The 176,670-nt window shown below is 58.7% G+C and carries 169 protein-coding genes, 5 tRNA genes, 2 rRNA genes and 3 pseudogenes (1 of these 179 only partly in view); 66 read left to right on the top strand and 113 right to left on the bottom strand.

Annotated features, from left to right (window positions below):
* Positions 1-344: 344 nt before the first annotated feature.
* On the bottom strand, positions 345-1,715 hold the full coding sequence (locus tag ACYZT0_RS29540; RefSeq protein ID WP_462044115.1) for an aspartate aminotransferase family protein: 1,371 nt from the start codon (positions 1,713-1,715) through the stop codon (positions 345-347).
* A 31-nt stretch (positions 1,716-1,746) separates the two neighbouring features.
* A complete protein-coding gene (locus ACYZT0_RS29535) occupies positions 1,747-3,240 on the bottom strand; it encodes an aldehyde dehydrogenase (RefSeq protein ID WP_462044114.1) in 1,494 nt (497 codons plus the stop codon).
* 225 nt (positions 3,241-3,465) lie between these two features.
* On the opposite strand from ACYZT0_RS29535, the gene ACYZT0_RS29530 reads away from it, so the two are divergent.
* Positions 3,466-4,395, top strand: coding sequence for a LysR substrate-binding domain-containing protein (locus ACYZT0_RS29530; RefSeq protein WP_462044113.1), 930 nt, complete (start codon positions 3,466-3,468; stop codon positions 4,393-4,395).
* Positions 4,396-4,424: 29 nt separating this feature from the next.
* Here the strand turns inward: ACYZT0_RS29530 and hrpB are convergent, their stop codons facing one another.
* Positions 4,425-6,944 carry an ATP-dependent helicase HrpB gene (hrpB, locus tag ACYZT0_RS29525; protein WP_462044112.1) on the bottom strand — a complete coding sequence of 840 codons (2,520 nt, stop codon included), beginning with the start codon at positions 6,942-6,944 and terminating at the stop codon, positions 4,425-4,427.
* 356 nt (positions 6,945-7,300) lie between these two features.
* On the opposite strand from hrpB, the gene ACYZT0_RS29520 reads away from it, so the two are divergent.
* Both ACYZT0_RS29520 and ACYZT0_RS29515 read left to right on the top strand, forming a co-directional pair.
* Positions 7,301-7,720 carry a polyribonucleotide nucleotidyltransferase gene (locus ACYZT0_RS29520; protein ID WP_462044111.1) on the top strand — a complete coding sequence of 140 codons (420 nt, stop codon included), beginning with the start codon at positions 7,301-7,303 and terminating at the stop codon, positions 7,718-7,720.
* Positions 7,721-7,761: 41 nt separating this feature from the next.
* Positions 7,762-8,658, top strand: coding sequence for a cation diffusion facilitator family transporter (locus tag ACYZT0_RS29515; RefSeq protein ID WP_462044110.1), 897 nt, complete (start codon positions 7,762-7,764; stop codon positions 8,656-8,658).
* Here ACYZT0_RS29515 and ACYZT0_RS29510 read toward each other — a convergent pair.
* A complete protein-coding gene (locus tag ACYZT0_RS29510; RefSeq protein WP_462044109.1) occupies positions 8,652-9,686 on the bottom strand; it encodes a DUF6515 family protein in 1,035 nt (344 codons plus the stop codon). The genes ACYZT0_RS29515 and ACYZT0_RS29510 overlap by 7 nt on opposite strands.
* Before the next feature lie 447 nt (positions 9,687-10,133).
* Between ACYZT0_RS29510 and ACYZT0_RS29505 the strand changes: the two genes are divergently transcribed.
* Positions 10,134-10,613, top strand: coding sequence for an Lrp/AsnC family transcriptional regulator (locus tag ACYZT0_RS29505; protein ID WP_462044108.1), 480 nt, complete (start codon positions 10,134-10,136; stop codon positions 10,611-10,613).
* Positions 10,614-10,850: 237 nt separating this feature from the next.
* On the top strand, positions 10,851-11,060 hold the full coding sequence (locus tag ACYZT0_RS29500; protein WP_462044107.1) for a DUF2788 domain-containing protein: 210 nt from the start codon (positions 10,851-10,853) through the stop codon (positions 11,058-11,060).
* On the opposite strand, the gene ACYZT0_RS29495 is transcribed toward ACYZT0_RS29500, so the two are convergent.
* From ACYZT0_RS29495 to ACYZT0_RS29480, 4 genes are all read right to left on the bottom strand, one after another.
* Entirely contained in the window at positions 11,055-11,690 is a 636-nt protein-coding gene (locus ACYZT0_RS29495; protein ID WP_462044106.1) for a pseudouridine synthase, read from the bottom strand. The genes ACYZT0_RS29500 and ACYZT0_RS29495 overlap by 6 nt on opposite strands.
* A gap of 70 nt (positions 11,691-11,760) precedes the next feature.
* Positions 11,761-13,260, bottom strand: a complete 1,500-nt coding sequence (gene amn / locus ACYZT0_RS29490; protein WP_462044105.1) for an AMP nucleosidase — start codon at positions 13,258-13,260, stop codon at positions 11,761-11,763.
* 21 nt (positions 13,261-13,281) lie between these two features.
* Positions 13,282-14,931 carry an acyl-CoA dehydrogenase family protein gene (locus ACYZT0_RS29485; RefSeq protein ID WP_462044104.1) on the bottom strand — a complete coding sequence of 550 codons (1,650 nt, stop codon included), beginning with the start codon at positions 14,929-14,931 and terminating at the stop codon, positions 13,282-13,284.
* 74 nt (positions 14,932-15,005) lie between these two features.
* Entirely contained in the window at positions 15,006-17,390 is a 2,385-nt protein-coding gene (locus ACYZT0_RS29480) for a 7TM diverse intracellular signaling domain-containing protein (protein ID WP_462044103.1), read from the bottom strand.
* 303 nt (positions 17,391-17,693) lie between these two features.
* Here ACYZT0_RS29480 and ACYZT0_RS29475 point away from each other — a divergent pair, with 303 nt between their 5' ends.
* From ACYZT0_RS29475 to ACYZT0_RS29460, 4 genes are all read left to right on the top strand, one after another.
* Positions 17,694-18,491, top strand: a complete 798-nt coding sequence (locus ACYZT0_RS29475) for a hydroxymethylpyrimidine/phosphomethylpyrimidine kinase (RefSeq protein WP_462044102.1) — start codon at positions 17,694-17,696, stop codon at positions 18,489-18,491.
* 34 nt (positions 18,492-18,525) lie between these two features.
* Positions 18,526-19,149 (top strand): thiamine phosphate synthase, encoded by a 624-nt coding sequence (thiE, locus tag ACYZT0_RS29470; RefSeq protein ID WP_462044101.1) that lies wholly within the window; start codon positions 18,526-18,528, stop codon positions 19,147-19,149.
* Between the two features lie 17 nt (positions 19,150-19,166).
* Positions 19,167-20,450, top strand: a complete 1,284-nt coding sequence (gene hemL, locus ACYZT0_RS29465) for a glutamate-1-semialdehyde 2,1-aminomutase (protein ID WP_462044100.1) — start codon at positions 19,167-19,169, stop codon at positions 20,448-20,450.
* Positions 20,451-20,673: 223 nt separating this feature from the next.
* Positions 20,674-21,228, top strand: coding sequence for a tetratricopeptide repeat protein (locus ACYZT0_RS29460; protein ID WP_449645734.1), 555 nt, complete (start codon positions 20,674-20,676; stop codon positions 21,226-21,228).
* 112 nt (positions 21,229-21,340) lie between these two features.
* On the opposite strand, the gene ACYZT0_RS29455 is transcribed toward ACYZT0_RS29460, so the two are convergent.
* Positions 21,341-21,670 (bottom strand): DUF1820 family protein, encoded by a 330-nt coding sequence (locus ACYZT0_RS29455; protein ID WP_007894425.1) that lies wholly within the window; start codon positions 21,668-21,670, stop codon positions 21,341-21,343.
* A gap of 135 nt (positions 21,671-21,805) precedes the next feature.
* Between ACYZT0_RS29455 and miaB the strand changes: the two genes are divergently transcribed.
* The 5 genes from miaB (at position 21,806) to lnt (ending at position 27,187) form a co-directional block, all read left to right on the top strand.
* Positions 21,806-23,131 carry a tRNA (N6-isopentenyl adenosine(37)-C2)-methylthiotransferase MiaB gene (gene miaB, locus ACYZT0_RS29450; protein WP_462044099.1) on the top strand — a complete coding sequence of 442 codons (1,326 nt, stop codon included), beginning with the start codon at positions 21,806-21,808 and terminating at the stop codon, positions 23,129-23,131.
* A gap of 187 nt (positions 23,132-23,318) precedes the next feature.
* Positions 23,319-24,323 carry a PhoH family protein gene (locus ACYZT0_RS29445; RefSeq protein ID WP_462044098.1) on the top strand — a complete coding sequence of 335 codons (1,005 nt, stop codon included), beginning with the start codon at positions 23,319-23,321 and terminating at the stop codon, positions 24,321-24,323.
* Positions 24,316-24,810 (top strand): rRNA maturation RNase YbeY, encoded by a 495-nt coding sequence (ybeY, locus tag ACYZT0_RS29440; RefSeq protein WP_462044097.1) that lies wholly within the window; start codon positions 24,316-24,318, stop codon positions 24,808-24,810. Before ACYZT0_RS29445 ends, ybeY begins: the two co-directional genes overlap by 8 nt.
* 5 nt (positions 24,811-24,815) lie before the next feature.
* The gene (locus tag ACYZT0_RS29435; RefSeq protein ID WP_008152854.1) at positions 24,816-25,655 is read left to right on the top strand and encodes an HlyC/CorC family transporter; all 840 of its coding nucleotides are present in this window, start codon (positions 24,816-24,818) and stop codon (positions 25,653-25,655) included.
* A gap of 8 nt (positions 25,656-25,663) precedes the next feature.
* Positions 25,664-27,187, top strand: coding sequence for an apolipoprotein N-acyltransferase (gene lnt, locus ACYZT0_RS29430; RefSeq protein WP_462044096.1), 1,524 nt, complete (start codon positions 25,664-25,666; stop codon positions 27,185-27,187).
* A 127-nt stretch (positions 27,188-27,314) separates the two neighbouring features.
* Here the strand turns inward: lnt and ACYZT0_RS29425 are convergent, their stop codons facing one another.
* Positions 27,315-28,076: a YdcF family protein gene (locus ACYZT0_RS29425; RefSeq protein WP_462044095.1), complete on the bottom strand. Its 762-nt coding sequence runs from the start codon at positions 28,074-28,076 to the stop codon at positions 27,315-27,317.
* Between the two features lie 107 nt (positions 28,077-28,183).
* The gene (locus ACYZT0_RS29420; RefSeq protein ID WP_449645728.1) at positions 28,184-28,504 is read right to left on the bottom strand and encodes a hypothetical protein; all 321 of its coding nucleotides are present in this window, start codon (positions 28,502-28,504) and stop codon (positions 28,184-28,186) included.
* Between the two features lie 279 nt (positions 28,505-28,783).
* Between ACYZT0_RS29420 and leuS the strand changes: the two genes are divergently transcribed.
* The 5 genes from leuS to ACYZT0_RS29395 all read left to right on the top strand — a co-directional run bounded on the left by leuS (position 28,784) and on the right by ACYZT0_RS29395 (position 34,898).
* The gene (leuS, locus tag ACYZT0_RS29415) at positions 28,784-31,390 is read left to right on the top strand and encodes a leucine--tRNA ligase (RefSeq protein ID WP_462044094.1); all 2,607 of its coding nucleotides are present in this window, start codon (positions 28,784-28,786) and stop codon (positions 31,388-31,390) included.
* Between the two features lie 88 nt (positions 31,391-31,478).
* A complete protein-coding gene (locus tag ACYZT0_RS29410; RefSeq protein ID WP_462044093.1) occupies positions 31,479-32,084 on the top strand; it encodes an LPS-assembly lipoprotein LptE in 606 nt (201 codons plus the stop codon).
* Positions 32,085-32,123: 39 nt separating this feature from the next.
* A complete protein-coding gene (gene holA / locus ACYZT0_RS29405) occupies positions 32,124-33,161 on the top strand; it encodes a DNA polymerase III subunit delta (RefSeq protein WP_462044092.1) in 1,038 nt (345 codons plus the stop codon).
* A 187-nt stretch (positions 33,162-33,348) separates the two neighbouring features.
* Entirely contained in the window at positions 33,349-33,513 is a 165-nt protein-coding gene (gene arfA / locus ACYZT0_RS29400) for an alternative ribosome rescue factor ArfA (protein WP_056744572.1), read from the top strand.
* Positions 33,514-33,575: 62 nt separating this feature from the next.
* Complete coding sequence (locus tag ACYZT0_RS29395; protein WP_462044091.1) at positions 33,576-34,898, top strand: lytic murein transglycosylase; 1,323 nt, start codon at positions 33,576-33,578, stop codon at positions 34,896-34,898.
* 120 nt (positions 34,899-35,018) lie between these two features.
* On the opposite strand, the gene ACYZT0_RS29390 is transcribed toward ACYZT0_RS29395, so the two are convergent.
* From ACYZT0_RS29390 to ACYZT0_RS29330, 13 genes are all read right to left on the bottom strand, one after another.
* The gene (locus ACYZT0_RS29390) at positions 35,019-35,969 is read right to left on the bottom strand and encodes a S66 peptidase family protein (protein ID WP_462044090.1); all 951 of its coding nucleotides are present in this window, start codon (positions 35,967-35,969) and stop codon (positions 35,019-35,021) included.
* A 162-nt stretch (positions 35,970-36,131) separates the two neighbouring features.
* Positions 36,132-37,157, bottom strand: a complete 1,026-nt coding sequence (gene lipA, locus ACYZT0_RS29385; RefSeq protein WP_462044089.1) for a lipoyl synthase — start codon at positions 37,155-37,157, stop codon at positions 36,132-36,134.
* Between the two features lies 1 nt (position 37,158).
* Positions 37,159-37,806 (bottom strand): lipoyl(octanoyl) transferase LipB, encoded by a 648-nt coding sequence (gene lipB, locus ACYZT0_RS29380; RefSeq protein ID WP_462044088.1) that lies wholly within the window; start codon positions 37,804-37,806, stop codon positions 37,159-37,161.
* A complete protein-coding gene (locus tag ACYZT0_RS29375; protein ID WP_131063093.1) occupies positions 37,806-38,081 on the bottom strand; it encodes a DUF493 domain-containing protein in 276 nt (91 codons plus the stop codon). The genes lipB and ACYZT0_RS29375 overlap by 1 nt, the downstream gene beginning before the upstream one ends.
* A gap of 80 nt (positions 38,082-38,161) precedes the next feature.
* Positions 38,162-39,319 (bottom strand): D-alanyl-D-alanine carboxypeptidase family protein, encoded by a 1,158-nt coding sequence (locus ACYZT0_RS29370; protein WP_462044087.1) that lies wholly within the window; start codon positions 39,317-39,319, stop codon positions 38,162-38,164.
* 181 nt (positions 39,320-39,500) lie between these two features.
* Positions 39,501-40,511, bottom strand: coding sequence for a septal ring lytic transglycosylase RlpA family protein (locus tag ACYZT0_RS29365; protein ID WP_462044086.1), 1,011 nt, complete (start codon positions 40,509-40,511; stop codon positions 39,501-39,503).
* Positions 40,511-41,521: a lytic murein transglycosylase B gene (mltB, locus tag ACYZT0_RS29360; RefSeq protein WP_462044085.1), complete on the bottom strand. Its 1,011-nt coding sequence runs from the start codon at positions 41,519-41,521 to the stop codon at positions 40,511-40,513. The genes ACYZT0_RS29365 and mltB overlap by 1 nt, the downstream gene beginning before the upstream one ends.
* A gap of 17 nt (positions 41,522-41,538) precedes the next feature.
* Complete coding sequence (gene rodA, locus ACYZT0_RS29355) at positions 41,539-42,642, bottom strand: rod shape-determining protein RodA (RefSeq protein ID WP_059402101.1); 1,104 nt, start codon at positions 42,640-42,642, stop codon at positions 41,539-41,541.
* Positions 42,643-42,673: 31 nt separating this feature from the next.
* Positions 42,674-44,569 (bottom strand): penicillin-binding protein 2, encoded by a 1,896-nt coding sequence (gene mrdA, locus ACYZT0_RS29350; protein ID WP_462044084.1) that lies wholly within the window; start codon positions 44,567-44,569, stop codon positions 42,674-42,676.
* Between the two features lie 10 nt (positions 44,570-44,579).
* The gene (gene rlmH, locus ACYZT0_RS29345) at positions 44,580-45,047 is read right to left on the bottom strand and encodes a 23S rRNA (pseudouridine(1915)-N(3))-methyltransferase RlmH (protein WP_007937439.1); all 468 of its coding nucleotides are present in this window, start codon (positions 45,045-45,047) and stop codon (positions 44,580-44,582) included.
* A 9-nt stretch (positions 45,048-45,056) separates the two neighbouring features.
* Positions 45,057-45,551 (bottom strand): ribosome silencing factor, encoded by a 495-nt coding sequence (rsfS, locus tag ACYZT0_RS29340; RefSeq protein ID WP_449645717.1) that lies wholly within the window; start codon positions 45,549-45,551, stop codon positions 45,057-45,059.
* A gap of 72 nt (positions 45,552-45,623) precedes the next feature.
* Positions 45,624-46,268 carry a nicotinate-nucleotide adenylyltransferase gene (gene nadD, locus ACYZT0_RS29335; RefSeq protein WP_462046655.1) on the bottom strand — a complete coding sequence of 215 codons (645 nt, stop codon included), beginning with the start codon at positions 46,266-46,268 and terminating at the stop codon, positions 45,624-45,626.
* Between the two features lie 46 nt (positions 46,269-46,314).
* Positions 46,315-47,586: a glutamate-5-semialdehyde dehydrogenase gene (locus ACYZT0_RS29330; protein ID WP_462044083.1), complete on the bottom strand. Its 1,272-nt coding sequence runs from the start codon at positions 47,584-47,586 to the stop codon at positions 46,315-46,317.
* A gap of 189 nt (positions 47,587-47,775) precedes the next feature.
* Here ACYZT0_RS29330 and ACYZT0_RS29325 point away from each other — a divergent pair, with 189 nt between their 5' ends.
* Together ACYZT0_RS29325 and ACYZT0_RS29320 are read left to right on the top strand one after the other, a co-directional pair.
* Positions 47,776-48,474 carry a DNA-3-methyladenine glycosylase gene (locus ACYZT0_RS29325; protein WP_462044082.1) on the top strand — a complete coding sequence of 233 codons (699 nt, stop codon included), beginning with the start codon at positions 47,776-47,778 and terminating at the stop codon, positions 48,472-48,474.
* A gap of 113 nt (positions 48,475-48,587) precedes the next feature.
* Entirely contained in the window at positions 48,588-49,904 is a 1,317-nt protein-coding gene (locus tag ACYZT0_RS29320) for a bifunctional DedA family/phosphatase PAP2 family protein (RefSeq protein ID WP_462044081.1), read from the top strand.
* Here the strand turns inward: ACYZT0_RS29320 and ACYZT0_RS29315 are convergent, their stop codons facing one another.
* Genes ACYZT0_RS29315 through ACYZT0_RS29305 form a run of 3 tightly spaced genes read right to left on the bottom strand, consistent with a single transcriptional unit; the run spans position 49,905 to position 51,581 of the window.
* Positions 49,905-50,495 carry an LON peptidase substrate-binding domain-containing protein gene (locus tag ACYZT0_RS29315; RefSeq protein WP_462044080.1) on the bottom strand — a complete coding sequence of 197 codons (591 nt, stop codon included), beginning with the start codon at positions 50,493-50,495 and terminating at the stop codon, positions 49,905-49,907.
* 10 nt (positions 50,496-50,505) lie between these two features.
* Positions 50,506-51,222 carry an LrgB family protein gene (locus ACYZT0_RS29310; protein ID WP_462044079.1) on the bottom strand — a complete coding sequence of 239 codons (717 nt, stop codon included), beginning with the start codon at positions 51,220-51,222 and terminating at the stop codon, positions 50,506-50,508.
* A complete protein-coding gene (locus ACYZT0_RS29305) occupies positions 51,219-51,581 on the bottom strand; it encodes a CidA/LrgA family protein (RefSeq protein ID WP_129440876.1) in 363 nt (120 codons plus the stop codon). The genes ACYZT0_RS29310 and ACYZT0_RS29305 overlap by 4 nt, the downstream gene beginning before the upstream one ends.
* Before the next feature lie 195 nt (positions 51,582-51,776).
* Between ACYZT0_RS29305 and ACYZT0_RS29300 the strand changes: the two genes are divergently transcribed.
* From ACYZT0_RS29300 to ACYZT0_RS29290, 3 genes are all read left to right on the top strand, one after another.
* Positions 51,777-52,232 (top strand): MaoC family dehydratase, encoded by a 456-nt coding sequence (locus ACYZT0_RS29300; RefSeq protein ID WP_429529308.1) that lies wholly within the window; start codon positions 51,777-51,779, stop codon positions 52,230-52,232.
* A gap of 113 nt (positions 52,233-52,345) precedes the next feature.
* Complete coding sequence (locus ACYZT0_RS29295) at positions 52,346-54,064, top strand: C13 family peptidase (RefSeq protein WP_462044078.1); 1,719 nt, start codon at positions 52,346-52,348, stop codon at positions 54,062-54,064.
* Positions 54,065-54,091: 27 nt separating this feature from the next.
* Entirely contained in the window at positions 54,092-54,733 is a 642-nt protein-coding gene (locus ACYZT0_RS29290; RefSeq protein WP_462044077.1) for an oxidoreductase, read from the top strand.
* A gap of 130 nt (positions 54,734-54,863) precedes the next feature.
* Here ACYZT0_RS29290 and ACYZT0_RS29285 read toward each other — a convergent pair whose 3' ends face one another.
* From ACYZT0_RS29285 to mpl, 4 genes are all read right to left on the bottom strand, one after another.
* Positions 54,864-56,033 carry an IS4 family transposase gene (locus ACYZT0_RS29285; RefSeq protein WP_462041955.1) on the bottom strand — a complete coding sequence of 390 codons (1,170 nt, stop codon included), beginning with the start codon at positions 56,031-56,033 and terminating at the stop codon, positions 54,864-54,866.
* A 126-nt stretch (positions 56,034-56,159) separates the two neighbouring features.
* A complete protein-coding gene (locus ACYZT0_RS29280; protein WP_462044076.1) occupies positions 56,160-56,444 on the bottom strand; it encodes a YceK/YidQ family lipoprotein in 285 nt (94 codons plus the stop codon).
* Positions 56,437-57,069, bottom strand: a complete 633-nt coding sequence (ubiX, locus tag ACYZT0_RS29275; protein ID WP_462044075.1) for a flavin prenyltransferase UbiX — start codon at positions 57,067-57,069, stop codon at positions 56,437-56,439. The genes ACYZT0_RS29280 and ubiX overlap by 8 nt, the downstream gene beginning before the upstream one ends.
* The gene (gene mpl, locus ACYZT0_RS29270) at positions 57,066-58,415 is read right to left on the bottom strand and encodes a UDP-N-acetylmuramate:L-alanyl-gamma-D-glutamyl-meso-diaminopimelate ligase (protein WP_462044074.1); all 1,350 of its coding nucleotides are present in this window, start codon (positions 58,413-58,415) and stop codon (positions 57,066-57,068) included. The genes ubiX and mpl overlap by 4 nt, the downstream gene beginning before the upstream one ends.
* Positions 58,416-58,614: 199 nt before the next feature.
* Between mpl and ACYZT0_RS29265 the strand changes: the two genes are divergently transcribed.
* The gene (locus ACYZT0_RS29265) at positions 58,615-59,763 is read left to right on the top strand and encodes a molecular chaperone DnaJ (protein WP_462044073.1); all 1,149 of its coding nucleotides are present in this window, start codon (positions 58,615-58,617) and stop codon (positions 59,761-59,763) included.
* A gap of 36 nt (positions 59,764-59,799) precedes the next feature.
* On the opposite strand, the gene ACYZT0_RS29260 is transcribed toward ACYZT0_RS29265, so the two are convergent.
* Positions 59,800-61,707 carry a sigma-54-dependent Fis family transcriptional regulator gene (locus ACYZT0_RS29260; RefSeq protein WP_462044072.1) on the bottom strand — a complete coding sequence of 636 codons (1,908 nt, stop codon included), beginning with the start codon at positions 61,705-61,707 and terminating at the stop codon, positions 59,800-59,802.
* A 302-nt stretch (positions 61,708-62,009) separates the two neighbouring features.
* Here ACYZT0_RS29260 and exaC point away from each other — a divergent pair, with 302 nt between their 5' ends.
* The 9 genes from exaC to ACYZT0_RS29215 all read left to right on the top strand — a co-directional run bounded on the left by exaC (position 62,010) and on the right by ACYZT0_RS29215 (position 71,430).
* The gene (gene exaC / locus ACYZT0_RS29255) at positions 62,010-63,530 is read left to right on the top strand and encodes an acetaldehyde dehydrogenase ExaC (protein ID WP_462044071.1); all 1,521 of its coding nucleotides are present in this window, start codon (positions 62,010-62,012) and stop codon (positions 63,528-63,530) included.
* A gap of 161 nt (positions 63,531-63,691) precedes the next feature.
* A complete protein-coding gene (gene eat, locus ACYZT0_RS29250; RefSeq protein ID WP_462044070.1) occupies positions 63,692-65,062 on the top strand; it encodes an ethanolamine permease in 1,371 nt (456 codons plus the stop codon).
* An 89-nt stretch (positions 65,063-65,151) separates the two neighbouring features.
* Positions 65,152-66,546, top strand: a complete 1,395-nt coding sequence (locus tag ACYZT0_RS29245; protein ID WP_462044069.1) for an ethanolamine ammonia-lyase subunit EutB — start codon at positions 65,152-65,154, stop codon at positions 66,544-66,546.
* 8 nt (positions 66,547-66,554) lie between these two features.
* On the top strand, positions 66,555-67,379 hold the full coding sequence (gene eutC, locus ACYZT0_RS29240) for an ethanolamine ammonia-lyase subunit EutC (protein WP_462044068.1): 825 nt from the start codon (positions 66,555-66,557) through the stop codon (positions 67,377-67,379).
* A 118-nt stretch (positions 67,380-67,497) separates the two neighbouring features.
* Positions 67,498-67,959 carry a GNAT family N-acetyltransferase gene (locus tag ACYZT0_RS29235; RefSeq protein ID WP_462044067.1) on the top strand — a complete coding sequence of 154 codons (462 nt, stop codon included), beginning with the start codon at positions 67,498-67,500 and terminating at the stop codon, positions 67,957-67,959.
* Between the two features lie 219 nt (positions 67,960-68,178).
* A complete protein-coding gene (locus tag ACYZT0_RS29230) occupies positions 68,179-68,835 on the top strand; it encodes a DedA family protein (RefSeq protein WP_462044066.1) in 657 nt (218 codons plus the stop codon).
* Between the two features lie 6 nt (positions 68,836-68,841).
* A complete protein-coding gene (locus ACYZT0_RS29225) occupies positions 68,842-69,654 on the top strand; it encodes a M90 family metallopeptidase (protein WP_462044065.1) in 813 nt (270 codons plus the stop codon).
* A 273-nt stretch (positions 69,655-69,927) separates the two neighbouring features.
* Positions 69,928-70,455 (top strand): inorganic diphosphatase, encoded by a 528-nt coding sequence (gene ppa, locus ACYZT0_RS29220; protein ID WP_282379152.1) that lies wholly within the window; start codon positions 69,928-69,930, stop codon positions 70,453-70,455.
* A gap of 222 nt (positions 70,456-70,677) precedes the next feature.
* Entirely contained in the window at positions 70,678-71,430 is a 753-nt protein-coding gene (locus tag ACYZT0_RS29215; protein ID WP_462044064.1) for a S24 family peptidase, read from the top strand.
* Positions 71,431-71,768: 338 nt separating this feature from the next.
* On the opposite strand, the pseudogene ACYZT0_RS29210 reads toward ACYZT0_RS29215, so the two are convergent.
* Positions 71,769-71,959 (bottom strand): annotated as a pseudogene (locus ACYZT0_RS29210) (PDDEXK nuclease domain-containing protein); the annotation flags it as partial.
* A 217-nt stretch (positions 71,960-72,176) separates the two neighbouring features.
* On the opposite strand from ACYZT0_RS29210, the gene ACYZT0_RS29205 reads away from it, so the two are divergent.
* From ACYZT0_RS29205 to darG, 4 genes and pseudogenes are all read left to right on the top strand, one after another.
* Positions 72,177-73,097 carry a restriction endonuclease gene (locus tag ACYZT0_RS29205; protein ID WP_462044063.1) on the top strand — a complete coding sequence of 307 codons (921 nt, stop codon included), beginning with the start codon at positions 72,177-72,179 and terminating at the stop codon, positions 73,095-73,097.
* Positions 73,098-73,288: 191 nt separating this feature from the next.
* A pseudogene (locus ACYZT0_RS29200) lies at positions 73,289-73,567 on the top strand (DarT ssDNA thymidine ADP-ribosyltransferase family protein); the annotation flags it as partial.
* Positions 73,566-73,871 (top strand): annotated as a pseudogene (locus ACYZT0_RS29195) (DUF4433 domain-containing protein); the annotation flags it as partial. The pseudogenes ACYZT0_RS29200 and ACYZT0_RS29195, both read left to right, overlap by 2 nt.
* A complete protein-coding gene (gene darG, locus ACYZT0_RS29190) occupies positions 73,868-74,956 on the top strand; it encodes a type II toxin-antitoxin system antitoxin DNA ADP-ribosyl glycohydrolase DarG (RefSeq protein WP_462044062.1) in 1,089 nt (362 codons plus the stop codon). The pseudogene ACYZT0_RS29195 and the gene darG, both read left to right, overlap by 4 nt.
* 51 nt (positions 74,957-75,007) lie before the next feature.
* Here the strand turns inward: darG and ACYZT0_RS29185 are convergent, their stop codons facing one another.
* The 6 genes from ACYZT0_RS29185 to ACYZT0_RS29160 are packed head-to-tail and all read right to left on the bottom strand — an operon-like array spanning position 75,008 to position 85,197.
* Positions 75,008-75,823, bottom strand: a complete 816-nt coding sequence (locus ACYZT0_RS29185) for a YfaP family protein (RefSeq protein ID WP_462044061.1) — start codon at positions 75,821-75,823, stop codon at positions 75,008-75,010.
* Positions 75,824-75,826: 3 nt separating this feature from the next.
* On the bottom strand, positions 75,827-77,446 hold the full coding sequence (locus tag ACYZT0_RS29180; protein WP_462044060.1) for a DUF2300 domain-containing protein: 1,620 nt from the start codon (positions 77,444-77,446) through the stop codon (positions 75,827-75,829).
* Between the two features lies 1 nt (position 77,447).
* Positions 77,448-82,013 (bottom strand): alpha-2-macroglobulin family protein, encoded by a 4,566-nt coding sequence (locus ACYZT0_RS29175; RefSeq protein WP_462046654.1) that lies wholly within the window; start codon positions 82,011-82,013, stop codon positions 77,448-77,450.
* Entirely contained in the window at positions 82,010-82,660 is a 651-nt protein-coding gene (locus ACYZT0_RS29170; RefSeq protein ID WP_462044059.1) for a DUF1175 domain-containing protein, read from the bottom strand. The genes ACYZT0_RS29175 and ACYZT0_RS29170 overlap by 4 nt, the downstream gene beginning before the upstream one ends.
* Positions 82,645-84,357 carry a DUF2138 domain-containing protein gene (locus ACYZT0_RS29165; protein ID WP_462044058.1) on the bottom strand — a complete coding sequence of 571 codons (1,713 nt, stop codon included), beginning with the start codon at positions 84,355-84,357 and terminating at the stop codon, positions 82,645-82,647. The genes ACYZT0_RS29170 and ACYZT0_RS29165 overlap by 16 nt, the downstream gene beginning before the upstream one ends.
* A 48-nt stretch (positions 84,358-84,405) precedes the next feature.
* The gene (locus tag ACYZT0_RS29160) at positions 84,406-85,197 is read right to left on the bottom strand and encodes a YfaP family protein (RefSeq protein ID WP_462044057.1); all 792 of its coding nucleotides are present in this window, start codon (positions 85,195-85,197) and stop codon (positions 84,406-84,408) included.
* A gap of 389 nt (positions 85,198-85,586) precedes the next feature.
* On the opposite strand from ACYZT0_RS29160, the gene ACYZT0_RS29155 reads away from it, so the two are divergent.
* The 5 genes from ACYZT0_RS29155 (at position 85,587) to ACYZT0_RS29135 (ending at position 92,297) form a co-directional block, all read left to right on the top strand.
* Positions 85,587-86,645, top strand: coding sequence for an IS110 family RNA-guided transposase (locus ACYZT0_RS29155; protein WP_462046497.1), 1,059 nt, complete (start codon positions 85,587-85,589; stop codon positions 86,643-86,645).
* Positions 86,646-87,137: 492 nt separating this feature from the next.
* On the top strand, positions 87,138-87,380 hold the full coding sequence (locus tag ACYZT0_RS29150) for an exodeoxyribonuclease VII small subunit (RefSeq protein WP_007894317.1): 243 nt from the start codon (positions 87,138-87,140) through the stop codon (positions 87,378-87,380).
* Positions 87,377-88,264 carry a (2E,6E)-farnesyl diphosphate synthase gene (ispA, locus tag ACYZT0_RS29145; protein ID WP_462044056.1) on the top strand — a complete coding sequence of 296 codons (888 nt, stop codon included), beginning with the start codon at positions 87,377-87,379 and terminating at the stop codon, positions 88,262-88,264. The genes ACYZT0_RS29150 and ispA overlap by 4 nt, the downstream gene beginning before the upstream one ends.
* A 91-nt stretch (positions 88,265-88,355) precedes the next feature.
* Complete coding sequence (gene dxs / locus ACYZT0_RS29140) at positions 88,356-90,254, top strand: 1-deoxy-D-xylulose-5-phosphate synthase (protein ID WP_462044055.1); 1,899 nt, start codon at positions 88,356-88,358, stop codon at positions 90,252-90,254.
* Between the two features lie 159 nt (positions 90,255-90,413).
* Positions 90,414-92,297 (top strand): TonB-dependent receptor domain-containing protein, encoded by a 1,884-nt coding sequence (locus ACYZT0_RS29135; protein WP_462044054.1) that lies wholly within the window; start codon positions 90,414-90,416, stop codon positions 92,295-92,297.
* A 111-nt stretch (positions 92,298-92,408) separates the two neighbouring features.
* Here the strand turns inward: ACYZT0_RS29135 and ACYZT0_RS29130 are convergent, their stop codons facing one another.
* From ACYZT0_RS29130 to nrdR, 12 genes are all read right to left on the bottom strand, one after another.
* A complete protein-coding gene (locus tag ACYZT0_RS29130; RefSeq protein ID WP_462044053.1) occupies positions 92,409-93,209 on the bottom strand; it encodes a cobalamin-binding protein in 801 nt (266 codons plus the stop codon).
* Positions 93,209-93,628, bottom strand: coding sequence for an MFS transporter (locus tag ACYZT0_RS29125; RefSeq protein WP_462044052.1), 420 nt, complete (start codon positions 93,626-93,628; stop codon positions 93,209-93,211). The genes ACYZT0_RS29130 and ACYZT0_RS29125 overlap by 1 nt, the downstream gene beginning before the upstream one ends.
* Positions 93,625-94,242 carry a GTP cyclohydrolase II gene (gene ribA / locus ACYZT0_RS29120; RefSeq protein ID WP_027924335.1) on the bottom strand — a complete coding sequence of 206 codons (618 nt, stop codon included), beginning with the start codon at positions 94,240-94,242 and terminating at the stop codon, positions 93,625-93,627. The genes ACYZT0_RS29125 and ribA overlap by 4 nt, the downstream gene beginning before the upstream one ends.
* Before the next feature lie 111 nt (positions 94,243-94,353).
* Complete coding sequence (locus ACYZT0_RS29115) at positions 94,354-95,109, bottom strand: substrate-binding periplasmic protein (protein WP_462044051.1); 756 nt, start codon at positions 95,107-95,109, stop codon at positions 94,354-94,356.
* Between the two features lie 22 nt (positions 95,110-95,131).
* Complete coding sequence (locus ACYZT0_RS29110; protein ID WP_150782649.1) at positions 95,132-95,635, bottom strand: phosphatidylglycerophosphatase A family protein; 504 nt, start codon at positions 95,633-95,635, stop codon at positions 95,132-95,134.
* Positions 95,632-96,597, bottom strand: a complete 966-nt coding sequence (thiL, locus tag ACYZT0_RS29105; protein WP_462044050.1) for a thiamine-phosphate kinase — start codon at positions 96,595-96,597, stop codon at positions 95,632-95,634. The genes ACYZT0_RS29110 and thiL overlap by 4 nt, the downstream gene beginning before the upstream one ends.
* A gap of 17 nt (positions 96,598-96,614) precedes the next feature.
* Complete coding sequence (gene nusB / locus ACYZT0_RS29100; protein WP_462044049.1) at positions 96,615-97,115, bottom strand: transcription antitermination factor NusB; 501 nt, start codon at positions 97,113-97,115, stop codon at positions 96,615-96,617.
* On the bottom strand, positions 97,112-97,588 hold the full coding sequence (ribH, locus tag ACYZT0_RS29095) for a 6,7-dimethyl-8-ribityllumazine synthase (RefSeq protein ID WP_462044048.1): 477 nt from the start codon (positions 97,586-97,588) through the stop codon (positions 97,112-97,114). Before ribH ends, nusB begins: the two co-directional genes overlap by 4 nt.
* A 92-nt stretch (positions 97,589-97,680) precedes the next feature.
* Entirely contained in the window at positions 97,681-98,772 is a 1,092-nt protein-coding gene (gene ribBA, locus ACYZT0_RS29090; protein ID WP_462044047.1) for a bifunctional 3,4-dihydroxy-2-butanone-4-phosphate synthase/GTP cyclohydrolase II, read from the bottom strand.
* A gap of 16 nt (positions 98,773-98,788) precedes the next feature.
* Entirely contained in the window at positions 98,789-99,466 is a 678-nt protein-coding gene (locus ACYZT0_RS29085; RefSeq protein WP_462044046.1) for a riboflavin synthase, read from the bottom strand.
* A gap of 46 nt (positions 99,467-99,512) precedes the next feature.
* On the bottom strand, positions 99,513-100,646 hold the full coding sequence (gene ribD / locus ACYZT0_RS29080; RefSeq protein ID WP_462044045.1) for a bifunctional diaminohydroxyphosphoribosylaminopyrimidine deaminase/5-amino-6-(5-phosphoribosylamino)uracil reductase RibD: 1,134 nt from the start codon (positions 100,644-100,646) through the stop codon (positions 99,513-99,515).
* A complete protein-coding gene (gene nrdR, locus ACYZT0_RS29075; RefSeq protein ID WP_003228656.1) occupies positions 100,643-101,107 on the bottom strand; it encodes a transcriptional regulator NrdR in 465 nt (154 codons plus the stop codon). Before nrdR ends, ribD begins: the two co-directional genes overlap by 4 nt.
* A gap of 128 nt (positions 101,108-101,235) precedes the next feature.
* Here nrdR and ACYZT0_RS29070 point away from each other — a divergent pair, with 128 nt between their 5' ends.
* The 3 genes from ACYZT0_RS29070 to trxA all read left to right on the top strand — a co-directional run bounded on the left by ACYZT0_RS29070 (position 101,236) and on the right by trxA (position 103,407).
* Complete coding sequence (locus ACYZT0_RS29070) at positions 101,236-101,700, top strand: YbaY family lipoprotein (RefSeq protein ID WP_462046653.1); 465 nt, start codon at positions 101,236-101,238, stop codon at positions 101,698-101,700.
* On the top strand, positions 101,697-102,353 hold the full coding sequence (locus ACYZT0_RS29065) for a class I SAM-dependent methyltransferase (protein ID WP_462044044.1): 657 nt from the start codon (positions 101,697-101,699) through the stop codon (positions 102,351-102,353). Before ACYZT0_RS29070 ends, ACYZT0_RS29065 begins: the two co-directional genes overlap by 4 nt.
* A gap of 181 nt (positions 102,354-102,534) precedes the next feature.
* On the top strand, positions 102,535-103,407 hold the full coding sequence (gene trxA, locus ACYZT0_RS29060) for a thioredoxin (protein ID WP_462044043.1): 873 nt from the start codon (positions 102,535-102,537) through the stop codon (positions 103,405-103,407).
* 60 nt (positions 103,408-103,467) lie between these two features.
* Here the strand turns inward: trxA and ACYZT0_RS29055 are convergent, their stop codons facing one another.
* Positions 103,468-103,815: a hypothetical protein gene (locus tag ACYZT0_RS29055; RefSeq protein WP_462044042.1), complete on the bottom strand. Its 348-nt coding sequence runs from the start codon at positions 103,813-103,815 to the stop codon at positions 103,468-103,470.
* Between the two features lie 135 nt (positions 103,816-103,950).
* Between ACYZT0_RS29055 and ACYZT0_RS29050 the strand changes: the two genes are divergently transcribed.
* The 5 genes from ACYZT0_RS29050 to ACYZT0_RS29030 all read left to right on the top strand — a co-directional run bounded on the left by ACYZT0_RS29050 (position 103,951) and on the right by ACYZT0_RS29030 (position 108,117).
* Positions 103,951-104,541: a DUF2796 domain-containing protein gene (locus ACYZT0_RS29050; protein WP_462044041.1), complete on the top strand. Its 591-nt coding sequence runs from the start codon at positions 103,951-103,953 to the stop codon at positions 104,539-104,541.
* Between the two features lie 163 nt (positions 104,542-104,704).
* Positions 104,705-105,415 (top strand): ABC transporter ATP-binding protein, encoded by a 711-nt coding sequence (locus ACYZT0_RS29045; RefSeq protein WP_462044040.1) that lies wholly within the window; start codon positions 104,705-104,707, stop codon positions 105,413-105,415.
* 1 nt (position 105,416) lies between these two features.
* Positions 105,417-106,682 (top strand): ABC transporter permease, encoded by a 1,266-nt coding sequence (locus tag ACYZT0_RS29040; protein ID WP_462044039.1) that lies wholly within the window; start codon positions 105,417-105,419, stop codon positions 106,680-106,682.
* Between the two features lie 11 nt (positions 106,683-106,693).
* Positions 106,694-107,212 carry a DUF3299 domain-containing protein gene (locus tag ACYZT0_RS29035; protein WP_462044038.1) on the top strand — a complete coding sequence of 173 codons (519 nt, stop codon included), beginning with the start codon at positions 106,694-106,696 and terminating at the stop codon, positions 107,210-107,212.
* Positions 107,213-107,418: 206 nt separating this feature from the next.
* Positions 107,419-108,117 (top strand): OmpW/AlkL family protein, encoded by a 699-nt coding sequence (locus ACYZT0_RS29030; RefSeq protein WP_462044037.1) that lies wholly within the window; start codon positions 107,419-107,421, stop codon positions 108,115-108,117.
* A gap of 152 nt (positions 108,118-108,269) precedes the next feature.
* Here the strand turns inward: ACYZT0_RS29030 and ACYZT0_RS29025 are convergent, their stop codons facing one another.
* Together ACYZT0_RS29025 and ACYZT0_RS29020 are read right to left on the bottom strand one after the other, a co-directional pair.
* Positions 108,270-109,199, bottom strand: coding sequence for an NAD-dependent epimerase/dehydratase family protein (locus ACYZT0_RS29025; protein WP_462044036.1), 930 nt, complete (start codon positions 109,197-109,199; stop codon positions 108,270-108,272).
* Positions 109,192-110,076, bottom strand: coding sequence for a sugar nucleotide-binding protein (locus ACYZT0_RS29020; protein ID WP_046053235.1), 885 nt, complete (start codon positions 110,074-110,076; stop codon positions 109,192-109,194). Before ACYZT0_RS29020 ends, ACYZT0_RS29025 begins: the two co-directional genes overlap by 8 nt.
* 300 nt (positions 110,077-110,376) lie before the next feature.
* Between ACYZT0_RS29020 and ACYZT0_RS29015 the strand changes: the two genes are divergently transcribed.
* Positions 110,377-114,693, top strand: a complete 4,317-nt coding sequence (locus ACYZT0_RS29015; RefSeq protein WP_462044035.1) for an Lhr family helicase — start codon at positions 110,377-110,379, stop codon at positions 114,691-114,693.
* Positions 114,694-114,812: 119 nt separating this feature from the next.
* On the opposite strand, the gene ACYZT0_RS29010 is transcribed toward ACYZT0_RS29015, so the two are convergent.
* Positions 114,813-116,942 carry a mechanosensitive ion channel family protein gene (locus ACYZT0_RS29010; RefSeq protein WP_462044034.1) on the bottom strand — a complete coding sequence of 710 codons (2,130 nt, stop codon included), beginning with the start codon at positions 116,940-116,942 and terminating at the stop codon, positions 114,813-114,815.
* Between the two features lie 357 nt (positions 116,943-117,299).
* Here ACYZT0_RS29010 and ACYZT0_RS29005 point away from each other — a divergent pair, with 357 nt between their 5' ends.
* The 4 genes from ACYZT0_RS29005 to ACYZT0_RS28990 are packed head-to-tail and all read left to right on the top strand — an operon-like array spanning position 117,300 to position 121,285.
* On the top strand, positions 117,300-118,226 hold the full coding sequence (locus tag ACYZT0_RS29005) for a DUF72 domain-containing protein (RefSeq protein ID WP_462044033.1): 927 nt from the start codon (positions 117,300-117,302) through the stop codon (positions 118,224-118,226).
* Positions 118,223-119,020, top strand: a complete 798-nt coding sequence (locus tag ACYZT0_RS29000) for an endonuclease/exonuclease/phosphatase family protein (protein WP_462044032.1) — start codon at positions 118,223-118,225, stop codon at positions 119,018-119,020. The genes ACYZT0_RS29005 and ACYZT0_RS29000 overlap by 4 nt, the downstream gene beginning before the upstream one ends.
* Positions 119,017-120,312 (top strand): cardiolipin synthase ClsB, encoded by a 1,296-nt coding sequence (gene clsB / locus ACYZT0_RS28995; RefSeq protein WP_462044031.1) that lies wholly within the window; start codon positions 119,017-119,019, stop codon positions 120,310-120,312. The genes ACYZT0_RS29000 and clsB overlap by 4 nt, the downstream gene beginning before the upstream one ends.
* Positions 120,299-121,285, top strand: coding sequence for a lysylphosphatidylglycerol synthase domain-containing protein (locus tag ACYZT0_RS28990; protein WP_462044030.1), 987 nt, complete (start codon positions 120,299-120,301; stop codon positions 121,283-121,285). Before clsB ends, ACYZT0_RS28990 begins: the two co-directional genes overlap by 14 nt.
* 86 nt (positions 121,286-121,371) lie before the next feature.
* On the opposite strand, the gene ACYZT0_RS28985 is transcribed toward ACYZT0_RS28990, so the two are convergent.
* From ACYZT0_RS28985 to ACYZT0_RS28975, 3 genes are all read right to left on the bottom strand, one after another.
* Entirely contained in the window at positions 121,372-122,130 is a 759-nt protein-coding gene (locus tag ACYZT0_RS28985) for an alpha/beta hydrolase family protein (RefSeq protein WP_462044029.1), read from the bottom strand.
* Entirely contained in the window at positions 122,120-123,229 is a 1,110-nt protein-coding gene (locus ACYZT0_RS28980) for a DUF3182 family protein (RefSeq protein WP_462044028.1), read from the bottom strand. The genes ACYZT0_RS28985 and ACYZT0_RS28980 overlap by 11 nt, the downstream gene beginning before the upstream one ends.
* Before the next feature lie 171 nt (positions 123,230-123,400).
* Complete coding sequence (locus ACYZT0_RS28975) at positions 123,401-124,393, bottom strand: GlxA family transcriptional regulator (RefSeq protein WP_462044027.1); 993 nt, start codon at positions 124,391-124,393, stop codon at positions 123,401-123,403.
* 102 nt (positions 124,394-124,495) lie between these two features.
* On the opposite strand from ACYZT0_RS28975, the gene ACYZT0_RS28970 reads away from it, so the two are divergent.
* The 9 genes from ACYZT0_RS28970 to ACYZT0_RS28930 all read left to right on the top strand — a co-directional run bounded on the left by ACYZT0_RS28970 (position 124,496) and on the right by ACYZT0_RS28930 (position 131,378).
* Positions 124,496-125,050, top strand: a complete 555-nt coding sequence (locus ACYZT0_RS28970; RefSeq protein WP_462044026.1) for a cysteine hydrolase family protein — start codon at positions 124,496-124,498, stop codon at positions 125,048-125,050.
* Positions 125,051-125,322: 272 nt separating this feature from the next.
* Positions 125,323-125,904, top strand: coding sequence for a YjfI family protein (locus ACYZT0_RS28965; protein ID WP_213941535.1), 582 nt, complete (start codon positions 125,323-125,325; stop codon positions 125,902-125,904).
* Between the two features lie 24 nt (positions 125,905-125,928).
* A complete protein-coding gene (locus ACYZT0_RS28960) occupies positions 125,929-126,627 on the top strand; it encodes a PspA/IM30 family protein (protein WP_462044025.1) in 699 nt (232 codons plus the stop codon).
* A 71-nt stretch (positions 126,628-126,698) separates the two neighbouring features.
* On the top strand, positions 126,699-127,262 hold the full coding sequence (locus ACYZT0_RS28955; RefSeq protein ID WP_462044024.1) for a rhomboid family intramembrane serine protease: 564 nt from the start codon (positions 126,699-126,701) through the stop codon (positions 127,260-127,262).
* 73 nt (positions 127,263-127,335) lie between these two features.
* Positions 127,336-128,370: an ion channel gene (locus ACYZT0_RS28950; protein ID WP_462044023.1), complete on the top strand. Its 1,035-nt coding sequence runs from the start codon at positions 127,336-127,338 to the stop codon at positions 128,368-128,370.
* Entirely contained in the window at positions 128,357-129,031 is a 675-nt protein-coding gene (locus tag ACYZT0_RS28945; RefSeq protein ID WP_462044022.1) for a DUF2491 family protein, read from the top strand. Before ACYZT0_RS28950 ends, ACYZT0_RS28945 begins: the two co-directional genes overlap by 14 nt.
* Positions 129,032-129,046: 15 nt before the next feature.
* A complete protein-coding gene (locus ACYZT0_RS28940; RefSeq protein ID WP_131062034.1) occupies positions 129,047-129,475 on the top strand; it encodes a DUF350 domain-containing protein in 429 nt (142 codons plus the stop codon).
* 18 nt (positions 129,476-129,493) lie between these two features.
* Positions 129,494-130,207, top strand: a complete 714-nt coding sequence (locus tag ACYZT0_RS28935; RefSeq protein ID WP_309676303.1) for a DUF1190 domain-containing protein — start codon at positions 129,494-129,496, stop codon at positions 130,205-130,207.
* 13 nt (positions 130,208-130,220) lie between these two features.
* Positions 130,221-131,378 carry a glutathionylspermidine synthase family protein gene (locus ACYZT0_RS28930; RefSeq protein WP_462044021.1) on the top strand — a complete coding sequence of 386 codons (1,158 nt, stop codon included), beginning with the start codon at positions 130,221-130,223 and terminating at the stop codon, positions 131,376-131,378.
* Between the two features lie 70 nt (positions 131,379-131,448).
* Here ACYZT0_RS28930 and ACYZT0_RS28925 read toward each other — a convergent pair whose 3' ends face one another.
* The gene (locus ACYZT0_RS28925) at positions 131,449-131,973 is read right to left on the bottom strand and encodes a single-stranded DNA-binding protein (RefSeq protein ID WP_462044020.1); all 525 of its coding nucleotides are present in this window, start codon (positions 131,971-131,973) and stop codon (positions 131,449-131,451) included.
* A 9-nt stretch (positions 131,974-131,982) separates the two neighbouring features.
* Positions 131,983-133,380: an MFS transporter gene (locus ACYZT0_RS28920; RefSeq protein WP_462044019.1), complete on the bottom strand. Its 1,398-nt coding sequence runs from the start codon at positions 133,378-133,380 to the stop codon at positions 131,983-131,985.
* A gap of 191 nt (positions 133,381-133,571) precedes the next feature.
* On the opposite strand from ACYZT0_RS28920, the gene uvrA reads away from it, so the two are divergent.
* On the top strand, positions 133,572-136,406 hold the full coding sequence (uvrA, locus tag ACYZT0_RS28915; protein ID WP_462044018.1) for an excinuclease ABC subunit UvrA: 2,835 nt from the start codon (positions 133,572-133,574) through the stop codon (positions 136,404-136,406).
* A gap of 141 nt (positions 136,407-136,547) precedes the next feature.
* Here uvrA and bfr read toward each other — a convergent pair whose 3' ends face one another.
* The 53 genes from bfr to ACYZT0_RS28650 form a co-directional block, all read right to left on the bottom strand.
* Positions 136,548-137,012, bottom strand: coding sequence for a bacterioferritin (bfr, locus tag ACYZT0_RS28910; RefSeq protein ID WP_123365585.1), 465 nt, complete (start codon positions 137,010-137,012; stop codon positions 136,548-136,550).
* Positions 137,013-137,161: 149 nt separating this feature from the next.
* Positions 137,162-138,616, bottom strand: coding sequence for a catalase (locus ACYZT0_RS28905; protein ID WP_462044017.1), 1,455 nt, complete (start codon positions 138,614-138,616; stop codon positions 137,162-137,164).
* Between the two features lie 240 nt (positions 138,617-138,856).
* Positions 138,857-139,243 (bottom strand): 50S ribosomal protein L17, encoded by a 387-nt coding sequence (gene rplQ, locus ACYZT0_RS28900; protein ID WP_131062043.1) that lies wholly within the window; start codon positions 139,241-139,243, stop codon positions 138,857-138,859.
* Positions 139,244-139,285: 42 nt separating this feature from the next.
* Positions 139,286-140,287: a DNA-directed RNA polymerase subunit alpha gene (locus ACYZT0_RS28895; RefSeq protein WP_003186012.1), complete on the bottom strand. Its 1,002-nt coding sequence runs from the start codon at positions 140,285-140,287 to the stop codon at positions 139,286-139,288.
* A gap of 22 nt (positions 140,288-140,309) precedes the next feature.
* Positions 140,310-140,930, bottom strand: coding sequence for a 30S ribosomal protein S4 (rpsD, locus tag ACYZT0_RS28890; RefSeq protein WP_003210056.1), 621 nt, complete (start codon positions 140,928-140,930; stop codon positions 140,310-140,312).
* A gap of 18 nt (positions 140,931-140,948) precedes the next feature.
* Complete coding sequence (rpsK, locus tag ACYZT0_RS28885; protein WP_002555466.1) at positions 140,949-141,338, bottom strand: 30S ribosomal protein S11; 390 nt, start codon at positions 141,336-141,338, stop codon at positions 140,949-140,951.
* A gap of 30 nt (positions 141,339-141,368) precedes the next feature.
* Positions 141,369-141,725 (bottom strand): 30S ribosomal protein S13, encoded by a 357-nt coding sequence (gene rpsM / locus ACYZT0_RS28880; RefSeq protein WP_003186020.1) that lies wholly within the window; start codon positions 141,723-141,725, stop codon positions 141,369-141,371.
* A 130-nt stretch (positions 141,726-141,855) separates the two neighbouring features.
* Entirely contained in the window at positions 141,856-141,972 is a 117-nt protein-coding gene (gene rpmJ, locus ACYZT0_RS28875) for a 50S ribosomal protein L36 (RefSeq protein ID WP_002555468.1), read from the bottom strand.
* Between the two features lie 27 nt (positions 141,973-141,999).
* Positions 142,000-143,328 carry a preprotein translocase subunit SecY gene (gene secY, locus ACYZT0_RS28870; protein ID WP_008073883.1) on the bottom strand — a complete coding sequence of 443 codons (1,329 nt, stop codon included), beginning with the start codon at positions 143,326-143,328 and terminating at the stop codon, positions 142,000-142,002.
* Complete coding sequence (gene rplO / locus ACYZT0_RS28865) at positions 143,329-143,766, bottom strand: 50S ribosomal protein L15 (protein WP_462044016.1); 438 nt, start codon at positions 143,764-143,766, stop codon at positions 143,329-143,331.
* Positions 143,767-143,769: 3 nt separating this feature from the next.
* Positions 143,770-143,946 carry a 50S ribosomal protein L30 gene (gene rpmD, locus ACYZT0_RS28860; RefSeq protein ID WP_003186033.1) on the bottom strand — a complete coding sequence of 59 codons (177 nt, stop codon included), beginning with the start codon at positions 143,944-143,946 and terminating at the stop codon, positions 143,770-143,772.
* Positions 143,947-143,948: 2 nt separating this feature from the next.
* Positions 143,949-144,449 carry a 30S ribosomal protein S5 gene (rpsE, locus tag ACYZT0_RS28855; protein ID WP_003186035.1) on the bottom strand — a complete coding sequence of 167 codons (501 nt, stop codon included), beginning with the start codon at positions 144,447-144,449 and terminating at the stop codon, positions 143,949-143,951.
* Positions 144,450-144,452: 3 nt separating this feature from the next.
* Positions 144,453-144,803 carry a 50S ribosomal protein L18 gene (rplR, locus tag ACYZT0_RS28850; RefSeq protein WP_003186037.1) on the bottom strand — a complete coding sequence of 117 codons (351 nt, stop codon included), beginning with the start codon at positions 144,801-144,803 and terminating at the stop codon, positions 144,453-144,455.
* Between the two features lie 10 nt (positions 144,804-144,813).
* Complete coding sequence (gene rplF / locus ACYZT0_RS28845; protein ID WP_003176412.1) at positions 144,814-145,347, bottom strand: 50S ribosomal protein L6; 534 nt, start codon at positions 145,345-145,347, stop codon at positions 144,814-144,816.
* A gap of 12 nt (positions 145,348-145,359) precedes the next feature.
* The gene (gene rpsH, locus ACYZT0_RS28840) at positions 145,360-145,752 is read right to left on the bottom strand and encodes a 30S ribosomal protein S8 (protein ID WP_003186040.1); all 393 of its coding nucleotides are present in this window, start codon (positions 145,750-145,752) and stop codon (positions 145,360-145,362) included.
* Between the two features lie 209 nt (positions 145,753-145,961).
* On the bottom strand, positions 145,962-146,267 hold the full coding sequence (rpsN, locus tag ACYZT0_RS28835) for a 30S ribosomal protein S14 (RefSeq protein WP_003176414.1): 306 nt from the start codon (positions 146,265-146,267) through the stop codon (positions 145,962-145,964).
* Between the two features lie 13 nt (positions 146,268-146,280).
* Positions 146,281-146,820, bottom strand: a complete 540-nt coding sequence (rplE, locus tag ACYZT0_RS28830; RefSeq protein ID WP_003176415.1) for a 50S ribosomal protein L5 — start codon at positions 146,818-146,820, stop codon at positions 146,281-146,283.
* 20 nt (positions 146,821-146,840) lie between these two features.
* Complete coding sequence (gene rplX, locus ACYZT0_RS28825) at positions 146,841-147,155, bottom strand: 50S ribosomal protein L24 (protein WP_033059465.1); 315 nt, start codon at positions 147,153-147,155, stop codon at positions 146,841-146,843.
* Between the two features lie 11 nt (positions 147,156-147,166).
* Positions 147,167-147,535, bottom strand: a complete 369-nt coding sequence (rplN, locus tag ACYZT0_RS28820) for a 50S ribosomal protein L14 (RefSeq protein ID WP_002555479.1) — start codon at positions 147,533-147,535, stop codon at positions 147,167-147,169.
* 23 nt (positions 147,536-147,558) lie between these two features.
* Positions 147,559-147,825, bottom strand: coding sequence for a 30S ribosomal protein S17 (rpsQ, locus tag ACYZT0_RS28815; protein ID WP_003176419.1), 267 nt, complete (start codon positions 147,823-147,825; stop codon positions 147,559-147,561).
* A 2-nt stretch (positions 147,826-147,827) separates the two neighbouring features.
* A complete protein-coding gene (gene rpmC / locus ACYZT0_RS28810; protein WP_002555481.1) occupies positions 147,828-148,019 on the bottom strand; it encodes a 50S ribosomal protein L29 in 192 nt (63 codons plus the stop codon).
* A complete protein-coding gene (gene rplP / locus ACYZT0_RS28805; RefSeq protein ID WP_282379294.1) occupies positions 148,019-148,432 on the bottom strand; it encodes a 50S ribosomal protein L16 in 414 nt (137 codons plus the stop codon). The genes rpmC and rplP overlap by 1 nt, the downstream gene beginning before the upstream one ends.
* A 12-nt stretch (positions 148,433-148,444) precedes the next feature.
* Complete coding sequence (rpsC, locus tag ACYZT0_RS28800; protein ID WP_003176422.1) at positions 148,445-149,131, bottom strand: 30S ribosomal protein S3; 687 nt, start codon at positions 149,129-149,131, stop codon at positions 148,445-148,447.
* Between the two features lie 13 nt (positions 149,132-149,144).
* A complete protein-coding gene (rplV, locus tag ACYZT0_RS28795) occupies positions 149,145-149,477 on the bottom strand; it encodes a 50S ribosomal protein L22 (RefSeq protein WP_003210077.1) in 333 nt (110 codons plus the stop codon).
* Positions 149,478-149,490: 13 nt separating this feature from the next.
* On the bottom strand, positions 149,491-149,766 hold the full coding sequence (gene rpsS / locus ACYZT0_RS28790) for a 30S ribosomal protein S19 (protein ID WP_002555486.1): 276 nt from the start codon (positions 149,764-149,766) through the stop codon (positions 149,491-149,493).
* Positions 149,767-149,782: 16 nt separating this feature from the next.
* Positions 149,783-150,607: a 50S ribosomal protein L2 gene (rplB, locus tag ACYZT0_RS28785; protein ID WP_129440762.1), complete on the bottom strand. Its 825-nt coding sequence runs from the start codon at positions 150,605-150,607 to the stop codon at positions 149,783-149,785.
* Positions 150,608-150,621: 14 nt separating this feature from the next.
* On the bottom strand, positions 150,622-150,921 hold the full coding sequence (gene rplW / locus ACYZT0_RS28780) for a 50S ribosomal protein L23 (RefSeq protein ID WP_002555488.1): 300 nt from the start codon (positions 150,919-150,921) through the stop codon (positions 150,622-150,624).
* Positions 150,918-151,520: a 50S ribosomal protein L4 gene (rplD, locus tag ACYZT0_RS28775; protein ID WP_007896707.1), complete on the bottom strand. Its 603-nt coding sequence runs from the start codon at positions 151,518-151,520 to the stop codon at positions 150,918-150,920. The genes rplW and rplD overlap by 4 nt, the downstream gene beginning before the upstream one ends.
* 12 nt (positions 151,521-151,532) lie before the next feature.
* Positions 151,533-152,168, bottom strand: coding sequence for a 50S ribosomal protein L3 (gene rplC, locus ACYZT0_RS28770; RefSeq protein ID WP_003186059.1), 636 nt, complete (start codon positions 152,166-152,168; stop codon positions 151,533-151,535).
* A gap of 80 nt (positions 152,169-152,248) precedes the next feature.
* The gene (rpsJ, locus tag ACYZT0_RS28765; RefSeq protein ID WP_003186070.1) at positions 152,249-152,560 is read right to left on the bottom strand and encodes a 30S ribosomal protein S10; all 312 of its coding nucleotides are present in this window, start codon (positions 152,558-152,560) and stop codon (positions 152,249-152,251) included.
* Between the two features lie 141 nt (positions 152,561-152,701).
* A complete protein-coding gene (gene tuf, locus ACYZT0_RS28760; protein WP_462044015.1) occupies positions 152,702-153,895 on the bottom strand; it encodes an elongation factor Tu in 1,194 nt (397 codons plus the stop codon).
* 31 nt (positions 153,896-153,926) lie between these two features.
* On the bottom strand, positions 153,927-156,032 hold the full coding sequence (gene fusA, locus ACYZT0_RS28755) for an elongation factor G (protein WP_462044014.1): 2,106 nt from the start codon (positions 156,030-156,032) through the stop codon (positions 153,927-153,929).
* A 30-nt stretch (positions 156,033-156,062) separates the two neighbouring features.
* The gene (gene rpsG, locus ACYZT0_RS28750) at positions 156,063-156,533 is read right to left on the bottom strand and encodes a 30S ribosomal protein S7 (protein WP_010490886.1); all 471 of its coding nucleotides are present in this window, start codon (positions 156,531-156,533) and stop codon (positions 156,063-156,065) included.
* 118 nt (positions 156,534-156,651) lie between these two features.
* The gene (gene rpsL, locus ACYZT0_RS28745) at positions 156,652-157,023 is read right to left on the bottom strand and encodes a 30S ribosomal protein S12 (RefSeq protein WP_002555494.1); all 372 of its coding nucleotides are present in this window, start codon (positions 157,021-157,023) and stop codon (positions 156,652-156,654) included.
* A 216-nt stretch (positions 157,024-157,239) separates the two neighbouring features.
* Positions 157,240-161,439: a DNA-directed RNA polymerase subunit beta' gene (gene rpoC, locus ACYZT0_RS28740; RefSeq protein ID WP_462044013.1), complete on the bottom strand. Its 4,200-nt coding sequence runs from the start codon at positions 161,437-161,439 to the stop codon at positions 157,240-157,242.
* A 64-nt stretch (positions 161,440-161,503) separates the two neighbouring features.
* Complete coding sequence (gene rpoB / locus ACYZT0_RS28735) at positions 161,504-165,577, bottom strand: DNA-directed RNA polymerase subunit beta (protein ID WP_462044012.1); 4,074 nt, start codon at positions 165,575-165,577, stop codon at positions 161,504-161,506.
* A gap of 220 nt (positions 165,578-165,797) precedes the next feature.
* Positions 165,798-166,163 carry a 50S ribosomal protein L7/L12 gene (gene rplL, locus ACYZT0_RS28730; protein WP_010467258.1) on the bottom strand — a complete coding sequence of 122 codons (366 nt, stop codon included), beginning with the start codon at positions 166,161-166,163 and terminating at the stop codon, positions 165,798-165,800.
* 80 nt (positions 166,164-166,243) lie between these two features.
* A complete protein-coding gene (rplJ, locus tag ACYZT0_RS28725; RefSeq protein WP_010467255.1) occupies positions 166,244-166,744 on the bottom strand; it encodes a 50S ribosomal protein L10 in 501 nt (166 codons plus the stop codon).
* A 198-nt stretch (positions 166,745-166,942) separates the two neighbouring features.
* Positions 166,943-167,638 (bottom strand): 50S ribosomal protein L1, encoded by a 696-nt coding sequence (gene rplA / locus ACYZT0_RS28720; protein WP_201190738.1) that lies wholly within the window; start codon positions 167,636-167,638, stop codon positions 166,943-166,945.
* Entirely contained in the window at positions 167,638-168,069 is a 432-nt protein-coding gene (gene rplK, locus ACYZT0_RS28715) for a 50S ribosomal protein L11 (protein WP_003210097.1), read from the bottom strand. The genes rplA and rplK overlap by 1 nt, the downstream gene beginning before the upstream one ends.
* A 117-nt stretch (positions 168,070-168,186) precedes the next feature.
* The gene (gene nusG, locus ACYZT0_RS28710) at positions 168,187-168,720 is read right to left on the bottom strand and encodes a transcription termination/antitermination protein NusG (protein ID WP_282379324.1); all 534 of its coding nucleotides are present in this window, start codon (positions 168,718-168,720) and stop codon (positions 168,187-168,189) included.
* A gap of 9 nt (positions 168,721-168,729) precedes the next feature.
* On the bottom strand, positions 168,730-169,098 hold the full coding sequence (gene secE, locus ACYZT0_RS28705) for a preprotein translocase subunit SecE (protein ID WP_007896620.1): 369 nt from the start codon (positions 169,096-169,098) through the stop codon (positions 168,730-168,732).
* 45 nt (positions 169,099-169,143) lie between these two features.
* Positions 169,144-169,219 (bottom strand) — tRNA-Trp (locus ACYZT0_RS28700).
* Between the two features lie 53 nt (positions 169,220-169,272).
* Positions 169,273-170,466, bottom strand: a complete 1,194-nt coding sequence (gene tuf / locus ACYZT0_RS28695) for an elongation factor Tu (RefSeq protein ID WP_149630384.1) — start codon at positions 170,464-170,466, stop codon at positions 169,273-169,275.
* A gap of 84 nt (positions 170,467-170,550) precedes the next feature.
* Positions 170,551-170,626: transfer RNA gene (locus tag ACYZT0_RS28690), tRNA-Thr, on the bottom strand.
* A gap of 26 nt (positions 170,627-170,652) precedes the next feature.
* Positions 170,653-170,726 (bottom strand) — tRNA-Gly (locus ACYZT0_RS28685).
* A 24-nt stretch (positions 170,727-170,750) separates the two neighbouring features.
* Positions 170,751-170,835 (bottom strand) — tRNA-Tyr (locus tag ACYZT0_RS28680).
* Positions 170,836-170,977: 142 nt separating this feature from the next.
* A complete protein-coding gene (locus ACYZT0_RS28675) occupies positions 170,978-171,418 on the bottom strand; it encodes a hypothetical protein (protein WP_462031076.1) in 441 nt (146 codons plus the stop codon).
* A 7-nt stretch (positions 171,419-171,425) separates the two neighbouring features.
* On the bottom strand, positions 171,426-172,175 hold the full coding sequence (locus ACYZT0_RS28670) for a pantothenate kinase (protein ID WP_462044011.1): 750 nt from the start codon (positions 172,173-172,175) through the stop codon (positions 171,426-171,428).
* The gene (gene birA / locus ACYZT0_RS28665; protein WP_462044010.1) at positions 172,165-173,124 is read right to left on the bottom strand and encodes a bifunctional biotin--[acetyl-CoA-carboxylase] ligase/biotin operon repressor BirA; all 960 of its coding nucleotides are present in this window, start codon (positions 173,122-173,124) and stop codon (positions 172,165-172,167) included. The genes ACYZT0_RS28670 and birA overlap by 11 nt, the downstream gene beginning before the upstream one ends.
* 135 nt (positions 173,125-173,259) lie before the next feature.
* A 5S ribosomal RNA gene (gene rrf / locus ACYZT0_RS28660) occupies positions 173,260-173,375 on the bottom strand.
* A 160-nt stretch (positions 173,376-173,535) separates the two neighbouring features.
* Positions 173,536-176,427 (bottom strand): 23S ribosomal RNA (locus ACYZT0_RS28655).
* A gap of 236 nt (positions 176,428-176,663) precedes the next feature.
* Positions 176,664-176,670, bottom strand: a tRNA-Ala gene (locus tag ACYZT0_RS28650) (it continues 69 nt past the right edge of the window).

The following is a 176,670-nucleotide window of genomic DNA, read 5'->3' as shown; positions in this document are numbered from 1 at the left end:
TGGCCTTGGAGCAGAAGCAACCTGAGGTCTCTGATGGACCTTTCGGTGTCAGCGTTTGGCTGACTGGCGAGGTCGATGTTGGCCCAAGGCGGGGATTAGGAAAATTAGGAAATATGTCTCTGCGAGCGATGAAAAAACTGGGTAGCTCGCACTGCGAAAGGGCGCTGCGGGCGGGGGTGCACGGGGTGGGTGCAAAAGTTGAGAGGTGTGTTGAATCGGCTATCGCATTCGCGGGCAAGCCTCGCTCCTACGGGTTTTGTGTCGTGTGCGAATTCCGCGACCGACATAGATCCTGTAGGAGCGAGGCTTGCCCGCGATAAGGTCCGCAGGACCTTCAGACAATCTCAGAGCCGGCCATACTCCTGCGCCGTACGATCAACCGCTTTGAGCGTCTTGCCGACCAACTCATCAACCTCTTCGCGACTGGCAATCAGCGCCGGCGCCATGATCATCCGCCCCAGCGTCGAGCGAATAATCACCCCTTCTTCGAAGCCGATCGTGCGGCAACGCCAGGCAATGTCGTTCTCATTGGCAAAGCGCTTGCGACTGGTTTTGTCCTCCGCCAATTGCAGCGCCGCGACCATGCCGACACCCTGAATATCGCCCACCAACGGGTGATTGCCAAACACCTCGCGCAAGCACTTTTGCAGGTAGGGGCCGATGTCATCCTTGACCCGCGTCACCACCCCTTCATCACGCAAGGCCTTGAGGTTGGCGATGGCCACCGCCGCTGCCACCGGGTGCCCGGAGTAGGTCAAGCCGTGGGCAAACACCCCGCCCTGCTCCACCAATACCTGAGCCATTTTCTTCGACAGAATCAGACCGCCCATGGGGATGTAACCCGAGGTCAAACCCTTGGCGATGGACAAGGTGTCCGGCTCGAAACCGAAGTGCTCGTGGGCGAACCATTCACCGGTACGACCGAAGCCACCGATCACTTCATCGGCGCACAACAGCACGTCGTACTGGCGGCAGATTCGTTGAATCTCCGGCCAGTAACTCTCTGGCGGAAAGATCATCCCGCCGGCGCCCTGGAACGGTTCGGCGATAAATCCCGCAACCTTGTCGGCACCCAGTTCGAGAATCTTCGATTCCAGTTGCTGCGCCGCCCGCAGGCCAAATTCAGCCGGGGTCAGATTGCCCTCGTGGGCGAAAAAGTACGGCTCGTCGATGTGCTCGATGTCGGGAATCATGCCGCCCATTTCGTGCATGAATTTCATGCCACCGAGCGCCGTCGCGGCCAGGGTCGAGCCGTGGTATCCGTTCCAGCGACCGATCATGATTTTCTTCTCGGGCTTGCCGAGGATCGTCCAGTAACGGCGCACGGTGCGGATCAGCACCTCGTTGGCTTCGGAGCCGGAGTTGGTGTAGATCGCATGGCTGTAGTGCCCCGGCAACAGGCTGAACAGCAACTCCGAAAGCTCGATGACCTGCGGGTGGGTGGTGTGGAAAAACATGTTGTAGTACGGCAACTGCTCCAGTTGCCGGGACGCGGCGGCAGCCAGGTCCTTGCGGCCGTAACCGAGGTTGGTGCACCACAGTCCCGACATGCCATCGAGGTAACGCCGACCATCGTTGTCCCACAGATGGAGGCGCTCACCACGGACCATCACCCGGGGTCCTTCGTCGTTGAGTGCCTTTTGATCGACGAACGCGTGGATGTGGTGCGCAGCGTCGGCGGCCTGGTAGTCGCGGGTTTCACGTGGTGTGGTCATCGCCAGTTCTCCGTTTTGTTATTAGCGGCTTTTATGAGCGCAGCTGAAACCAGGTGGTTTTCAACTGGGTGTATTTATCGAATGAATGCAGCGACAGGTCGCGGCCGAACCCGGACTGTTTACCGCCGCCGAAAGGGACGGTCACGTCCAGCGCATCGACGCTGTTGACCGACACTGTGCCCGCTCGCAATTGCCGCGCCACGCGGTGGGCGCGATTGAGATCATCGGTCCACAGCGAGGCCGCCAATCCGTAGACACTGTCGTTGGCCAGCTGCAAGGCGTGGGCCTCGTCATCGAACGCCGTGACCGCCAGCACCGGGCCGAACACTTCATCGCGAAACAGCGGCATGTCCGGGCTCACACTTGTGAAAATCGTCGGCTGTATGAAGTTGTCGGAACCGTTGAACATCGACTGCCGTCCACCGCACACCTTCGTTGCGCCTTGGCGTTCGGTCTGCTGGATGAACTTCATGATGCGCGCAGTCTGACGGCTGTCGACAATCGCCCCGGCGCGGCTCGTCGGGTCCAGCGGGTCACCCGGCTGCCAGCATTCGGCCTGCGCCTTGAGGCGCTCGACGAACTCATCATGGATCGAACGCTCCACCAGCAACCGCGAGTTGGCCGAACACACTTCACCCTGATTGAAGAAGATCCCGAATGCGGCTTTCTGCGCCGCCAGATCGAGGTCCTGGCAATCGGCGAACACCAGATTGGCGCTCTTGCCGCCGCACTCCAGCCACACCTGTTTCAGGTTCGATTGCGCGGAGTACTGCATGAAATACTTGCCGACTTCGGTGGAGCCGGTGAACACCAGGCAATCGACATCCGGGTGCAAACCGAGGGCTTTGCCGGTCTGCTCGCCGAGCCCCGGCAGCACGTTCAGCACGCCGGCTGGCAGGCCGGCTTCCAGCGCCAGCTCGGCCAGACGCAGGGCGGAAAACGGTGACTGTTCAGCGGGTTTGAGGATCACCGAATTGCCCGCCGCCAGCGCTGGCGCGAGTTTCCATGCAGCCATGTCCAACGGGAAATTCCACGGCACCACTGCAGCGACCACGCCCAGCGCCTCGCGGGTGATGGTTGCCAGCACGTTTTGTGCACTGGGGGCGATCTGGCCGTAGAGTTTGTCGAGGCTTTCGGCGTACCAGCGAAACACCCCGGCGGCGCCCGGTACGTCGATGTTGTAGGCGTCCATCACCGGTTTGCCCATGTTCATCGAATCGAGCAGCGCCAGTTCTTCGCGGTGGGCCATGATCAGGTCGGCGAGGCGCAGCAGCACTTGCTTGCGCTCGCCCGGCGATCGCGCCGACCAGGTCCCGGCCTCGAACACTTGCCGCGCATTGCTTACCGCGGCGTTTACCTCTTCATCGCCGCACGCAGTCACATTTGCCAGACACTGGCCGGTGGCGGGGTTGATCGCGGCGAAAGTCTGGCCCGACTGCGCCGAGCGGGGTTTGCCGTCGATTACGGCCTGGTCGGGTAACCGCAGCGCGGCAGCTTTGTTTTGCCAATATGCAAGCTCGAACACGTTCAGATGCTCCATGGACTTTTCTTGTGTCTGGATGGTGGCCCAGGCCTGTGTACAGGAAAAATAGTAAAAATATCTTCGCAGACCATGAAAAAACTGGGCAGCCAATCTCCCCGGTGGCGCGGTATGTGGTTATTGTTCAGGCATAACAACACCGTCGTCAGAACGGATGAAGTCGGCGTAAAAATTGCCTGGATGTCGAGTCCATCCATCCCGAGGTTCGCCGTGGCTGCCTACAATCTGCGTCAATTGAAATACTTCATCACCACCGTTGATTGCGGCAGTGTCGCCGAGGCTTCGCGCAAGCTGTACATTGCCCAGCCGGCGATCTCCACGGCGATCAAAGGCCTGGAGGACAGCTTCGGCGTGCAACTGCTGATCCGTCATCACGCCCAGGGCGTGTCCTTGACCCCCAGCGGTGCGCGCTTCTACCGCAAGGCCCAAGACCTGTTGCGCATGGCCAAGGAGTTCGAACAGAACGCCCTCGCCGACAACGACGTGGTGGCCGGGCAAATCGATATCGGTTGCTTCGAAACGGTCGCGCCGCTGTACCTGCCGCAGTTGATTGCCGGGTTCTCGGCGCTGTACCCGGGGGTGAAAATCCGCATCCGCGACGGCGAGCAGCAAGAGCTGGTGCAAGGCCTGACCTCGGGCACCTTCGACCTGGCGATCCTGTATGAACACGACCTCGATGCCACCATCCAGACCGAACCGCTGATGCCGGCGCAGCGGCCTTATGCGTTGCTGCCGGCGGATCATCGCTTTGCTCAGCTCAAGCAAGTGTCGCTGCGCGATCTGTGCCTGGAGCCGATGATTCTGCTGGACGTGCAACCGAGCCGGACCTACTTCGTCAGCCTGTTCGAGGAGTTGGACCTGACACCGCGGATTGCCTTCAGCTCGCCGTCGATCGAGATGGTGCGTGGGATGGTCGGGCAAGGGTTCGGCTTCTCGATCCTGGTCACTCGGCCGCATTCGGAATGCACCTATGACGGCAAGAAAGTGGTGTGCGTGGACATCGTCGAAGACGTCACCGGCTCAGGGCTGGTGGCGGCGTGGCTCAAGCGCGGGCAACTGACCAAACCGGCGCAGTTGTTTGCTGATTATTGTCGGGAACAGTTGACGACCAAGGCCCAAAGACCAACCCCGGATCTGTAGGAGCACGGTTCGCCGGCGATCGATCATCTTCAGCTTTTGCGGGGTTTGATCCGCGCGGTTGCCTCGGCCACCAGCGGATCATCCGGCCAGTAATGCTTCGGATACCGACCCTTCAAATCCTTCTTCACCTCGGCATACGTGCTGCGCCAGAAGTTCGCCAGGTCCTGAGTCACCTGCACCGGCCGTCGCGCAGGGGACAGCAAATGCAGTTTGACCACCTGCCGGCCACCGGCAATCCGCGGGGTTTCGGCCAAGCCGAACAGCTCCTGCAACCGCACCGCCAGAATCGGCGGCTGCTCGCTGTAATCCAGACGAATCGACGAACCCGACGGCACGCTCAAATGATGCGGCACCAGCTCATCGAGCCGTTGCGGCAGCGGCCATGGCAACAGGTTATGAACAATGCTCGACAGGTCCAGATTGGCGAAATGACTGAGCCGCGAAACTTTGCCCAGATACGGCATCAGCCAATGTTCAAGGTTTTTGAGCAATGCAGCATCGCTGACATCCGGCCATTCACTCAGCTCCTTGCTGCCGAGATCCAGCTGCCGCAACAACGCCACCCGCGCCTGCCATTGACGCAGTTCTGGCGTCCACGGCAACAGCTCCAGACCTTTGCGTCGCACCAGATTGACCAACGCTTGACTGCGGGCCGTTTCATCGAGGCCACTCAGGGGTTCGCGGCTGAGGATTAATTCACCAACCTTGCGCTGACGCTCGGCCCGCAACACGCCTTCACGTTCATCCCAATCCAGTTGATCGACGCAGCGCACCTGTTCGGCCAGCACCGAATCGAACAGCGCCGGATCGAAATCCGCCGCCAGATAAATTCGCTCTTCACGCTGGCCCTGACGGCTGCCAAGGTCGGCGATCACCAACCACGGTTGCTTCATCAAACTGTCGGCTTCGGCAAACAGCGCTGCACGACCGTTAGCCAAACGATATTCCGCACCACCGGCCCTTCGCTGTTGGGCGACCCGATCCGGATAGGCCAACGCCAACAGCGCGCCGAGCCAACGCGGATGATCCGGATCGCTGACCGGCTCCGACGCTTTACCCCGCAGGTAACCGCGATACTGCCGCGCCAGTTGCCGGGCACGTTGAACGCCACCCTGAGCGCCGCGTGCGGCCCGTTCTTCGCCGGACAACAACACCAATCGGCTGTGCAGATCCGCCCCGGCGCCACGCAAAATATCCCGCTCACCGAGCAATGCCGCAACATCGCACGCCATCTCTGCCAAGCCGAGTGCCTGACCGCGCAACAACAAATGCGCGATGCGCGGATGAGCCGGCAGTTCGGCCATGGCCTGACCGTGACGAGTCAGCGCTTCTGCGTCCAATGCACCCAAGCGCTCCAGCAGATCTTGAGCCTGTGCATAAGCCGCCGCGGGCGGTACGTCGAGCCAAACCAACTGTCCCGGCGTAACGCCCCAGCGACCGAGTTGCAACGCCAGACCGGCAAGGTCCGCCGAGAGGATTTCCGCGCTGGCGTAGGCCGCCAATTGTTCGTGCTGATCCTGCGACCACAACCGATAACACACGCCCGGTTCCAAGCGCCCTGCCCGACCCGCGCGCTGAGTGGCGCTGGCGCGCGAGATACGTTGGGTGTCGAGGCGGGTCATGCCGCTGCCGGGATCGAACCGCGGCACTCGCGCCAACCCGGCATCGATCACCACGCGCACGCCGTCGATGGTCAGACTGGTCTCGGCGATGTTGGTGGCCAGCACCACTTTGCGAAAGCCTGCCGGTGCCGGATCGATCGCGGCGCGTTGCGCGGCCAGGTCCAGTTCACCGTGCAACGGGCAGAGCAACACCTGCGTGCTCTCGCCCAGCGCATCGGCGAGTTGCTGGTGCACCCGACGGATTTCCGCCTGCCCCGGCAGGAACACCAGCACGCTGCCGGTTTCATCATTCAAGGCTTCAAGGATGGTCTGTACCAGACGTGGCTCGATGAATTCACCCGACTGAAACGGTCGGCCCCAGCGCATTGCCACTGGGTACATGCGACCTTCGCTGCGCAAGATCGGCGCGTCGTCCAGCAACCCGGCCAGGCGTTCGCCTTCCAGCGTGGCCGACATCAACAGGATTTTCAGCGGTTGATCGTCACGAAACAGCTCGCGGCCATTCAGGCTCAAGGCCAACGCCAGGTCGGCGTCGAGGCTGCGTTCATGGAATTCGTCGAAGATCAGCAGTCCAACACCTTCGAGCGCCGGGTCGTCCTGCAAACGCCGGGTGAGGATGCCTTCGGTGACCACTTCGATACGGGTTTTGGGGCCGACTTTGCTGTCGAGTCGAATGCGATAACCGACGGTTTCGCCAACCTTCTCGCCCAGCTCACTGGCCAAGCGCTCCGCCGCCGCCCGCGCCGCCAACCGGCGCGGTTCGAGCATCAGAATGGTCTGTCCGGCCAACCAGGGCTCGTTGAGCAAGGCCAACGGCACGCGGGTGGTTTTACCGGCGCCGGGCGGTGCTTCGAGCACGGCTTCGTGGCGTGTAGCCAAGGCTTCACGCAGGGCGGGTAAAACTTCATCAATCGGCAAAGAAATCATGCTGGCTCCCCAGGGCGTGCCCACAGAAAATTGCGAGTCGCGTTGAAGCTGTGGGCGTGCCAGGCAAGGCGCGGGACGCCGATAAGGGTCGTTTCCTTACCAAGTTCCGCAACGCAGCATGGCGCGTCCACAGCTTCAGCCCGGAGGGCCGAACCCCGATCACATCCATCAGCCGTTGCGCGTTGTCGATCTGAAAAAAACAACATCAATCCTCAACTATTCCAGTGGGGGTGAGACGCGGCCGCAATTTACTGTGGGCACGCCCTGCCGCGGCGAGTATAACGGCGAACTGCTTGTCGCTCGTTGCTGTCCTAATTCATGACGCTTCGTTTTCCAGATGACTCAGGAGATTTCATATGCGTGCTCCCTTTCGCTTGATTGGCGGTGTATTGGTCGCGACGTTGCTGACCCAAGTGACCGCTTGCGGATCGATTTTCTACCCTGACCGTCGTGGTCAGATCGATGGCAAGATTGACCCCGCCATCGCCGCGCTCGATGCCGTGGGTTTGCTGTTCTACATCATCCCCGGCCTGATCGCGTTTGCCGTGGACTTCGCCACTGGCGCGATTTACTTCGAGCCCGGCAAGACCGCCCAGGTGGCCCCGGAAAAACTCAAAGAGGCCATCGGCGCCGACGGCAAGGTCGATAACCACAAGTTGCAGACTATTCTCGAAGCCGAACTGGGACGTACCTTCCCGCTGGACGACCCACGTCTGATTCAGCACAAGGGCAGCACCCAGCAACTGGCCTTGTTTGGCCTGCAACCTGCCGCATAATCCGTGCCTGTGAAGGATCACTCAAAGGAAACGCCGCCCCTATGATTGCAAGCTCCGAACACGCCCGCCTGCTGCGGCTGGCGACCCGTGCCTCGATGGCGGTAGCGTGTACGTTGATCGTCGCCAAGGCCATTGCCTGGTGGTTGAGCGGTTCGGTGAGCATGCTCGCCGGGTTGACCGATTCGACCCTCGATGGCGTCACTTCGCTGCTCAACTTGCTTGCGGTGCATTACGCCTTGCGCCCGGCCGACGACGATCACCGTTATGGACACGGCAAGGCCGAGTCGCTGGCGGGCATGGCTCAAGCGTTGTTCATTGGTGGCAGTGCGGTGCTGATTTCCTTGCAGGCGATCGATCGACTCAAACACCCGGAACCGGTGGGGGCGCCATGGATCAGTATCGGGGTGATTGTGTTTTCCCTGGTGCTGACGCTGGCCCTGCTGATGTTGCAACATCGGGTCGTCAAGGCGACCGGCTCCAACGCGGTGCGCGCCGACTCTCTGCATTACCGCTCGGACATGTTGCTCAACGGCAGCATTCTGGTGGCGCTGGTGCTCGCCGGGTTTGGCTGGCATCAGGTCGACCCTTGGTTTGGATTGGCGATCGCGGCCTACATTTTCTGGAGCGCGATTCTGATCGGCCGGGAAAGTTTTACGGTGCTGATGGATGAAGAACTGCCGTCGGACGTCAGCCAGCACATGCTCGAACTGGCCTGCAGCGTACCGGGAGTATTGGGGGCGCACGACCTGCGCACACGGATTTCGGGTAGCCAGTGGTTCGTGCAGTTGCACCTGGAATTGCCGGGAGATTTGACCCTGTCAGTCGCTCACGGCATCAGCGATCAAGCCTCCGATGCCATTCACGCCGCCTACCCGCGAGCCGAAGTGCTGGTGCACGCCGACCCGCAGGAAGTGGTGCAGCCCACCAGGGCTCAGTAACTCACCTGATAACCGCGACTGCTCAGGCAGTTGCCCTGCGCCTGGCGGTAGGCTTGCACCACCGAGGGGTCCGGCTGGTAGGTGGCCGTTCGCGGATCGAAGCCACTCTGCTGCACTGCGTATTGATAGCACTCGTAACCGTCCTGGTTGACCTGCTCCGGCGACTGACCGTTTGCTGGATACGCCACCACGTCATAACTATTGCTGACCGGTTGCAGTTGCGGTTGCACGGACGGCTCGACCACGACGTAATCCTGAGTACTTTCTTCGTAGGCGTAGTAAGAGCCGGCCGCGAGGAATAACAGCGCACCGCCGATCCACACTTCACGGGCGTAATCGGGCATGTAGTGGACGCGAATCCCGCGTGGCGGCTGCACCACCACATAACGCGGACCGAGCGGGCGATACCAGTAGCCGCCGGAGTAGAAGTAATCCTGGCCACGATACGGCACTCGGTAATCCCGGTCCGGGAAGCGATCGATCACATGACCGGGTCGGTACTGCGGGCCGGAGCCCCAGCCATTACCGTGCCCATCCGGGCGACCGGACCAGCGATGATCATCGGGACGCGGACCGTTGTTCTGCCAATGCGGGTTGTTATCGTTGCGCCGCGGAATGTCCTGGTAGTAACCACGTTGCGGTTGCTGGGTCTGGCGCACGGTGTCGGGCCGGCCCTGGATCGGCAGGTCATTGGCCGGTAGTTGCGGCGGTGGAGGTGGCGGTCGAACCGGACTGTTGTAGTCGTGCGGCTGACGGTTCTGCGGATTCTGGCCGTTGTGCTCGAACTGGCGACTGTTGTCGCCACGAATGATGTCGTTGTTCTGCGGACGCGATTGATTCTGCTGCTGATTATTTTGCGGGCGCTGCTGATTATTTCCGCCATGGCCCTGATTGTTTCCCTGATGGCCGTCCGAGCCACGTTGTTCGCCATCGGGACTCCGGTTTTGCGGCTCATCGGCCAGCGATTGCGCAGTGACACTGATACACAGCAAACCAACACCGGCCAAACGCCAGATGCGCGACTTCATGCTTTTCCTCACTGCGGGTTAGGGCCTGTACGTAAGACTGGGAAAGCACCGGCCGGTTCTGCAACAGGTTATCAGCCCTCCACTTATTTATTGAGGAAGACTTTATCAAGGGCATGCCAAATTCCGGGCAAAAGAAAAGGGAGACCCGTCGGCCTCCCTTTGAGAACTTCGTCCGTGCTCGACGCTTTTGACGTCGGCTCACCTCACGCCGTCTTCTGGACAGTGTGCAGCTCGGGGGCCGGCACATCCCCTGTGGGGGTGGCGACCGCGGCTGGCCTGATTGGGCGAGCCGCTGTGGACTGTTTGTCCGAGCAGTGATTCTGGTGATAAGAATAGGCTCGCGGCACCAGCAGCGGATTGCGAAGATTGCTGAAATAAACATCACTTGCGCAATTTTTAACCCTGGATAGATAATCCACCGCAATAGTTATGACAAAGGCCTGATTGATGAGCAAACTCGACCGATACGACCTGAGCATTTTGGCGGAATTGCAGCGTGACGCGCGCATCTCCAACCAGGAGCTGGCCGAACGCATCGGCCTGTCCCCCTCGCCATGCTCACGGCGGGTCAAGCAGCTGGAAGATGACGGTTACATTTCCCGCCAGGTGGCCTTGCTGGACCGCAAGATGCTCGGCCTGAGCCTGACGGCTTACGTGTTGATCGGCATGGACCGGCATACACCGGAGCGTTTCGAGAACTTTGAAGCGGCGATTCGCACGTTGCCGCAAGTGCTGGAATGCAGTCTGGTGACGGGAATGGATGCGGACTATCAGCTCAAAGTCGTAGTGCCGGACATGGATCACTACCAGAAATTGCTGCTGGGGCATTTGACGCGGATTGACGGGGTGACGAGCGTTCGTTCGAGTTTTGTGTTGAATCAGGTGTTGAACAGTACCGAGCTGCCGCTGACTCATTTGCGCGGCTGAACCATTCCCCGCACTGATCGTTCCCACGCTCCGCGTGGGAATGCATCCTGTGACGCTCTGCGTCACGATCCACAGCGGACGCGGAGCGTCCATGGCGGCATTCCCACGCAGAGCGTGGGAACGATCACTAACAGGGCGACGAATAGCTGCGACACACCGACGCAGGTCAATGCTGCGCCAATCCGGCATGACGTATACTCCAGCACCTTTTAGCCCCGCCTGCGCTGGAGATGTTCGATGGATCCTGCAGTATTCGAAGAGTGGATGATGACCGGCCTGGTCAGCATCCTGGTCATTTTCATGGGTTTCATCGTTTGGGACCTGGCGAAGAAGTCCAAGGCCGGGCGCTTTGGCTCATTCATTCTGTTTTCCGTACTCGGCCTGGGCGTGGCCGCGTTCGTGATCAAAAGCGTGGTGATCGGCCTGATCGAATCCGGCTCGTTATAAACGCGCCGGCACTTCCTTCCACTGGCCCTGATCAAGTCCTTCGATGGTCCAGTCGCCAATTCTGACCCGCACCAGGCGCAATGTCGGCAACCCCACCGCTGCGGTCATGCGCCGCACCTGACGGTTACGACCTTCGCGAATCACCAGCTCCAGCCAGCTGGTCGGCACGTTTTTGCGAAACCGCACCGGCGGATTGCGTGGCCACAGCTCGGGCTCTTCCAACTGTCGCGCCTCGGCTGGCAAGGTCATGCCGTCATTCAGCTCGACGCCATCGCGCAAACGCTGCAATTGCTCGGCACTCGGCTCGCCTTCCACTTGCACCCAATAGGTCTTGGCCAGTTTGTGTTTCGGGTCGGCGATCCGCGCCTGAAGCTGGCCATCGTTGGTCAGCAACAGCAAACCTTCGCTGTCACGGTCCAGCCGTCCTGCCGGGTAAATCCCGGGAATTTCGATGAAATCCTTGAGCGTCGCCCGCCCTTCGCCGTCGCTGAACTGCGTCAGCACATCGAACGGTTTGTTGAACAGAATCAGCTTCGGCTCGGCCGGTGGCGCTTTGGCGACACGGCGCGGGGCGGATGGCGGGCTGTTCGCGCCAGGGTGGCGAGAAACGGGACGTTGAGGACGAGACATGGGAAAGGAACATCTAACGGTCAGGGCTGCTAATGCTAGTGCCCCGACCGCCAAATGACCATGACAACTATTACCGGAACGGCGGTTCGTCGAAGCTGCGCAGTTTGCGCGAGTGCAGCGAGTTGAGTTCGGTGCGCAACAGGTCCACCGCCTCGATCCCGATCTTCAAGTGCTGGCTGACCGCGCGCTCATAGAAGGCGTTGGCCGAACCCGGCAGCTTGATTTCGCTGTGCAACGGTTTGTCCGAGACACAGAGCAACGTGCCGTACGGAACCCGCAAGCGATAACCTTGCGCGGCGATGGTGCCGCTTTCCATGTCCACCGCCACGGCGCGAGACAGGTTGATCAGCGGACGTTCCTGAGCCCAGCGCAATTCCCAGTTACGGTCGTCGTAGGTCAGTACCGTGCCGGTGCGCAGGCGCTTTTTCAGCTCGTCGCCCTTCTCACCGGTGATGTTGGCCGCCGCTTGCTGCAACGCCATCTGCACTTCGGCCAGGGCCGGAATCGGAATATTTGGCGGCACGACCCGATCGAGAATCCCGTCGCGGCGCATGTAGGCGTGCGCCAGCACGTAATCGCCAATGGTCTGCGACTGACGCAAGCCGCCGCAGTGGCCGATCATCAGCCAGCAATGCGGTCGCAGCACTGCCAGGTGGTCGGTGATGTTCTTGGCGTTGGACGGGCCGACGCCGATGTTGACCAGAGTCACGCCATGGCCGTCGGTGGCGATCAGGTGATAGGCCGGCATCTGATAACGATGCCAAACCACACCGGCGGCAATCGCCGAGGCTTCGCCGTGGTCCATGCTCTTTTCGATGATCACGTTGCCCGGCAAGATCATGCGCACGAAACGCGGATCGCTGCGCAACTGTTCCAGACCATGGACGATGAACTGGTCAACATAGCGGTGGTAGTTGGTCAGCAGAATCCACGGTTGCACATGGCGCCAGTCGCTGCCGGTGTAATGCACCAGGCGGCGCAGGGAGAAATCCACCCGCGCGGCGTCGAACAAGGCCAATGGCAGCGGGTCAGTGTTTTCCCAATCGTACAACCCGTCGGCGATGCCATCGGTCGCGGCCGACAAATCCGTACTCGGGAACACCCGCGCCAGCACGGCAGCGGTAACGCCGGAGCCGGCCAGTTCATCGCCCTGCTCAACCACGTACGGATAAGGAATGTTTTGCTGGCTGATACCGACTTCCACCGTCACGGTGAAGTCGTGCATCAACGGCACCAGCTGTTCCAGCAGGTATTTACGGAAAGCCGCTGGATGGGTGACGGTGACACTGTAGGTCCCCGGCAATTGAACCTTGGCGTAGGCGCGAGTGGTCTGTGGGACTTCGCCTTGGCAACGGTAGGTCAGGCGCAGTTCGGGATAACGAAACATCGCACGCTGTTCGGCGTCCGGCTCGACACGATCCTTGAGATAACGCTTGAGCGCCTGGTTCAGCGCGGTGGTTGCACGATTGTGCAAGAGCGCAAGCCGATCCACGGCTTGCTCGGCGGTTTGAACGACAATAAAAGCTTCGGTCACGATCAGCATCCTGTGTTCTGACTTGCAGACCTTCATCTTGCCTGCAAGTCAGCGCGATCAGAAGCCCTGTGGTGTCGAGCGGGCAACAATCGCTTCCACATCCAGCCCACGTGGCAACGCGCCATACACTCGGCCGGCGGAACCCAAGCGGCTCGCAATGAACGCGTCACTGACGGCGCTGTTGCCGGCTTCCAGCAACAGCTTGGCTTGAAGGCCCAAGGCGATGTCTTCGGTGAGCTGGCGGGCGCGGTATTGAATATCGCTGGTGTCCTTGAAGGCCGCCCGCAATTGGCTGATATGTGCGGCCAGACGTTTGTCGCCATGACCATCGCCCAATTCGCTGAACAATACGTCGAGCACACCCGACTCTTTCGACAACGCTCGCAAAACGTCGAGGCATTGCACGTTGCCGGAACCTTCCCACGTCGAATTGACCGGTGCCTCACGGTACAACCGCGGCAAGATGCTGTCTTCGACATAACCGGCACCGCCCATGCATTCGGCGGCTTCGTTGATCATTCCGGGCGCGCGTTTGCAGATCCAGTACTTGCCCACCGCCGTGACCAGCCGAGCGAATTTCGCTTCATGATCGTCATCCAGATGATCCAGCGCCTGGCCCATGCGCAGGCTCAACGCCAAGGCGGCTTCGCTTTCCAGGGCCAGGTCGGCCAGTACGTTCTGCATCAAGGGTTGTTCGCTGAGTAATTTGCCGCCAACCCTGCGGTGAGCGCAGTGATGGCTGGCCTGGGTCAGGGCCTGGCGCATCAGCGAACTGGAACCGACCATGCAATCGAAGCGGGTCATGGCGACCATTTCGATGATGGTCGGAACGCCCCGCCCCTCCTCGCCGACCATCCATGCCAGCGCACCACGGAACTCCACTTCGCTGGAAGCGTTGGAGCAATTGCCGAGTTTGTTCTTCAGGCGCTGTATGTAGAACTGATTGCGCGTGTCGTCCGGGCGATGGCGCGGCAACAGGAAACAGGTCAGCCCCTTGTCAGTCTGGGCCAGAGTCAGGAAGGCATCGCACATCGGCGCCGAACAGAACCACTTGTGGCCCACCAGCTCATACGCCTGGCCCGGACCACTGGCGCCGACCGGATAAGCCTTGGTGGTGTTGGCCCGCACGTCGGTGCCGCCCTGTTTCTCGGTCATGGCCATACCGATCGTGACCCCGGCCTTGTGGGCCATGCCGACGTTGCGCGGGTCGTATTCGGTGGAGAGGATTTTCGGCAGCCACTGCTTGGCCAGATCCGGTTGCAAACGCATCGCCGGGACGCTGGCGAAGGTCATGGTCAGCGGGCAACCACTGCCGGCTTCGGCCTGGCTGTGCAGGTAGGTCATGGCGGCGCGGGCGACGTGGGCGCCGGATTGCGGATGCGCCCAGGGCAACGAGGTCAAACCGTGCTCGACCGCCGTGCGCATCAGTTCGTGATAGGCCGGGTGAAATTCCACCAGGTCGATGCGATGGCCGTAACGGTCATGACTGCTGAAAACCGGCTTGTTCTGATTGGCCAGGAACCCCGCGTCCATCAGCGGCCCGCCGGCCAGGGCACCATAAGCGTCGATCCGCGACTCGGCCCACCCGGCCCCGAAACGCCGCGACCACTCCTGCAACGGCAGATCGATGCGATACAGGTTGGTGCCGTCCAGCGACGGTGGCTGGTTGGTGACTTCGTGGGTTTCGGCGAACTGATGCAGGTTCATGACGGGGCTCCTTTGGTCAGCCAAGGGACTTCAGTTAAGCACCGCCCCTTAGATGAACAAAGTGTCATATCTGCCTAACTGTCGGCGCTTTCGCCTTGCTTTGGACACAGCACGCGACGATAGAGCGCTGCTTGCAGGTCTTCAAACTTCACTGGTTTGTTCAGGTAATCGATCAAGGCACCGGTCGGGTAGCGTTCCCGATCAATGCTCAAGGCAATCACGAATACCGGTAATTCGGTGCAGCCCGGCAACGCGCGGATCTGGCGACAGAGGGACGCGCCGTCCAAAGGTGTTAGCTGGCAATCGAGCAATACCGCATCAAAGGTTTCGCGTTGCAACTGATCGAGCGCGGTAGCCCCATTGCCGGCGGTGCGCACCCGGAACCCCAGCTTGAGCAACATCCCGCGCATCACCAACTGATTGATGCTGTTGTCATCGACCAGCAGCACCGTGCAGTCCTGAGGCAATCGCAGGCGAGGAAATTCCCGGGGCATCATGGGCGCTGACGGCCGTTCCACCACGGGCAGTTCAAACTCGACGTCGAGCTGGAAGCGGCTGCCCCGGCCAGGCTCGGAGCGGTGAGTCAGGCGCCCGCCGAGCAATTCCACCAGTTGCCGACAGATCGCCAGGCCGACGCCCAGACCGCCGTATTCTCGGGTCATCGAGCCGTCGAGCTGGAAGAACCGCTGATAAAGGGTCGCCTCCCCCAGATCGGTGAAGCCGATGCCGGTGTCGATCACCGCAAACGACAGTGCCAGTCGGTTGGGCTCCACGGGTTTACCCGTCACCCGCAGCGCTAACCCACCAATTCGAGTGAACTTGATCGCGTTATCCAGCAGGCATTCCAGGCATTGCGCCAACTTGGCGCTGTCGCCGTGCAAGCGATCCGGCAGCCCCGCCGTCACGTCGACTTTGAAGTCCAGCGACTTGCTCAGGGCGTTGCCCTCAAACTGCAGGCGCAAAGCCTCAACCACGCCACGCAAACTGAAGGTGGCCGGATAGGTCTTGAGTTTGCCGGCCTGCAACTCGGTCAGGGTCAGGATGCCGTTGACCATGCGCATCATGTCTCGCGCCGAACCTGCGGCCGTTTGCTGGTATTGCTCCAACTCCGAGCCCATCTCGACGGTCTGCATCAGTTCCAGCGAACCGATCACGCCATTCATGGGCGTGCGCAGTTCGTGGGTCAGGGTGGCGAGGAATTCGTCCTTGAGCTTGTTACTGTGAGCCAGTTGTTGGTTCAGCACTTCAAGCTTTTGACCGGCATCGAACAGGGTCTGCGCCTGTTGCTCGCGCATGGCATTGATGCGATCGGCCAGCGCCAGGGACAGCAGCGCCACTTCAATCGCCGAGCCGATCTGGCTGGAATACATGGTCAGGAACACGTTCGGCAGGTAACCCAGCACCATCAGGGTGTTGACGATGCCGCCGAGCAGGAAGGCCGACCAGGCGATGATGAAATACCGTGCCACGCGCAGGCCACGCAGCCAGGCGAAAATCCCTGCGGCAAAAATCACTATGGTGAAGGTCAGTGCCAGCGCTGTCGCCAGACGCAAAGCCAAGGCGTAACTGGCCATCAATGACAACCCGACCACCACCGCGCTGAACGCAATCAATGCCAACAGCAAGCGGTCGAGCCAACGGCTGTACGTTGTGATCTGCAAGAAACTACGGGCGAACTGGCTGCCGAAGAGCCCCGAGCAACCGATGAAAAACGGCGTGGCGGCGTTGGCCCACCACGGGTTGTCTGGCCAGAAATATTCCACGGCTGCGCCGTTTACCGACAGCTGATACAGGCCGAACGAGGCGATGTAGAAGATGTAATAGAGGTAACTGGTATCGCGCACGCTGAGGTAGATGAACAGGTTGTAGACCAGCATGCCCAACAACACGCCGTAGATCAGGCCCAACACATAGAGTCGGACCGGTTGTTCTTCGAGGAAAGCAGTGCTCGACCACAACGTGACCGGCGCCTGGATCGACCCTTCGCTTTGCAGGCGCAAGTACACCGTTTGCGCCTGGTTTGGGGTGAAGTTCAGATCGAACAGGTAGTTGTTCTGGCGGATCTCGCGAGTGGCGAACGGCAAGGCATCACCGGTCTGTCGGGCCAACTGATAGCCACCGGCAGCATCGGGCAGGTACAGATCAAGGTGATCAAGGGGCGGATAGGCCAGTTCCAGCAACCAGAGGCGTTGCACCGCGGGATTGGTCGGGCGGTAATGCAGGTCGATTTTCAACCAGAACGCTGAACGCGAGTAACCGGCATTGAGGGTGGCTTTGTCGTGGGGTTTGAAGTTTCCGGCCGCGGCTTGCGCACGGACATCGGCGATGGTCGCCTGACCGCCCGCGTCTTCGAACACTTGCAGGGTTCGACCCAGGGGAAGGCTTTGAGTGAATTCATCGAACTCGACGGCACTCGCCATGAGGGGCAAGCACAACAGCAACATCAGCAAATAGCGCATTTAAGCCCCAGCGTGGCCTGTCCGGTTATCTCAGGAAGCCCCTCATTCCTTTTGAGTAGACGTAAAACCGGTATTACCTGTTATTGGTTTGGATCCACTCTAGCATAGCCATTGATGGCCATTGAGCACTATTAAAATTTTTCCTAAAAAGGCTCTAGCACGGGCGTTCCAGCGCAATGCGTTGAGATAGAGCTGTTTACCCGGTCAGCGAGTGACAATGGCCTGAGGGCGCACGCCTTTTCTCGTTCCACGACTTATTGGTCGACACCCGAAAAAAGATGTTTGGTGGTAAGCTCGCGCACCATGAATATCTACAGCTCTCGCCCCGTTGTCCTCTGTCTCTCCGGCCACGACCCAAGTGGTGGCGCCGGCTTGCAGGCAGATATCGAAGCCCTGCTCGCTCAGGGCTGTCATGCGGCCCCGGCCGTCACCGCCCTGACCGTGCAAGACACGGTCAACGTCACTGACTTCCGCGTCCTCGACCGTGAGTGGGTGTTGGCCCAAGCCAACGCCGTGCTCAACGACTCGACGGTAGCAGCGGTCAAACTGGGCATGCTCGGTTCCCTGGAAATGGTCGACACCGTGGTCGAACTGCTGTCGGCCCACCCGCATTTGCCGGTGGTCTGCGACCCGGTGCTGCGCGCTGGCGGCGGCGGACGCCTGGGCAAGGACGAAGTCGGCTACGCCATGCGCGAACGCCTGCTGCCCCTGTCAATCATCGCCACCCCTAATCTTCCCGAAGCCCGCATCCTCGCCGAACTGCCCGAAGGCACCGCGGACGAGTGCGCTGAAAAACTCCTGCCATTCGTCAAACACCTGCTGATCACTGGCGGCCATGGCGATGAACACGAAATCCACAATCGCCTGTACAGCCGCGACGGTCGCCGCGAAACCTTCACCTGCCAACGCCTGCCCGGCAGTTATCACGGTTCCGGTTGCACGTTGGCCAGCGCCCTGGCGGGTCGTCTGGCCCTGGGTGAAAACCTCGCCAGCGCCGTACAGTCGGCCCTTAACTACACTTGGCGTACCCTGCGTGACGCGGAGCAGCTTGGCAAAGGCCAGTTCGTGCCGCGCCGCCTGCCGCTGGACTTCTGCTCGTAACTTTTCATTTTTGTAATGCGGTGAGGCTTGTCCGATGAAACTACGTGGCCTGTACGCCATTACCGACAGCCAGCTGCTGGCCGGTAAATTTCTTTCGTACGTGGAGGCGGCGCTGGAAGGCGGCGTCACCCTGCTGCAATACCGCGACAAAAGCAGCGATGAGGCCCGCCGACTGCGCGAGGCCGAAACGCTGCGCGATCTGTGCGAGCGCTACAAGACCCAGCTGATCATTAACGACGATGCCGAACTGGCCGCGCGCCTGAACGTCGGCGTGCACCTGGGCCAGACCGATGGCCCGCTGACTCCGGCCCGCGCGCTGCTTGGTCGCCAGGCGATCATCGGTTCGACCTGCCACGCGCAATTCGAACTCGCCGAGCAAGCCGCCAAAGAAGGCGCCAGCTATGTCGCCTTCGGTCGTTTTTTCAACTCCAACACCAAACCCGGCGCACCGACTTGCAGTCTGGAACTGCTCGACCAGGCCCGCAGCAAACTGCACCTGCCGATCTGCGCGATCGGCGGTATCACTCTGGATAACGCCGCCCCGCTTGTGGCCCACGGGGTCGATCTGCTCGCGGTAGTCCATGGCCTGTTTGGCGCCGAGAGCACTGCCGAAGTGACGCGCCGCGCCCGCGCCTTTAACGAATTGTTCAAATCCTGATTTTTGAGAGCCCGATCATGTCTCGTTCCGAAACGCTGTTTGCCAATGCCCAGAAACACATTCCCGGTGGCGTGAACTCGCCTGTTCGCGCGTTCAAAAGCGTCGGCGGCACGCCGTTATTCTTCAAACACGCTGAAGGCGCCTACGTCACTGACGAAGACGACAAGCGTTATGTGGATTACGTCGGTTCCTGGGGGCCGATGATTCTCGGTCACAGTCATCCGGACGTGCTGGACGCCGTGCGCAAACAGCTTGAGCACGGATTGTCCTACGGTGCACCGACCGAGATGGAAACCCAGATGGCTGATCTGGTCTGCTCGATCGTGCCGTCAATGGAAATGGTGCGCATGGTCAGCTCCGGCACCGAAGCGACCATGAGCGCGATTCGTCTGGCTCGAGGTTTCACCGGCCGCGACAGCATCATCAAGTTCGAAGGCTGCTACCACGGTCACTCCGACAGCCTGCTGGTCAAGGCCGGTTCCGGCGCCCTGACCCAAGGCGTGCCGAGCTCGGCCGGTGTGCCGGCGGCCTTCGCCAAACACACCCTGACCCTGCCGTTCAACGACATCGATGCCGTAGACACCCTGCTCGCCGAAGTCGGCCAGGAAGTGGCGTGCATCATCGTCGAGCCAGTAGCCGGCAACATGAACTGCGTACCGCCGACACCAGGTTTCCTCGAAGGCCTGCGGACCCTGTGCGACAAGCATGGCGTGGTGCTGATTTTCGATGAAGTGATGACTGGTTTCCGTGTCGCCCTCGGCGGCGCACAAGCCCACTACGGCGTGACGCCTGACCTGACCACCTTCGGCAAGATCATCGGTGGCGGCATGCCGGTTGGCTGCTTCGGCGGCAAGCGCGAAATCATGTCGCACATCGCGCCGTTGGGCCCGGTTTACCAGGCGGGCACCTTGTCGGGTAACCCGCTGGCCATGGCTGCCGGTCTGACGACCCTGCGACTGATCAGCCGCCCGGGTTTCCATTCCGAGCTGAGCGATTACACCAGCCGCCTGCTCGATGGCCTGCAACAGCGCGCCGATGCGGCGGGCATACCGTTCGTGACCACACAGGCCGGTGGCATGTTCGGCCTGTACTTCAGCGGCGCCGACGACATCGTCACTTTCGATGACGTGATGGCCAGCGATGCCGCCCTCTTCGGGCGCTTCTTCCACCTGATGCTCGAAGGCGGCGTGTACCTGGCGCCGAGCGCATTCGAAGCGGGCTTCACCTCGATCGCCCATGGCGAAACCGAGCTGAAACTGACGCTGGATGCCGCCGAGCGTGCATTTGCCGCATTGAAATAACGTTGTGCCGCTGACGTTGGCGATTGCCAGCGTCAGCTTTCACCCACCTTTACGCCCTTATTCCTACGCTTGTGCTCAATATCCCCAGAAAGTGGGCGATATATTCCCCGCGCAGCAGAAAAACGAGTAAAGACTTTGTAAGGTTGGCCCTGCTTATTTCATAATGCGCGCTTATTGGATCCCTCGATGGGTCCGCGCGCCCTTCAGAGGTAAGTCGATTCCCATGAACCGCACCGGCCGCGCCCTTGCATTGGGCTGCCTGTTGCTCCTTCAGCCCCTGCTCGCGCTCGCACAAGCAGGCGGCAACTCGTTGTTAATCCCAGCGATGGGTCGTTGCACCCTCAATACTCAGCCGCAAGACCTGGCGCAGGCTCTCGCTGCCTGCCAGAAAGCGTCGGATGAAGGGGATGCGCAAGCGCAATACGAGCTGGGTGAGTTCTACTACGACGGCAAAAACACGCCGCGCGACCTCAAAAAAGCCCTGGGCTACTTCGAAAAGGCCTCGTTGCAAGGCCACGCTCAGGCGCAGTTCAAACTCGGCACCATGTTCTTCCACGGCGAAGGCGTTCCAGCCAATAACATCCAGGCCTATATCGTGCTGAAAATGGCTGCAGTCAATGGCGCTGAAGATGCGTTGGACACCGCCGACGAAGTCGCCGAAAAAATGCCCCGCGAAGAGCTTGAGGTGGCTACCCAGGTGCTGGGGCAAATCTTCCGCAAGTACCTGATGGAATTGCAAAGCGCCGATGGGCGTACGCCGTTCTCGCCCCTTCCCTGATTTCTGCGTCGAACTTTCTGGCCCCTTCTCGGGCAAGCCTCGCTCCTACAAGGGCAGCGCCAGTCCTGTAGGAGCGAGGCTTGCCCGCGAAGGGGCGACTCGGTCCTGAGGCTTACTTCTCAGGCATCGGCATCGGAAACGGCATGACATTGCCGACCGCACCGCGGGCTTCGCTGATTTTCGGCGTGCCGAGGCGCTCGACCTCGTCGATCCGCACGATCGAATGCATCGGCACAAAACTGCGCACAACGCCTTCGAACTGAGCCTTGAGCTTCTCTTCGCTCGGATCGACGACCACTTGCGTGCGCTCGCCAAAGACGAACTCTTCCACTTCCAGGAAGCCCCACAGATCACTTTGATAGATCTGCTTGGCATACATTTCGTACACCTGGCCCTGGTTGAGGAAAATCACCTTGTAGATTGGAGCTTCACGTTTGGTCATGGCAGGCGAGCAACACATCGGGAGATAAAAATGAGGGCGCGAACTATAGCATAGCCACCGGACGCACAGCGGTAGGAACCTTGGGACATGTTCCCTATAATGCGCGGTTCTTTGAATCACGTGATGACTCTTTCCATGGCCAAGAAGCTTTACATCGAAACCCACGGTTGCCAGATGAACGAGTACGACAGCTCGCGCATGGTCGATCTGCTGGGTGAACATCAGGCCCTGGAAGTCACCGCTCGCGCTGAAGATGCCGACGTGATCCTGCTCAATACCTGTTCGATCCGCGAACGCGCCCAGGACCGTGTGTACTCCCAACTCGGCCGCTGGCGCGAATTGAAACTGGCAAACCCGGACATGGTCATCGCCGTTGGTGGTTGCGTCGCCAGTCAGGAAGGCGCGGCCATCCGCGACCGTGCTCCGTATGTCGACGTCGTGTTCGGCCCGCAGACCCTGCACCGCCTGCCCGAAATGATCGACGCCGCGCGCGCCACCAAACTGCCGCAAGTCGACGTCTCGTTCCCGGAAATCGAAAAATTCGACCACTTGCCGGAGCCGCGCATCGATGGCCCAAGCGCCTATGTGTCGATAATGGAAGGCTGCAGCAAGTACTGCACCTTCTGCGTGGTGCCTTACACACGTGGTGAAGAAGTCAGCCGACCATTCGATGACGTGATCGCCGAGATTATCCACCTGGCTGAAAACGGCGTGCGCGAAGTGACCCTGCTGGGGCAGAACGTCAATGGCTATCGCGGGACCACTCATGATGGTCGTTTGGCTGACCTGGCCGAACTGATCCGGGTGGTGGCCGCCGTCGATGGCATCGACCGCATCCGTTACACCACCTCACACCCGCTGGAATTCTCCGACAGCCTGATCCAGGCCCACGCCGAGGTGCCGGAACTGGTCAAACACCTGCACTTGCCGGTGCAGTCGGGCTCGGACCGAATCCTGGCGGCGATGAAACGCAACCACACCGCGCTGGAATACAAATCCAAACTGCGCAAGCTGCGTGCCGCCGTGCCGGGAATCTGCATCAGTTCGGACTTCATCGTCGGCTTCCCAGGCGAAACCGAAAAAGATTTCGAACAAACCATGAAACTGATCGAAGACGTCGGTTTCGACTTCTCCTACTCGTTCGTCTATAGCCAGCGCCCGGGCACTCCGGCTGCCGATCTGGCCGACGAAACGCCGGAAGAGCTGAAGAAAGAACGCTTGAATGCGCTGCAACATCGCCTGAACCAGCAAGGTTTCGAGATCAGCCGACAAATGGTCGGCTCGATCCAGCGGATCCTGGTGACCGATTATTCGAAAAAAGACCCCGGCGAACTGCAAGGTCGGACCGAGAATAACCGCATCGTCAACTTCCGCTGCGACAATCCCACGCTGATTGGCCAGTTTGCCGACGTGCACATCGACGCCGCCCAGCCGCATTCGCTGCGCGGCTCGCTGTTGTAGGAGCGATGCTTGCTCGCGAAGGCCGCGCCGCTATCTGTCTGACGGATCGCGTTATCGTTCTTCGCGAGCAAGCTTCGCTCCTACAAGGACGGTGTTTGGCCTTGCGATATTTAAGAGCTTTCGCACCTAGGCCACTGGCGTTATCCTTGATTTCATCTTAATTGCCCCAGGGCGGCTAAATACGACCTTGAACGCACCCATAGAACCACATCGTTTTATCCTCGAGCCTTTTGAAGCTCGCCGCTTCGCCAATCTGTGCGGGCAATTCGACGAGCATCTGCGCTTGATCGAACAGCGCCTGACCATCGAGATCCGCAACCGCGGAAACCAGTTCGAACTGATCGGTGAACCCAAACACACCACCTCCGCGGAAAACCTCCTGCGCCGCCTGTACCGGGAAACCAAGGGTACTGAGCTGTCGCCGGACATCGTTCACCTGTTCCTGCAGGAATCGGCCGTCGAAGAGATGGACAACGTCTCCCCCGCCGAACCCTCCATCGCCCTGCGCACCAAAAAAGGCATGATTCGCCCTCGCGGCTTGAATCAGTTGCGCTACGTGAAGGAAATCCTCGGCAACGACATCAACTTCGGCATCGGCCCGGCCGGTACCGGCAAGACCTATCTGGCCGTTGCCTGTGCGGTAAACGCGCTGGAACGCGAGCAGATTCGCCGCATCCTGCTGGTGCGTCCGGCGGTTGAAGCGGGCGAAAAGCTCGGTTTCCTGCCCGGCGACCTGTCGCAGAAGATCGACCCCTACCTGCGCCCGCTCTACGACGCACTTTACGAAATGCTCGGCTTCGAACACGTCGCCAAGTTGATCGAGCGTCAGGTAATCGAAGTTGCGCCGCTGGCCTACATGCGCGGTCGCACCTTGAACAACAGTTTCATCATCCTCGACGAAAGCCAGAACACCACCGTCGAGCAAATGAAGATGTTCCTGACCCGGATCGGCTTCGGCTCCACGGCGGTCATCACCGGTGACATCACCCAGGTCGACCTGCCGAAAGGCACCAAGTCCGGGCTGCACCATGTGATCGAAGTGCTGAAAGACGTGCCGGGCATCAGCTTCACCCATTTCAAGTCAAAAGACGTTGTGCGCCACCCACTGGTGCAGCGCATCGTCGAAGCCTACGAGCGCTTCGAAAATCGTGTGGCAGACGACACGCCAAAGGATAGCCGCCGCGATGCTTGAGCTTGATCTGCAACTGGCTACCGAAGCGCCTGCCCCAAGCGAAGCCGAGTTCCGCCAATGGTGCGAACTGGCACTACGCCAGCGCACAGCCGACTCCGAAATGACCATTCGCCTGGTCGACGAAGAAGAAGGTCGCCAGCTGAATGACGCATGGCGGCAAAAGGATTACGCCACTAACGTTCTTTCGTTCCCCGCCGATGTCCCCGATGAATTTCTGGATATCCCGCTGCTGGGCGATCTGGTGATCTGCGTGGCGGTGGTCGAGCGCGAAGCTGCCGAACAAGGCAAGGCACTCAAGGCCCATTGGGCGCATCTGGTCATTCACGGCTGCTTGCATCTGCTGGGTTACGACCATATAGATGACGACGAAGCCGAAGAAATGGAAGCACTGGAACGAACGTTGCTTGCAGAGTTGGGCTATCCCGACCCTTATGCAGACGACGAAACAGACGCATCCCCTATCGTTATAACAAAGGATTCAGAGTAATCGCTATGAGCGAAGATCGATCGAGCAACGGGCAAAAGTCATGGTTGGGTAAGCTCACCCAAGCTTTTGCCCACGAGCCGAAGAACCGCCAGGAGCTGCTGGAGCTGCTGCGCGACGCACACCAAAACAAGTTGCTGGACAGCGAAGCGTTGGCCATCGTCGAAGGCGCCATCCAGGTCGCTGACCTGCAAGTACGGGACATCATGGTCCCGCGCTCGCAGATGATCAGCATCAAGGCGACCCAGACACCCCGTGAGTTTTTGCCCGCCGTGGTCGACTCGGCCCACTCCCGCTACCCGGTGATCGGCGAAAGCCACGATGACGTCATGGGCGTGTTGCTGGCCAAGGACTTGCTGCCGTTGATCCTCAAGGAGAACGGCGACAGCTTCAACATCAAGGACCTGCTGCGCCCGGCCACTTTCGTGCCCGAGTCCAAGCGTCTGAATGTGCTACTGCGCGAGTTCCGCGCCAACCACAACCACATGGCCATCGTCATTGACGAATACGGCGGCGTGGCGGGCCTGGTGACCATCGAAGACGTGCTGGAACAAATCGTCGGCGATATCGAAGACGAGCATGACGTCGAAGAAGACAGCTACATCAAGCCGCTGCCCAGCGGTGACTTCCTGATCAAGGCCCTGACGCCGATCGAGAACTTCAACGAGTTCTTCGACAGCCAATTCTCCGACGACGAATTCGACACCGTCGGCGGTCTGGTGATGAGCGCGTTCGGACACCTGCCAAAACGCAACGAAATCACTGAAATCGGCCCTTATCGCTTCCGCATCCTGAACGCCGACAGCCGTCGGATTCACTTGCTTCGCTTGACGCCCATTGCCCGTTAAGGATTGACATGCTCCGCGTAACCCGTCCCGGCTGGCCCGGTAATCTGCTGGCCGTGGCGGCCGGTGCTATCACCACCCTGGCCCTGGCGCCGTTCGATATCTGGCCATTGGCGCTGCTGGCGGTCGGTTTCTTCTATGCCGGCTTACGTGAACTAAACCCCCGCCAGGCGCTTGGCCGTGGCTGGTGCTTCGGTTTCGGTCTGTTTGGCGCCGGTACCAGCTGGATCTACTACAGCATTCACCACTTCGGCGGCGCTTCAGTGCTGCTGGCCGGTTTCCTGATGTTGATCTTCACGGCGGCGATTGCCTGGTTCTTCGCCCTGCCCGCCTGGATCTGGGCGCGCTGGCTGCGCCGTAACGAAGCACCGCTGGCCGACGCTCTTGCGTTCGCAGCGTTGTGGGTCGGCCAGGAAGCCTTTCGTGGCTGGTTCCTGACCGGTTTCCCCTGGCTGTATTCAGGGTACAGTCAGCTCAACGGCCCTCTGGCCGGGCTCGCGCCAGTTGGTGGGATGTGGCTGATTTCCTTCAGCCTGGCCCTGACGGCCGCGCTGATCTATAACGCTTTGCGCCTGGTCCGCACGGGCCGCAAAGGTTTCATCGCCGCAGGCGTGTTGCTGCTGGTCGGCCCTTGGGTGGCCGGCGTGGCGCTCAAGGAGCATGCCTGGACCAGCCCGGCGGGCGCACCGCTGACTGTCGCGGCAATTCAGGGCAACATCGAACAGAGCATGAAGTGGGACCCGGCGCAGCTCAACGCGCAGCTGGCGTTGTACCGCGACATGAGCTTCAGCTCGAAACGGGTCGACTTGCTGATCTGGCCGGAAACAGCCATCCCGGTGCTCAAGGAGTCCGCCGAGGGCTACCTGAACATGATGGGAAATTTCGCTGCAGAGCGTAAGTCCGCACTGATCACCGGCGTACCGATCCGCCAGGAAGTCCATCACGAGAAGCGCTTCTTCAACGGTATCACCGTGGCGGGTGAAGGCGATGGCACTTACCTCAAGCAGAAACTGGTGCCGTTTGGCGAATACGTTCCGTTGCAGGAAGTGTTGCGGGGGCTGATCGCTTTCTTCGACCTGCCGATGTCGGACTTTGCCCGTGGCCCTGCCGATCAGCCGATGCTGCAAGCCAAGGGCTATCAGATTGCGCCGTTCATCTGCTACGAAGTGGTTTACCCGGAATTCGCCGCCAGCCTCGCGGCGCGTAGCGATTTGCTGCTGACCATCAGCAATGACACCTGGTTCGGCACCTCAATTGGCCCGCTGCAACACTTGCAGATGGCGCAGATGCGCGCGCTTGAGGCCGGTCGCTGGATGATCCGCGCCACCAACAACGGCGTGACCGGTTTGATCAACCCGTTCGGCCAGATCACCGTGCAGATCCCGCAGTTCGAACGCGGCATTCTGTACGGTGAAGTGGTGCCCATGCACAACCTGACGCCCTATCTGCAATGGCGTTCGTGGCCGCTGATCATTGTTTGTGTGCTGTTGTTTGGCTGGGCGCTGATCGCAAGTCGGATGGCAAAAACTGTCTGAGACTGGCGGGATTTGATCGTTCCCACGCTCTGCGTGGGAATGCCGCCAGGGACGCTCCGCGTTCCGCTTGCGAGGTGACGCGGAGCGTCACGGGATGCATTCCCACGCAGAGCGTAGGAACGATCAACTATCGATAGAAAAGTGAATACCCTATCTGCCCCATCGCCTCATTCATCAACTGCCCGCTCTGCCAGATCGCCTTGAATTCCGGCATCCAGCCGCCCAGTGGCCGGGCGTGGTCCACGCCTAAAAACCCCACCGGCGCTGGCACCACTTCAAATCCTGCCTTTTTGAAACTCCAGACCGCTCTCGGCATGTGCCAGGCCTGAGTCACGACGACCACGCGCTTGATTCCTTGCGGCAACAACACCTCGGCGCTGAACTGCGCGTTCTCCCAAGTGGTGCGGCTGCGCCCTTCCTGCCAACGCACGGTCACGCCGAAATCATCTTGCAACGAGTCGGCCATCAACCTGGCTTCAGTCGGCGGCGTGCCGTAATGCAGGCCGCCACTGGTCAGGACCGGTAGGCCCGATGCCTTGGCCAGCCGCGCCGTATAACGCTCGCGCTGCAGCGCCACACCCGTCGGCTGGTCGCCACCCCAGGCCAGATCGCCACGTTCACGCCCCGCACCCAGCACCACAATCGCGTCAGCGTGCTGAGCCAATGTCGCCCATTCGTCGCGCGCCAACGGCGCTTCTCGCTCCAGCGCCTTGGCGCCCCACTGCACCACCACCGGCAGACTCATCAGCCAGAAGCCGCCCACGCCCAGCGCAAAGCACAATCCGGCAAGGCGCGGTCTTGAGCGACGCAACCACCAGGCAAGCACCAACAGCAGCAAAAGAATGCCAGGAGGCAACAGAAGTTGTTTAACGAAATATCGAAAAGGCATCGAGCATCTCCAAAAGATGCCCGAAGCCTAAGTGGGTTGACGCAATGCGACAACAAATGCGGAAGGACTATGCTTCAAAAAACTATACGTCATGGCTTCAAGTACCCTTACTTGAATTGCAGAGACCGGACCTTTACCGCGTCCCTGCCGGGTGTTTTGTCCTTGAGCCAGATGATCTTGGCCGAACGTGGTGCGTCGAGTTGCTTCACTGCTTCAGACAAGCATCCGTGTGTCTCACGTTCACTGCGATCGAGATACGCCTTGACCAGTGCAAACTCTGCGGGGCTCAAGCCACGCAATTCCAGCTCCAGCGGACGCTCATCGCGTAACCGGTCAGCGGTTTTTGCCGCGTCCAGGGCCATTCCGAGACGATCGATCAATCTTTCGTACAGCTCCGGTTTTGTAACTTTTTGCCGTGACTCAACCATCCCTCACCTCATTGAAGATAAGACTCACTCCCCATTTAGAGCTTAGCTTCCATGAACAAACCGGCTGAGCGCTGCGACCAACGGCCCTCGCAGCGGGTTTGGGGAGGCCTGCAGCAGTAATCAGGGTTTCCCTCGGTAGAGCGCGGTCATGTATGCTACGGCGCTTCCTGTAACTCCACTTCCAGCTCGCCTGGACACCGAAACGCCGATTTGGCGTGATCACCGTCCGGCGTTGCATTGAAGAGGATTAGGCCACCCCTATTCAGTTCAAAAGTAGCCATGCACGAACAATATCAGCCCCGTGAAATCGAAGCCGCCGCCCAGTCGTTCTGGGACGAGCAAAAGTCCTTTGAAGTCAGTGAACAGCCAGGCAAGGAGACCTTCTACTGCCTGTCGATGTTCCCTTACCCCAGCGGCAAGCTACACATGGGGCACGTGCGCAACTACACCATCGGCGACGTGATCTCCCGCTACCAGCGCATGCAAGGCAAAAACGTCCTGCAACCCATGGGTTGGGACGCCTTCGGCATGCCGGCGGAAAACGCCGCGATGAAGAACAACGTAGCGCCCGCCAAGTGGACCTACGAAAACATCGCCTACATGAAAACCCAGCTACGCAGCCTGGGCCTGGCGGTGGACTGGTCCCGCGAAGTCACCACCTGCAAACCTGATTACTACCGCTGGGAACAATGGCTGTTCACTCGCCTGTTCGAAAAAGGTGTGATCTACCGTAAAAACGGCACCGTGAACTGGGACCCGGTCGATCAGACCGTTCTGGCCAACGAACAGGTGATCGACGGTCGCGGCTGGCGCTCCGGCGCGCTGATCGAAAAACGCGAAATTCCGATGTACTACTTCAAGATCACCGCTTACGCGGATGAGCTGCTGGAAAGCCTCGACGAACTGACTGGCTGGCCTGAACAGGTCAAGACCATGCAGCGCAACTGGATCGGCAAGTCCCGTGGCATGGAAGTGCAGTTCCCGTACAACGTCGATTCCATCGGCGAAGCCGGCGTACTGAAAGTCTTCACGACCCGCCCGGACACCCTGATGGGCGCGACCTACGTCGCGGTAGCCGCCGAACACCATTTGGCGACCCTGGCCGCGCAGAACAACCCTGAGCTGCAAGCGTTCATCGCTGAATGCAAGGGCGGCAGCGTCGCCGAAGCCGACGTCGCCACTCAAGAGAAAAAAGGCCTGCCGACCTCGCTGTTCGTCGAGCACCCGCTGACCGGTGAGAAACTCCCGGTGTGGGTCGCCAACTATGTGCTGATGCACTACGGCGATGGCGCGGTAATGGCCGTCCCGGCGCACGACGAACGTGATTTCGAGTTCGCCACCCAGTACAACCTGCCGATCAAATCGGTAGTGCGTACCAGCTCCGGCGGCACTAACCCGTCGCCATGGCAGGACGCCTACGGCGAGCACGGCACGCTGATCAATTCCGGCGAGTTCGACGGCCTCGACTTTGAAGGCGCCTTCGACGCCATCGAAGTCGCGCTGATCAAGAAGAACCTTGGCGCCTCGCGCACTCAGTTCCGCCTGCGCGACTGGGGCATCAGCCGCCAGCGCTACTGGGGCTGCCCGATCCCGATCATCCACTGCGACACCTGCGGTGATGTGCCGGTCCCGGAAGATCAACTGCCCGTCGTACTGCCCGAAGACGTCGTACCGGACGGCGCCGGTTCGCCGCTGGCGCGCATGCCTGAGTTCTACGAGTGCACCTGCCCAAAATGCGGTCAGCCTGCCAAGCGTGAAACCGACACCATGGACACCTTCGTCGAGTCCTCGTGGTACTACGCCCGTTACGCCTCGCCGCACTATGAAGGCGGCCTGGTGGAAAAAGCCGCGGCCGACCACTGGTTGCCGGTGGATCAGTACATCGGCGGTATCGAACACGCCATTCTCCATCTGCTTTACGCGCGCTTCTTCCACAAGCTGATGCGCGACGAAGGCCTGGTGAGCTCCAACGAGCCGTTCAAGAACCTGCTGACCCAGGGCATGGTAATCGCCGAGACTTACTATCGTCGCGAAGCCAACGGTGCTTACACCTGGTTCAACCCGGCGGACGTCGAACTCGAGCGCGACAGCAAGGCCAAAGTTGTTAGCGCCAAGCTGATCGCAGACGGCCTGCCGGTCGAAATCGGCGGCACCGAGAAAATGGCCAAGTCCAAGAACAACGGCGTCGACCCACAGTCGATGATTGACCAGTTCGGCGCAGACACCTGCCGCCTGTTCATGATGTTCGCCTCGCCACCTGACATGAGCGCGGAATGGTCCGATTCCGGCGTCGAAGGTTCGCATCGCTTCCTCAAGCGCGTCTGGCGTCTCGCTCAAGCGCACGTCACACAGGGCCTGCCGGGCAAACTGGACGTCGCCAACCTGAACGACGAGCAAAAAGCCATTCGCCGTTCGATCCACCTGGCTATCAAGCAGGCCAGCCACGACGTCGGCCAGAACCACAAATTCAACACCGCCATTGCTCAGGTGATGACGCTGATGAACGTGCTGGAAAAAGCAGCGCAAGGCACCGAACAGGATCGCGCACTGGTTCACGACGGTCTGGAAGCCGTGACTTTGCTGCTGGCTCCGATCACCCCGCACATCAGCCACGAACTGTGGCATCAACTGGGTCACGCCGAACCGGTGATCGATGCAGGTTGGCCGGTACTGGACGAGAGCGCTCTGGTGCAAGACAGTCTGCAACTGGTGATTCAGGTCAACGGTAAGCTGCGCGGCCACATCGAAATGCCGGCCAGCGCCAGCCGCGAAGAAGTCGAAGCCGCTGCACGGGCCAACGAGAACGTACTGCGCTTTGTCGACGGCCTGACTATTCGTAAAGTGATCGTAGTGCCCGGGAAACTGGTCAATATCGTCGCCAGCTAATTGGATCAGGCGCCAGGTCATGCCTGGCGCCGAGTAAAACCTTTCGGGCCGCATGATCGGCCCACCTGGTTTCAAGGGGAGCAACAAGATGATCAAACGCAATTTGCTGGTGATGGGCCTTGCGGTCCTGTTGAGCGCCTGCGGTTTCCAGCTGCGCGGCACCGGCACCAATGAACTGGCGATCAAGGAACTCGACTTGAGTGCCCGTAACGCTTACGGCGAAACCGTGACTCAGCTGCGTCAGGTGCTGGAAAGCAGCGGCGTCAAGGTTTACACCGGTGCCCCCTACAAACTGGTGCTGACCGATGAGCAGGAAAGCCAGCGCATCCTCAGCTATGCGGGTGCCGGCCGCACGGGCGAGTACCAGGTCACTACGGTGCTGAACTACGATATCCGTGGGGGGCACGACCTGCCGCTGCTGAGCGACAAGCTCGAAGTGCAGAAGATCTTCATCCACGACGGCAACAACCTGGTAGGTTCCGACCAGGAAGCCACCACTGCCCGCGTAGAAACCCGTCGTGAACTGGTTCAACGCATGATGCTGCGTCTGCAACAGCTCACTCCGACTCAGCTGGATCAGCTGCAACAGACCGCCGACGCCAAGGCCAAGGCTGAAGCCGCGGCACTGGAAGCGGCGCAGAAAGCTGAAGCGGACACTCCGCGTCAGTCGCCTATCCAACTGCCGCAGCAGTAAGACTTACGGGGCGCTCGGGCGCCCCGTTCGCCCTCTCCTATGAAACTCGCCCCCGCCCAACTCGCTAAACACCTGCAAGGCGCCCTCGCGCCGGTCTACATCATCAGTGGCGATGACCCACTGCTGTGTCAGGAAGCCGCCGACGCCATTCGTGCCGCCGCCCGCCAACAAGGATTCGACGAGCGTCAGGTCTTCGCCGCCGACGCCACTTTCGACTGGGGTACGTTGCTGCAAGCCGGCGCGAGCATGTCGCTGTTCGCCGAAAAGCGTCTGCTGGAACTGCGTCTGCCGTCTGGAAAACCCGGTGACAAAGGTGCCGCCGCGTTCATCGAGTACTGCTCGCGACCGGCCGAAGACACGGTGTTGCTGATCAGCCTGCCCAAGCTTGATGGCAGTGCGCAGAAAACCAAGTGGGGCAAGGCGCTGATCGAAGGTCAGCAGACCCAGTTTGTGCAAATCTGGCCGGTAGAGGCCAACCAGTTGCCGAGCTGGATCCGTCAACGGCTGTCCCAGGCCGGGCTTTCCGCCAGCCAGGACGCCGTCGAATTGATCGCCGCACGGGTCGAGGGCAATCTGCTGGCTGCCGCCCAGGAAATCGAAAAGCTCAAACTGATGGCCGAAGGCGGTCAGATCACCGTCGAAACCGTGCAAGCGGCAGTGGCCGACAGTGCGCGCTTCGACGTCTTCGGCCTGACCGACGCAATTCTCAACGGTGAAGCGGCCCATGCCCTGCGCATGCTCGAAGGGCTACGCGGTGAAGGCGTCGAACCGCCAGTGATTCTCTGGGCGTTGGCTCGGGAGCTGCGTCTGTTAGCCAGCCTTTCGCTGCAATACAGCCAGGGTGTGCCGCTGGACAAAGCCTTCAGCTCTGCCCGACCACCGGTCTGGGACAAACGCAAACCGCTCATGAGCAAAGCCCTGCAACGCTACTCGGCGCAACGCTGGGCGCAGTTATTGCTGGAAGCGCAACGCATCGACGCACAGATCAAAGGCCAGGCCGCCGGTTCACCGTGGATGAGTTTGAGTCGGTTGTCGTTGTTGATGGCCGGCCAGAGATTGTCGTTGCCTGCCGAGTAAGGCTTTCGACCGCGGCGCGGCCATTCGCGGGCAAGCCTCGCTCCTACAAGGGCCACACGATCCCTGTAGGAGCGAGGCTTGCCCGCGAAGGCGTCCGAAAGGTCCTACACAATGTGGGGACTAGACAAAGCCCCAGCTTCGGCCGATGATTTGCAGCGCAAAACCCACTCACTTGCGAGAAATCATCATGAGCAAGAAGCCATCGAAGCATGGCCCCAACAAGGCCAAATCCATCATCGCCCAGCCACTGTTCCGCAGCCGTCAGGAACCCGCCGGCAAGGGCAAAGGCAGCTACCGCCGCGAAGCCTTCCAGTCTAATAGCTGGGAGGCTTCTTACTTTCTGGCGGCCTGAAAGGCAAGCGCCCGCTCAACATGTTAAGGTCTGCACCTGATTCGTACTCCCTGGACCCGTGCATGCCCCTTTGTATTTCCCGTCGTTGGCACCTGCGCCAACTGATAGCTGCCTCCAGCCTCATTTTGCTTGTTGCCTGCGCGGAAAAACCCACCGCAGCCGACGCCAAGCCGCTCCAGACCCTTCCCGTCGCGACAGCCCCTGCGGTCATTCCGCCCGTGGTGCCGACCGGTGAAAACCTCGACATCCAGCCCACCCAGACCTTCGCCGAATGGCAGGCGGGTTTCCGCAAGGATGCGCTGGCCGCCGGCATCCGTGCCGACCTGTTCGATCGCGCCTTCGCCAATGTCAGCCTGGACACCAGCGTCATCCGTGCCGACCGCAGCCAGCCGGAATTTTCCCGCCCGGTCTGGGAATACCTCGACGGCGCCCTTTCGCCGCTGCGGGTACGCAACGGTCAGGCGCTGGTCAGCCAGTACGCCGGCATCCTGCAGAGCATCGAACAGCGCTACGGCGTCGACCGTCAGGCGCTGGTCTCGGTGTGGGGCATGGAAAGTAACTTCGGGCAGTTCCAGGGCAACAAGTCGGTGATCAATTCCCTGGCGACCCTGGCCTATGAAGGCCGGCGTCCCGGATTTGCCCACGCCCAACTGATCGCCGCCCTGCAGATCCTGCAACAAGGCGATATCGATCCTGAGAAAATGCTCGGTTCCTGGGCCGGCGCCATGGGCCAGACCCAATTCATCCCGACCACCTACAACACCCATGCGGTGGACTTCGATGGCGATGGCCGCCGCGACATCTGGGGCAGCCCCGCCGACGCCCTGGCCTCGACGGCGCACTACCTGCAAAGCTCAGGCTGGCAGAAAGGCCAGCCGTGGGGTTTCGAAGTGCAACTGGCGAGTGGCTTCAACTACGTCCTGGCCGATGGCACGACTCGCAAGAGCGTCGCTGAATGGCTGCAACTGGGCGTCACCCTGCCCAATGGCGGCCAGGTTCCGGCTGGCTCCGAACACCTGTCAGCCGCCCTGCTGCTGCCGGCCGGTTACCGTGGCCCGGCGTTCCTGGTCCTCGACAACTTCCGCGCGATCCTCAAGTACAACAACTCGTCGTCCTACGCGTTGGCCGTGAGTCTGTTGTCCGAGCGTTTCAACGGTGCGGGCCTGATCAACGGCACATGGCCTAAAGACGATTTGCCGTTGAGCCGTACCGAGCGAATCGAATTGCAAAGCCTGTTGAGCACCCAGAACTACGACGCGGGCACCGCCGATGGCATCATCGGCGCCAACACGCGCAAAGCGATCCGCAGCGCCCAGCAGTCGTTTGGCTGGCCGGCGGATGGGTATCCGACGCACCAGTTGCTGGAAGGCTTGCGTAACCGCTAAAAAGCTTCGCTGGCAAGTCTCGCTCCTACAAGTTTGGCGTCGTTCACCCATTGTGTGAACACCACTGAACCTGTAGGAGCAAGGCTTGTCCGCGAAGACTGAATGTCAGACGACCAATATCTAACGTTTAACCACCACATCCTGCTCCAACACCAATTCCTTGTTTCCCGCATCCAGCCTCACCAGCGCGCCCATCGGCAACGTCAGGTTCGGATCGCAATGCCCGCTGCGCCACCCGGCCAGCACCGGGATGCGCAACGGCTCAAAGGTCTGCTTGAGCAAACGCTCCAGCGCAACCCCATCCACCCCCGCCACATCCCCCACCAGCACCCCACGCAGTTTGTTCAACGTGCCCGCCAGGCGCAGATGGGTCAGCAGCCGGTCGATTCGATACAACGGCTCGTTGATGTCCTCGATGAACAGAATGACGCCCTCGGCCTCCATTTCGTAAGGCGTACCCATGGTCGCAGCGATCAACGACAAATTGCCCCCAAGCAAACGCCCGTGAGCGATGCCAGGCTCAATCGTGGTCAACGGGTAGGCCACCGGGTGCGTCAGGATGCTGCCGGTCTTCACCTGTCCTCTCAGCATGTTGAAGAACGAAGATTCGGTAGGTTTTTGCTTGTCACCCAGCAGGTCGGCATTGAGCAACGGGCCATGAAAGGTCACGAAACCCGCATAACGACTGATCGCCACGTGCAGCGCGGTGACGTCGCTGTACCCGATGAACGGCTTGGCATTGTTGCGCAGCAATTCGAAATCAATACGGTCAAGCAATCGCGGCGTACCGTAACCTCCGCGCAGACAGATGATTGCGTCGACCTCACTGTCAGCGAACGCCCCGTGCAGATCATTGAGCCGTACATCATCACTGCCGGCCAGATAGTCATCTTTCTCGTACACGCCGGGAAAAACCCGCAGCGAATAGCCGCGAGCGCGCATCCAGGCGATGGCTTTATCGGTGTCCAGCGGTGCGGGACCGGCGGGCGCGATGACGCCAATCAGCCCTTGCGACGGCAAGGCCGGAACGGGTGTGTGAGGGCAAAGCGTGTGGGTCGGTCGAACGGTCATCCATGAATCTCCCTGCGTGCAAGCGTCAAGCACACAGTAGTCAGGAACGGGGACAAACAGAAGAGGGTCAGTCGCCCCGCAGGTTGCAGGAAAAGACTGTAGTGGCCGTAGGCACGGCCAACAAAAACGCCCGCAAGGCTGAATAGCCTTGCGGGCGCTTTGTTATAAGGACGACATCAATTCAGCTTTAACCAGTTTCGCCTGCTCGTCAGCATGGTACGAGGAACGTACCAGGGGACCGGAAGCGACGTTCTTGAAGCCCATCTTGTAACCTTCCTCGGCGAACCAGGCGAAGGTGTCCGGGTGCACAAAACGCTGCACCGGCAAGTGGCTGCGGGACGGTTGCAGGTACTGGCCCAGGGTCAGCATGTCGATGTCGTGCTCGCGCATGCGCTTCATGACTTCGATAACTTCTTCGTCGGTCTCGCCCAGACCCAGCATCAAGCCGGACTTGGTCGGAATGTGCGGCATCATCTGCTTGAAGCGCTGCAGCAGGGTCAGCGACCACTGGTAATCCGAGCCCGGACGCGCAGCCTTGTACAGGCGCGGCACGGTTTCCAGGTTGTGGTTGAACACATCCGGCGGCTCGGCAGCGGTGATTTCCAGCGCTACATCCATACGGCCGCGGTAGTCCGGAACCAGGGTTTCGAGCTGTACGTTCGGCGACAGCTTGCGGATCTCGCGGATGCAGTCGGCAAAGTGCTGGGCACCGCCGTCTCGCAGGTCGTCGCGGTCTACCGAGGTGATCACCACGTACTTGAGTTTCAGGTCAGCAATGGCAATGGCCAGGCTTTCCGGCTCGTTGACGTCCAGTGGCTTCGGACGACCGTGACCAACGTCGCAGAACGGGCAGCGACGGGTGCAGATGTCGCCCATGATCATGAAGGTCGCGGTGCCACCGGAGAAGCATTCGCCCAGGTTCGGGCAGGATGCCTCTTCGCAAACACTGTGCAGCTTGTGTTTGCGCAGCAGGGCCTTGATGCGGTCGACTTCCGGGGAAACCGGGATGCGCACGCGGATCCAGTCAGGTTTCTTCGGCAGTTCGGTGGTCGGAATGATCTTCACCGGGATACGTGCAACCTTCTCGGCGCCGCGCAGCTTGACGCCGGCTTCAACCTTGGCACGCGGGGCCGGACGTTCGGTGACATCGAGCGTCGGGATCATGGTTTGCACTGCATCAATAGTCATATCAGTCGATTCCGCCCGTTAGGGTCGTCTGCTCAGCATAGTCGAGGTGTTTGACGAGCTGCGCACGCAGCCGGGCACTTACCTCGGCAAATTCAATCGATCCTGCGTGATCGCGCAACTGGGTCATCGCCAGCCCGGCGTAGCCGCAGGGATTAATCCGTCGAAACGGTTCCAGGTTCATGTCCACGTTCAGGGCCAGGCCATGAAAGGAACAACCATGGCGGATCCGCAGACCGAGAGAAGCGATTTTCGCCCCATTGACGTAGACACCCGGAGCATCCGGTTTGGCCACGGCGGTGACGCCGTAGCTGGCCAGCAACTCAATCAGGCATTGTTCCATGCGGCTGACAAGGTCACGCACGCCGAAACCCAGCTTGCGTACGTCGAGCAACAGGTAGGCCACCAATTGACCGGGGCCGTGATAAGTCACTTGACCACCGCGATCCACCTTCACCACCGGAATATCCCCCGGCAGCAACACGTGCTCGGCCTTGCCGGCCTGCCCCTGAGTGAATACCGGTGGGTGTTCGACCAGCCAGATCTCGTCGGCGGCATCGCTGCCGCGTTCATTGGTGAAGCGTTGCATGGCATGCCAGACCGGCTCGTAAGCCATCTGGCCGAGCTCGCGAAAGCCCAGCGTGCCAGACATCACAGCACCATGTGCACGAAACCGGTAGCCCGCAACTCGCTGTTGATGTCGTAGAGCTGTTCTTGACCGGTGGCGATGATGTGCAGCTGGATGGTCGTGTACTTGCCGTTGGTGCTCTGGCGCTCGGCCAAGGTCTTGTGGTCAACGGTCGCGTGTTTCTCAAGGATCTCGATGATCTTGTCCTTGAAACCCACGCCAGTGTCGCCGATCACCTTAATAGGGTAATCCGCGCAGGGGAATTCGATCTTTGGTGCCTTTACTTCGGTGTCTGTCATGGCGTAACGGCCTCGTAAGCCGTGGCAACGGACATGGCCCCGTTCCGGATTGGAACAAGGCCATGCAAGTCCACACTAATTCAGTTGAACAAGCCGTAGAAGAATAGACGGATGCTATCCCACATGCGACGGAAGATACCACCCTCGTCGACCGCGTCCAGAGCGATCAGATCAGCGCTGTGCACGACCTTGTCGTCCAGTTTCACTTCGACTTTACCGATCACGTCGCCCTTGGCGATTGGCGCAACCAGTTGCGGGTTCATGGTCATGCTGGCGGCGAGCTTTTTCAGCTGGCCTTTTGGCAGGGTCATGGTCAGGTCTTCAGCCAGGCCGGCCTTGACTTGATTGGTGGTGCCTTTCCAGACAGGGGCCTGAGCCAGCTCGGCGCCTTTCTGATAGAAGGTCTGGGTTTCGAAGAAGCGAAAACCGTACGTCAGCAGCTTCTGGGTTTCAGAGGCGCGAGCCACTTCGCTGTTGGTGCCGAACACCACGGCGATCAAGCGCATGCCATCACGTACGGCCGAAGACACCATGCAGTAGCCGGCTTCGTCGGTGTGACCGGTTTTCAGACCGTCGACAGTCTTGTCGCGCCACAGCAGCAGGTTACGGTTAGGTTGTTTGATGCCGTTCCAGAAGAACTCTTTCTGCGAGTAGATCGCGTAGTGAGCCGGGTCTTCGTGGATGATCGCGCGAGCCAGCACGGCCATGTCGTGAGCCGACGAGTAGTGCTCAGGGTTCGGCAGACCGGTCGGGTTCATGAAGTGGCTGTTGGTCATGCGCAGATCGGCCACGGTTTTGTTCATCATGTCAGCGAAGGCATCTTCGCTGCCGGCGATGTGCTCGGAGAGCGCAACACTGGCGTCGTTACCCGACTGAATGATGATGCCGTGCAGCAGGTCGCTGACAGTCACCTGCGAGCCGACTTTAATGAACATCCGCGAACCGCCAGTACGCCAGGCGTTTTCGCTGACGGTCACCGGATCGTTTTCACCGATCTGGCCACGACGGATTTCCAAGGTCGCGATGTACGCGGTCATCAGCTTGGTCAGGCTGGCCGGAGGCAGACGCTGGTCACCGTTGTTCTCTACCAGCACGTTGCCGCTGCTGGCGTCCATGAGTACGTAGGCTTTGGCGGCCAGTTGCGGTGGCGACGGCATCATCTCGACCGCGAAAACGGTAGGCGAGAGGAGCAGCGGGACTAGCAGGCACAGGCGTTTGGCAAAGGTGGTGATGTTCATCCGTCTCTCGAAATCGCTAATGGAAACTGCCCGAAGGCAAAACTAATCAGACAGCTTTCTAACGAGCTGTCGCGTGTTCAGTTGTTCACTCAGAACCCTTGCCGGGCTTTTGTTCTTCAACGAGCCAACAACCCGGTTCGCCCCCCAAATCGCAAGCGTACCGTCAATCAAGTACTACGTATTACTCGGCAGTGACCAGGCTCGGCGAACCTAGATTGGCCATTCGCACGCTGTTCTGCACTTGCTGGATTTCACCCGGCGAACCGATTGGCCCCAGGCGTACCCGATGCAGCGTCTGTTGATTGCGCACGATCGAGCTGATGAACACCGGAGCGCTCACCATCCCGCTGAGCTTCGATCTCAGGAGTTCTGCAGCGTCCGGGTTGGCGAACGCGCCCACCTGCAGATACTGGCCAGAGGCTGGTACAGAAGCGTTTTTTTTTGCATCGATCTGCAGGGGCACAACAGCCGCGGCGTGTTGCTGCGGCGGTGGCGTCCATTGCTCGACCGTGCCAGTGGAGGCGGTCACGGTTGGCGCGGCATTTTGCGCTACTTGTGGCTCGTTAAGCATCAACGGCGCCGGACGGCCTTTTTGCGCCCACCATTCTTGCGGATCGATACCTTCGACCTTGACTCGCGCGGTGCCGGTTTCGGCATAGCCGAGCTTCTTGGCGGCAGCGTAGGACAAGTCGATGATTCGGTCCGAGTAGAACGGCCCGCGATCGTTGACCCGCAGGATCACGGCTTTGTTGTTGTCCAGGTTGGTCACCCGAACGTAACTCGGCAGTGGCAAGGTCTTGTGCGCGGCGCTCATGCCGTACAGGTCGTAAACCTCGCCATTGGCGGTGTTCTGACCGTGAAACTTGGTGCCGTACCACGACGCCGTGCCCGAAGCGACGTAGCGCTTGGAGTCTTGCAACGGGAAGTAAGTCTTGCCCAGCACGGTGTACGGGTTGGCTTTATAAGGACCGGAGTGCAGGGTCGGCGTGGCATCCGGGATGCGCGATACATCGACGTCCCACCACGGCGCGCCATCTTTGTGCGCACGGTTGATGTCCAGCCCCGGCGTTGCGCGCACGGCGGTGGACGACTTTTGGGTCGGCGAACGGCTGGTCGAACAACTGGCGACCAGCACCGCCAACGCGGCGAATGCCATCAGCTTCAGGGGTTTATTCATAGGCAATGCCCGCATTACTTGACGCCCCGTGCTTGGACCAGCTGTTCAGACAGTTGATGTACGGCCATGGCGTACATCACGCTGCGGTTATAACGCGTGATCGCGTAAAAATTCGTCAGGCCCATCCAGTATTCAGGGCCATTGTCACCTTCCAGGCGGAAAGCCGTGACCGGCATATCATCGCGCAGCGCATCATGACTTGACCACCCTAGCGCCCGCAACTCCCCGACGGTTTTAGTCGGCTCGATGCCCGTGGTCAATCCTTCGTCCACGTGTTCGCCACGAACTTCGGCGCGGCTGACCACCGGTTCGCCGGCGACCCAGCCGTGACGCTTGAAATAACTGGCGACGCTGCCAATGGCATCGTCCGGATTGGTCCAGATATTGATGTGGCCATCACCGTCGAAGTCCACCGCATAGGCGCGAAAGCTGCTCGGCATGAACTGCGGCAAGCCCATTGCTCCGGCGTAAGAGCCTTTGAGGGTCAGCGGATCGACCTGCTCTTCCCGGGCCAGCAACAGGAACTCACGCAATTCCTTGCGGAAAAATTCGGCACGGGGAGGATAGTCGAAACCCAGGGTCGACAAGGCATCGATCACCCGGAAATTACCGGTATTTCGGCCGAAAAAGGTCTCAACACCAATGATCGAAACAATAACCTGCGCCGGCACGCCGTATTCCTGCTCCGCGCGCGCCAGTACTGCCTCGTGCTGACGCCAGAAGTCGACACCACGGGCGATACGCGCGTCGGTGATGAACATCGGGCGATATTCGTTCCACTGCTTGACCCGCTCGGCAGGTTTCGAGATAGCGTCCAGAATCGACTGCTTGCGCTCTGCGTCGCGGAACACGCCCATCAGCTGTTCACCGGCGAAACCGTAGTCGCGGGTCATTTCACCGACGAATTCGGCCACCTGAGGTGAGCCTTCGTAATCGCCGGCCAACGCTTCCTGCGCTGAGCCAAGGATGCTTACCAGGCCGACCCATGGCGCATATCGAGTCGCCCAGCCACGCATTGCTTGCATTGAAATCTTCACCTTATTCAAACCTGAGCGATCCACTTACGATGGGTATGGATCGACATCAAAACCCCAAACGCTGACAGCAGCGTCACCAGCGAAGTTCCTCCGTAGCTAATGAACGGCAACGGCACCCCCACAACCGGCAACAGGCCACTGACCATACCGATGTTGACGAAAACGTAAACAAAAAACGTCATGGTGAGACTGCCCGCGAGCAATTTGCCGAACAATGTCTGGGCCTGCGCAGTAATCACCAGTCCGCGACCGATCAACAACAGGTAAATCAGCAGCAACGCGCAGATACCCACCAGGCCGAACTCTTCGCCCATGACCGCAATAATGAAGTCGGTATGGCTTTCCGGCAGGAAGTCCAGGTGCGACTGAGTACCGAGCAGCCAGCCCTTGCCGAACACACCGCCGGAACCGATGGCTGCTTTCGACTGAATAATGTTCCAGCCAGTGCCCAGCGGATCGCTCTCTGGATCGAGGAAGGTCAGGATTCGCTGCTTCTGGTAGTCATGCATGATGAAAAACCACATCGCGACGGCCACCGGCACGGCAGCGGCGATCACGCTGATGATCCAGCGCCAGCGCAAGCCGCCCATGAACAACACGAAAGCGCCACCGGCGAGGATCAGCAACGAAGTACCGAGGTCGGGCTGGCGCACGATCAGGATGAACGGCAACCCGATCAGAAACAGACTGACGCCCACATGCTTGAGCTGCGGCGGCAAGGTGCGCTTGGACAAGTACCAGGCGATGGTCGCGGGCATCAGGATCTTCATGAATTCCGAGGGCTGGAAGCGAATCACCCCGGGAATGTTGATCCAGCGTGTAGCGCCCATGGCGTTATGGCCCATGACGTCCACCACCACCAGCAACAGCACACCGAGCACATAACCGACTGGTACCCAACGGGCCATGAAGCGTGGTTCGAACTGAGCAATGACGACCATCGACACCAGGCCGATGCCGAACGAAGTGGCTTGCTTGGCCAGCAGATCCCAGCTCTTGCCGCTGGCCGAATACAGCACGAACAGGCTGCCGGCCGCGAGGGTCAGCAGCAGGATCAGCAACGGGCCGTCGATGTGCATGCGTTGCAACAGCGTCGCGCGGCGACGCATCACATCCTCACTGGAGAGGATGCGATCGAAATTACTCTTCACGGGCCGTAGCCTCCGCACTGATAGGGCTGGCGTATTCGGCCTTCAACCGACCGTCCTGATCCAGAAGCCAGGCGTCCATGATTTGACGCACCACCGGCGCGGCGACGCCGGAGCCGGACTCACCGTTCTCGACCATCACCGACACCACGATTTGCGGGTTGTCGGCCGGCGCGAAGCCGACGAACAAGGCGTGGTCGCGATGGCGTTCCTGAATTTTGGAGCGGTCGTACTTCTCACCCTGCTTGATCGCGACCACCTGGGCCGTACCACTTTTGCCGGCAATCCGGTATTGAGCGCCGATCGATGCCTTGCGCGCCGTACCCCGGGCACCGTGCATCACCTGCTGCATCCCGTGATTGACCTTGGTCCAGTCGGACGGGTCACGCAGGACAATGTCCGGTATCGGGTTTTCGTCCTTCGGCTTCTCGCCTTCGACGGTCTTGGCCAGGTGCGGACGGTTCCAGACCCCCTTGTTCGCCACCAGCGCCGTGGCCTGGGCCAATTGCAGCGGCGTGGACTGCATGTAGCCCTGACCAATCCCCAGAATCAGCGTTTCGCCCGGGAACCAGGCCTGACGACGGGTCGCGCGCTTCCACTCACGGGACGGCATCAGCCCCGGCGATTCTTCGAACATGTCCAGCGAGACCTTCTGGCCGATTCCGAACTTGCCCAGGTACGTCGACAACCGATCGATCCCCAGCTTGTGGGCCAGGTCATAGAAGTAGGTGTCGTTGGACCGCATGATCGCCGTGTCCAGATCCACAAAGCCGTCGCCGGTCCGGTTCCAGTTACGGTATTTGTGATCGTAGTTGGGCAGTTGGTAGTAGCCAGGGTCGAAGACCCGGGTCGATGCGGTGACCACGCCCGAATCCAGGCCGGCAATCGCCACCGCCGGCTTGATGGTCGAGCCCGGCGGGTACAGACCGCGTAGCACGCGGTTAAACAGTGGCCGGTCGATGGAATCGCGCAGCTCGGCGTAGGCCTTGAAGCTGATGCCGGTGACGAACAGGTTCGGGTCAAAACTCGGCTGACTGACCATCGCCAGGACTTCGCCGGTTTTCGGGTCCAGCGCCACCACCGCGCCACGACGACCGCCGAGTGCAGCTTCGGCCGCTTCCTGCAATTTGATGTCCAGGCTCAGGACGATGTCCTTGCCGGAAATCGGTTCGGTACGCTTGAGCACCCGCAGCACGCGGCCACGGGCATTGGTCTCGACTTCCTCGTAACCCACCTGACCGTGCAATTCAGGCTCGTAGAAACGCTCGATGCCGGTTTTACCGATTTGGTGGGTGCCGCTGTAGCTGACCGGGTCCAAGGACTTCAGCTCTTTCTCGTTGATCCGCCCCATGTAACCCACCGAGTGCGCAAAATGCGCGCCCTGCGGATAGTGACGCACCAGCTGCGCGACCACTTCCACACCCGGCAGACGGAACTGATTCACCGCGATGCGGGCGATCTGCTCTTCGGTCAGCTCAAACAGGATCGGCACCGGCTCGAACGGCCGGCGACCCTGACGCATGCGCTTCTCAAAGATCACCCGATCCTCGGACGTCAGCTCCAGCACTTCGACGATCACGTCGAGCACTTGCTGCCAGTCGCCCGAGCGCTCGCGGGTCATGCTCAGGCTGAAACTGGGCCGGTTATCGGCCACCACCACACCATTGCGATCGAAGATCAACCCGCGAGTCGGCGGAATCGGCTGCACATGGACGCGGTTGTTTTCCGACAGGGTCGAGTGGTACTCGTACTGAATCACCTGAAGGAAATACAGCCGTGCGATCAGCACACAGATCAGCGACACCACCGCAATTGCCCCGAACACGACGCGGCCACGCACCAGACGGGCGTCTTTTTCGTGGTCCTTGATACGGATCGGCTGGGGCATGAGGGCAGAACTACTTGTGGTAAGGGTGGCCGGACAAGACTGTCCAGGCACGATACAGCTGTTCGCCGATCAGAATTCGCACCAGCGGATGCGGCAACGTCAAGGGCGAGAGCGACCAGCGCTGATCGGCCCGGGCACAGACTTCCGGCGCCAGCCCTTCGGGGCCGCCGACCATGAAATTCACCGTGCGCGAGTCCAGCCGCCAGCGATCGAGCTCGACAGCCAACTGCTCGGTGCTCCAGGGCTTGCCGTGGACTTCGAGGGTCACAACGCGCTCGTTCGGCCCGACCTTGGCCAGCATGGCTTCGCCTTCCTGACGGATGAAGCGTGCCACGTCGGCGTTCTTGCCACGGGTGTTGAGCGGTATTTCCACCAGTTCCAGCGCCAGCTCGGACGGAAGACGCTTGGCATATTCATGCCAGCCTTCTTCCACCCACTTGGGCATGCGTGAACCGACGGCGATCAGTCGCAGTCGCACAGCGGTCCCTTATTGCTGGTCTTTGTTGAGCTTGACGAAGTGCTCATGGGTGTTTTCCGGGCTGTGGTGAGCCGCGTTCAGAGCACGGCTCTGTTCTGCACCGGACCACAGACGCTCCAGGTCGTAAAACTGACGAGCCGAGGCGGTCATCATGTGCACGATGACATCGTCCATATCCAGCAACACCCAGTCGCTGTCGCCCTTGCCTTCTTCACCCAGTGGCTTGACGCCCAGGGCTTTGACCGCTTCGCGGACCTTGTCCAGCATCGCGCCGATCTGACGGTTCGAAGTACCGGTCGCGATGATCATGAAGTCAGTGATGCTCTGCTTTTCACGAACGTCGATGACCTGGATGTCCTGGCCCTTCACGTCTTCCAGGGCCGCTACGGCAACCTTGACCAGTTCTTCGCCACGCAGTTCCGGCCCGGTTGGAGCCTCTACTGGCAGCGGGGCGCTCTTGAACGTGCCTTTGCGCTTTACTTTAGTTACGTCTTTGTTCGTCATATAAAACTCGTTTTGCTCGTATGTTCGGGCGCTTCGTTACACGTGATCACGTGCCTTGAAGCGCGCCCTTTTTCAGTTCGACGCACGGTAAAGTCCGTGCGCATCGATGTAGGCCAGGACCGCGTCGGGCACCAGGAAACGTACCGACTTACCGCTGGCCAGCAGTTGACGGATCTGGGTGGCGGATACCGCGAGCGGTGTCTGCCAGACGAATGCAATCTGTCCGCTCGGCCCCTTCAGGGCCAGCGGGTCGCTTACCGAGCGCGCTGCCAGCAGATTGCGCAAGGCATCCGGCGGTTCGCTGTCGGCATCCGGGCGTTGCAGCACCAGGATGTGGCAATGCTGGAGCAACTCTTCCCAGCGGTGCCAAGTGGGCAGGCCGCAAAATGCGTCCCAGCCCAAAAGTAGAAAAACCTGGTCTTCAGCGGCCAATTCGGCGCGCATCAGTTCCAGGGTGTCGAGGGTGTAGGACGGTTTGTCCCGCTGCAATTCGCGGGCGTCCACCACCAACGGCGCCACACCGGCCACCGCGCACTCGACCATCGCCAGACGGTCCTTTGCCGACACCTGCGGTGTGCCGCGATGCGGCGGTCTGGCACTGGGTGTCAGACGCAACTCGTCGAGCGCCAGCGATTCGGCGACTTCCAGCGCACCGCGCAAATGGCCGATGTGCACCGGATCGAAGGTCCCGCCCAACACGCCAATGCGTCGAGGCACAGGCTCGCTGGCGGCTTCCGGGGCTGACAGGTCGAGGTCGCCCAAGTCAGACCGACGCCTGGCCGCGCAACTGACCATCACCGACCACGATGTACTTCTCGCAGGTCAGCCCTTCGAGGCCCACCGGGCCGCGGGCGTGCAGCTTATCAGTAGAAATGCCAATCTCGGCACCCAATCCGTATTCGAAGCCATCGGCGAAGCACGTCGGGGTGTTGATCATCACCGACGAGGAATCGACTTCCGCAACGAAACGCCGGGAGTCAGCAAGGTTTTCGCTGACGATCGAATCGGTGTGGTGAGAGCCGTACGTATTAATGTGCTCGATGGCCTGGTCCAGCCCGTCGACCACGCGGATCGACAGAATCGGTGCCAGGTATTCGGTGTTCCAGTCGTCTTCTGTTGCCGCGCCAGCATCGATGATCGCCCGCGTGCGTTCGCAGCCGCGCAGTTCGACGCCTTTTTCGCGGAACTGTGCAGCCATCGACGGCAAGAAATCCTTGGCGACCGTCTGGTCCACCAGCAGGGTTTCCATGGCGCCGCAAATACCATAGCGGTAGGTCTTGGCATTGAACGCGATGCGCTGGGCTTTCGGCAGGTCGGCGTGGGCACTCACGTAAACGTGACAGATGCCGTCCAGGTGCTTGATGACCGGCACGCGGGCATCGCGACTGACCCGTTCGATCAGGCCGCGGCCGCCACGGGGCACGATGACGTCGACGTATTCGGGCATGGTGATCAGCGCGCCAACGGCGGCACGATCGGTCGTTTCGACCACTTGCACCACGGCGGCGGGCAAATCGGCCTCGGCCAGACCGCGCTGAATGCAGGCAGCGATGGCACGATTGGAATGAATCGCCTCGGAGCCGCCACGCAGGATGGTCGCGTTGCCGGACTTCAGGCACAGGCTGGCGGCATCGATGGTCACGTTCGGCCGAGATTCGTAGATGATCCCGATCACGCCCAAGGGCGCGCGCATCTTGCCGACCTGAATGCCCGAAGGCCGATAGCTCATGTCGCGGATCGCGCCGACCGGGTCCGGCAGAGCCGCCACCTGACGCAGACCAACAATCATGCCGTCGATACGTTCCGGGGTCAGCGCCAGGCGCTCAAGCAATGCGGGCTCAAGACCATTGGCACGGCCAGCAGCCAAATCCAGTTCATTGGCAGCCGTCAGCTCGGGGCGTGCAGCGTCCAACGCATTGGCAGCAGCCTGCAACGCACGGTTTTTCTGCGCAGTGCTGGCACGGCCGATGACGCGAGAAGCTTCGCGGGCAGCGCGACCCAAACGGGTCATGTAGTCAAGAACGGACTCAGTCATTGTCTGTAGTGGTCTTTGCTAAGGTCTTGGTAAAGAGTAAAGCGGCAGATTATAGCTGGCGCGTCCCCCGACTAACAGCGGTGACGGGCGGATGGTCGAAATGGAGGGCAATTTGCCGACGTTCAGCCGTGATTAAGCTGCAAATTGTTATCATCACGACTCAATCAGCCCTGATTAACGCCGTTCATCATGTCCAATCTGACTGTTAGCACGTCCGCTACGAGCCTGCCCAAGGGGCTCGCGAATGCTTTTTTCGACAGAGATGCCCAAACGCTGGCCCGGGATTTACTCGGCAAAGTCATCCGTCACCGGGTCGGTGATCTGTGGCTCAGCGCCCGGATTATCGAGACTGAGGCCTATTACTTCGAAGAAAAAGGCAGCCACGCCTCTCTCGGCTACACAGAAAAACGCAAGGCTTTGTTTCTGGGTGGCGGCCATATCTATATGTACTACGCCCGTGGCGGCGATTCCCTGAACTTCAGCGCTCAGGGCCCCGGCAATGCAGTACTGATCAAATCCGCCTATCCATGGGTCGATGAATTGAGCGGGCCGGCGAGCCTGGCGCAGATGCTAATGAACAATCCCGATGCTCAGGGCCGCCCTCGCCCGTCGCAAAAACTTTGCGCAGGGCAGACTTTGCTCTGCAAGGCGCTGGGCCTGAAGGTACCGGTCTGGGACGCCAAGCGCTTCGACCATGAAGTGCTGCTGGTGGAAGATGTCGGCCCGGCACCTGGCCACATCATACAAACCACGCGCCTGGGCATTCCCCACGGACGCGATGAGCATTTGATGTACCGCTTCGTCGATTCGGCTTACGCGCCGTATTGCACGCGAAACCCGCTGCGACGGGGGCAGGTCGAAGGTCGCGATTATTTTTTGCTGACCTGAACAATGAAAATTACCCTTGTGGGAGCGAGCCTGCTCGCTCCCACAAGGGTTCTGTTGGTTTTACAGATTGCGTTCGTCCCATGGGACTAATGAACATCAGATGGAGTTTTTTTATGGGCCCATGGCTCGATAGCGTGACCGGTTGGTTGACGGTCAACCCGCAATGGCTGGCTGTGACGGTGTTCATAGTGGCCTGCGTGGAATGCCTGGCGATTGCCGGGCTGATCGTGCCCGGCACGGTGCTGCTGTTTGCCGTGGCGGTACTGGCCGGCAGCGGTGCGCTTTCGCTTGGCGAAACGCTATTGCTGGGCTTCCTCGGCGGCGTGCTGGGCGACATCATTTCGTACTTCCTCGGGCGACATTTCCATCAGAACATCCGGCGTCTGCCAGGGTTACGCCATCATCCGGAATGGATCGCCGGGGCCGAGGCCTATTTCCAGCGTTACGGGATCGCCAGCCTGTTGGTCGGGCGTTTCATCGGCCCGCTGCGGCCGATGTTGCCGATGGTCGCTGGAATGTTCGACATGCCCTTCCCGCGCTTCGCCGCCGTCAGCTTGCTGGCCGCCGCCGGCTGGAGCGTCGCGTATTTGCTGCCCGGTTGGGCCACGGGGGCGGCCATTCGCTTGCCATTGCCAGAGGGTTTCTGGCCTGAGGCCGGAATCGTCGCCGGCAGCATCGCCGTCATGCTGGGTTTGAGCGTGACCAGCAGTCTGCGCCGCCATCGCAAGGCCGCCGTGCTGATTACCGGGATGAGCTTTCTGATTCTGGCGGGGCTGTTTATCGGCTATCCGCACCTGACTGCCCTCGACCAAGGGGTGATGGCCCTGGTGCAGGAACACCGCAGCCCGATGCTCGATGAAGCGGCCGTGGTGTTCACGTTGATTGGCGAATTCCGCAACATGTTTATGTTCAGCGCCCTGCTGACCGGCTTATTGTTGCTCACCCGACAATGGCGACAAGCGGTCTTCGCCGGCAGCACTATGCTTTGCACCGCGCTGGGCAACACCGTGACCAAACACTTTTTCGCCCGCGTGCGCCCGGAAGTGCTGAGTGATCCTCTGACCAGCTACAGCATGCCCAGCGGTCATGCCTCAGGCTCCTTTGCGCTGTTTCTGACGCTAGCCGTGCTGGCCGGCCGCGGGCAACCACCGCGGATGCGTCTGACCTGGCTGCTGCTGGGTTGCTTGCCGGCGCTGGCGATTTCCCTGTCGCGGGTGTACCTGGGCGCGCACTGGCCCACAGATGTGGTGGCCGGCGCCATGTTGGCGGCGTGCGTGTGTGCGGCGAGCTTGTGGCTGAGTCAGCGTCACGCACCGCTCAACGCCATGCCACCGAAGGTCTGGTGGCTGGTGTTGCCGGCGCTGGTGGCGTTGTTTGGATTCTTTGCTTTGCGGCATTTACCGCAAGCAATGCTGCGGTATGCCTACTGATCAGGCAAACAACTCACCCTGCAACTCATCCAGCAACGCCTGAATCGCATCCAGTCGCTGCTGCGGATCATCGAGTTGCAGCAGGTCGATCTTGTCCACTTCGGCAAACGGCAACAGATACGCCAACTGATTGGCCAGCGACTGTTGCCCAGTCGCTTCGGTGCCCATGTTCAACGCTTCGACCATCGGGTGTTCGGCCAAGGCTTTAAGCAGCGCAACCAGGTCGGCGTCCTCATCCTGCAGTGGTTGCTCAGGCTCGTCTTCGAGCCACTCGACCTCGGCGACGGTCAGATGATCGCGCTGAATCTCGGTGCGCAACACATGGAAACGCCGCCCGCCCTCCACCCGGATGCCCAGCAAGCCATTGTCCTGCTGTTTGAAATCAGTGATAAGCGCCTCGCACCCGACCAGCGCATAGCCCGCCGGGGCGATGCCGACTTCTTCGCCGTCGAGGATGCACACCACGCCGAAGCCGCCGCCCTGTTTCATGCAGCGACTGATCATGTCCAGGTAGCGCGCCTCGAAAATCTGCAAATCGAGGATGCAGCCCGGAAACAGCACCGTGTTCAGCGGAAAAAGCGGCAAGCTCATAGACATTTCCTTACACCACCATCGACACCGCGAACGGCAGGAAAACTGCCGTGGCCACGCCCATCAGACTCATCGCCAGCGCCGCGAAGGCGCCGCATTCTTCACTTTCCTGCATCGCCACCGCCGTGCCGACCGCGTGGGCGGTCATGCCAAGCGCCATACCGCGCGCCTCGGGGCTGTGAACACCAAGCCGTGTCAAAAGGCTCGGCCCGAAGATCGCCCCGATCACCCCGGTGATCAATACGAATACGGCCGCCAGCGCCGCGACGCCACCGATCTGCTCTGCGACCAGCATGGCAATCGGCGAGGTCACCGACTTCGGTGCCATGGTCATCAGGATCATGTGCTCGGCACCAAACGACCAGCCCAGCAATACGCCCATGCCGGTGGCGACGACGCCGCCTACCACCAGCGTAGTAAATATCGGCCAGAACAACTGCCGAATGCGTCGCAGATTAAGGTACAGCGGCACTGCCAGTGCCACTGTCGCAGGCCCGAGCAAGATGCTGAGGATCTCGGTGCTTTTACGGTATTCGGCATAGGTCAGGCCGCAGCCCACCAGTACGCCGATCACCAGCAGCATCGAGACCAGCACCGGTTGCAGAAAGATCCAGCGGGTTTTCTCGAACGCCGCCAGCACCAGCTGATAAGCACCCAGCGTAATGCCTATGCCGAACAAAGGATGATGAATCACCGACGCCCAGGCGCCGTGCCAGTCGAAGATCATTGGCCGTCCTCACGATGAGCGTGACGTTTGACCATGCGCTGCATCAGCACGCCGGCGAAAGCCAGGGACAGCAACAGTGACAACACCAGTGCGCCGACGATGGCCCAGAAATCCGCGGCAATGTCTTTGGCGTAAACCATCACACCCACAGCTGGCGGCACCAACAACAACGGCAGGTAACGCAGCAGACTGCTGGCCGCGAGGTTCAGCGGTTCGCCGACCTGACCACGGCTGATCAGGAACACCAGCAGTAACAGCAGGCCGACAATCGGCCCCGGCAGCACGGGTAAAAACAAGTGGTTGATGGCTGTGCCCAGCAATTGGAACAGCACCAGCCAGGTCAGGCCACGTAACAACATCCTTCATCTCCTGCCAATATCATCCCGCACAAGCGGGCCAACCATTATAAGCACGCCAACGCTATAGACCGGTATTCGCCAAAAGCATGGACAGTTGACCGGAGACATTTGCCATGTTGATCTAAAGTGGTAATCCGGGAGGTCAAATCCCCCCACCTCAAAACTATAAAACCGATGAACCCAAGGAGATGCTCAATGCCCTATGTTCCAGTTGCAGAGCTCAAAGATTATGTCGGCAAGGAACTCGGACGTTCCGAATGGCTCACCATCGATCAGGAGCGCATCAACCTGTTCGCTGAAGCCACAGGGGATTATCAGTTCATCCACGTCGACCCGGTCAAAGCCGCGCAAACGCCATTTGGCAGCACCATTGCACACGGTTTCCTGTCGCTGTCGCTGATCCCCAAACTGATGGAAGACATCCTCATCCTGCCTGAAGGGGTGAAGATGGTGGTCAACTACGGCTTGGACAGCGTACGTTTCATCCAGCCAGTAAAGGTCAACTCCAGGGTTCGACTCAAGGTCGACATGAACGAAGTCACCGAGAAGAAACCCGGCCAATGGCTACTCAAGGCCACCGCCACGCTTGAGATCGAAGGCTCGGACAAACCGGCCTACATCGCCGAGCCACTGTCCCTCTGCTTCGTGTAAACCATCCCGGAAGCGAAGCAGCTCACGCTGTTTCGCGCCCTCTCCTGTTTTCCCGGCTATATAAGGTCATAGAGCTGCGGCATACTCGCTCGCTTAATTGCCCGGATCCCGCTATGCGCTCACTTGCACTCCTCGCTCTGACCCTATTGCTCACCGCTTGCGGCGACGGCGAATCGCTATTGCCCCCCGACGCCCGATTGCCGGACGGCGGACGCTATCGCGGTGAACTGGTGAACGGATTGCTGCAAGGCCAGGGCCGTATCGACTACCCCAACGGCAGCTGGTACGCCGGCGACTTCGACAAGGGCCAATGGCATGGCGTGGGCGAATGGCACGGCAGCAACGGCGAAGTCTATCGCGGAGCATTCAATCAAGGGCTGTTCGACGGCAAGGGCGCACTGACCACCAGCGGCAGCAGCTTTACCGGCGGCTTCAAAGCCGGTCGACGGGACGGCGAAGGCACCCTTAAAGAAAACGGTATGACCTACCGCGGTGAATTCAAGGCCGATCAATACTCAGGGCTCGGTCGTCTCGAACTCGAAGACGGCAGCTCATATCAGGGCCAGTTCGCCCACGGCAAACCCAATGGCGAAGGCCAACGCGGCGATGCCAGCGGCAATCAGTTCACCGGGCATTTCGTCGACGGTCAGCTCGAAGGCAATGGGACGTTCAACAGCGCCGATGGCGATATCTATGTCGGCGGCTTCAAAAACAACCAACTGCACGGCAAGGGTCGCTACGAGAACGCCGACGGTGATGTCTGGCTCGGTCAGTTCAAGGAAGGATCACTGAACGGCAAGGGCGAGTTGATCGGCGCCGATGGCAGCCATTACATCGGCCAGTTCAGTGACTGGCGCTTCACCGGCCAAGGTCGATTGAACCTGTCCGACGGCAGCTTCTACATCGGCCAATTCGACGGTGACAGTTACTCGGGGCGCGGCACCCTGGTGCTGACTGACGGCACGGTGCAAAGCGGTACGTGGATCAATGGCCAGCGTGTTCGCGACGTCGATAGCAAGCTGCTGCCCGATAGCCTGGAACTCGGCTTGCTGGCCCAGGGCCGCTTGCTCGACGATGCGCTGTTAAACGTGCCGGCTTCGACCCCGGCGGTCGAGTTGTACACCCTGACAGTCGGCGGTGACGGCAAGCAAAGCGTGTTCCTGCGCGAATCCGATTACGTCAGCAACATGCTCAGCATCCGCTTTGGTGCGTTGGGCCAGATCCGCCTGGTGAACCATCGCGACCACCTCGTCGACCGACCGATGGCCACCCGGGAAAACCTGCGCCGCGCCGCCGCCACCCTGGCCGAACGTAGCGGCCCGGAAGACTTGATCTTCATCTACTTGACTAGCCACGGCACCAGCGAGCACGAACTGGTGCTCGACCAGCCGCGCATGGAACTGTCCGACCTCCCGGCCGACGAACTCGCCGCAGTGCTCGCTCCGCTGAAAAACCGCGACAAGATCATCGTGATTTCGTCCTGCTACTCCGGTGGCTTCATCCCCGCTATCAAGGATGAACGCACCCTGATCATGACCGCCTCGCGCGCTGACCGCGTGTCCTTCGGCTGCTCGGAAGAAGCCAACTTCACCTACTTCGGCGACGCGCTGTTCGCCCAGGCACTGAACCAGACCGACGATCTGGAGCAAGCCTTCAAACGGGCCAAGGCCACCGTCGCCGAGCGTGAACTGGCGGACAGCTTCGAAGCCTCCGAGCCGCAGATCTGGGCACCGAAAACCGTTTTGTCCCACTGGCAGCTGTTACGCAAACAGCAGGCACGAAAAGCACTACAAAGTGTCTCTATCAGCAGCAAGGATGCAAAGAACAACTAAGCTGAACAGTATCAAGGGGGAAACACTATGTACTTGACGCCTCAGCATGTATTGATTGCCGGAGCTACCGGGTTAACCGGTGAACATCTGCTTGATCGTCTGCTCAATGAGCCGACGATTTCAAGGGTACTAGCCCCCTCACGCCGGCCACTGGCCGAGCATCCCCATCTGGAAAATCCCGTCGGCGACCCGGCGGTGTTCCTGCCGCAACTGAACGGTCGCGTCGACATCGCCTACTGCTGCCTCGGCACCACCATCAAGCAGGCCGGCTCGGAACAGGCGTTTCGCGCGGTGGACCTGGACATGGTGGTGGCGTTCGCCAAACGTGCACGGGAGTTGGGCGCACGGCACTTGATCGTGATCAGTGCCTTGGGGGCCGATCGGAGGTCCTCGATTTTCTACAACCGGGTCAAAGGCGAGATGGAATACGCACTGCGCGCACAGGATTGGCCGCAGCTGACCATTTGCCGACCTTCGTTGCTGCTGGGCGAGCGTATTGAACCGCGCATGGCCGAGCAATTCGTCGGGCCGTTGTCCCGCTTGATCCCCGGCAAATACCGTGGCATAGAAGCCTGCCAACTGGCGCGGGCGATGTGGCGACTGGCGCTGGAAGAGCAGGATGGTGTGCGGATTGTCGAGTCGGATGAGTTGCGCAAGCTCGGCAAGTAACGCCCTACAAAGATCGTTCCCACGCTCTGCGTGGGAATGCCTCAATGGACGCTCCGCGTCCGCTTTGGGACGCGGAGCGTCCCGGACTGCATTCCCACGCAGAGCGTCACTAGTGTCCGGTAAACATGCTTCATAGTTGAAGGCTGCCTTGGGCAGCCTTCAACTTTTCTCGCTCCTGCCTTCGTCGATCCCTCAATACTGGGGTTCCGGGCCGTTCAAACAGGACATGAACTATGCGAACCGTCAGTTCGAACAACGAGCCGGTAAATCCTGAGCGACGATGGAGTATTTGCAGTAACAGATAGCTGATCAAGGCACTGTAAATCTGCAAACGCACCGCATTTTCGGAGTAGGCATAAAAGCGTTTGAGCTTCAGATGTTGTTTGATCCACTTGAAAAATAGCTCGATCTGCCAACGATCTTTGTACAAGGACGCGATTTCTTCAGCTGTCCTCGTGAAGTCGTTGGTCACCAGAACTAACGGCGTCGCATGCCCCTCGCGCTCAACCACGACGCGTCTTACCGACTTTTCCCAATAGTCGTTCAGGCGTTTGCCGGCCAAATGCTTTTTGCCAAACTGGACGACTTCATCGGTCATGACCGAGCTTTGCTCAGTCACGGTCGAGTGCTCATGCAGCACTTTGATATTGGCGTTTTTCTTCAGGCGGGTGACGAAAAAAGCACCTTTGGTCTGCAACTCGTGCCACCAGTTGTAATCGCAGTAGCCCTTGTCGAAAACATACGTCATGCCGGTCTGGATCGGCATTTCCAGTGCATCGCTCAGGTCGTTGACGTTGGCAGGCGTAATGTTCACGTACACCGGGGCCAGCTGCGCCAGATCCAGTCCGACATGCACTTTGAGGCCTTGGGTGATGCGGGTTTTCGTCGCGGCTGTCCAGCCATCGAAGTGAGGTCCGCGCAAGGTGATCGACGTGGAGTCAATCAGGCTAACCATGGCCCCGACCTCCTTGCGCTGCTGGCGGCTGACGGCGCTCATCAGGTACCCACAAAGGTCCTGTAATGGCCGGTAGTCACGCTTGTTCAAGGCATCGGACATTGTCGAGCGGGCAATAGGGCCGGCATTAAGATGGTAGCTATGCGGGCCGAAATTTTCGGAGATAGTCGCCAAGGATCGCAGGCTTGAGGCTCGGGTCAAATGGCCGCTGATCAGTGTCACCAGCAATTGCCAGGTCGTGCAGCGTTTGACGTAGCGATCAGCTTGGTGTGTTTCGATGGATTGCTGGAAAAACTGGCGCGGGATCGCACTGAGTAGTTGGCTTAAACGGGTGCTGGAAAACATAAGTCAAAATCGAGTCTGAAAAAACCGATTATGCCTCACAGCCGCCAACAGCAAGGGGGAGCAAGCTCCCCCCTCGTTTTTTACCGGACACTAGTGACGCAGAGCGTGGGAACGATCAGTCTTCAGTTAGAGACCACCCGTTGCTTGAAAACTCACCCCGATCACCGTCAGCACCGACAGCGGCAATAGCAACGTGTCGAGCAGCGCACTGGCCGGCAGGTCGATACCCGGATAGCTCGGGGCTTCGGCACCGAAGCGGCCCATGGCGCAGCAGCCGCCGTTCATGGCATACAAATCCAGACGCGTCCCCGAATACACCACTGGCGCCCCTGGTTTGGCGGCATCGAGCGTGCGCGCCGTGGCGCAGCCAGCCAATTGCAACGCCAGCACAATCGTCAGCAGCTTATTCATCGCTGGTCAGATGGTGTTCGCCCCAACGCGGCAGCATGTCCTGGGGAATGTTCAGCAGATTGAGAATTCGCGCCACGACAAAATCGATCAAGTCGTCGATGGTTTGCGGCTGATGATAAAAACCTGGCGACGCCGGCAAAATCGTCACACCCATGTTCGACAACTTGAGCATGTTCTCCAGATGGATGCTTGAATACGGCGCCTCCCGCGGCACCAGAATCAGCTGACGACGTTCCTTCAAGGTGACGTCGGCGGCACGCTCGATCAGGTTGTTGCAGGCTCCCGTCGCGATGGCCGACAAGGTTCCCGTGGAACACGGCACCACCACCATCGCCGCCGGCGAGCCGGAGCCCGAGGCTACCGGTGACATCCAGTCTTCCTTGCCGTACACGCGAATCTGCCCGACGGCAGCGCCGGTGTACTCGGTGAGGAAGGCCTGCATCATCTGGGTTTTCGGCGGCAACGTAACATCCGTCTCGGTGGCCATCACCAGTTGCGCAGCCTTGGAGATCAGGAAATGCACCTCGCGGTCTTCGCGTACCAGACAGTCCAGCAGGCGCAAACCGTACTGGGCGCCGGAAGCGCCGGTCATCGCCAGCGTGATGCGTTCCGGGCCGTTGTTCATTGCAGCGCCTCAGCCAGTTTGCCGTGCAGGCCGCCGAAGCCGCCGTTACTCATGATCACCACGTGAGTGCCGGGCTGGGCCTGGCTTTTCACGCGCTCGATGATGCCTTCCAGCGAATCGCTGACGATCGACGGTACCGTGCACAACGCGGCGGTAGCCCCCAGATCCCAACCGAGATTGGCCGGCGCGTACCAGATCACCTGATCGGCATCGACCACGCTTTCCGGCAAGCCGTCGCGGTGAGCACCGAGTTTCATGGAGTTGGAGCGCGGCTCGATGATCGCAATCAACGGTGCATCGCCGATGCGCTTGCGCAGACCATCGAGGGTGGTGGCGATGGCGGTCGGGTGGTGAGCAAAATCGTCGTAAATGGTAATGCCACGGACCTCCGCGACTTTCTCCATCCGGCGCTTGACGCTTTTGAATGCGCTCAGAGCAGCGATGCCCATGGGCGGCACCACGCCGACATGGCGGGCGGCGGCCAATGTGGCCAACGCGTTGGCGACGTTGTGCTGACCGGTCATGTCCCACTCGACCACACCTTGGGCACTACCTTCGAACATCACTTCGAACTTCGAACCGTCTTCGCTCAGCAGTTTGACCTGCCATTGACCGCCGACACCGGTGGTTTGCACCGGGGTCCAGCAACCCATCTCGATCACTCGCTGCAATGCAGGCTCGGTGGTCGGATGGATCACCAGGCCTTCGCTCGGGATGGTCCGCACCAAATGGTGAAATTGACGCTCGATGGCTGGAAGATCGGGGAAGATGTCGGCGTGATCGTATTCCAGGTTATTCAGGATCGCCGTGCGCGGACGGTAGTGAACGAACTTGGAACGTTTGTCGAAGAACGCGCTGTCGTACTCGTCGGCTTCGATCACGAAGAACGGCGTGTCGCCCAAGCGAGCGGACACCGAGAAGTTTTGCGGCACGCCGCCGATCAGGAAACCCGGGCTCATGCCCGCGTGCTCCAGCACCCAGGCGAGCATGCTGCTGGTGGTGGTTTTGCCGTGAGTACCGGCGACGGCCAGCACCCAGCGACCTTGCAGCACGTGATCCGCCAGCCATTGCGGGCCGGAGACGTACGGCAGGCCTTTGTTCAGCACGTATTCGACAGCCGGGTTGCCGCGGGACATGGCATTGCCGACCACCACCAGATCCGGTGCCGGATCGAGCTGTGCCGGGTCGTAGCCTTGGGTCAACTCAATGCCCTGAGCCTCAAGCTGAGTGCTCATCGGCGGATAGACGTTGGCATCGGAGCCCGTCACGTGATGGCCCAGCTCTTTGGCCAGAACCGCCATCGACCCCATGAAAGTGCCGCAGATACCAAGAATATGAATGTGCATTAGTCGACCTCGTAAAACATGGCCGCAGGTTAGCGTAGGGTGGGGAAAATCGCACCTTGTGTTTAGACTGGCCGACGATGACTTCCCATTACGCTACTCGACATTCAGAATCGGCCCACGCTGTGCGACAGCACAGTACGGCTAGGTTTTCCTTGATAATACCGCCCTTACCTCCTGGATGACTGCTCGGAAACTGCTCATGAATAACAAGACGTCTCAACTCAGCATCACGCCTGGCTCAAGCACGAAAAAACTGTCCGCCGGGCAGCGGAAATTCAACGGACTTGTCAAAAAAATCGAAAAACAGCGCCAGACGCTCCTGGCATGGGAAACGGCCACCCCTCTATATATTGAACGCTGGCGCGAGGAGTTCATTCCTCAGTTCCACACATTTAGTCAACGCTCGCTTGAGCTTGTGCAGGTTCTGGATGAACTCAGCGAACGGATCAAACTCTCGAAAACCGATCGCCACACGTTGATTCAGGAGATTTGCGCCCAGACCTTGTCGTTGATCGATAGCGGCAACTACACCGATGAAGATAAAGCCACCTTAAAAGCGCTGTACAACAAGCACAGCGGTCGTGACTTCGATGCCGACGCGAGTGAAGACGACGAGTTATTGAAACAGGGATTGCAAGAGATATTCGGCGTTGATCTGGGCGACGATATCGACACGTTATCTGCTGAGGAAATTGCGCAAAAAATGCACGAGCGCCTGTGGGCCGAACAAACGGCGCAGCAGCAGCAAAGCACTGGCAAAAAAACCGCAAGCCACCTGCGCCAGGAAGCGGACGCCGCCCAAGCCAGCCAATCTGTGCGCGAGATTTATCGCAAGCTGGCCAGCGCCCTGCACCCCGACCGAGAAACGGACCCCGACGAGCGCGAACGCAAAACCGTGCTGATGCAACGAGTCAACCACGCCTATGGCGAACGGAACTTGCTTGATCTGCTGCAACTGCAATTGGAAATCGAGCACATCAGCGCAGACACCCTTGATGCACTTCCCGCTGATCGGCTTAAACATTACAACCAGGTATTGTCCGAGCAACTCGGAAAGCTGCAAGACGAAGTGTTCGAAAAGGAGCTGGCGTTCAAACAGCAATTCCAGCTCGATCCGTTCGAGGAGGTGACGCCGAAGAACCTGGCTGGCAAGTACCAATATCAGCTCGACATGCTAATCAACGACACAGAGAAGCTGAACGGCCTCCGCGAAGAACTGAAGGACCCCAAAATCTTGAAAGCCTGGCTCAAGGAGCAAAGGGAGTTTCAGAAGTTTCAGAAGTCTATGGACGCCATGGACCTTGAAACGGATCTGTTCGATGAGTTCCCGGATACGTTTTTCCGCTGAATATCGGTCATAGGGTTTGACTCAACTCCACACTCCTTAACGAGCAATCCCATGCTTGCGCAACTTTCTATAAAGGGTGTTGCGACTGACGCCCAGTTGCTCGGCGGTGTGAGTCATGTGCCAGCGCTGTTCCTCCAGGGCATTAAGCAGCGCCAGCCGCTCCGCATCTTCCAGCGGATGCTCCGACGGCTGTTCAAGGGCAGCGACCGGTAGCGGCTGAGCACAGCGAATCATCGCCGGCAAATCCTCAAGGCCAATCCGCCCGCCATCACACAACGCCGCCAACGTGCGCAGTACATTACGCAACTGCCGCACATTCCCCGGCCAGGCAAAACCCAGCAACGCCTGCCGTGCCAGTGCATCGATAAACACCGTTTCGCCATCTTCGGCCAGCAAAAAGTCGAGTAACTGGGACTTATCACTGCGATCACGCAACGCCGGCAAAGCAACTTCCAGCCCATTGAGCCGGTAATACAAATCTTCGCGGAAGCTGCCGTCCTGCACCCGCTCCACCAAGTTACGGTGAGTGGCGCTGATGATCCGCACATTGACCGATTCGGGCTCGCCACCGATCGGCACCACCTGACGATCTTCCAGCACCCTTAATAGCCGGGTCTGCAAGGCCAGGGGCATGTCGCCGATTTCATCGAGGAACAAGGTCCCGCCATCGGCCTGCTGCAACTTGCCGCGCATGCCTTCCTTGCGCGCGCCAGTAAAGCTGCCGCCGCGATAGCCAAACAGTTCGCTCTCGATCAGGCTTTCGGGGATGGCGGCGCAGTTGAGCGCGACGAAGGCTTTTTCTGCTCGCAGGCTGGCCTGGTGGACGGCTTTGGCAAACGCTTCTTTGCCGGATCCGGTTTCGCCGTTGATCAGTAGCGGTACGTCCCGCTCGAACACGCGCAAGGACTTGCGGAAGTCTTCCTGCAACCCGGTGTCGCCCAGACAAATGCCCGCTAAGCGCGAAGGTTCGGCGATCACCGGGCTTTGCACCACCGGCACCGGAATGCTGCGTGGTTGCCCGCGCAACACGGCAAACAGACTCCGCCCGTCACGCGTGCGCAACGGCCAACTGGCGCTGGCATTGACGCTGGCGCGGCCGAGTAATTCATCCAGCGAGCAGTCGAAAAACGCCTCAACCGGTTTGCCCAGCAGCCCACCGCGAATATGCCCCAGCAAGTTCAGCGCACTTTGGTTGACCGCACTGATCCGCCCTTCCCCGTCAAACGCCAGCAACCCTTCGCTGAACAATCCGACGGATTCGGCCTGAAGGTGAAAACGCAGCAGCCATTGATTGTCGAAATAACGCAGGAAATAACAGCTCTCGATCATCTTCGCCGAAAGATTGACCAGGGCCATGGTGTGGAACTGACTTTGACGAGAGACCTCGTGGCGCGCCGAGGACACGTCGAGCACCGCCAGCAATTCGCCGTGGGGGTCGAACACCGGGCTCGCCGAGCAGGTCAGCCCGGTGTGACGACCGCGAAAGTGCTCATCCTGATGGATGGTCAGGGACTGACGCTCCACCAGACAGGTGCCGATGCCGTTGGTGCCTTCGCACGCTTCGCTCCAGTCAGCGCCGAGCCAGAGGCCAGCGCGTTCGAAAATCTTCCGTTCGGCCGGTGCGGTGACGCAATTGAGGATCACGCCGCGGGCGTCGGTCAGCAAGACCGCATGGCCGGCGCCGGAGAGTTGTTGATGAAGGCTGGTCATTTCGCTGCCGGCGATGTGCAGCACCTGCTGCAAGCGCTCGCGGCTTTCCAGTACGCGGCCATGCTCCAGCACCGTGGGGGCCATGGTCAGGGCCGGGTCGAGGTGATAATCCTCAAGACAACGCAGCCAGGAACGGGCAATCGACGGATCGCTGCCGGGACCGCGCAGGTGGGATTTTCCCTGAGTGACAGTCAGGACCTGCTGGGCGTGGCGACTCAAATGATTGTCGTGCATTTCTTATTGTTCTCCCCGGGGGCTCGGCGGCCCGTGCGTGAGGTGACGCCCAGCATCCTCCAGCCAACGAAGCATTGCAATGCTGGCAAGACCGACCAGTCACAGGATGTGCCAAAAGCGGTACAAAGTGTCACCAAGGCTGTACCGAAAGCGTCACAGGCAGCGTCCGCCGGTCCGACTAAAACTGCGTAAAGCCTTGATTTTCCTGACCTGCAAGGCAGTGGCCCGACCTTTGCTCTACGCTTATAGCAAGCGCACAAGCGCGTCTCTCTTATAAGTACAAAAGCCAAGGAGAAAACATCATGCGTTACGCTCACCCCGGTACTGAAGGCGCTATCGTTTCGTTCAAAAGCAAATACGGTAACTACATCGGCGGCGAGTTCGTCGCGCCTGTTAAAGGTCAGTACTTCACCAATACCTCGCCAGTGAATGGCCAACCGATTGCCGAATTCCCGCGCTCCACGGCCGAAGACATCGACAAAGCCCTGGACGCTGCCCACGCGGCCGCCGATGCCTGGGGCGCCACGTCCGTCCAGGCTCGCTCGCTGGTACTGCTGAAAATCGCCGACCGCATCGAACAAAACCTGGAAGTCCTGGCGATCACCGAATCCTGGGACAACGGCAAAGCCGTTCGTGAAACCCTCAACGCCGACATCCCGCTGGCTGCCGACCATTTCCGTTACTTCGCCGGTTGCATCCGCGCCCAGGAAGGCAGCGCCGCCGAGATTGATGGCAACACTGTGGCGTATCACATCCATGAACCGCTGGGCGTAGTCGGGCAGATCATCCCGTGGAACTTCCCGATCCTGATGGCCGCCTGGAAACTCGCCCCGGCCCTGGCTGCCGGTAACTGCGTGGTGCTCAAGCCTGCCGAACAAACGCCGCTGGGCATTACTGTGCTGATGGAGCTGATCGGCGACCTGCTGCCGCCGGGCGTGCTGAACGTCGTGCAAGGCTTCGGCAAAGAAGCCGGTGAGGCCCTGGCCACCAGCAAACGCATTGCCAAGATTGCCTTCACCGGCTCGACCCCGGTTGGCTCGCACATCATGAAGTGCGCCGCCGAAAACATCATTCCGTCCACCGTGGAGCTGGGTGGCAAGTCGCCAAACATCTTCTTCGAAGACATCATGCAAGCCGAGCCGACTTTCATCGAGAAAGCCGCCGAAGGCCTGGTACTGGCGTTCTTCAACCAGGGCGAAGTCTGCACCTGCCCTTCCCGCGCCCTGGTGCAAGAATCGATCTACGACGACTTCATGAAAGTGGTCATGAACAAAGTCCTGCAAATCAAACGTGGTGACCCGCTGGACACCGACACCATGGTCGGCGCCCAGGCGTCCGAGCAGCAATTCGACAAAATCCTTTCGTACCTGGAAATCGCCAAGGGCGAAGGCGCCGAGCTGCTGACCGGCGGCAAGGTGGAAAAACTCGAGGGCAACCTGGCGACCGGGTACTACATCCAGCCGACCCTGCTCAAGGGCACCAACAAAATGCGTGTGTTCCAGGAAGAAATCTTTGGCCCGGTAGTGAGCATCACCACCTTCAAAGACGAAGCCGAAGCCCTGGCCATTGCCAACGACACCGAGTTCGGCCTGGGTGCCGGTCTCTGGACCCGCGACATCAACCGCGCCTATCGCATGGGCCGCGCCATCAAGGCCGGTCGTGTGTGGACCAACTGCTACCACCTGTACCCGGCGCATGCCGCGTTCGGCGGTTACAAAAAATCCGGCGTCGGTCGTGAAACCCACAAAATGATGCTCGACCACTATCAGCAGACCAAAAACCTGCTGGTGAGCTACGACATCAATCCGTTGGGCTTCTTCTAAACAGCCCGAAAGCGAGGCATGCCCATCCCGGGCAAGCCTCGCTCCTACCTTCGCAAATCATCGCCCTGCCGCCCCTGGCACGGGCTTTGCGTGCTCGCTCTACACATATACGTCGTAACCGAAAGTCCAACAGATCAAACAAAAAAAAACAGCGAGGACTTATGACTTCTACCACACAGCTCAAACCCACACTCGGCACCCTGCATTTATGGGGCATTGCCGTCGGCCTGGTGATTTCCGGCGAGTATTTCGGCTGGAGTTACGGCTGGGGCACCGCAGGGACCCTGGGTTTCCTCGTCACCGCACTGATGGTGGCGACGATGTACACCTGTTTCATCTTCAGCTTCACCGAATTGACGACTGCGATTCCCCACGCTGGCGGGCCGTTTGCCTACAGCCGGCGGGCTTTTGGTGAGAAAGGCGGATTGATCGCCGGCATCGCCACCTTGATTGAATTCGTGTTTGCGCCACCGGCCATCGCCATGGCTATCGGTGCCTATCTCAACGTGCAATACCCGGAACTGGACCCGAAGATCGCCGCAGTGGGCGCGTACTTCGTGTTCATGACCCTCAATATTCTCGGCGTCAGCATCGCTGCTACCTTCGAACTGGTGGTCACTGTGCTGGCAGTCGCTGAGTTGCTGGTATTCATGGGTGTCGTTGCGCCGGGCTTCAGCTTCAGTAACTTCGTACTTAACGGCTGGTCGGGCTCCAACGAGTTCACCATGGCCTCGATTCCCGGCATCTTTGCGGCGATCCCTTTCGCGATCTGGTTTTTCCTCGCCATTGAAGGCGCGGCGATGGCGGCTGAAGAAGCCAAGGACCCGAAACGCACGATTCCCAAGGCTTATGTCAGTGGCATTCTGACCCTGGTGTTCCTGGCCATCGGCGTGATGGTGTTGGCGGGCGGCGTCGGCGACTGGCGTCAACTGTCGAACATCAACGACCCGCTGCCACAGGCGATGAAAGCCGTGGTCGGCAACAATTCGAACTGGATGCACATGTTGGTCTGGATCGGACTTTTCGGGCTGGTGGCGAGTTTCCACGGGATCATTCTCGGCTACTCGCGGCAGTTCTTTGCGCTGGCCCGGGCCGGTTACCTGCCTCGTAGTCTGGCCAAACTCTCGCGTTTCCAGACCCCGCACCGCGCCATCCTGGCCGGCGGCGTGATCGGCATCGCGGCAATCTACAGCGACGGACTGGTCAACCTGCAAGGCATGACCCTGACAGCAGCCATGATCACCATGTCGGTATTCGGCGCCATCGTGATGTACATCATCAGTATGCTGAGCCTTTTTAAACTGCGTAAAACCGAGCCGAATCTGGAACGCACCTTTCGCGCGCCGGGCTATCCGATCGTGCCGGGGATTGCGCTGTTTCTGGCGGTGGTGTGCCTGGTGGCGATGGCCTGGTTCAACACCTTGATCGGGTGCGTGTTCCTCGGTTTCATGGCGGTCGGCTACCTGTATTTCCAACTGACCGCCAAACAGCGCTTCGATGCACCGGCGGATGCCATGCTCACTGGCATCTAACGACATCGGCTATCGAGTTGCACCGGCGCCGGGCAGATTGCCCGGCGCCTGCACTAAAAGAATTCATTGCATCAGGAGGACACCGTCCCATGGCCGCATTTGCCCATTCCGTCGGCGCCCAGACCTATCGCTTCGAGAGTCTCAAGGAGGTCATGGCCAAGGCCAGTCCGGCGCGCTCCGGGGACTTTCTGGCCGGCGTCGCCGCCCTCAACGATGGCGAGCGTGTCGCCGCGCAGATGGCCCTCGCCAACATCCCTCTCAGCCACTTCCTGCAAGAAGTCCTCATTCCTTACGAGGCCGATGAAGTCTCGCGACTGATCATCGACACTCACGACAAACAAGCTTTCGCGGTCGTCAGCCACCTCACCGTCGGCGGTTTTCGTGACTGGCTGCTCAGCGACGCGGCCGACGAACAGAGCCTGCGCACCCTCGCCCCCGGCCTGACCCCGGAAATGGCCGCCGCCGTGTCGAAGATCATGCGCGTGCAGGACCTCGTGCTGGTGGCGCAGAAAATTCGCGTGGTCACACAGTTTCGCGGCACCCTGGGTTTGCGCGGCCGGTTATCCACACGCCTGCAACCCAACCACCCCACCGACGAACCGGCCGGCATAGCCGCGAGCGTTTTGGACGGCCTGCTGTATGGCAATGGCGACGCGATGATCGGCATCAACCCGGCCACCGACAGCATCGCTTCGATCTGCGCCATGCTGGAAATGCTCGACGCGATCATTCAGCGCTACGAAATTCCTACACAGGCCTGCGTTTTGACCCACGTCACCACGTCTATCGAAGCGGTGAATCGCGGTGTCCCGCTGGACCTGGTGTTTCAATCGATCGCCGGCACCGAAGCGGCCAACGCCAGTTTCGGTATCAACCTGAACGTGCTGCAGGAAGGCTACGAAGCCGGCTTGAGCCTGAATCGCGGCACGCTGGGCCAGAATCTGATGTATTTCGAGACGGGCCAGGGCAGCGCCCTGTCAGCCAACGCCCACCACGGCATCGATCAGCAGACCTGCGAAACCCGTGCCTACGCCGTGGCACGACATTTCAAACCGTTCCTGGTGAACACCGTCGTAGGATTCATCGGCCCGGAATACCTCTACAACGGCAAACAGATCATCCGCGCCGGCCTCGAAGACCACTTCTGCGGCAAGTTGCTGGGCGTACCGATGGGTTGCGATATCTGTTACACCAACCACGCCGAAGCCGACCAGGACGATATGGACACCCTGCTGACCCTGCTGGGCGTGGCCGGGATCAATTTCATCATGGGCATTCCCGGCTCCGATGACATCATGCTCAACTACCAGACCACATCGTTCCACGACGCCCTCTACGCCCGCCAGACACTGGGCCTGAAACCGGCCCCGGAATTCGAACAATGGCTGGCAAAAATGGGCATCTTCACCCAGGTGGACGGCAAGATTCACTTCGGCGACAGCCTGCCGCCTGCTTTCCGCCAAGCGATGGCGCAACTGGGATGAGTGTTGAAATGGATAAACCACCCGTTGATCCACAGAACCCGTTGCTGGAACTGCGTCGCCTGACCCCGGCGCGGATTGCCTTGGGAAGAACCGGCACCAGCATGCCGACCAGCGCACAGCTGGATTTCCAGTACGCCCACGCTCAAGCGCGGGATGCGGTGCACTTGCCGTTCGACCCTGCGGGACTGAGCTCGCAACTGGCCGAGTGCGGGCGCGAGAGTGTGCTGCTGCATAGCGCGGCCGCGGATCGAAACAGTTACTTGCAGCGCCCCGATTTGGGGCGCAAGTTGAGTGACGAGTCGGCGCAAACTCTGCGCGATTATGCGTTGGCCCATCCTGGCGGGGTGGATCTGGCGATCGTCGTCGCCGATGGCTTGTCGGCACTGGCCGTTCATCGCCATACCCTGCCGTTTCTGGCGCGGATGGAAGAACAGGTTTCAGCCGAGGGCTGGTCTCTGTCTCCAGTGATTCTGGTGGAACAGGGCCGGGTCGCGGTGGCCGACGAGATCGGCGAGTTGCTGGGTGCAAAAATGGTGGTGATCCTGATCGGCGAACGCCCTGGCCTCAGTTCCCCGGACAGCCTCGGGGTGTATTTCACCTACAATCCCAAGATTGGGCTGACGGACGCCTATCGCAACTGCATTTCCAATGTCCGCCTCGAAGGCCTGAGTTACGGCATGGCGGCACACCGTTTGCTGTATTTGATGCGCGAGGCCTGCCGGCGGCAGTTGTCAGGGGTCAATCTGAAGGACGAAGCCCAGGTTCAGACACTGGAGTCGGACGCAGGAGCGGACATGAAAGGTAATTTCCTACTAAGTCCGCCGCAAGCCTGAAACGTTTCCGCATTGCGTTTCTGATCCAGTTTCAGGCAGGATCGACGCACGGCTGCCCGAGTGAGAACCGTTCGCCGTCAGAGTACGTGAAGACAGCCACTTGAAGACGAGACCTACCATGCGGATTATTCAAGCGACCCTCGAACATCTGGACCTGCTAACCCCGTTGTTCGTCAAATATCGCGAGTTTTATGGCTCCATGGCCTATCCGGACTCGTCCCGGGCGTTCCTCGAGAAACGCCTGCGTCGCAAGGAGTCAGTGATCTACCTGGCCCTGGCCAATGACGACAGCAACATACTGATGGGTTTCTGTCAGTTGTATCCAAGCTTTTCGTCCCTTTCGCTTAAGCGCGTTTGGATCCTCAACGACATTTACGTCGCCGAAGACGCCCGCCGCCAGTTGGTGGCCGACAACCTCATCCGCACCGCGAAGAAAATGGCCAAGGAAACCAATGCCGTGCGCATGCGCGTTTCCACCAGCAGCAATAACGAAGTCGCGCAGAAAACCTACGAATCCATCGGGTTCAAGGAAGACACCGAGTTCAAGAACTACGTGTTGCCGATCAGCGACGAGCTGTAAGCTGAAGAGATCGCAGCCCTTATGGGTATGGCCTGAGGCTGCGATTTTCTCTTCATTGCGCTCCGAAATTCCCCGCTACAAACTCAACGCGCTTTTCACCTATCAGCCCGTATAATGGCAACCTTTCCGACTTGTAAGAAAAACTACACCCGTCTGTAGTCTTTCGCGAAGTCATCCGCACAGGCCTGCCGAGTCGGGCCGTCACCACAGGTGCTCTCCATGGATTTCAACCCGCTCGACCTTATCCTGCATCTCGATGTTTACCTCGATTTGCTGGTAAACAACTACGGGCCATGGATTTACGCCATTTTGTTCCTGGTGATCTTCTGCGAAACCGGTCTGGTGGTAATGCCTTTCCTGCCGGGCGATTCCTTGCTGTTCATCGCTGGCGCAGTAGCGGCCGGTGGTGGCATGGACCCGGTGCTGCTGGGCGGTCTGCTGATGCTGGCGGCGATTCTCGGCGACAGCACCAACTACGTCATCGGACGTACGGCCGGCGAGAAGCTTTTCAGCAATCCGAACTCAAAAATCTTCCGTCGCGACTATCTGCAACAAACCCACGACTTTTACGACAAGCACGGCGGCAAAACCGTGACCCTGGCGCGCTTTCTGCCAATCATTCGCACCTTTGCACCGTTCGTCGCCGGCGTGGCCAAAATGCCGTATCCGCGTTTCTTTGCCTTCAGCATCCTCGGCACCATCCTGTGGGTCGGAGGCCTGGTGTCCCTCGGTTATTTCTTCGGCAACGTACCGTTCATCAAGCAAAACCTGTCGCTGCTGGTCGTGGGCATCATCCTGCTGTCGCTGGTTCCGATGATCATCGGCGTGATCCGCAGTCGTTTCGGCAACGCCGCGTCCAAAGCCCAATCGCGCTGATTCCCCATGTGGTCCCTTAGCGCCTGGCGTCGCGGGCGCCTTCTGGCCAAGCATCCGATTGCCGACGACATGTGGCAGCGGGTGCGCCATCACTTGAGTTTTCTCGATGGTATCAGCGCCGCCGAAGACCAGTGGTTGCGCGAAGCCAGCGTGCTGTTCCTCGAAGACAAGCACCTGACCGCCTTGCCCGGCGTCGAACTTCACCAAGAGCAACGCCTGCTGCTGGCCGCCCAGGCGCAATTGCCATTGCTACATCTGGGCGATCTGAACTGGTATCAGGGTTTTCACGAAATTGTCATCTATCCCGACAACTTCCTCAGCCCCCAGCGCCATCGCGATGCCAGTGGTATCGAACACGAATGGGACGGCGAACACAGCGGCGAAGCCTGGCAGCAAGGCCCGATCATCCTCGCTTGGCCTGGCGTGATGGCCAGCGGTGGCTGGGAAGGCTACAACCTGGTGATCCACGAACTCGCGCACAAACTCGACATGCTCAACGGCGACGCCAACGGCCTGCCACCGCTGCACGCCGACATGCGGGTCAGCGACTGGGCCAAGATCATGCAAGAAGCCTATGACGACCTCGATCGGCAACTGAATCGCAATCCAGACGCCGAAACCGCCATCGACCCGTACGCGGCGGAAAACCCCGCCGAGTTCTTCGCGGTCACCAGCGAATACTTCTTCAGCGCCCCGGATTTGCTGCACGAGGCGTATCCTCAGGTCTATGAGCAGCTCAAGTTGTTTTACCGTCAGGACCCGCTAACCCGGCTGCGGCAACTTCTGGCCGAGAACCCGGTCTATCAGGCACGCGACTAGTGTCCTGTCTCACCGATACGTTGCTTTTTTGGCGAGTGGCCGTTGTGGCCAGGCAAGGCGCCGCGACGAGTCATAGCTGGCTATGGCGAGGAGCGGTAACGCAGCATGGTCGCAACGAACGCCGTCAAAAAGCGACAGTGTCGGTGAGACAGGACACCCGGGTCTCTACGACCCTTGGATCGTGGCATCGGCGGCGGAATATGCCTATAATCGCCGCCACTTTTTGGTCAATCCGGCCAAGTGTTTTTGGTCAACTAACGGGGGCACCGCCCAATGAGCTACAGCAAGATTCCGGCTGGCAAAGACCTGCCGAACGACATCTACGTCGCGATCGAGATCCCGGCCAACCACGCGCCGATCAAATACGAAATCGACAAAGACAGCGATTGCCTGTTCGTTGACCGTTTCATGGCCACCCCGATGTTCTACCCGGCCAACTACGGTTTCATCCCAAACACCCTGGCTGACGATGGTGACCCCCTCGACGTGCTGGTCGTGACCCCTTACCCGGTTACTCCGGGTTCGGTCATCCGCGCCCGTCCGGTCGGCATCCTGCACATGACCGACGACGGCGGCGGCGATGCCAAAGTCATCGCAGTCCCACACGACAAGTTGTCCCAGCTGTACGTCGACGTGAAGGAATACACCGATCTGCCGCCTCTGCTGCTGGAACAGATCAAACACTTCTTCGAGAACTACAAAGACCTCGAAAAGGGCAAATGGGTGAAGATCGAAGGTTGGGGCGACGCAGAAGCCGCTCGTACCGAGATCATGAAGTCGGTTGCTGCCTATAAAGGCTAATAGCCGCGGCTGACGATCAGTTCTACCAAGAACCCCGGTTGATCCGGGGTTTTTTGTGGGCGTTTGAATATCATATTCAACAGCACGTTCAACTGGCCGGGCAAACCGGTTTTTCTTGTTTAATTTTTACCAAAGACGTCTTACATCAGGACTTATATTTGACGCTAGATTTGAACGTTTTGTTGAATCAAAGCCTTATGCCGCACGGCTAGACTCGTGTTTATGAAAAAGAACAAAACCTGCGGTCCACGATTCAGAATGCTCCTGAAAGAGCTCCAAATCACGACAACGAGATTTGCCGAATTCCTGGGCATTTCCGACCCTCAAACTGTCCATAACTGGTATACCCGCGGAGTTCCTGACTACCGCATGGATGACGTCGCCAGAAGACTGTCCGTGAACACTGAATGGCTGAAATCCGGCGAAGGACCGCAAGACGCCAGAGAATTGCATCTGATCGACGCATCCGGCAACACCTTCGACGCCCAGTCAATCCGGGGCACCTATCGGGTCATCGAGCCAGTCGATATCGAACTACCCTTTTTCAAAGAAACGGCCACTGCCCCCGGCGCCGACAAAACCCATGTCATCAAAGACCCCAGCGAATCGATCCGCCTGCCGCGCAGCGATCTTGACTCCCTGGAAATCAACCACGCCGATGCCATCTGCGCCCGCATGGTTGGCAACAGCATGGCCGAAAAAATTGAAGACGGCTCCATCGTCGCCATCGACCGCGGGCTCACGCAAATTGTCGACGGAGAGATTTACGCAATCGAGCACGACGGCATGTTGCGCATCAAATACCTGAGCCGGGTACCAGGCAACGCGATACGCATGCGCAGCCACAACAGCTCCGAATACCCGGATGAAGTCTTCAGACCTCCGCAAATCGAAGAACAAAACATAAGGGTTCTGGGATGGGTGTTCTGGTGGTCGACCCTGAATAAACGCAGGCCACCCTTACCTTTTCTGTAAACACATAACTTTTTAGCAGCTGGCGGAGCCTGCTGCTACAAGTCACGGGATAGCTCTACCCCGCACACCACGCTGGGAATTCCCCAAAAAAATCAGTATGCTGCGCCCCACATTTGCGCATCACCCCGCCTCGCGGCGCTGATCGCACCGACAACGCAGATGATTTTCTCGCCGAGTCCCACAGCCGGACGCAAGATCCGGGTGTACGTTTTGAAGGCTGGCGCGGTTTACCAAAAATGAACCAAGCCAGTCCCCGAGAAGCCGGCCACAAGCCGGCTTTTTAATGCCTATAAGAAAGTGATTTACGAAGGATCTGTCTCAGGCTTCGTCAGCATTCGTCATATAAATTCATGCAACTTAGCCTGTAACAACTTCTTGTACGGCAGTTGAGTCTGATATTCCGCGATCAATGCGGGCGAAAGTAAACGGTTGAGTGCGTACTCCACGACTTCGTCATCTTGCTAGCGCACAGCAAAACCCCGAGTGCAGGGTTTTCATGCGGTTTGCGGACATTGCGGTCCAGAGCCTCAAAGCTTGCGTATGCCAGACGGCGGACTTTATTGCGCAGGGATGTTCCGTAGTACAAAACCCTTTGCTAACACTCGGGTTAGCCCATCACCGATCCTACACGGCGCGTTACGCTTTCTCGAAGCCAACGCCTCACCGGTGAGGGCTGCCTGAGTGACCGTTAATTTATACTCGCCCGCTGATAAGCACAAAAACGTAGCCATCACAGGGAAGCGTCCATGTCCGTTCCAACTTACGATCAGTTCATCGAACCCATTCTACGTTTTCTCGTCACCAAAACCGACGGTGCACCGACCCGGGATGCCCAGGAAGCCGCCGCGAAGACGCTGCAACTGACCGAAGAGCAACGGCAAGAACTGACCGCAAGTGGTCAGGCTACCTACAAGAACCGAGCTGGCTGGGCACACGACCGCCTCAAACGCGCCGGTCTATCCAGCTGCGCAAAACGCGGTTACTGGAAACTAACTGATGCGGGGGTGACCTATGCCAAAGAGAATTCCACCCCCATGCCCGCCGATGAAGTGGAGCATTTAGCCATTGGCTATATGCATGTGAAGTTGAAAGTCGCCGCCGACGCCGCACCGCTGGATGACCAACCTGCCGTTGAACCGGATGTGACGTCCGCCACCGCCAGCCCGGATGATCGACTTGAACAAGCGCTCCAGGAATTGCGCGAAGCAACCGCCGCAGACCTCTTGGATAATCTGTTACAGGTCAGTCCCAATCGCTTCGAAGTGATCGTGCTGGATGTGCTTCATCGCCTAGGGTACGGCGCCAGTCGCAATGACCTTCAACGTGTCGGCGGCTCTGGTGATGCCGGCATCGACGGCATTATCTCGCTCGACAAGCTGGGATTGGAGAAGGTTTACGTTCAAGCCAAGTGCTTGCAGAACACAGTGGGCCGTCCTGAGCTGCAGGCTTTCTACGGTGCACTCGCCGGGCAAAAGGCTAAGCGCGGGGTGTTCATCACAACTTCTGGTTTCACGGCAAACGCGGTGGATTTCGCCAAATCGGTGGACGGTATTGTGTTGGTGGATGGCACGCGACTGGTACATCTGATGATGGATCATGAGGTGGGGGTTACATCGCGACTATTGCGGCTGCCGGCGCTGGATCGTGATTACTTTGATGAGGAGTGAGCAGGAGTCATTTGGCGACCAGAACATCACCCGATGACGCTTGTGGGCTTGAGTGATATCACAATAGAATCACCCAAAGCGTCCTGCCGAACCGTACTAATGTATGAGCTCTTCTCCAAGGTCGTTATTGGCACGGAAGAATTAGCAGGGATGAAGCCAGTTCAGCTTATGCATAGGTCAAGGAGACCGACATGCCGGACATCAAGGAACAAAAACTTCTCTACCACCTCACCTCGCTTGATAACCTGAGGAGCATTTTTCAGAACGGCCTGAAGCCACGAGTGCAACTCGCTGCGTTCGCAGACGTGGCTGATGCCGAAATCCTGAGAAAACGACAGACTCTTGAATTAGAGCGGTACGTCCCCTTTCACTGGTTTGCCGCGAACCCGTTCGATGGGAGCGTCCAGCGCAGTAGACCCGACTCGCAATTCGTCGTGATCTCGGTTCATCGAAACTTCGCCATTAGAAACCCCGTTTGTCTTCACAAACGCACATGCCTACCCGGATTGGACAGAGTATTACAGCGATCTGGAGAGCCTCGGCCATATCGATTGGTCTATCCTTCAACGGCGCGACTTCAAGCGTGACCCCGATGACCCTCGAAAGATGGAGCGTTATCAGGCCGAAGCGCTGATTCACCATCACCTACCGATTACAGGACTCCTTGGCATCATGTGCTACACCGATGCAATGAAAGAACGCATAGAGCAAGACGTCGCCGCTAGAGGCCTGACGTTGTCTGTTCATGCGCGTCCGGGATGGTATTTCCAATGATCAGATTTACCCAAGGCAACCTTCTGGAAGCCAAAACCGAAGCCCTCGTCAACACGGTGAATACCGTAGGCGTGATGGGCAAAGGTATCGCATTGATGTTCAAAGAACGCTTCGCGGAGAACTACCGTCTGTATTCGGCGGCCTGCAAGGCTGGCGAGGTAGAAACAGGCAAGGTTCACGTAACGGCAGTCAACGAACTGGACGGTCCTCGCTGGATCGTAAACTTTCCTACCAAACGTCACTGGCGATCACCGTCGCAGATGGCATGGATAACCGAAGGCTTACACGATCTGCGTCGCTTCCTGATTGAAAACGACGTGAAGTCCGTGGCCGTTCCACCGCTAGGTGCCGGTAACGGTGGTTTGAAATGGCCAGAAGTCCGCGAACAGATTGTTGATGTCTTGAGTGATCTGGATGTCGATGTGTTGGTATTCGAACCTTCCAACCAGTATCTGAATGTTGCCAAGCGTAGCGGCGTGGAAAAGCTTACGCCTGCTCGCGCACTCATTGCCGAACTGGTTCGACGCTACTGGGTTTTGGGCATGGAATGCAGCCTGCTTGAGATTCAGAAGCTAGCCTGGTTCCTTGAGCGTGCTATCGAGAAGCTACCGAACACCGAAAACCCGCTGAATCTTAAGTTTGTTGCTCATAAGTACGGGCCATATGCCAATCGGTTGGAGCATCTGCTCAATAACCTGGATGGAAGCTACCTGCATTGCGACAAGCGCATCAGTGATGCGGGTATCAGTGACGTGATCTGGTTTGATCAAGAGCGCAAAGCTTTTCTGCAAACCTATCTGAAAACAGAGGCCAAGGAGTATTCCCAGGCGCTGGAGCGCACCGCCGAGTTAATCGACGGCTTTGAGTCGCCCTTCGGTATGGAACTGTTGGCGACGGTCGATTGGTTGCTGAGTCAGGAGAAGGTATCCCCCACTGTTCCTGCCGTACGCGAAGCGTTGAAGCATTGGGATGGCGGAGCCGGTGCTGCAGCTCGCAAGAGCAGGCTGTTCGACGATCCGGCGCTTGATATCGCACTGAAACGTCTGACATCCAGTAGTTTCAGGCCTGAAATGGCTGCCTGTTAACTTCAATTGTCCCCGAATAATTGTCCAACAGCCCGTTGGACAATTATTTCCTCACGGATAACTAAACCCCTTTACCAACGTCAACTCCCCCACCGCCCGCATCGGCACCAGAAAAGTCTCCATCTTCTCGTTCGGCGTCCCCTCCTCCGTTATCACCGTGACCTGCGCCGTGGTCAGCGGTTGAACCGCATCCTCCTGCCCGTCCTCATCACTGCGATACCCGCCTCCGAAGTAGTTCACGTAAACGAGGTATTGGCCCTTGATCGGCGCTGGCATGGCAAAGATTTCCGGGCCATACCCGGTCGTCACGTCGACATCGAGCGCCGCGCCATTGGGCGCAACACGATCGCCGTACCAGATGTGGGCGCCGTCAGGTGTGATGAGGTGCAGGTCAAGGTCGGTGTTGTCGCTATCCCAGGAAAGCAGTACGCGCAACTTCGCCGGAGTTGCCCCGCCGCTGGCGTTGAGAAATTGGGTTCGGTGGCGCTGCTGACCATCGGGGCTACGGACTTCAACGCTGTTGCTGCCATTGGGAAACGAGAACGGGCGATCAAAGCGGCCGGCAGGGTCGATCTTCAGCGGCATGCTGACGCCGTTGACGATCAACCGGCCCGGCTCACTGGACTTGGGTGTGGCTTTGATCTGCCCGGTAATGCGTGCTGTATTGGCCTGCCCGACCGGTGTGTTCACCGAGGAAGCCGGGTAGTTGACGGACTGGCGAAAGTTTTCACCTTCGCCTTCAACCGCGCCCGTGCGCCAGCCCCCGACGGGGGTGTCGAGTTTGACGGCGCTTTCAGCCGTAAGAACCGTCGGCAATACGCAAAAGGAACAGAGGAACAGGAAGACCTGTGGATAACGGAGTTTCATGGCCTATTCCAGCAAGAGGTGGCGGGCGAGCCCTTCGATGTAGGTTTCATCCTGGCCGTTGGGGTGTGCTTCGAAGGCCAGGTGCAAGTATTCGTGGGTCAGGTCGAGGCGGTCTTGCAGCGACAGCACGCCGCGCACGTAGAGGCGTTGGCGCTCGCGGTCGACATAGGGGCGACCGAAGGCGAGGCGGCAGACGGCGAAGGTGCTGACTTCGTTGTAGCCAACCTCGCTTTCCAACCGCGGACGCCAGCCGCGGCGTTGGTTCAGCAGCCAGTCTTGCGCGGCGGGGAGTGCTTCGCAGGAGGCGACGGGGTTGTCCCAGCGGCTGAGGCTGGCGCGCGGATAGGCGTGGAGCAGGATGGCGTCGTAGCGTTGGCCGGCGTTGGCTTGCTCGACGGCTTGCTGCCAGGAGAGTTTGTCCGGGCCGGGTTGGTCGGAGTGGTAGGTGACGGTGCTGCCCGCGAGGACCAGGTCGCTGGTCCAGGCGGCGATGTTGCGCGATTCGGGGGTGGCCGGACGTGGGGCGACGCGTTGTCGGCTGCTGCTGTCGTCAATGCTCAGGCAGTCGCCGTGGCGGGTGGCGTTTTGCAGCAGGTAAGTGCGGATGGCGACGGTCAGGGCTTTGGCGGCTTCGGCGGGTTCGGGTTTGGCTTCACGCTGGAGGACCCGAGCAACGTATTCTTCGCGATCCAGGCGGGCGACGAGCGTGTCTTTGAGCAGGAATAGTTCGCCGTCGCTGTGGATATCCAGTTGATTGCCGTTGGTGAATTCGACGCGGTAGTCGCCCTGCAAGGGCCCCGACTCAACAACACGGTCCCCCTCCAGAACGCGCCTGATCGGATAACGGGAAAACAGACCGACCTCAACACAACGACCCGCCTCTGCTGGCCATGACGACGGCAGAACAGTCGCCAGCGCCTGACCATAATTGCGCAAGACCGTCTGACTGGTCCCTCGCCCGCCCGCCCAGATCGGCGTTCCATCTGCCAACCACCCAGCAAACCCACCCTGACGCGACGAAGGATCCTGATCCCCCAACCAACTCCAGGTTTTCACCCGCAACCGGCCGCCAAGTTCGCCCACAGCATTCCCGTCAGCCGCATTCAACACCACGTCCAGCAACACTCGTCGCGCCTGATCCTGCGCCGGCATCACGGCCAACATTCGTAGCAACTCAGTCACCGGAATCCGGGTAGCAGGTTGCAACGACGGCAAATCCAGCAACCACTCCGGGGCCTGTCGCGCCTGCCAATACTTGCGCCAGTCAGCGCCAGCAATGCCCAACCGCTGCGGTTCAAAGTACAAACCACACGATTTCACCAACGCCTGATCGCGACCAATCTTGCCGCCTGCGGTGCAGCAATAGACTTCCTCTTTCGACTGACCGCGACACGCGTAAGGCGATTCATGAGCGCCGGTATCCACCAGCCAGCCGTACACAAACAACTTCCACACACTGCCCAAAGGCGTCTGCAAATCAGCAGGCAACGGCTCACGCGAAATCACTTGAGTCCGGCTCAACGAAATCAATTCACCCTTGATGCCCAGACGCAACGGCTCGTCCTGCGCTGTCGCCAACGCAGGAATCAAACACAGCAGCCACCAGACCAGCGGTCGGGTCATGTCAGTTGACCGTGACCTGGCCGAGAGCCGGTTTCTGTTCCTGAGCCTGATGCTGTGGCGCGTAGACCTGAGTGAAACGCACCGGCGGCAGGTTGAACTGGCCCTTCTGTGAGAAGCGCACCAAATGACGCAGACGCAACTCGCCACTCAAGGCATCAACCGGAATGGCATAGGCCATTTGCCCCGGTTCAAAACGCGCCTTCTCCAGCGCTGCCGGCTCGGTGCCAGCCTTGCCCATGAGCTTGATGCCCCACGTGGTGCGCTCGACATCGGCACCCGGTGGCAGCGGCACTTCGAGCATGCCGTAGCGCAGCGGTTTCGCGGCTTTGCTGGTGATGATCACTTCGTCCAGATACAGGCTGTCGCTGGACAACGGTTTGTTGCCGACCGCTTCCAGTTTGAAGTTGAAGGCTTCGTCACCCGGCACCAGACGCGACAGGCGACGGGTGATGGTCACGGCCATCGGATCAACCGCCGGTTGCTTGGTCTGATAACTCAGCGCGACGCGCAACGGACGTTCCTGCGTCCCAGTCAGCGACAACACTGTCGGCACGGGCGAAGAACCCTGCCAAGTCCAATACATCTCGCCAGTATCACCGTGTTCTTTTTTCCAGCCTTCACCCGGTGCCAATGCGATGGTGGGCGAAGCCTGCTCGATACTGCGCTGCAACCAGGTCAGCGCCAACGCGCGTTCCAGGGTCGACTGCTGGGGTAGCAGACGTTGCAGCAACGCTGCCGCGTGAGCCTGATCGAAGGCTTGCAGCGACAGGTTCAACGCTTCGGCAAACGGTTGAGAACTGACGGCCAACCGCTGCTGAGCATCTGTCAGTTGCCGATTAAAGGTGTCCGGCAGATTGACCTTCGATTGCTTCGCCAAAGAGGCAGTCAACGCACGAGCGGCAGCCAAACCGAGCGCCGAATCCGGATCGCTCATGACCATGCTGTCCTCACCATCCTCCATCAGGTTCGACGCATTACCCGCACCCGCTTTCGACAGGTCCTCCATCAACCCGCTGAGCAAAGTGTTCACCGGCAATTGCATCTGTTTGGCGAACGACAGAATCAGCGCTCTCTGCAGCAGCGGCGTGTTCTTGGCCTGCGCCGAATAAACCTCCAGCACCCGCTGCCAATGCTCCGGCGGCAGGCTCAACTCCAGCGCTTTGCTGGCGTGCCAGTCGGCGTAGTAAGCGTAAGCAGTGAGGAATGCATCGGGCTCACCGTCCATGCCCCACCAGGTGAAGCTCGCCGAAGGCCCGGCCATTTGCACCAGACGCAGACGGCTGTTTTGCATGATCAAGCGCAAGCGATCGCGGGTTTGCGGGTTCGACGCCAAGGTCGGATAAGCGATGCTTAACGGCAGCAAGCGGCTAGCGGTTTGTTCGACACCGCCGTACGGATAACTCAGTAAATCATCGAGCACGGAACGGAATAGCGCTTGCGGACTGTCATCCAGACGCAGACGAACATCCGTGGCGTCCGCCGGCAGGGTCAGTGGTGTATCACCGCTGGCCACATCGAAGCTTTGACTCTGAGTCACCTGCCAACCTTCGCCGGTCGCGGTTAGCCGCACAGCCAAAGCGTCAGCCGTTTTGCCGTCCTGCACCACCTCAGCTGTCCACTCGCCACTGGTCAACGCGAACGCCGGCAGCGCGATGTAGTTGATGCCGTTGTTCAGCGTCACTGGCACGCGCTGTTCGGCGCCAGCGTAATGAATCACCAGCTCAGCCTTGACCGGTTTCTCGGCCTGACTGAAAGCGAACACGCCGAGATCAGGTTTGTCGCCGTTGCGGAATTTGGTTGGCCCGCTCCACTTCAGGTACAGCGGTTTTTCCGAGCGCACGAACTGCTTCTTCTGCCCGACCTGACCGTCATCGGCGATGGCCCGCGCGGTGATGCGCCAGCGGGTCAGCGAGTCCGGCATCTTGAAGGTAAAGCGGGTTTTGCCGTTGGCGTCGGTCACCAGTTCCGGCTGCCACGCAGCGGTGTCGATATCTTCACGACGCGGCCGCTCCAGCACTTTCACGCCTCGCTCGCTGCGGTTGGCTTTGCCCGGCGCACCCGGACTGCCCGGCAATGCCACGTCGTAGCTGATGAACGACAGACTGGCGCTGGTGCGCACATTGTTGCGGCGCGGGTGGTAGAAGAACTGGTCGATGGTCGGTGCGACTTCCGGTTGCAGGGCGTAGACCATTTCGTCGACCACGCTGACCGTCAGGTGCGCCGGGATCGGCTTGCCAGCGAACTGGGTGGTCAAGTCAACCGACACGGTATCGCCCGGCTGATACGTCTCTTTATCGGTGGCGATGGCCACGTCGATCTGCGGCGCGATCACCTTGATGCCGGCGTTCTGGAAGCTGTACTGACCGCCCTTGGTGTAGAGCACCGAGAAGGTCAGGTTCGGCGCGAAACTATCCTTCACCGGGATCCGCGCGCGGTATTGGGTCTCGCTGAGTTTTTCCATCCTCAGCCAGTCGCCGCCCTTGGACAGCAGCGCTGTGGCCTCGACCTTGTCGCGCTCGAGCGACAGCAGTGCATCGCTGATCGGCTCAGGGAAGGTGATCAATGCGAGGGCTTCGTCGCCGGCCTTGTACTCGGGTTTGTCGAGGACGATTTCCACGGTGCCGGGCACGGCTTTGACGCCGTCACCGGTGACCGAATGACCGGTCGCACCCACCACGCGACCATGGTCGTCCTTCAGCGTCAGGTTGTAAGTGCCCGGACGCTCGAACGCCAACGTGAAGCCTTTATCGGCTGCGGCTAGTTTGCCTTCGCCGGTGGTCTGATCTTCCAGACGCACCCAGCTATAACTGCTCGGAGTGACCGCTTTGCTTTGCTCGCTGCCGCCTTCATTCAAATAAATGAACGCAACCTTGTCGCCCACCGCACTGAACCGCTGCGGTGCGCGCAGGCTGAAACTCGCGGCGCCACGGTCGATGAGGATTTCCTTGGTGGTCTTGACCCGATACGCCGCACCATCGCTGGCGAACACGGTGAGCATGTAGCGACTCGGCTTCTCGGCAGCCGGCAGATCGAGCGTCGCGTTGCCCTTGGAATCGGTGGTCAGTTCGGTGCTGGTCAGCTCAACCGGGAATTGCCCGAGGTATTGCAGTTCGTTGTCGACCATCGACAGCTGTTGGGCACGCAAGCTCAGGCTCAACTTGGCGTTGGCCACCGGTTTGCCATCCGGGTACAGCAGCACGAGGCTGCCTTTCATGGGTTCGCCGGTGCGGTAATCCTGCTTGGCCAGGTTCAGGGAAATTTCGAAGTGCGGCTTGATGTATTCGGCGACGCGGAAGGCGCTGCTGTAGGCCTGATCCTTGTAGCTGAAACGCAGTTCATAACCACCTGCTACCGCGTTGTCCGGCAACTGGATACGGCCTTGAGTGCCAGCCTTGGAATCGAGCTTCAGCGCCAGCGATTGCAGCGCCGTGCCGGTGGCATCGAGCACGATCACGTTGACGTCGGCAGCCGTCGGCAGCACCGAGTCACGGGCATTCTTGAACTCGCGACCGACGATTTTCAGCGACACCCAATCCCCCGGCCGATACAGCGGCCGGTCGGTGAAGGCATAGAGTTTGGTGTCGTAGATTTCGCTGTCGTAATAGAAGTTTTCGGAGACAAACACCCCGCCCTCTTCGTCCTCGCCGATCACGAAAGAACGCTCTGGGCTGACATGCTTCAAGCGCAGCAAGCCATCGGCATCGGTGGCGCCACTGCTCATCACGCCCAACCCATCGGTCCATAGAACGTTGACCTTCGGCACCGAACTGCCTTCGTGTTTGCGCGCGGCCCACACCAGCAGTTCATCACCGGCAATCTTGCTCACGGCCACGGTGTTGGAAACGAAGACCATGGTGGTCGCACGGTATTTACCAATCAGCGCTTCTACCAGGTACAGACCCGGCTTCAGGTTGCCCAACGGGATATACACGTTGCCCGGTGCAACGCTGACGAACTCGCTGGAAGATCCGGCCAGGTTCACGCCCTCAGGCGGCTGGATCGGTTTGGCTTGCCACAGCGGATAGCGGAATTGGCTGACCACCGGCAAGCCCGGAATCAGCGCGAACTGCGGCTGAGCGTCGTAGGGCGTTGGCGCGGCGATGGCGGTGCCCATCTTCAGTTCCGGCACTTCCTCGGTGACTTGTTTACGCGATTCGTAGGAGAACGCCCGCTGCATCACGCGACGGGATTTGCGGTACCAGTTGTCCCACAAATACGCGAGCGTGTTCGACAGGCCTTCGCCCTTGAACTGGCCGTCGCTGACCACCCGGTGCAGGTTCTTCTGGCGCTTGAGAAAATCCAGCGGCTTGTCGATGCGGTACACGCGAATGTCGGCGCCGCCATAAGGCTCCATGCGGAACCGCCGGTAGTCGCGACCCGGCGCTTCGAGGCGGACCAAAGCCTGCTCGTCGCTGGCAAAACTGCTGTCGGCCAGCAGGAAAAAACTTTCACCGGCCACCGGCGTGTAGCCGCTCGGTTCGACGGTGTCTTCAGCGTTGACCGCCGAAAAAGGCAGCCCTAATACCAACAGCAGAGGCAGAAAACGCAGCATGCGGGCACCGATCATTGGGAGAGAAAGTTCAGTCGATAGACGCCGATGAAGTTGGGGTTGGCTGCGTCGGGTATCCATCGGGTGTCCTTCCATGTCATGAGTTGCTGCAGGCTTGCGGAGCGCATGCCGTTGTCAGTCGGGGTGGTGGTGCCGGTGTGATAGGCGATGTAGCGACCCATCCAGATCATCAGGTGCTGGTCGTCGCCCTGATCGAAAAACATCAGGTCGCCGGGCCGGGCTTGCGCTAAATCGCGGCCGACCAAATGGCTGTTGAACTGAATCAGTTTGATCGCGTTGACGTACGGCCCGACCTTGCCGCCGCCCTGCTGCCATTGCTGGGCGAGACCGCGTTGGGCGTCACTCAGTTGCAGCTCCGGCGGCAGGTAGCGATTGGACAGACCGTTGTTGCGCAGCCATTTGTCGTCATGAACTTTCAGCGCTTCGTTGGCAGCGAATCGCACCAGGCCCGCGCAGTCCTGCTGATACCAGCGCGGGCTCGGGCCTTGGGCCAGTTGTTCCTGGGCGATGCGCACAAACCAGGCGCGGAACACGTGGGATTGCTGCACGTCCAGTGGCGGCGTCTCAGTAGCAAATGCCCGGGTGCCCAGCAGCAACGCCAACAGGCCAAGGCCTCGGATAAGTGCTGTCACAGGGCTTTCCATTCCAGCGGCAGCCATTGCCAGTGGCCGTCGGGTTCGCTGCCTTCCGGAAGCGTCAGTGCATATTTGCCATAGCCGCCGAGCTTGCGCAGTTTCGGGATCAGATAAGTCTGCGCCGCGTTGTAGAACACCGGCTCCATGTCTTGCGGCAGGCTGTCGAGGGTTTCCTGTTGCATCAGCTGCGCCATGGAATCCGGGCCGAAGTAGACCGGCATCAGCAGGTCTTTCGGCACCACGTCAGCCATCGGCGGGAAGCGTTTGTCGAGGGTGCCGAGGGCTTTGTCCACGAGTTTGTCATCTAGGGAAAACAGCAGCGTTGAACCGTGGCGCGCCAGGCTCACTTTCATGAACGCCTTGCCGGTGATCGCGTCCGGATTCTCGGCATCCTTGGCTGCGTAAGGACCGAAGTTGGAGCTGACCTGACGCTGCCATTGGTGGGTTGAGCCTTCCTGTTTCTCGATGACCGGGAACGCGTGCTCTTCGACGTTGCCTTCGTAGGCGCCGACCATCGAGCCGAACAAATTGCCCAGATCACCGTCGAGTTTTGCGCTGTCATCATCATTCAGGCTGGCCACCAGCAACGGCGTGTACAACCGCGAATCGGCGTACCAGCACAGGCCGGCGGCACCGGCCATGTGTTCGGTCAGGGCCTGGGCCACCGATTCTTCGGCGCCAAGTTTCACCAGCAGCGGTTTCTGTTGTTCTGCGGCGAGCGGCAAGGCTACACAGGCGCTGGCGCCCATCGGCATGGCTTGCCAGATCGGTTTGAAATCGAAGTCCGGCTGGTTGTCCAGTTCGTCCATGGCGAGGAAGCTGTGCCAGCCCTTGTCGTCCATGTCGAAGCGCAGGCCGGCGAAGTTCGGGATGAAACGCTGGTACCCCATGGCCAGGACGCTGGTATTCACCGAGAGGCGTTGTTTCACCTCGGGCGCGCGGGGTTGCAGGCCGAAGGCTTCAGGGAACAGTTTGTCGCCGTTGAGCAACGCCGCGATGGCCTTGGTCGAGACGCTGCCCGGTTCTTCCGATGAGCCGCTTTGCGGATCGTAGAGTTTGGTCGGGTTGGACAGCACCACCAGTTTGTCGCCATGGGAGGCGAACAGCAGCGCTTTGCTGGCGTTGTAGCTCAGTTGATAAAGCGCCACATCGTCGGCGCCGACTTTCACATCACCGATTTTGCTCAGCTGCGAATCATCCAGCGCCACTTTCGCCAGCGGCTCCAGCACCTTGGCCAAACCACCGCGATCCATCACCAACAGGAAATCCTTGAGCCGCCCGTCCGCTCCGCGCCACAGCGCGACATCCGCCGGCTGGTCGAAAAGTTGCTCGATCAGGCTGTCCTGCAACTTCAGGTCGTGTTCGTAAATGATCCGCCGCAGACTGCCGATCAAACCGAGACGATCCGCATGCGTTTCGTAATAGAAGACGAAATCTTCGGTCAGGGTTTCCTTGAGGAACGGCACCGCCAACAAGTCCTTGGGCAACTGGCTCAAGGAGTGGGTTTCGAGCAGACCGTCCGGCCGGCTCATGCCCAGTTTGTCGCTGGCCAATTCTGCCGGCGGCGCCTTGGGTTTGTACATGAACCAGCCCAACCCACCGGCCACGCCAGCCACCAGGCACAGCCCGACCAGCAACGCCGGCCAGCGACGAGAAGGTTTGGCTGGGGGTGCGTCGGCGGCCGGGGATACAGTGTTATCGCTCATGTTCACGCTCATGTTCACAAAGCTCAATTCATCCGTGGTGCGGGATGTTCAATAGTTGAAAGTCTTGACCAGCAGCAGGTCACCGATCGCGCGCAGGGGCACGATGAACGTCTCGCGTTTTTCGTCGACGGTGTTTTCGTTGAGCACCAGGTTGATCTGCGAGGTGATCACCTGGTTCTGGTTGCTGGTCTCATCGAAGTTATAGCCGCCACTGCCGAAGTTGCCCCAATAGTTCACGTAAACCAGGTAGGTGCCATGCATCGGCGCGGTCATGATGAACATTTCCGGGCCGGGGCCATCGACGCCGTCCGGGTCCAGCCCGCCACCGTTGGTCAACGCCGAATGAGCCCAGAACGCATGCTGGCCGTCAGGGGTAATGATGTGCAGGTCGAGTTCGGCTTTCGGGTCGTCCCAACCCAACACCACGCGAATCCGCGCCGGGGTGCGCAGGTTGTTGGCTTCATAAAATTGAACGCGCTTGAGCGATTTTCCCTCAGCGCTGCGCACTTCGACGCTGTTGGAACCGGCACCGAACGCATACGGCCGGGCGAAACGCCCTTGGTCGTCGGTGTACAGATTCAGAGGATTGCCGTTAACCGCCAGGCTGTGCGGTCCACGCTGAGTACCGATGGCCTTGAGTTGGCCCTGGATCATTGTGCGATTGCGCTGCACACCCCGGTCAATGGGTGGCGTGGGATAGGCGACTTGAGGATTTTCACTGCGGTCCAGCAGGCCGGAATAACGCCAGCCGCCCACCGGCTCCGACAGCTCGGCCGAAGGCTCGGCCCAGGCCGCGGTCGCGCAGACGAGCGTGATCAGCAATGAAAGAAAACAACGCATGTGACGCCTCCTGCCATGCATAACGAAACCTTGCGCCCGATCCTCGGCGCGTTACAGATTCAAAAACTGCGTTTCGTCAGAAAGACCCGTCACTAGCGGGTCGTAGAAGGCGCGAAGGTTAGCCATTTGGTGGGTTTTTAACAATCGGATACCTCCATATTTGCGGTGGGAATCACGGTGATTGTTGGGCATGAGCCGAATAGCGAGGTTATTCGGCTCACCTATTGAGCCGAATAAACCGCTTTAACCGTAATGCGATTTGTAATTGGATGGACTCGCCCAAGCCGAGGCGTCAATGCGCCACGATGGCAGTCTAATTAGCCAACGACAGCGAGGGCGAGTCCATGAAAAAGCATACTTCGATTGATCAATCCCTGTCTTCTTCCGATTTGTCGGCCTGCACAACCGTGGCGGTCGATCTGGCCAAGCAGGTCTTTCAGGTCGCCGGTGAAGACGTCCTCGGCCAGGTGCACTACGAGCAACGGATCAAGTCGCGCGAGGCGTTTTATGAGTTTCTCCGCCAGTTGCCGCCTCATGTCGTGGTTCTGATGGAGACCGGTCCGGGTGCTCAAGCTTGGGCCCGGCAGTTGCAAGACCAAGGCAATCTGGCACGGATTCTTCCAGCCGGTTTGGTGGCCACACATCGCAGCGGGCCTAAAAATGATCGCAACGATGCGCTGGCGATTCTGCGGGCTGGTCGCGATGAAAAGATCCACGCAGTGCCGGTGAAAAGCGTTGCGGCGCTGGCAATGCAGGCGTTGCATCGCGCCCGCCAAGGTTATGTGCGTCGACGCACGGCGGTGAGTAATCAGATGCGCGGTCTGCTGCTCGAGCACGGCGTGGCCTTGGCGCAGGGCGATGTTGCGATCAGCCAGAAAATTCCGCGGGTACTGGAAGATGCCACCCAGCCGGTGCCGGGCCTGCTGCGAGAACTGATCGACGAACTGTTGGCCGAGTGGCGCCATTTGGGCGAACGCATCAGCGTGCTGACGGGGCGCCTGGAGGTGGCCGCCCGCGCCGACATGACGGCGAAGCGACTGATGACTGTGCGCGGCATCGGCCCAGTCACTGCCACGGCACTGGTGGCCAAGGAAACCAAGCCTGAGCGATTTCCCAATGCCCGCAAGTTTGCCGCGTACTTTGGCATGGTGCCTGACCAGCACAGCAGCGGGCAGACGGTCCGGCTGGGGGACATGACCAAGCGAGGCGATGTTTATTTACGCAGCCTGATGATCCAGGGAGCCCATGCGGTACTGCAACAACTACGACCTGATTCCCAGCAACCCGATGACCGCCGCTTGTTGCGCTGGATGAGCCGACTGGGCCGTAAGGAGGCTGCGGTCAGGCTAGCCAACCGCAACCTGCGAATCGTCTGGGTGCTTCTACAGAATGACCAGACTTATCGTCGCCAGGCTGGTGATGGCCAGCAAGCGACGATGAGCCACTGAGCGACAGAGTTCTGCCACCGAGGTACTAACTGTCCGGCCCTTTGCTGAAAAAAAATTGACCCCAGGTAAGACCGGCGTGGATTGATGCCTTAGCTGCTACTGGCCTTCGAGGCCTGACTGTAATCGGCATACCACGAGCTCTTCCAATTTTGGCCAGAAGCCGAAGACGGCTTCCTCGAATAGGCCTAATACATAGATGCAACGGGGCGGCGGTTTTTCAAAAGCGGGTAGACAGTGAGGGCGAGTCCATACATAGCAGCTGGCGAAGGCTGCGTTCCGACGCAGCAGTGGTAAAACCATCACTCGCAGTACATCAGGCATACCGTGCAAAGCAAGATTGACGACTGCTACGCAGCCGAACGCAGGCTTCGCCAGCTGCTACATAGAGTGTGTTGCTGCTGAAACCAGTGGCCGAAACACCCCGCTCATTTGCCCATAACCCCCATGTCTGCTAGTGTCGCGCCGGTTTAACGTCAACCGGAAATAGCCGCCATGGCCCGCAAAAAAGCTGCACTGGATTTCGAACAATCTCTCGCTGACCTGCAAACGCTGGTGGAGCGTCTGGAGAACGGCGAATTGTCGCTGGAAGATTCGCTGACGGCTTTCGAGCAAGGCATCGGTCTGACCCGCGATTGCCAGGCGGCGCTGGCCCAGGCCGAGCAAAAGGTTCAAGTGCTGCTCGAGCGTGACGGCGAGCTGGCCGAGGAACCCTTCGACGCGGATCAGCCAGAATGATTGCAGCGTATTCGGCGACCAGCCAGTCCCGCGTCAACGCTGCACTGGAAACCCTGTTCAACGCGCCGAGCCCTGAGCTGGCACGTCTATACGAAGCCATGCGCTACAGCGTGATGAATGGCGGCAAACGCGTCCGCCCGCTGCTGGCCTACGCCGCCTGCGAAGCGCTGGGCGGCAAGGCTGAGCAAGCCAACGGGGCTGCTTGCGCGGTAGAGCTGATTCACGCTTATTCCCTGGTGCATGACGATTTGCCGGCCATGGACGACGACGATCTGCGTCGCGGCCAGCCGACCACCCACAAGAAATTCGATGAAGCCTGTGCGATTTTGGCCGGTGACGGTTTGCAGAGCCTGGCCTTCAGCGCCCTGCTCGATCCGCGCCTGAGCACCTCGGACGCGCAAACTCGCCTGCAGATGGTCAGCGCTCTAGCGTTAGCGGCAGGCCCAGCCGGCATGGTCGGCGGTCAAGCCATTGATCTCGGTTCGGTCGGTCTGAAACTCGATCAAAAAGCCCTCGAATACATGCACCGGCACAAGACCGGCGCGCTGATCGAGGTCAGCGTCAAGCTTGGCGCTCTGGCCAGTGGCCGTGCCGAGAAAGACGAACTGAAATCTTTGCAGACTTATGCTCAGGCCATCGGTCTGGCATTCCAGGTCCAGGACGACATTCTCGACGTCGAAAGCGATACCGAAACCCTCGGCAAACGCCAGGGCGCGGACATCGCACGCGACAAGCCAACCTACCCGGCCCTGCTCGGTCTCGACGCCGCCAAGGCCTATGCCTTGGAACTGCGCGATCAGGCCCTGCACGCGCTGCGACCGTTTGACGCGGCAGCCGAGCCATTGCGCGATCTGGCCCGTTATATCGTCGACCGGCGCAGCTGACGGCGTATCTGCCAAAAAAGACCAACGCGTGGGCAGGGGGCGATGCATCAGGTAAACTGCCGCATCTTTTATACCTATAACGATTCGCCTGATGCCCACGACGTTTCATGAGATTCCCCGCAAGCGCCCGACCACGCCCCTGCTCGACCGTGCCAACACGCCGGACGGCCTGCGCCGGTTAGGCGAAGCCGAGCTGGAAACCCTGGCCGATGAGTTGCGCCTGGAATTGCTCTACACGGTCGGTCAGACCGGCGGGCATTTCGGTGCCGGCCTGGGCGTCATCGAGTTGACCATCGCGCTGCATTACGTCTTCGACACCCCGGACGACCGGCTGGTGTGGGACGTGGGTCATCAGGCCTATCCGCACAAAATCCTCACCGGCCGCCGCGAGCGCATGGGCACCCTGCGCCAGAAGGACGGCGTCGCGGCTTTCCCGCGTCGCTCCGAGAGCGAGTACGACACCTTTGGTGTCGGCCACTCCAGCACGTCGATCAGCGCAGCGCTGGGCATGGCCATTGCCGCCCGCCTGCAGAACAGTGATCGCAAGGCGATCGCAGTGATTGGCGACGGTGCTCTGACCGCCGGCATGGCCTTCGAGGCGCTGAACCATGCGCCGGAAGTGAACGCCAACATGCTGGTGATCCTCAACGACAACGACATGTCGATCTCGCGCAACGTTGGCGGGCTGTCGAATTACCTGGCGAAAATCCTTTCCAGCCGCACTTACGCGAGCATGCGGGAAGGCAGCAAAAAGGTCCTGTCGCGCCTGCCCGGTGCCTGGGAAATCGCCCGTCGCACCGAAGAATACGCAAAAGGCATGCTGGTTCCCGGCACGCTGTTCGAAGAGCTGGGCTGGAACTACATCGGCCCGATCGATGGCCACGATCTGCCGACCCTGATCGCCACTCTGCGCAACATGCGCGATCTCAAAGGCCCGCAGTTCCTGCACGTCGTCACCAAGAAAGGCAAAGGCTTCGCTCCGGCGGAAGTCGACCCGATCGGTTACCACGCCATCACCAAACTCGAACCCCTGGGCGCTCCGGCCGCTGCGCCGAAAAAGGCCGGCGGGCCAAAGTATTCCGGCGTGTTCGGCGAATGGTTGTGTGACATGGCCGCGTCCGATCCGCGTCTTGTCGGGATCACTCCAGCGATGAAAGAAGGCTCCGATCTGGTGGCTTTCAGCGAGCGCTTCCCGCTGCGTTACTTCGACGTGGCGATTGCCGAGCAACACGCCGTGACCTTCGCCGCCGGCATGGCGTGCGAAGGCGCGAAACCGGTGGTGGCGATCTACTCGACGTTCCTGCAACGCGGTTACGATCAACTGGTTCATGACGTCGCGGTGCAAAACCTTGACGTGTTGTTCGCCATCGACCGTGCAGGTTTAGTGGGCGAAGACGGCCCGACGCATGCGGGCAGCTTCGACCTGTCGTTCCTGCGCTGCATCCCCGGCATGCTGGTGATGACCCCGAGTGACGAAAACGAACTGCGCAAAATGCTCACCACCGGTCACCTGTTCAACGGCCCGGCGGCCGTGCGTTATCCGCGCGGCAATGGTCCGAACGCGACCATCGAAAAAAACCTCGAACCGATCGAAATCGGCAAAGGCGTGGTTCGTCGTCAGGGCAGCAAAGTCGCCCTGCTGGTGTTCGGCGTGCAACTGGCCGAGGCGCTGAAAGTCGCCGAAACGCTGGATGCAACCGTGGTCGACATGCGGTTCGTCAAACCGCTCGATGAAACACTGGTTCGCGAAATCGCCGGTAGCCATGAGCTGCTGGTGACGATCGAAGAGAACGCGATCATGGGCGGTGCCGGTGGCGCGGTCAGCGAGTTTCTCGCCCGCGAAAACATCCTCAAGTCGATGCTGCACCTGGGCTTGCCGGACAGCTACGTCGAACACGCGAAGCCTGCGCAAATGCTGTCTGAGTGCGGACTGGATGAGGCCGGGATCGAAGCTTCGATTCGTCAGCGCCTGCAATTGCTCAACCTGTAAACCCCCGCCCCTGTAGGAGCGAGCGGTGCGGCGATCCGACTTGCCCGCGAAGGCGACTTAACAGGCAACATAGATGTTGAATGTTACGGCCTCTTCGCGGGCAAGTCGGATCGCCGCACCGCTCGCTCCTACACGGACCGTGTTTTCTACGGACTGCCGATGAAACTCTCCCGCCTCGCCCTGACGCTGACCCTTCTGCCGTCCGGCCCGCTCCTGGCCGACACCTTCGAACGCGATCAAGCGCTGAAACTTCCCGACGTGCTGATCAGCGCCAACCGTCAGGTCGAAGCGCGCAATGACAGCAGCGCCGCCAACACCGTGTTCACCCGCGAAGACATTGATCGCCTGCAACCAGGCAGCGTCACCGACTTGCTGCGTCGTGTGCCGGGTGTGCAAGTCGGGCAAACCGGTGGGCGCGGCAGTCTGCCGGGGATTTACATTCGCGGCACCAAGTCGGCCCAGAGCCTGGTACTGGTCGACGGCCAGCGCATCGGCAATTCCACCTCCGGCGACAGCAACCTGCAACACATCAACATCGAACAGGTCGAGCGCGTGGAAGTGCTGCGTGGCTCCCGCTCGGTGATTTATGGCAGCGACGCGATTGGCGGGGTAATTCAGATCTTCACCCGCCGTGGCGGCGAACCCGGTTTGCAACCGCGAATGCACGTAGGTTTTGGCAGCAATCAGACCTGGGAACGCAGCCTCGGGTTGTCCGGCGGTGACGATCAGACGCGATTCAATCTCGGCGCCAGCCTCGATGAAACCGCCGGAATCAATCGCACTCGCGAGTCGTATCCCAGCGACGGCGATCATGACGACTACCGCAACAAATCGGTGAGCTTGAGCCTGAGTCACGCCCTCACCGATGACATCGAAATCGGCGCCAACCTGCTGGATAACCGTGGCAAAAGTGAGTTCGACAATCCGTTCGGCCGCTTCGACATGGACACGTTCGAGTCAGTCCAGCAGCAGCCCTACAGCGACTTCGCGGTCAGCAGCATCAGCAGTTACGTCGATGCGCGTATCAACGACCGGTGGAAAACCCGCGTCGAGTTCGGTCACAGCGAAAACCGCGAGAAGACGTTGGACAAACTCAGTGACGAACGCAGCGTGTTCAACACGTACCGTGATTCGGTGAACTGGCAGAACGACCTGACCCTCGACGAGCGCAACAGCCTGATCCTCGGCGGCGACTGGTACGAGGACCGAATCAACAGCAGCACGCCATTCGACGAGGACAGCCGCTGGAACCGTGCGGCGTTCATTCAGCATCACTACCAGTCGGATAGCTTCTCCACCGAACTGGGCCTGCGCCGCGATCAGAACCAACAGTTCGGCGGCCAGAATAGCTGGAGCGGCACCTTCACCCTGCCGCTGAATCCGGACAACGATGTGCTGCTGACCTACAGCGAAGGTTTCCGCGCGCCGACGTTCAATGATCTGTATTACCCCGATTTCAGTAGTCCGGATCTGAAACCCGAGACCTCGAAAAGCTACGAGCTGCAATGGCGCAGTCAGCTGACCGACACCGCTCGCCTGGAAGCTTCGCTCTACCGTACGGACCTGGAAGACGCGATTATTTTCGGCAGCAACTCACGTCCGCAGAACGTGGCCTCGGCACGGATCAACGGGTTCGAAGCGGCGTTAAAACAGGAACTGTTCGGCTGGCAGAGTAACCTCGGCGTGGCGATCATCGACCCACGGGATCGCGACAGTGGTCACACCCTGGCTCGTCGCGCGCGGCGGACCTTGAGCCTGGATCTGGATCGGCAGTTCGATCGCCTGGGACTCGGCGCCAGTTGGCAGGCCGTGAGCAGCAGTTATGACGATGAAAACAATCAGCAGCCGTTGGGCGGGTATACGCTGCTGGGGTTGCGCAGCAGCTGGGCGTTGAATCGAGAGATCAAGCTTGAGCTTAAGGTCGATAACGTGCTGGACAAGGGTTTTAGCCGAGCGCTGTACAGCCATGATGGCAGTCAGTATGGGTATCGCGAGGAAGGTCGGGCGTGGATGTTTGGGGTGACCTGGACGCCGGAGTTATAGCCACAAATTAGCGGTATTTCGGCCGGCCTCTTCGCGGGCAAGCCTTGCTCCTACAGGGATCACACTGAATCTGTAGGAGCGAGGCTTGCCCGCGAAGGCCGCGCCTCGGTGTTAGCGATCAGGCGCAATCACTTTGCACAACTTGGCCGTCGCTTCGATCATTTGCCCACTCGGCCGTTCCAAACCTTTATCCGTCACCAACAGCAATTGCCCCTGCGCCACCGCCGTGACTTGCGGCCAGGCTTTCCACGCATCGAGTTGCGCCTGATCGCCGGCCAGAATCACTTCTGGATTACGTTGCAATACCGCCTCAATACTGACCTGCGGTGCCGGCAGTGTCAGGTCGGCAAACACATTGCGCGCCCCGCACACTTCAAGCGCATCGCTGATAATCTGCCCGCCGCCAACGGTGTACAGCGGTCGATCCCAGACCTGATAAAACACTCGTAATGGCTCATCCCGGCGATAACGCTGGCGCAGCGAATCCAGTCGTTGACGCAACTGTTCAGCCAATGAAACGCCACGCTCCGGACGGCCGATCTGTGAGGCAATCGCCTCAATTTGCGACGTGAGTTGTTCGAGGTTGTGGGGCTCAGCAACGTAGGTCGGGATGTTCAACCGCTTGAGCTGTTCACGCTGGGCCGGGCCAACGCTGCCGGGCCAGAGCAACAGCAGATCGGGCTTGAGACTGAGCAGCTGTTCCATGTCCAGCTGACCGTACCGGCCAACGGAAGGAAGGTCTTTGAGTTCGGCAGGACGCTCACCGGCATCCAGCACACCCACCAACAGGTCGGCCGAATCCAGCTCAACAACGATTTCAGAGAGGGACGGCGCGAGGCTGACAACGCGTTCGACCGCAGCCGCCGAGCCACTGACGGCCAGCAGCAAAACCGCCAGCCAGACGGGTCGCATCAGCCGAGTTGACGCGGAATACGGTAAAGGTAGAACAGTACCAGGGTCGACAGCGCCAGCAGCATCAACGGCACGGCTTCGAGGCCGACGAACACTGCCAGGGCACCTATCCAGGCCGGCAGGCCGGCAGCCAGGAACGCGGTACGACGCTTGGCCGCCAGCGCGATCCAGGCAGCAGGCTCTTCAGGGGTGTCGAGGGCTTTTTGAGTGGCGATCAACGCGTGCTTGTAGCCGCCAAAGAATTTCAGGCTGACAAACATCGATGCCACACCCGCGATGAACAACGGCATTGCCAGCACCGGCAGGATCGCCTCGCTCTGGCCAAACACGCCGTTAATCACGAACAGTGGCAGCAAGGCCAAGGCAAGGTATTGCCACCAGTTGAAAGACAATCGCCGCCGTACTTGACCGCGCGTCACGCGCGGTCAGCCTCACCCTGATGCTCGTTGCCCATCATGTGGTCGAGCTTGCTGGCCTTGGTGGCCAGGTAGAGTTTGTTGTGCGGGTTGTGGCCAGTGTGCAGCGGCACGCGCTCGGCGACCACGATACCCATGTCGGTCAAGGCTTTGACCTTGCGTGGGTTGTTGGTCATCAAACGCAGGGACTTCACGCCCAAGTGCTCCAGCATCGGCAGGCACATGGCGTAGTCACGCTGATCAGCAGCAAAGCCCAGACGCTCGTTGGCTTCAACGGTATCGGCGCCGCCATCCTGCAACTCATAGGCGCGGATTTTGTTCAGCAGGCCAATGCCACGGCCTTCCTGACGCAAGTAGAGCAACACGCCACGGCCTTCACGAGCGATGGCCTGCAAGGCGGCCTCGAGTTGCGAGCCGCAGTCGCAACGCTGGCTGAACAAGGCATCGCCGGTCAGGCATTCGGAGTGCAACCGGCCGAGTACCGGGGCACCGTCGGCGAACTCACCCAGGCTCAGCACAACGTGCTCGCGCCCGTTTTCTTCATCGAGAAAGCCGTGCATGGTGAATTGCGCAAAAGGCGTTGGCAGCTTGGAAGCGGCGACAAAAACGACAGGCACCGGTGTGCTCCTGATCAATAAGTACTGGAGATTCGCAGACGCGGCATTGTAACAGCACGTTCCTACAGACGCTTAGGCTGAATTATGGGGCATAACGATCAAAAAGTTAGATCACTGGCCTGCGGGCTCACCGCTGTCGTCGAACGGATAGGGTTGTTTCCAGCGCTCGAAGATCGGTTTCAGCTGGCCGTTTTTCACCAGGTGTTCCATGCGCTGGTCGAACAACGCCATCAATGCTCGGGCATTGGGCGTCTTGGCAAAGCACAGATACAGCGGCAATTCCGCGATGTGGGTGCGACGGAACTGCGACGGATCCTTGGCCCGCTTGATGACATAGTCGACCTCGGTCAACGCGTCGATATAAAAGTCTGCGCGATTGTGGGTCAACATCGACAAAATCCCGGTACGCCGCATGACTTCGTTATATCGGCGTACGTTGGGCAGGTAATCCTGATAGTCGTAGCCGCGGACCCAGGCCAGTCGATAGTTGCCCAGGGTTTGCGGGGTCGGTGCGGGGTTGCTGGCCAGCCCTAGGGCATAGATGTGATCGGTATCGAAGTTCCAGCGCGGATAGAGCAGATCGCTGGACTCCTCATGATAGGAGCCGACACAGGCGTCGACTTCGCCGCGCTGGGCCAGGCCCATGGAGCGGATGTAGGGTTCGCTGCGGATGTCCAGTTTGACCCCCGCGGGCTCGAAGACTTCCCGCAACACGTCCCAACCCAGACCGTGGCCATCGGCGGCGGTGTAGTCTTCCCAGTCTTCGCTGGCCAGATGAATCACCGACGGCGTCGTCGCCCCGTCACCCGCCTGAGCGAACGAGCAAAACATCGTGAAAACCATCACCACCAACCAGCGTCGAGCCATCCTTAGTCCCCTGTTTCGCCCTTCAGGCGAAAATCCATACCAGCCCTTGCATCGCCAGCCACGCAAACACCCCGGCCAAAACGTCATCGAGCATGATCCCGACGCCCCCATGCACATGCCGGTCGATCCAGTGGATCGGCCACGGCTTGAGTATGTCGAAGAAGCGGAACATTAAAAACCCAGCCAACAACCAGTACCAACCTTCCGGCACCAGCCACAGGGTGATCCACATCCCGACCATTTCGTCCCAGACGATGCCTTCGTGGTCGTGCACCCGCAAATCGTCGGCCACTTTGCCACACAGCCAGAAACCAAACAGCATGGTGATGCCGAGCATCAGCCAGTAGCCCCAGTCGGGCAACATCTGCCACAACGGGATAAAGGGTAGCGCAACTAACGAACCCCAGGTGCCCGGTGCTTTTGGCAGGGTGCCCGAGCCGAAGCCGAACGCCAGGAAATGCCACGGATTGCGCCAGACCGACGGCGGTACGAATTCCGCCGGGACCTGTTTGGGATGATCTGTCACGGTGTCTCCCGAAAATGTTGATAGCCCCGGGTTTTCGGGGTGATGTCTTGCCCAACGGCGTCCAGCAGCACTACGCCCTGCCCCGTCGCAACATGCCCGACCACATGGATCGGCCAGCCGTCGCTCAACAATTGCGCTAACTCGACGGACGGCAAGGTAAAGGCCAGCACGTAATCATCACCGCCGCTCAGGGCCGCTACCTCTGCACCCGATTGACCGAGGAAGGCGACTAAAGCTTTCGACAATGGCAGCTTGTCCCGTTCAATCTGAATGCCGACCTTCGATGCGAGAGCGATATGCCCGCAGTCCGCGAGCAGGCCGTCGGAGATGTCCAGCGCCGAGGTGGCTTTCCCGCGCAGTGCCATTCCCAGCCCAAGCTGCGGCTGCGGCGACCAGTAATGCGCCAGCAGCGGATCGGCGATGGCAGCTTCAGCCGTTCGCTGACCAAGCACCAACGGCAAGGCGCCAGCGGCGTTGCCCAGGTCACCGCCAACGCACAGCAAGTCGCCTGGCTGCGCACCGCTGCGGGTCAACGCCTTGCCCGCCGGCACACGACCGAACACGGTCATGGTCAGACTCAACGGCCCACGGGAGGTATCACCACCCACCAGCGCCACACCGCAGCTCTGCGCCATGGTGTTCAAACCACGGGCGTAGGCGTCCAGCCAATCGGCAGTCACCGTCGGCAAAGTCAGGGCAAGAGTAAAAGCAACGGGGGTGGCGCCCATGGCGGCCAGATCACTGACGGCCACGGCCAGCGAACGCTGACCGAGCAGAAACGGGTCGCAAGGGTCTGCGAAATGCACACCGGCCACGAGTGTGTCGGTGGAAATCGCCAACTGCTCCCCGGGAGGAACAGCCAGCAAGGCACAGTCATCACCGATCCCAAGGGCAACGCCTTCGCCGCCCTGCGCACAAGGCGCGGCGGCGAAGAAGTTGCGGATCAGCTCAAACTCACCCATCAGGTATCAAGCGCAAATCAGCGCTTGAACGCCTTGACTTCAGCTTCCCGCAGACGCGGGGCCAGCTTGTCGAGTACACCGTTGACGAACTTGTGGCCGTCGGTGGAGCCGAAGACTTTCGCCAACTCGATACCTTCGTTGATCACAACGCGGTACGGCACATCGACGCGCTTGAGCAGTTCCCAGGTCGACAGGCGAAGAACGGCCAGTTCAACCGGGTCCAGCTCTTCGATCGTGATGTCCAGGCACGGCGTCAGTGCCGTGTCGATCTCGGTCTTGTGAGCCGGAACGCCGTGCAGGATGTCGTGAAAGTAAGCGGCATCGACATCGCTGAAATCATTATCGACCCGGAACTGCGCTTCGATCTCGTTCAGCGACTGCTTGGCCATGTGCCATTGGTACAGCGCCTGAGTCGCGAGCTGACGGGCTTCGCGACGCTTGACGCTTTTCGATGGCTTGCCGGCATCCGCAGGCTTTGGATCGCGCGGGTTGAAACGATCGCTTTCGTCGCTAATCACTTGGCCTCCAACTGCGCCAGCAGGCTGACCATTTCCAGAGCGGACAGGGCAGCTTCAGCACCTTTGTTGCCGGCCTTGGTGCCGGAACGTTCGATGGCTTGCTCGATGGAGTCAACGGTCAGCACGCCGAAAGCGACCGGTACGCCGAACTCCATGGACACCTGGGCCAGGCCCTTGGTGCATTCGCCAGCCACGTATTCGAAGTGCGGAGTACCGCCACGAATGACCGCGCCCAGGGCGATGATTGCTGCGTATTCGCCCTTCTGAGCGACTTTTTGCGCAACCAGCGGGATTTCGAAGGCGCCAGGCGCGCGGATGATGGTGATATCGCTTTCGCTCACGCCGTGGCGAACCAGGGCATCAACTGCACCGCTGACCAGGCTTTCAACGACGAAGCTGTTGAAACGGCCTACGACCAGAGCGTAGCGGCCTTTAGGGGAGATGAAGGTACCTTCGATGGTCTTCAGGGTCATTCGTTAGATCTCTTAAAGAGCCGGGACGCGTTTTCTACGCATCCCTCAGTGATGTTGTTAACCGCGAATCAAGGACTGGAAACAACCGGTCATTATTCGGAGGGCACGTATTCTACAACTTCCAGATCGAAACCGGATATCGCATTAAATTTCATTGGCGCACTCATCAGGCGCATTTTGCGCACGCCCAGGTCCCGGAGGATCTGCGAACCGGCACCGACGATGCTGTAGGTGGTCGGTTTTTTCGCCGGTACGTGCTCCGCGGTTTCGCGGATGTGCGCCAGCAATACGTCGCCATCGAGCGGGTGACCGAGCAACAGCACGACGCCGCTGCCAGCCTCGGCAACCGCAGCCATCGCGGCGCGCAGGCTCCAGCGGCCAGGCTGTTTGACCATCAACAGGTCGCGCAGCGGGTCCATGTTGTGCACCCGAACCAGGGTCGGCTCGTCGGCGTAAACGGTGCCCAGGGTCAGGGCCAGGTGCACGTCGCCTTCCACGGAATCACGATAGGTCACCAGGTTGAATTGGCCCAGTTCGCTGTCCAGCGGCTGCTCGGCAATCCGCTGAACGGTACGTTCGTGGATCATCCGGTAGTGAATCAGGTCGGCGATGGTGCCGATCTTGATGTTGTGTTCGGCCGCGAAAGCTTCCAGTTCCGTGCGACGGGACATGGTGCCGTCGTCGTTCATCACTTCGCAGATCACGCCGCTCGGCTCGAAACCGGCCATGCGCGCCAGGTCGCAGGCGGCTTCAGTGTGGCCGGCGCGAGCCAGGGTGCCGCCGGCCTGAGCCATCAGCGGGAAGATGTGGCCGGGGCTGACGATGTCTTCAGCCTTGGCGTCTTTCGCGGCGGCGGCCTGAACGGTGCGCGCACGGTCGGCGGCGGAGATGCCGGTGGTCACGCCGGTGGCGGCTTCGATGGACACGGTGAACTTGGTGCCGAAACCGGAACCGTTGCGCGGTGCCATCAGGGGCAGCTTCAGCAGTTCGCAACGCTCGCGACTCATCGGCATGCAGATCAGGCCACGGGCGTGCTTGGCCATGAAGTTGATGTGTTCAGGCTGGCAGCACTCGGCGGCCATGATCAAATCGCCTTCGTTCTCGCGGTCTTCGTCATCCATGAGGATGACCATCTTGCCTTGGCGGATGTCTTCAACCAGTTCTTCGATGCTATTGAGCGCCACAAGGCACCCCCTTGGGTCAGGATTTGAGGTAGCCGTTGGCGGCCAGAAAGCTTTCGGTGATGTTTCCGGACGGCCTTTGAGAAGCGTCAGACTCTGCGGCCTTGTCGCCCATAAGAAGGCGCTCCAGATAACGTGCCAGCAAGTCAACTTCGAGGTTCACCCGGCGACCCGGCTGATAAGACGCCATGATGGTTTCGCTCAGGGTGTGGGGAATGATCGTCAGCAAGAACTCGGCGCCATCGACCGCGTTCACGGTCAGGCTGGTGCCGTCGACGGTGATCGAGCCTTTATGCGCGATGTACTTGGCCAGCTCTTTGGGCGCGCGGATGCGGAATTCCACAGCGCGAGCATTCTCGGTACGGGCAACCACTTCGCCCACGCCATCGACGTGCCCGCTGACCAGATGCCCGCCGAGGCGAGTGGTCGGGGTCAGGGCTTTTTCCAGGTTGACCGGGCTGCCGCTTTTCAGGTCATTCATGGCGGTGCAGTCGAGGGTTTCGCGACTGACGTCCGCCGCAAAGCCGTTACCTGGCAGCTCAACCGCGGTCAGGCACACGCCGTTGACCGCGATGCTATCGCCCAGTTTGACGTCGCTCAAGTCGAGCTTGCCGGTTTCTACGTGTACCCGCACATCTCCGCCTTTTGGGGTCAATGCACGAATACTGCCGATGGATTCGATGATGCCGGTAAACATAGAGTCCTCCTCGAGAACAGGGCCGTCGCGTGGCGCAGGCCCGAAATTATACGCTCGCCGCGGGCGAAGGAATGGCGATGATTCGCCAGTCATCGCCAACCGCGCGGATTTCGGTGATTTTAAGTTCCGGCGCGTCTTTCATCTGCGCCAGCGGCCAGTCCAGCAGCGGTCGCGCCGAGGACCCGAGAAATTTGCCGGCGATGAAAATCTGGAACTCGTCCACCAGCCCTTGCTGAGCAAAAGCCCCAGCCAGACGCGGGCCAGCCTCGACCAACACTTCGTTGACCCCACGGGCAGCGAGTTCGACCATCAGTTTGCGCAGGTCGACCAAGCCGTCCTCGCCCGCCACGATCAAGCACTCCGGGCCATTGGCATATTGCTCTTCGATCGCCATGCACGTGGCGACCAGCGCCGGGCCGGCCTTGAAGAACGGCGCGTCCAGTGGCACTCGCAGACGGCCGTCGATCAGCACACGCAGCGGCAGGCGGCTCATGGCCAAGGCTGTTTGTTCAGGGTCCAGGCCTAGCTCATCGGCACGCACGGTCAAACGGGCGTTGTCCGCCAGCACCGTGTCGGCACCGGTCAGCACTACGCTGGCCTGAGCACGCAAGCGTTGTACCGCCGAACGCGCCGCAGGACCGGTGATCCATTGGCTCTCGCCGCTTGCCATCGCCGTGCGACCGTCGAGGCTCATGGCCAATTTGACCCGCACGAACGGCAAGCCGTGTTCCATGCGTTTCAGGAAACCTTCGTTGAGCTTGCGCGCTTCGCCTTCCAGCACACCGCATTCAGTGGCGATGCCGGCCTGGGCCAGACGCTGCATGCCACGACCGGCAACCGACGGGTTCGGGTCTTGCATCGCCGCGACTACCCGAGCCACACCCGCATGTACCAGCGCATCGGCGCAGGGCGGCGTTCGTCCGTGGTGGCTGCACGGTTCAAGGGTCACATAAGCGGTAGCGCCTCGCGCCTTATCGCCGGCGGCGCGCAGGGCGTGGACTTCGGCGTGGGGTTCGCCGGTGCGCACGTGCCAGCCTTCGCCGACAATCTGCCCGTCACGCACGATCACGCAGCCCACCCGAGGGTTGGGGTGCGTCGTGTAATGACCTTTGCGCGCCAGTTCCAGGGCGCGAGCCATGTAATGGGCATCGAGGATGGCAAGTTCTACGGAGGGGGTCATTCTTTCACCGGCTCACGGGCCAGGCGATCGATCTCTTCGCGGAACTCATTGAGGTCCTGGAAGCGGCGATACACCGAAGCAAAGCGGATATAGGCGACTTCATCGAGCTTTTGCAGCTCGGCCATCACCAGTTCACCGACGACAAGGGATTTAACCTCTCGCTCACCGGTGGCGCGCAGTTTGTGTTTGATGTGAACCAACGACGATTCCAGGCGCTCGACACTCACCGGGCGCTTCTCCAGCGCACGCTGCATGCCGGCGCGGAGTTTTTCTTCGTCGAACGGCTGACGGCTGCCGTCGGTTTTGATCAGGCGCGGCAACACCAGTTCGGCAGTCTCGAACGTTGTGAAACGCTCGCCGCAGGCCAGGCATTCACGCCGGCGGCGTACCTGTTCGCCCTCGGCGACCAGACGCGAGTCGATGACCTTGGTGTCGTTGGCACCGCAGAAGGGACAGTGCATGGTGGCAGGCAACAAAAAAAGGGAGGGCCATGGTAGCGCATCCCGGTGGCAAGACAAGCCATAGGGTTTGCGGTATACAGACGGGTTATAGAGCTTGATCCATGGATTTCACCTTGCTGGAGCCGCAAATGTCCCTAAGACCGCTCGTTTTGCTCAGTCTTTTCAGCCTGCTGGTGGCCTGCAGCAGCGATGCGACCAAACCACAGCCGCCGACGCCAGGCCCCGCGCCGCAGCAGGCGCAGAAGAAAGCCAGGGAGTCGGCCAACCTCGGTCCGCTGCCCGCTTATCAGCGTGAGTTGAGCGGCACTCTGCAAGGCGTACCCGCCGGTGCCGAAGTCGAACTGGCGCTGCTGGTGATCGACGACAAGGACCGTCCGCAGCAATTGCTCGCCAGTTCCAGCCTGATCGGCACCAACCAGATTCTGCCGTTCCACCTGCGCTTCAATCCGGAATCCTTTCCGGTTGGCGCTCGCGTTGAACTGCGTGGCCGCGCCAGCCAGTCCGGCCAGCTGATTTTGCATCTGCCGTCGCAGACCATCACGCAGCCAACGACGCAAGTACTGGGTCAGCTGCAATTCGTCAAAGCGCCATGATTGCACCGCTTGACCTGCAACAGGCGCTAGGTGAACTGCTCGGTGACGTACAGCTGGTTGCCTGTGAATTGCCGGATACCGACCTGAAGCTTTGGCTGATCGACGGCGACAACATGGACCGCGCGTTCAGCCCCGAAGAAACCCGGCGGGTTCTCCATGAGCCGCCCTATTGGAGTTTCTGCTGGGCCAGTGGCCTGGCAATCGCCCGCTATCTCGCCGAATTCCCTGAATGGGTCAAAGGCAAACGAGTGCTGGATTTCGGTGCCGGGTCCGGGGTGGCGGGGATCGCAGCGCTCAAGGCTGGAGCGCTGGAAGTAGTGGCGTGTGACCTCGACCCGCTGGCGATTGCCGCGTGCCGGGCGAATGCCGAACTCAATGACGTACACCTCAGCTACTCGACGGACTTTTTCGCCGAGGCGGACCGGTTTGATCTGATTCTGGTTGCCGACGTGTTATACGACCGGGCGAACCTGCCGTTGCTCGGTGAATTCTTGAGTCGCGGCCAGGAAGCGCTGGTGGCCGATTCGCGCGTGAGGGATTTTCGCCATCCGCTGTATCGGCGCATCGAGAGGCTGGAAGCGATGACCTTGCCCGATCTGGCCGAACCCGAAGAGTTTCGGCATGTGAGCCTCTACCACGCCACCCGGACATGATCGTTCCCACGCTCCGCGTGGGAATGCAGCCCGGGACGCTCCGCGTCCCTTGCCACCGCGTAACGCAGAGCGTCACAAGAGGCATTCCCACGCGGAGCATGGGAACGATCAGTGCTACGACTTTCAGCAGCCCCTCGCGAAGCTTTATAGTGAGCCCATTCACGCTTTTACGAGATCCCCCATGAGTCAGGAAACGCCGTACATCTTCGACGCCACGACTGCCGATTTCGAGCAGTCGGTGATCGAGAACTCTTTTCACAAACCGGTGCTGGTGGATTTCTGGGCCGAATGGTGTGCGCCGTGCAAGGCGTTGATGCCGATGCTGCAAACCATCGCCGAGAGCTATCAGGGCGAGTTGCTGCTGGCCAAGGTCAACTGCGACGTCGAGCCGGACATCGTATCGCGCTTCGGCATTCGCAGCCTGCCGACCGTAGTGCTGTTCAAGGACGGTCAACCGGTGGATGGTTTTGCCGGTGCGCAGCCGGAATCCGCCGTGCGCGCGATGCTTGAGCCTCACGTGCAAATGCCGCCGCCAGCCGCTGCCGACCCGTTTGAGCAAGCTCAGGCGTTGTTTGATGACAATCGCTTTGCCGACGCCGAAGCCACACTTACAGTGCTGCTCGGCGAAGACAACACCAATGCCAAGGCGCTGATTCTTTACGCCCGATGCCTCACCGAACGTGGCGAGCTGGGCGAAGCGCAAACCGTGCTCGACGCGGTCAAGAGCGATGAGCACAAGGCTGCCCTGGCCGGCGCCAAGGCGCAGATCCAGTTTCTCGGCCAGGCCAAGGACTTGCCGGATGCGGCAGACCTGAAAGCGCGCCTGGCGAAAAATCCGCAGGACGATGAAGCGGTTTATCAATTGGCGATCCAGCAACTGGCGCGTCAGCAGTACGATGCGGCGCTGGATGCGTTGCTCAAGCTGTTCGTGCGCAATCGCAGCTACAGCGAAGGGTTGCCGCACAAGACCTTGCTGCAGGTGTTCGAACTGCTGGGCAACGATCACCCGCTGGTGACCACTTATCGTCGCAAGTTGTTTGCTGCGCTGTACTGACGTTGCAGGAGCACGGCTTGCCGGCGATGGCGTCCTCAATATCGCGAGCAAGCTCAGCTCCTACGCTGGCTCGCGCCAGCTGTAGAGCGGCGTATCCCCGCCGCTCGTCACTTTCACATCAGAGCAGTGGCGCAAACGCACCAGCAAGCGTTTGCCCGACGCCGCGCTGCCGGTCAATCCCTCCAACTGATCGAGCAAATCCGGACCCTTCAATTGCCCGGCCTTGCGCAGCAAATCCTTGGCGATCTGCCACAGCGCATCATCCTGATTGATAGGTTTCGCCGGCGCTGCACTGGCCTCGGGCTTGACCACCTGCAATTGCGCACTGAGCCGTGCCCAGTCGCCGTCATCCATCTCCAGCGTCAAATCCACCGGCCAGTCGCCGATGCTTCCGCGTATACGCAACATAAGTCTGCTCCTGCACATTTCTGATTCGCATGCTCCCATGGCACTTGTGCAACGCCAAGTAGCCGGTCAAACTCTCCGCACTTACGTTATAAGATTACATAACAAACTATTCATTTTACTTTTCGGAGACCCGCCATGCGCCGTCTGCTTCTCGCTCTGCCGTTTGCCCTGTTGCCGCTGGCCGTCGCCCACGCCGCTGATGAACATGATCATGATCATGATCATGAACACGGCAGCCTCGGCGCCCACGAACATGGCGTCGGTCGCCTGACCGCAGCGCTGGAGGGTCAGACCCTGGAGCTGGAACTGGAAAGCCCGGCGATGAACCTGGTGGGTTTCGAACACGCCGCCACCACCGACACCGACAAAGCCAAGGTTGCCGCCGTCCGCGCACAGCTTGAAAAACCATTGGTGCTGTTCAACCTGCCGAAAGCTGCCGGTTGCGTGGTTGCGACTCAGGAACTGGAAAGCCCGTTGTTCGGCGACAAGCCGGATGCCGATGATGATCACGACGAAGACGCCAAGGACGGTCACCACCACGACCACAGCGAAATTCACGCCCATTATCAATTCAGCTGCTCGGCACCCGGCGCGCTGAAGACTCTGGACCTGGCGAACATCTTCAACACCTTCCCGGCGACCCAGAAGATTCAGCTACAACTGATCAGCCCGAGCGGCCAGCAAGGCGTAGAAGTGACGGCCAAGGCTGCCGCCCTGAAATTCTGATCCGACACTAACCCCGTAGGAGCGAGGCTTGCCCGCGAAAGCGATCTGACAGTCGACATCTCTGTTGAATGTGACGGCCTCTTCGCGGGCAAGCCTCGCTCCTACGGGGGTTGTGTTGAATGTGAAGTTGAGACAAGTACCCAAAAACCATGAAATCGCCGTTATGACCAAAGCACTCATCGAACTGTCCGACCTGGGTTTCAGCTGGCCCGGTCATCCGCCGCTGCTGGATATCCCGGCGTTTAGCCTTATGCCTGGTGAAACCCTGTTCCTCAAGGGCCCCAGCGGCAGTGGCAAGACCACCCTGCTCGGCCTGCTCGGCGGTGTGCAGAAGCCCGATCGCGGCAGCATTCGGCTGCTCGGCCAGGAACTGACCGAACTCGGTGCGGGTGCCCGCGACCGTTTCCGGGTCGATCACACTGGCTACATCTTCCAGCAGTTCAACTTGCTACCGTTTCTCTCGGTGCGCGAGAACGTCGAGTTGCCCTGCCACTTTTCCAAGCTGCGCGCTGAACGAGCGATCCAGCGCCACGGCAGCGTCGATCAGGCGGCGGCCACCCTCCTCGCCCACTTGGGTTTAAAGGATCAAAACCTGCTCGGCCGCCGCGCCGATTCGCTTTCCATCGGCCAGCAGCAACGGGTGGCCGCTGCGCGTGCGTTGATCGGTCAGCCGGAATTGGTCATCGCCGACGAACCGACTTCGGCCCTGGATTACGACGCTCGCGAGAATTTCATTCGCTTGCTGTTCGCCGAATGCCGCGAAGCCGGGTCGAGCCTGCTGTTCGTCAGCCATGATCAGAGCCTGGCACCGCTGTTCGATCGCCACCTGTCGCTGGCCGATCTCAATCGCGCCGCCACGCCGCTGGAGGTTTGAGATGTATTTGTTTCGTCTAGCCATGGCCAGTCTGGCTAACCGTCGCTTCACCGCGATCCTCACCGCGTTTGCCATCGCCCTGTCGGTTTGTCTGCTGTTGGCCGTGGAACGCGTGCGCACCGAAGCCAAGGCCAGTTTTGCCAGCACCATCAGTGGCACTGACCTGATTGTCGGCGCCCGCTCCGGCTCGGTGAACCTGCTGCTGTACTCGGTGTTTCGCATCGGCAATGCCACCAACAACATTCGCTGGGACAGCTTCGAACACTTTGCCAACAACCCGAAAGTGAAGTGGGCAATCCCGATGTCCCTCGGCGACTCCCATCGCGGTTATCGCGTGATGGGCACCACCGAGGCGTACTTCGAGCACTATCAATACGGCCATCAACAGCACTTGGAACTGGCCGACGGCCGGGCCTTCGCCACCGACCCATTTGAAGTGGTACTCGGCGCAGAAGTGGCCGACGCGCTGCACTACAAACTCAATGACAAACTGGTGCTGGCCCACGGTGTGGCGGTCATCAGTCTGGTCAAGCACGACGACAAGCCGTTCACCGTGGTCGGTATTCTCAAACGCACCGGCACCCCGGTGGACCGCACGTTGCACATCAGTCTCGGTGGGATGGAAGCGATCCACGTCGATTGGCACAACGGTGTGCCGGCGCGCGGCAACGGTCGGATCAGTGCCGATCAGGCACGCAACATGGACCTGACGCCGCAAGCGATCACTGCGTTCATGCTCGGCCTCAACAACAAGATTTCGACCTTCGCACTGCAGCGTGAGATCAATGAATTTCGTGGTGAACCCATGCTGGCGATCCTGCCGGGCGTGGCGCTGCAAGAACTGTGGAGTTTGATGAGCACGGCGGAAAAAGCCTTGTTCGTGGTCTCGCTGTTCGTGGTGCTGACCGGTTTGATCGGCATGCTCACGGCTATCCTCACCAGCCTCAACGAACGCCGTCGGGAGATGGCGATACTGCGCTCGGTGGGTGCCCGGCCGTGGCACATCGCGACCTTGCTGGTGCTGGAGGCGTTTGCCTTGGCGCTGTCCGGGGTAATCGCCGGTGTAGCGCTGCTTTACGTGTGCATTGCCGTGGCTCAGGGCTACGTGCAGGCGAATTACGGCTTGTACTTGCCGCTGGCCTGGCCGAGCGAATATGAATGGACGCTGCTCGGTGGCATCCTGATCGCCGCGTTGCTGATGGGCAGCGTGCCGGCCTGGCGCGCGTATCGCCAATCCTTGGCCGATGGCCTGTCGATCCGTTTATGAGGACGTTGAACATGCCCCGCGCTGTGCTTGCGCTGTTGATGCTGGTCGCCTTGCCCTTATGGGCGGGCGAGCCGAAAGACCTGACCTGGTCAGAAATGATCCCGCCGGACGCCGCGCCGGAAGTGCCTAACATGACACCGCTGCACGACCTGTCGCAGATGGGCAGCGCATTGGCCGCCGAGTCGGCACCCGCGGCCAAGCAAGACATGCCGAATGCACCGGTGGTAAAAAGTCTCGACGGCCGGAGCATTCGGTTGCCAGGCTACATCGTGCCGCTGGAAGTGAGTGAAGAAGGTCGCACCACGGAGTTTCTGCTGGTGCCGTATTTCGGCGCCTGCATCCACGTGCCGCCACCGCCATCGAACCAGATCGTGCACGTCAAAAGCGCGGTCGGTGTGAAGCTCGACGAGTTGTATCAGCCGTACTGGGTCGAGGGCGCGCTGCAGGTCAAGGCATCCTCGAGCGAATTGGCGGATGCCGGGTATCAGATGAAGGCGGACAAGATTTATGTGTATGAGCTGCCGGAGTGAATCCCGACAGGACGCCTTCGCGGGCAAGCCTCGCTCCACAGGTTCAGCGCTGCCCTTGTAGGAGCGAGGCTTGCCCGCGAAGAGGCCATCAGAGACGCTGCAAAAATAAGGGCCATCACTGTTTCATTGAGCTGAATCAAAAGACCGTACCAGACGGCTCCGTACCATTGGACATCGAATATTTTTAACGTCCTTTGGAGCCCTCCATGCACAAGTCCTTGCTCAGCGCTTCGCTGTTTGCCCTTGCGCTCGCAGCACCGCTAGCCTACGCCCACGACGCCGGCGACATCATCGTTCGCGCCGGTGCAATCACCGTCAACCCGAAAGCCGACAGCTCCAGCGTCAAGGTTGATCAAGGCCCGCTGAAGGGTGCCGATCTGGGTGGCAAGGCCACCATGAGCAGCGACACGCAACTGGGTCTGAACTTCGCTTACATGCTCAACAGCCACTGGGGAATCGAGCTGCTGGCGGCCTCGCCGTTCGAGCATGACGTGAAGATCAAAGGCACCGCCCTGGGCGCGGCCAACGGCAAACTCGGCAGCCTGAAACACCTGCCACCGACGCTGAGCGTTGTGTACTACCCACTGGACGCGAAGTCTGCATTCCAGCCGTATGTCGGCGCCGGTATCAACTACACCTGGATCTACGACGAGCACGTCGGCAGCGAAGCCAGCGCCAACGGCTTCAGCAACTTCGAGGCGGATAACTCCTGGGGCATGGCGTTCCAGGTCGGCGCCGACTACATGATTACCGACAACATCATGATCAACGCCCAGGTGCGCTACATCGACATCGACACCACCGCGACGGTGGAAAATAACGCAGTGGCACAGGGCACTCGCGCCAAGGTCGATGTGGACGTAGACCCGTTCGTCTACATGGTTGGCCTGGGTTACAAGTTCTAAACCCGCCACACAAAAAAAGGCGCCTCGAAAGGCGCCTTTTTTGATCGTTCCCACGCTCCGCGTGGGAATGCAGCCCGGGACGCTCCGCGTCACATGCCGAAGCGGACGCGGAGCGTCCTGTGAGGCATTCCCACTCAGAGCGTGGGAACGATCTATCGCCCCAGCAACCGCGCCAGGCCGACACGCATGGGTGTCTGCTCTGGGTAGGTAAAGCGCTCCAGCAAACGCTGATTGTTCGCTCGCGAGTGACGGATGTCACCGGCGCGCGCCGGGGCATAGCTCACCGGCGGCAATTGACCGACCACCGTTTCAAGGGCTTCAAGCATTTGCTTGAGGGTCGTGGCCTGGTTCCAGCCGACATTGACCGCGCCGACTTCGACCTGCGGTTTCTCGATGGCTTGCACCAGCAAGTCGACCAGGTCTTCGACGTAGACGAAATCGCGAGTCTGCTCACCGTCACCGAACACCGTGATCGGCAGCCCCTTCTGCGCGCGCTCGCTGAAAATACTGATCACCCCGGAGTACGGCGAGGACGGATCCTGGCGCGGGCCGAAGATGTTGAAAAAGCGGAACACCACCGGCTCCAGACCATGCTGGCGACGGTAAAAATCGAAGTAATGCTCGCTCGCCAATTTGTCTGAAGCGTAGGGCGTCAACGGTGCCTTGGGCGTGTCTTCGTCGATCGACTCGCCTTCGCCATTGTTGCCGTAGACCGCTGCGCTGGACGCGTACAGCACCCGTTTGACGCCGACCTGGCGCATGGCTTCGCAGACATTCAGCGAGCCAATGAAGTTGCTCTGGTGAGTCTTCACCGGATCATCCACCGACGCCTGTACCGACGCCACCGCAGCCAGGTGCGCCACAGCGCTGCAACCGATCATCGCCCGCGCTACCAGCGCCGCATCGGCGACATCGCCTACGATCAGTTCGACGTCGGGATTGTCCACCGGCAAGTTGCTGCGCTTGCCCGTGGAGAGGTCATCGAGAATGCGCACCGAATGGCCCTTGGCGAGCAAGGCATCGGTGAGGTGCGAGCCGATGAAACCGGCACCGCCGGTGATTAAAACTGGGCCGTCAGCCATGGCGATAAAACCTATCCAATAAGCCCGGGAGAGCCGCACGCCAGGCGCGGGGCTTGATCCCGAAAGTGTGCAGAATTTTCTTGCAGGCCAACACCGCGTGTTGCGGCTCTTCGGCGGCGTCCGGTCGCGCGGCGTGAGCCTGGGCGGTTGGCGCTTCGATGGCCAGCGGATGCAGGGCACGTGCTTCGGTGAGGATCGCCTGCCCAAGCGCCAGCGGCGTGGTCGCCTCATGCCCGGCGTAATGGTAGGTGCCCCACAGCGGCGCCGAGCAATCGAGTTGCTTGAGCACCGAAATGATCACCCGGGCAGCATCATCCACCGGCGTCGGATTGCCCCGACGGTCGTCGGCCATCAACAGTTCTTCAGGGAGTTCGGCGCGACCGAGGAAACGCCCGAGGGTGCCGTCGGGGCTGTCATCAAGCAGCCAGCCGAATCGCAGCAGCACGTGTTGCGGGCAAGTGGCGCGTACGCTTTGTTCGATTCGCCACAAGGCCTGACCGCGCAGGCCCAGGGGCACCGGTTCGTCTTTTTCGCTGTAGGCCGTCGCCCGGGAACCGTCGAACACTCGATAGCTCGACGGTTGCAGCAAAACGATGTTGTGATGCTGGCACAGTTCGGCCAGACGCTCGATCGCCCGCTCTTGCCCGGCCAGACGCTGTTCGCTGACCGTCTCCGCCTGAAACCAGTCGAAGTAATAGGCGAGGTTGATCAACGCGTCTGGACGGGTGTCGTCGAGCAGTTGCGTCAAGGTCGCGGCGTCCCAGCCGTCTTGCGGTGGGCGGGGGGCGAGGAAGCCGATGTCTTCCTCCGCACCGAGGCGAATCAGCGCCTGCCCAAGGGCATTTCCGCCGCCCAGTAACATAAGGCGCATTCGCATAGAGTCAGCAGGCCCAGTCTGATTGAAACAATGGCTTTATCGACACCGCTCGCGGGCGATGCCGTCGATAGTTTCCGGAATCGTTGCATTTTGCGGGTTTAGAGCGCAACCGTCATCCGTAAAGTGTAGATCGCCGGAATTTGCGGTGCGGCTAATGGCCCCATCGCGAGCAAGCCTCGCTCCTACAAGAGCACCGCAGTTCCTGTAGGAGCGAGGCTTGCCCGCGAAGAGGCCCTCAGCATCGGCGGAGGTCTTGAGCGGTACTTGCATCTTCCCCGACTCGCCCGCATAAATCAGATCATGAATCTGCCCATCCCGACGGACAGCGCCCTGGCAGGCTTCCACCCCGCCGTCAGTGCCTGGTTCAGCAGCACCTTCCCGACGGTCACCGCCGCCCAGGCCCGGGCGTGGCCATTGATCCGCCAGCACCGTTCCACCCTGATCGCCGCACCCACAGGCTCGGGCAAAACCCTCACCGCGTTCCTCGCGGTCATCGACGACCTGGTCCACCGCGGATTGGCCAACGGTGGCCATCTGCCAGACGAAACCCTGGTGGTTTACGTTTCACCCCTTAAAGCCTTATCCAACGACATCCAGATCAACCTGCAAAACCCGCTGGCCGGCATCACCGAGCAGTTACGCGCGATGGGCCTGCCCGAACTGCAGATCAACACCGCCGTGCGCACCGGCGATACGCCGCAAAAAGACCGCTCGGCGATGCGCAAGAATGCCCCGCACATTCTGGTGACCACCCCGGAATCCCTTTACGTGCTGCTCGGTTCCGACTCGGGCCGACAAATGCTCAGTACCGCCCGCACAGTGATCGTCGACGAAATTCACGCGATCGCCGCCAGCAAGCGCGGCAGCCACCTGGCCCTGAGCCTCGAGCGACTGCAAGCGTTGTGCGCACAACCGCTGATGCGGATTGGTCTGTCTGCCACGCAAAAACCCATCGAAGCCGTGTCGCGTTTTCTGGTCGGCCGCGACCGCCCCTGCGAAATCATCGATATCGGCCATGCCCGCCCACGCGATCTGGGCATCGAAGTGCCGCCCGTGCCGTTGTCGGCAGTCATGGCCAACGACGTCTGGGAACTGGTCTACGACCGCCTCGCCGCCCTCGCCCGCGAACACCGCACCACCCTGATTTTCGTCAACACCCGGCGCCTCGCCGAACGCCTGAGTCGACACTTGAGCGAGCGTCTTGGTAAAGAGGCGGTGGCCGCCCACCACGGCAGTCTGGCCAAGGAATTTCGTCTCGACGCCGAGCAACGGCTCAAGCGCGGCGAGTTGCAAGTGCTGATCGCCACCGCGTCCCTGGAACTGGGGATCGATATCGGCGATGTCGACCTGGTCTGCCAGATTGCCTCGCCGCGCTCGATTGCCGGGTTCCTGCAACGGGTCGGCCGCTCCGGGCACCAGGTCGGCGGAACGCCCAAGGGCCGCTTGTTCGCCACCACCCGCGACGACCTGATCGAATGCGCCGCCCTGCTCGACTGCGTGCGTCGCGGCGAACTCGACACCTTGCAGATTCCGAAGGCGCCACTGGACGTACTCGCCCAGCAAATCATCGCCGAGGTGAGCTGCCAGGAATGGCAAGAGCAGGCGTTGCTGGAGATGTTTCGCAAGGCCTCGCCGTATGCCCAACTCGACGAAAAACATTATCAGGCGCTGCTACAGATGCTCGCCGAGGGCTACAACGGTCGTCAGGGCATCCGCAGCGCTTACCTGCACCGCGACGCCGTGACCCGTACCCTGCGCGGTCGCCGGGGCGCCAAACTGACCGCCGTGACCAGCGGCGGGACGATCCCGGACAACGCCGACTACAGCGTGCTGCTGGAACCCCAAGGGCTGAACATCGGCAGCGTCAACGAGGACTTTGCGGTGGAAAGCATCGCCGGCGACGTTTTCCAATTGGGCAACACCTCCTACCGAATCCTGCGCGTTGAAACCGGCAAGGTCCGGGTCGAAGACGCTCAGGGACAACCGCCGACCATTCCATTCTGGCTCGGTGAAGCACCGGGTCGCAGTGCTGAACTGTCGTTCGCCGTCGCACGCCTGCAAGCGCAACTCGATGAGCTGCTGGGTGCCACACCCGGTAATTTGCAGCCGGCAATCGACTGGCTGACCGACACCCTCGGCCTGAACCTGGCCAGTGCCGAACAATTGGTCGATTACCTGGCCCGTGCGCGGCTGACCCTCGGTGCCCTGCCGTCACAAGACACGTTGCTGATGGAGCGGTTTTTTGACGAGTCCGACGGCACGCAACTGATCATCCACACGCCGTTCGGCAGCCGCATCAACCGTGCCTGGGGACTGGCCCTGCGCAAGCGTTTCTGCCGCACCTTCAACTTCGAATTGCAGGCTGCCGCCAGCGAAGACGCCATCGTCCTGTCGCTGTCCACCAGCCACAGCTTTGAACTCGATGATGTCTGGCGCTACCTGCACAGCAACAGCGCCGAACACACCCTGATTCAAGCCGTGCTCGATGCGCCGCTGTTCGGTGTGCGCTGGCGCTGGAATGCCGGGGTGGCGTTGGCGCTGCCGCGTTATACCGGCGGGCGCAAAGTCGCGCCGCAGATCCAGCGGATGAAAAGCGAAGACCTGATCGCCAGCGTGTTTCCCGACCAGATTGCCTGCGTCGAAAACCTCGCCGGCGAACGGGAAATTCCCGACCATCCACTGGTGGAACAAACCCTCGACGATTGCCTGCACGAAGCCATGGACAGCGAAGGTTGGCTGGCGTTGTTGCGGCGTATGGAACGTGGCGACATCCGCCTGATCAGTCGCGATTTACCAGCGCCCTCGCCGCTGGCTGCGGAAATTCTCAGCGCCCGGCCCTACACCTTTCTCGACGATGCGCCGCTGGAAGAACGCCGCACGCAAGCGGTACTCAACCGCCGCTGGAGCGATCCGCAGTCCACCGACGACCTCGGCGCGCTGGATGCGCAAGCCATTCAAGCCGTGCGCGAGGAAGCCTGGCCAACACCGACCGGCGTCGATGAAATGCATGAGGCGTTGATGAGCCTCGCGTGCATCAGCGACGTCGAGGCCCAGGCCAATCCAGACTGGCTCGATTGGCTGAACGCCCTGGCTGACAGCGGTCGCGCCAGCCGCCTGCCAATCAATGCCGGGCAAGCGCTATGGTTGGCACTGGAGCGGCTGACTTGCCTGCGGGCGATGTATCCTCAGGCGATTTTGCAGCCACCGTTGCAGGCGTTGCCCGGGTTCGATGAAGTCTGGGCGCCGGACGAAGCGGTGCTCGAAGTGATCCGTGCGCGGCTCAGTGCCTTTGGCCCGTTACCGCTGAAGGCAATTGCCGAGCCGCTCGGATTACCGGCGACTCAAGTCACCCAGGCATTGGCGCAACTGGAACACGAAGGCTATGTGCTGCGCGGCCAGTTCACGCCCGGCACGGGAGAGGAAGAATGGTGCGAACGGCATCTGCTGGCGCGGATTCACCGCTACACCGTCAAGCGTCTGCGGCGGGAAATCGAGCCCGTGGCGTTGCAAGACTTCATGCGTTTCCTGTTCGACTGGCAGCATCTGTCCGCCGCGACCCAAGGCCAGGGCAGCACAGTGTTGCCAGCAATAGTCGGTCAGTTCGAAGGCTATCCCGCCGCTGCTTCAGCCTGGGACAGCGACATCCTGCCAGCGCGGATCAAAGGCTATTCGGCGAGTTGGCTGGATGACCTGTGCCGTAGCGGCAAATGGGTCTGGACTCGCCTGACCGCGCGCAACAAGAGCGCCAGCACGGCGTTGCGCAGCACGCCGATTCTGCTGTTGCCCCGCAGTCAGGTCGGGTTGTGGAGCGGGTTGACCGAGCAGACACCGGCCAGCGAACTGTCGCCCAAGACACAGAAAGTGTATGAAGCACTCAGCCAACACGGCGCGCTGTTTTTCGATGAGCTAATTCACGAAGCTCATCTGCTGCGCTCGGAACTGGAAATCGCCCTGCAGGAATTGGTCGGCGCCGGGTTGGTGAATGCCGACAGCTTCGCCGGCCTGCGAGCGCTGATCACCCCGGCCAGCAAGCGACAGAATCGCAGCAGCCGACGTGGACGCGGAGCGTTTGTCGGCGGGATGGACGATACCGGGCGCTGGGCGCTGTTGCGGCGCGGGGCGCCCGCGCCGGTTGTGGATAACCAGCGCCCGGCGCCCACGCCCACCGACACCCTTGAACATATCGCCATGACCTTGCTTCGGCGCTACGGCGTGGTGTTCTGGCGTTTGCTGGAACGTGAAGCGGATTGGTTGCCGAGTTGGCGGGAATTGTTGCGCACGTTCCATCGCCTGGAAGCTCGAGGCGAGATTCGCGGCGGGCGGTTTGTCAGTGGTTTGGCGGGTGAGCAGTTTGCGTTGCCCGAAGCTATTCCATTGCTGCGCGAGGTGCGGCGACGACCGCATGACGGAAGTTTGATTGCCGTGTGCGGGGTTGATCCGCTGAACCTCGCCGGGACGCTTCTGCCGGGAGTAAAGGTGCCGGCATTGGCGAGTAATCGGCTGGTGTATCGCGATGGATTGCCCGCCGCTGCCGAGATTGCCGGCAAGCAGCTTTTTTGGCTGGAGTTGGATCAGCAATCGACTGCCGAGCTACACAACAAACTGATCCGGCATTGATGTTGTCGGCTCCGGCCTCATCGCGAGCAAGCTCGCTCCCACAGGGGAGTGCGATCAAATGTGGGAGCAGCCGGTCGACGCTCGATTGCTCGCGATGAGGCCATCAGCCCCAATACAAATCATTGAGTACGCGGCTGATCCGGCAGCAACACCGATGAATGCTCCGATGCAAGCCCATCGCTTTGCGGCAGATCAACAGTCTGCCTGGGCATAAAGACCTGCTGTGGATAAGTTTGCGCGAAATGCACCCACGGGCTGTTATCCACAAGCTTTTTCAAACGTTGGTTGAACGCCCGACTCACTGCGTATTGCCCGCCCGACACCGTGCGGAACTGTGCCGTCAGCACCACGCCGTTGAGGTCCATCTTGTCGACACCAAACACATCCAGCGGCCCTTGCAGGTTGTACTTGAGGAACGCATCTTCGCGAATGGAATCGCCGGCCTCGCGGATCAACTCGATAGCCTTGTCGACATCGGTGTCGTAAGTGAATTGCACCGAGAAGAACGCATAGGCGAATTGCCGCGATTGATTGGTCACTGCCTTGATCTGACCGAACGGCACCGAGTGCACAAACCCCTTACCGTCGCGCAGGCGCAAGGTGCGGATGGTCAGGCCTTCGACGGTGCCGGCGTGGCCAGAGTCGAGCACCACCCAATCGCCAATCGACAACGTGTCTTCGATGATGATGAACAACCCGGTGATCACGTCCTGCACCAGTTGCTGGGAACCGAAACCGATGGCCAGCCCCACGACACCGGCACCGGCCAAAAAGGGTGCAACGTTGATTCCCAGGTTGGCCATGGTGGTGATGGCGCAGATCACCACCAGGATGATTTTGATCGCGTTGCGCAGCAGCGGCAGGATGGTTTTGGTTCGGGTACTGGGTTGGCGCGCCGAGCGTTTGTTAACGGGTGGTTTCAGGGCTTCCTGAATCGCCGTGTCCAACACCACCCAGCCCATCCAGGTCACCAGGAAAATCAAACCGATACGACTCAGGGAATCGCTGATCGCCCGGCCGACCGAATTGCTCACCGCAAACTCGAACAGCGACACGCCCCAGATGCGCCCAAGGACATCAATGAACACAATCGCCAGGGCGATCCGCAGCAACGCGTGAGAAAGGCTGAGAAAGCGCTCTTTGTAGGCACTGCTGCGGCGCACGGCCAACTCACTGCGCGACTTGAACAGGTGATGCAGCGACGTGCTGAGAAACACCGTCGCAATCAGCAACACCGTAGTAAACAGCGCACAGCGCAGCACTTTCTGGTTGTCGTCGCCAATGCCAATCAGGTTGATCACTGAGACCAGCACCATCAACAGAATCGGCCAGTACCAGAGCCCGGAAAAGATCCGCAGCATTTCACGCAAAGCCGGCTGACTGAGGCGCTGGGCCAACGGCAAAATGCGGATCAGATGGGCCACCGGACGGCGCATCTTGAACACCAGAAGGCCGAAGGCGATCGAGGCTGCCAGCCCGGTGAACACCGCGACACTGCTGGTGAGATTGCGGCCGAGCAGGCGGGCGATCTGCGGACTGGTCAAGGCGTCGCTCAGGGCTACAAGGAAGCCAATCAAAAAGAGCGGTCGTGGGCTGAGCTGACGAATAAACTGCACCGCCCGGCGTTTGTGGCCGGCGTTGAACAGCACCACCAGCGACAACAGCAACGACGCGGCGAAAATACCGCTGCTGGTGGCATAAGCGAAACACAATGCCAGCGCCCGACCGGCGGACACTTGCAAGAAGTGGCTGACATAAAGTGTGAGCGGCAGGCTGACCAGCGCCGGAACCGTGTAGGGCAACACATAACCCAGTAATGCCTGACCGCGCTCGCGAGTGAGTAGCAGGCGGTTCTGGCACAGACGTGTGGCGAGTTGCCCTCCCAGCAGCCAGAGCAGCGCAAAGACGCCAATCCACACACAGGACAACAGCAGGAAATCCCCCGCCACGCTCCAGCTTGAACGGGCCGATGGATGATTGACCAGTTGATCCACCTCAACCGCCGCCCGGTCCGCACGAAGACGCCAGGCGTCGAGCAGGTCCTCGTTGAGATCGAGTTTTCCCTGGACTTGATCAATGCTCGAACTGATGGCACCCAGCAAACCACCCTGTACCAGCGGTTCGGGGTGCGCCAGTGGTGTCGTAGCGGCGGCGGCCGCCGGCACACCCGGTATTGCGGCTGCCTCCAGCTCGTTGCTGCCCAGAATCAGCAACGCCCCCAGTAGTATCGCGGTCTTGAACTTGAACAAACGCGGCGCTCCTGCAAAAGGGTCTGTAAGGAACTGATCGGGAAAGTGTAGGCAAGTTCGGTTTCTGATCGTTCCCACGCTCTGCGTGGTAATGCCTCAACGGACGCTACGCGTTCGCTTTAGGGACGCGGAGCGTCCCGAGCTGCATTCCCACGCAGAGCGTGGGGACGATCTTTGCGCGTGAGGCAAATATCAAATGCCGATCCCTCTATTTTTCCGCATAACCCAAACCCGGACACTGCGCTCCATCAATTAATCCCGCTGCTTTAACCATCCGTACTCCCATCGAAACTTTCTCGCACGCCCCGCAGTCATCAAAAGACAGGGCAGTCCGAGAACCATTAGACGGGAGGCGATATGGCGGCGATTCACATCGGTATTTCAGGCTGGCGGTACACGCCTTGGCGGGGGGATTTCTACCCGAAGGGCCTGACCCACAAGCGCGAATTGCAATTCGCCTCACGGGCGGTCAACAGCATTGAAATCAATGGATCGTTTTACGCCCTGCAACGGCCTGAACGCTACGCCCAGTGGTACATAGAAACCCCGGCGGACTTCGTCTTCAGCGTCAAAGCCCCGCGCTTCATTACTCACATCAGGCGACTGCGAGACATCCATAAACCCTTGGCGAATTTCTTCGCCTCCGGGGTGCTGGAGCTCAAGGAAAAACTCGGTCCGATCCTCTGGCAATTCCCGCCCAGTTTCAAATTCGATGCCGAGTTGTTCGAAACCTTTCTGGAGCAGTTGCCCCACAACACCGAGGAGGCCGCGGCCCTCGCCCATCAACACGAATCGCGCCTGAACGGTCGCGCCAGCATGAAGGCCTACGGAATAAAGCCTTTGCGCCATGCCGTAGAAATCAGAAACGAGAGCTTCGTCGACCCGACATTCGTCCGCCTGCTCAAGCGCCACAATGCTGCACTGGTTATCGCCGACACCGCCGGTAAATGGCCCTACCGCGAAGACCTCACCAGCGACTTCGTCTACCTGCGCCTGCACGGTGCCGAAGAACTCTATGCCAGCGGTTACACCCCCGAGGCGCTGAAACGCTGGGGTGACCGGATCGAGGCCTGGCATCACGGCCAGCAACCGAGCGACCCGCAATTGATCGCGCCCCGGCAGAAGCCCAAGGCGCGCAAATCCCGTGAGGTGTTTTGCTACTTCGACAACGACATCAAAGTCCGCGCGCCCTTCGATGCCCGCCGCTTGCTGGAGCGCTTTCATCTGGATAAAGACCTCGCCACCCGTCCCGGTGAACGGGCCGCCGAGGGGGTGCTGTCATGAGCATTTCCGAACCGGTCGGCACCACCGACGAACAGCAATCTATCATCACCGCCGTGCGCCGCTTCACCGTGCTGACGGTCAACACGCACAAGGGTTTCACCGCGCTCAACCGGCGCTTCATCCTCCCCGAGTTGCGTGAAGCGGTGCGCAGCGTGTCCGCCGACGTGGTGTTTTTGCAGGAAGTCCACGGCACCCACGAGCATCATCCCCAGCGCTACAGCAATTGGCCGGCGATACCGCAATACGAATTCCTCGCCGACACCCTGTGGCCGCAGTTCGCCTATGGACGCAATGCGGTCTATCCAGCGGGCGATCACGGCAATGCGCTGCTGTCGAAATTCCAGATCATTCGCCACGACAACCTCGACGTTTCCATCAGCGGTCACGAGAACCGCGGCATCCTGCATTGCGTGCTGCGCCTGCCCGGTGACGGCCAGGAAGTGCATGCCATTTGTGTGCACCTGGGCCTTCGCGAAACCCACCGGACCGAACAACTCACGTTGCTGGCCCAGCGCCTCGAAGAACTGCCGAGCGATGCCCCAGTGATCGTTGCCGGTGACTTCAACGACTGGCGCCAGCGTGCCGACGCACTGCTCACACCCTGCGGTTTACGGGAAGTTTTCGCCGAACTCCACGGCAAACCGGCGCGCAGTTTTCCAGCGCGATTGCCAGCGTTGCGACTTGACCGCATCTACGTGCGCAATCTCAAGGCCAGTCATCCGCAAGTGCTGGCCGCGCGGCCCTGGTCACACCTTTCAGACCACGCACCGCTATCGGTGGAGATCGAGGTATGAGCAGCCCATCGCTGGATAAAACCAATGTGGAGCACTTACCCACAACCCCGTCGATCCGTGAACCGGGCGTGGTCGACGTCGAATATGGCTGGCAAGGCAACAACCGCGTAGAGCTGCTGGAAAACGGCGAAGCGTATTTCCCTCGGGTGTTCGAGGCCATGCGTCTGGCCAAGACTGAAATCCTGCTGGAAACCTTCATCCTGTTTGAGGACAAGGTGGGTAGTGAACTGCAGCAGATCCTGATCGAGGCGGCTCAACGCGGCGTGCGGATTACCGTCAGCCTCGACGGCTTTGGCTGTGGCGAGCTGAGCACCGGGTTCCTCGCCGCCCTGAGCGAGGCCGGCGCACGCATCCAGATTTTCGACCCGGCGCCGAAACTTCTGGGCATCCGCACCAACTGGTTCCGTCGCCTGCACCGCAAGATCGTGGTGGTCGACGGCACGATTGCGTTCATCGGCGGCATCAACTTTTCCGCCGACCATTTGGCTGACTTCGGCCCTGAGGCCAAGCAGGATTATTCCGTTGAAGTACAAGGCCCAGCGGTGGCCGACATTCATCACTTCGCCCTGCTGCAAAGCGGTCGCCCGGCTCGCGCCAAATACTGGTGGCAACGGCGCAGACAACGGCGCTCGGAACTGGCGTTCAGCGATCATGACGGCCAGGTTCGCCTGGTGTACCGCGACAACAGCGAGCACACGACCGACATCGAAGAGGTTTACCGCCAGGTGCTGCGCAGTGCCCAGCGCCGAGTGGTGATCGCCAATGCCTACTTCTTTCCGGGCTATCGCCTGCTGCGCGAGATCCGCAACGCGGCTCGCCGTGGCGTTGATGTGCGGCTGATCCTGCAAGGTCAGCCCGATATGCTGGTGGCAAAACTCGCCGCGCGCATGACCTATGACTACCTGCTCAAATCCGGCGTGCAGATTTACGAATATTGCGACCGTCCTCTGCACGGCAAGGTCGCGCTGGTGGATGAGGATTGGAGCACGGTCGGTTCGAGCAACCTCGACCCATTGAGTCTGTCGATGAACCTGGAAGCCAATGTATTGATCCGCGATCGCGCCTTCAACCGCAACCTGTTCGAGCGCCTCGAAGACCTGAGTGACAACCATTGCAAGGTCATGTCCGTCGACAAAACTCCGCGTGGACGGGTCTGGCACATGACCGTCGGCTTTCTGGTATTTCACTTCTTGGGGCAATTCCCGGCCTGGGCCGGTTGGCTGCCGGCGCATAAACCGCGCCTGAAGCCGTTCACCCACCCGGCCGGGAGCGACCACCATGAACCGCGCTGACGCACACCCGACGGCCCACGCCGACAGCCCGAGCAAATCTCGCTGGAGCCGCTGGAAACGGCCGCTGACGATGCTGTTTTTCCTGGCGCTGATCGTGCTGATTACGATGCTCGCCCAGCGCATCGAATGGAACGAAGTGTTCGATACCCTGGCCGATTTCAAGGTGCGCACACTGATCATCGCATCCGGCCTGACCTTGGTGAGCTTTCTGGTCTACGCCTGTTTCGATCTGATCGGTCGTACCTACATTCGGCAGGACCTGACGTGGAAGCAGATCTTGCCGGTGGGGATTATCAGCTATGCCTTCAACCTCAACCTGAGTGCCTGGGTCGGTGGCATTGCCATGCGTTATCGACTGTATTCGCGACTCGGGGTGAGCAAGGGCAACATCGCGAAAATTCTCGGGTTGAGCCTGGCGACCAACTGGTTCGGTTACATGGTGATTGCCGGTGCGGTGTTCAGCAGCGGGCTGGTGCGAATGCCGCCAGGCTGGAAGCTGAGCAGCGGCGCGTTGCAAGGTGTGGGCGTGTTGCTGCTGCTGTTGAGCGCGGGGTATCTGGCAGCGTGTCAGTTTTCCAAGCGTCGGGAATGGGCGATTCGCGGGGTGGAAATCAATCTGCCGTCCCTGCGCATGGCGGTGCTGCAACTGGCCCTCGGGGCGCTGAATTGGTCCCTGATGGCAGCGGTAATTTTCACCTTGCTGCCGAGCAAGCTGGATTATCCGCTGGTGCTCGGGGTGCTGTTGATCAGCGCGATTGCGGGGGTCATCACGCACATTCCCGCCGGGCTCGGCGTATTGGAAGCGGTGTTCGTGGCGCTGCTGCAACATGAAGCGTCCCGAGGAAGCCTGGTGGGCGGATTGCTGGCTTATCGGGCGATCTATTTCATCCTGCCGCTACTGATTACCCTGGTGATGTACCTGATCGTGGAGGCCAAGGCCAAGTCATTGCGGATCGAGAAGAAACCGAAGTGACGCCTTCGCGGGCAAGCCTCGCTCCTACAGGGTCCGCGTAACCTCTGTAGGAGCGAGGCTTGCCCGCGAAGAATCCACCGCCGAACTTACGATGACTGGATGATGCTCAACCGCTCGCCCACCACCATTTCGGTGATCCAGCCCACCAGGATCGAGGTGTACGCCTGTTGCGAAACAGGTTCGCTCAAGGCGTGGTCGGCTCCGTCGATAATACGATGGGTCAACGAGTGAGTCTGCTGACAGGCCGCGCGGTAACTCATGATGGTGGCGTGGGGCACATAGTCGTCAGTCTCTGATTCGACCAGCAGCACATCCCCGGTGAACTGCGAACAGGCATGCAGCGCACGATTGCTGTCGGCGCGGACTAACGTGCGGCGGTAATCACGTAAATCGAGCTTATCCAGGTCACGCTTGGGCGTGTGCCATTGATCATCGCGATACAGCGCCGGCACCCGCAGCGCCAGCCAGCGCACCGGACGCAATGACGTCAGGATCGAGGCCAGATAACCGCCATAACTGGTGCCGACCACGGCAATCGCCGAGGTATCGAGCGCTGGGTGCGCGAGCAAGCGGTCATACGCTGCCAGCAAGTCGCGCAGGTTGTCTTCGCGCGTCACTCGACTCAGCGCCATTCCCGTCCCGCCAGTGTGCCCGCGCAAGTCGAACGTCAGGCACACGCAACCCAAACCCGCGATGCCTTTGGCCCGTTCCAGGTCCCGCTCCTGACTGCCGCCCCAGCCGTGCACAAAGAGCACGCCGGGAACTTTTGATCTGGGGCTGAGAAAAGTCCCGATCATCTGTTCATCGTCGATGTCGATTTGAATGGTTTCGCTTCTAGCCGTCATAGGATTTAACCGTTACGTACTTGAGAAGAAAGTCACTGTTTTGCGCCGGCCCGCGATACACCTCGATGGCGTCCGTCGGCAGCGGCTGGTCGATGTAGGTCTCGACCGAAGACACGCGAATCGCGCGCATCCCAGGGTCGTTGACGAAGCTCTGCAAGGCGGCGACTTCGGCACTGCTGGCACCGCCCATCCGCCAGGACTGCTCGAGCACGCCACTGCGCTGTTTGCCGTTACTGTCCACACCTTGGGCGATGTCGTAGTTGCGCCGCGAGGCGTAGAAGCCGGGATAAGCCTCATCCGCGGCGCTGTCGAACACTTGTGCCTGCCGAATCGCCAACTGAACATCGTCCGGCAGTTCCAGTTCGAGCAAATCGTCGTAATACCCCTGCACCACCAGCAGGTTGGACCCTCCATAAACCTGCTCGCCCTGACCGTCTTTGGTCAAGTATTGATCACCGCAATAACTCAGTACTTTGTCGCCGATAAAGCTCTGACCGACACTGTGGGTGATCACTTTGTCCAGGTCCTGTTCCAGCACCACGCCTTCGGTGAACAGCGATTTGGCATCGGGTCTGGCGAGGATGGCATCGAACTGATCGAGGCTTTTGATCACTTCCTGACCGCGTCCGGCGCAGGCATGAATAGGTTTGATGCGGATCGGGCCGCTGTAGAGCAGATGCTCTGCCGCAGGACGCGCATCGTCCAGGGAAAACACGCTGAGGCCATCGAGCACAACGTTGTGCACGCGTTCGGAAAACAAGGGTGCCCAGCCTTCCGGCGCGCGGGCATGTCTGTTCAACAACCCGTGACTGATGGCTTTGGTGCAGATGAAATCATGATCGACGTAACCGCCCCACAAATCCTCCGGCCCTTTGACCCCCAATTGCCGGGCGGCAGCGACGCCAACAAGCGTCTGGGTCGGCAACAGATAAAGGTCTCGACCCTTGTGAAGTTCGGGGTCGTAACTGCCGCCGTATTTAAGCCCCAGAATCTGCGCCAGCCAACGCGCCAGCGCACGATTGGTTTCCACTTCGTGCAACGGAGCATCGGGGCGCACGGAGTGAGCGACCACCATTTTATTGCGATTTGTTGGGGTCATGCGTTCCCCTTCAATCTGCGCTTGATGAATGTAGTTGAAGGGGTGCAGAGATCAGGCCAACGGGGGACGAAGACAAACGTCTTTCAAATCAGCCAGTTGCAAAAAACATGATGGCACCGTGCCTGTTTTATTCTGCACGACAAGGGTTTCAACTCCGGCATTTTGCACGACTTACGCTCCCCCCTGACTCGCTCCCACCCCAAACCGTGTCCGGTAATCACTAGGCGCCAACCCGGTAATTTTCTTGAACGTCGCCCGAAAGGCACTCGGATCCTGATAACCCACCGTCCAGGCAATGTGATCGATGGTGCCGTTGGTGAACTCGAGCATTTCCCGAGCCTTGCCGACCCGCAGGTGCTGACAATATTCGGTGGGTTTGAGCCCGGTTGCCCCGCGAAATCGACGCAGAAAAGTACGCTCTTCCAGCCCTGCCCGCTCGGCCATCATCGTCAGCGACACATCGGTCGCTCCGGTGCTTTGCAGCCAATGCTGGACCTTGAGAATCGAGGCATCGCCATGGCTGAGTATCGGTGAAAAGTTACTGCCGCACTCGCTCGCGCTGTCGCTGTGTTCCACCACCAGAAACCGCGCGGTGCTGGTGGCGATGCTCGGCCCCAACAGACGGTTGACCAGACGCAAGCCCAGTTCGGACCAGGCCATCAGCCCGGCGGTGGTGATCAGATCGCCGTCGTCCACAATGGGGGTGTCGGCCTTGAGTTTGATCGCCGGATAACGCTCGGCGAAAGCGTTGGCCGAGGTCCAGTGGGTGGTGGCGCTACGACCGTCGAGCAGGCCGCTTTCGGCCAACAAAATCGACCCCACGCAAACCCCGCCGAGTGTCGCGCCATTCGCGTGTTGCTGACGCAGCCAGCGGATCAGCCCCTGCGGTGCCTGGCCTGGGGAAAAACCGCCAATCGACGGCGGGATCAACACCGCCACCAACGCGCCGTCAGGTGCGGGATGACTGTCGTAGACCCGCTCGGGCATCTGATCGCCATCGGCCTGCCAATGGCTGACCCGCAGCAATGGCAACTGCGCGGCCTGATGCTCGCTGGCAATCCGGTTCGCCACCCCGAACAAGTCCGTCAACCCATGCACCGCCGCCATCTGCGCGCCGGGATAGATCAAAACGCCCAGCTCAGCGATTACCCTTTCTGCGTCCATTGTCAGTTTTCCCCCTTCTATTGTCGGTGCGGCCAATCCTCGGACGGCCTGCTAAACCCAATACTTCATTCCATACCCAACAAGCACTTCGAGGAAGCAGTCATGGCCAAGCAAGCACTCATCGTAGTCGATATCCAAAACGACTACTTCCCTCAAGGCAAGTGGCCGCTAGTCGGTGCCGACGCCGCCGCGGACAACGCCGTACGGTTGATCAAAGCCTTCCGCGATGCGGGTGATTCGGTGGTGCACATCCGCCACGAATTCACCTCCAACGAAGCGCCCTTCTTCACGCCGGGCTCCGAGGGCGCGAAACTGCACCCCAAAGTCCTCAACCGTGCCGACGAGCCGGTCGTGCTCAAGCATTTTGTGAACTCGTTCCGCGAAACCGAACTGGAAGCCATCCTCGATGAGCAAGGCATCGAGGAACTGGTCGTCGTCGGCAGCATGAGCCACATGTGTGTCGACGGCATCACCCGCGCCGCCGCGGATCTTGGCTACACCGTCACGGTGATCCACGACGCCTGTGCCTCCCGTGACCTGGAGTTCAACGGCCTTACCGTGCCGGCAGCCCACGTGCATGCCGCCTTCATGTCGGCCCTGGGTTTTGCCTATGCCGGCGTTGTGTCCGCCGACGAATTTCTCGCGGCCAGCCGCTAACGCCCCCCCTGAAACAACTCGATAAACAAAAGGCCCGCCGCGCGTTCGCGTTGCGGGCCTTTGTGTTTCCGGTCGCGAAAAAATCTCACGCGTGAGCTATTGAGAGGCGCAAAAAATCACTGTAGTGTTACTCACGCGTGAGATTTCACAACGGAGTCACCAGTATGAAAAGCCGCTCTCCATCAGGTCCGCCTGCCGAGCCTGATACCGATACAGCGAGCAGCAAGGGAGAGCGCTCGAAATCGTCCGCGAAAAAACCGTCGAGCTTCTACATGAAGCAGATGCGCGCGGGCCTGGGTGCCGCCGGTTATGTGAAACACGAGACTTGGGTGCTTCCCGAAAACCGAAGCCTGCTCAAGCAGATGGAGAAACAGCTACGCCAACCGATCCTGGCTGGCTCATTCATGTCGGAGAATTACATGAGCGCAGGTAACAACTGGAACATCGACCGCCTCTTCAGCGCCCTGCAGGCCCTTGATGAAGTGGTTTCGAACGACATCACTCTGTCCCTCGTCCAAGGTTCCGAGTCGAGCATCAAGCTGGAAATGAACGACTTCGGTGGCCTGCCGATTTACATCGCAGTCGTGGGCGAGCAGATCATCGTCGACACCGTGCTGGTGGACGTCGAGTCGATCAAGGACGTACCGGCCTTCAACGATGCCGTCCTGCGTAGCCGTGAGTTGTTCCCGCTGTCCTCGATCGGTATCGAGTCGATGCCCAACGGACAGGTTGTCTACAACATGTTCGGCGCACTGAGCTCCGATTCCAGCCTGACCAACGTCGTGACCGAGGTCAAAACCCTCGTCGACAACGTCCAGCGCGCCAGCGAAGCCTTTGAACGTTTCTTCCATTAATTTTTCAGGAACAGGGAATATCCAATGACTCAGTCCATCTGGAGCAAATTGTTCACCGCGCTGCGCGGCGGTGCCAACGAAGCCGGCGAGTCCATCGTCGACCAACAGGCCCTGCGCATCCTCGATCAGGAAATCCGCGATGCTGACAGCGCCCTGGCCAATGCCAAGCGTGAGTTGGTCACCATCATGGCCAAGCACAAGCTGTCGGCTGATCGTGTGGCCGAGCACAACGCCAAGATCAAGGACCTCGAATCCAAGGCCATGGCCGCGATCCAGGCCAACCGCGAAGACCTGGCGTTGGAAGTGGCCGAAGCCATTTCGACCCTGACCAATGAGCTTGATGTCGAGCAAAAGCAGGCCACCGAATTCGGCGGTTACGCGGACAACATGCGCAAAGACATTACCAAGGCCGAAAGCCGCATCAAAAGCCTGCGCCAGCAAGTGGACATGGCCAAGGCCCGCGAAAGCGTACAGAAAGCCCAGGTCAGCGCTTCGATCGCCAGTGGCGGCGCCAACGGCAAGCTGGAAACCGCCGTCGGTACACTGAACCGCCTGCAGGCCAAGCAGCAGCAACGCGCCGCTGAACTGGAAGCTCAGGATCAACTGGCCGATGCATCGACCGGCACCGATCTGGAGCGCAAACTGCGCGAAGCCGGCATTACCCCGGATTCGGGCAGCGCCAACGCAATCCTGGATCGCCTGAAGAAAAAATCAGCCGAGTAACCGGGCCGGGCGCAAGCTGAACAGGAAGGGCATTCATTGCCCTTCCTTTTTTTGTCGAGTAGAGGTCAAGGATGGATGCCCTGAAGGGTTTCAAGACAATTGCCGGCCTGGCAATCCTCATGGTCGTGCTGCAAGTACTCAACACCGCGACCGGCTACAGCCTTGTTGCATTTGGCCTGGTCCCGAGGACATTGCACGGTCTGCTCGGCATCATTACCTCGCCTTTTCTGCACGCGCCCTTTGCGCACCTGAGCGCCAACCTGATTCCCTTTGTGATCCTCGGCACGTTGGTCATTGTCGATGGGCTCAATCGCTTCATCGCCGTGAGCGTGATCATCATTGGCCTGGGCGGCTTGCTGGTCTGGCTGTTCGGGTTTTCCGGGATGCACATCGGTGCCAGCGGATGGGTGTTCGGGCTGTGGGCGTACATTCTGTCGCGCGCCTGGTTCCAGCACAGTTGGGGTAACCTGATCACGGCCGCGGTCGTCGCCCTGCTGTATGGCGGCCTGGTGTTTGGCTTCCTTCCACGCCAGGGGGTTTCCTTCGAAGGCCATATCGCCGGGGCATTCGCCGGATTTATTGCAGCCAAGCTACTTCTCTCGACGCCCGGCAACAGGTTTAATGCCGCCCGGTAAAGGCAATCGAACGTTCAGGGGTTCGGGCCTGCGCGTTGCCAGGAACGAGTCATCCCACGGAGTCAGGGACGTCATGTCTATTTTTCTTTTATTACGCGTGTATGCCTCGTCCTTCTTCCACCGTTTCGGCTGGGCGGGACTGGCGATTGCCTTGGGCATCCACCTGAGCACGGCCTGGCTCGGCCTGGTGCTTCTGGGCGAACAACAACTCACCGCCCCCGCCACATTTACCTATTTCTACCTCACCACCACGCTGACGGTCGGTTACGGCGATCTTGCGCCCCAAACCTCGGCGGGACGGGTTTTCGTGGCCACCTGGGTCATGCTCGGGGGCATTGCGCTGCTGACGGCAGCCATCGGCAAAACCACCAGCAGCGTCATTGATGTATGGAGAAAAAGCATGAAGGGCAAAGGTGATTTCACCGGCAAGACCGGCCACACGGTGCTCATCGGCTGGGCGGGATCGTCCAGCGAGCGGGTCATCGAGTTGTTGCTTCAGGATGAAACCTCCAATGACAACCTGATCGTCATTTGCGATTGCGACCTTGAAGAAAACCCGATGCAGGGCAAAGCGGCCTTTATCAAAGGTGAAAGCTTGTCCTCCGGCGCGCTGCTGGTGCGCGCCGGCGTTCCCGGTGCCGAGCGCGTGCTGGTGCGAACCCATTCCGACGACCTGACCCTGGCCACCGTGCTGGCGGTCAATCAGCTCAAACCGGTCGGGCATGTGGTCGCCCACTTCAATGAAAGTGAAATCGCCGCGCTGGCCAGCTCCTACGCACCGAGCCTGGAATGCACCTCAAGCATGGCCATCGAGATGTTGGTGCGCGCCTCTCAGGATCCTGGCTCGTCAGTAGTCATCAATGAATTGCTGTGCGTGGGTCAAGGCGCCACCCAGTACCTGATGAAACTGCCCGAGGCTTTTGAAGCAACATTCGGCGATCTGTATGCACAGATGAAAGAGCATCACAACGCGACCCTTATCGGCTACCGCGCCAAAGGCGCCCGACACCCTTCGATCAACCCGCCCGGCGCCACTCGCGTTGAGGGCGGTGAACTCTTCTACATCGCCTCCACTCGCCTCAAGGAAATCTCCAATGGGATGGTTTAAACAGTTGATGGGGCTTGAGGCCCCGAATGCGAATCCGGACTCAAAATGGACTGCCAACGAAACCCCGCCCGCCATCGGTCCGCTGGGCCTGGCATTGGGCAAAGGGGTGATGTTCGACACCACCCTGAAATTGCTGCTCGACGAAAAAACCAGCGTGATCATTCCCGGCTCCCAGCAGATCTGGAGCAACGGCACCGTTGACCTCGGGCAATCGACCTGGCTGTCGCGTTATTACATGAATGACGAAGATTACTGGCTGCAAGTGCACACCACCGGCGCCATCGCCGGGCAGGTCGAGTCGGTGATCTTGTTCAACTACCTCAGTTACGTGACCATCAGCAGCGAGGCGGAGTTGAGTCGGTTGGCCGGCCCGCAAAGCCTTATCGGTCTGCCGACCTACACCCACAACGGCGTCGAGTACACTCGCGAGTGGGGCACCGAGGATGGCCAGACAGAACTGGTAGCGTTGAGCGAATACCTGAAAAACCCGGATGAGTCCTACAGCATTGAACACCGTTCGATGCTGTACGCGCGCGAAACCGGCCTGACCGATCGCCGTGAATTCCTTCTGTTTTCCGTCGAAGAAGATGCCGAAGGCGCCATCAGCCTGAGCACGTCGCTGGGCATTTCGCTGTACACCACCGACCTGAACACTTTTTAAATAAGGAAGAAGTCCATGCTAGAAGCGCTCTCCATTTCCCTGAACAAAGCCGCCGTGTTCGGGTTTGTTGCGTACATCCTCGGCGCCGCCGTGCTGTTCGCGCTGTTCCAGTTCATCTACACCCGAATCACTCCGCACAAGGAGTTTGAACTGATCCGTTCGGGCAACGTCGCAGCCGCAATCGCTTTAGGCGGTGCGCTCATCGGTTTCGCGATACCGGCCAGCAATGTGATTGCCTACTCGATCAGCCTGCTCGACTTTGTCGTCTGGTCGCTGATCGCCGCCGTCGTGCAACTGCTGGCGTTCCTGGTGACTAGCCTGGTCTTGAAAGGTACGTCGGAACGCATCAAGAAAGGGGAAATCGCGGCGGGTGTCTATGTCGCGGCCGTGGCCATCAGCGTCGGCATGTTGAACGCCGCCTGCATGACCCCTACCCCGAACTGATCGCGCAGGGAGCTCCCGATGAAACGAAGCAAGTACGTTCAACTGTCGCTGGCCGCCTCGGTCGCCATGGCGATATCCGGCTGCGGGCCGACGGAAAAAACCTACCCGGTGCAGAAGAAGTACAACTTCCAGTCCGTCCAGCAATGTGCCGATGAAAAACTCCCGGTAGACGTCTGCTCTGACGCCTACATGGCTGCCATGACGGAGCATCGGCGCATTGCTCCGGTCTACGACAATCAGGCCGATTGCGACGCGGACTTTGTCGCAGACTGGTGCCAGCAAGATTCCACCGGCAAGTTTATCCCGAAACTGGGCGGTTTCGAACTGACCGCCGATGGCGAAGTGACGCAGTCCCAAGTGGACGCGGCCAAGGCCCAACTGCCCGCCTCGGAAGCGAACAGTGGTGGCTCCGGATTCTCCGGCACCAGCCTGCTGACCGGTTTGCTGATCGGCAACATGCTGAGCAACAACCGCAACAGCTTTTACTCGCAACCGGTGTATCGCTACCGCGATGACCGCGGCGGTTACTCGTCTTCCACGCTCAGCCAGCGGATTGCCAAGGGCTCGACCTTTACCAAGTCCAATCAGGCGAGGTACGGCAGCAGCAACTACGCCGATTCGATTCGTTCCGCCAGCAAGCCGGTGTCGGTTGCCTCGTCCACCTCCCGTGGCGGTTTCGGCAGCAAGGCCAGCGCACGCAGTGGCTGGGGCGGCGGCGGTTCGAGCAGTTAAGGAAACCCGGGCCATGAATAAGATCCTCTGCGCAGAACGTCATGACTGGAAACAGACCGCCGAAAGTCTCGGCTTTCTGTTCCATACCATCGACGACGAACCCTATTGGGACGAGAGCGCGTATTACCAATTCACGCTCAAGCAAATCGAAAACGATCTGGAAGACCCAACCACCGAAATTCATGAGATGTGCATGGACCTGGTAGCCCGGGTGGTTCAGAGCGAAGAGTTGCTGGAGCGCCTGAGCATTCCTGCGCCGTTCTTCGACATGATTCGGACTTCATGGCTCGAAGGCCACCCGCACCTCTATGGGCGCATGGACTTCTCGTATAACGGCACCGAACCGGCAAAATTGCTGGAACTCAACTACGACACGCCGACCAGCCTCTATGAGGCGGCCGCGTTCCAATGGGGCTGGCTGGAACAATGCATCGAACGCGGCCTGCTGCCCAAGCACGCCGACCAGTTCAATAGCATCGACACCAAACTGCATCAGGCCTTCGCCCAGCTACAGCTTAAACAGCCTTTCTATTTCGCCTCGATGAAAGACTCGGTCGAGGACAAGGGCACCACCGATTACCTGCGCCTGATCGCCGAAAAAGTCGGAATAGAGTCACGCCACATCGACATCGAAGACATCGGCCTCACCGCTGACGGACGTTTCGTCGACCTCGAAGATCGCTGGATTCCTCACCTGTTCAAACTGCATGCGTGGGAGTTCATCTTCTACGAACCCTTCGGTGCAGCGATTGCCCAGAGTGATACGCAGTTTTTCGAGCCCGCGTGGAAATCCATCATTTCCAACAAAGGCATCCTGCCGCTGCTATGGGAGTCCAACAAAGGACACCCGAACCTGCTCGCCGCCCACCTGGATACCAATCCGAACACAGCGGTGCCCAAGGGCTGGGTGCGCAAACCGTTCTTCTCGCGGGAAGGCGCCAACATCGAGTTGCAAACCGCTGAGGGCCTGATCGTAAAAGAGGACGGCCCCTACACCGACGCGCCGTTTATCCTTCAGGAATTCGCACCGTTGCCGCAGTTTGGCGACAGCTTCACGCTAGTGGGCTCGTGGGTGATCGGCGACCAAGCGGCCGGCATTGGCGTGCGGGAAGACAACAGTTTGATCACCAAGGATTCAAGCCGGTTTCTGCCGCATCTGATCCTCGACTGACAAATCCTTCGCCCACAAAAAAGGCCCGACGCTGTTAGCGACGGGCCTTTTTGTTTAGATCGGGTGAATCCTAGAACGGGATATCGTCATCAAAGCTGTCGAAATCCGGAGCCGGTTGCGGAGCTGCCTGCTGTGGAGCTGGAGCCTGGCGCGACTGCTGCGGTGCCGACTGCTGAGGACGCGGAGCCTGTTGGCGTGGAGCCGGGGCGGACTGCTGGTAGTTATTGCCCCCGCCTTGTTGGTCGCCCTGTGGACGGCCGCCCAGCAGTTGCATGGTGCCTTGCATGTCGACCACGATTTCGGTGGTGTAACGCTTGATACCGTCTTTTTCCCACTCGCGGGTCTGCAGCTTGCCTTCGATGTAAACCTGCGAACCTTTACGCAGGTACTCGCCGGCGATTTCGGCAACCTTGCCGAACATCGACACACGGTGCCATTCGGTTTTCTCGACCTTCTGACCGGTTTGCTTGTCGGTCCACTGTTCGCTGGTCGCCAGACTCAGGTTGGTCACGGCGTTACCGTTAGGCAAGTAGCGAACTTCGGGATCCTGGCCGCAAGTGCCGACCAATATGACTTTGTTAACCCCACGGGCCATAACGTTCTCCTAGGCTACGCACGCTGCCCCGGCCGGGTTGTTCACCAGGCGTTCAAGGGTGGTGCGATCCAATAGTTCGGTGTCCAATTTGATGTAAATCGCCGCTTCATCTTCGACGATCACTGCATCTGTTACCCCTACGACGGCCTTCAGGCGCTCGACCAGACCCGCTTCGCGGATCGCCTCGGGCGACAACGGCAAGCGCAGGCTCGTCACGTAGGGAGGTTCGCGCATGGTAACAGCAAAGGCCAGCCAGAGGGCAGCCAGACCGGCGCATCCCAGGAACACAACCGACAAACCGCCATGCTGGAACAACCAGCCGCCGAGGATGCCGCCCAGTGCCGAACCGAGGAACTGGCTGGTGGAATAAACCCCCATCGCCGTGCCCTTGCCGCCTGCCGGTGAAACCTTGCTGATCAGCGATGGCAACGAAGCTTCCAGCAGATTGAACGCGGTGAAAAACACCACCGTACCTATCACCAGAGCCCGCAAGCTGTCGCCGAACTGCCAGAAGAATAGCTCAGTGAGCATCAGCGTCGCGACGGCGCCCAATAAAACTCGTTTCATTTTGCGTTTCTTCTCGCCGTAGATAATGAACGGGATCATGGCGAAGAAGGAAATCAGCAGCGCAGTCAGGTACACCCACCAGTGCTGCTCTTTGGGCAGCCCGGCTTTTTCGACCAGCGCCAAAGGCAACGCAACGAAGCTCGACATCAACATCGCGTGTAACACAAAAATGCCCAGGTCCAGACGCAGCAGGTCCGGGTGCTTGAGCGTCGGTATCAGCGCCTGGCGGGCGACACCGGATTCGCGGTGCTGCAACGGCCCGGTTGAGCGCGGCACCATAAACATCACGATCACGATGCCGAACAGCGCCATGCCGCCCGTGGCGAGGAACAACCCGGACAGGCCGAAGGCGCGGGTCAGCAACGGTCCTACAACCATCGCGACAGCGAACGACAGACCGATCGTCATGCCGATCATGGCCATGGCTTTGGTCCGATGCTGTTCGCGGGTCAGGTCTGACAGCAACGCCATCACCGCCGCGGAAATAGCCCCGGCACCTTGCAGGATCCGTCCGGCGATCACGCCCCAGATCGAGTCGGCATTGGCCGCCAGCACGCTACCGAGGGCGAAGACGATCAGACCCAGGTAAATCACCGGACGACGACCGACGCGGTCGGAAATGAAGCCGAAAGGAATTTGAAAGATCGCCTGGGTCAGGCCGTAAGCGCCAATCGCCAGCCCAATGAGGGCCGGGGTCGCTCCTGCGAGATCCATCCCATAGGTCGCCAGTACCGGCAACACCATGAACATGCCAAGCATACGGAAGGCGAACACCAAGGCCAGACCGCTTGCTGCGCGGGTCTCACTGCCACTCATGCGTTCGCTGTGGGGATCGTGCATGGAAAAACCTCATGTGAACCGGCGGCGATTCTACCAGTCCCATCGATTGACGGGGTATATCGCGACGCTTTGACGCGCTCTACTGACAGAGTCTTCATGTAAGGCAGCAACCCGCTCATTTGATAGTGTGCATCCATCCAGTATTTGGCCGTATACTCTTACGTTTTCGACGCCCGCCGAGCGAGGCCACTTTGGACAAGATCCTGATTCGTGGGGCCCGAACCCACAACCTGAAGAACATCGACCTGACCCTGCCACGGGACAAACTGATCGTCATCACCGGCCTGTCCGGATCCGGCAAATCGTCCCTGGCCTTCGACACGCTGTATGCCGAAGGCCAGCGCCGTTACGTCGAATCGCTGTCGGCCTACGCCAGGCAGTTCCTGTCGATGATGGAAAAACCTGACGTCGACACCATCGAAGGTTTGTCGCCAGCCATCTCCATCGAACAGAAGTCGACCTCGCATAACCCGCGTTCGACGGTCGGCACCATCACCGAAATCTACGACTACCTGCGCCTGCTTTACGCTCGCGTGGGTATTCCGCGCTGCCCGGATCACGACATTCCGCTGGAAGCCCAGACCGTCAGCCAGATGGTCGACCTGGTCCTGGCTCAACCGGAGGGTAGCAAGCTTATGCTGTTAGCGCCGGTGATCCGCGAGCGTAAAGGCGAGCACCTCTCGGTCTTCGAAGAACTCCGCGCCCAGGGTTTTGTGCGGGCCCGGGTCAACGGCAGGCTCTGCGAGTTGGACGAGCTGCCGAAGCTGGATAAACAGAAGAAGCATTCGATTGATGTGGTGGTCGACCGCTTCAAGGTCCGCGCCGACCTGCAACAGCGCCTGGCCGAGTCGTTCGAGACCGCCTTGAAGCTGGCGGACGGCATCGCTTTGGTAGCGCCAATGGACGACGAGCCCGGCGAAGAGATCATCTTCTCCGCACGTTTCGCCTGTCCGATTTGCGGCCACGCCATCAGCGAGCTGGAACCCAAGCTGTTCTCTTTCAACAACCCGGCCGGCGCTTGCCCGACCTGCGATGGCCTGGGCGTTAAGCAATTCTTCGACATCAAGCGATTGGTGAATGGCGAACTGACGCTGGCGGAAGGCGCGATTCGCGGCTGGGACCGGCGCAACGTTTATTACTTCCAGATGCTCGGGTCGTTAGCGTCCCACTTCAAATTCAGCCTGGAAGTACCGTTCAACGAACTGCCAGCCGATCAACAGAAGTACATCCTGCACGGCAGCGGTTCGCAGAACGTCGACTTCAAATACCTGAACGACCGTGGCGACATCGTCAAACGCTCGCACCCGTTCGAAGGCATCGTGCCGAACCTGGAACGTCGCTACCGCGAAACCGAGTCAGCCTCGGTGCGCGAAGAGCTGGCCAAGTTCCTCAGCACCCAGCATTGCCCGGATTGTCGTGGCACCCGCCTACGCCGAGAGGCACGGCACGTGTGGGTTGGCGAGAAGACGCTGCCGGCGGTGACCAATCTGCCGATCGGCGACGCTTGCGAGTATTTCGGGCTTCTGAAACTCACCGGCCGTCGCGGCGAAATTGCCGACAAGATACTCAAGGAAATCCGAGAGCGCTTGCAGTTCCTGGTCAACGTTGGCCTCGATTATCTGTCGCTAGATCGCAGTGCTGACACCTTGTCCGGTGGAGAGGCTCAGCGTATTCGTCTAGCCAGTCAGATCGGCGCGGGCCTGGTTGGGGTTCTGTACATCCTCGACGAGCCGTCCATAGGTCTGCATCAGCGGGACAACGATCGGCTGCTCGGCACGCTCAAGCACCTGCGTGACATCGGCAACACGGTGATCGTGGTCGAGCACGACGAAGATGCAATTCGTCTGGCCGACTACGTGGTGGATATCGGACCGGGCGCAGGTGTACACGGCGGGCATATCGTCGCCGAAGGTACGCCCGCCGAGGTCATGGCTCACCCAGATTCGTTGACCGGCAAATATCTGTCGGGGCGGGTGAAGATTGCCGTTCCGGCCAAACGCACACCCCGTAACAAGAAGCTGTCGCTGTCCCTAAAAGGCGCTCGCGGCAATAACTTGCGCAATGTCGATCTGGACATTCCAATTGGTCTGCTGACTTGCGTCACCGGCGTGTCCGGCTCGGGCAAATCGACGCTGATTAACAACACCCTGTTCCCGCTTAGTGCTACGGCATTGAACGGTGCAACGACGCTCGAAGCCGCCGCTCACGACAGCATTAAAGGTCTGGAGCATCTGGATAAGGTTGTCGACATCGACCAGAGCCCGATCGGACGCACGCCACGCTCCAACCCGGCGACGTACACCGGGCTGTTCACACCGATTCGCGAACTGTTCGCCGGTGTGCCGGAGTCCCGCTCACGCGGTTATGGGCCTGGACGTTTCTCCTTCAACGTGAAGGGCGGACGTTGCGAAGCTTGTCAGGGCGATGGCCTGATCAAGGTGGAAATGCACTTCCTGCCGGACATCTATGTCCCGTGCGACGTCTGCAAGAGCAAGCGCTACAACCGCGAGACTCTGGAGATCAAGTACAAGGGCAAGAACATCCACGAAACCCTCGAGATGACGATCGAGGAAGCGCGAGTGTTCTTCGACGCGGTTCCGGCCCTGGCGCGCAAGCTTCAGACGTTGATGGATGTCGGCCTTTCGTACATCAAGCTCGGCCAATCAGCGACCACGCTGTCGGGTGGTGAAGCCCAGCGAGTGAAGCTGTCCCGCGAACTGTCCAAGCGCGATACCGGCAAGACGCTGTATATCCTCGATGAGCCGACTACCGGCTTGCACTTTGCGGATATTCAGCAACTGCTCGATGTATTGCATCGATTGCGCGATCACGGCAACACCGTGGTGGTGATTGAGCACAACCTGGACGTTATCAAGACGGCCGACTGGTTGGTGGATCTCGGGCCGGAAGGCGGTTCCAAGGGCGGCCAGATCATTGCTGTCGGTACGCCGGAAGAAGTGGCGGAGATGAAGCAGTCTCACACGGGCTTCTACCTCAAGCCGCTGCTGGCTCGCGACAAAGTCTGAATCAGGCCCACGAAAAAGCCCCTGTCACTTCATCGGTGACAGGGGCTTTTTTGTGTTGAACCTGTAGGAGTACAGCTTGCTGGCGATGGCGATCTTAAGGATGCCATCACCAGCAAGCTGTGCTCCTACAGTTCGGCGGAATCAGAACTGCGATTGCAGGTAATTCTCCAGACCGATCAACTTGATCAGACCCAGCTGCTTCTCAAGCCAGTAGGTGTGATCTTCTTCAGTGTCGTTTAGCTGAATACGCAGCATCTCGCGGCTGACGTAATCTTTGTGAAGCTCGCAGAGCTCGATGCCCTTGCAGAGTGCGGCGCGAACTTTGTATTCCAGACGCAGGTCAGCGGCAAGCATGTCAGGCACTGTGGTGCCGACATCCAGGTCGTCCGGACGCATGCGCGGAGTGCCTTCGAGCATGAGAATCCGGCGCATCAGGGCGTCAGCGTGCTGCGCCTCTTCTTCCATCTCGTGGTTGATACGTTCGTAGAGCTCGGTGAAACCCCAGTCCTCGTACATCCGCGAATGGATGAAATATTGATCACGCGCCGCCAGCTCGCCGGTCAGCAACGTGTTGAGGTAATCGATTACGTCTGGGTGGCCTTGCATCGCCCTACATCTCCCTGCTTGAAAGTCTGTAGTTTGAACCAAGCAGACTGTTTGGTCACTCTGCCTGCGCGATAAAACCGAAGATATTCTGAGAAAAACGGTTTAAATAACGCAAAAACCGCCCAAATGAGGGCGGTTCTGCTTCTCGTTTAGACTTCGTTAAGCTGTACACCCAACGCCGTCGCAATTGCTTCTCCATACGCCGGGTCGGCCCTGAAGAAATGCTGTAATTGACGATCAATCACGTCGCCGGAAACCCCGGCCATGGCGCCTACAATGTTGTTGACCAGCAGGGCTTTCTGCTCATCACTCATCAGACGGAACAGCGCACCGGCGTGGCTGAAATAGTCGGTATCTTCGCGATGATCGTAACGATCAGCCGCGCCGCTCAAGGCCAACGCTGGCTCTGCATAGCGAGGCGCTTGTTTCGGCGACTCAACGTAGCTGTTCGGCTCATAGTTAGGTGTCGCACCGCCATTGCTGCCAAACGCCATCGCACCATCGCGCTGATAGCTGTTCACCAGGCTGCGAGGTGCGTTCACCGGCAATTGCTGGTGGTTGGTGCCAATACGGTAGCGGTGAGCATCGGCGTAAGCGAACACTCGACCCTGCAGCATGCGGTCAGGCGACAAACCGACACCCGGGACCATGTTGCTCGGACCGAACGCCGCTTGCTCGACTTCAGCAAAGTAATTCTGCGGGTTGCGATTAAGCTCCAACTCGCCCACTTCGATCAGCGGAAACTCTTTCTGTGACCAGGTCTTGGTCACGTCAAACGGGTTCTCGTAGTGCGCCGCGGCCAGAGCCTCGGTCATGATCTGGATGCACACGCGCCATTTCGGGAAATCACCGCGCTCGATCGCGCCGAACAGATCACGCTGTGCATAATCCGGATCGGTACCGGCCAGGCGTGCCGCTTCTGCCGGTGCCAGGTTTTTGATCCCTTGCTTGGTCTTGTAGTGCCACTTCACCCAGTGACGCTCGCCATTGGCGTTGATCAGGCTGTAAGTGTGGCTGCCGAAGCCGTGCATGTGACGGTAGCCATCAGGAATGCCGCGATCCGAGAACAGAATGGTGATCTGGTGCAGCGCCTCAGGCGAATGCGACCAGAAGTCCCACATCATTTGTGCGCTTTTCAGGTTGCTTTGCGGCAGACGTTTTTGGGTGTGAATAAAGTCCGGGAATTTCAAAGGATCGCGGATGAAAAATACCGGCGTGTTGTTGCCGACGATGTCCCAATTACCTTCTTCGGTGTAGAACTTCAGGGCGAAACCGCGAGGATCACGCTCGGTATCAGCAGAACCGCGCTCGCCACCCACGGTGGAAAACCGCAGGAAGGTTGGAGTTTGCTTGCCGATAGATTCAAACAGCTTGGCGCTGGTGTACTCAGTGATGTCACGCGTCACGGTGAAGGTACCGTAAGCACCCGAGCCTTTGGCGTGTACACGACGCTCAGGGATGTTTTCACGGTTGAAGTGGGCAAGTTTCTCGATCAGGTGAAAATCGTCGAGCAGCAGCGGGCCACGAGGGCCCGCGGAGCGGGAATTCTGGTTGTCGGCGACAGGAGCGCCACTGGCGGTCGTAAGCGTTTTGTTTTGGCTCATGCGATCTTCTTCCTCTGTCAGTTTTGGAACTGCCGGCTAATCGGCTTGGGAGGGAGTATTGACCATCGATCAGCACACCTACAAATTCATTAACTTGCAGACACCAATAGAAAAATACTACCAACAATCCCGCTCACATAATGACGACATGAACCGCAGTGAAGCTTGTATAAACAGCGCGTTTCTTACAGGCACAAAAAACCGGGCACTAGGCCCGGTTCTTCGTTTCAGACTGACGTCTTACTCAGCGGATACAGCTTCACCACCGGCAGGACGATCAACCAACTCGACGTACGCCATAGGCGCGTTGTCGCCAGTGCGGAAGCCGCACTTGAGGATGCGCAGGTAGCCACCCTCACGGGTAGCGTAACGCTTGCCCAGGTCGTTGAAGAGCTTACCAACGATAGCTTTCGAACGAGTACGGTCGAAAACCAGACGGCGGTTAGCCAGGCTGTCTGTCTTGGCCAAAGTGATCAGCGGCTCAGCAACGCGACGCAGTTCTTTAGCTTTCGGCAGTGTAGTTTTGATCAGCTCGTGCTCGAACAGCGACACTGCCATGTTTTGAAACATGGCCTTGCGGTGCGAGCTAGTGCGGCTCAGGTGACGACCACTTTTACGATGACGCATGGTTCATTCCTTACCAAACACAACGTTCGGTGATTACGACGATCAGGCAGTCGCCTTGTCGTCCTTCTTAAGACTTGCAGGCGGCCAGTTGTCGAGGCGCATGCCGAGGGACAGACCGCGGGAGGCCAGAACGTCCTTGATTTCAGTCAAGGATTTCTTGCCAAGGTTCGGAGTCTTCAACAGCTCTACTTCGGTACGCTGAATCAGGTCGCCGATGTAGTAGATGTTTTCCGCCTTAAGGCAGTTAGCCGAACGTACAGTCAGTTCCAGATCGTCAACCGGGCGAAGCAGGATCGGATCGATCTCGTCTTCCTGCTCAACAACCACTGGCTCACTGTCACCTTTGAGGTCGACGAACGCAGCCAACTGCTGTTGCAGAATGGTTGCAGCGCGGCGAATAGCCTCTTCAGGATCCAGGGTACCGTTGGTTTCCAGATCAATAACCAGCTTGTCCAGGTTAGTACGCTGCTCGACACGGGCGTTTTCCACCACGTATGCGATACGGCGAACCGGACTGAACGAAGAGTCAAGCTGCAAGCGACCGATGCTGCGGCTTTCGTCTTCATCGCTCTGACGCGAGTCCGCCGGTTCATAACCACGACCACGAGCTACGGTGAGCTTCATGTTCAGGGCGCCGTTAGACGCCAGGTTAGCGATTACGTGATCGGGGTTAACGATCTCGACATCATGATCCAGCTGAATATCGGCAGCGGTAACCACCCCCGAACCCTTCTTCGACAAGGTCAGCGTAACTTCGTCACGACCGTGCAGCTTGATAGCCAGACCTTTAAGGTTCAACAGGATTTCAATTACGTCTTCCTGTACGCCTTCGATGGCGCTGTACTCATGGAGTACACCGTCAATCTCGGCCTCGACTACTGCACAGCCGGGCATTGAGGACAACAGGATGCGGCGCAGCGCGTTGCCCAGGGTGTGGCCAAAACCACGCTCGAGAGGCTCGAGAGTGATCTTGGCGCGGGTTGGACTGACAACCTGCACATCAATATGGCGGGGTGTCAGGAACTCATTTACCGAAATCTGCATGGATGCACCTATTTTCTAGCCCTTACTTGGAGTAGAGCTCGACAATCAGGCTTTCGTTGATGTCGGCGGACAGATCACTGCGAGCTGGAACGTTCTTGAAAACGCCCGACTTCTTCTCAGTGTCTACTTCTACCCATTCTACGCGGCCACGTTGGGCACACAGATCGAGAGCTTGGACAATGCGAAGTTGGTTCTTTGCTTTCTCGCGAATCGCGACCACGTCACCAGCACGAACCTGGTACGACGGCACGTTTACGGTCTGACCGTTAACGCTTACGGATTTGTGCGATACCAGCTGACGGGATTCGGCACGAGTAGAGCCAAAACCCATACGGTATACAACGTTGTCCAGACGGCATTCGAGCAGTTGCAACAGGTTTTCGCCAGTTGCGCCTTTCTTGCCAGCAGCTTCTTTGTAGTAGCCGCTGAATTGACGCTCGAGAACGCCGTAGATACGACGGACCTTCTGCTTTTCACGCAGTTGGGTGCCGTAATCGGACTGGCGACCGCGGCGTTGGCCGTGGATACCAGGTGCTGCTTCAATGTTGCACTTCGATTCGATCGCGCGCACGCCGCTCTTCAGAAAGAGATCGGTGCCTTCGCGACGAGCGAGTTTGCATTTTGGACCAATGTAACGAGCCATTCTTTACAATCTCCTGGATTACACGCGGCGCTTCTTCGGCGGACGGCACCCGTTGTGCGGGATTGGCGTCACGTCGGTGATGCTGGCGATCTTGTAGCCACAGCCGTTCAAAGCGCGGACTGCAGATTCACGACCTGGGCCTGGACCTTTGACGTTAACGTCGAGGTTTTTCAGACCGTATTCCAGCGCAGCTTGACCAGCACGTTCAGCAGCTACTTGAGCAGCAAACGGGGTGGACTTGCGGGAACCGCGGAAACCCGAACCACCGGAGGTAGCCCAGGAAAGAGCGTTGCCTTGACGGTCGGTGATGGTCACGATTGTGTTGTTAAAAGAAGCATGGATGTGGGCGATGCCATCAACCACTGTCTTTTTAACTTTTTTACGAGGACGAGCAGCAGGTTTAGCCATGATTAGTTTCCTGTCGATTCGCTGGGGCGATTACTTGCGGATCGGCTTACGCGGACCTTTACGGGTACGCGCGTTGGTCTTGGTACGCTGACCGCGCACTGGAAGACCACGACGATGACGCAGACCGCGATAGCAACCGAGGTCCATCAACCGCTTGATTTTCATGTTGATTTCGCGACGCAGGTCACCTTCAGTGGTGAACTTCGCCACTTCGCCACGCAGCTGTTCAATCTGCTCGTCGCTCAGATCTTTGATCTTTGCCGCTGGGTTTACCCCAGTCACCGCACAAATCTTCTGTGCAGTAGTGCGACCAACACCATAGATGTAGGTCAGCGAGATAACAGTATGCTTGTTATCTGGAATGTTAACGCCTGCAATACGGGCCATTCAGTGGGACTCCAATTGACAGCTACCTACGCCCCGGAAGCCAAGAAATAGGGCGCGAGATAATATCGCTGTAATAACAAATAATCAACCCGGCAGCGCACTAGCTGCCGGGCTTGAAGCACAATCACACTCAGCCTTGGCGCTGTTTGTGACGCGGTTCCGCGCTGCAAATTACTCGAACAACACCTTCGCGGCGAATAATCTTGCAGTTACGGCACAGCTTTTTCACCGATGCACGAACTTTCATCACCAACTCCTCGAACCTTATGGGTACTCAGCGCAACATGCCGCTGCCGTAACCCTTCAGGTTGGCTTTCTTCATCAGGGATTCGTACTGGTGCGAAACGAGGTGCGATTGTACTTGGGACATGAAGTCCATCACAACCACGACGACGATCAGCAACGAGGTCCCGCCAAGGTAGAACGGAACGTTTGCTGCAACCACCAGGAACTGGGGCAACAGGCACACGGCCGTCATATATAGAGCACCGAACAAGGTCAAACGAGTCAGCACGCCATCAATATAGCGCGCAGACTGCTCACCTGGACGGATACCCGGAATAAAGGCACCGGACTTCTTCAGGTTTTCCGCTACGTCTTTCGGATTGAACATCAACGCCGTATAGAAGAAGCAGAAGAAAATAATCCCTGCACTAAACAGCAGAATATTCAACGGCTGACCAGGAGCGATCGACTGCGAGATGTCCTGCAGCCAGCCCATACCTTCAGACTGACCAAACCAGGTCCCCAACGAAGCCGGGAACAGCAAAATGCTGCTCGCGAAAATAGCTGGAATAACACCAGCCATGTTCACTTTCAACGGCAAGTGGCTGGTCTGCGCAGCGAAGACCTTGCGGCCCTGCTGACGCTTGGCGTAATGAACAGCAATACGACGCTGACCACGCTCAATGAACACCACGAAACCGATAATCGCTACTGCCAACAAACCGATGGCAACCAAGGCGAAAATATTGATATCACCCTGACGCGCAGACTCGAAAGACTGCCCAATCGCCCTCGGAAGACCGGCGACGATACCTGCGAAAATCAACATCGAGATACCGTTGCCAACACCACGTTCAGTAATCTGCTCACCCAGCCACATCATGAACATCGCACCAGCCACAAAAGTGGATACCGCGACGAAATGGAAGCCAAAGTCACCAGTGAACGAAACGCCCTGCCCTGCCAGACCAATGGACATGCCAATTGCCTGAACGAGAGCGAGAACGACAGTGCCGTAGCGGGTGTACTGGGCAATCTTGCGACGCCCAGCTTCACCTTCCTTCTTCAACTGCTCCAGCTGCGGGCTCACGGCGGTCATCAGCTGCATGATGATCGATGCCGAAATGTACGGCATGATCCCCAGTGCAAAGATGCTCATCCGCTCCAGCGCGCCGCCGGAAAACATGTTGAACAAGCTAAGAATGGTCCCCTCATTCTGTCGAAACAGGTCCGCGAGTCGGTCCGGGTTGATACCTGGAACCGGGATGTGTGCGCCTATTCGGTAGACGATAATCGCCAGGAACAGAAAACGCAGACGAGCCCAGAGTTCAGACATACCGCCTTTGCCGAGCGCAGAGAGAGCACCTTGCTTAGCCATTTATTCCTCGAACTTGCCGCCAGCTGCTTCGATAGCCGCACGCGCACCTTTGGTGGCGCCGATTCCCTTTCCGATGGTAACAGCGCGAGTAACTTCGCCGGACAGCATGATTTTCACACGCTGCACGTTGACGTTGATCACGTTGGCATCTTTCAGGGACTGCACGGTGACGACGTCGCCTTCCACTTTAGCCAGCTCGGACAGACGCACTTCTGCGCGGTCCATGGCCTTCAGGGAAACGAAGCCGAACTTCGGCAGACGACGATGCAACGGCTGTTGACCGCCTTCAAAGCCTGGAGCAATGGTGCCACCGGAGCGGGAGGACTGACCTTTGTGGCCACGGCCACCGGTCTTGCCCAAACCACTACCGATACCACGGCCCGGACGATGCTTTTCGCGACGGGAACCCGGCGCTGGACTCAGATCATTGAGTTTCATCGATTAACCCTCGACACGCAGCATGTAGTAAGCCTTGTTGATCATCCCGCGATTCTCGGGAGTATCAAGTACTTCTACAGTGTGACCGATGCGACGCAGACCCAGACCCTTAACACACAGTTTGTGGTTAGGGATGCGGCCGGTCATGCTTTTGATCAGCGTAACTTTAACGGTAGCCATGATCAGAAGATCTCCTTGACGCTTTTGCCACGCTTGGCGGCAATAGATTCAGGAGACTGCATAGCTTTCAAACCTTTGAAAGTGGCGTGAACCACGTTTACCGGGTTAGTCGAGCCGTAGCACTTGGCCAGAACGTTCTGAACGCCAGCAACTTCGAGGACAGCACGCATAGCGCCGCCAGCGATGATACCGGTACCTTCAGAAGCAGGCTGCATGTACACCTTCGAAGCGCCATGGGCGGACTTCATTGCGTACTGCAGCGTGGTGCCGTTCAGATCAACTTGGATCATGTTGCGGCGAGCAGCTTCCATTGCCTTCTGGATCGCAGCAGGCACTTCACGCGACTTGCCACGGCCGAAGCCAACACGCCCTTTACCATCACCAACCACGGTCAACGCGGTGAAAGTGAAGATACGGCCGCCTTTAACGGTTTTGGCTACGCGGTTAACTTGAACCAGCTTCTCAATGTAGCCTTCGTCGCGCTTTTGGTCGTTATTTGACATAACTTAGAACTCCAGCCCAGCTTCACGAGCAGCATCAGCCAGCGCCTTGACGCGACCGTGGTACTTGAAGCCAGAGCGGTCGAAAGCCACCTGCGAGACGCCAGCGGCTTTTGCACGCGTAGCGACCAGCTGGCCAACCTTAGTGGCCGCGTCGATGTTGCCAGTGGCGCCATCACGCAGTTCTTTATCCAAAGTCGAGGCACTTGCCAAGACTTTGTTGCCGTCGGCCGAAATGACCTGGGCGTAGATGTGCTGCGACGAGCGGAACACGCAGAGACGCACGACTTCGAGTTCGTGCATTTTCAGGCGTGCTTTGCGAGCGCGACGCAGTCGAGTAACTTTTTTGTCGGTCATTTGCTATGCCCTACTTCTTCTTGGCTTCTTTACGACGGACGACTTCGTCCGCGTAGCGCACACCTTTGCCTTTGTACGGCTCTGGTGGACGGAAGTCGCGGATCTCGGCGGCCACTTGACCTACCAGCTGCTTATCGATGCCCTTGATCAGGATATCGGTCTGGCTAGGAGTCTCAGCGGTGATGCCTTCCGGCAGTTCATAATCCACTGGGTGCGAGAAGCCAAGAGCCAGGTTCAGCACTGTGCCTTTTGCTTGCGCTTTGTAACCAACACCGACCAGCTGGAGCTTGCGCTCGAAGCCTTGGCTTACGCCTTGGACCATGTTGTTTACCAACGCACGAGTGGTACCAGCCATTGCGCGAGTTTGTTGATCGCCATTGCGAGCAGCGAAACGCAGCTCACCAGCTTCTTCAACAATCTCAACGGACGAATGGATGTTCAGTTCGAGAGTGCCCTTGGCACCCTTCACCGAAAGCTGTTGGCCTGCGAATTTTACTTCGACACCGGCTGGCAGCTTAACGGGGTTCTTAGCGACGCGTGACATGCTTATCCCCCCTTAGAACACAGTGCAAAGAACTTCGCCGCCGACACCGGCAGCGCGCGCAGCACGATCCGTCATCACACCTTTGTTGGTGGAGACGATAGACACACCGAGACCGCCACGAACTTTTGGCAGATCATCGACGGACTTGTACTGACGCAGGCCTGGACGGCTAACGCGCTTCACTTCTTCGATGACCGGACGGCCTTCGAAGTACTTCAGCTCGATGGACAGCAGTGGTTTGATTTCGCTGCTGATCTGATAACCCGCAATGTAACCTTCGTCCTTCAGGACTTTGGCAACAGCTACCTTCAACGTAGAAGATGGCATGCTTACGACGGACTTTTCAGCCATCTGGGCATTACGGATTCGAGTTAGCATGTCCGCTAACGGGTCCTGCATACTCATGGGCTAGACGCTCCTAATACAAAAAAATTAGCCTTGCGGCTACTACTTGTCGCCGAGTGCATCCGTGCGAAAAAAGCACGGGCTCAGGCGAGCCGGGTATTCTAGACACACCCCACAAATGAATCAAGCCCCAATAGGGGCTTGATTCAAGTTCAAGGTCACCGATGGTCAGGATCTTGCGATTCGGACCACCGAGACTTTGATAGTGCTTACCAGCTGGCTTTTACCAGACCAGGTACGTCACCACGCATTGCAGCTTCACGCAGTTTGTTACGGCCGAGGCCGAACTTGCGGTAAACGCCGTGTGGACGACCGGTCAGGCGGCAGCGGTTACGCATGCGCGAAGCGCTTGCGTCACGTGGCTGCTTCTGCAGAGCTACTGTAGCTTCCCAACGCGCTTCTGGACTTGCGTTCAGATCAACGATGATAGCTTTCAGTGCTGCACGCTTTTTGGCGTACTTGGCAACCGTGAGCTGACGCTTCAGCTCGCGGTTTTTCATGCTCATCTTGGCCATTTTCCTACTCCAATCAGTTGCGGAACGGGAATTTGAAAGCACGCAGCAGCGCGCGACCTTCATCATCGTTCTTGGCAGTGGTGGTCAGGGTAATGTCCAGACCGCGGAGAGCATCGATCTTGTCGTAGTCGATTTCCGGGAAGATGATCTGCTCTTTAACGCCCATGCTGTAGTTACCACGACCATCGAAGGACTTGGCATTCAGGCCGCGAAAGTCGCGGACCCGAGGCAGGGAGATCGACAGCAGACGATCCAGGAATTCGTACATACGCTCACGGCGCAGGGTCACTTTGACGCCGATCGGCCAACCTTCACGGACTTTAAAGCCAGCGATGGATTTCCGAGCGTAGGTCACAACGACTTTCTGGCCGGTGATCTTTTCCAGGTCAGCAACAGCGTGCTCGATGACTTTTTTGTCGCCGACTGCTTCGCCCAGACCCATGTTCAGGGTGATTTTGGTGACGCGTGGAACTTCCATCACGTTCGAAAGCTTAAGTTCTTCCTTAAGTTTCGGTGCGATTTCCTTCCAGTAAATCTCTTTTAGTCGTGCCATGGTCTTCTACCTAGCAGTGTTCAAGCATCAACCGCTTTTTGGGTCGACTTGAAGACACGAATTTTCTTGCCGTCTTCTACTTTGAAACCAACGCGATCAGCCTTGTTGGTTTCGCCGTTGAAAATGGCAACGTTGGAAGCGTGCAGTGGCGCTTCTTTTTCGACGATACCGCCTTGTACGCCCGACGCAGGGTTTGGCTTGGTATGACGCTTAACCAGGTTCAGACCACCAACAACCAGACGGTCGTCAGCGAGAACCTTAAGCACCTTACCGCGCTTACCTTTGTCTTTGCCGGCGATCACGATGATCTCGTCGTCACGACGAATCTTTTGCATGTCGGATCTCCTTACAGCACTTCTGGGGCGAGCGAGACGATCTTCATGAACTTCTCAGTACGAAGTTCACGGGTCACTGGCCCAAAGATACGGGTGCCGATCGGCTCTTGCTTGTTGTTCAGAAGAACAGCAGCGTTGCCATCAAAGCGGATAATGGAGCCATCAGCACGGCGAACGCCGTGGCGAGTGCGGACTACAACAGCAGTCATCACTTGGCCTTTTTTCACTTTACCGCGAGGAATTGCTTCCTTCACGGTAACTTTGATGATGTCACCGATACCAGCGTAACGACGATGGGAGCCACCCAGCACCTTGATGCACATAACACGGCGAGCGCCGCTGTTATCGGCCACATCGAGCATGGATTGAGTCTGAATCATATAATTTCTCCGACCCCTAGTCCTTAGACTTCCACAGCGCGTTCGAGAACATCAACCAGCGCCCAAGACTTGGTCTTGGCCAAAGGACGAGTTTCACGAATAGTGACTTTGTCGCCGATGTGGCACTGATTGGTTTCGTCGTGCGCGTGCAGCTTAGTCGAACGCTTAACGTATTTACCGTAGATCGGGTGCTTAACGCGACGCTCGATCAGAACGGTGATGGTTTTGTCCATCTTGTCGCTGACAACACGGCCAGTCAGCGTACGGACAGTTTTTTCGGCTTCAGCCATGATTACTTACCTGCCTGCTGGTTAAGCACAGTCTTCACGCGAGCGATGTCACGTTTAACTTGCGAGAGCAGATGAGACTGCCCCAACTGGCCAGTTGCTTTCTGCATACGCAGATTGAACTGGTCGCGCAGCAGGCCGAGCAGTTGCTCGTTCAGCTGCTGTGCGGATTTTTCACGAAGTTCATTCGCTTTCATCACATCACCGTCCGTTTAACAAAGGAGGTGGCGAGCGGCAGCTTTGCAGCAGCCAGGGCGAAAGCCTCACGCGCCAGCTCTTCAGAAACACCCTCGATTTCATACAGGACTTTGCCTGGCTGAATCTGGGCAACCCAGTATTCGACGTTACCCTTACCTTTACCCATCCGAACTTCGAGTGGCTTTTTGGTTACAGGCTTGTCCGGGAATACACGGATCCAGATCTTGCCGCCACGTTTAACGTGACGGGTCAGTGCACGACGCGCTGACTCGATCTGACGAGCGGTGAGACGACCACGAGCTACAGACTTCAGCGCATATTCGCCGAAGCTGACTTTGCTACCGCGCTGAGCCAAGCCACGGTTGTGGCCAGTCATCTGCTTGCGGAACTTCGTACGCTTTGGTTGCAACATTTGGCGTACCCCTTACTTAGCAGCTTTTTTACGAGGCGCTGGTGCTTGTGGTTTCAGTTCTTCTTGGCGACCACCAATTACTTCGCCTTTGAAGATCCAAACCTTTACACCGATCACACCATAAGTGGTGTGAGCTTCGTAGTTGGCATAGTCGATGTCGGCACGCAGGGTGTGCAGTGGCACACGACCTTCGCGATACCATTCAGTACGTGCGATTTCAGCACCGCCGAGACGACCGCTCACTTGGATTTTGATGCCTTTGGCACCAATGCGCATGGCGTTCTGAACAGCGCGCTTCATAGCGCGACGGAACATTACGCGACGCTCCAGCTGCTGAGCTACGCTCTGCGCAACCAGCATACCGTCGAGTTCCGGCTTACGGATCTCTTCGATATTGATGTGCACAGGCACACCCATTTGCTTGGTCAGGTCCTGACGCAGTTTCTCAACATCTTCACCTTTCTTCCCGATAACGATACCTGGACGAGCGGTGTGGATGGTGATACGTGCAGTCTGAGCCGGACGATGGATATCGATACGGCTTACGGACGCGCTTTTTAGTTTGTCTTGGAGATACTCGCGCACCTTCAGATCAGCGAACAAATAGTCCGCATAAGTCCGACCGTCTGCGTACCAGACGGAGGTGTGCTCCTTGACGATTCCCAGGCGAATGCCAATGGGATGTACTTTCTGACCCATCTCTTCGACTCCGTTACTTGTCAGCAACCTTGACAGTGATATGGCAAGACCGCTTGACGATGCGATCAGCACGGCCTTTGGCACGTGGCATGATTCGCTTCAGCGAACGCCCTTCGTTGACGAAAACGGTGCTGACTTTAAGGTCATCAACGTCTGCGCCTTCGTTATGCTCGGCGTTGGCTACGGCCGACTCCAGCACTTTCTTAATGATCTCGGCGGCTTTCTTACTGCTGAAAGCCAACAGGTTGAGCGCTTCGCCCACCTTCTTCCCGCGGATCTGGTCGGCGACCAAGCGGGCTTTCTGGGCGGAGATTCGAGCGCCCGACAACTTAGCGGCTACTTCCATCGTTCCTTACCCCTTAACGCTTGGCTTTCTTGTCTGCCACGTGCCCACGATATGTGCGGGTACCGGCAAACTCGCCCAGTTTGTGGCCGACCATGTCTTCGTTCACGAGAACTGGAACATGTTGACGACCGTTATGCACTGCAATGGTCAAACCGACCATCTGTGGCAGGATCATGGAACGGCGCGACCAGGTTTTAACTGGTTTGCGATCGTTCTTTTCCGCCGCCACTTCGATCTTCTTCAGTAGGTGAAGATCAATAAAAGGACCTTTTTTCAGAGAACGTGGCACTGTCGTATCCCTCTATTTACTTGCGACGACGGACGATCATTTTGTCGGTACGCTTATTACCACGAGTCTTCGCGCCCTTAGTCGGGAAGCCCCATGGCGATACCGGATGACGACCACCAGAGGTACGACCTTCACCACCACCATGTGGGTGGTCAACCGGGTTCATGGCAACACCACGAACGGTTGGGCGAACGCCACGCCAGCGTTTGGCACCAGCTTTACCCAGCGAACGCAGGCTGTGCTCGGAGTTCGAGACTTCACCCAGGGTCGCGCGGCATTCAGCCAGCACTTTACGCATCTCACCAGAACGCAGACGCAGGGTCACGTAGACACCTTCACGAGCGACCAGCTGAGCCGAAGCACCAGCGGAACGAGCGATTTGCGCGCCTTTACCTGGCTTCAATTCGATGCCGTGTACGGTGCTACCAACTGGAATGTTACGCAGTTGCAGAGCGTTGCCCGGCTTGATCGGTGCCAGAGCACCTGCGATCAGCTGGTCGCCAGCACTCACGCCTTTAGGGGCGATGATGTAGCGACGCTCGCCATCTGCGTACAGCAGCAGAGCGATGTGAGCAGTACGGTTTGGATCGTATTCAATACGCTCGACAGTGGCAGAGATGCCATCTTTGTCGTTACGACGGAAATCGACCAGACGATAATGCTGCTTATGGCCACCACCGATGTGACGAGTGGTAATACGACCATTGTTGTTACGACCACCAGTCTTCGATTTTTTCTCGAGCAGCGGTGCGTGAGGAGCGCCTTTATGCAGCTCCTGGTTGACCACCTTGACCACAAAACGGCGGCCAGGGGAAGTCGGTTTGCATTTAACGATTGCCATGATGCACCCCTTCCTTACTCAGCACTGCTGCTGAAATCGAGATCTTGGCCTGGCTGAAGGGAGATAACTGCCTTCTTCCAGTCATTACGCTTGCCCAGACCGCGAGCAGTGCGCTTGCTCTTACCCAGAACATTCAGGGTAGTAACACGCTCTACTTTCACGCTGAACAGGCTTTCGACGGCCTTCTTGATTTCCAGCTTGGTTGCGTCAGTTGCAACCTTGAAAACGAACTGGCCTTTCTTGTCAGCCAGAACCGTAGCCTTCTCGGAAACGTGCGGGCCAAGCAGAACTTTAAATACGCGTTCCTGGTTCATCCCAGCAGCTCCTCGAATTTCTTCACGGCCGACACGGTGATCAACACCTTGTCGTATGCGATCAGACTAACTGGATCGGAACCTTGCACGTCACGTACATCAACGTGTGGCAGGTTGCGAGCAGCCAGGTACAGGTTCTGATCAACTACTTCAGACACGATCAAGACGTCAGTCAGGCCCATGCCAGTCAGTTTGTTCAGCAGATCTTTGGTCTTCGGTGCATCAACAGCGAAGTCCTGAACCACAACCAGACGATCAGTACGCACCAGCTCAGCAAGGATGGAACGCATTGCTGCGCGATACATCTTCTTGTTCAGCTTCTGGGTGTGATCCTGAGGACGAGCTGCGAAAGTGGTACCGCCGCCACGCCAGATTGGGCTACGGATAGTACCGGCACGAGCACGGCCAGTACCTTTCTGACGCCATGGGCGCTTACCGCCACCACGAACGTCGGAACGGGTCTTTTGCTGCTTGCTACCTTGACGGCCGCCGGCCATGTAGGCCACGACTGCTTGGTGAACCAGCGTCTCGTTGAATTCGCCGCCAAATGTCAGTTCGGAAACTTCGATCGCTTGAGCGTCATTTACATTTAATTGCATGTCAGCTTCCCCTTAACCGCGAGCCTTGGCTGCTGGACGTACAACCAAGTTGCCGCCAGTAGCGCCAGGAACAGCACCCTTGACCAACAACAGATTGCGTTCAGCGTCCACGCGCACTACTTCGAGGGACTGCACGGTCACGCGCTCAGCGCCCATATGACCGGACATTTTTTTGCCCTTGAATACACGACCAGGAGTCTGGCACTGGCCGATAGAGCCTGGAACGCGGTGGGACACGGAGTTACCGTGGGTATTATCTTGCCCGCGGAAGTTCCAACGCTTGATCGTACCCTGGAAGCCTTTACCCTTGGACTGACCGGTCACATCAACCAGTTGACCAGCGGCGAAGATTTCAGCGTTGATCAGATCGCCGGCCTGGTACTCGCCTTCTTCAAGACGGAATTCCATTACGGTACGACCAGCGGCAACGTTCGCTTTAGCGAAGTGGCCAGCTTGAGCAGCTGTAACACGCGAAGCACGACGCTCGCCTACAGTGACTTGCACTGCACGATAGCCATCGGTCTCTTCAGTTTTGAACTGGGTGACGCGATTCGGCTCGATCTCAATGACCGTGACCGGAATGGAGACACCTTCTTCGGTGAAAATACGGGTCATACCGCATTTACGACCGACTACACCAATAGTCATGTTGTAAACCTCATGAGTGTACGGGGCTTTCACCCGCTATGGCCGCCCATTTCAGAGCGTTACACGACTAAGACCGAGTCTTAGCCGAGGCTGATCTGCACTTCCACACCGGCCGCAAGATCAAGCTTCATAAGAGCATCAACGGTTTTATCCGTTGGCTGGACGATGTCCAGAACGCGCTTATGAGTACGGATCTCGTACTGGTCGCGCGCGTCTTTGTTGACGTGCGGGGAGACCAGAACGGTAAACCGCTCTTTACGGGTAGGCAGTGGAATTGGACCACGCACTTGAGCACCAGTACGTTTCGCGGTTTCCACGATTTCCTGGGTGGATTGGTCGATCAGGCGATGGTCAAAAGCCTTCAACCTGATACGGATTTGCTGATTTTGCATTGGATTTCAGACTCCGGCTGCTATTCCCAGCGAGCGCAATACGCCCGTTAAAAGGAGGCGCAATTCTATAGACGGGCTACCACAGTGTCAACCCAATAAAAAAGCCCCCGCTAGGCGGGGGCTTTTTCAAGTCATCACTTATTAAGCGATGATTTTGGCTACGACGCCAGCGCCGACGGTACGACCGCCTTCACGAATAGCGAAACGCAGACCATCTTCCATTGCGATGGTTTTGATCAGGGTGACAACCATTTTGATGTTGTCGCCCGGCATTACCATTTCAACGCCTTCCGGCAGCTCGCAGTTACCGGTCACGTCAGTGGTCCGGAAGTAGAACTGTGGACGGTAGCCTTTGAAGAACGGAGTGTGGCGACCGCCTTCTTCTTTGCTCAATACGTACACTTCAGCTTCGAAGGTAGTGTGCGGCTTAACCGAACCTGGCTTGACCAGAACCTGGCCACGCTCAACGTCGTCACGCTTGGTGCCGCGCAGCAGCACGCCGCAGTTCTCGCCAGCACGACCTTCGTCGAGCAGCTTACGGAACATTTCAACGCCGGTGCAGGTGGTGACAACAGTGTCACGCAGACCAACGATTTCCAGCGAATCCTGAACCTTGACGATACCGCGCTCGATACGGCCAGTTACTACAGTACCGCGACCGGAGATCGAGAATACGTCTTCGATTGGCATCAGGAACGGCTTGTCGATAACACGAATTGGATCTGGGATGTAGCTGTCCAGAGTCTCAACCAGTTTACGAACGGCAGTGGTGCCCATTTCGTTGTCGTCTTGGCCGTTCAGAGCCATCAGAGCCGAACCGATGATGATCGGAGTGTCGTCGCCCGGGAAGTCGTAAGTGCTCAGCAGATCGCGCACTTCCATCTCTACCAGTTCCAGCAGCTCAGCGTCGTCAACCATGTCAGCCTTGTTCAGGAAGACAACGATGTACGGAACGCCAACCTGACGGGACAACAGGATGTGCTCACGGGTTTGTGGCATCGGACCATCAGCGGCCGAGCAAACCAGAATAGCGCCGTCCATCTGAGCAGCACCGGTGATCATGTTCTTCACATAGTCAGCGTGACCTGGGCAGTCAACGTGAGCGTAGTGACGGATCTTCGAGTTGTATTCAACGTGCGCAGTGTTGATGGTGATACCACGAGCTTTTTCTTCCGGTGCGCTGTCGATTTTATCGAAAGCAACAACGGCCGAACCGAAAACTTCGGAGCAGACACGAGTCAGAGCAGCAGTCAGCGTGGTTTTACCGTGGTCAACGTGACCGATGGTGCCAACGTTAACGTGCGGGAGGTCACGTACAAATTTTTCTTTAGCCACGACAATTAACTCCTAGCCTAAAGGGGCTGAATCAGCCTTGTTTTTTGGTAACAGTTTCGACGATATGCGACGGAGCTGTATTGTATTTTTTGAATTCCATAGAGTAGCTTGCACGACCTTGGGACATGGAGCGGACGTCGGTTGCGTAACCGAACATCTCACCCAACGGAACCTCGGCACGAATCACTTTGCCGGAAACCGTGTCTTCCATACCCAGGATCATGCCGCGACGACGGTTAAGGTCGCCCATCACGTCACCCATATAGTCTTCAGGCGTAACAACCTCTACCGCCATGATCGGCTCAAGCAACTCACCACCGCCCTTCTGGGCCAGTTGCTTGGTCGCCATGGAAGCGGCCACCTTAAACGCCATCTCGTTGGAGTCGACGTCGTGGTAAGAACCGTCAAACACGGTAGCCTTCAGGCCGATCAGCGGATAGCCGGCGACAACGCCGTTCTTCATCTGCTCTTCGATACCCTTCTGGATAGCCGGGATGTATTCCTTAGGAACCACACCACCCACTACTTCGTTCACGAATTGCAGACCTTCCTGACCTTCGTCAGCAGGCGCAAAACGAATCCAGCAGTGACCAAACTGGCCACGACCGCCGGATTGACGAACGAACTTACCTTCGATTTCACAGTTCTTCGTGATGCGCTCACGATAGGAAACCTGAGGCTTACCGATGTTGGCTTCGACGTTGAACTCACGGCGCATCCGATCAACCAGGATGTCCAGGTGCAACTCGCCCATGCCGGAGATGATCGTTTGACCAGTCTCTTCATCAGTCTTGACGCGGAAAGATGGATCTTCCTGAGCGAGCTTGCCCAGAGCGACACCCATTTTTTCCTGGTCGTCCTTGGTCTTAGGCTCTACGGCAACCGAAATAACCGGCTCCGGGAAGTCCATACGAACCAGGATGATTGGCTTGTCACCGTTGCACAAAGTTTCACCAGTGGTGACGTCCTTCATGCCGATCAAGGCCGCGATGTCACCAGCGCGTACTTCCTTGATTTCTTCACGGGCGTTCGCGTGCATTTGCACCATACGACCCACGCGCTCTTTCTTGCCTTTGACCGAGTTGATCACGCCGTCGCCGGAGTTCAACACGCCCGAGTAAACACGGACAAAGGTCAAGGTACCCACGAATGGGTCGGTGGCAATTTTGAATGCCAGAGCGGAGAACGGTTCGCTGTCATCTGCATGACGCTCCAGCTCGATAGTCTCGTCATCCGGGTCAGTACCCTTGATGGCAGGAATATCAACAGGTGCAGGCAGGTAATCGATAACGGCGTCGAGAACCAGGGGAACACCCTTGTTCTTGAAGGAAGAACCGCAAACAGCCAGAACGATCTCACCAGCGATAGTACGCTGACGCAGAGCGGCCTTGATTTCCTCGTTGGTGAGCTCTTCACCTTCGAGGTACTTGTTCATCAGCTCTTCGCTGGCTTCGGCCGCAGCCTCAACCATGTTGCCACGCCACTCGTCAGCCAATTCCTGCAGTTCAGCAGGGATAGGCTTGCGAACTGGAACCATGCCTTTGTCAGCGTCATTCCAGTAAACAGCTTCCATGGCCATCAGATCGATCTGACCCTGGAAGTTGTCTTCGGAACCGATAGCCAACTGGATTGGCACCGGGGTATGACCCAGACGCTGCTTGATCTGACCGATCACGCGCAGGAAGTTCGCACCAGCACGGTCCATCTTGTTTACGTAAACAAGACGTGGAACGCCGTACTTGTTGGCCTGACGCCATACGGTTTCCGACTGAGGCTCAACGCCCGAGGTACCACAAAACACAACGACCGCGCCGTCGAGAACACGCAGGGAACGCTCAACTTCAATGGTGAAGTCAACGTGGCCCGGGGTGTCAATGACGTTGAAGCGGTATTGTTCTTTGTGCTGCTTCTCGGAACCCTGCCAGAAGGCGGTAATAGCAGCAGAAGTAATGGTAATACCACGCTCCTGCTCCTGAACCATCCAGTCTGTGGTCGCGGCGCCGTCATGCACCTCGCCCATCTTGTGACTTTTGCCAGTGTAAAAAAGGACGCGCTCAGTGGTGGTGGTTTTACCAGCATCCACGTGAGCAACGATACCAATGTTACGGTAGCGATTAATCGGTGTTGTACGAGCCATAAAGCCCTCGCAAAATTAGTGACGCTAAAATTAGAAGCGGTAGTGCGAGAAAGCCTTGTTGGCTTCAGCCATACGGTGCACGTCTTCACGCTTCTTAACTGCAGCACCTTTACCTTCAGCAGCATCCAACAGCTCGCCAGCCAAACGCAGAGCCATAGACTTCTCGCCGCGCTTGCGGGCGAAGTCTACCAACCAGCGCATTGCCAGGGCGTTACGACGGGACGGGCGAACTTCGACCGGAACCTGGTAAGTAGCACCGCCTACACGGCGCGACTTCACTTCGACCAGCGGAGCGATGGCGTCGAGAGCTTTCTCGAAGATTTCCAGGGGATCGCTGTTCTTGCGTTCTTTAACCTTGTCCAGCGCGCCATAAACGATACGCTCGGCAACGGCTTTTTTGCCGCTTTCCATTACGTGGTTCATGAACTTGGCCAGGATTTGGCTTCCGTATTTTGGATCGTCAAGCACTTCGCGCTTGGCTGCTACGCGTCTTCTTGGCATGGATAAGCCCTCAAACGGTCTTCAGGTTCGCTCGGAATCGGTGCCCTTACGGGACGCCTCCGACCTTACTCTTATCGACTCAGAAAAATAGAAAATCAGTTTTTACAAAAAGCCGCTACTACTTAGGCTTCTTGGTACCGTACTTCGAACGACCCTGGTTACGACCTTTAACGCCGGAAGTATCCAAAGAACCGCGCACGGTGTGGTAACGAACACCTGGCAAGTCTTTTACACGACCGCCGCGGATAAGTACCACGCTGTGCTCTTGCAGGTTGTGGCCTTCACCGCCGATGTACGAGGAAACCTCGAAACCGTTGGTCAGACGCACACGGCATACTTTACGCAGTGCCGAGTTAGGTTTTTTCGGCGTGGTGGTATACACACGGGTGCATACGCCACGACGTTGCGGGCAGTTCTGCAGCGCAGGCACGTCGGATTTCTCGACGATACGCTTACGCGGCTGACGTACCAGCTGGTTGATAGTTGCCATCTACTAGCTCCACTGTTGTCTTGCGACGCTATTGTCTTGCAAGAAAAGCAAAATGGCAGGAACGAATTCCCGCCAAATTTAGGGGTACAAGAGTCTAAAGAGGATCTTGCCCCCAGTCAAGGCAAGGCCCCAACCTCCCCGCTTATCGAATCTCGACAAATTGTCTCGATTCGATTAACGGAGAGGCCGGGGCCCCACGCTTATTTACTGCAGAACTCAGTTACCGCTCGAGTTCAGTGCTTCGGTCAGTGCAGCTTCCACTTCACTGGCGCTTACGCGCAACGGTTTGTCAGCTTCACGGCGACGCTTGCGCTCGCTGTGATAAGCCAGACCGGTACCGGCCGGGATCAGACGACCCACGACTACGTTTTCTTTCAGGCCGCGCAGGTAATCGCGCTTGCCGGTTACCGCCGCCTCGGTCAGTACGCGAGTGGTTTCCTGGAAGGAAGCCGCCGAGATGAACGATTCGGTGGACAACGACGCCTTGGTGATACCCAACAGCACGCGAGTGAACTTGGAAACGAATTTCTCGTCGCCCGCCAGACGCTCGTTCTCTACCAGAACGTGAGTCAATTCCATCTGGTCGCCCTTGATGAAAGTGGAATCGCCGGATTCAGCGATTTCAACTTTACGCAGCATCTGACGCAGGATGGTCTCGATGTGCTTGTCGTTGATCTTCACGCCCTGCAGACGATAAACGTCCTGGATCTCGTTCACGATGTACTTGGCCAGCGCACTCACACCCAGCAGACGCAGGATGTCGTGTGGATCGCTTGGGCCATCGGAGATAACTTCGCCGCGGTTGACCTGTTCGCCTTCGAAGACGTTCAGGTGACGCCACTTCGGAATCAGTTCTTCGTACGGATCGCTACCGTCATTCGGGGTAATGACCAGACGGCGCTTGCCTTTGGTCTCTTTACCGAACGCGATGGTGCCGCTGACTTCAGCCAGAATCGAGGCTTCTTTCGGACGACGGGCTTCGAACAAGTCGGCAACACGCGGCAGACCACCGGTGATGTCGCGAGTTTTCGAAGTTTCTTGCGGGATACGGGCGATAACATCACCGATCGCGATTTTCGCACCGTCCGCCACGCCGACCAGGGCGTTGGCAGGCAGGAAGTACTGAGCAATTACGTCGGTACCCGGCAGCAAGAGATCCTTGCCGTTGTCATCAACCATCTTCACAGCAGGACGGATATCTTTACCGGCAGCTGGACGGTCTTTGGCGTCGAGTACTTCAATGTTGGTCATACCGGTCAATTCGTCAGTCTGACGCTTGATCGTGATGCCTTCTTCCATGCCCACGTAGGTCACGGTACCTTTCATTTCGGTAACGATTGGGTGAGTGTGCGGATCCCACTTGGCCACGATTGCGCCAGCGTCGACCTTGTCACCTTCTTTAACCGAAATCACAGCACCGTACGGCAGCTTGTAACGCTCACGCTCACGACCGAAGTCATCAGCGATTGCCAGCTCACCGGAACGGGACACCGCAACCAGGCAACCATCCACTCGCTCCACGTGCTTCAAATTGTGCAGACGAACGGTACCGCCATTCTTCACCTGAACGCTGTCCGCAGCGGAGGTCCGGCTTGCCGCACCACCGATGTGGAACGTACGCATGGTCAGCTGGGTACCCGGCTCACCGATGGACTGGGCAGCGATAACGCCAACCGCTTCACCGATGTTCACCTGGTGACCACGAGCCAAGTCACGGCCGTAGCACTTGGCGCAAATACCGAAGCGGGTTTCGCAGCTGATCGGCGAACGCACGATCACTTCATCGATGCTGTTCAGCTCGATGAACTCGACCCACTTCTCGTCTACCAGAGTACCGGCAGGAACGATGATTTCTTCGGTCCCTGGCTTGTACACGTCACGGGCAATAACACGACCCAATACGCGCTCACCCAATGGCTCAACAACGTCACCGCCTTCAATGTGCGGAGTCATTACCAGGCCATGTTCGGTGCCGCAATCGATCTCGGTCACAACCAGATCCTGCGCCACGTCCACCAGACGACGAGTCAGGTAACCGGAGTTCGCAGTTTTCAACGCGGTATCCGCCAAACCTTTACGAGCACCGTGAGTGGAGATGAAGTACTGAAGTACGCTCAAACCTTCACGGAAGTTCGCAGTAATCGGCGTTTCAATGATGGAACCGTCCGGCTTGGCCATCAGGCCACGCATACCGGCGAGCTGACGGATCTGCGCAGCAGAACCCCGTGCGCCCGAGTCGGCCATCATGTACATCGAGTTGAAGGACTCTTGGTCGACTTCGACGCCATGACGATCGATGACTTTCTCTTTCGAGAGGTTGGCCATCATCGCCTTGGAAACTTCGTCGTTTGCCTTGGACCAAAGGTCGATCACTTTGTTGTACTTCTCGCCCTGGGTTACCAGGCCGGAGGCGTACTGACTTTCGATCTCTTTCACTTCATCAGTGGCAGCACTGATGATGCGGGCTTTTTCATCAGGGATAACGAAGTCGTTAACACCGATGGAAACGCCGGAAATGGTCGAATAGGCAAAACCGGTGTACATCAACTGGTCAGCGAAGATCACGGTCTCTTTCAAACCAACCACGCGGTAGCACTGGTTGATCAGCTTGGAGATCGCCTTTTTCTTCATCGGCTGGTTGACGACGTCGTACGACAGGCCAGGTGGAACAACCTGGAACAACAGCGCACGGCCGACAGTGGTGTCGACGATACGGGTGTTCTTGACGCTGCCACCATCACGATCGTTGACGGTTTCGTTGATCCGCACTTTGACCTTGGCGTGCAGTGCGGCTTCGCCAGCACGGAACACACGGTCAACTTCCTGCAGATCCGCGAACACACGACCTTCGCCCTTGGCGTTGATCGCTTCACGAGTCATGTAGTACAGACCCAATACAACGTCCTGCGACGGAACGATGATTGGCTCACCGTTGGCTGGCGACAGAATGTTGTTGGTCGACATCATCAACGCACGCGCTTCCAACTGGGCTTCCAGTGTCAGCGGTACGTGCACGGCCATTTGGTCGCCGTCGAAGTCGGCGTTGTACGCAGCACAGACCAGAGGATGCAGCTGGATAGCCTTACCTTCGATCAGTACCGGTTCAAACGCCTGGATACCCAGACGGTGAAGGGTCGGTGCACGGTTGAGGAGAACCGGGTGTTCGCGGATGACTTCAGCGAGAACGTCCCAAACTTCCGGCAGCTCGCGCTCGACCATCTTCTTGGCAGCTTTGATGGTGGTAGCGAGACCACGCATTTCCAGCTTGCCGAAAATGAACGGTTTGAACAGCTCGAGAGCCATTTTCTTCGGCAGACCGCACTGGTGCAGACGCAGGGTCGGACCTACGGTAATTACCGAACGACCGGAGTAGTCAACACGCTTACCGAGCAAGTTCTGACGGAAACGACCTTGCTTACCCTTGATCATGTCAGCCAGGGATTTCAGAGGACGCTTGTTGGAACCGGTGATAGCGCGGCCACGACGACCGTTGTCGAGCAGTGCATCGACAGCTTCCTGCAACATACGCTTTTCGTTGCGCACGATGATGTCCGGAGCGGACAGATCGAGCAGACGCTTCAAGCGGTTGTTACGGTTGATCACTCGACGATACAGATCGTTGAGGTCGGAAGTCGCAAAGCGACCGCCATCCAGCGGGACCAATGGACGCAAATCTGGCGGCAGAACCGGCAGAACGGTCAGCACCATCCATTCTGGAAGGTTGCCGGAACCTTGGAAGGCTTCCATCAACTTCAGACGCTTGGACAGCTTCTTGATTTTGGTTTCGGAGTTGGTTTGCGGAATTTCTTCACGCAGACGGCCAATCTCGTGCTCCAGATCGATAGCGTGCAGCAGTTCACGGACAGCTTCGGCACCCATGCGTGCATCGAAATCGTCGCCGAACTCTTCCAGCGCTTCGAAGTACTGCTCGTCGTTGAGCAGCTGACCTTTTTCAAGGGTGGTCATGCCTGGATCGATAACGACATAGCTCTCGAAGTAGAGAACGCGTTCGATATCACGCAGGGTCATGTCCATCAGCAAGCCGATACGCGACGGCAGCGATTTCAGGAACCAGATGTGGGCAACTGGCGAGGCCAGTTCGATGTGCGCCATGCGCTCACGACGAACTTTTGCCAGCGCGACTTCAACGCCGCACTTCTCGCAGATCACACCACGGTGCTTCAAGCGCTTGTACTTACCGCACAGGCACTCGTAATCCTTTACCGGGCCAAAGATTTTGGCGCAGAACAGGCCGTCACGCTCAGGTTTGAACGTACGGTAGTTGATGGTTTCCGGCTTTTTAACTTCACCGAACGACCACGAACGGATCATCTCAGGCGATGCCAATCCAATACGGATGGCGTCGAACTCTTCGACTTGACCCTGGTTTTTCAGCAAATTCAGTAGGTCTTTCAAGGCCTTTCCTCCTGGCGGAGCAGAGAGCGGGCAATCCTGCCCCGCTCTCGATTCGCGTCACGTGTTATTCGGTTTCCAGATCGATATCGATGCCGAGGGAACGAATTTCCTTGATCAACACGTTGAAAGACTCGGGCATGCCCGGCTCCATACGGTGATCGCCGTCCACGATGTTTTTGTACATCTTGGTCCGGCCGTTCACATCGTCCGACTTCACTGTGAGCATTTCTTGCAGAGTGTAAGCAGCACCGTATGCTTCCAGTGCCCAGACCTCCATCTCCCCGAAACGCTGACCACCGAACTGTGCCTTACCACCCAGCGGCTGCTGGGTAACCAGGCTGTACGAACCGGTAGAACGAGCGTGCATCTTGTCGTCTACCAAGTGGTTCAGCTTCAGCATGTACATGTAGCCAACAGTAACCGGGCGCTCGAACTTGTTGCCGGTACGGCCGTCAGTCAGCTGCATCTGGCCGCTTTCTGGCAGATCTGCCAGTTTCAGCATGGCCTTGATTTCGCTTTCCTTGGCGCCGTCGAACACTGGAGTGGCCATTGGAACGCCGCCACGCAGGTTCTTCGCCAGATCCAGGATTTCCTGGTCGGAGAAGCTATCCAGATCTTCGTTACGACCGCCGATCTGGTTGTAGATCTCGTCGAGGAATTTACGAAGCTCGGCGACTTTGCGCTGCTCTTCGATCATCCGGTTGATCTTCTCGCCCAAGCCTTTAGCCGCGAGGCCCAGGTGGGTTTCAAGGATCTGACCAACGTTCATACGCGAAGGTACGCCCAACGGGTTGAGGACGACGTCGACCGGTGTGCCATTGGCATCGTGCGGCATGTCTTCAACCGGCATGATCACGGAGACCACACCTTTGTTACCGTGACGACCGGCCATCTTGTCGCCCGGCTGGATGCGGCGACGGATTGCCAGGTAAACCTTGACGATTTTCAGCACGCCTGGAGCCAGGTCATCGCCCTGCTGCAGTTTGCGCTTCTTGTCTTCGAACTTGTCGTCCAGCAGACGGCGGCGATCAACGATGTAGGCCTGAGCCTTCTCGAGTTGCTCGTTCAGAGCATCTTCAGCCATGCGCAGTTTGAACCACTGACCATGCTCAAGACCGTCGAGAACTTCGTCGGTGATGTCCTGACCTTTCTTCAGACCGGCGCCACCTTCGGCTTTGCGGCCGACCAGAGCGGAACGCAGACGTTCGAAAGTGGCGCCTTCAACGATACGGAACTCTTCGTTCAGATCCTTGCGGATCTCGTCGAGTTGAGTCTTCTCGATGGACAGAGCACGAGCATCACGCTCGACGCCGTCACGGGTGAAGACCTGTACGTCGATGACAGTGCCCTTGGTGCCGGTAGGCACGCGCAGGGAGGTGTCTTTAACGTCGCTGGCTTTTTCACCGAAGATGGCACGCAACAGCTTCTCTTCCGGAGTCAGCTGGGTCTCGCCTTTCGGAGTGACTTTACCTACCAGAATGTCGCCTGCGCCAACTTCGGCACCTACATAAACGATACCGGCTTCATCCAGTTTGTTCAGTGCAGCTTCACCCACGTTCGGGATGTCTGCAGTGATTTCCTCTGGCCCAAGCTTGGTGTCACGTGCCACACAGGTCAGTTCCTGAATGTGGATCGTGGTAAAGCGATCTTCTTGAACAACTCGTTCCGACAGGCAGATGGAGTCTTCGAAGTTGTAACCGTTCCAGGCCATGAACGCGATGCGCATGTTCTGACCCAGCGCCAGTTCACCCATGTCGGTGGACGGGCCGTCAGCCATGATGTCGCTACGCTGAACCCGATCACCTTTACGCACCAGCGGACGCTGGTTGATGCAGGTGTTCTGGTTGGAGCGGGTGTATTTGGTCAGGTTGTAGATGTCGACACCAGCTTCGCCGGTTTCAACTTCGTCATCAGCAACACGAACCACAATACGGCTCGCGTCGACGGAATCGATAACGCCACCACGACGAGCCACGACGCAAACGCCGGAGTCACGGGCTACGTTACGCTCCATGCCGGTACCGACCAGCGGCTTGTCAGCACGCAGGGTAGGTACAGCTTGACGCTGCATGTTCGAACCCATCAACGCACGGTTGGCGTCATCGTGCTCGAGGAACGGGATCAGCGACGCTGCAACCGAAACTACCTGCTTCGGAGAAACGTCCATCAAGGTAACGTCTTCCGGCGCCTTGACGGTGAACTCGTTCAAGTGACGAACAGCTACCAGCTCGTCGATCAGCATTTTCTTATCGTTCATCGTGGCCGAAGCCTGAGCGATCACGTGATCAGCTTCTTCGATGGCGGACAGGAACACGATCTCGTCGGTGACCAAAGCGTCTTTCACCACACGGTACGGGCTCTCGAGGAAGCCGTACTGGTTGGTGCGCGCATAGGCGGCCAGGGAGTTGATCAGGCCGATGTTCGGGCCTTCCGGCGTTTCAATCGGGCATACACGACCGTAGTGAGTCGGGTGCACGTCACGAACTTCAAAGCCAGCACGCTCACGAGTCAAACCGCCAGGGCCGAGTGCAGAAACACGACGCTTGTGGGTGATCTCGGACAGCGGGTTGTTCTGGTCCATGAACTGGGAAAGCTGGCTGGAACCGAAGAACTCTTTCACCGCCGCAGCCACTGGCTTGGCGTTGATCAGGTCTTGCGGCATCAGGCCTTCGCTTTCAGCCATCGACAGACGCTCTTTGACCGCACGCTCAACACGTACCAGGCCAACGCGGAACTGGTTCTCGGCCATTTCGCCTACGCAGCGAACACGACGGTTACCCAGGTGGTCGATGTCATCGACGATGCCTTTACCGTTACGGATGTCGACCAGAGTCTTCAGAACCGCGACGATGTCTTCTTTGCACAACACGCCCGAACCTTCGATCTCGGTACGACCGATACGACGGTTGAACTTCATCCGGCCGACCGCAGACAGGTCATAGCGCTCAGGGCTGAAGAACAGGTTGTTGAACAGAGTCTCGGCAGCGTCTTTGGTTGGCGGCTCGCCTGGACGCATCATGCGATAGATCTCGACCAGCGCTTCCAATTGGTTGCTGGTGGAGTCGATCTTCAGAGTGTCGGAGACGAACGGACCACAATCGATATCGTTGGTGTACAGAGTTTCGATGCGAACAACCTGGGACTTGGCGATTTTCGCCAGGATCTCGGTGTTCAGCTCGGTGTTGCACTCTGCCAGGATTTCGCCGGTTGCCGGATGCACGATGACCTTGGCGGTAGTGCGACCCAGGACGTAGTCCAGAGGCACTTGCAGCTCTTTGATCCCTGCTTTTTCCAGTTGGTTGATATGGCGAGCAGTGATACGACGACCCTGCTCGACAATAACCTTGCCTTTGTCATCCAGGATATCGATGGCAGCGATTTCACCACGCAGGCGCTGAGGCACCAGTTCCAGGTTGAGGTTTTCACCCTGCACGTGGAAGACGTTGGTGGTGTAGAACGCGTCGAGCACTTCCTCAGTGGTATAGCCGAGCGCGCGCAGCAGTACCGATGCAGGCAGCTTGCGACGACGGTCGATACGCACGAATACGCAGTCTTTCGGGTCGAACTCGAAGTCCAGCCACGAACCGCGGTAAGGAATGATGCGCGCGGAGTACAGCAGTTTGCCAGAGCTGTGCGTCTTGCCACGGTCGTGGTCGAAGAACACGCCCGGGGAACGGTGCAACTGGGAAACGATTACACGCTCGGTACCGTTGATTACAAAGGTACCGTTCTCAGTCATCAGGGGGATTTCACCCATGTAGACTTCTTGCTCTTTGATGTCCTTGATCGCTTTGTTCGACGATTCTTTGTCGAAAATGATCAGGCGCACTTTTACCCGCAAAGGTACGGCGTAAGTTACACCGCGCAATACGCATTCTTTGACATCAAATGCCGGTTCGCCCAGGCGATAACCGACGTACTCCAGCGCAGCATTGCCGGAGTAGCTGATGATCGGGAAAACGGATTTGAAGGCCGCATGCAGGCCCACGTCGCGGAACTGATCTTTAGTCGCTCCCGCTTGCAAGAATTCACGATACGAATCCAGCTGGATGGCCAGGAGGTACGGCACATCCATGACGTCCGGCAACTTGCTAAAGTCCTTGCGGATACGTTTTTTCTCAGTATATGAGTAAGCCATCAGCGTTCCCCAGCTTGGTCACCTGCTTGTTTGGCCCCTCCCGACGGGAGCAGCCAGAAAATCGTGCAAACCCCATGGTTTGCGCCACCGCATCGGGTGGTTACAGCTCGTTATCAACACCGACCCAGTCGGCTGCCAATAACGGAAAAAGGCCGGTGGCAAGAGCCACCAGCCATCAGCCTTTCGCTTAACGCTCGGGCTGGAGACGCAAAGTCGATGCTTACTTCAGCTCGACTTTAGCGCCTGCTTCTTCCAGAGTGGCTTTGGCTTTGTCAGCTGCGTCTTTCGAAACAGCTTCCAGAACCATGCCAGGAGCGCCGTCAACTACAGCCTTGGCTTCTTTCAAGCCCAGACCGGTCAGTTCACGTACTGCCTTGATCACGTTAACTTTCTTCTCGCCAGCTTCCAGCAGCATGACGTTGAATTCAGTTTGTTCTTCAACAACGGCAGCGACAGCAGCTGGACCGGCGGAAGCAGCGGCAGCAGAAACGCCGAACTTCTCTTCCATGGCCTTGATCAGCTCAACGATTTCCAGAACGGATTTTTCGCCGATTGCTTCGATGATTTGGTCGTTAGTCAGAGACATGACTATAAATTCCTGTATTGGGGTGACAGCCTACGCGGCCATCGAAATAAACAATAAACGCTGAAAGGAGTCGCTCAGCCTTAGGCTGCGGCAGCTTCTTTCTGGTCGCGAAGAGCCGCCAGAGTACGAGCCAATTTGCTGGTTGCGCCTTGAATCACGCTCATCAGCTGAGAAATTGCTTCGTCACGGGTCGGCAGGCTTGCCAGTACGTCGATCTGATTAGCTGCGAGGAACTTGCCCTCGAACGCAGCTGCCTTGATCTCGAACTTATCCTGACCTTTTGCGAACTCTTTGAAGATACGGGCAGCAGCGCCCGGATGTTCTTTGGAGAATGCAATCAAGGTCGGGCCGGTGAACACGTCGTTGAGCACGTCATATTGAGTGCCAGCAACGGCGCGCTTGAGCAGGGTGTTACGTACAACACGTACGTATACGCCAGCTTCACGAGCCTCTTTACGGAGTCCGGTCATAGCGCCTACTGTTACGCCACGGGCATCAGCCACGACAGCGGACAGAGCAACTTGGGCAGCCTTGTTGACTTCAGCGACGATGGCCTTCTTGTCTTCAAGTTTAATTGCCACGGGAAAAACTCCTGCTTGTTACCGTTTCATCCAACCGAGGTCAGATGTCGTTTTGGTGTCTGATTCGGTAAGGAACCGGGAGCACCATCTGCGTAGGCTTGAGGTTTAAGACTTGCGTCGCCTACGGTCTTGGATAGCCCCCGCCAGGCAGGGACCCCAATCTTTCAATTGGCGCAATTGCTTGCGCCAATTTTTGTCTTACGCTTCCAGCGAACCTTGGTCGATGACCAGGCCCGGGCCCATGGTGGTGCTCAGGGTGATGCGCTTGACATAAATGCCTTTCGAGGAAGCCGGCTTGATACGCTTCAGATCAGAGATCAGGGCTTCAACGTTTTCCTTCAGCTTGACGGCATCAAAGCCGACTTTGCCAACGGAAGTGTGGATGATGCCGTTTTTGTCGGTGCGATAACGAACCTGACCAGCCTTGGCGTTTTTAACCGCGGTAGCTACGTCCGGCGTTACGGTGCCAACTTTAGGGTTAGGCATCAGGCCACGCGGGCCGAGGATCTGACCCAACTGACCAACAACGCGCATTGCATCCGGGGATGCGATAACTACGTCGAAGTTCAGGTTGCCGGCTTTCATTTCGGCAGCCAGGTCGTCCATACCTACACGGTCAGCGCCGGCAGCCAGAGCGGCCTCGGCAGCTGGACCCTGGGTGAACACAGCAACGCGAACGGTCTTGCCAGTGCCGTGTGGCAGCACAGTAGCGCTACGAACGACCTGGTCGGATTTACGCGGGTCAACACCCAGATTTACAGCAACGTCGAACGACTCGCTGAACTTGACAGTCGACAGCTCAGCCAGCAGAGCAGCAGCGTCTACAAAGTTGTAGGACTTACCTGCTTCGATTTTGCCGGCGATAGCCTTTTGGCGCTTGGTCAGCTTAGCCATTACACACCCTCCACGTTAAGGCCCATGCTACGAGCAGAGCCGGCGATAGTACGCACGGCTGCGTCCATATCAGCTGCAGTCAGATCCGCGTTTTTGGTTTTCGCGATTTCTTCCAGCTGAGCACGGGTCACAGTGCCAACCTTAACGGTGTTCGGACGAGCGGAACCGCTAGTCAGACCAGCAGCCTTCTTCAGCAGAACCGAAGCAGGGGTAGACTTGGTTTCGAAAGTGAAGCTACGGTCGCTATAGACAGTGATGATCACTGGAGTCGGCAGACCTGGTTCAATACCCTGAGTACGGGCATTGAAAGCCTTGCAGAATTCCATGATGTTCACGCCGTGCTGACCCAGTGCAGGACCAACAGGTGGGCTTGGGTTAGCCTGAGCGGCTTTCACTTGCAGCTTGATGTAAGCGGTAATCTTCTTGGCCATGAGGCACTCCAATTACGGGTTCGAACGCCTCGAAAGGCTCCCCGGTTACTTGCGCGTTTATCCCAGTGACGACAAAACCCCACAGCCTAGGGCTGCGGGGTTGGGATGCTTGCTCAGCTAGACCTTTTCGACCTGGCTGAACTCTAACTCTACCGGAGTAGAGCGACCGAAAATGAGCACCGCCACTTGGATCCGGCTCTTTTCGTAGTTAACCTCTTCGACCGTGCCTGTAAAATCGGCAAACGGCCCATCGTTGACACGTACCGACTCACCCGGCTCGAACAACGTCTTCGGCTTCGGCTTGTCGCTACCATCAGCAACGCGACGCAGAATCGCTTCTGCCTCTTTATCTGTGATTGCCGCGGGCTTATCAGCGGTACCGCCAATGAAACCCATCACCCGAGGAGTATCCTTGACCAAGTGCCAAGTACCCTCATTCATGTCCATCTGAACCAGCACATAACCTGGGAAGAACTTGCGCTCGCTTTTGCGTTTCTGGCCATTACGCATTTCAACCACTTCTTCAGTGGGGACCAGAATTTCGCCAAAGCCATCTTCCATGCCAGCCAGCTTTACGCGCTCTACCAACGAGCGCATGACATGCTTCTCGTAACCGGAGTAAGCATGCACAACGTACCAACGCTTAGCCACGGGACACCCTTAGCCGACAATCAAGGAAACAAGCCAGCCGAGCAGGGAATCAAGCCCCCACAACAGCAACGCCATAACCAGAACAACAGCCACAACAATCAACGTGGTCTGAGTGGTTTCTTGGCGAGTTGGCCATACGACTTTACGAATCTCGGTGCGAGCTTCCTTAACCAATACAAAGAAAGACTTGCCCTTGACTGTCTGCAGGCCTACAAAGGCAGCTACAGCAGCAATGACAAGCAAAGCAAGTACGCGGTACAGGATCGGCGAAGCAGAGTAATACTGATTGCCAACAACGCCAACAACCACCAAAGCGACTACTACTAGCCACTTGAGCAGATCGAAGCGAGAGCCTTGAGCTTCAGCTTTAGGAGTCATCTATGAAGATCCTGTGAAAAGAAAGCCAGACACACCAAGTGAATCTGGCAGGTCAGGAGGGAATCGAACCCCCAACCTACGGTTTTGGAGACCGTCGCTCTGCCAATTGAGCTACTGACCTAAAACAAAATCAGGCCGACCATTATGCCGGCCCGAAAAAGACATTACAACAACTTACTCGATAACCTTAGCCACGACACCAGCGCCGACGGTACGACCGCCTTCACGGATAGCGAAACGAAGACCATCTTCCATTGCGATGGTTTTGATCAGAGTGACGGTCATCTGGACGTTGTCACCTGGCATCACCATTTCAACACCTTCTGGCAGCTCGCAGTTACCAGTCACATCAGTAGTACGGAAGTAGAACTGTGGACGGTAGCCTTTGAAGAATGGCGTATGACGACCACCCTCTTCCTTGCTCAGAACGTAAACCTCAGCAGTGAACTTGGTATGCGGCTTGACGGTGCCTGGCTTGACCAAAACCTGGCCACGCTCAACATCATCACGCTTGGTACCACGCAGCAAAACGCCGCAGTTCTCGCCAGCACGACCCTCATCGAGCAGTTTGCGGAACATTTCAACACCAGTACAGGTAGTTTTGACAGTGTCACGAAGACCAACAATCTCAACTTCTTCCTGAATGCGGACAATGCCACGCTCAACACGACCAGTCACAACGGTACCGCGACCAGAGATCGAGAACACATCCTCGATCGGCATCAAGAACGGCTTATCAATAGCGCGCTCAGGCTGCGGAATGTAGCTATCCAGAGTCTCGACCAATTTCCTGACGGCAGTGGTACCCATCTCGTTATCGTCTTGACCGTTCAACGCCATCAGCGCCGAACCAATGATGATCGGAGTGTCATCACCTGGGAAATCATAAGTGCTCAGCAGATCTCGCACCTCCATCTCGACCAGCTCTAGCAGCTCCGCATCATCAACCATGTCAGCCTTGTTCAGGAAGACAACGATGTATGGAACGCCAACTTGACGAGACAGAAGGATGTGCTCACGAGTTTGCGGCATCGGACCATCAGCGGCCGAGCAAACCAGGATCGCACCATCCATCTGAGCAGCACCGGTAATCATGTTCTTTACGTAGTCGGCGTGACCTGGACAGTCAACGTGCGCATAGTGACGCACGGCCGAATCGTATTCAACGTGAGCGGTGTTAATGGTAATACCACGAGCTTTTTCTTCAGGGGCGCTATCGATCTTGTCGAAGTCGACCTTTGCCGAACCGAAAACCTCGGAGCAGACACGGGTCAAGGCAGCAGTCAGAGTGGTTTTACCGTGATCGACGTGACCAATGGTACCAACATTGACGTGCGGCTTATTACGCTCGAACTTTTCCTTAGCCATCGAAATCACCCCTAGCAGAAGAATTAAGCAGGTCAAACAAGCCATTAAAACAAAGGCAGATATTTTCATATCTGCCTCGTTATATGGAGCTCTTGAGCGGATTCGAACCGCTGACCTCACCCTTACCAAGGGTGTGCTCTACCAACTGAGCTACAAGAGCGTAACACTTCGCAGGATCTGCAAACTTGGAGCGGGTAGCGGGAATCGAACCCGCATCATCAGCTTGGAAGGCTGAGGTTCTACCACTAAACTATACCCGCGGAGCTTGCAGCTCTCGCTAAAAATGGTGGAGGGGGAAGGATTCGAACCTTCGAAGTCGTAGACGTCAGATTTACAGTCTGATCCCTTTGGCCGCTCGGGAACCCCTCCTAAGCGAGCCGGCATTCTATATCATGCCAGCCTTCTGTCAAGCATTTTCTCATTAAAAACCTGAGGTTAGCTGCGTTGACATCGCTCCGCACCGTTAACCGTTAAAGGTCTTCACTGCGAAGCGGGCGCCATTCTATGCAAACTATTCGGCGGGTGCAACCCCCTCGCACGGCATTATTTTATGTTTTAACTCATTGAATTCTCTAGAAAGGTTTTTCAGCTGCGAGTCATCCAGCCAACGCCGGCTTTCTGGTGCCACACGCACCCAGTAACCAGCAGACTCGGCGGGAGCCTTCGGCAAGGACTGGAACTTGATTTCCATACCGCTCAATCGCCGCTCGACCGCCTGAGCCGCTTCCTGACGAGCAAAACCGCCCAGATAGAGGCAACCATCGTCTGCCTGGGCAGGTTTTCCTTTATCGCGAGCCGCGTCAGTCGTCTCACTCAACAAGCGAATATCCTGCTGCGAACCCCGATACAAACTCAAAGGGGTTACATCCTTTGCACGCAGAGGGGCCTCTTGTTGGTGCCAGATGTAATAGAACATATTGAGAACAAGCAGCAGCAGAAACAACCAACGCATAGAAACCTCAGGACAAGGGGCATGCCATAGCCAAGCCTACAAACACCAGGTCGGGAACCACTCTGGCCTCAGGCACGATTTCGGAAACCAGGTCTGCATCTCCTCCAGTGAGGAACACAGCAAAATCATTCCCCCAATAGCTACGCGCCAACTCTAGCTGTGTCAGGACAAAGCCTCTCAGCATCAGCGAGCATCCCCGCTCGACTGCCTCGACAGTTGTACGACCAGGAATGAGACTTTCCAAAGCGCGCTCGGCGGCTAGATCCCCATAACGAATTCTACGGGTATGGGTGCGCAACTGGTTTCGCATCAACGGCATACCCGGGCATATAAACCCCCCGAGATGCTCTCCATCCCCGGAGATGAAGTCCGCAGTAACAGCCGTACCAAAATCAAGTACAAGGCATGCACCCGAGGCCAGATGAAATCCCCCAAGCATCGCCAGCCAACGGTCGAGCCCTAAGCGCTCGAACTCCTCATAGCCATTACGAACCCCGGACATTTCGCGGGACGGTGCAGCACATACCACCGACACACCAAAAGCTTCTGTCAGTAGAGAAATCAGAGCATTGGTTTCTTCGGCGGTCCTGACACTGACCAACCTACAAAACTTGAGAGCGAGCCCCTTGAGCGCTTGCAAGCTCTCCAGCAAAGCGAGATCTGAATCAACGACGCCTTCTCCAACCACCCGCCGAACATCTGCATCGAGCACACGCCACTTGATGAAACTGTTTCCGCAGTCGAGCTCAAGAATCATCACGCAACCTCAGACTGAGCTCACCACCACTAAAGACTTTTTCCACACCACCCACCTTCAAGCGCAGAGCACCCTGACAATCAATACCCAGCACTTCGCCATTTATTTGGTTAACACCGGCAATCAACGACACGGCTCGACCCTGCCAGAGATGATTTTGCTCCCACTCTGCCTGGATAGCTGAAAATCCGTCGACTTGATGACGACACAGATACTCCTGGAGCATTGCGCCCAACTCCCCCACCAAGTGATTTCGGTCAAACACCTTACCCGACTCGAGCCGCATGGACGTCCACTGCTGATCTATCTCATCGGTAATCTGCATGTTCACATTAATTCCCACACCCAGTACAACGTGACACACATCGGCAGGATCCCCCACCAGCTCGAGCAATATCCCGGCAATCTTTTTCTGACCGACCAGAACATCGTTGGGCCACTTCAATCCAGCCCCCGTAACACCAAGTTTTCGCAATGCCTGCATGACGGCGAGCCCAACAACAAGGCTTAAGCCTTCGAGCTGACGCATTCCACCTTCAATACGCAGCACAAGGCTGTAATAGATGTTTTCCGCAAATGGGCTCGCCCACTTTCGCCCACGCCGCCCGCGACCTGCTGTTTGCCGTTCAGCAAGCACCAGAAATGGTGCAGCCTGACCTCGCGCTATGGCACGCAGAGCTTCGGCATTAGTGGAGTCGATTGAATCGAAAACCAGGATGGGCCAATCACAAGAAGGTGCGTGCCCTCTTATCTCGACAGAATCAAGCAGCGTCAACGGCGCAGCCAGTTGATAGCCGCGACCCCGCACCTTATGGATGGATAGCCCCAGATCAGCCTCTAAATGCTGAAGCTGCTTCCAAACGGCACTACGACTGACACCCAAGGCAACGCCCAAAGCCTGACCCGAATGGAATCGGCCATCTTTAAGAAGCTTTAACAACGTCAGCATGCAAGTCTCGCCTCACAATGAGGCCCGCATGATAGCCATGCCCCGCGCCATTGCATAGAAACTCGACAGGTCAGCTTTCCTGCGGACAAAACAAAACCCCTACCTGCATACGCAGATAGGGGTTTCGGAATTTAATCTTGACGATGACCTACTCTCACATGGGGAAACCCCACACTACCATCGGCGATGCATCGTTTCACTGCTGAGTTCGGGATGGGATCAGGTGGTACCAATGCTCTATGGTCGTCAAGAAATTCGGGAGCCAGGTCGTGGGCCTTTTCAGGTTCACGCTCCAGCGAATGGGTATGCGATAGTTTGGTGTTTTGTGAGTATCTCGAACTTTCGGTTCGTTTCGTCTTCACACACCGCAATCTGGTGCCCTCTCGGGTCAGCAAATTGCTTGGGTGTTATATGGTCAAGCCTCACGGGCAATTAGTATTGGTTAGCTCAACGCCTCACAGCGCTTACACACCCAACCTATCAACGTCGTAGTCTTCGACGGCCCTTCAGGGGACTCAAGGTCCCAGTGAGATCTCATCTTGAGGCTAGTTTCCCGCTTAGATGCTTTCAGCGGTTATCTATTCCGAACATAGCTACCCGGCAATGCCACTGGCGTGACAACCGGAACACCAGAGGTTCGTCCACTCCGGTCCTCTCGTACTAGGAGCAGCCCCTCTCAAATCTCAAACGTCCACGGCAGATAGGGACCGAACTGTCTCACGACGTTCTAAACCCAGCTCGCGTACCACTTTAAATGGCGAACAGCCATACCCTTGGGACCGGCTTCAGCCCCAGGATGTGATGAGCCGACATCGAGGTGCCAAACACCGCCGTCGATATGAACTCTTGGGCGGTATCAGCCTGTTATCCCCGGAGTACCTTTTATCCGTTGAGCGATGGCCCTTCCATACAGAACCACCGGATCACTAAGACCTACTTTCGTACCTGCTCGACGTGTCTGTCTCGCAGTCAAGCGCGCTTTTGCCTTTATACTCTACGACCGATTTCCGACCGGTCTGAGCGCACCTTCGTACTCCTCCGTTACTCTTTAGGAGGAGACCGCCCCAGTCAAACTACCCACCATACACTGTCCTCGATCCGGATAACGGACCTGAGTTAGAACCTCAAAGTTGCCAGGGTGGTATTTCAAGGTTGGCTCCACGCGAACTGGCGTCCACGCTTCAAAGCCTCCCACCTATCCTACACAAGCAAATTCAAAGTCCAGTGCAAAGCTATAGTAAAGGTTCACGGGGTCTTTCCGTCTAGCCGCGGATACACTGCATCTTCACAGCGATTTCAATTTCACTGAGTCTCGGGTGGAGACAGCGCCGCCATCGTTACGCCATTCGTGCAGGTCGGAACTTACCCGACAAGGAATTTCGCTACCTTAGGACCGTTATAGTTACGGCCGCCGTTTACCGGGGCTTCGATCAAGAGCTTCGCGTTAGCTAACCCCATCAATTAACCTTCCGGCACCGGGCAGGCGTCACACCCTATACGTCCACTTTCGTGTTTGCAGAGTGCTGTGTTTTTAATAAACAGTCGCAGCGGCCTGGTATCTTCGACCGGCATGGGCTTACGCAGTAAATGCTTCACCCTCACCGGCGCACCTTCTCCCGAAGTTACGGTGCCATTTTGCCTAGTTCCTTCACCCGAGTTCTCTCAAGCGCCTTGGTATTCTCTACCCAACCACCTGTGTCGGTTTGGGGTACGGTTCCTGGTTACCTGAAGCTTAGAAGCTTTTCTTGGAAGCATGGCATCAACCACTTCGTCACCCAAAGGGTAACTCGTCATCAGCTCTCGGCCTTAGAATCCCGGATTTACCTAAGATTCCAGCCTACCACCTTAAACTTGGACAACCAACGCCAAGCTGGCCTAGCCTTCTCCGTCCCTCCATCGCAATAACCAGAAGTACAGGAATATTAACCTGTTTTCCATCGACTACGCTTTTCAGCCTCGCCTTAGGGACCGACTAACCCTGCGTCGATTAACGTTGCGCAGGAAACCTTGGTCTTTCGGCGTGGGTGTTTTTCACACCCATTGTCGTTACTCATGTCAGCATTCGCACTTCTGATACCTCCAGCAAGCTTCTCAACTCACCTTCACAGGCTTACAGAACGCTCCTCTACCGCATCACCTAAGTGATACCCGTAGCTTCGGTGTATGGTTTGAGCCCCGTTACATCTTCCGCGCAGGCCGACTCGACTAGTGAGCTATTACGCTTTCTTTAAAGGGTGGCTGCTTCTAAGCCAACCTCCTAGCTGTCTAAGCCTTCCCACATCGTTTCCCACTTAACCATAACTTTGGGACCTTAGCTGACGGTCTGGGTTGTTTCCCTTTTCACGACGGACGTTAGCACCCGCCGTGTGTCTCCCATGCTCGGCACTTGTAGGTATTCGGAGTTTGCATCGGTTTGGTAAGTCGGGATGACCCCCTAGCCGAAACAGTGCTCTACCCCCTACAGTGATACATGAGGCGCTACCTAAATAGCTTTCGAGGAGAACCAGCTATCTCCGAGCTTGATTAGCCTTTCACTCCGATCCACAGGTCATCCGCTAACTTTTCAACGGTAGTCGGTTCGGTCCTCCAGTTAGTGTTACCCAACCTTCAACCTGCCCATGGATAGATCGCCCGGTTTCGGGTCTATTCCCAGCGACTAGACGCCCTATTAAGACTCGCTTTCGCTACGCCTCCCCTATTCGGTTAAGCTCGCCACTGAAAATAAGTCGCTGACCCATTATACAAAAGGTACGCAGTCACCCAACAAAGTGGGCTCCCACTGCTTGTACGCATACGGTTTCAGGATCTATTTCACTCCCCTCTCCGGGGTTCTTTTCGCCTTTCCCTCACGGTACTAGTTCACTATCGGTCAGTCAGTAGTATTTAGCCTTGGAGGATGGTCCCCCCATATTCAGACAAAGTTTCTCGTGCTCCGTCCTACTCGATTTCATGACTAAGAGATTTTCGCGTACAGGGCTATCACCCACTATGGCCGTACTTTCCAGAACGTTCCGCTAATCTCAAAGCCACTTAAGGGCTAGTCCCCGTTCGCTCGCCACTACTAAGGGAATCTCGGTTGATTTCTTTTCCTCAGGGTACTTAGATGTTTCAGTTCCCCTGGTTCGCCTCTTAAGCCTATGTATTCAGCTTAAGATAACCATCTTATGATGGCTGGGTTCCCCCATTCAGACATCTCCGGATCAAAGTCTGTTTGCCGACTCCCCGAAGCTTTTCGCAGGCTACCACGTCTTTCATCGCCTCTGACTGCCAAGGCATCCACCGTATGCGCTTCTTCACTTGACCATATAACCCCAAGCAATCTGGTTATACTGTGAAGACGACATTCGCCGAAAATTCGCAATTTAACTCACAAATTTTACCTTAGCCTGATCCGTTACCAGTGAAAGTAACGTCCAGTCTATCTTTCTATCACATACCCAAATTTTTAAAGAACGATCTAATCAAAGACTAGAAATCAACATTCATCACCGTCTTGGTGGAATGCTCATTTCTAAGCTTTCAACAACAGAAGCAGTTAGTGGTGGA

The organism is Pseudomonas sp. ZS1P83, from assembly GCF_054897825.1.
This window is presented reverse-complemented; position numbering and strand designations above follow the sequence as displayed.

Bases quoted from the DNA above. Each gene is read 5' to 3' on its own strand.
- ACYZT0_RS29230 (WP_462044066.1), top strand. From the start codon at position 68,179: ATGGATTTCAACCCGCTCGACCTTATCCTGCATCTCGATGTTTACCTC.
- ACYZT0_RS28930 (WP_462044021.1), top strand. From the start codon at position 130,221: ATGAATAAGATCCTCTGCGCAGAACGTCATGACTGGAAACAGACCGCC.
- hrpB (WP_462044112.1), bottom strand. From the start codon at position 6,944: ATGATTTCTTTGCCGATTGATGAAGTTTTACCCGCCCTGCGTGAAGCC.
- ACYZT0_RS29280 (WP_462044076.1), bottom strand. From the start codon at position 56,444: ATGAATAAGCTGCTGACGATTGTGCTGGCGTTGCAATTGGCTGGCTGC.
- ACYZT0_RS28990 (WP_462044030.1), top strand. From the start codon at position 120,299: ATGAACCGCGCTGACGCACACCCGACGGCCCACGCCGACAGCCCGAGC.
- ACYZT0_RS29130 (WP_462044053.1), bottom strand. From the start codon at position 93,209: ATGCGACCCGTCTGGCTGGCGGTTTTGCTGCTGGCCGTCAGTGGCTCG.
- rpsH (WP_003186040.1), bottom strand. From the start codon at position 145,752: ATGAGTATGCAGGACCCGTTAGCGGACATGCTAACTCGAATCCGTAAT.
- rplE (WP_003176415.1), bottom strand. From the start codon at position 146,820: ATGGCACGACTAAAAGAGATTTACTGGAAGGAAATCGCACCGAAACTT.
- ACYZT0_RS29205 (WP_462044063.1), top strand. From the start codon at position 72,177: ATGTCCGTTCCAACTTACGATCAGTTCATCGAACCCATTCTACGTTTT.
- rplN (WP_002555479.1), bottom strand. From the start codon at position 147,535: ATGATTCAGACTCAATCCATGCTCGATGTGGCCGATAACAGCGGCGCT.
- trxA (WP_462044043.1), top strand. From the start codon at position 102,535: ATGAGTCAGGAAACGCCGTACATCTTCGACGCCACGACTGCCGATTTC.
- ACYZT0_RS29310 (WP_462044079.1), bottom strand. From the start codon at position 51,222: ATGATCTTCGACTGGCACGGCGCCTGGGCGTCGGTGATTCATCATCCT.
- ACYZT0_RS29030 (WP_462044037.1), top strand. From the start codon at position 107,419: ATGCACAAGTCCTTGCTCAGCGCTTCGCTGTTTGCCCTTGCGCTCGCA.
- ACYZT0_RS29520 (WP_462044111.1), top strand. From the start codon at position 7,301: ATGCGTGCTCCCTTTCGCTTGATTGGCGGTGTATTGGTCGCGACGTTG.
- ACYZT0_RS29285 (WP_462041955.1), bottom strand. From the start codon at position 56,033: ATGTTTTCCAGCACCCGTTTAAGCCAACTACTCAGTGCGATCCCGCGC.
- rplF (WP_003176412.1), bottom strand. From the start codon at position 145,347: ATGTCACGCGTCGCTAAGAACCCCGTTAAGCTGCCAGCCGGTGTCGAA.
- ACYZT0_RS29510 (WP_462044109.1), bottom strand. From the start codon at position 9,686: ATGAAGTCGCGCATCTGGCGTTTGGCCGGTGTTGGTTTGCTGTGTATC.
- ACYZT0_RS29070 (WP_462046653.1), top strand. From the start codon at position 101,236: ATGTCCCTAAGACCGCTCGTTTTGCTCAGTCTTTTCAGCCTGCTGGTG.
- ACYZT0_RS28965 (WP_213941535.1), top strand. From the start codon at position 125,323: ATGAAGCAGATGCGCGCGGGCCTGGGTGCCGCCGGTTATGTGAAACAC.
- ACYZT0_RS29045 (WP_462044040.1), top strand. From the start codon at position 104,705: ATGACCAAAGCACTCATCGAACTGTCCGACCTGGGTTTCAGCTGGCCC.
- rpmC (WP_002555481.1), bottom strand. From the start codon at position 148,019: ATGAAAGCGAATGAACTTCGTGAAAAATCCGCACAGCAGCTGAACGAG.
- rpsN (WP_003176414.1), bottom strand. From the start codon at position 146,267: ATGGCCAAGATGAGCATGAAAAACCGCGAGCTGAAGCGTCAGCTCACG.
- ubiX (WP_462044075.1), bottom strand. From the start codon at position 57,069: ATGAACAACGGCCCGGAACGCATCACGCTGGCGATGACCGGCGCTTCC.
- ACYZT0_RS28985 (WP_462044029.1), bottom strand. From the start codon at position 122,130: ATGACGGCTAGAAGCGAAACCATTCAAATCGACATCGACGATGAACAG.
- rpsD (WP_003210056.1), bottom strand. From the start codon at position 140,930: ATGGCTCGTTACATTGGTCCAAAATGCAAACTCGCTCGTCGCGAAGGC.
- rpmJ (WP_002555468.1), bottom strand. From the start codon at position 141,972: ATGAAAGTTCGTGCATCGGTGAAAAAGCTGTGCCGTAACTGCAAGATT.
- ACYZT0_RS28935 (WP_309676303.1), top strand. From the start codon at position 129,494: ATGAAACGAAGCAAGTACGTTCAACTGTCGCTGGCCGCCTCGGTCGCC.
- ACYZT0_RS29435 (WP_008152854.1), top strand. From the start codon at position 24,816: ATGAGCGAAGATCGATCGAGCAACGGGCAAAAGTCATGGTTGGGTAAG.
- nrdR (WP_003228656.1), bottom strand. From the start codon at position 101,107: ATGCACTGTCCCTTCTGCGGTGCCAACGACACCAAGGTCATCGACTCG.
- ACYZT0_RS29305 (WP_129440876.1), bottom strand. From the start codon at position 51,581: ATGTTGTTACGTGGCCTGACCTGGCTGGTGCTGTTCCAATTGCTGGGC.
- ACYZT0_RS29260 (WP_462044072.1), bottom strand. From the start codon at position 61,707: ATGCACGACAATCATTTGAGTCGCCACGCCCAGCAGGTCCTGACTGTC.
- mpl (WP_462044074.1), bottom strand. From the start codon at position 58,415: ATGCACATTCATATTCTTGGTATCTGCGGCACTTTCATGGGGTCGATG.
- ACYZT0_RS29325 (WP_462044082.1), top strand. From the start codon at position 47,776: ATGTCCAATCTGACTGTTAGCACGTCCGCTACGAGCCTGCCCAAGGGG.
- ACYZT0_RS29365 (WP_462044086.1), bottom strand. From the start codon at position 40,511: ATGCGGGCATTGCCTATGAATAAACCCCTGAAGCTGATGGCATTCGCC.
- rplP (WP_282379294.1), bottom strand. From the start codon at position 148,432: ATGTTGCAACCAAAGCGTACGAAGTTCCGCAAGCAGATGACTGGCCAC.
- ACYZT0_RS29485 (WP_462044104.1), bottom strand. From the start codon at position 14,931: ATGAACCTGCATCAGTTCGCCGAAACCCACGAAGTCACCAACCAGCCA.
- ACYZT0_RS29050 (WP_462044041.1), top strand. From the start codon at position 103,951: ATGCGCCGTCTGCTTCTCGCTCTGCCGTTTGCCCTGTTGCCGCTGGCC.
- ACYZT0_RS29375 (WP_131063093.1), bottom strand. From the start codon at position 38,081: ATGACAGACACCGAAGTAAAGGCACCAAAGATCGAATTCCCCTGCGCG.
- dxs (WP_462044055.1), top strand. From the start codon at position 88,356: ATGCCCACGACGTTTCATGAGATTCCCCGCAAGCGCCCGACCACGCCC.
- rpsE (WP_003186035.1), bottom strand. From the start codon at position 144,449: ATGTCAAATAACGACCAAAAGCGCGACGAAGGCTACATTGAGAAGCTG.
- thiE (WP_462044101.1), top strand. From the start codon at position 18,526: ATGAAACTACGTGGCCTGTACGCCATTACCGACAGCCAGCTGCTGGCC.
- ACYZT0_RS29225 (WP_462044065.1), top strand. From the start codon at position 68,842: ATGTGGTCCCTTAGCGCCTGGCGTCGCGGGCGCCTTCTGGCCAAGCAT.
- rplV (WP_003210077.1), bottom strand. From the start codon at position 149,477: ATGGAAGTAGCCGCTAAGTTGTCGGGCGCTCGAATCTCCGCCCAGAAA.
- rplL (WP_010467258.1), bottom strand. From the start codon at position 166,163: ATGTCTCTGACTAACGACCAAATCATCGAAGCAATCGGCGAAAAATCC.
- bfr (WP_123365585.1), bottom strand. From the start codon at position 137,012: ATGCAAGGCCACCCAGACGTAATCGATTACCTCAACACGTTGCTGACC.
- ACYZT0_RS29000 (WP_462044032.1), top strand. From the start codon at position 118,223: ATGAGCATTTCCGAACCGGTCGGCACCACCGACGAACAGCAATCTATC.
- ACYZT0_RS29005 (WP_462044033.1), top strand. From the start codon at position 117,300: ATGGCGGCGATTCACATCGGTATTTCAGGCTGGCGGTACACGCCTTGG.
- ACYZT0_RS29425 (WP_462044095.1), bottom strand. From the start codon at position 28,076: ATGCCTTTTCGATATTTCGTTAAACAACTTCTGTTGCCTCCTGGCATT.
- ACYZT0_RS29475 (WP_462044102.1), top strand. From the start codon at position 17,694: ATGAATATCTACAGCTCTCGCCCCGTTGTCCTCTGTCTCTCCGGCCAC.
- rpsQ (WP_003176419.1), bottom strand. From the start codon at position 147,825: ATGGCTGAAGCCGAAAAAACTGTCCGTACGCTGACTGGCCGTGTTGTC.
- ACYZT0_RS28940 (WP_131062034.1), top strand. From the start codon at position 129,047: ATGCTAGAAGCGCTCTCCATTTCCCTGAACAAAGCCGCCGTGTTCGGG.
- mrdA (WP_462044084.1), bottom strand. From the start codon at position 44,569: ATGCCCCAGCCGATCCGTATCAAGGACCACGAAAAAGACGCCCGTCTG.
- ACYZT0_RS29290 (WP_462044077.1), top strand. From the start codon at position 54,092: ATGTACTTGACGCCTCAGCATGTATTGATTGCCGGAGCTACCGGGTTA.
- secY (WP_008073883.1), bottom strand. From the start codon at position 143,328: ATGGCTAAGCAAGGTGCTCTCTCTGCGCTCGGCAAAGGCGGTATGTCT.
- rplC (WP_003186059.1), bottom strand. From the start codon at position 152,168: ATGACTATTGGTGTAGTCGGTCGTAAATGCGGTATGACCCGTATTTTC.
- rpsL (WP_002555494.1), bottom strand. From the start codon at position 157,023: ATGGCAACTATCAACCAGCTGGTACGTCAGCCGCGTAAGCGTATCGTC.
- ACYZT0_RS29160 (WP_462044057.1), bottom strand. From the start codon at position 85,197: ATGCGTTGTTTTCTTTCATTGCTGATCACGCTCGTCTGCGCGACCGCG.
- rplB (WP_129440762.1), bottom strand. From the start codon at position 150,607: ATGGCAATCGTTAAATGCAAACCGACTTCCCCTGGCCGCCGTTTTGTG.
- rplR (WP_003186037.1), bottom strand. From the start codon at position 144,803: ATGACCGACAAAAAAGTTACTCGACTGCGTCGCGCTCGCAAAGCACGC.
- ACYZT0_RS28950 (WP_462044023.1), top strand. From the start codon at position 127,336: ATGTCTATTTTTCTTTTATTACGCGTGTATGCCTCGTCCTTCTTCCAC.
- rsfS (WP_449645717.1), bottom strand. From the start codon at position 45,551: ATGACGAACAAAGACGTAACTAAAGTAAAGCGCAAAGGCACGTTCAAG.
- ACYZT0_RS29175 (WP_462046654.1), bottom strand. From the start codon at position 82,013: ATGATCGGTGCCCGCATGCTGCGTTTTCTGCCTCTGCTGTTGGTATTA.
- rplX (WP_033059465.1), bottom strand. From the start codon at position 147,155: ATGCAAAAGATTCGTCGTGACGACGAGATCATCGTGATCGCCGGCAAA.
- ACYZT0_RS28905 (WP_462044017.1), bottom strand. From the start codon at position 138,616: ATGAGCCAAAACAAAACGCTTACGACCGCCAGTGGCGCTCCTGTCGCC.
- ACYZT0_RS28675 (WP_462031076.1), bottom strand. From the start codon at position 171,418: ATGCGTTGGTTGTTTCTGCTGCTGCTTGTTCTCAATATGTTCTATTAC.
- ACYZT0_RS28895 (WP_003186012.1), bottom strand. From the start codon at position 140,287: ATGCAGATTTCGGTAAATGAGTTCCTGACACCCCGCCATATTGATGTG.
- rpsK (WP_002555466.1), bottom strand. From the start codon at position 141,338: ATGGCTAAACCTGCTGCTCGTCCTCGTAAAAAAGTTAAAAAGACAGTG.
- ACYZT0_RS29495 (WP_462044106.1), bottom strand. From the start codon at position 11,690: ATGTCTCGTCCTCAACGTCCCGTTTCTCGCCACCCTGGCGCGAACAGC.
- ACYZT0_RS29410 (WP_462044093.1), top strand. From the start codon at position 31,479: ATGATCAAACGCAATTTGCTGGTGATGGGCCTTGCGGTCCTGTTGAGC.
- ACYZT0_RS29500 (WP_462044107.1), top strand. From the start codon at position 10,851: ATGGATCCTGCAGTATTCGAAGAGTGGATGATGACCGGCCTGGTCAGC.
- ACYZT0_RS29150 (WP_007894317.1), top strand. From the start codon at position 87,138: ATGGCCCGCAAAAAAGCTGCACTGGATTTCGAACAATCTCTCGCTGAC.
- ACYZT0_RS29085 (WP_462044046.1), bottom strand. From the start codon at position 99,466: ATGTTTACCGGCATCATCGAATCCATCGGCAGTATTCGTGCATTGACC.
- ACYZT0_RS29040 (WP_462044039.1), top strand. From the start codon at position 105,417: ATGTATTTGTTTCGTCTAGCCATGGCCAGTCTGGCTAACCGTCGCTTC.
- ACYZT0_RS29395 (WP_462044091.1), top strand. From the start codon at position 33,576: ATGCCCCTTTGTATTTCCCGTCGTTGGCACCTGCGCCAACTGATAGCT.
- rplD (WP_007896707.1), bottom strand. From the start codon at position 151,520: ATGCAATTAAATGTAAATGACGCTCAAGCGATCGAAGTTTCCGAACTG.
- ACYZT0_RS29245 (WP_462044069.1), top strand. From the start codon at position 65,152: ATGGCCGCATTTGCCCATTCCGTCGGCGCCCAGACCTATCGCTTCGAG.
- ACYZT0_RS29035 (WP_462044038.1), top strand. From the start codon at position 106,694: ATGCCCCGCGCTGTGCTTGCGCTGTTGATGCTGGTCGCCTTGCCCTTA.
- ppa (WP_282379152.1), top strand. From the start codon at position 69,928: ATGAGCTACAGCAAGATTCCGGCTGGCAAAGACCTGCCGAACGACATC.
- clsB (WP_462044031.1), top strand. From the start codon at position 119,017: ATGAGCAGCCCATCGCTGGATAAAACCAATGTGGAGCACTTACCCACA.
- rpsG (WP_010490886.1), bottom strand. From the start codon at position 156,533: ATGCCAAGAAGACGCGTAGCAGCCAAGCGCGAAGTGCTTGACGATCCA.
- ACYZT0_RS28955 (WP_462044024.1), top strand. From the start codon at position 126,699: ATGGATGCCCTGAAGGGTTTCAAGACAATTGCCGGCCTGGCAATCCTC.
- rplO (WP_462044016.1), bottom strand. From the start codon at position 143,766: ATGAAACTCAATGATCTGAGTCCAGCGCCGGGTTCCCGTCGCGAAAAG.
- mltB (WP_462044085.1), bottom strand. From the start codon at position 41,521: ATGCAAGCAATGCGTGGCTGGGCGACTCGATATGCGCCATGGGTCGGC.
- rpsJ (WP_003186070.1), bottom strand. From the start codon at position 152,560: ATGCAAAATCAGCAAATCCGTATCAGGTTGAAGGCTTTTGACCATCGC.
- ACYZT0_RS29420 (WP_449645728.1), bottom strand. From the start codon at position 28,504: ATGGTTGAGTCACGGCAAAAAGTTACAAAACCGGAGCTGTACGAAAGA.
- ACYZT0_RS29295 (WP_462044078.1), top strand. From the start codon at position 52,346: ATGCGCTCACTTGCACTCCTCGCTCTGACCCTATTGCTCACCGCTTGC.
- ACYZT0_RS29020 (WP_046053235.1), bottom strand. From the start codon at position 110,076: ATGCGAATGCGCCTTATGTTACTGGGCGGCGGAAATGCCCTTGGGCAG.
- ACYZT0_RS29165 (WP_462044058.1), bottom strand. From the start codon at position 84,357: ATGAGCGATAACACTGTATCCCCGGCCGCCGACGCACCCCCAGCCAAA.
- ACYZT0_RS29300 (WP_429529308.1), top strand. From the start codon at position 51,777: ATGCCCTATGTTCCAGTTGCAGAGCTCAAAGATTATGTCGGCAAGGAA.
- ACYZT0_RS29540 (WP_462044115.1), bottom strand. From the start codon at position 1,715: ATGACCACACCACGTGAAACCCGCGACTACCAGGCCGCCGACGCTGCG.
- rplQ (WP_131062043.1), bottom strand. From the start codon at position 139,243: ATGCGTCATCGTAAAAGTGGTCGTCACCTGAGCCGCACTAGCTCGCAC.
- lipB (WP_462044088.1), bottom strand. From the start codon at position 37,806: ATGTCTGGCACGCTGGGCTTTCGCGAGCTCGGCCAGATGGCTTACGAG.
- ACYZT0_RS29235 (WP_462044067.1), top strand. From the start codon at position 67,498: ATGCGGATTATTCAAGCGACCCTCGAACATCTGGACCTGCTAACCCCG.
- amn (WP_462044105.1), bottom strand. From the start codon at position 13,260: ATGAAGGTCTGCAAGTCAGAACACAGGATGCTGATCGTGACCGAAGCT.
- miaB (WP_462044099.1), top strand. From the start codon at position 21,806: ATGGCCAAGAAGCTTTACATCGAAACCCACGGTTGCCAGATGAACGAG.
- ACYZT0_RS29480 (WP_462044103.1), bottom strand. From the start codon at position 17,390: ATGCGCTATTTGCTGATGTTGCTGTTGTGCTTGCCCCTCATGGCGAGT.
- rpsM (WP_003186020.1), bottom strand. From the start codon at position 141,725: ATGGCCCGTATTGCAGGCGTTAACATTCCAGATAACAAGCATACTGTT.
- eat (WP_462044070.1), top strand. From the start codon at position 63,692: ATGACTTCTACCACACAGCTCAAACCCACACTCGGCACCCTGCATTTA.
- rpsC (WP_003176422.1), bottom strand. From the start codon at position 149,131: ATGGGTCAGAAAGTACATCCCATTGGCATTCGCCTGGGAATCGTCAAG.
- ACYZT0_RS29135 (WP_462044054.1), top strand. From the start codon at position 90,414: ATGAAACTCTCCCGCCTCGCCCTGACGCTGACCCTTCTGCCGTCCGGC.
- holA (WP_462044092.1), top strand. From the start codon at position 32,124: ATGAAACTCGCCCCCGCCCAACTCGCTAAACACCTGCAAGGCGCCCTC.
- ACYZT0_RS28670 (WP_462044011.1), bottom strand. From the start codon at position 172,175: ATGATTCTTGAGCTCGACTGCGGAAACAGTTTCATCAAGTGGCGTGTG.
- ACYZT0_RS29015 (WP_462044035.1), top strand. From the start codon at position 110,377: ATGAATCTGCCCATCCCGACGGACAGCGCCCTGGCAGGCTTCCACCCC.
- ribD (WP_462044045.1), bottom strand. From the start codon at position 100,646: ATGACCCCCTCCGTAGAACTTGCCATCCTCGATGCCCATTACATGGCT.
- lipA (WP_462044089.1), bottom strand. From the start codon at position 37,157: ATGACTATTGATGCAGTGCAAACCATGATCCCGACGCTCGATGTCACC.
- darG (WP_462044062.1), top strand. From the start codon at position 73,868: ATGATCAGATTTACCCAAGGCAACCTTCTGGAAGCCAAAACCGAAGCC.
- ACYZT0_RS29320 (WP_462044081.1), top strand. From the start codon at position 48,588: ATGGGCCCATGGCTCGATAGCGTGACCGGTTGGTTGACGGTCAACCCG.
- birA (WP_462044010.1), bottom strand. From the start codon at position 173,124: ATGCTGACGTTGTTAAAGCTTCTTAAAGATGGCCGATTCCATTCGGGT.
- ACYZT0_RS29180 (WP_462044060.1), bottom strand. From the start codon at position 77,446: ATGACCCGACCGCTGGTCTGGTGGCTGCTGTGTTTGATTCCTGCGTTG.
- tuf (WP_149630384.1), bottom strand. From the start codon at position 170,466: ATGGCTAAGGAAAAGTTCGAGCGTAATAAGCCGCACGTCAATGTTGGT.
- ACYZT0_RS29460 (WP_449645734.1), top strand. From the start codon at position 20,674: ATGAACCGCACCGGCCGCGCCCTTGCATTGGGCTGCCTGTTGCTCCTT.
- rodA (WP_059402101.1), bottom strand. From the start codon at position 42,642: ATGCGTCGCCGCGCGACGCTGTTGCAACGCATGCACATCGACGGCCCG.
- exaC (WP_462044071.1), top strand. From the start codon at position 62,010: ATGCGTTACGCTCACCCCGGTACTGAAGGCGCTATCGTTTCGTTCAAA.
- ACYZT0_RS29065 (WP_462044044.1), top strand. From the start codon at position 101,697: ATGATTGCACCGCTTGACCTGCAACAGGCGCTAGGTGAACTGCTCGGT.
- ispA (WP_462044056.1), top strand. From the start codon at position 87,377: ATGATTGCAGCGTATTCGGCGACCAGCCAGTCCCGCGTCAACGCTGCA.
- rpmD (WP_003186033.1), bottom strand. From the start codon at position 143,946: ATGGCTACCGTTAAAGTTACGCTGATCAAAAGCATGACCGGCCGCATC.
- ACYZT0_RS28960 (WP_462044025.1), top strand. From the start codon at position 125,929: ATGACTCAGTCCATCTGGAGCAAATTGTTCACCGCGCTGCGCGGCGGT.
- ACYZT0_RS29390 (WP_462044090.1), bottom strand. From the start codon at position 35,969: ATGACCGTTCGACCGACCCACACGCTTTGCCCTCACACACCCGTTCCG.
- ACYZT0_RS28945 (WP_462044022.1), top strand. From the start codon at position 128,357: ATGGGATGGTTTAAACAGTTGATGGGGCTTGAGGCCCCGAATGCGAAT.
- ACYZT0_RS29055 (WP_462044042.1), bottom strand. From the start codon at position 103,815: ATGTTGCGTATACGCGGAAGCATCGGCGACTGGCCGGTGGATTTGACG.
- secE (WP_007896620.1), bottom strand. From the start codon at position 169,098: ATGACTCCTAAAGCTGAAGCTCAAGGCTCTCGCTTCGATCTGCTCAAG.
- ACYZT0_RS29315 (WP_462044080.1), bottom strand. From the start codon at position 50,495: ATGAGCTTGCCGCTTTTTCCGCTGAACACGGTGCTGTTTCCGGGCTGC.
- ACYZT0_RS29370 (WP_462044087.1), bottom strand. From the start codon at position 39,319: ATGAACATCACCACCTTTGCCAAACGCCTGTGCCTGCTAGTCCCGCTG.
- ybeY (WP_462044097.1), top strand. From the start codon at position 24,316: ATGCTTGAGCTTGATCTGCAACTGGCTACCGAAGCGCCTGCCCCAAGC.
- ACYZT0_RS28920 (WP_462044019.1), bottom strand. From the start codon at position 133,380: ATGCACGATCCCCACAGCGAACGCATGAGTGGCAGTGAGACCCGCGCA.
- arfA (WP_056744572.1), top strand. From the start codon at position 33,349: ATGAGCAAGAAGCCATCGAAGCATGGCCCCAACAAGGCCAAATCCATC.
- ACYZT0_RS28925 (WP_462044020.1), bottom strand. From the start codon at position 131,973: ATGGCCCGTGGGGTTAACAAAGTCATATTGGTCGGCACTTGCGGCCAG.
- rpoB (WP_462044012.1), bottom strand. From the start codon at position 165,577: ATGGCTTACTCATATACTGAGAAAAAACGTATCCGCAAGGACTTTAGC.
- ACYZT0_RS28970 (WP_462044026.1), top strand. From the start codon at position 124,496: ATGGCCAAGCAAGCACTCATCGTAGTCGATATCCAAAACGACTACTTC.
- lnt (WP_462044096.1), top strand. From the start codon at position 25,664: ATGCTCCGCGTAACCCGTCCCGGCTGGCCCGGTAATCTGCTGGCCGTG.
- eutC (WP_462044068.1), top strand. From the start codon at position 66,555: ATGGATAAACCACCCGTTGATCCACAGAACCCGTTGCTGGAACTGCGT.
- ACYZT0_RS29265 (WP_462044073.1), top strand. From the start codon at position 58,615: ATGAATAACAAGACGTCTCAACTCAGCATCACGCCTGGCTCAAGCACG.
- ACYZT0_RS29455 (WP_007894425.1), bottom strand. From the start codon at position 21,670: ATGACCAAACGTGAAGCTCCAATCTACAAGGTGATTTTCCTCAACCAG.
- rplK (WP_003210097.1), bottom strand. From the start codon at position 168,069: ATGGCCAAGAAGATTACCGCTTACATCAAGCTGCAAGTGAAAGCCGCT.
- ACYZT0_RS29115 (WP_462044051.1), bottom strand. From the start codon at position 95,109: ATGGCTCGACGCTGGTTGGTGGTGATGGTTTTCACGATGTTTTGCTCG.
- ACYZT0_RS28980 (WP_462044028.1), bottom strand. From the start codon at position 123,229: ATGACCCCAACAAATCGCAATAAAATGGTGGTCGCTCACTCCGTGCGC.
- ACYZT0_RS29515 (WP_462044110.1), top strand. From the start codon at position 7,762: ATGATTGCAAGCTCCGAACACGCCCGCCTGCTGCGGCTGGCGACCCGT.
- thiL (WP_462044050.1), bottom strand. From the start codon at position 96,597: ATGGGTGAGTTTGAGCTGATCCGCAACTTCTTCGCCGCCGCGCCTTGT.
- ACYZT0_RS29170 (WP_462044059.1), bottom strand. From the start codon at position 82,660: ATGGAAAGCCCTGTGACAGCACTTATCCGAGGCCTTGGCCTGTTGGCG.
- ACYZT0_RS28975 (WP_462044027.1), bottom strand. From the start codon at position 124,393: ATGGACGCAGAAAGGGTAATCGCTGAGCTGGGCGTTTTGATCTATCCC.
- ACYZT0_RS29185 (WP_462044061.1), bottom strand. From the start codon at position 75,823: ATGAAACTCCGTTATCCACAGGTCTTCCTGTTCCTCTGTTCCTTTTGC.
- ACYZT0_RS29215 (WP_462044064.1), top strand. From the start codon at position 70,678: ATGAAAAAGAACAAAACCTGCGGTCCACGATTCAGAATGCTCCTGAAA.
- rplA (WP_201190738.1), bottom strand. From the start codon at position 167,638: ATGGCTAAGCTGACCAAGCGCCAAAAGGCTATCGCCGGCAAAATCGAA.
- leuS (WP_462044094.1), top strand. From the start codon at position 28,784: ATGCACGAACAATATCAGCCCCGTGAAATCGAAGCCGCCGCCCAGTCG.
- fusA (WP_462044014.1), bottom strand. From the start codon at position 156,032: ATGGCTCGTACAACACCGATTAATCGCTACCGTAACATTGGTATCGTT.
- hemL (WP_462044100.1), top strand. From the start codon at position 19,167: ATGTCTCGTTCCGAAACGCTGTTTGCCAATGCCCAGAAACACATTCCC.
- rplW (WP_002555488.1), bottom strand. From the start codon at position 150,921: ATGAACCAGGAACGCGTATTTAAAGTTCTGCTTGGCCCGCACGTTTCC.
- ACYZT0_RS29505 (WP_462044108.1), top strand. From the start codon at position 10,134: ATGAGCAAACTCGACCGATACGACCTGAGCATTTTGGCGGAATTGCAG.
- ACYZT0_RS29330 (WP_462044083.1), bottom strand. From the start codon at position 47,586: ATGACTGAGTCCGTTCTTGACTACATGACCCGTTTGGGTCGCGCTGCC.
- ribH (WP_462044048.1), bottom strand. From the start codon at position 97,588: ATGACCCTGAAGACCATCGAAGGTACCTTCATCTCCCCTAAAGGCCGC.
- ACYZT0_RS29025 (WP_462044036.1), bottom strand. From the start codon at position 109,199: ATGGCTGACGGCCCAGTTTTAATCACCGGCGGTGCCGGTTTCATCGGC.